The following is a 230,686-nucleotide window of genomic DNA, read 5'->3' as shown; positions in this document are numbered from 1 at the left end:
GTATAACGATGCAGGTCACGCATGAAGGTCAGCATATGCTGGATATCGCCGTCTACTGGCGTAATAAACTCCAGCAGCGCTTCAGCGAAATCCGTGGTTATCCATTTATGCGTCAGCGCTGAGCCTAACGCTTCAGGATGCCCCGTTGTCGCCAACGTGCCATCCGCATTCACGCGCAATGTTTCGCGCTCCAGCCCGCGCTGAATCCCCTGTAATGCCTGAGGATGCTTTTCCAGCCAGGCCAGTGCCTGTGATACGTCCGGGATCAAATCGACCTCCCGCCTGTCAAAATCGTATTAATTAGCATAATTGTAGTGGTTACCCTAAAGGCTAATCCCCAGGCACAATTAGTGCCACCAGGTAATGCCCTGAACGGTAGCCGCCGCGACAACAATATAGCGCAGCGCTTTACCAAGGCATAAAAAAAAGAGTACCGGCCCCCACGAGAGGCGCATCCATCCCGCTAACAGGCACAGTAAATCACCCACAACCGGCATCCAGCTTAATAATAGTGTGACCGCACCATAGCGTTTAAGCCAGCCTGCGGCTTTCTCCTGCCAGCGCGATGTCTTGCGCAGCGGAAAGAAACGCCCAAGGATAACGTTAGTTAACCCTCCAAGGCTATTACCCATTGTTGCTGTTAAGACTAAGACCCAGGGATGACTGAGCCCGGCCAGTAACATGGCAACCAAAACGATTTCCGAGTTGCCGGGCAACAGCGTAGCGCTGAGAAAACTGCTGGCGAACAATGAAAGGAGCGACAGTCCGTCACTCACAAGTGTCGAACGTCCACCGCATCCATTCCGGCGGCGCGTGCGGCCTGGATACCAAAATCAGCATCTTCGAATACCACGCACTGCGCCGGGGGCACACCCATACGTTCTGCACAGAGCAGGAAAGTATCTGGCGCAGGTTTATGGTGCTGAACATGATCGGCGGCAACGACGGCATCAAAATAGCGACGTAGCCCCAGATGGGCCAGCAGCGCCTCTGCGATCGCGCTTTCGCTGCCGGTTCCGACGGACATCGGGCGACGACCATGCCACGCTTTCACCACCTCAATCAGCGGCAGCGGCTCGACGCTGTCGAGAAGCATGATTTTTACCGCGTCGGTTTTTTCACGGGCTAACGCGTGGGGATCGAGATCCGCATGATTCAGCTCAATGATGGACTGCGCAATGCGCCATGTGGCTGAGCCGTTAAGGGCAATCATCGCCTGAAGATCAAAGTGCATACCGTAACGACCTAATACTTCAACCCACGCCTTACGGTGCGTCGGTTCAGTATCCAGAAGGGTACCATCCATATCGAAAATCAGACCCGCATAACGTTCGTACATAGCACTCTCACCCGGCAAATAAACAGACGTTACTTTATCGTAATTGCTGGATTTTGTCGCTGACGACGATGCTGAGGATTGTTCAGGGTGTTAATGCAGAGGGGATAAAGAGAGAAGATGGTGCATCCGGGAGGATGACTCGGCAAAGCCTCGCCCTTCGGGCCGTTGCTGGGGCAACGTTATCCCCCTGGTGCTTGCGATACTCTCGCAGACCATGAAACAACGAACGAGCTGTTATCCGGGAGAAAATGGTGCATCCGGGAGGATTCGAACCTCCGACCGCTCGGTTCGTAGCCGAGTACTCTATCCAGCTGAGCTACGGATGCATCGGGAAATGTATTTTACTGCCGATGTTGATACTGCATAAAATCGGTATCAAGCAAGAGATGGTGCATCCGGGAGGATTCGAACCTCCGACCGCTCGGTTCGTAGCCGAGTACTCTATCCAGCTGAGCTACGGATGCATCGGAAAACGTATTTTACTGCCGATATTGATACTGCATAAAAGCGGTATCAAGTAAGAGATGGTGCATCCGGGAGGATTCGAACCTCCGACCGCTCGGTTCGTAGCCGAGTACTCTATCCAGCTGAGCTACGGATGCATCGGGAAACTTACTTTACTGCAGATTTTGATACCGCGACTAAAGCCGTATCAAGTAAGAGATGGTGCATCCGGGAGGATTCGAACCTCCGACCGCTCGGTTCGTAGCCGAGTACTCTATCCAGCTGAGCTACGGATGCAAATGGCGGTGAGGCGGGGATTCGAACCCCGGATGCAGCTTTTGACCGCATACTCCCTTAGCAGGGGAGCGCCTTCAGCCTCTCGGCCACCTCACCACACGCCTCTTACGAGTGCTTCGAAGAACTTGTTTCTGCTCATCGTCGCTGCGTGGCGCACATATTACTTTCTGGGACTTATAAGTCAAACAATTTTTCCTGAGCTTTTATCGTTTGCACACTTCACGTTCAATTAGTCTGCAAAAACGGCAAAAAGAGTGTTTTATCAACAGATAAATTGGTCTCTGGGGCTACTGACTACCACAATGAAAAAGCCCTACGACTGCAGGAGAGTGACGCGGAACGGGAAAAAGAGTCACAACATAACGAAAAAGAGAGGGATTTACGAAGACGTCAGGTTGCGCCTCACCCGGTCAGGTGAGACGCGGAAACCTTAGTAACTGGACTGCTGGGATTTTTCAGCCTGGATACGCTGGTAGATCTCTTCACGATGGACAGAAACTTCTTTCGGGGCGTTTACGCCGATGCGTACCTGGTTGCCCTTCACCCCTAAAACTGTCACGGTGACCTCATCTCCAATCATGAGGGTCTCACCAACTCGACGAGTCAGAATCAGCATTCTTTGCTCCTTGAAAGATTAAAAGAGTCGGGTCTCTCTGTATCCCGGCATTATCCATCATATAACGCCAAAAAGTAAGCGATGACAAACACATTACATGTAAGCAGTCACGGCATCACATTCTGTTAAACCTAAGTTTAGCCGATATACACAACTTCAACCTGACTTTATCGTTGTCGACAACGTTGATGCAAACGCCGCGGAATGCTTATCCACGGCATCGGCTAACGCTTACACACTTCATCCTTCAGGCTGTCTCAGCATTGGCTACGCACATTCCCCCGGTCACGAACTACCTGTTCACTTCCGGGGGTTTATTCGCTTTCCGCCCTGACGCAGCTTGAATGATTTTGTGTAACTATTTTATAGTTTTGCGCTGACCCAGGCTTGCACACTGGCTAACGCCGCAGGCAGAGCAGACGCATCCGTACCACCGGCTTGCGCCATGTCCGGACGACCACCACCCTTACCGCCCACCTGCTGAGCGACCATACCGACCAGTTCCCCTGCTTTGACACGATCGGTCACGTCCTTAGACACGCCCGCAATCAGAGAAACCTTACCTTCAGCTGCCGTTGCCAGCACGATAATTGTCGACCCCAGTTGATTTTTCAGATCATCAACCATGGTACGTAACATTTTCGGCTCAACACCTGCAAGCTCACTCACCAACAGCTTAACGCCATTGATATCAACCGCTTTGCTGGAAAGATTTGCACTTTCCTGCGCGGCAGCCTGTTCTTTCAACTGCTGAAGCTCTTTCTCGAGCTGACGAGTACGTTCCAGTACTGAACGTACTTTGTCGCCCAGGTTCTGGCTATCGCCCTTCAACAGCTGTGCGATATCGGTTAAGCGATCGCTTTCTGCATGCACAGTCGCAATAGCGCCCTCACCCGTTACCGCTTCAATACGACGAACCCCTGCCGCCGTCCCGGACTCGGAGATGATACGGAACAGACCGATATCCCCCGTACGGCTGGCGTGAGTCCCGCCACACAGTTCGGTAGAGAAATCACCCATGCTCAGTACACGAACGCGTTCGTCATATTTCTCGCCGAACAGCGCCATTGCGCCTTTTGCTTTCGCCGCTTCCAAATCCATCACGTTGGTTTCAACCGGCAGGTTGCGACGAATTTGCGCATTTACCAGGTCTTCAACCGCACGGATTTCCGCAGGTTTCATCGCTTCATTATGTGAGAAGTCGAAACGCAGTACTTTGTCGTTGACCAGCGAGCCTTTCTGCGCCACGTGCGTGCCCAGAATCTGGCGTAGCGCCGCATGCATCAGGTGCGTGGCGGAGTGGTTCAGACGAATACGCGCACGACGCGCTTCATCTACGTCAGCCTGAACCGCGTCGCCCACTTTCAGAGAGCCCGCAGACAGTTTGCCGAGGTGACCAATCGCCTGGCCATATTTTTGCGTATCGCTTACGGCAAAGGTAAAGCCCGCGCCTTTCAGTTCACCTTTATCGCCAACCTGACCACCGGATTCCGCATAGAATGGGGTCTGATCCAGTACGACAACGGCTTCCTGACCGGCACTAATGGCATCCACCGCTTTACCATCGACGAACAGCGCGGTCACTTTGCCATTCAGTTCCAGATGGTCGTAACCTTTAAATTCAGAGGCGCTATCAACGCGGATCATCGCGTTATAGTCCGCGCCAAAACCGCTGGCCTCACGGGCGCGACGGCGCTGCTCTTCCATGGCGGCTTCAAAGCCGTCTTCATCCACTTTGATGTTGCGCTCGCGGCAAACGTCCGCCGTCAGGTCAACCGGGAAACCGTAGGTATCGTACAGACGGAATGCCGTTTCGCCGTCCAGCGTATCACCTGACAGTTTCGCCAGTTCTTCATCCAGCAGTGCCAGGCCACGCTCCAGCGTACGGGCAAACTGCTCTTCTTCAGTTTTCAGTACTTGCTCAACCTGAGCCTGCTGACGCTTCAGTTCTTCGCCCGCCGATCCCATGACGTCAACCAGTGGACCCACCAGTTTGTAGAAGAAGGTCTCTTTCGCGCCCAGCATGTTGCCATGACGTACCGCGCGACGAATGATGCGACGCAGGACATAGCCCCGGTTTTCGTTCGACGGAACCACGCCATCGGCAATCAGGAACGCACAGGAACGAATGTGGTCCGCAATCACACGCAGCGACTTGTTGCTCAGATCGGTCGCACCGGTCACTTTCGCTACCGCTTCAATCAGCGTACGGAACAGGTCAATTTCGTAGTTGGAGTTGACGTGTTGCAGCACAGCCGCAATACGTTCCAGCCCCATACCGGTATCGACGGAAGGCTTCGGCAGCGGCTCCATCGTACCGTCAGCCTGACGGTTGAACTGCATAAAGACGATATTCCAGATCTCAATGTAGCGATCGCCGTCTTCTTCCGGGCTTCCCGGAGGACCACCCCAGATGTGATCGCCATGATCGTAGAAAATCTCGGTGCACGGACCGCATGGACCGGTATCGCCCATCTGCCAGAAGTTGTCCGACGCATAGGCCGCACCTTTGTTATCGCCGATGCGGATAATGCGCTCGCGAGGGATACCCACTTCTTTTTCCCAGATTTCATAGGCTTCATCGTCTGTTTCATAGACGGTCACCCACAGACGCTCTTTCGGCAGGGCAAACCAGTTCTCACCGGTCAGCAGTTCCCACGCGTATTGAATGGCGTCATGTTTGAAATAGTCGCCGAAGCTGAAGTTGCCCAGCATTTCGAAGAAGGTATGGTGACGTGCAGTGTAACCAACATTTTCCAGATCGTTGTGCTTACCACCCGCGCGCACGCAGCGCTGTGACGTGGTTGCGCGGGAATAATTACGCTTGTCGAGCCCAAGGAAAACGTCCTTGAACTGGTTCATCCCGGCGTTGGTAAACAACAAAGTGGGGTCATTGTTCGGAACCAGGGAGCTGCTGGCAACTACCTGATGTCCCTTACTATGGAAAAAGTCGAGAAACGCCTGACGGATCTCAGCGGTGCTCTTGCTCATAATTATCCTGAAATCAAGCTACACTTCATCTTTCAAACCGCCTCTGCGTTGGCTGCGATCGTTCCCCAGTCACTGACTCCAGTAAGCGCCAGGGGATTCACTCACTTACCGCCTTGATGCAGCTTGAATGATTTTGTGTATTTAAGGAATATTCGTTACGGACGCAGGTCGTCATATGACAACCATCACCCGAACGGAAAAAGTGGGAATAAGATAAGTTTTCTTTACGGGGAAGTAAAATCCCGTATGCGCTCAATCGTCAAAATTTCGCCATATTTCCTGAATATCCTCCATCAGATACCCGCGATAAAGCAAAAACCGCTGTATCTTAACCTTTTCCGAAAATGCGCCTGGCAGCGGTTCACCGTATTTGCGAGTCGCCTGGTCACGCGCGAGGGCGCACCAGTCAACGTCACATTCCCGCATCGCTTTTTCAGTCGATTCACGGGCAATCCCCTTTTGATTCAACTCCTGTCGGATGCGCGCCGGACCATACCCCTTACGGCTGCGACTGGCGATAAAACGGGAGATAAATCTGTCATCATCAAGATAATGATGCTCGTAGCACCAGGCGATCACCCGGTCATAATCTTCTGCCGTGGCATCAATCTCTTCCGGCCCGTTTTTCCCCATCACCGGGGCGGCAAGCTTACGTCGTAACTCTTGTTCGCTGTGATCGCGAACCGCGAGGATACGTACTGCGCGATCTAACAGCCGGGAATACGCAGGTCGGCGCGGTGTGGGTTCACTCATAACAACCTTCGAAATCAGAAATGCAAAAAGGGCCGCATCAATGCAGCCCTTGAGTGTAATTCAACTTTTTGCCGGATGGCAGTTTTGCGTTATCCGCACGGGGGACACCTGACGATTAAAAATCTTCGTTGGTTTCCGCAACGCCTTCACCATCATCAACGGTGAAAGCGGGTTTGTCATCCTGGTTATTGAGCAGCATTTCACGAACTTTCTTCTCAATTTCCTTCGCGGTAGCCGGGTTGTCTTTCAGCCAGGCAGTTGCATTCGCTTTACCCTGACCAATTTTCTCACCGTTGTAGCTGTACCATGCACCCGCTTTCTCGATCAGCTTCTCTTTCACGCCCAGGTCAACCAGTTCGCCATAGAAGTTGATACCTTCACCGTAAAGGATCTGGAATTCAGCCTGTTTAAACGGTGCTGCGATTTTGTTTTTCACCACCTTCACGCGGGTTTCGCTGCCCACCACGTTATCGCCCTCTTTCACCGCGCCGATACGGCGGATGTCCAGACGAACAGACGCGTAGAATTTCAGTGCGTTACCACCGGTAGTGGTTTCCGGGTTACCGAACATCACACCAATTTTCATACGGATCTGGTTGATGAAGATCAGCAGCGTGTTGGACTGCTTCAGGTTACCGGCCAGTTTACGCATCGCCTGGCTCATCATACGTGCTGCGAGACCCATATGAGAGTCACCGATTTCGCCTTCGATTTCCGCTTTCGGCGTCAACGCCGCCACGGAGTCGACAACGATAACGTCAACGGCACCAGAACGTGCCAGCGCATCACAGATTTCCAGCGCCTGTTCACCGGTGTCCGGCTGAGAACAGAGCAGATTGTCGATATCAACACCCAGCTTACGCGCATAGATAGGATCCAGCGCATGTTCTGCATCGATAAACGCACAGGTTTTACCTTCGCGCTGCGCAGCGGCAATCACCTGCAGCGTCAGCGTAGTTTTACCGGAAGACTCCGGCCCGTAGATTTCGACGATACGGCCCATCGGCAGACCGCCTGCGCCCAGCGCAATATCCAGTGAAAGCGAACCGGTGGAGATGGTTTCCACGTCCATAGAACGGTCTTCACCCAGGCGCATGATGGAGCCTTTACCGAATTGCTTTTCGATCTGGCCCAGCGCTGCCGCCAACGCTTTCTGTTTGTTTTCGTCGATAGCCATTAATTACTCCTGTCATGCCAGCTGAAGCCGGATAGTGATTCTGTACTGTTGTCGCAATTATACTGTATGGTCATACAGTATCAAGTGTTTTGTAGAAATTGTTGCCACAGGGTTTGCAACGCATAAACCGTGGCTTGTCGACGCACCGCATCACGGTCGCCGCTAAAGCATTCCCGACGGGTAATCCCTTCTCCGCGCACGCTCGCGAAGGCGAACCAGACCGTGCCGACCGGTTTCTCTTCGCTGCCGCCATCCGGCCCGGCAATCCCGCTGATGGAAACGGCAAAATCAGCGCGTGCCGCTTTCAGTGCGCCAATCGCCATCTCAACCACCACCGGCTCACTGACCGCGCCATGCTGTACCAGCGTCTCTTCACGCACGCCTATCATCTGCGATTTCGCTTCGTTACTGTACGTGACAAAACCGCGATCGAACCAGGCGGAGCTGCCGGCAATGTCGGTAATGGCTTTCGCCACCCAACCGCCGGTGCAGGACTCTGCGGTGGTCACGGTCGCACCGCGCGCTTTCAGCGCCAGCCCAACCTGTTCACTTAACTGCATCAGTTCACTGTCAGTCATATCAGCCTCTGTCAGTTAAAAAATATGCCGGACAAGATAGCACTTTCCCGACAGAGATGGGGATGGAGTAACCATTTTACGAGTCGTATTCCGAAAAAACTCCAGCCTCTCACTTATGCAGGTAAACCCGTGCTTAAAAACGATAGAGTGAAGTTCAATTTTGCATGGATGAAGAGAGTACATGATGTCATTAGGCAAAAAGGAAGTTCCCCTTCAGCAACAGTTGAAACAACACCATCAACTACGGTTATGGCTCATCATTGGCGGCGTATGTTCTTTAGTGATGGGGGCGCTGAACATTATATCGGCCGGATATATTGAACCTTATGATGGCGGCCAAATTATCTTAGGCCTGGGATGCCTTGGCTACAGCCTGACAATATCAAAGAAGATATCCCTGCTGCGTGCAGAGAATCGGTCGAAAAAACAGTGATAGTACCAGCAGAGGGAAGCCCGTGCTCCCCTCTGTAAGCGCAGATTACTGCACGCGCGCCAGCGCCACCGCCTGACCCAACTGCCACACCGCCATCGCATAATGGGTGCTGTGGTTGTAGCGGGTAATGGCATAGAAGTTCGGCAGGCCGTACCAGTACTGGTAACCGGTGCCGATATCCAGGCGCAACAGGCTCACCTGCTGATGGTTGCCCAGCGGTTGTTGCGGCGTTAATCCGGCTGCCGCCAGTTGAGAAGGACTGTACTGTGTTTTAAAACCATTCGCCAGTCCCGGTGCCTGACCGTTCACCATCACCGCCACCGTGTCGTCCTTCACCCAACCGTGTGCTTTGAAGTAATTCGCCACGCTGCCGATGGCATCGACCGGATCCCACAGGTTGATGTGGCCGTCGCCATTGAAATCCACCGCGTACTCTTTATAGGACGACGGCATGAACTGTCCGTACCCCATCGCGCCAGCAAAGGAACCTTTCAGATCTAACGGATCGTCCTGTTCGTTACGCGCCATCAGCAGGAACGTCTCCAGTTCGCCAGAGAAGTACTCCGCACGACGTGGATAGTTAAACGACAGCGTCGCCAGCGCATCCAGAATGCGCGTTTTTCCCATCACGCGACCCCAGCGAGTTTCCACGCCGATAATGCCCACGACGATCTCCGGCGGAACGCCATAAACCTGCCAGGCGCGGTTCAGCGCGTCTTCATATTGATTCCAGAACGCCACGCCGTTTTGCACGTTATCTGGCGTGATGAACTGTTTGCGGTAGCGCAGCCATGCGCCGTTAGGCCCCGCTGGCGGCTGCGTGGTGGGCGCCTGCCTGTCCATCAGACGTAAAACGTAATCCAGACGCTTCGCCTGCGACAAAATCTCCTGCAACTGCTGACGATTGAAACCGTGCTTGTTCACCATCTTATCGATGAACTGCTGCGCATTTGGGTTGTTGGCAAAATCACCGCCCATCTGCATAACGTTGTGCTGGGGCTCAAGCAGGAAACCGCCGGAAGGCGTCCCCGTTGTCGTTTGAGGTTCTTGAGGTTTCGGTTTGCTACTACAGGCAGCAAGTAACACAAACAGGGGAAGTAATGCTACATAACGACGCTTGAACATGAGACATCCATTAAACAGATTCAGCCAGAGAGAAGTATGGTAAAGCATCCCCCGCCATACAAGGAAGCGCCAGACGCGCTCCGTCACACAATTTACGTATCGCTCTCCATGAGTTGATCGTCAGCACATTCTTTCCTTCGCGCAAAAACTTTCAATTTAAAATATTTTACTTTCATTTTGAGATCAAAATAACACTTTTATTGCTTTCAATCTGATTAAAATAAGTCACCCATTCGCAAGATAACTAAAAATCCCTACAGGAGAGAACAATGATCGAAACCATTACACATGGAGCAGAGTGGTTCATCGGGCTGTTCCAGAAAGGTGGAGAGGTGTTTACCGGGATGGTCACCGGTATTCTTCCACTGCTGATCAGCCTGCTGGTCATCATGAATGCGCTAATCAACTTTATCGGCCAACAGCGGATCGAACGCTTCGCCCAGCGCTGTGCCGGGAACCCATTATCCCGTTACCTGATTCTGCCCTTTATTGGCACGTTTGTGTTTTGTAACCCCATGACCCTGAGTCTGGGCCGCTTTATGCCAGAGAAATATAAGCCCAGCTACTACGCGGCAGCCTCTTACAGCTGTCACTCGATGAACGGCCTGTTCCCACATATCAACCCCGGCGAACTGTTCGTTTATCTCGGTATTGCCAGCGGCCTGACCACGTTAGGTCTCCCACTCGGCCCGCTGGCAGTGAGCTACCTGCTGGTCGGTCTGGTCACCAACTTCTTTCGTGGCTGGGTCACGGACCTCACGACCTCCATCTTTGAGAAAAAGATGGGTATCCAACTTGAGCAGAAAGTCCACCTTGCAGGAGCAGCATCATGACGCGTATTCGTATTGAAAAAGGGACTGGCGGCTGGGGTGGCCCGTTGGAGCTGGACGTGGTCGCCGGCAAGAAAATTGTCTATATCACCGCAGGCACGCGCCCGGCGATTGTCGACAAACTGGCGCAGTTAACCGGCTGGCAGGCTGTCGACGGCTTTAAAGAGGGCGAACCGCCGGAAGACGAAATTGGCGTCGCCATCATCGACTGTGGCGGGACGCTGCGCTGCGGGATCTATCCCAAACGCCGTATCCCGACAGTGAACATTCACTCAACCGGGAAATCCGGACCGCTTGCCCAGTACATCGTCGAAGACATCTATGTCTCTGGCGTCAGGGAAGACAACATTACCGTGGTGGGCGACGCGTCTGCCACAGCACAGCCGCAACAGCAACCGGCAAGTACCACCGCCGGACGCGATTACGATGCCAGCAAAAAGATCACGGAACAAAGCGATGGCCTGCTGGCGAAAGTCGGAATGGGAATGGGGTCGGCGGTGGCCGTGCTGTTCCAGTCGGGTCGCGACACCATTGATACAGTACTGAAAACCATTCTCCCCTTCATGGCATTCGTCTCGGCGCTTATCGGCATCATCATGGCCTCGGGTCTTGGCGACTGGATCGCCCACGGCCTGGTGCCGCTTGCCAGCCATCCGCTGGGCCTGGTGACGCTGGCGCTGATTTGTTCGTTCCCGCTGCTGTCGCCGTTCCTCGGCCCTGGCGCGGTCATTGCGCAGGTTATCGGCGTCCTGATCGGCGTGCAAATTGGTCTGGGCAACATCCCGCCACACCTGGCGCTGCCCGCGCTGTTTGCCATCAACGCCCAGGCGGCCTGTGACTTTATCCCGGTCGGTCTTTCACTGGCAGAAGCGCGTCAGGACACGGTTCGCGTCGGCGTACCGTCAGTACTGGTGAGCCGTTTCCTGACCGGCGCGCCTACCGTTCTCATCGCCTGGTTTGTTTCCGGCTTTATTTATCAATAAGAGGTTCAGACATGACCGTTATTTATCAGACCACCATCACCCGTATCGGACAGAGCGCACCGGATGCCCTCTGTGACCAGATGCTGATTACCTTTCGTGAAGGCGCGCCTGCGGATATCGAGGAGTTTTGCTTTATCCATTGTCATGGCGAACTGAACGGCCCGTTGCAACCCGGTGCGCAGTTCGAACTGGGTCAGCATCATTATCCGGTCACCGCCGTCGGCAGCGTGGCCGAACAGAATTTACGTGAACTGGGGCATATCACCCTGCGCTTCGATGGACAGAGCGAAGCGGAATTTCCCGGCACCGTGCACGTTGCGGGGCCTGTACCGGACGACATCGCGCCGGGCTGTATTTTGAAGTTTGTCGCTTAAGGAGAGAAAAATGAATCAGGTTGCCGTTGTCATTGGTGGAGGACAGACCCTGGGGGCGTTCCTTTGCCGTGGGCTTGCAGCAGAAGGGTATCGCGTTGCGGTTGTAGATATTCAGAGCGATAAAGCCGCGAACGTCGCACAGGAGATTAACGCAGAATTTGGCGAAGGCATGGCCTACGGTTTTGGTGCCGACGCCACCAGCGAACAGAGCGTACTCGCACTCTCTCGCGGCGTGGATGAAATTTTTGGCCGCGTGGATCTGCTGGTTTACAGCGCGGGTATCGCCAAAGCGGCATTTATCAGTGACTTCCAGCTCGGCGATTTTGACCGCTCGCTGCAGGTGAATCTAGTGGGCTACTTCCTCTGCGCGCGTGAATTCTCCCGTCTGATGATCCGCGATGGTATTCAGGGACGCATTATTCAGATCAACTCCAAATCCGGTAAAGTGGGCAGCAAACACAACTCCGGCTACAGCGCAGCGAAGTTTGGCGGCGTGGGGTTAACGCAGTCGCTGGCGTTGGATCTGGCGGAATATGGCATCACCGTGCATTCGCTGATGCTTGGCAACCTGCTGAAATCACCGATGTTCCAGTCGCTGCTGCCGCAGTACGCCACCAAGTTGGGTATTGAACCTGACGAAGTGGAGCAGTATTACATTGATAAGGTTCCGCTGAAGCGTGGCTGCGACTATCAGGATGTGCTGAACATGTTGTTATTCTATGCCAGCCAGAAAGCGTCGTACTGCACCGGACAGTCAATCAATGTGACTGGCGGTCAGGTGATGTTCTAATGGGTGTCGCCCGGTGACGCTATGCTTGCCGGGCTTACCCGTAGGCCGGATAAGGTGAAACCGCCATCCGGCAAAATAAAAGGAGCACAACATGGTATCCGCACTCGTTACCGTCGCCGTCATTGCCTGGTGCGCGCAACTGGCGCTGGGGTACTGGCAAATATCGCGCTTTAACAAAGCGTTTGACCAACTTTGCCTACAAGGACATGTCGGCGTGGGGCGTTCGGGAGGACGTTTTAAACCGCGCGTCGTTGTCGCCGTCGCACTCGATGACGATCGGCGGGTCACCGATACGTTGTTTATGAAAGGTCTCACCGTATTCGCCAGACCTGGCAAAATCGACGCCATTCAGGGCAAACATCTTAATGAATTACAGCCTGATGTGATCTTTCCCCATGATCCGTTGTCGCAGAATGCACTATCATTGGCGCTTAGTTTGAAACATGGGTAATTTCGTTGTGAATGCTTATAGCTTGCGAAATTATCATTTCGCAAATTTAATTCAGGGTAATTACACCAATGAAACCTCGTCAGCGTCAGGCCGCTATTCTTGAGCATCTGCAAAAGCAGGGGAAATGCTCAGTAGAAGAACTGGCCCAGTACTTTGACACCACGGGCACAACCATTCGCAAAGACCTTGTCGTCCTGGAAAATGCCGAAACCGTCATTCGTACCTATGGCGGCGTGATGTTAAATAAAGAGGAGTCCGATCCGCCTATCGATCACAAAACGCTGATCAATACGCTCAAGAAAGAACGTATTGCTGAAGCAGCCGTCCGCTTTATCCACGATGGCGACTCCATCATTCTGGATGCCGGGAGCACCGTACTACAAATGGTGCCGATGCTTACCCGCTTTAGTAATATCACCGTCATGACCAACAGCCTGCATATTGTCAACGCGCTGTCCGAGTTAGACAACGAACAAACCATCCTGATGCCCGGCGGCACGTTCCGTAAAAAATCGGCCTCATTTCACGGACAGCTCGCGGAAAACGCCTTTGAGCAGTTTAGTTTTGATAAACTCTTCATGGGCACCGACGGCATTGATCTCAGTGCTGGCGTGACCACTTTTAATGAGGTCTACACCGTCAGCAAAGCGATGTGCAACGCCGCTCGCGAAGTGATCCTGATGGCGGACTCATCCAAGTTTGGTCGCAAGAGTCCGAATGTTGTGTGCAGTCTGGAAAGCGTCGACAAACTGATTACCGACGCGGGTATTGATCCCGCATTTCGTCAGGCGCTGGAAGAGAAAGGGATTGAAGTGATTATAACCGGAGAAACCAATGAGTGATGCACTACTGAACGCGGGCCGCCAGACGTTAATGCTGGAATTACAGGAAGCAAGCCGTTTGCCGGAACGTCTGGGCGATGATTTTATCCGTGCCGCCAATATCATTATCCACTGCGAAGGCAAAGTGATTGTCTCGGGTATCGGCAAGTCGGGTCATATTGGTAAGAAAATCGCCGCGACGCTCGCCAGTACCGGCACTCCGGCCTTTTTTGTTCATCCTGCCGAAGCGCTGCATGGCGATCTGGGGATGATCGAAAGCCGCGACGTGATGTTGTTCATCTCCTATTCCGGTGGCGCAAAAGAGCTGGATCTCATCATCCCTCGCCTGGAAGATAAGTCCATCGCCCTGCTGGCCATGACCGGCAAACCCAATTCACCGCTGGGTCTGGCGGCGAAGGCCGTGCTGGATATTTCCGTCGAGCGCGAAGCCTGCCCGATGCACCTGGCACCGACGTCCAGCACCGTCAATACCCTGATGATGGGCGACGCGCTGGCAATGGCGGTCATGCAGGCGCGCGGTTTCAATGAAGAAGATTTTGCTCGCTCGCATCCGGCCGGTGCGCTGGGCGCGCGTTTACTCAATAAAGTGCATCACCTGATGCGCCGCGACGATGCCGTCCCGCAGGTTCAACTCGCCACCAGCGTGATGGACGCGATGCTGGAGTTAAGCCGTACCGGTCTGGGTCTGGTCGCCGTTTGCGACGAGCAGATGCAGGTGAAAGGCGTCTTTACCGACGGTGACCTGCGTCGCTGGCTGGTTGGCGGCGGCGCGCTCACCACGCCGGTCAATGAAGCCATGACCCACAACGGCATCACCTTACAGTCAGAAAGCCGGGCGATTGATGCCAAAGAGATTCTGATGAAGCGCAAAATCACCGCCGCACCGGTGGTGGATGAAACCGGTAAACTCACCGGCGCCATCAACCTACAGGATTTCTACCAGGCCGGAATTATCTAATCCTTCAGCCCAAGACGCTTCGCCAGCCGGTGCAGGTTGGCGACGTCCGTTTCAAGCGCCCGCGCGCTGGCCGCCCAGTTGTGATTATTTTGCGCCAGCGCCTGGCGAATCATTTCCCGCTGGAAAGCCTCCGTCGCGTCACGCAAATTGTGATTGCGCGGGATATCCGCCGCCACTTCCGGCTGCGACGTCATCGCCTCCTCCTGTAACGCGAAATGCGGCACTTCCAGTACGATGTCGTCTCTGGCCCGGGTCGCCCGCGCCAGCACCACCGCCCGATGAATGGCATGTTCCAGCTCACGCACATTACCCGGCCAGCCGTAATTCAACAGATGGCTGCGCGCGCCCGAACTGAGCACTACGCGGGAAAGCCCCAGCCGTAGTCGGCACTGCTCGCAAAAATAGCCCGCCAGCAGCACCACATCCTCACCGCGTTCTCGTAGCGGAGGAACGGAAAGCGGGAACACGCTCAGGCGATGAAACAGATCGGCACGAAAACGTCCCGCCAGCACCTCTTCGCGCAGACTGCGGTTGGTCGCCGCCAGCACGCGCACATCCACGCGCAAACTGCGGTCGTCGCCGACACGCTGAATATCGCCGTACTGCAACACGCGAAGCAGTTTCGCCTGCAGCGCCAGCGACAGCTCCCCAATTTCGTCAAGAAACAGCGTGCCGTTATCGGCCATTTCAAACTTGCCACTGCGGTTGCTGATGGCCCCGGTAAACGCCCCTTTCACATGACCAAACAGTTCACTCTCCGCCACACTTTCCGGCAGTGCGGCACAGTTCAGATAGACCAGCGGATTGACCGCACGAGGTGAACCTTCGTGAATCGCCTTCGCCACCAGCTCTTTCCCGGTGCCGGTTTCGCCGCTGATTAACACATTGAGATCGGAGCCTGCCACAATCTCGATCTCTTTTTTCAACTGCATCATGTTCGGCGAGAGGCCAATCAGCTGCGTCTCTTTTACCTGTTCGAAATCGATACCCGAACCTGGCAGCATATTCTGGCGTTCCAGTTGTTCAATCAGCAGCGCATTGTTGAGCGCACCGGCGGCCAGCGCGGCGATCAGCCGTAACTCTTCATCACTGAAAACATCAAACTGGTCTGGCGCCATACCGTCGAGCGTCAGCGCACCAATCAGGTTCTGCCCGGCAAAAAGCGGCAGCCCAATGCAGGCGTGCACTTTCAGGCTCTCCTGCCCCGGGATCAGCCCGTCATACGGATCGGGCAGGGAACTGTCCGCTGGAAAGCGCACCACGTCGCCGGCGCGGGCGATGGCCTCCAGTCGGGGATGCCCTTCCAGCGTAAAACGCCTGCCGAGCACATCGCGAGCAAGACCGTCAATCGCCAGCGGGATAAACTGGCGCGCCTCATAGCGCAGTAGCGCTGAGGCGTCGCATTCCAGTACCTGACGCAGCGTGGTAATCAGACGTTGAAACCGATCCTGATGACCCACTCCGCGCTGTAATTCAATGGCGATACCCGCCAGCACATCAACGGAAAAACTCATGGTGTCCTCACTGTCATTTTGACAATTCATGGTGTCATATTGACTGTGTCATGGATAGTCTTTTTGACTACCATTTAATGAGTATAGAAACAACATTTTATTGTAAATCAACAAATTAAAAAGTTGGCACGTGGCCTGCAATATGCAAAGCAACTTACTTTGAACAACGCTGAATTAATTGAGGTTGCTATGTCTATTCTGGTTAAAAATAACATTCATTGGGTTGGCCAACGTGACTGGGAAGTGCGTGATTTCCACGGAACTGAATACAAAACGCTGCGCGGCAGCAGCTACAACAGCTATCTCATCCGTGAAGAAAAAAATGTTCTGATCGATACCGTCGATCATAAATTCAGCCGCGAATTTGTGCAGAACCTGCGTAATGAAATTGACCTCGCAGATATCGATTACATCATTATCAACCATGCGGAAGAAGATCACGCCGGGGCGCTGACCGAACTGATGATGCAGATCCCGGATACGCCCATCTACTGCACCGCCAACGCCATTGACTCGATTACCGGCCACCACCACCATCCGGAGTGGAACTTTAACGTCGTGAAAACCGGCGATACGCTGGATATCGGCAACGGCAAGCAGCTGATCTTCGTGGAAACCCCGATGCTGCACTGGCCGGACAGCATGATGACCTACATGACCGGCGATGCCGTCCTGTTCAGTAACGACGCTTTCGGTCAGCACTACTGTGACGAACGTCTGTTTAACGATGAAGTGGATCAAACCGAACTGTTCGAGCAGTGCCAGCGCTATTACGCCAACATCCTGACCCCGTTCAGCCGACTGGTGACGCCAAAAATTAGCGAAATCCTCGGCTTCAACCTGCCGGTGGATATGATTGCCACCTCTCACGGTGTGGTCTGGCGCGATAATCCCACCCAGATTGTTGAGTTATATCTGAAATGGGCGGCGGACTATCAGGAAGACAGGATCACGATTTTCTACGACACCATGTCCAATAACACCCGCATGATGGCGGATGCGATTGCCCAGGGGATTAACGAAGTCGACCCGAGCGTGGCGGTGAAAATTTTTAATGTCGCCCGCAGCGATAAAAATGAAATCCTGACCAACGTCTTCCGCTCGAAAGGCGTGCTGGTCGGCACCTCCACGATGAACAACGTGATGATGCCGAAAATCGCCGGTCTGGTGGAAGAGATGACCGGACTGCGTTTTCGTAACAAACGCGCCAGCGCCTTTGGCTCCCACGGCTGGAGCGGCGGTGCGGTTGACCGCTTATCCACCCGTTTACAGGATGCCGGTTTTGAAATGTCCCTGAGCCTGAAGGCTAAATGGCGCCCGGATCTGGATGCGCTGGATCTGTGCCGTCAGCACGGTCGCGACATCGCGCGTCAGTGGGCGCTCGCGCCGCTGCCGGAAGTGACAGTGAAAGCGACGGCGAAAGACGAAGCGTGCGCCTGCGCCGCCGCAGCGGCAGCCGACCTCGGTCCGTGCATGCAGTGCAGCGTGTGCCAGTGGATTTACGATCCGGCAAAAGGTGAACCGTTGCAGGACGTTGCGCCGGGTACGCCGTGGAGCGACGTACCAGACAACTTCCTGTGCCCGGAATGTTCATTAGGCAAAGACGTCTTCGACGTGCTGGCAACGGAGGCAAAATGAGCCGGGGAATCGTCATCATTGGTTCGGGCTTCGCCGCCCGCCAGTTAGTTAAAAACATTCGCAAGCAGGACGCGGATGTCCCGTTAACCCTGATTGCGGCTGACAGCATGGATGAGTACAACAAACCCGATCTCAGCCATGTGATAAGCCAGGCGCAGCACGCCGACGATCTCACCCGCCAGTCGGCGGGAGAATTTGCCGAACAATTCAGTCTGCGTCTCTTTCCCCACACCTGGGTCACCGACGTTGATGCCGATGCCCACGTGGTGAAAAGCCAGGATAAGCAATGGCAATATGACAAACTGGTGCTGGCCACGGGCGCTGCGGCCGTTGTTCCCCCGATAGCAGGACGTGAGTTAATGCTCACATTGAACAGTCAGCAGGAGTTCCGCGCCGGTGAAACACAGTTGCGCGACGCCCAACGGGTGCTCATTGTCGGCGGCGGATTGATTGGTACAGAGCTGGCGATGGATTTCTGTCGCGCGGGTAAAGCGGTCACGTTGATTGATAATGCCGCCAGCCTTCTCGCCTCGCTGATGCCACCAGAAGTGAGCAGTCGCTTACAGCATCGCCTTACCGATATGGGCGTGCATCTGCTGCTGAAATCATCGTTGCAGGGGCTGGAGAAAACCGCATCCGGCATTCGCGCAACGTTCGATAGTCAGCGCAGCATTGACGTCGATGCGGTGATTGCCGCCACCGGCCTGCGTCCGGAAACGGCGCTGGCGCGTCGCGCCGGTTTAACGCTCAATCGCGGCGTTTGTGTTGACAGCTACCTGCAAACCAGCAACCCGGATATTTATGCTCTCGGTGACTGCGCAGAGATTAACGGTCAGGTACTGCCGTTCCTGCAGCCGATTCAGCTCAGCGCCATGTATCTGGCGAAAAACCTGCTCGGCGGCAGCGCGCCGCTGAAGTTGCCCGCCATGTTAGTCAAAATCAAAACGCCGGAACTGCCGCTGCACCTGGCAGGGGAAACCCAGCGTCGCGATCTGAACTGGCACATTGCCGCAGAACCTGACGGGATGGTCGCCAAAGGGGTGAACGCTGAAGGACAACTCTGCGCCTTCGTGGTGAGCGAAGACAGGATGAAGGAGGCTTTCGCCCTGTTGAAAACGCTGCCCGTGTAAATGACGTGGCGCCGGATGGCGGCTACGCCTTATCCGGCCTACGGGATGTTACGCGTTGTAACGCTATTCGTCGCCATCCGTCCTGTCACTGTCAGCGTATAAATGACGTGGTGTCCGGTCTACGGCACGTGACGCTTTGTAGGCCGGATAAGACGCTACGCGTCGCCATCCGGCATATCACGATGGTTCAGCCAGCGCGCGGCGGCAATCACCCCCTGCCCCAGCGACAGTCCGCCGTCGCCGGCCGGTAACTGCTGCGGGAACAACAGCGTGAAATCCGCCAGATAAAAAGCCAGACGCGCCGACAGTAACCGGTTGTGCATCACCCCACCGCCAAACACCAGCGTGTCGATACCACGCGCGGTGGCCTGTTCACGCATCATCGCCGCAAACCCTTGCGCCAGCGCATCGTGGAAGGCCCATGCGCGTTCGGCCGGCGTTGCCTGCCAGTTCAGCCACTGCGACCAGAAGATCGCCAGATCCAGTTGATTACCCGACAGCGGCAACGTCACCGGGTGTTTAACGCCCGCGCATTGCGACGCCTGCGCCTCCAACGTGCAGGCGGCCTCACCTTCATAGCTGAGCGATTCTGGCGCGCAGTTCAGCGCTGCGGCAACCGCATCAAACAGACGCCCACAGGACGAGGCCAGCGGTGCGTTAATCCCGCGCTCAATCGCCCGCGCCAGCACGCTCCAGTTCTGCCGCTGCACGCCGGCGGTTTCCGGATAGCGCTGCCAGTCCGGCACAAAACGCAGACACTGCGCTAACAGGTTACGCCAGGGCTGCTTCGCGGCGAGATCGCCACCGGCAAGCGCCACGGCGGGCAGCCCTCCAAGGTGCTCGCACTCACGGTAGTTCACCCGCAGACACTCTGCGCCCCACAGCGCGCCCGCTTCCCCCATTCCGATGCCGTCCAGCGTCAGGGCGATGACATCGCCACCGACCAGCGGCCAGCCGTGTTCAGCCAGACAGGCCGCAGCATGGGCATGATGATGCAACACACTTTCTGTCGGCAGGCTCATCTCGCTGGCCCACTGGCTGGAGACGTATCCTGGATGGGCATCGCAAACAAGGCGCTGCGGCGTGAAGTCATAGATATTCTGGATCAACCGCAGCGCGTCACGCCACTGATGCTGGATCCCGTCGTCGCTGAGATCGCCAAGATGCTGGCTGATCACCGCCTGCTCACCGCGCACCAGGCAGAAGGTGTTTTTCAAATCCGCCCCCAGACAAAGCATCGGCGGCACGTCGCGAAAACCCGGCGGCAGCGCCAGCGCGTCCGGGACATATCCCCGCGAGCGACGCAGCATTTCGCCGCTTTGACGCACCACGGAATCGTCCATGCGCTGCACGATGTCGCGATTGTGCAACAGGAAACCCCCGGCAATATCCTGTAAATCCTCAAGCGCCTGTTCGTTGCTGATGGCCGGAGGTTTGCCACTGAGATTGCCGGAGGTCATCACCAGCGGCCCCTTCAGTTCCTGGAGCAGGAGATGCTGCAGCGGATTGGCGGGCAGCATCACGCCAACTTCTGCAAGCCCAGGGGCAATACCGTCACACAGCGAGGAAACATGCTGTTTATCCACCAGCACAATCGGCGCGGCGGGTGTTTTCAGCAGCCGACTTGCCGCATCTGGCAAGCCGCTGTCATCGGGCAGCATCACCGCCAGCGGTTTTGCTGGACGGCGCTTACGCGCGCGAAGGGTTGCTACCGCATCGCCGTTTCGCGCATCGCAGGCCAGATGAAACCCGCCGATGCCCTTAACCGCGATAATGCCCCCCGCCTTCAGCATCTCAACCGCAGCCTGCAATGCCGCGTCCTTTTCCGCCTGTCGTCCGCCGCTCAACCAGCTCAGATGCGGACCACACGCCGGGCAAGCCACCGGCTGGGCGTGAAAACGACGATCATACGGGTCGCGGTACTCCTTATCGCATTGCGGACAGAGCGGAAATGACGCCATCACGGTAAACGGACGGTCGTAGGGCATCGCCCGGATAATGGTAAAACGCGGGCCGCAGTGGGTACAGTTGATAAACGGATAGCGATAACGCCGCTCACCGGGCGTGTTCATTTCAGCAAGACATTCCGGGCAGGTGGCGGCATCGGGCACAATCTGGGTGTTCATCGTGCCGCCCGCGCTCTGGCGGATGCTGAACTCGGTGGGCTGCTGTCCCCAGTGAAATGGCTCACTCTCCACGCTGTCGATACGCGCCAGCGGCGGACAGTGCTGATGCAGTTCAGCGATAAACGTGGTGGGTTCTTCCAGCAGGCGAACGACGACGCCATCACCGTCATTACAGACATCGCCGTGCAATTGCAGTTGCTGCGCCAGTTGCCAGACAAAGGGGCGAAAGCCGACGCCCTGCACTTTGCCGCGAATACGTAGCTGTACGCCGGAGTGATTGTTTAGTGCCATTAAGTCGTTTCCGCAGTCATCTATCCCGGTTTACCTGATGGCGCTACGCTTATCAGGCCTACGGGGATGCGAACAGTAGGCCGGATAAGATGCGTGAGCATCGCCATCCGGCATAAGTACTACCGTATTTTACGCGGATTTTCAGGGATTAGAAAAGCAGCGATGCAGAGGACTCCAGCGCCGCGCGACGACGTTTTTCTGCGCTGAGTTGCTCGAGCTTATTGCGATCAACACAAATCAGGGCGTGCGTCGGGCAGGCTTCCATACAGGCCGGACCGGCGTCACGGTGATGGCAGAGATCGCACTTGTTAGCTTCTGCTTTTTCCGCCCGCACGTTCAGGCCTGCGCCGCTATTACGCACGACCGGACGCACCACCACTTCCATTGCCCCATACGGGCAGGCCACCACGCAGGTTTTACAGCCAATGCAACGTTCCTGCATGACGTGGACAAAGCCTTTATCACGGCTGATGGCACCGTTCGGACAAACGTTCGCACACGGCGCGTCCTCACACTGGCGGCACAGCGTCGCCGTCGAGACATTGACGCCTTTTATCACATGGATACGAGGTAAAAAGGTTTCAGGGGTCAGTGACGCGCAGTCCTGGTTTTCCTGATGGGAGACCACGCAGGCCACTTCACAGGTACGGCAACCAATGCACTTATTGGCGTCTGCAATGATGAAACGGTTCATCAAACTCTCCAGCAATGACAGATAATGTGCCGAAACATTCACAAATCATGCCAGTTTTTATCTTGCTGTAATTTAACGATATTTAAAAACGAAGGGCGACCATTGCGGTGTCATCGTCACGAATGACGATGACGGATGACAATTTTTACCGCGCCGTGACAGGCGCAACGGAATCGCGGCGGATCAGCGTGCCGGTGAAGCTTTTCGGTGGCGTAAACGCCCCGCCGTCCAGCATGAAGATGAGTCGACCAATGGTCTCCTGAATCATCTCCGTCACTGGAATTTTGACGCTGGAGAGCGCCGGTATGGTGTAGGGTGCCATTGCGATATCGTCAAAACCGATCACCGACACCTGCGATGGCACAACCAGTCCTTTGTCATGCAACTGTTTGATGGCCCCAATCGCCATGTCGTCATTGCTGGCCACCAGCGCGCTGAACGTCGCGTTACGTGAAAGCAGCGTGTCCACCCCCGCCGCACCGCAGGCAGGCGTCCATTTGCCTTTGACGATCAGCTCGTCATTGACGGCGATGCCGTGTCGGGTCAGCGCCTCTTTGTATCCCGACAGGCGTTCAACCCCGGTAGGAGAGTCCATTGAGCCGGTAATAAAGGCAATCTGTTGATGGCCTGCGGCAATCAGTTCCGCCACGGCGTTAAAACTGGTTTGCTTTTGATCGCACCAGACGCAGTGGCTGCTGTTTTTTCGTAACCGGCGGTTAAGCACCATAATCGGCTGCGAGTGGCTGTCGATAATTTTATCGATCTCATCCACGCTGAGAAAACGCGGGTAGATCATGATGGCGTCGCAGCGCAAGTCCAGCAGATACTGGATCGCCTGGCACTCTTCTTCGGCGCTTTGCTTACCATCGGCAAGCAGCAACTGACGACCTTTGTCTTCCGCCATCCGCGCGGTGTGAAACAGTAATTCGCTGAAATAGACGCCGTGGTAGAGGGTGTTAGTCACCACCAGGCCCAGCGTCTGACTGGTTTTCGCCGCAAGGCTACGCGCCAGCAGATTAGGCCGATAGCCGCTCTCTTCAATCGCCTGAAATACGCGATCCTTCGTCTCCTGGCTGACGTAGCCATTCCCTGAAAGCACCCTGGAGACCGTCGCCTTCGACACTCCGGCCCGCTGCGCTACCTCCAGCATCGTCGTCATTTTGCAAATTCCTTACGTTTTGATGGCGGGAAGTTTACTTCAGTGCAGCAGGAATTGCAGCGTTTTGTCCACGACTCCCGCCTCCTCACCATCACCGTTATCAGGTTATAGTGGATTACTTTCGGTTATTTACCTGATCTATTAACAAGCGGTTTCTTTTATCTATTAGTGCGAAAAATTAACCGTTACACGCGTTTCTGATTTATTTGTATTTCCGAACGGAGAATACTGCAGAAGTTTTATATTTCTGTTTGGTGCTGATTAGATACATATAATGAATGAATAAGGAGTGTTCATATGGCCGGGGTAATTTACCTCACGCTAGAAGGTGAGCAACAAGGGCTGATATCCTCCGGATGCCTGAGTCTGGCATCTGTCGGTAATAAGGCGCAAATTGCGCATAGCGATCAAATATTTATTTTCACCCTGGCACATACCCTTACGCGTGAACAAAATGTGAATCACCACAACGTTTCGATTATTAAACCGATTGATAAATCGTCCCCGCTGTTAGCGAAAGCTATTTCAGAGAATGAATCCCTCAGTTGCACCTTTGATTTTTACCGAACGGACAGAACCGGCTGCAACGAACGCTATTACCAGATAAAACTGGCCGATGCGCACATTGCCGAAATTGATCTTCACGTTCCTCACAATATTCACCACGAAGGAGAGGAGGTACAGGAGAGGATCTCTTTCACCTATAAGTCCATTAGCTGGGAACATTGTGTAGCAGGCACCAGCACCTACAGCCTGTGGGAAGAGCGGATTTTCTGACAACGTATCATCAGGAGAAGCAAGGATGAGATATGGACAAGGACTCAGAGGGAGTTCATGGGCTGACTCAATAGGAGATATTCTGCGCGGTCAGCAGCCCATCAACCAACTGGTACCCAACCACCCTTACATTGACACACTTCCCCATATGGAGGAGCTGTTAGCCAAAAATACGCGCTACATCATGTTATTTACGCTACAGGAAGCCAGAGGCATCCTGAGCGATCTCATCGGTAAAGCCGACGATTTTTTCTCGTACAAACTGGGCGGCGGTAACCTCAAAGATATCTGGGATGGCGCGTATACGGCCAGGGATTTCACGACATACCTTAATGAAGCCAATCAACTGGCGTTCAATTTTAAAGGTTTAGGCATCGCCGCGACAACCTGTAAATACAATGGCGAGTCTTACATTAAAATCACCGGCTACCCCAGTCTGCGACGTATTCTTAATGGAACCCGTTATAAAGCACAAAACCTGCAGTTACTGGATCTGGGTATCGGCTGGCGAGGAGTGGCTTATAACATTGTCAAAGGCGTGAAATTCTGTGTTTATTTTTCTCTCGCCTTTCGAGCTATAGAGTTGATATTCAAAAAAGAGTACACCCTTGTCGATTTCTTCGGTGACGTGATTATGGACACGGCGAAGACGCTGGTTTCTGCTGTAGTGGCTGGGATAGCAGGGGTTGGATTAGTAACTTTTCTACCCGTTATAGTCACAACCGGTGCAGTTATCCTGATAGGGATCCTTTTAAATGCAGAATTAAATACCCTTGACTATCAACATCACTGGTCTGCTGATCTAAAAAAAACAATTAGGGAAGCCATAATCCAACAAGAAAAAATAACTCATTGGAATGAAGAACATTTCCCTAAAAACCTCCTTCCTCTTTATAACCTACATAATTAATGAAAAATATGAAAAGATACTGCATTACTTTATTGAAACAAATAGGTCTGCGCCTTGGAATTATGACAGTTGCTGCATTAATGTGCGGGCTCATCGTGCTAGCGGTCAACCTACCTTTTCATGATATGATTTTCATTACTAAAAGTCATGAATATTTTTGGTTCGATGGCAGACGCATTGCATGTTTATCCGCAGTGCCATTATTAACATATTGCATTGTCATGTCATTTTTTGCAATTTTCTCCAAAACGCATCGTTCCCCAAAAAAACTAGATATTTTTGGTGACATATTTGCTATAAGTTGCATGGCACTTTTTATACTACTTAATATAGCCACCCTGCTTTTTTATTTCTACATCATGTTATCTTCCCCTTTCAAACCTTGTGAAATACCCGAATTAAAAAGCTATTATGTCATTAATAATAAGATTTGTTCCAAGATTGATACGCATGGTTTTTATTAGCTTCATTTTGGGAATAAATACCTCCTGCACATTCACTCATTATACCAACAGAGGGTGCCCCATGACATGTTCGAGAAAATAAAGCCTAGTTTAAGTCACATAAGCTAATGCGCAGCATGCCTTTATATTATCATCTTCATAACTGAGAAAAAAAATGAAAAAAGAGAACACATTGTCGCAACGATTAACACTAACGCTTGCAAGAATTTTCTCCATTGCTGTGCTCAGTGCGATGCTGTACTTTGACTTTCACATCCCCTATAAAGAACTGCTGCTGTTATTTAGTCATAGCGATCATTTCTGGTTCAGCGGAAGGCATATTGCACTATGCTCATTTGCACCTGCATGTATTTTTACAATCATTTATATGGCAATCACTCTGTTTTTCATTAACTATGAACCTTCAAATAAAATGACTTATTGTGTAAATATTTTTGGATTAATCTCACTCGTTATATTTATTTTAATAAATGCATTCTCAATAATTTTTTATCTTTATATTGGGGTTTCATCTCCTTACAAACAATGTCAGGAACCAACATTAAAAAATTACTATGTGACAGACTACAGCATTTGCGAGCATCTTGAGAAAAGACTCTTTTATTAATCAGATTGTGATAATGACATTTGCCTTGAAAGCCTGTGCATTTCATCGTGACAGAATTTTAAGTATTTCATCTACAATACACTCATCTTCCTCACGGTCGATAGTGCGAAACTGGGACATGAAATTTTATTTTTTAGTATCCATAATTGAGAAAAATATGAACGCAAAACTAGCATTTACTCTAAAAAAAGCACTAAAAATAACAGGAGGAATTATCTGTGTTATGATACTTTGCATTTTGCTATTCAGTATAATGGATATACCATACCACGACTTGTCATTAATACTCAGTAATAGCGATTATTTTTGGTTCAATGGCAGAAGCCTCTCTATTCTTTCCACATCCCCAGCATACATCTTTGCAATAATATATATTACAATAACAATATTCATTACAGATTATGAGCCATCAAAAAACATGACTTATAGAGTTAATCTATTTGGATTCACTCTTCTCGCTGCTTTCTTTTTAATAAATGTACTATCTTTATTTCTGTATTTTTACATATCATTCTTCACGTACTACAAACCCTGCCAGGAACTCGAAGTTCAAGATTATTACGTGAGAAATAATAATATTTGCAATAACATTGAAAAAAACAAATCACACCAGAAACATTCTTCTTATTTATAATCACCATAACTGAGGGAATATATGAGAAAAAGTAACCCAACCACTTTTGACAGAATAAAAATACGAATGGCCTGTATATTCACCATTACCATCCTCAGTATTTTTGTATTTTTCACTCTCAATCTGCCCTGGCGATATCTGCTTCTCTTCTTTACCAGCAGTAATTATTTCTGGTTCAATGGGAAGGTCATTGCACTGGCCTGCACATCGCCAATGTTTATCTATGTCATTTTATATTCTTTTCTTGCATTGTTTTCAAAAAATAATGAACCACCTAAGAGATTTCAAAAATATGCAACAATGATTGCAATCCTATTTTTCTCTCTTTTCATTTTATTAAATATTATATCGCTTATTATTTACTTGTACATTGCCATGTTTACAGCTTATGAACCTTGCCAGAATCCAACATTAAAAAATTACTACGTGACGGATAACAACATTTGTCAGCACTTTGAAAAAAGGATTCTCTATTAGTAGGCCACTCGTTTCCGGGAAGACTGAGTACATTCGGTGCGTTATAGCAGTTGTTACTCTGCTATCTCTTCTATTGCTGAACATCGCATCTTTGTTTTTTTACTTATATATTACTCTATTTACTCCTTATAAACATTGTAAAGAAATAGCGATCGAACATTACTTTGTGACTCCCCCTGATATTTGCCATAAGATTAATACTCATGGTTTTTCTGAATAGCATCATGGACTAAATTATATCACCTGCGCGCATCTCACCAGACCAGAAAAACGTCACGCTGTTTCTGGCGCAGGTTGTCGTCTCGTCAAACCATAATTTGACGATGATCACAAAAACAAAATTAACACCTCACATCACTTGTTTCATATTTTGAATCTATTCATGATTTTGTGGAACCGGTTTCTCATCAACGTTTCATCACCGACGATCGTTCAGGCGAGCGAGCGGCAAAATAAAACGTACCCTACTGATAAAACAGGATAAAAATCCTATGTCCAAGAATTATGCAGCGCTGGCGCGCGCCGTGGTGACGGCTCTGGGCGGCGTCGACAACATCACCGCAGTGACACACTGCATGACGCGTCTGCGTTTCGTCGTGAAAGATGACGCACTGGTCGACAGCGCCACGCTCAAAACTCTCAGCGGCGTACTCGGCGTGGTTCGCAGCGACAACCAGTGTCAGGTCATCATCGGCAATACCGTCTCCCAGGCGTATCGGGAAGTCGTCAGCCTGCTGCCGGGCGATATGCAACCAGCCGAACCCGTCGACAAACCGAAGCTGACGCTAAAACGCATTGGCGCGGGGATCCTGGATGCGCTGATCGGCACCATGTCACCGCTGATCCCGGCGATTATCGGTGGATCAATGCTCAAACTGTTGGCGATGATCCTTGAAATGACCGGCGTGCTGGAAAAAGGCTCTTCCACCTTAACGATCCTGACCGTGATCGGCGATGGTGCCTTCTTCTTCCTGCCGTTAATGGTGGCTGCCTCCGCGGCGATTAAATTCAAAACCAACATGTCGCTGGCGATCGCCATTGCCGGGGTGCTGGTGCATCCGAGCTTTATCGATCTGATGGCGAAAGCGGCACAGGGCGAGCACGTTGAATTCGCGCTGATCCCGGTCACCGCGGTGAAATATACCTATACGGTTATTCCGGCGCTGGTCATGACATGGTGTTTGTCATATATCGAACGCTGGGTGGATCGCATTACGCCCGCGGTCACCAAAAACTTCCTGAAACCCATGCTGATCGTACTGATCGCCGCACCGCTTGCCATCGTCCTGATTGGGCCAATTGGCATCTGGATCGGTAGCGCAATTTCCGCGCTGGTCTATACCATTCACGGCTATCTCGGCTGGCTGTCTGTCGCCATTATGGGCGCACTGTGGCCGCTGCTGGTGATGACCGGGATGCACCGCGTCTTTACGCCGACCATCATCCAGACCATCGCCGAAACGGGTAAAGAAGGGATGGTAATGCCGTCCGAAATTGGTGCCAACCTGTCGCTCGGCGGCTCCTCGCTGGCGGTTGCCTGGAAAACGAAAAACCCGGAACTGCGCCAGACCGCACTGGCAGCGGCGGCCTCGGCCATCATGGCGGGGATTTCAGAACCCGCCCTCTACGGTGTGGCGGTACGCCTGAAACGTCCGCTGATTGCGAGTCTTATCAGCGGCTTCATCTGTGGCGCCGTCGCTGGTATGGCCGGGCTCGCCAGCCACTCAATGGCGGCACCGGGCCTGTTTACCAGCGTTCAGTTTTTCGATCCGGCCAACCCAATGACCATCGTCTGGGTGTTCGGCGTCATGGCGCTGGCGGTCGTGTTGTCGTTTGTCCTGACGCTGCTGCTGGGCTTTGAGGATATCCCCGTCGAGGATGCGGCCGCACAGGCACGAAAAAATCAGGCTGCACAACCGTCCGCGGTAAAAGGCGCCAGCGTCTGACTGTTATTCACTGAGGTTTATTATGGTTGTATTTCCGCAAGGATTTTTATGGGGTGGCGCACTGGCCGCCAACCAGTCTGAAGGCGCATACCGGGAGGGCGGCAAAGGGTTGACCACCGTCGATATGATCCCGCACGGCGAGCATCGCATGCCGGTCAAGCTGGGACTGGAAAAACGCTTCCAACTGCGGAATGACGAATTTTATCCAAGCCATCAGGCGATCGATTTTTACCATCGCTATAAAGACGATATCGCTCTGATGGCGGAAATGGGTTTCACCGTTTTTCGCACTTCCATTGCCTGGAGCCGCCTCTATCCCAACGGCGATGAACTGACGCCGAATGAGGAAGGCATCGCGTTCTATCGCGCGGTATTTGCCGAATGCAAAAAGTACGGTATTGAACCGCTGGTGACGCTGTGCCACTTCGATGTACCGATGCATCTGGTCACCGAATACGGCTCCTGGCGTAACCGCAAAATGGTGGAATTTTTCACTCGCTATGCGCGTACCTGTTTTGAAGCCTTCGACGGTCTGGTGAAATACTGGCTGACCTTCAACGAAATCAACATCATGCTGCACAGTCCGTTCTCCGGTGCGGGGCTGGTGTTTGAAGAGGGGGAAAATCAGGATCAGGTGAAGTATCAGGCCGCGCACCATGAGTTGATTGCCAGCGCGCTGGCGACGAAAATCGCCCATGAGGTAAACCCGCAGAACCTGGTGGGCTGCATGCTGGCGGGGGGGAATTTTTATCCGTATTCCTGCAAGCCGGAAGACGTCTGGACAGCACTGGAAAAAGATCGTGAAAACCTGTTCTTCATTGACGTGCAGGCGCGTGGGGCATATCCGGCTTACTCTGCTCGTGTATTCCGCGAGAAAGGCGTGGTAATAGAGAAAGCCCCGGAAGATGACGCGATCCTGAAAAATACCGTTGATTTTGTCTCTTTCAGCTATTACGCGTCGCGCTGCGCGTCGGCTGAGATGAATACAAAGAACACCAGTGCCGCAAACGTGGTGAAGTCGCTTCACAACCCGTACCTTCAGGTAAGCGACTGGGGTTGGGGAATAGACCCGCTTGGCCTGCGCATCACAATGAACATGATGTACGACCGCTATCAGAAACCGCTGTTTCTGGTGGAAAACGGTCTTGGGGCAAAAGATGAAATCGATGCCGACGGCAACATTAATGACGATTATCGCATCAGCTATCTGCGCGAACATATCCGGGCCATGGCTGACGCCATTGAGGATGGCGTGCCGCTGATGGGTTACACCACCTGGGGCTGTATTGATCTGGTGGCCGCGTCAACGGGGGAAATGAGCAAACGATATGGATTCGTCTATGTCGACCGCGATGATGCCGGAAACGGTACGCTTGCACGAACCCGTAAAAAATCGTTCTGGTGGTATAAAAAAGTGATCGCCAGCAACGGACAGGATCTGACCTAAACAAGATGCCGGATGGCGCTCTCGCTGTCCGGCCTCTACCGGTTCTCCCTCCCTTTCCCGTTACATCATTTGCATTCTGTTTCCGCTATCTCCCTTCCAGTTTCCGGTTTGCCCTTCCCCTCTTTTACTGGCATTTTATACAGGTATATTCTTCTACCCGTGGGCAACAAGGAATCGTTTATGACTATTGAGACTGACAGTCCTGAAGTCGCTATCAGCAGGCCCTTTCGTCGTTTAAAGGTGAGCTATGTCAGAAAGCGCCATGAAGATCCAAAAACCGGCAACACGCGCCGCTATAGCCGGCATGCGTCGTTAACCATTAACGGCGACTGGCTGGAACAGGCCGGTTTTCCTACCGGCACCATCGTCAATGTGGCGGTGATGCAGGGGAAATTAGTGATTGAACAGGTGAAAGAAGAACGGGCCGGATGAGGCCAAACCGTCATCCGGCATGAACATCACGACGCGTCCAGTTCCGCGAAACCGCCGTGGCCTTCCCAACCGTTGAGACGCTGGTAAACGGTGTCGACGGCATCCTTAATCGGCTGAGTCATGGGATAATAAAATCCGACAATATCCGGCTGAATACCGAGGAAGATCACCTCACCGACGTCTTCTTTGAGCTGATCGACCAGATAGTTCAGCGGCATATTATGGGTCGTCATCATGAACATTTCGGCGATATCGTCAGGATCAATGATGCGGATTTCGCCGGGATTCAGCCCCATATCGGTAGCATCCACGATCAGCAGACGATCCGGGCGCAGTTCACGAATGGCCACGATATCATTTTCCGGCGCACTGCCTCCGTCGATGACCACCCAGTTGCCCTTCGCCTGCGCCGTACATTTTTCTGCCAGCAGCGGACCCGCGCCGTCATCCCCCATCATGCTGTTGCCAACACACAGTAAAACGTCAGTCACGATGTCTCCTCACCATCAGGTAGATGGCGCTCTCCTGGTGAATATCGTGCAGCATGCCGAGCATCTGTTTACTCCATGCCTGCTGCTCCGGAGTTTGTACGACAAGCGCCCGATCGAACGCGTGCGCCAGCATTTGCACATGGTTAAAATCGATGACGATCTCCCCGTACTTCGGCACCCCTTCCATCTTTCGACGGGCCTCGCTCCCCTCTTCCAGCGTGGCAATCCACGTCAGATAGGCGTCCCACGGGCAGGTCAGCGCCGCTTCAAGACAGTCGATGATCCCAAGATGATGGCCAATCGCCAGGCTGTAATAGACAACCTGCTGCGCCTCTGCGGGTGCCGCATTGTTCTCATCAATAAACTTACGGCTCAGTTGACTGAACACCACCGTTTCACTCATCGGATACGCGCCTCTTCAACAACCTGATTCAGATGCGAAACGATCTCAGTAAGACGTGGGTCGCTTTCCGCTTCCAGCCAGCGCGCCACCTGATGTTCACCCTGACCTAACTGTCGCAGGTAGTCATCAGCAATCTGTCGCCCGTAGCGATAGCCCGCCAGACGACGTGCTTCGCGATCAATCTTCACGCGCAGCGGTTGCACCATTTCCGGGTGCAGAATTTCCGCAGGCTGTTCATCCAGTTCGCCTGGGGCGCGAGCATGAATTTTCTGCTCCAGCAGGCCCAGCGCCATCGCGAAACCGTACAGCGTAGCCGCAGGCGTCGGCGGGCATCCTGGAATATACACATCCACCGGCACAATTTTGTCGGTGCCGCCCCAGACGCAGTACAGGTCGTGGAAGATGCCACCGCTGTTGCCGCAAGCGCCGTAAGAGATACAGATTTTCGGATCGGGTGCTGACTGCCAGGCACGCAGCGCCGGAGAGCGCATCGCGCGGGTGACCGCGCCGGTGAACAGCAGAATGTCCGCATGACGCGGCGACGGTACGACTTTGATACCGAAGCGTTCGGCATCGAACAGCGGTGACAACGTTGCAAAAATTTCAATTTCGCAACCGTTACAGCCGCCGCAGTCCACGCGGTAAACATACGCTGAACGCTTGATGTTCTTCAGCAATGACGCCTTCATGCTGGCGATGGACTCATCCACCGTCATCGGTACCGGAATACCGTTTGCGTCACGCGGGCCTAATAAATTGCTCATCAGCTGGCCTCTTTCATATGGCGAGTCAGTTCAATACGGTCGGACGGCACCAGACACTTCTGGCGCTTGCAGTCCGGGCAGGTCTCAAAGCTTTCGCGGTGATGCTCCGCGCGGCTGTCGCCGTTGTGCCTGAGCAGCGCAATGGCGTAATCAATCTCTTTCTGGACGGCGAAAGGACGATGGCACACGCGACAGTTGCACAGCGCAAAACGAGACTGCTGGAGGAAATCTTCTTTCTTCCACACCGCCAGTTCGTACTCCTGAGAAAGCTTAATCGCCGCCGTCGGGCACACTTCTTCGCAGCGGGCGCAGAAAATGCAGCGCCCAAGGTTGAACTGCCAGGCCAGTTCGCCACGGGCCAGATCGGTTTCCACCGTCAGCGCATTCGACGGACAGGCATTCACGCAGGCCGCGCAGCCAATACACTGCTGCGGATAATGCTCCGGCTTGCCGCGGAAGTTTTTATCAACCGCAATCGGCTCCAGCGGATAAGACGAAGTCGGCGCGCCGGTCTTGATGACTTTTTTGATAAAGGTAAACATGGCGATTCCTTATTTCAGCGGCGAGTTTTTACGCTCAATGCTGTAGCGCTCAAGTTCTTTATATGGCACGACTTTGCTCTTCTTCTTACGCACATCCACCACGGTCATGCGGTCGGTACAAGAATAGCAAGGGTCAAGGCTACCGATAATCAGCGGTGCATCAGAAACGGTGTTGCCGCGCAGCATGTAGCGCAGGGTTGGCCAGTTGGCATAAGTCGCCGCACGACAGCGCCAGCGGTACAGCTTCTGGTTGTCGCCGGTCATACTCCAGTGGATATCATCACCGCGCGGCGCTTCGGAGAAGCCCAGAGCAAAGCGATGCGGAATGTAGGTAAAGCCTTCTACCATCAGCGGACCGCCAGGCAGGTTGTCCAGACCGAAGTCGATCATATTCAGCGCGGTATACACTTCGTTGATACGCACCTTCAGGCGCGAGATAACATCACAACCCTGTTCGCTGTGAACCGTCATCGGCAGCAGGCCGTAACCGACAAACGGGTGATCGGCGCGGGTGTCACGGGCGTGACCGCTGGCGCGAACCATCGGCCCAACGTTACTGAAATCACGCGCGATTTCCGGATCCAGACGACCAATACCCACGGTGCGCTGTTCCATGTTCGGTGTGCTGAGTAACATATCCACCAGTTCCTGCACGTCGCGACGCATCTGCTGCGCCAGTTGGCGGGTCTGGATCATGTCCTCTTTCAGCAGATCGCGACGAATCCCGCCGATCAGGTTCAGACCGTAGGTTTTCCGCGCCCCGGTCAGGATCTCCGCCATCTTCATGGAGGTTTCACGCACGCGGAAGAACTGCATAAAACCGGAGTCGAAGCCGGTGAAATGACAGGCCAGACCGAGGTTCAGCAGGTGGGAGTGCAGACGCTCCACCTCCAGCAGAATGGCGCGGATCATCTGCGCGCGTTCCGGCACCACAATGCCCATCGCGTTTTCAACCGAGGTGGTATACGCGGTGCTGTGGGCAAAGCCGCAGATACCGCAGACGCGATCCGACAGGAAGGTGACTTCGTTGTAACCCATCCGGGTTTCCGCCAGTTTCTCCATGCCGCGGTGGACATAGAACAGGCGATAATCGGCGTCGATAATATTTTCGCCGTCAACGAACAGGCGGAAGTGTCCCGGCTCATCCGAAGTGACGTGCAGCGGGCCAATCGGCACCACGTTGTTTTTCTTGTCGCCCAGTTCGTTGATGAACTGATAAGTCTCGGCATCGGTGGTCGGTGCCGGGCGCTGACGGTAATCCATGCTGTCTTTACGCAGCGGATAGAGTTCATCCGGCCAGTCATCCGGTAACACCAGACGGCGTTCGTCCGGCAAACCGACCGGGATCAGACCGTACATATCGCGCACTTCGCGCTCGCCCCACACCGCCGCAGGCACGCGCGGCGTAACGGACGGGTATTCCGGCTTGTTCGGGTCGACCTCAACACGCACCGTTACCCAGCATTTGGTGCCCTGCTCCATCGACAGTACGTAGTACACGGCGTAGTAACCGCACAACTGGCGTTCATCGTTGCCGAACAGCACAGAGAGCCACCCACCCTGCTTGTAGTACAGGAATTCGACCACTTCCGGCAGATAATTGACCTTCACAGTGATCGTCAGCTGATCCCTGGTCTGCCAGGCTTCGTCCAGCACCACGCCAGGAAACGCCTGGTGCAGTGCAGCAAGGTATTGTTGACCTAATTTTTCTTCAGACATGCTCAAACTCTCTTAAATCACGCCACCAGCAAGGAGACGAACGCTAAAAACGCAAACCCAAAACCGGCCCAGGTCACGCGTGAAGTGGCGCAAAAACGCAGACGCGCCATGCTGTTTTCGAACAGGGCAATCACCAGCACACCGACGAGCAGCTTGACGATGGCAATCACCAGCGCCAGCAGCAGTCCCCCCATGCTGAACGCTTCCATCTGTCCCCACGGCAGGAACACGCCGACAAACATTTGCAGTACCACCAGCTGTTTCAGGCTAATGCCCCACTTCAGCACCGCAAAACCGCTGCCGCTGTATTCGGTCAACGGTCCTTCCTGCAACTCCTGTTCGGCTTCTGCCAGATCGAACGGCAGTTTGCCCATTTCGATAAAGGTGGCGAAGGCGCAGGCGCACAGCGCCAGAATCAGCGGAATACTGTGGGCCGTCGGCCAGTGGTAGATCGTATCGGTGATATTGCTGATATGGGTGGAACCGGCCACCTGCGCGGCGACCCACAAACCCAGCAGCAGGATCGGCTCAACCAGCACGCCGAGCATCGCTTCACGGCTGGCACCGATCGCGGTGAACGGGCTACCGGTATCCAGACCGGCAATGGAAAAGAAGAAACGGGCGATGGCGAACAGGTAAATCAGGGTTATCAAATCGCCCAGTTGCGGCAGCGGAGAGCCAACGGTCACCACCGGCAGCGCGGTCGCGATAGTCAGCATCACGCCGACCATCACAAACGGCGTCAGGCGAAAGACCCACCCGGCGTCCGCTGGCGCGACGCTCTGGCGGCCCAGCAGTTTGATAATGTCACGATATTCCTGCAACACGCCCGGACCGCGGCGATTGTGCAGACGGGCACGTGCCACGCGGGTCACGCCGGATAGCAGCGGCGCGGCGGCAAACAACACCAGCGCCTGAATTAACGGATATAAAACACTCATTCTCAGGCTCCTCGTGAAACCACAATCACCACCAGCACGGCCAGCTCAATCAGTGCCAGACGACGGAACAGAACCGGCACAGCCGCGCTCTGCCAGCCCGGAACCCACGCTACCGGGTTAAGCCACTTCCGCAGTTTGAGGACCGGAGCAAAAGCGTCTTTCACCGGCATCGCGAAACCGTGCGCGGTAATCACCATCGACTGCTCGTGATCGTAGCCGCAGACCCATGCCGTACCGCGTGAGCGCGACGGCAGACGGTTACCTTTGAACATCGCCATGATGATGAACGGCAGCAGCGGACAGGCGATCAACAGCAGTGTGATCATCGGCTGCGAAACGGTGGTATTGGCGGTTTCCAGCGGCAGAGGGACGGCGGTCGCCAGCAGCGGCAGCAGCCACGGCGCGGCAACACCGCCCAGCACACAGCAAATCGCCAACGCCACGACGCTGATGCCCATCAGGATCGGCGCACAGCAGGCGTTTTCCGCCTCTTTCGTGCGCGGCGCGCCGAGGAAGATGACGCCATACACTTTCGCCATACACATCACCGCCAGCGCACCGGTGATCGCCAGTCCAACCGCCAGTAATGGTCCCAGCAGACGACCAATAAACGCGCCGCTGTTGCCCAGTTTGAAGAAAGACTGATAGATAACCCACTCACCGGCGAAGCCGTTCAGCGGCGGCAGTGCGGCCATCGCCATCAGCCCGACCAACATAGCGATAGAAATCACCGGCATGCGTTTGCCGATGCCGCCCAGCTTTTCGATATCGCGATGTCCGGTACGAAACCAGATGCTGCCCGCACCGAGGAACAGTACGCTTTTGAACAGGCTATGGTTCACCAGGTGGTAGAGACCGCCGGTCAGGCCAAGGGCAATCAGCGCCGGTTGATTGAGGGCAATCCCGGTCACGCCTGCGCCCAGACCGAGCAGAATAATGCCGATGTTTTCCAGGGTGTGATACGCCAGCAGACGCTGAATATTGTGCTCCATCAGCGCATACAGACCGCCGACAAACGCGGTGATCATGCCGAGTATCAGCAGCAGCACGCCCCACCACAGCGGCGCATTACCGCCAATCAGCGATAAAGAGAGAATACCCAGCAGACCGACCTTCATCACTACGGTGGAGAACAGAGCGGCCGCCGGTGCGCTGGCATTCGCATGTGCCTGTGGTACCCAGCCGTGCAGTGGAATGATCCCCGCCAGCAGACCAAAACCCGCCACGCCGAGCAGCCAGATGTCGGAGCCCAGCGGCAGTTCCTGCGTGCGCAGATCGAGCAGACGCAGCTCCAGGGTGCCATAGCGCTGCCACGCCAGATAGCAGGCAATCGCCAGCAGCAGCGTACCGAGACGTCCCAGCGCAAACCACAGCTTGCCTTCTTTGCTACAACCGGTCAGGAACACGGCGCACAGCGCCATAATTTCCGCCATCACCACCAGCGTGCCGAGATTACTGGCAGCAACGGCGCACACCGCCGCCGCCATCAGCAGATTCACCAACAGGCCGTTCGCTTTGACCTGCGGATGGCGATGCCAGTCGATGTTGTACAGGCTGACGAACAGCCCGCACAGCCCTAACGTAATCAGCCAGATGGCATTCAGCGGGGTGATTTGCACGCCGTGACCGATAAACGGCATCACGCCGCTCACGGCGACAGCGTTGATCAGTACGGTGAAACCCGCCGCCGCGGTGCACAGACTGCCAACCGCGCCGCCCACGCCGGCGACCCAGCCGCTCAGCGCTTTATGAAAAGAGAACAGAAATGCCAGGACGGCGGCGGCGGCAAACCAGGCCACGCCGCTTACGATCAGTGAAATTGCGCTCATTTTGCATCCCCACTCTGAGCCTGCTGAAACAAGGAGAGATCGCCGAAGTCGGTATTAAACGTCAGCTCACGTTTGCGTTTGCTGGCGCGGGCGATATCCATGTTGTTCACCAGATGCAGGGCTTTGGTTGGACACATCCGCACGCAGGCCGGGCCTTGTTCATCAAAGCTGCACAGGTCGCATTTCACCGCAATGGCGCGCACGCCCGGAACCCAGTCCAGCAGTGTGCTGACGCGAGCCGGTGCCGGCGGCGCAGGCGGGGCTTTCGGGGTATTGGCATTGGCCGGGATATGCAGCGGACGGCTGCCGGAAAATTCGATCGCGCCAAACGGACAGGCGATGCCGCACAGTTTGCAGCTCACGCACAAGCTTTCATTGAGCTGCACAGCGCCATCCACCCGGTTAATGGCGTTGACCGGACATACGGTGGCGCAGGGGGCATCTTCACAGTGGTGGCAAAGCTGCGGCGCAGATTCTTTTTCATTCAGCATCACTTTCAGGCGCGGCATAGACTGCAAGCCGTGCTGGCGATGCGTCTCTGAACAGGCGGCCTCACAGGTGTGGCAGCCGATACAGAGCGTGGAGTCAGCAATTACAAAACGATTCACCAGGCATTCCTCAGGTGATAGTCATTTTTGACGAAAACATGCCGATGAAATGTCAGTATCGACACTTATCGACACGTCTGTCCCTCAAATCGTCGTGACAACCGATGACACGACGTCACAACGCAAAACGCCGCGTTCAGGCCGCCGGGTTTTGTCCCGCCACCAGTTGGCTCAGATTGATCGGCGATCCGCTCTCAACGGCGGTATACAGTCGGTCATAGACGCTGGAGATTTTATCGAGATAGTGTTCCAGCACCTGCTCGCGGTCACGGTTGCTGACCCGCTCGTCCACTTTGCCGTCAATGCTCAATTGCGCCTGTGCAATCCGTTGTTTATCTTCGCCATCTTTTGTTTCGACGTAATACTCGATGGTGTGGCTGTTGAAGCCATCCGCCATCGTGACGGTGATACGAAAGTGTTCGAACAGCACGAAGCAGAGATCTTTATCCGGCGCGCAGCTCATCGCATGATGCAGACGCGCTTTCGACAGGGTGATCCCCTGAACCAGCGAGTTACAGTAAATATGCCACTGGTCCTGTAGGCGACGATGCCGCTGCGCGATGTAATCGGCTTTTTCGCTTATTTCCCAAATAGTCATGTCAGGTTACCCGTTTAACAGAGATAGCCTGCCATAAGCATTTTCCATGCCAGTTTTTAACTAATTGTTTTTTCATGAATTTAAAAATAAATGACGGATGTCGACGTCCAGATGACATGTCATTTCGTCATCATCGTCATCGGCTAACGCACGCAATTTTCAGGCTGGCATAGTTATTGCTTAACCCTGCCCATAACATCGGGAGGTGACATGCACGAAATTACCCTTTGCCAGCGGGCGCTGGAATTGATCGAACAACAGGCCGTCGCGCACGGCGCAAAACGGATAACTGGGGTCTGGCTCAAAATTGGCGCATTTTCTTGCGTAGAAACCAGCGCTCTCTCCTTTTGTTTTGATCTGGTATGCCGTGGCACCGTTGCGGAAGGTTGTAAACTGCACCTCGAGGAACAAGAAGCCGAATGCTGGTGTGAATCCTGTCAGCAATACGTCACCTTACTCACCCAGCGCGTACGCCGTTGTCCGCAATGCAATAGCGACACGCTGCAGATCGTGGCTGATGACGGATTACAGATTCGACGAATAGAAATAGATCAGGAGTGAGCGATGTGTACAACATGTGGTTGCGCTGAAGGCAACCTTTATATAGAGGGTGATGAGCATAACCCTCATTCCGCGTTTCGCAGCGCGCCTTTTGCCCCGGCAGCTCGCCCGGCACTGAATATTACTGGCATCAAAACGTCCGAATTCACCCCGAGCCAGACTGAAGAAGGCGATCTGCACTACGGTCACGGTGAAGCCGGAACCCACGCGCCAGGTATGAGCCAGCGTCGTATGCTGGAAGTGGAAATCGACGTGCTGGATAAGAACAACCGGCTGGCTGAGCGCAACCGCGCCCGCTTCGCCGCGCGCCAGCAGTTGGTGCTCAACCTCGTCTCCAGTCCAGGCTCCGGTAAAACGACCCTGCTCACCGAAACGTTGATGAAGCTGAAAGACAGCGTGCCGTGTGCCGTTATTGAAGGCGACCAGCAGACGGTCAACGATGCGGCGCGCATTCGTGCCACCGGCACGCCAGCCATTCAGGTCAACACCGGCAAAGGCTGTCACCTTGACGCGCAGATGATTGCCGATGCCGCGCCACGTCTGCCGCTGGCAGACCACGGTATTCTGTTTATCGAAAACGTCGGCAATCTCGTCTGCCCGGCGAGCTTTGATCTCGGCGAACGCCATAAAGTGGCAGTGCTTTCTGTCACTGAAGGCGAAGACAAGCCGCTGAAATACCCGCATATGTTCGCTGCCGCCTCGCTGATGCTGCTCAACAAAGTCGACCTGCTGCCGTACCTGAATTTCGACGTTGAGAAGTGCATTGCCAGCGCCCGGGAAGTCAACCCGGACATCGAGATCATCCTGATTTCCGCCACCAGCGGCGAAGGGATGGATCTGTGGCTGAACTGGCTGGAGGCACAGCGATGTGCATAGGCGTTCCCGGCCAAATCCGCACCATTGAAGGTAACCTGGCGAAAGTCGACGTTTGCGGTATTCAGCGCGACGTCGATCTGACGCTGGTCGGCAGTTGCGATGAGCACGGTGAACCCCGTCTAAACCAGTGGGTACTGGTCCACGTCGGTTTTGCCATGAGCGTGATTAACGAAGCCGAAGCGCGCGACACGCTCGATGCGTTCCAGAACATGTTTGATGTTGAGCCTGACGTCGGCGCTCTGCTGTATGGCGAGGGGAAATAATGCGTTTTGTTGATGAATACCGCGCGCCGGAACAGGTGATGCAACTGATTGAGCACCTGCGTGAACGTGCCGCGCATCTGCCGTACACCGCCGAACGTCCGCTGCGCATTATGGAAGTTTGTGGCGGTCATACGCACGCCATCTTTAAATTCGGCCTCGACCAGTTGCTCCCCGAAAACGTGGAGTTCATCCACGGCCCGGGCTGTCCGGTCTGCGTGTTGCCAATGGGGCGTATCGACAGTTGCGTGGAAATTGCCAGCCATCCGGAGGTGATTTTCTGTACCTTTGGCGACGCCATGCGCGTGCCGGGGAAACAGGGATCGCTGTTACAGGCGAAATCGCGCGGTGCGGACATTCGCATTGTCTACTCGCCGATGGATGCGCTCAAACTGGCGCAGGAAAACCCGACGCGCAAAGTCGTTTTCTTCGGTCTCGGCTTTGAAACCACCATGCCGACGACCGCCATTACCCTGCAACAGGCGAAACTGCGCGACGTGCAGAACTTTTACTTCTTCTGCCAGCACATCACGCTCATTCCGACCCTGCGCAGTCTGCTGGAACAGCCCGACAACGGCATCGACGCGTTCCTCGCGCCAGGCCACGTCAGCATGGTTATCGGCACTGAAGCCTATCATTTTATTGCCAGTGAATTTCATCGTCCGCTGGTGGTCGCAGGATTCGAACCCCTTGATCTACTGCAAGGCGTCCTGATGCTGGTTGAGCAGAAAATAGCGGCCCACAGTCAGGTCGAAAATCAGTACCGCCGCGTGGTGCCCGATGCCGGTAACCTGTTGGCGCAACAGGCTATTGCCGAGGTATTTTGCGTTACTGGCGACAGTGAGTGGCGCGGCCTGGGGGTGATTGAATCGTCCGGTGTGCATTTGACGCCCGATTACCAGCGTTTTGATGCCGAAGCGCATTTCCGCCCGGCCCCCCAACAGGTTTACGACGATCCGCGTGCCCGCTGCGGCGAAGTGCTGACCGGGAAATGTAAACCGCATCAGTGCCCGCTGTTTGGCAAGACCTGTAATCCAGAGACCGCCTTCGGCGCGCTGATGGTCTCTTCAGAAGGCGCATGCGCCGCCTGGTATCAGTATCGTCAGCAGGAGTGTGAAGCATGAACAGCGTACAACTCGCCCACGGCAGTGGCGGTCAGGCCATGCAGCAGCTGATTAACAGCCTGTTTATGGAAGCCTTTGCCAACCCGTGGCTGGCGGAACAGGAAGATCAGGCGCGGCTTGAACTGGCGCAACTGGTCGCAGAAGGCGATCGGTTAGCCTTCTCCACTGACAGCTATGTCATTGATCCGCTGTTCTTCCCCGGCGGTAATATCGGCAAGCTGGCGATCTGCGGTACCGCCAACGACGTCGCCGTCAGCGGCGCGATCCCTCGCTATCTCTCCTGCGGTTTTATCCTCGAAGAAGGGCTGCCGATGGAGACGCTGAAAAGCGTGGTGAGCAGCATGGCCGCCACCGCGCGCGAGGCTAACATTGCAATCGTCACCGGCGATACCAAAGTCGTTCAGCGCGGCGCGGCGGACAAACTGTTTATTAATACCGCGGGCATGGGGGCGATCCCGGCCAATATTCACTGGGGCGCACAAACCCTGAGTGCAGGTGATGTGCTGCTGGTCAGCGGGACGCTGGGCGATCACGGGGCAACCATTCTTAATCTGCGTGAACAACTGGGGCTGGACGGTGAACTGGTCAGCGATTGCGCGGTATTGACACCGCTGATTCAGTCGCTGCGCGATATCCCCGGCGTGAAAGCTCTGCGCGACGCGACGCGTGGCGGCGTGAACGCGGTCGCCCACGAGTTTGCAGCTGCCAGTGGTTGCGGGATTGAGCTGTCCGAATCCGCACTTCCCGTGAAGCCCGCCGTTCGTGGAGTCTGTGAACTGTTGGGTCTGGATGCGCTTAATTTCGCTAACGAAGGCAAACTGGTGATTGCGGTTAAACGTCAGGCGGCAGAGCAGGTGTTGGCTGCCTTGCATGCCCATCCGCTGGGGCGCGATGCGGCACTGATTGGCGACGTCGTCGAACGTAAAGGTGTGCGTCTGGCCGGTCTTTACGGCGTGAAGCGCACACTGGATTTACCGCATGCCGAACCTCTGCCGCGTATTTGTTAATTCTGTCATTATGCCGGATGGCGGCTTCGCCTTATCCGGCCTACACCCGCTTTTGAACCGTAGGCCGGATAAGGCTATTTTGCCGCCATCCGGCGGAAGTCAAGTATATCTATCTATAATTTAGTTTCTTTTTTGCACCGCGCAGCGGTACTTTCCTGGAAAAGCAATATGTCGTATACACCGATGAGCGATCTCGGGCAGCAAGGATTGTTCGACATCACTCGCACATTGTTACAGCAGCCCGACCTGCAATCGCTAAGTGAGGCGCTTTCGCAACTGGTAAAGCGCTCGGCGCTTGCCGACAGCGCGGCAATTGTACTGTGGCAAGCGCAAACGCAGCGCGCGTCGTATTACGTCACGCGCGATAACGGTAATCCCGTCGTTTACGAAGACGAAACCGTATTGGCCCACGGCCCGGTCCGCCGTATTCTTTCCCGACCCGATGCCTTGCACTGCAATTATCACGAATTTACGGAAACCTGGCCGCAGCTGGCCTGCGGCGGACTTTATACTCCATTTGGTCACTACTGCCTGCTGCCGCTAGCGGCGGATGGGCGCATTTTTGGCGGCTGTGAATTCATCCGCAATGAAGACCGCCCCTGGAGCGAAAAAGAGTACGAGCGGCTGCAAACCTTCACGCAGATAGTTGGCGTGGTGGCGGAGCAAATTCAGTGCCGGGTCACGAACAACGTCGATTACGATCTCTTGTGCCGCGAACGCGACAACTTTCGCATTCTGGTCGCCATCACCAACGCCGTGCTCTCCCGGCTCGACATGGACGAACTGGTCAGTGAAGTCGCCAAAGAGATCCACCACTATTTCAATATCGACGACATCAGCATTGTCCTTCGCAGCCACCGCAAAAATAAGCTCAGCATTTACTCCACCCACTACCTCGATGAAAATCATCCGGCGCACGAACAGAGCGAAGTGGATGAAGCTGGCACCCTGACGGAGCGGGTGTTTAAAAGCAAAGAGATGCTGCTGATTAACCTGAACGAACGGGATGCGCTGGCCCCCTATGAACGCATGCTGTTCAATACGTGGGGCAACCAGATCCAGACGCTGTGCCTGCTGCCGCTGAAGTCGGGCAATACCATGCTCGGCGTGCTCAAGCTGGCGCAGTGTGAAGAAAAAGTGTTCACCACCGCCAACCTGAACCTGCTGCGCCAGATTGCCGAGCGCGTGGCCATCGCCGTGGATAACGCCCTCGCCTATCAGGAAATTCATCGACTGAAAGAGCGACTGGTGGATGAAAACCTGGCGCTCACCGAACAGCTTAATAATGTCGACAGCGAATTTGGCGAAATCATCGGGCGCAGCGAAGCAATGTACAGCGTGCTCAAGCAGGTCGAGATGGTGGCCCAGAGCGACAGCACCGTGCTGATCCTTGGGGAAACCGGCACGGGGAAAGAGCTAATTGCCCGTGCTATCCATAATCTGAGCGGGCGTAACGCGCGCCGGATGGTGAAGATGAACTGTGCCGCCATGCCCGCCGGACTGCTGGAAAGCGATCTGTTCGGCCACGAACGCGGCGCTTTCACCGGTGCCAGCGCGCAGCGCATTGGCCGCTTTGAGCTGGCGGATAAAAGTTCACTATTCCTGGATGAAGTCGGCGACATGCCGCTGGAGTTACAGCCGAAGCTTCTGCGCGTCTTACAGGAACAGGAATTTGAGCGTCTGGGCAGCAATAAGCTGATCCAGACCGACGTGCGTCTGATCGCCGCCACTAACCGCGATCTCAAAAAAATGGTCGACGATCGCGAGTTTCGCAGCGATCTCTACTACCGCCTCAACGTTTTTCCGATCCAGCTTCCGCCGCTGCGCGAACGCCCGGAGGATATCCCTCTGTTGGTGAAAGCGTTCACCTTTAAAATCGCTCGCCGCCTGGGACGTAACATTGACAGTATCCCGGCGGAAACGCTGCGCATCCTCAGTAATATGGAGTGGCCTGGCAACGTGCGTGAACTGGAAAACGTGGTTGAGCGCGCCGTTCTGCTGACGCGGGGAAGCGTACTGCAACTCTCACTTCCGGATGTTGGCATGCTCTCACCGGACGTCCCCCCTGTCGCAACGGAAGTCGCGCAGGAAGGCGAGGACGAGTATCAGCTCATCATGCGGGTGCTGAAAGAGACCAATGGTGTGGTCGCAGGTCCGAAAGGGGCGGCTCAGCGCCTCGGACTCAAGCGTACAACGCTGCTGTCGCGCATGAAGCGCTTAGGGATTGATAAGGATGCATTAGTGTAAGTCGTTCAGGCTATACTCTGTGAAACATAAACAAAAGGAGGCAACATGGCGGTATCAGCACGTAATCAATTGACCGGTACGGTTAGCGCAGTCGCAACAGGGGCAGTGAATGACGAAGTTGAGTTGACCCTGGCTGGCGGTGCAAAACTGGTCGCCATCGTCACCCACAGCAGCCAGCAGGCGCTGGGTCTGGTGAAAGGCAAAGACGCCATTGCGTTGATCAAAGCGCCGTGGGTCACTCTGGCAACAGAAGATTGTGGTCTGAAATTTTCAGCCCGCAACCAGTTCGTCGGTAGCGTTTCTCAGGTCACTGAAGGCGCGGTCAATGCCACTGTCCACATCAAAACCGACGCCGGATTTGAGATTGTGGCAGTCGTCACCAATGAAAGTCAGCAAGAGATGAAACTGAGCCAGGGCAGCCGCGTGATCGCGCTGATTAAAGCCTCAGCGATTCTGATTGCCACCAAAGCGTAATTCTGGTGCCCGATAACGTCATGCTGTCGGGCTTACCAACGCCCTACTTCTTGCGCTGATATTTTTCCGGTAATGCCGGCACGGGGCGTTTATCGTCGATAAGATGACGAACGGTTAAAATCGGGTGACGCCAGAGCATTCTCGGCCCCGCCCAGCGCATGATCTGCTTCATCTCTTCACGTTTTGCAGGCTGATAGCAGTGTACTGGACACTGTTTACAGGCGGGTTTCTCCTCACCAAAGACGCACTTATCCAGACGCTTTTGCGCATAGGCGAACAGCGCGTCGTAGTGCCCCGACTCGTCGGAAGCCTGCGGACACTGGCTCTCGTACAGCGCGATCATCTTTTTAATCGTCAGTTTTTCGCGAGCGATACGCTTGCCGGACATGATGCGCCCTCCACAACATTAAGGTGTATTTATTCTACAACTTAAATTCTCGCGACACTATCACCCGAAGGTGACATCTCCCCCACCGCTCAAATAAGAATTATTTTCATTTAACACTATCTTTATATATGCCTTGTGCTATATAACATAGCAAAGGCTATATTTGATGGATAATTAACCACTTTTTTAGGAGGGATACTATGTCACATCTTCCCCGTCTGACGTCGTCTCTGCTGGCTGGCGTACTGGTCATCTTTGCGCTGTCACCGGCTTACGCCAGAGAGAAACTCAACGTCGTTACCACCTTCACTATCATTGCCGACATGGCGAAAAACGTGGCGGGCGAGGCGGCAAATGTCAGTTCGATCACCAAACCTGGCGCAGAAATTCATGAGTATCAGCCCACTCCGGGTGACATTAAGCGGGCACAGGGTGCGCAACTGATCCTCTCTAACGGCCTGAATCTGGAACTGTGGTTTGCCCGCTTCTATCAGAATTTGTCGGGCGTACCGGACGTGACGGTGTCTGACGGGGTGAAACCGATGGGTATCAGCGAAGGTCCGTATAACGGAAAACCTAACCCCCACGCCTGGATGTCTGCAGAAAATGCAATTATCTACGTCGACAATATTCGCGACGCGCTGGCGAAATACGATCCGGATAACGCCGCGGTTTACCAGAAAAATGCCGAACGTTATAAAGCGCAAATTCACCAGACGCTGGCCCCTCTCCATGCCGCGCTGGCAAAGATCCCTGCCGATAAACGCTGGCTGGTGACCAGTGAGGGGGCGTTCTCCTATCTTGCCCGCGATAACGATCTGAAAGAGCTGTACCTCTGGCCGATCAACGCCGATCAGCAGGGAACGCCGAGACAGGTGCGTAAAGTCATCGATGCGATAAGACAACATCAGATCCCCACCGTGTTCAGCGAAAGCACCGTCTCGGATAAACCGGCTCGCCAGGTCGCCCGGGAGTCCGGTGCACATTACGGCGGCGTGCTGTATGTCGATTCGCTGAGCGCCGCCGATGGCCCCGTGCCCACCTATCTCGACCTGTTGCGGGTCACTACCGAGACCATCGTCAGCGGCATTAACGACGGTCTGAGGAACCAGAAATGAGTCAATCGGCGATTACCGTGAATCAGGTGACGGTGACGTATCGCAATGGTCATACCGCGCTACGCGATGCCACCTTTCAGGTGCCCGGCGGCTCTATTGCCGCGCTGGTAGGGGTTAACGGATCGGGAAAATCGACGCTGTTCAAGGCGTTAATGGGCTTTGTCCGTCTGGCGGACGGCGAGATATCTATCCTGCAACTGCCGGTGAATAACGCGCTGAAACAGAATCTTATTGCTTACGTGCCGCAGTCAGAAGAGGTCGACTGGTCATTTCCGGTGCTGGTGGAGGACGTGGTAATGATGGGTCGCTACGGGCATATGGGCTGGTTGCGTCGCCCAAAGGCAGCGGATCGAGCCAGCGTCGACGCTGCGCTGGCGCGGGTGGACATGCTGGAATACCGCCACCGGCAGATTGGTGAGCTTTCCGGCGGGCAGAAAAAACGCGTCTTTCTCGCCAGAGCCATTGCCCAGGACGGCCAGGTGATTCTGCTGGATGAGCCCTTTACCGGTGTCGACGTCAAAACCGAAGCCCGCATTATTGCGCTGTTACGCGAGTTGCGCGATGAGGGGCGCACCATGCTGGTCTCCACCCATAATCTCGGTTCAGTCACCGAGTTCTGCGATTATACGGTGATGATCAAAGGCACCGTACTGGCAAGCGGCCCAACCGATACGACCTTTACCGCCGAAAACCTTGAGCTGGCATTCAGCGGCGTTTTACGCCACGTCGCGCTCAGCGGCGGCGAAGAACACATCATTACCGATGACGAACGTCCGTTTATTTCCCGGCGTACGGCAGGCAGCGGAGAATCATCATGAACTGGCTGACGGAACCCTTTGGCTATCAGTACATGCTCAATGCGATGTGGGTTTCAGCGATGGTTGGCGGCCTGTGCGCCTTTCTCTCGTGCTATTTAATGCTCAAAGGCTGGTCGCTGATTGGCGATGCGCTTTCGCACTCCATCGTGCCAGGCGTTGCCGGGGCGTACATGCTCGGCTTACCTTTTTCGCTCGGCGCCTTCCTCTCCGGTGGTCTGGCGGCAGGCAGTATGTTGTTTCTGAACCAGCGCTCGCGGCTGAAAGAGGACGCCATTATTGGCCTGATCTTCTCGTCATTCTTTGGCATTGGGCTGTTTATGGTGTCGCTCAACCCGATGTCGGTAAATATTCAGACCATCATTCTCGGCAACGTGTTGGCGATCGCGCCGGAAGATATTGTGCAACTGGCCATTATTGGCGCGGTTTCCCTGCTCATCCTGCTGCTGAAGTGGAAGGATCTGATGGTCACCTTTTTTGATGAAAACCACGCCCGCTCGATTGGCCTGAATCCGGATCGCCTGAAGCTGCTGTTTTTCACCCTGCTGTCGGTGTCCACCGTGGCTGCGCTACAAACGGTGGGCGCCTTTCTGGTGATCTGCCTGGTGGTGACGCCCGGCGCAACGGCCTGGCTGCTGACCGATCGCTTCCCGCGCCTTCTTATCATTGCCGTTGCGATTGGCAGTGTAACCAGTTTCTTCGGTGCCTGGCTCAGTTACTGGCTGGACGGCGCTACCGGCGGGATCATCGTGGTGCTGCAAACGCTGCTGTTCCTGTTAGCGTTCGTTTTCGCCCCCAAACACGGCCTGCTGGCGAACCGTCGTCGTGCACGTCGTAAGGAGCCGTCATGTTCCTGAGCATCCTGCTGGAACCTTTTCAGTTCAACTTTATGATCAATGCACTGACCGTATCGACCATTGTCGCAGTTCCCTGCGCGCTGCTGTCGGTATTTCTGGTGCTGAAAGGCTGGGCACTCATGGGCGATGCCATGAGCCACGCCGTCTTTCCGGGAATTGTACTGGCGTATATCGTCGGCATTCCGCTGGCGATTGGCGCGTTTATCGCCGGCCTGTTCTGCGCTGTCGCCACCGGGTATCTCGACGACAACAGTCGGATCAAACGCGACACCATCATGGGGATTGTCTTTTCCGGAATGTTTGGCGCCGGACTGGTGCTGTATGTCTCTATCCAGTCAGAGGTCCATCTCGACCATATCTTATTTGGCGACATGCTGGGGATTTCGCTCAGCGATATTGGGCAAACGGCGCTCATCGCGCTCGGAATTGCGCTAGTCATCGTCTTCAAATGGAAAGATCTGCTGCTTCACGCCTTCGATCCACATCAGGCAAAGGCCTGCGGTCTTAACACGACGCTGTTGCACTACGGATTACTCTGCATGATTGCGCTGACCATCGTGGCGACGCTGAAATCGGTGGGGATCATTTTGTCGATTTCCCTGCTGATAGCCCCTGGCGCGATTGCCGTTCTCCTCACCCGACGCTTTGCCCACGCACTGCTGTTGGCAACCGGGCTGTCGGTAGTCACCTCATTTTTGGGCGTTTATCTGTCGTTTTTCCTCGACAGCGCCCCCGCTCCCACGATCGTGGTGCTGTTTACCCTTATCTTTATCGTTGCGTTTGTTTTTGCCACATTACGCGACCGGCGCTCGGAATTGCGACAACAACAATCGGTGTAAAATTCTGAAACGGAAGAAGGATCGAGAAGTCGGCGATCCTGGCTTTCCCTGAAATGCGTATCTCCGCTATCATGTGCCCCTAATGTGATAACAACGAAAACTAAAAGTATCGCAACCCATTTACATTCAGGGAACTGGACACAACTCCATGAGTACAATCGATAATCTCGACGCCCATACCCCAATGATGCAGCAGTATCTCAAGCTGAAAGCCCAGCACCCGGAGATCCTGCTTTTCTATCGCATGGGCGACTTTTACGAACTCTTTTACGACGATGCAAAACGGGCGTCGCAACTGCTCGACATTTCGCTGACCAAGCGCGGCGCATCCGCAGGCGAACCTATCCCGATGGCGGGCATTCCCCATCACGCGGTTGAAAACTACCTCGCCAAGCTGGTGAATCAGGGTGAATCCGTCGCCATTTGTGAGCAGATAGGCGATCCCGCCACCAGCAAAGGGCCTGTTGAGCGTAAAGTCGTTCGTATTGTCACTCCAGGTACCATCAGCGATGAAGCCCTGTTACAGGAGCGCCAGGACAACCTGCTGGCTGCCATCTGGCAGGACAGCAAAGGCTACGGTTATGCCACGCTGGATATCAGCTCCGGACGTTTTCGCGTGAGCGAACCGGCCGATCGGGAAACAATGGCAGCCGAACTGCAGCGTACCAATCCGGCGGAACTGCTGTACGCCGAAGACTTCGCTGAGATGGCGCTGATTGAAGGCCGTCGTGGATTACGACGTCGCCCGCTGTGGGAATTTGAAATTGATACTGCCCGTCAGCAGTTGAATTTGCAGTTTGGTACCCGCGATCTCATTGGCTTTGGCGTTGAAAACGCGCCGCGCGGGCTTTGCGCTGCCGGCTGCCTGTTGCAATACGTCAAGGACACGCAACGCACTTCCCTGCCGCATATTCGTTCTATCACCATGGAGCGCCAGCAGGACAGCATCATCATGGATGCCGCGACGCGCCGCAATCTGGAGATTACCCAGAACCTGGCAGGCGGCGTAGAGAACACGCTGGCCTCCGTGCTCGACTGTACCGTAACGCCGATGGGCAGCCGTATGCTCAAACGCTGGCTGCACATGCCGGTACGTGACACGAAAATCCTGACTGAACGCCAACAGACTATCGGCTCGCTACAGGATGCGACCAGCGAACTACAGCCGGTGTTGCGTCAGGTAGGCGATCTGGAACGTATTCTTGCGCGTCTGGCACTGCGCACCGCCCGTCCTCGCGATCTCGCCCGCATGCGCCACGCCTTCCAGCAGTTGCCGGAACTGCGTGCGCAACTGGAATCGGTGGACAGCGCCCCCGTACAGATGCTGCGCGAGAAAATGGGCGAATTCACCGAACTGCGGGAACTGCTGGAACGTGCGGTCGTTGACGCGCCACCGGTACTGGTCCGTGACGGCGGCGTTATCGCACCAGGCTACAACGAAGAACTCGATGAGTGGCGCGCGCTGGCAGACGGTGCGACCGACTATCTCGACAGGCTGGAAATTCGCGAACGTGAGCGTACCGGACTGGACACGCTGAAAGTCGGCTTTAACGCAGTACACGGTTATTACATCCAGATCAGCCGTGGGCAGAGCCACCTCGCGCCAATCAACTACGTTCGTCGCCAGACGCTGAAAAACGCCGAGCGCTACATCATCCCGGAACTCAAAGAGTACGAAGACAAAGTCCTGACCTCCAAGGGCAAAGCGCTGGCGCTGGAAAAACAGCTCTATGATGAACTGTTCGACCTGCTGCTGCCCCATCTGGCGGATCTGCAACAGAGCGCCAGTGCGCTGGCGGAACTCGACGTACTGGTGAACCTGGCCGAGCGCGCATATACGCTGAACTACACCTGTCCGACCTTTAGCGATAAACCGGGTATTCGGATTACCGAAGGTCGCCATCCGGTAGTGGAACAGGTGCTAAATGAGCCGTTTATTGCCAATCCGCTGGACCTCTCACCGCAGCGCAGAATGCTGATCATTACCGGGCCAAATATGGGCGGTAAAAGTACCTACATGCGCCAGACCGCGCTGATTGCAATGCTGGCCTATATCGGCAGCTACGTGCCGGCGCAGAAGGTAGAGATTGGTCCTATCGATCGCATCTTTACCCGCGTGGGCGCAGCGGACGATCTGGCCTCCGGGCGCTCCACCTTCATGGTAGAGATGACCGAAACGGCCAACATTCTGCACAACGCTACCGAGAACAGTCTGGTGTTGATGGATGAGATTGGCCGCGGGACGTCGACTTACGACGGCCTGTCGCTGGCGTGGGCGTGCGCGGAAAATCTGGCGAATAAGATCAAAGCGCTGACGCTGTTCGCGACGCACTATTTCGAGCTGACACAACTGCCGGAGAAAATGGAAGGCGTTGCCAACGTGCATCTGGATGCCCTGGAGCACGGCGATACCATCGCCTTTATGCACAGCGTTCAGGATGGTGCGGCCAGTAAGAGTTACGGCCTGGCGGTCGCGGCGCTGGCGGGCGTTCCGAAAGAGGTGATCAAACGAGCGCGGCAGAAACTACGCGAGCTGGAAAGCATTTCGCCAAACGCGGCGGCAACGCAGGTGGATGGCACGCAGATGTCGCTGCTGTCCGTCCCTGAAGAGACCTCTCCCGCTGTTGAAGCCCTGGAAAATCTCGATCCGGATTCCCTGTCGCCCCGTCAGGCGCTGGAGTGGATCTATCGTCTGAAAAGTCTGGTGTAAGAGAAATGCCCGATGACGCTTTGCGTATCGGGCCTGCACACTCACGGTACTGTACTTTCGTAGGCCGGATAAGGCGTCAGCCGCCATCCGGCACTCCGTTAACGTTTATCTTCCGCCAGCAGCGGAGGAATACTCGGCACCATCGGCGCGTCATCAATATCTTTTTGCGTCATGCGAAACGCCTGCGGATAATGTTCGCGGCTGGTGCGGCGCAGCGGTTCCGTATTACGCCAGGTATAAAGGCAGTGCTGGCACTGATACACCGTCCAGACATCTTTCACCGGCGATGTTGCCATCACTTCAATATGTTCATCAGCACAACGTGGGCAAATCATCTTCTTCTCCTTATTTGCGTGCGGCCAGCATCGAGGTCAGTTTTTCAGCCCAGGCTTTGGTTTCCGGTAAATCCACCACCGGCTGGCTATAGTGACCACGGTTGTCTGGTGCGACTGGCGTGGTGGCATCGATAATCAGTTTGTCGGTGATCCCCGCAGGGCTTGAACCAGGATCCAGTTCCAGTACCGACATATTCGGTAGCTGAACCAGGTCACCCGCCGGGTTCACTTTCGAAGAGAGCGCCCACATCACCTGCGGCAGGTTGAACGGGTCAACATCTTCATCAACCATGATGACCATCTTCACGTAACCCAGGCCATGCGGCGTGGTCATCGCACGCAGGCCCACTGCGCGGGCAAAGCCACCGTAGCGTTTTTTGGTGGAGATAATCGCCAGCAGGCCGTGGGTGTACATCGCGTTAACCGCCTGCACTTCCGGAAATTCCGCTTTCAGTTGCTGATACAGCGGCACGCAGGTGGCCGGCCCCATCAGATAGTCGATTTCCGTCCACGGCATACCCAGATAAAGCGATTCAAAAATCGGTTTGCTGCGATACGAAACCTTATCGATACGCACCACCGTCATATTGCGACCACCGGAATAGTGACCGGTGAACTCGCCAAACGGCCCTTCGATTTCGCGTTTGCGGCTTTCAATCACCCCTTCCAGGATCACCTCCGATCCCCACGGCACATCAAACCCGGTCAACGGTGCGGTGGCGATGGGATACGGGCTTTCACGCAGCGCACCCGCCATCTCATATTCGGACTGATCGTATTTCAGCGGCGTTGCGCCCATCAGCGTGATGATAGGATCGTTGCCCAGCGTGATGGCGATCGGCAGGTCCTCGCCGCGCTCTTCCGCCTTATGCAGATGCAGCGCGATATCGTGCATCGGTACCGGCTGCAGGCCCAGCTTACGCTTGCCCTTCACTTCCATCCGATAGATACCCACGTTCTGTTTACCGAAGTTGTCCGGGTCAAGCGGATCGCGGGAGACCACACAGGCTTTATCCAGGTAAAACCCACCATCCCCATCGTTCAGGCGAAACAGAGGCAGAAGGTCGAACAGATTAATCTCTTCGCCATTGACGCTGTTTTCCGCCCATGGCGGATTCGCGCGACGCTCCGGGGCTACCGGGAACTTATCCCAGCGACGGATAAACTCATCAATCTGCTTTTTCACCGGCGTATTCGGTGGCAAGCCCAACGAAATGGCATGATTTTGCCAGGATCCGATGGTGTTCATCGCCACGCGCGCATCGGTGAAGCCGCGAATATTGTCGAACCAGAGTGCCGGCGCACCGTCGCCAATACGGCCAGTGGCGTTGGCGGCTGCCGCCAGATCCGGTTCTGCATTCACCTCTTCACTGATTTTCAGCAGTTGCCCCTGGTCGTCGAGCGCCTGCAAAAAGCTGCGCAAATCATCAAATGCCATTATTCATTCTCCTGTGAAAAATTTTGTGCCTGTGACAACCCCTGCCAGCGACGTGCGTGCGGATGCTCCAGCGCAAACTGGTCCAGGATGCGGGCCACAATGTGTTGTGTAATATCATCAACGGTTTGTGGATGGTTGTAGAAAGCGGGCATCGGCGGCACCATTGCCACACCCATACGAGAAAGCGCGAGCATGTTTTCGAGATGAATCGTGCTGAGCGGCATTTCACGCGGCACCAGCACCAGTTTGCGCCCTTCTTTCAGCACTACGTCGGCGGCGCGTCCCACCAGGCCTTCGGCGTAGCCGGCGCGAATTCCGGCCAACGTTTTCATACTGCAGGGGATAACGATCATGCCGTCGGTGCGAAACGAACCTGACGAAATCGTCGCCGCCTGATCCGCCGGGCTGTGGCAATAATCCGCCAGTCCAGCGACATCGCGCGCGCAGTATGGCGTTTCCAGTTCAATGGTCGTTTTGGCCCACTTCGACATCACCAGATGCGTTTCCACATCCGGCATTTTTTGCAATGCCTGCAACAGCGCCACGCCCAGCGGCGCTCCCGTTGCCCCCGTCATCCCCACAATCAATCTCATCCATCACTCCATAAATTGTTCGTATACGAACGTTTTATCTAAATTACCCCTATAAAACCGCAGCGACAAGATCGCCCACTCTTTTTCGCACGTATAGCTTAAGCTTTCCTCGTTAAAAAACGCGACGTTACCCGTTATGATAGGAGACACGATTTTTAGCCTGGAGTTTTCATGGAGTTACGGAATAAAGCGTTTCACCTGTTACGCCAGCTTTTTCAGCAACATACGGCGCGTTGGCAGCACGAGTTGCCGGATCTCACTAAACCGCAATACGCAGTGATGCGTGCCATTGCGGAACGTCCCGGCATTGAACAGGTTAATCTGATGGAGGCCGCCGTCAGTACCAAAGCGACGCTGGCTGAAATGCTGAGCCGGATGGAAAAACGCGGGCTGGTGAGGCGTGAGAACGATCCGCTGGATAAACGTCGCCGCTTCGTTTATCTGACCACGGAGGGAGAAGCCCTGCTGAAAGTATGCATGCCGCTGGGAAACCAGGTGGATGAGGAATTTCTGGGACGGTTGAATGACGAGGAACGTGCGCAATTCGCCCTGTTAATCAAGAAAATGATGCCCGATTGACGAACCTGAGTATGCATGAAAATGCACCCGTCTGCTTTCACCTGCGAAACCACAGCAAAAAAGCCAGAAAGAAAAAGGCCAGCCTCAAAGAGGCTGGCCTTTCTTGTTAGAACAGTACTTACTCGCGGAACAGCGCTTCGATATTCAGCCCCTGAGTCTGCAGGATTTCACGCAGACGGCGCAGGCCTTCAACCTGAATCTGACGAACACGTTCACGAGTCAGACCGATTTCACGGCCTACATCTTCCAGTGTCGCCGCTTCATAACCCAGCAGACCGAAACGACGTGCCAGCACTTCACGCTGTTTGGCGTTCAGTTCGAACAGCCATTTGACGATGCTCTGTTTCATATCGTCATCTTGCGTGGTGTCTTCCGGACCGTTCTCTTTCTCATCGGCCAGGATATCCAGCAACGCTTTTTCGGAATCGCCACCCAACGGGGTGTCTACCGAGGTAATGCGCTCGTTAAGACGAAGCATACGGCTAACGTCATCAACCGGCTTATCCAGTTGCTCTGCAATTTCTTCCGCGCTGGGTTCGTGGTCCAGTTTATGGGACAACTCACGCGCGGTACGCAGATAGACGTTCAGCTCTTTAACGATGTGAATCGGCAGTCGAATAGTACGGGTTTGGTTCATGATAGCCCGTTCAATCGTCTGGCGAATCCACCAGGTTGCGTATGTTGAGAAGCGGAACCCGCGTTCCGGGTCAAACTTCTCGACGGCACGGATAAGCCCCAGATTGCCCTCTTCAATCAGATCCAGCAGCGCCAGACCACGATTGCCATAACGGCGGGCAATTTTCACCACCAGACGCAGGTTACTTTCAATCATCCGACGGCGAGAGGCGACATCTCCACGCAGTGCGCGACGCGCAAAATACACTTCTTCTTCGGCCGTTAACAGTGGCGAATAACCAATCTCACCAAGGTAAAGCTGAGTCGCGTCCAACACACGCTGTGTGGCCCCCTGCGATAACAGCTCTTCTTCAGCCAAATCGTTATCACTGGGTTCCTCTTCAACTAAGGCTTTTTCGTCAAAAACCTCAACTCCGTTCTCATCAAACTCCGCATCTTCATTTAAATCATGAACTTTCAGCGTATTCTGACTCATAAGGTGGCTCCTACCCGTGATCCCTTGACGGAACTAGCAAGTGTCAGCCTGGTTCCGCCGCTTTATCGCTGCGGTAAATAACGCAGCGGGTTTACGGATTTCCCCTTGTAACGAATTTCAAAATGCAAACGTGTAGAACTGGTTCCGGTGCTACCCATCGTCGCTATTTTTTGTCCTGCCTTCACTTCTTGTTGTTCCCGGACCAGCATTGTATCGTTATGAGCGTAGGCACTCAGGTAATCATCGTTGTGTTTGATGATAATAAGATTACCGTAACCGCGCAGAGCGTTACCGGCATAGACCACGCGCCCATCGGCGGTCGCGATAATAGCCTGTCCCTTACTGCCCGCAATGTCGATCCCTTTATTGCCTCCCTCGGAAGCCCCAAAGTTCTCGATCACTTTGCCGTCAGTCGGCCAGCGCCATGTGGAGATTGGCGAACTGGTAGACGAACTGCTTGCTGTCGATTCGGTTGCACTAACTGCTGGAGCCGTTACAGGCGCTGTGACGACTGTCCCAGCAGGCTTGTTGTTCGGCAACATTTTGTTAGCACTTTGTTCACCTGAATCCTCAGAATACGTAATTGTCGGTTTAGACGCAACAGCAACGGCGGAATTTTGTGCAGGCCTGGTCACAACTCCTTGCTCTGCTGCATCGGCCCGGGTGATCGCATTACCACCGGTAATTGGCGCACCTGATGCGTTACCTACCTGTAGCGTTTGTCCGACGTTCAGGCCATACGGTGCCTGGACATTGTTGCGCTGCGCCAGGTCACGGAAATCGTTCCCGGTTATCCAGGCGATGTAAAAAAGCGTGTCGCCTTTTTTAACGGTGTAGGTGCTGCCGCCGCTGTAGCTACCTTTCGGAATGTTCCCATACTGGCGGTTGTAGACAATTCGTCCGTTTTCCATCTGCACGGGTTGCTCGGCTACCGGCTGAACGTGCGTCGGTTGCGTCGTCGGGCGCTGCACCGGTTGAATTTGTGGTGTCTGCGAGGCGGATGACGACGTCCCCATCTTCGGTGGCGGCGTGATCAGCATACCGGAACTGGTATTCGCCGGGGCATTACCATTGACTGAGCTTACCGGCGCAGGCGGATTCGATGAATTTGAACAACCCGCCAGCCATAGCGAAACCAGTGACAGTGCCGCAATGCGGCTAACGGTGAATTTTGGGCTTCCCGCGCTCATTTATCCCCCAGGAAAAATTGGTTAACAACCAGTGACGTATAATCGTGCAGACAGCAAATGGGCACTGGAAAATGTGACCACGATACGCTGACCCGTTCCAAAAACTCCAGGAAAACTCCAGGTATTCGGAACCGCGTCTTACGCGAGTTCCCCTTTTACTAAGGGAACAAAACGTACCGCCTCCACGGTGTCGATAATAAATTCGCCGCCCCGACGACGCACCCGTTTCAGAAACTGATGCTCATCCCCCACGGGCAAGACGAGAATGCCGCCTTCATCCAGTTGCGTCATCAACGCGGTCGGAATTTCCGGCGGAGCTGCCGTCACAATAATAGCGTCAAATGGCGCGCGTGCCTGCCAGCCTTGCCATCCATCACCGTGACGAGTTGAAACATTGTGTAAATCGAGCTGCTTCAGACGGCGACGCGCCTGCCATTGCAGACCTTTAATGCGTTCGACGGAACAAACCTGCTGTACCAGATGCGCCAGTATCGCCGTCTGATACCCGGAACCGGTGCCAATTTCCAGCACCCGCGACTGCGGGGTCAGTTCGAGCAGTTCGGTCATTCGCGCCACCATGTACGGTTGCGAAATCGTCTGTCCCTGACCTATCGGCAACGCGATATTGTCCCAGGCCTTATGTTCAAACGCTTCATCAATAAATTTCTCACGCGGCACCGCGGCCAGGGCATTAAGCACCTGCTCATCGCGAATCCCCTGCGCGCGCAATTGTTCAAGAAGCGTCTGTACGCGTCTGCTTACCATTGCGTGCCAACTCCCACGCTATCTAACCAGTCGGAAACCACATCATGCGCGCTGTGCGCGGTTAAATCCACATGCAACGGCGTAATGGACACGTAACCTTCATCTACGGCCGCAAAATCGGTATCAGGCCCGGCGTCGCATTTATCGCCCGGTGGGCCAATCCAGTACAACGTGTTACCGCGCGGATCTTCCTGCGGGATCACTTTGTCTGCCGGATGACGGCTACCGCAGCGCGTCACGCGGATGCCTTTGATCTGCTCCAGCGGTAAGTCGGGCACGTTGATGTTGAGGATCCGCCCGGTACGCAGCGGTTCCCGACGCAGTGCGCGTAAGATCCGACAGGTGATGGCCGCAGCAGTCTCGTAATGCTGATGTCCGTCTAACGATACGGCAAGCGCAGGAAAACCAAGATGACGCCCTTCCATCGCCGCCGCGACGGTGCCGGAATAAATAACGTCATCCCCCAGGTTAGGGCCGGCGTTAATTCCTGACACCACAATATCTGGACGCGGACGCATGAGCGCATTGACGCCCAGATAAACACAGTCGGTGGGTGTCCCCATCTGCACGGCGATGTCGCCGTTATCAAAGGTAAACGTCCGGAGAGAAGATTCAAGCGTCAGCGAGTTTGACGCGCCACTGCGGTTCCGATCCGGGGCGACGACCTGTACGTCAGCAAACTCCCGCAGGGCTTTTGCCAGCGTTTGTATACCGGGCGCGTGGACCCCATCATCGTTACTCAGCAATATGCGCATAATCACCCATTGTGTTGATCAGTTCCCTCACAACGCTGGTGGCGAAGCTCCCCGCGGGCAGCCAAAAACGTAACTCAACAGTGACATCATCCCACCAGTTCCAGCTTAATTGCTGCGGATAGAGCAGCATCGCTCTTCGCGAAGCCTCGACTTTTTCGCGCAACAGCAGTGACTGCAACTCGCACTCTTCGGCAATCGCGGACTGTTCGAACGCCAGCGCATCCCGCTGGGTTCCCCACTCGCCGCTGCCGGGAAGCGAAGCCGTCACCATCAATTCTTTTTCATCGACACGACGCTGTAATTCCGCCAATTCTTCTTGCGTGGCGACAAACCAGCTTCCGCGTCCCGCTAATTGTAGCGCATCGCCGTCAACAACTTGATTAAAGTCTGTTTTTTTCAGACGCTCGCTGACAATTTGATTAAACAACGCACTGCGGGCCGCCGACAACCAAAAACTGCGTTTATTGCGATCCCGCACAGGCGCATCGCTTTGCGCCCAGCGCAGCGCGCCTTGCAGATTGCTGCCGCCAATGCCAAAACGCTGAGCGCCAAAATAGTTTGGTACACCGCCGGTGTTTATCGCCTGTAGACGAGATTCTACCTCGTCACGATGGCTGACTTCGCGCAGCACCAGCGTGAACGCATTGCCTTTCAGCGCGCCTAAACGTAGCTTGCGTTTGTGACGCGCGTATTCCAGCACCTTGCAGCCTTCAAGCTGGAAAGCGCTCAGGTCGGGCATTTCTTTGCCCGGTACGCGCGCGCATAGCCACTGTTCAGTGACCGCATGCTTATCCTTTTGCCCGGCGAAGCTCACTTCGCGGACATGAATTTTCAGAAACTTCGCCAGCGCGTCGGCGACAAAACGGGTATTACAGCCGCTTTTAAGAATACGCACCAGAATGTGCTCACCTTCGCCATCCGGTTCGAAACCTAAATCTTCGACCACCACAAAATCTTCCGGACTGGCTTTCAGCAACCCAGTGCTTTGCGGTTTTCCGTGGAGATACGTGAGATTATCAAACTCTGTCATTTCGCGGCCTTAATGAGTAACGCCACCGCTTCGCAGGCAATCCCTTCCCCACGCCCGGTAAAACCGAGTTTTTCAGTGGTGGTTGCTTTCACGTTCACATCATCCATGTGACAACCGAGATCTTCAGCAATAAACACGCGCATTTGCGGAATGTGCGGCAGCATCTTCGGTGCCTGAGCAATAATAGTCACATCAACGTTGCCCAGGGCGTAGCCTTTGGCCTGGATCCGACGCCAGGCTTCACGCAGCAACTCGCGACTGTCCGCGCCTTTAAACGCCGGATCGGTATCCGGAAACAGCTTGCCAATGTCACCCAGCGCCGCCGCGCCAAGCAGCGCGTCGGTGAGCGCATGCAGCGCAACATCGCCATCAGAATGCGCCAGCAGCCCCTTTTCATACGGGATGCGCACGCCACCAATGATAATTGGGCCTTCACCGCCAAAGGCGTGTACGTCAAAACCGTGTCCAATTCGCATTATGCATCCTCCAGATGGATTGTTCGGGTCAGATAAAATTCAGCCAGCGCTAAATCTTCCGGACGCGTCACTTTGATGTTATCAGCTCGTCCTTCAACAAGCTGTGGATGGAAGCCGCAATATTCCAGCGCCGACGCTTCATCGGTGATGGTCGCACCTTCATTCAGCGCACGCGTCAGGCAGTCATGCAGCAGTTCACGAGGGAAAAATTGCGGCGTCAGCGCATGCCATAAATCGTTGCGTTCAACGGTATGGGCGATAGCCGTTTTGCCCGGCTCCGCGCGTTTCATGGTGTCGCGCACCGGTACGGCGAGGATCCCGCCGGTGCGGCTGGTTTCGCTAATCGCCAGCAGGCGCGCTAAATCATCCTGATGCAGACAGGGACGCGCCGCATCATGCACCAGCACCCATTCAGCGTTTCCGGCGGCCTGTAATCCAGCCAGCACGGAGTCTGCCCGTTCATTTCCCCCGTCCACGACGGTAATGTGCGGATGCTGCGCCAGAGGAAGTTGAGCAAAGCGGCTGTCGCCAGGGCTGATAGCGATGATCACGCGGGTCACCCGGGGATGCGCCAGCAGCGCAGAGACCGAGTGTTCGAGAATGGTTTTATTACCGACTGAGAGATATTGCTTCGGACATTCCGTTTGCATACGGCGGCCAAATCCGGCCGCCGGCACCACGGCGCAAACATCCAAAAAAGTGGCTGCCATGTGATTTCCTGGGCTGGTTTAACGAGTATTTTGCCCCGCAGTTTGCGCGCGTTTAGACGCGTCGGGCACCAGACGATAAAACGTTTCGCCCGGCTTAGTCATGCTGAGTTCGTTGCGTGCACGCTCCTCGATAGCCTCCTGACCGCCATTGAGATCGTCAATTTCGGCAAAGAGCTGATCGTTACGTGCTTTAAGTTTGGCGTTTGTCGCCTGCTGCGCCGCCACGTCATCATTGACGCGACTGTAATCATGTATGCCGTTCTTACCGAACCACAGCGAATACTGTAGCCAGACCAGTAAAGCCAGCAACAGCAGCGTTAGTTTACCCATCCTGCCCCCTGAAAAACGGCATCATCCTCCCATACTTCCGCAAACGACACGACGTTTGCGGGCGGGAAAGCCGCAACAACGCGGGCAAATGTACCACAATTGCCCTTTATAACGTATACCCAGAACCCTGAGAACATCATCTCATTGTTAGTTACGGTTTGAATTATGGACAGTGGTCGCGCTTTAGCCCAGCAGCCACATAAACAGCGCGCCGAACATCGCGCAAACGGTCAGCAGGGTTATGACAATGCTGTAGCGCAATTTGCCGTTGAGCAGGGAATGCAGCGCGATACCCACGACGACCGCAACGGGCATCAGCGCCAGGAAGAAAGGCCAGGTGTAGATGAAGAAAAACAATGTGTTAGGGCCATACACCAGAAAGGGGATCCCCAACGCCAGCAGCCATGACACGAAACCCACCACGGCGCCCGGCAGCGACCAGGTGGTTTCGTCATCAGTAGCAAACGCGTCTGTCGTTGTGAGTGTGATGTTCTGGCTATCGCGCATATTAAATCCTGTAACCTTGACTGACTGTACACACAAGTCAGGTGTCTCAGGATCTGATAATATCGCTCTGTCTGAGCAGGTCTAATAATTGGGCGACCAAATTTGTTACTAATTGTTCGCCATTAAGATGAACCTCAGGCGATTCAGGCGCTTCGTATACGGAATCAATTCCGGTGAAATTGCGCAACTCGCCAGCGCGCGCTTTTTTATATAACCCTTTCGGATCGCGGGCTTCGCAGATTTCCAGCGGCGTATCCACGAACACTTCAATGAAGCGTCCCTCACCGACGCGCTCACGTACCATCTGCCGCTCCGCGCGGTACGGAGAAATGAACGCCGTCAGCACCACCAGACCGGCATCCGCCATCAGGTTTGCCACTTCGCCCACGCGACGGATGTTCTCTTTACGATCGGCATCGCTGAACCCCAGATCGCTGCACAGGCCGTGGCGAACGTTATCGCCATCCAGCAGATAGGTACTGACGCCCAGTTGATGCAGCGCCTCTTCCAGCGCCCCGGCGATCGACGATTTACCGGACCCCGACAGCCCGGTAAACCACAGCACAACACCACGATGACCGTGGTGTTGCTCGCGCTGTTGCGGCGTGACGGGATGGGCATGCCAGACGATGTTTTCGTCATGCTGCGCCATTATTTCCCTCCCAGCAGATCGCGAGCGCCCCAGTGCGGGAAGTGACGACGCACCAGCGCATTCAGCTCCAGCTCAAAGGCGCTGAATTCTGACGGCGCAGCGGTCTCCTGCACAATCGGTTCGCGGACCATACCGGCACCCACGGTGACGTTACTCAGACGATCAATAAAAATCAGCCCGCCGGTCACCGGGTTCTGCTGATAAGAATCCAGTACCAGCGGCTCATCAAAGGTCAGATTCACCAGACCAATGCCGTTCAGCGGCAGATTGTCCACCTCACGCTGCGTCAGATTGTTGATATCCACCTGATACTGCACGTTATCAACGCGCGCACGGGTCTTTTTGCCCGCGATTTTGATTTCGTAACTTTGTCCCGGCGCCAGCGGCTGTTCCGCCATCCAGACCACATCGACAGCAGCGTGCTGTACCGCCGGCAGGCTTTCATCCGCCGCCAGCAGCAGATCGCCACGGCTGATATCAATCTCGTCTTTCAGAACAAGGGTAATGGCTTCACCGGCAAAGGCTTCATCCAGATCGCCATCAAAGGTGACGATCCGCGCCACGCTGGATTCCACGCCGGATGGCAGCACCTTCACGCGCTGTCCCACCTTAACGCGACCAGAGGCCAATGTGCCGGAATAGCCCCGAAAATCGAGGTTCGGACGGTTTACGTACTGCACAGGGAAGCGCATTGGCTGGCTGTCGACCACACGCTGGATCTCAACCGTCTCCAGCACTTCCAGTAAGGTCGGGCCGCTGTACCACGGCATGCTGGTGCTCTGGGAGGCCACGTTGTCACCTTCCAGCGCAGAAAGTGGCACAAAGCGGATATCCAGATTGCCCGGCAACTGTTCAGCAAAGGTCAGATAATCTTCGCGAATGCGTGCAAAAGTCTCTTCGCTGTAGTCGACCAGATCCATTTTGTTGATCGCCACCACCAGGTGTTTGATCCCCAGCAGCGTTGAGATGAAGCTGTGACGACGAGTCTGATCCAGCACGCCTTTACGGGCGTCGATCAGCAGGATCGCCAGATCGCAGGTTGATGCGCCGGTCGCCATATTGCGGGTGTATTGCTCATGCCCGGGGGTATCGGCAATGATAAATTTACGCTTCTCGGTAGAGAAATAGCGATACGCCACGTCAATGGTAATCCCCTGCTCGCGCTCGGCCTGCAGGCCATCCACCAGCAGCGCCAGATCCAGCTTCTCTCCCTGCGTGCCGTGGCGTTTACTGTCGTTGTGCAGCGATGACAACTGATCTTCATAAATCTGACGCGTATCGTGCAGCAGGCGACCGATCAGCGTACTTTTGCCGTCATCCACGCTGCCGCAGGTTAAAAAGCGCAGCAGACTTTTATGTTGTTGGGCGACCATCCAGGCTTCGACGCCGCCTTCATTGGCGATTTGTTGTGCAAGTGTGGTGTTCATGGCGGCTCCTTAGAAATACCCCTGACGTTTCTTCAGCTCCATAGAGCCCGCCTGGTCGCGGTCAATCACGCGGCCCTGACGTTCACTGGTGGTCGAGACCAGCATCTCTTCAATAATTTCCGGCAGCGTTTGCGCGTTTGACTCCACGGCGCCGGTCAGCGGCCAGCAGCCGAGGGTACGGAAACGAACCATCCGTTTTTTGATCATCTCGCCGGGCTGCAGGTCGATGCGATCGTCATCGATCATCATTAACATGCCATCGCGCTCCAGTACCGGGCGCTCTGCCGCCAGATACAGCGGGACGATCTCAATGTTTTCCAGCCAGATGTACTGCCAGATATCCTGTTCGGTCCAGTTGGAGAGCGGGAAAACGCGGATGCTTTCGCCTTTGTTAATCTGCCCGTTGTAGTTGTGCCACAGTTCAGGACGCTGGTTTTTAGGGTCCCAGCGGTGAAAGCGGTCGCGGAAGGAGTAGATGCGCTCTTTCGCCCGCGACTTTTCTTCATCGCGACGCGCGCCGCCAAATGCGGCGTCAAAACCGTATTTGTTCAGCGCCTGCTTCAGTCCTTCTGTTTTCATGATGTCGGTGTGCTTGGCGCTGCCGTGGACAAACGGGTTGATGCCCATCGCCACCCCTTCCGGGTTTTTATGCACCAGCAGCTCGCAGCCGTACGCTTTGGCAGTACGATCGCGGAATTCATACATCTCGCGGAACTTCCAGCCGGTATCGACATGCAGCAACGGGAACGGCAACGACCCCGGATAGAATGCCTTACGGGCAAGATGCAGCATGACGCTGGAATCCTTGCCGATGGAGTACAGCATTACCGGGTTAGAGAATTCAGCCGCCACCTCGCGAATGATGTGGATGCTTTCGGCCTCCAGCTGTCGCAGGTGGGTGAGTCGTTTTTGGTCCATAACCGTTCCTTTACAATACCGCGAATGTCGAGCACGTCAGATAACCCGACTATAGGGAGCGCAGGAGAACGAATGAAATTACGAATTGGAATGAGTAGTTCCTCAAAGGAATAACGATCTGGCAAAGCAAATATCAAAAAGTGCTTAACCCGCCGGAATTCGGGCATTTAAGAGCAAATGAAATTGTCTTAGCGAGGTCACCGTTTCATACTAGATGGATTAAAATTTTTGCTTTGTATTCAGGGTTTCCCCCGCTGGCTATTAAGGATTCACTATGTTTTCCGCAACGCGCCGTCTTTCTGCTCTCCTGGCGCTCGGCGTATGCTTTATTGTCCCCGCTCAGGCGTCATCCCCAAAACCGGGCGATTTTGCGACAACGCAGACCCGTCATATTGCGACCGTTTTCCCGGGAAGGATGACCGGTTCCCCGGCAGAAATGTTGTCTGCCGACTATTTACGCCAGCAGTTTGAGCAAATGGGCTATCGCAGCGATATCCGCACGTTCAACAGTCGCTACATTTATACCGCTAAAAATAACCGCAAAAACTGGCATAACGTGACCGGCAGTACCGTCATTGCCGCTCATGAAGGCAAAGCCCCGCAGCAGATTATTATCATGGCGCATCTGGACACCTACGCCCCGCAAAGTGACACCGATACCGATGCAAATCTTGGCGGTCTGACACTGCAAGGTGTGGATGATAACGCCGCCGGACTGGGCGTTATGCTCGAACTGGCAGAACGCCTGAAAAATGTGCCTACCGAATACGGTATTCGCTTTATTGCCACCAGCGGCGAGGAAGAGGGAAAACTGGGGGCCGAAAACCTGCTCAAACGCATGAGCGCGGCCGAGAAGAAAAACACACTGTTGGTGATTAATCTCGATAACCTGATCGTCGGCGATAAGTTGTATTTTAATAGTGGGCAAAATACCCCGGAAGCCGTGCGCAAATTAACCCGCGACCGGGCATTAGCTCTCGCGCGCAGTCATGGTATTGTCGCTACCACTAATCCTGGCCTGAATAAGGATTATCCAAAAGGCACCGGTTGTTGCAACGACGCAGAGGTTTTCGATAAAGCGGGAATTTCGGTGCTTTCCGTCGAGGCGACGAACTGGAATCTCGGCAAGAAAGATGGTTACCAACAGCGCGCCAAAACCGCCTCTTTCCCGGCAGGAAATAGCTGGCACGACGTACGTCTGGATAATCAACAGCATATTGATAAAGCCCTGCCTGGACGTATTGAACATCGCAATCGCGACGTCATGCGCATTATGCTGCCGCTGGTGAAAGAATTAGCGAAAGCGAGCTAATCATACGGCCGGATAAAGCGATATTGCTATCCGGCAAAAGACGCGAAGAGTGACACCATTCTGAGCGTCGTTTATTTCCATTACGCTCTTTTATAATAAATTATTGGATGCCCATGGACTGCTTCATTTGTACCAGCGCAGCAGCGCCTTGTTTACAGCCAGCATCCTGATTTTCAGCCGGTAATCCTGCGAGTTGCTTCTTAGCCTCCTCCAGTTGAGGTTTCATTGCTTCCATCTGCTGTTTAGCCTGATCGCTGGTTTTTGATGCCTGAACAATCAACGCATCAACATCATCAAAGTATTGCTGACAAGTATCAGTAATTGCTGCAAAAGAAGAACCAGACACCAGAGTTAGCATCGCAACAAAAAAAATCTTTTTCATTTAGTTAATCCCTCAGTTTTAAATTGACGTCACTGCCTCCGGCAATAACGTCACCAAGGGTAAAACAAAGCGATTTATAAAACAGCCCGGGATAATATTTTCAGATTTTTATTTTAGCCTTCGTGCAGTCCGCACTCACGCTTCAACCCAAAGAAACGTGTCTCTTCTTCTGCCATGCCGGGTTCCCATTTGCGCGTGGTATGTGTATCCCCCACGGAAAGATAGCCCTGATCCCACAACGGGTGATACTTCAGCCCGTGCTTTTGCAGGTACTGATAAACCGTGCGGTTATCCCAGTCGATAATTGGCAGCACTTTAAAGACCCCACGCTGGATAGCCAGCACGGGCAGATGCGCACGACTACCGGACTGTTCGCGACGCAACCCCGCAAACCAGGTGTGCGCATTGAGTTCCTGCAGCGCCCGGTTCATCGGTTCGACTTTGTTGATCTCATTGTATTTCTCGATGCCTTCCACGCCCTGCTCCCACAGTTTGCCATAACGCGCTTCCTGCCAGGCGGCGCTTTCGGGGGCGCGATAAACCTTCAGATTCAGTTTGAGCTTGTCCGTTAACTCATCAATAAACTGGTAGGTTTCCGGGAAAAGATAGCCGGTATCGGTCAGGATCACCGGGATATCCGGGCGGATCTGATTGACCAGATGCAGACTCACCGCCGCCTGAATCCCGAAGCTTGATGAGAGGACGTATTCGCCAGGCAAATTCTCCAGCGCCCAGGCTACGCGCCCCTCAGCGTCAAGTTTTTCCAGTTGGCTGTTGGTTTCAGCCAGTGCCATCACGCGCTCCACTTTCGGCAGCGCGTTCAGAGCGTGTAGATCGAGTCTGGACATAGGTTCCTCACTGTTTGACTGCCTGATGGCGCTTCGCTTATCAGGCCTGCAACGGCTTTGCCTGATGGCGCTTCGCTTATCAGGCCTACAACGGCCACCGGGCGTCTACAAAATCCGTAGGCCGGATAAGGTGTTCACGCCGCCATCCGGCAATAAGACGTTATTCCCAGAAATCCCGGGCAGGATCGAGCACCGGGCGAATAATGCCCGCACGCACCGTAAAGTCGCCGAAGCCTTCACCCGCTTCTCGCTCTTTCGCCCAGCGCCCAATCAGTTCGTCCAGCGAGTCGAGAATTTCCGGTTCGGTGATGTTCTCTTTGAACATCCGCGGGATACGCGTGCCGATTCGGTTACCGCCAAGATGCAGGTTGTAGCGTCCCGGCGCTTTCCCGACCAGCCCGACTTCTGCCAGCATCGCGCGGCCGCAGCCGTTCGGGCAACCCGTCACACGCATCACGATATGCTCGTCACTGACATGATGCTTCGCCATCAAACCATCAATTTTATCGATAAACGTCGGCAGGAAGCGCTCGGCCTCCGCCATCGCCAGCGGACAGGTTGGGAAAGACACGCAGGCCATGGAGTTTTCACGCTGTGGCGTCACCGTGTTCATCAGGCCGCTCTCTTGCGCGATCTTCTCAATCTTCGCCTTCTGGCTCTCCGGAACACCCGCGATAATCAGATTCTGATTCGCGGTAATACGAAACTCGCCTTTATGGATTTTCGAAATCTCCAGCAGGCCCGTTTTCAGCGGACGTCCCGGATAATCGAGAATTCGACCATTTTCGATAAACAGCGTCAGATGCCATTTATTGTCGATGCCCTTCACCCAGCCAATACGATCGCCACGACCGGTAAATTCGTACGGACGAATCGGTTCGAATTTGATGCCGGCACGACGTTCCACCTCCGCTTTGAACGTCTCGACTCCCACGCGTTCCAGCGTATATTTGGTTTTCGCATTTTTACGGTCAGTACGGTTACCCCAGTCACGCTGCGTGGTGACAACGGCTTCTGCCACGGCCAGCGTGTGCTCCAGCGGCAGATAGCCAAATTCGCTCGCCGTACGGGCGTAGGTTTTCTTGTTACCGTGCTCGATGGAAAGACCGCCGCCCACCAACAGGTTAAAGCCCACCAGCTTGCCATTTTCCGCAACCGCGACAAAGTTCATGTCGTTAGCATGCAGATCGATATCGTTCTGCGGCGGGATCACCACCGTGGTTTTGAACTTACGCGGCAGATAGGTCTGACCGAGGATCGGCTCCTCATCGGTGGTCGCGACTTTTTCCTGATCGAGCCAAATTTCAGCATAGGCGCGGGTACGCGGCAGCAGATGCTCGGATATCTTTTTCGCCCACTCGTAAGCTTCGGCATGCAGCTCTGACTCGTACGGGTTCGAGGTACACAGCACGTTACGGTTCATGTCGTTGGCGGTTGCCAGCGCGTCCAGCCCAACGGAGTGCAGCATCTGGTGCACCGGCTTCACGTTCTTCTTCAGGATCCCGTGGAACTGGAACGTCTGCCGGTTGGTCAGGCGAATGCTGCCATAAATGGTGTTGTCATGGGCAAACTTATCAATCGCCTGCCACTGTTTGGTGGTGATGACACCGCCCGGCAGACGGCAGCGAAGCAGCATCGCGTGACGCGGCTCCAGCTTCTGTTCTGCACGCTCGGCGCGGATATCACGGTCATCCTGCTGGTACATGCCGTGAAAACGGATCAGCAGGAAGTTATCACCTTTAAAACCGCCGGTGAGACCGTCATTCAGATCCTCAGCAATGGTGCCGCGCAGATAGTTGCTTTCCAGCTTCATGCGCTCGGCGTCCGTCAGTTTACCTTCGACCACCAGGGGCCCTGGATGTTTTTCGCTCATTAGTAGACATCTCGCTGATAACGGCGCTCAACGCGCAGCTCACTTAAAAATTCATCCGCTGATTCCGCGTCCATCGCGCCGAATTCAGCAATCACTTCCAGCAATGCCTGCTCAACGTCTTTCGCCATGCGATTAGCGTCGCCGCAGACATAAATATGCGCACCGTCATTAATCCAGCGCCACAGTTCTGCGCCCTGTTCGCGCAGTTTGTCTTGTACGTACACTTTTTCTTTTTGATCTCGTGACCAGGCGAGATCGATACGGCTCAGTACGCCCTCTTTGACATAACGCTGCCATTCCACCTGGTAGAGGAAATCTTCGGTAAAGTGGGGATTGCCAAAAAACAGCCAGTTTTTACCTGATGCTTCATCAGCGGCGCGCTGCTGCATGAAGGCGCGGAACGGCGCGATGCCCGTACCCGGACCAATCATAATCACCGGCGTTTCAGGGTTCGTCGGCAGACGGAAGTTATCGTTATGTTCGATGAACACACGCACTTCGCCCTCTTCTTCAACGCGATCGGCGAGGAAGCTGGATGCGCCGCCGGCACGCGCGCGACCTTCCACTTCATAACGTACCGCACCGACGGTGATGTGCACTTCGTTCTCCACTTCAGCCTGAGACGACGCAATAGAGTAAAGGCGCGGCGTCAACGGACGTAACAGGTCGACCAACGCCTGTGCATCCAGCTGTGCTGGCGAAAAACGCAGCATATCGACAACCGGCGTTGTCGTCGCATAATGCTGCAACTGTGCCCTGTCGCCAACCAGCGGCAACAGCGATTCACTGCGCGTTAAGGTGGCATAGTTTTCAACGATATTGGCGGTATTGACGGTCAGTTCGACATGCCACTGTAACGCGTCGGACAGCGACAGAGACTGGCCATTGACCGTAACGGGCTCATCACCTTTCAGCCAGACCAGTTCCACCATCTCTTTCACCAGCGCAGGATCGTTCTGATACCAGACGCCCAGCGCGTCGCCAGGCTGGTAGCGCAGACCCGACTCACCGAGATCGATTTCAATATGGCGAACATCTTTCTCTGAATCACGGCCGGTGATTTTTTGATTCACGGACAACGCCGCGCTCAACGGCGCTTCTTTGGTATACGGGCTGGAATGGATCTCATTCACCGCTCCGCTGGCAATCGACGGAGTCTGTGTCGCAACCGGCGCACGTGATTTCAACACCTCAACCACACGGGTACGCCACTCGGCGGCGGCGGCCTGGTATTCCACATCGGCGTCAACGCGATCCAGCAAACGCTCACCGCCAAGTTCCGCCAGTTTGCTGTCAAAATCTTTGCCTGACTGACAGAAAAACTCGTATGACGTATCACCCAGACCAAAAATAGCAAATGCCGTGTTTTCGAGCTTCGGCGCTTTTTTAGAGAACAGGAACTTATGCAGCGCGACGGCTTCTTCCGGCGGCTCGCCTTCACCCTGTGTAGACGTGACGACAACCAGCAGTTTCTCATTGGCGATTTGTTTGAATTTGTAGTCGCCTGCGTTCACCAGCGTGACGCTGAGCTTTGCCGCCAGCAGGTCGTCACGCAGCGCTTCTGCCACACGACGCGCATTGCCCGTTTGTGACGCGGAGATCAATGTGATGCCCGGCATTTCAGCAACGGGGGCCGGCGTCGCAACGGTCGCGCCGGGTTGCTGATTCAGCGTGCCCCAGAAATAGCCAGAAACCCATGCAAGCTGCATGGGCGTGAGATCGGTAGTGGCCGCCTGAAGGCGGGCCAGTTGCTCCGGGTTCAGCGGAAGCAAAGCGGAAGGTGGGGCCTGTGTCGTCATGCGTCGTTATGTTCCAGTAAGCAAAGCGGATTTAAGCAATAAAACCCAAACTGAAGATAAGGGTAACGGCGGTGATAGTAACAATTAAAGAAGGGATGGAAATAACAAATAACCAAATGGACTAACCTGTTTTAGTTCTAGTTATTAACAACAAAAACGATTAAATAACCACATGAAATATATGAAGTTATCTCCTATAAAGTTGATGAATGACGTAATCTGCGACGGAAAGCCGTTTTAGTTAATGATAAAAAATGTACTTTCCGGTACCCTACGGCGGTTTTTTGCCTGACTGAGAGTTTAAGATGACCACCACCCTGTTTAAAGATTTCACCTTCGAAGCCGCTCACCATCTGCCCCATGTTCCTGAAGGGCATAAATGTGGCCGTCTGCACGGACACTCCTTTATGGTGCGCCTTGAAGTCACCGGTGAAGTCTGTCCACATACAGGCTGGATTATCGATTTCGCCGAATTAAAAGCCGCGTTCAAGCCAACTTACGACAGGCTCGATCATTACTACCTGAACGACATTCCCGGTCTGGAAAATCCGACCAGCGAAGTGCTGGCAAAATGGATTTGGGATCAGGTCAAACCGTCACTCCCCCTGTTGAGCGCGGTGATGGTGAAAGAAACCTGTACGGCGGGCTGCGTCTATCGCGGCGAGTAAATGTTTCGTCTTGCCGGATGGCGACGCGAAACGTCTTATCCGGCCTACAGATAAGCCCGACAGGTTAACCCGCCGGGCTTTTTATCAGGCAATATTCAGGTATTTGTGCGTCTGCATCGACAGGCGCCAGTTGCGCGCGATGCAGGTTTCGATGCACAGGCGTGTGGCATCCTCTTTCTGACTGATGGGTTGCAGCGCAATCACTCGCGGTTTGTCGTCACTCAGCGTGGCAAGCAGTTCGTCCAGCGCTTCAATGTCACGCACGCGACCGACCGGATGTTTAATCTCATTCGCGCGTTCCAGGGCCTGTGAGAGAACGTCATAACCACCACGCATGTTCACCTTCGGCGAAACGGTCACCCAGGTATTGGGTGTGCAGCGCACTTCATGCGTACCGCTGGTCTCTATCTGGCAGCTGAATCCATTTTTTTCCAGCAAATCAGTAAGTGGCATCAGGTCATGGATACAGGGCTCGCCGCCGGTAATCACCACATGACGCGCGGTGTACCCTTGTCGACTAATCACGGCCAGCAGATCTTCGCTGTTCGCCGCGCCCCATTTATCGCTCTCTTTGGTTTTCGCCAGGATGCTGTACAGGGAGACTTCCCGATCCTCAAGCTTATCCCAGGTGTGTTTGGTATCGCACCAGGCACAGCCGACCGGGCATCCCTGTAAACGAATAAAAATGGCGGGGACGCCGGTAAAGTAACCCTCACCTTGCAGGGTCTGGAACATCTCGTTAATCGGGTACTGCATAGCGTTCTCTGTTAAAGGGATAATCTGTAATTATCGCAGATTTCGTCTTCCTGGTCATGCGCAGCGGCTGCGCTAACCGCAGGCATAAAAAAACCCGCCGAAGCGGGTTTTTCAGAGCATAAAGCGGCAGTAATAAATTACTGGCCTTTGATCTCTTTACGACCGTTGTACGGTGCTTTTTCACCCAGCGCTTCTTCGATACGAATCAGCTGGTTGTATTTAGCAACGCGGTCAGAACGGCTCATAGAACCGGTTTTGATCTGGCCTGCAGCGGTACCAACAGCCAGGTCAGCGATGGTTGCATCTTCAGTTTCACCGGAACGGTGAGAGATGACAGCCGTGTAGCCAGCGTCTTTCGCCATCTTGATTGCAGCCAGCGTTTCGGTCAGAGAACCGATCTGGTTGAATTTGATCAGGATGGAGTTAACGATGCCTTTCTCGATACCTTCTTTCAGGATCTTGGTGTTGGTTACGAACAGATCGTCACCAACCAGCTGGATTTTGTCGCCCAGTACTTTGGTCTGGTAAGCAAAACCATCCCAGTCAGACTCGTCCAGACCGTCTTCGATAGAAACGATCGGGTACTGTTTGGTCAGGTCTTCCAGGAAGTGAGTGAATTCTTCAGAGGTGAACGCTTTGTTGCCTTCGCCCGCCAGAACGTATTTACCGTCTTTGTAGAATTCAGAGGCTGCACAGTCCATCGCCAGAGTGATGTCTTTGCCCAGCTCGTAACCTGCTGCTTTAACCGCTTCAGCGATAACAGCCAGCGCTTCTGCGTTAGAACCCAGGTTCGGCGCGTAGCCACCTTCGTCACCCACAGCCGTGTTCATGCCTTTCGCTTTCAGAACTTTAGCCAGGTTATGGAACACTTCAGAACCCATACGTACGGCTTCTTTCAGGGTTTTCGCGCCAACCGGCTGAATCATGAATTCCTGGATGTCGACGTTGTTGTCAGCGTGCTCACCACCGTTGATGATGTTCATCATCGGAACCGGCATGGAGTATTTGCCCGGAGTACCGTTCAGCTCAGCGATGTGCTCGTACAGCGGCATGCCTTTAGCGGCAGCAGCAGCTTTGGCGTTTGCCAGAGACACAGCCAGGATGGCGTTTGCACCGAAGTTGGATTTATTTTCAGTACCGTCCAGGTCGATCATGATTTTGTCGATGCCAGCCTGATCTTTGGCATCTTTGCCAAGGATTGCCTGAGCAATCGGGCCGTTAACCGCGCCAACAGCTTTCAGTACGCCTTTACCCATGAAGCGGGATTTGTCGCCATCGCGCAGTTCCAGCGCTTCGCGGGAACCCGTAGAAGCACCTGACGGAGCTGCTGCCATACCGACGAAACCACCTTCCAGGTGTACTTCGGCTTCAACAGTCGGGTTACCACGGGAGTCGATGATTTCACGACCGATGACTTTAACGATTTTGGACATTAGGTTTTCCTCAGTACAAGTTAAACTAAAACTCCAGACAAACAACGCGTACCTTTGGTACGCGTTGCCGTTCTAACTTTTTTACTTCTTACTTCGCCTGACGCTTCTGATGCTCGCTGGCGGCTTTCACAAAGCCAGCAAACAGCGGATGTCCATCACGTGGCGTGGAAGTAAATTCCGGATGGAACTGACAGGCCACGAACCACGGATGATTCGGTACCTCAATGATCTCGACCAACTGATCATCACCGGAACGGCCTGCAACACGCAGACCCGCAGCTTCAATCTGTTTCAACAGCATATTGTTGACTTCGTAACGATGGCGATGACGCTCAACAATGGTCGGTGCGCCGTACAGTTGACGAACCAGACTATCGTCGCCAAGCTGACACTGCTGCGCGCCCAGACGCATCGTGCCGCCGAGATCGCTCTTCTCAGTACGAACCTCAACGTTGCCTTCTTCGTCACGCCATTCGGTAATCAGCGCCACAACCGGGTACTTACAGTCTGGCACAAATTCCGTCGAGTTGGCGTTGTCCATACCGGCGACATTACGCGCAAACTCAATCAACGCAACCTGCATACCCAGGCAAATGCCCAGATAAGGAATATTGTTCTCACGCGCATAGCGTGCAGTGGCGATCTTCCCTTCCACACCACGGTAGCCAAAGCCGCCAGGGATCAGGATAGCGTCCAAATCTTTCAGGATTTCGACACCACGCGTTTCAACATCCTGCGAATCGATAAGCTTAATGTTGACGGTCACACGATTTTTCAGACCACCGTGTTTCAGCGCTTCGATAACGGACTTGTAGGCATCCGGCAGTTCGATGTACTTGCCCACCATGCCGATAGTCACTTCGCCCGCCGGATTCGCTTCTTCATAAATAACCTGTTCCCATTCAGACAGGTTAGCTTCCGGACAGTTCAAGCTGAATCGTTTACAAATATAATCGTCCAGGCCCTGCGATTTCAACAGGCCTGGAATTTTATAAATGGAATCGACATCTTTCATTGAAATAACGGCTTTTTCCGGCACGTTACAGAACAATGCAATTTTTGCGCGCTCATTTGCCGGAACGGTGCGATCGGAACGACAAATCAGAACATCAGGCTGAATACCGATGGACAGCAGTTCTTTCACAGAGTGCTGGGTCGGTTTGGTTTTAACTTCACCCGCGGCGGCCAGGTAAGGCACCAGGGTCAGGTGCATGAACAGCGCGTGTTCACGACCGATATCAACCGCCAGTTGTCGAATCGCTTCAAGGAACGGCAGAGATTCGATATCACCGACGGTGCCACCGATTTCAACCAGGACAACGTCATGGCCTTCGCCGCCTTCCAGCACGCGTTCTTTGATAGCGTTGGTGATGTGCGGGATAACCTGTACGGTCGCCCCCAGATAGTCGCCACGACGCTCTTTGCGCAGAACGTCAGAGTAGATACGACCCGTAGTGAAGTTGTTGCGGCGGCTCATTTTGGTGCGAATGAAACGCTCGTAATGACCCAGGTCCAGGTCGGTTTCAGCGCCGTCTTCGGTAACGAACACTTCCCCGTGTTGGATTGGGCTCATGGTACCCGGATCGACGTTAATATACGGATCCAGTTTCATGATGGTCACGTTGAGGCCACGGGCTTCAAGAATGGCTGCGAGGGAGGCTGCGGCAATGCCTTTACCCAGAGAGGATACGACCCCGCCGGTCACAAAAATATAGTTCGTTGTCATGCTGAACCTGAGAAGTTAGGGTGAAACGATGGAATAACCAGGACGGGAAAGTAGTATACCCGAACATGACGTACGCCACAAACTTTCATTATCCCTCCTCTTCGTCAGCTCACATTTAACATCGGGAGTGAGAAAATAGCCCCTTTGGGGTAAATGTTTTTGACGCAAATCAAGAGCTTGTTATTTAAAAAATCACACAAAACGCCCTTGACCGCTCAAACTCCTTAGAGATCAATTTCCTGCCGTTTTACCTGCTGCCAGACTTCTTCCATGGTTTCCAGATCAACCCCCGTCATTTCCAGGCCCCGTGCCGCCACAATCCGCTCGACCTCACGAAAACGCCGCTCGAACTTTTCGTTGGCTTTTTGCAGGGCGGTCTCCGCTTTGGTGCCTAAGTGACGGGCCATATTGACAGTGGCAAAGAGCAAATCGCCCATTTCCTCTTCCAGTTTAGCCTGGTCGACCACGACCTGCCGTGCCTCGTGCATGACCTCGTCAATCTCTTCGTACACCTTGTCAACCACCGGGCCCAGCGTCGTCCAGTCAAAGCCAACATTCGAACAACGCTTCTGGATTTTCTGTGCCCGCATTAACGCCGGTAAGCTACGCGGAATATCATCAAGGGCAGAATGCTGCGCCTTTTGCGCCCGTTCGCCGGTTTTAATTTGCTCCCAACGAGCCAGCACTTCGCTGCTGTTATGAGCCTGAGCATCGGCAAAAACGTGCGGATGTCGGCGCTCCAGTTTGTCACTGATGGCGGCACAAATGTCATTGAAATCAAAGCGCCCCTCTTCCTGGGCTATCTGCGCGTAAAACACCACCTGGAACAACAGGTCGCCCAGTTCACCGCGTAGATCGTCAAAATCTTCACGAGAAATCGCGTCGAGTACTTCGTAGGTTTCTTCAAGGGTGTAGGGGGCAAGCGTGGCGAAAGTCTGTTCGTTATCCCACGGACAGCCGGTTTCCGGGTCGCGCAGGCGCTGCATGATGCCAAGCAGGCGGTCAATTTGAGTCATTGGAACATCCTGAAAAATAGGCCCGATAAGCGAAACGTCATCGGGCATTCTGATATTGCCGGATGACGGCTAACGCCTTATCCGGCCTACAAATAATTAATTGCCGTGCAAACGACGCGCGTCAATCACATCGGGGACCTGATTCAGCTTGCTGAGCACGCGTCCCAGCACCTGCAGGTTATAGATTTCAATCGTCATGTCGATGGTGGCGAGCTGCTGTTTGGTATCGCTGCGGCTGGCAACGCCAAGCACGTTGACCTTCTCGTTCGCCAGAATCGTCGTGATATCACGCAGTAAGCCGCTGCGATCGTTGGCCTGTACGCGCACCACCAGCGAGTATCCCGCCGAGTAACTTTCGCCCCAGACGGCCTCCACGAGGCGCTCTGGCGCATGCGCGCGCAGTTCGACCAACTGCTCACAGTCTGCCCGATGGACAGAAATCCCGCGCCCCTGGGTGATGAACCCGACAATCTCATCGCCCGGAATCGGCTGGCAGCAACGGGCAATGTGATGCATCAGGTTGCCGACCCCTTCCACAACCACGCGACCATCATCTTTACGGCGGTTCTGCGGGGAATGCGTTTTCTGCTGAAGCTGCTTCAGCGCGGCGGCATCCTCTTCGGCGGCGCTCGGTTTGTTGAACTGCGATTGCAGGAAATTCACCATCTGATTCAGACGGATATCTCCACCGCCAATCGCCGCCAGCAACTCCTCCAGTTCGTTAAAGTTGTAGCGCGGCAGCAGGTGCTTTTCCGCTTCTTTCAGGCTGATCCCCAAATGCGACAGCTCATCATCCAGAATCTGCCGTCCGGCAAGGATGTTCTTGTCCCGATCCTGTTTACGGAACCAGGCGTGAATTTTCGAGCGCCCACGGCTGGTCGTCACATAGCCCAGATTCGGGTTCAGCCAGTCACGACTGGGGTTTGGCTGTTTCTGGGTGATAATTTCGATCTGATCGCCCATTTGCAACTGATAGGTGAACGGTACGATGCGCCCACCGATTTTCGCCCCAATGCAACGATGCCCTACGTCGCTGTGAATGTGATACGCAAAATCGAGCGGCGTGGAGCCGGCGGGCAGATCCACCACATCGCCTTTCGGCGTAAAGACGTAGACCCGGTCGTCAAAGACCTGACTGCGTACTTCGTCGAGCATCTCGCCGGAGTCCGCCATCTCTTCCTGCCAGGCGATCAGCTTACGCAGCCAGGCAATGCGGTCCTCATGACCTGAACGCGCCCCGCCCGCGACCGCGCCTTCTTTGTACTTCCAGTGCGCGGCAACGCCCAGTTCGGCGTCCTCGTGCATCTGCTTAGTGCGAATCTGGATCTCAACCGTTTTGCCGCCCGGCCCCAATACCACGGTATGAATCGACTGATAGCCATTCGGTTTCGGGTTGGCAACGTAGTCGTCAAACTCATCCGGCAGATGGCGATAGTGGGTGTGCACAATCCCCAGCGCAGCGTAGCAGTCCTGCAAACGCTCGGCGACAATACGTACGGCGCGGACATCAAACAGCTCATCAAACGCCAGATGCTTTTTCTGCATTTTTCGCCAGATGCTGTAGATGTGTTTCGGGCGTCCGTACACTTCCGCCTTCACGCCTTCGGTTTTCATTTCCGATCGCAGATGACCGACGAACTCTTCGATGTAATGCTCCCTGTCGATACGTCGTTCGTGCAGCAGTTTGGCAATGCGTTTGTACTCGGCGGGATGCAGATAGCGGAAGCAATAATCTTCCAGTTCCCATTTCAACTGGCCGATACCTAATCGGTTCGCCAGCGGGGCGTAGATGTTGGTGCACTCTTTCGCCGCCAGTACGCGTTCATCTTCCGGCGCGTCTTTCACCTCGCGCAGATGGGCAATGCGTTCGGCGAGTTTAATGACCACGCAGCGGAAGTCGTCGACCATCGCCAGCAGCATCCGCCGCACGTTATCGACCTGCTCTGAGGAGACGGAATCGGTATGGGTCGCTTTCAGTTGGCGAATGGCCGCCATGTCACGCACGCCGTGAATCAGGTTGACGATAGACTTACCTACGCTTTCCTGCAGGGTATCTTCGCTAACGACATTGGCATCTGCCAGAGGGAACAGCAGCGCAGCCCGCAGCGTGTCGATATCCATACTCAGCGTTGAGAGGATTTCCACCATCTCCACGCCACGCCACAGCAGCAGTTCCGCATCCGGATGCCCCTGTGTCTGTTGCAGGCAATACGCCCAGGTTTCGGCTAAGCGTTCACATGACTGCTGGCTGGTGATCCCAAGACTTTCGATCCATTTTTTCGGGTCAAATTCCCCAGCTTTATTTAGATGTGCACTTCTTACCGCAACCATTGTCCTCTCCTTAAGGGACGTGACCTGTCGAAGTCGACAAGTCGTGATTCATTATGAATGCTCAAACAACACCATTGACTCCAGGTGTCCCGTGTGGGGGAACATGTCGAGCATCGCCAGCCGCTGAATTTGGTATCCTGCGCGTAATAACGCCTCGCTATCACGCGCCAGCGTGGCAGGATTACAGGATACATAAACAATGCGGCCAGGCTGCAATTTTATAATATGTTGCATTACGCCTGCAGCTCCTGCACGCGCAGGGTCGAGCAAGACTTTATCAAAACCGTTTTTGGCCCACGGCTGTCGGGTAACATCCTCTTCAAGATTTTCATGAAAGAATGTCACATTGTGTAATTCATTTTGTTGGGCGTTTTCGCGCCCTTTCTCCACCAGCGCAGGCACGCCTTCCACCCCGACGACGCTTGCCGCTCGGGTTGCCAGCGGAAGCGTGAAATTACCCATCCCACAAAAGAGATCCAACACGCGATCGCCAGGCTGTACGTCCAGCCACGCCAGCGCACTGGCCACCATTTTCTGGTTCACCCCTTCATTGACCTGAATAAAATCACGCGGGCTGAAGTTTAAGCGTAGTCCGTTTGACTCATACCAGGGCGTCTGACCAGATACCGTTTCCAGTATCTCGCTTTGCGGCGCCAGATACAGAGACAGTCCCTTTGAATGCGAAAAGCGTTCCAGTTTTTCGTTATCCTGCACAGTAAGTGGCGCGGTATGGCGCAGTATCATCAGCGCGCCGCTGCCCGCCTGCACCAGTTCTACGTGTCCCAGATGGCGTATTCCCTGCAGGCTACTGAGGCATGCCCTGAGTTCGGGCAGCAACGCTTCAAGTTGGGGCACCAAAATGGGGCACTGTCTGATGTCGACGATGTCGTTGGACGCCGCCTTGCGAAACCCCATCTGGAACTGCTGGGTTTTCGGCTGGAAGTTGAGACTTAACCGCGCGCGACGACGATAGCCCCACGGCGCATCGGCGATCGTCTCAGTGACATCGTGGTTCATCAGGCGCGACAGCGCGGCACTTTTACTGCGCTGTTGCAGTTCGATACTGGCATGCTGTTGCTGGCAGCCGCCGCAAATGCCAAAGTGTGGACAGCGCGGCGTTACGCGATCCGGACTATCATTCAAACGGCGCTTAACCTGGGCTTTCGCGTACTGTTTTTTATCTTCGGTGATCGCCACGTCCGCACTTTCCTGCGGCAGCAAACCGGGGATAAACAGCGTCTTTCCGTTGTGCCGTGCAATGCCCTGACCAAAAGCATCGAGGTCATTGACGGTAACGGTTATGATCTGGCGCGTCGTCACGCGCCGTTTTGCAGAGTAGAATTGCGCCATCGACGAGATTGTTCTCAATTTAACAGTGTGACCCTAATTGTCCCATAACGGAACTCCATGACCAACTACAGCCTGCGCGCTCGCATGATGATTCTGATCCTGGCCCCAACCGTACTTATTGGTTTACTGCTCAGTATCTTTTTTGTTGTGCATCGCTACCACGACTTGCAGCGTCAACTGGAAGATGCCGGTGCCAGTATCATCGAGCCTCTCGCGGTTTCTACCGAATACGGAATGAACCTGCAAAACCGCGAATCCATCGGCCAACTCATCAGCGTTCTACATCGCCGCCACTCTGATATCGTGCGGGCGATTTCAGTCTACGATGAGGGTAATCACCTCTTCGTCACCTCGAATTTCAATCTCAACCCGTCGGAAATGCAGTTGCCCCCGGGCTCACCGTTTCCGCGCCGACTGAACGTTGAGCGTCATGGTGATATTTTAATCCTGCGAACACCGATCGTTTCGGAAAGTTATTCGCTGGACGAATCCCCAGCCACTGACGCAAAAAACGCGGGTAATATGTTGGGATATGTGGCGCTTGAGCTCGATCTCAAGTCGGTCCGCTTACAACAGTATAAAGAAATCTTCATCTCCTCCGTCATGATGCTGTTCTGTATCGGCATTGCGCTAATCTTTGGCTGGCGTCTGATGCGCGACGTGACGGGGCCGATTCGCAACATGGTCAATACGGTTGACCGTATCCGACGAGGGCAACTCGACAGCCGCGTCGAGGGTTTTATGCTCGGCGAGCTGGATATGTTGAAAAACGGCATTAACTCGATGGCCATGTCGCTCGCCGCCTATCATGAAGAGATGCAGCACAATATCGATCAGGCCACCTCCGATTTGCGTGAAACGCTCGAACAGATGGAGATCCAGAACGTCGAGCTGGACCTGGCGAAAAAACGCGCGCAGGAAGCCGCGCGCATCAAATCTGAGTTTCTGGCCAACATGTCCCATGAGCTACGTACTCCGCTGAATGGCGTGATCGGCTTTACGCGCCTGACGCTGAAAACCGAACTGAATACCACGCAGCGCGATCACCTGAATACCATCGAGCGGTCGGCCAATAATCTGCTGGCGATCATCAATGACGTCCTGGATTTCTCCAAGCTGGAAGCGGGTAAACTCATTCTCGAAAGCATTCCCTTTGCGCTTCGCAATACGCTCGATGAAGTGGTGACGCTGCTGGCGCATTCGTCGCACGACAAAGGGCTGGAGCTGACGCTCAATATTAAGAATGACGTACCGGATAATGTGATTGGCGACCCACTGCGTTTACAGCAGGTGATCACCAATCTGGTCGGCAACGCGATCAAATTCACCGAGAGCGGCAACATCGACATTCTGGTGGAGAAGCGCTCGTTGAGTAACACCAAAGTGCAGATCGAAGTGCAGATCCGCGATACCGGCATCGGCATCCCTGAACGCGATCAGTCGCGCCTGTTCCAGGCTTTCCGTCAGGCCGATGCCAGTATTTCCCGTCGCCACGGCGGCACCGGGCTGGGACTGGTGATCACGCAGAAACTGGTCAACGAGATGGGGGGCGATATCTCCTTCCACAGTCAGCCGCATCGCGGTTCAACCTTCTGGTTCCATATCAATCTCGATCTGAATCCGAATGTGATCAGCGACGGTCCGGCCACCGCTTGCCTGGCCGGTAAACGCATTGCCTACATCGAGCCGAATGCCGCCGCCGCGCAATGCACGCTGGATATTCTCAGCGAAACGCCGCTGGACGTGGTCTACAGCCCAACGTTTTCCGCGCTGACCGTTGAGCATTACGACTTTATGCTGCTCGGCGTTGCCGTCACCTTCAAAGAGCCGCTGACGATGCAGCACGAGCGGCTAATACAGGCGACCAAAATGACCGATTTCCTGATGCTGGCGCTGCCGTGCCACGCTCAGGTGAATGCCGAAAAACTCAAGCAGGACGGCGTTGCCAGCTGTCTGCTAAAACCCCTGACCTCTACGCGTCTGCTGCCAGCACTGGTGGATTTGTGTCGTCAAAACCACCACGAAAGCATGCTGACATCAGACGAAAGTAAAATCGCCATGACCGTCATGGCGGTCGATGATAATCCGGCGAACCTGAAGCTGATTGGCGCACTGTTGGACGATCTGGTTCAACACGTTGAGCTGTGTGATAGCGGCCAGCAGGCGGTAGATCGCGCGAAGCAAATGCAGTTTGATCTGATCCTGATGGATATTCAGATGCCGGATATGGATGGCATTCGGGCCTGCGAACTGATCCACCAGCTTCCGCATCAACAGCAAACCCCGGTAATTGCCGTCACGGCGCACGCGATGGCGGGTCAGAAAGAAAAATTACTGAGTGCCGGAATGAATGACTACCTGGCAAAACCGATCGAAGAAGAGAAGCTGTGTAACCTGCTGCAACGCTATAAACCTGGCGCAAGCGCCCCGACGCGCCAGGTCGGTGCAGAAACGATCGAACCGATCTTCAACCCGAACGCCACGCTGGACTGGCAACTGGCGCTGCGCCAGGCCGCCGGGAAACCGGATCTGGCACGGGATATGCTGCAAATGCTGATCGATTTTCTGCCGGAAGTGCGTAATAAAATTGAAGAGCAACTGGTGGGTGAAAACCCGCAAGGCTTAATCGACCTGATTCATAAACTGCATGGTAGTTGCGGCTATAGCGGCGTACCGCGCATGAAAAATCTGTGTCAGTTGCTGGAAAATCAGTTACGAGAAGGCACGTCAGAAGAGGATCTGGAACCCGAGTTTCTGGAACTGCTTGACGAGATGGATAACGTAGCGCGTGAAGCGCGCAAATGGCTGTTATAGGCCGGACAGGCATCGCGCCATCCGGCCTGCCGATCGCTTCAGCGTAGCGTCTGTCCCATTTTGAGCGTCGCCGCAACGTTGCGCGCGGTCATGCGCACGTTCTCTGCGGCGTTCTTCAACGCATCGTCCAGCGTACAAATGGTATAAATCACGCTAAATACGGCATCAAGTCCATGCTCATGGACAATGCCGACATCGGCCGTCAGGCTGCCGGCAATACCGATCACCGGTTTGTTGTAGCGTTTCGCCACCTTCGCCACGCCTACCGGAACTTTACCGTGGATAGTCTGGCTGTCGATGCGCCCTTCCCCGGTGATCACCAAATCGGCATCGGCAACGCACTCATCCAGTTGCAGCGCATCGGTGACAATCTCAATCCCGCGCCGCAGTTGCGCTCCGCAAAACGCGTACAGCGCCGCCCCCATACCGCCTGCCGCGCCGCCGCCTGCCAGTTCAAGGACATCCACCTCCAGGTCACGGGCAATAATCTGCGCATAATGCGCCAGTGCCGTATCCAGACGATCGATTGTCTCGGCCGTTGCACCTTTCTGTGGGCCAAACACGGCCGACGCCCCCTCTTTTCCGATCAACGGATTGGTCACATCACACGCCACTTCAATACGGCATGCGGCAAGACGCGGATCCAACCGACTGATATCGATCTGTGCAAGCGCGTCGAGCGCCGCACCCCCCTTACCAATTTCATTCTGTTGGGCATCCAGCAATTTTGCCCCTAACGCCTGCACCATGCCTGCGCCGCCGTCATTGGTCGCACTACCGCCGAGCCCGATAATAATATGGTCTACGCCCGCATCCAGCGCATGACGAATCAACTCCCCGGTTCCCCAGGAGGTTGTCTTTAATGGATCGCGTAACGCGACAGGCACCTGCTCCAGACCGCTGGCCGCCGCCATCTCAATGAAAGCCGTGCGCTCGTCACCGGATAAACCATAAAACGCGGTGACCGGTTCCCCAAGAGGGCCCGTAACATCGACTTCAACAATGCGTCCCGTCGTCGCCTCAACCATGGCTTCGACCGTTCCTTCCCCCCCATCAGCAACCGGAAGTTTTACGTAATCCGCATCGGGCCAGATTTCACGAAAACCTTGCTCAATGGCGTTCGCCACCTCGAGAGCACTCAAACTTTCCTTATACGAGTCCGGTGCGATCACTATTTTCATAAGCCGTCCTTACGCATGTTGACTCAGCTAAGCATACACCCGGTTTACAGATAAAAAATAACCGGTCCTTTTGGGACCGGTGTCTATCTTAACGAACCATGCACGGACGTTTGTTATCGAACGTCCAGTTCGGGATCAGATACTGCATCCCCATCGCGTCATCGCGCGCGCCCAACCCATGCTTCTGATACAACTCATGGGCTTTCATCACCTGGTCCATATCCAGCTCAACGCCCAGGCCCGGTTTCGCCGGTACCTGCACCATGCCGCCTTTAATTTCAAACGGCTCTTTAGTCAGGCGCTGGTTGCCTTCCTGCCAGATCCAGTGGGTATCGATCGCCGTGATCTTGCCCGGAGCCGCTGCCGCGACGTGGGTGAACATCGCCAGTGAAACGTCAAAGTGGTTGTTGGAGTGTGAACCCCAGGTCAGACCGAACTCATGGCACATCTGCGCGACGCGTACAGAGCCCTGCATCGTCCAGAAATGCGGGTCAGCCAGCGGAATATCCACCGACTGCAACGACAACGTATGACCCATCTGACGCCAGTCGGTGGCGATCATGTTTGTCGCCGTCGGCAAACCGGTAGCGCGACGGAACTCCGCCATCACCTCACGACCTGAGAAGCCCTGCTCAGCACCGCACGGATCTTCCGCGTAGGCCAGCGAACCCTTCAGGTACTTCCCGATTTTGATCGCTTCATTCAGCGACCATGCGCCGTTGGGATCCAGCGTGACGCGCGCCTGCGGGAAGCGTTTTGCCAGCGCCACAATGGATTCTGCCTCTTCTTCCCCTGCCAGCACGCCGCCTTTCAGTTTGAAGTCGTTGAAACCGTATTTTTCGTATGCGGCTTCAGCCAGACGGACGACCGCATCGGGCGTCATCGCCTCTTCATGACGCAGACGATACCAGTCGCACTTCTCATCGGGCTGGCTCTGATACGGCAACGGCGTGGCGTTGCGGTTACCGACGAAGAACAGATAACCCAGCATTTCCACTTCATTACGCTGTTGACCGTCGCCCAACAGAGAAGCCACGTTAACGCCCAGATGCTGTCCCAACAGATCCAGCAGCGCAGCTTCAATCCCGGTGACGACGTGGATGGTGGTACGCAGGTCAAACGTTTGCAGGCCGCGACCGCCTGAGTCACGATCGGCAAAGGTATTACGTACCGCATTCAGCACGTTTTTGTACTCGCCAAGCCGTTGACCCACCACCAGTGGGATCGCCTCTTCCAGCGTCTTACGAATTTTCTCGCCGCCGGGGATTTCACCAACGCCAGTATGACCCGAATTATCTTTGATAATCACAATATTACGCGTAAAGAATGGCGCATGCGCACCGCTCAGGTTCATCAGCATACTGTCGTGTCCCGCAACCGGGATAATCTGCATGGCCGTAACCACTGGGGTGGTAAATTGTGCGTTCATTATTGAGTCCTTATACAAAATCAGTGACGGCCGAAAACGGGACGTTTACGGTCAAAAGTCCAGCCGGGGATCAGATACTGCATAGGCCCTGCGTCATTTCGCGCGCCGCCCGGCAGTTTTTTATAAGCTTCATGTGCCTTCTGCACTTGATCCCAGTCCAGTTCAACACCCAGTCCAGGCGCGTCGGGAACAGCAATTTTTCCGTTTTTAATCTCAAGGGGATTTTTCGTCAGGCGACAATCGCCCTCCTGCCAGATCCAGTGCGTGTCGATGGCCGTCGGTTTACCCGGCGCCGCGGCGCCAACGTGGGTAAACATCGCCAGTGAAATATCAAAGTGGTTGTTAGAGTGACAACCCCAGGTCAGCCCCCAGTCGTCGCACAACTGTGCCACCCGCACCGCACCGGAAAGTGTCCAGAAATGCGGATCGGCAAGCGGGATGTCGACAGCATTGAGCATCACCGCATGACCCATTTCACGCCAGTTGGTGGCGATCATGTTCGTCGCCACCGGCAACCCCGTGGCCCGGCGAAATTCCGCCATCACTTCGCGACCGGAGAATCCCTGCTCTGCGCCGCACGGATCTTCTGCATACGTGAGCACATCGTTCAGCCCTTTACACAGCGTGATGGCCTCATCAAGCAGCCAGGCACCGTTGGGATCAACGGTAATCCGCGCATCCGGAAAACGTTTTTTCAGCGCACGGGCGGTGTCTATCTCTTGCTCGCCAGGCAGCACGCCGCCTTTGAGTTTGAAATCTTTAAAGCCGTAGCGATCCTGTGAGGCTTCCGCCAGGCGAACCACGGCATCGCTGTTCAACGCTTCCTGATGACGCAGGTGATACCAGTCGTGATTGCCCGGGGTGGTCTCCAGATAGGGCAGATCGGTTTTTGTGCGATCGCCGATGTAGAAGAGATATCCGAGCACGGTCACCGCATCGCGCTGTTTGCCAGGCCCCAACAGTTCACAGACCGGTACGTTGAGTGCTTTGCCCAACAGATCAAGCAGGGCTGCTTCCAGCGCGGCTACCGCGTTTACGCGCAGTTCGAAGGTCCATGCGCCGTTACCAAAGGTATCAAAGTCAGCGGCCTGATTGCCTTTGTGCACCTGCTGAACCACTTTGTTCAGTCGGGCCACTTCCTGACCGAGCACCATCGGGATGGCATCCACCAGCGTCTGGTAGATCACCTCACCGCCCGGTGCTTCACCTACGCCGGTGTTACCGGCGTTATCGGTGAGGACCACGATGTTGCGGGTAAAGTACGCGTTATGCGCGCCGCCAATATTGAGAAGCATACTGTCATGTCCGGCGACCGGAATGACCTTCATGTCCGTGATAACGGGACTGGATTGTGTCGTCATGATAGTTGTCCTGCGACAGGTTTCAGTTCGATACGCTTAATATCACCCACCAGCACCAGATAGCTCAGTACCGCCACCAGTGCATGCACGCCCACATAGATCAGCGCGCCGTTAAAGGAGCCCGTCGTGCCGACGATATAGCCAATCGCAATGGGCGTTACGATACCGGAGATGTTGCCGAACATGTTGAACAGACCGCCGCTCAGGCCGCTGATCTCTTTCGGTGCGGTATCGGCCATCACCGCCCAGCCCAGCGCACCGATGCCCTTGCCAAAGAACGCCAGCGCCATGAAACCGATGATCATCCACTCGACGTTAACGTAGTTACAGAACACCATCACCATCGACAACAGCATCCCCATCACGATAGGCGTTTTACGCGCAATGTTCAGCGAGCCGGTCCGACGCATCAGCCAGTCGGAGATAATGCCGCCCAGCACTCCGCCGACAAATCCGCACACGGCCGGAACCGAAGCCACGAAGCCCGCTTTCAGGATCGACATGCCGCGAGCCTGCACCAGATAAACCGGGAACCAGGTGATGAAGAAGTAAGTCAGCGCGTTGATGCAGTACTGGCCGATGTATACGCCGATCATCATGCGGGAACCCAGCAACTGCTTGATCTGCCCCCACCGCACGCTAAACGGCACTTTGGCCTTGGTGTCTTTCTGATCCATGTTGATCAGCGCACCGCCTTCTGCAATATATTCCAGCTCTTTCTTGTTCACACCTGGATGCTGGTTTGGTTCGTGGATCACTTTCAGCCAGATAAAGCTGATAACAATCCCGAGGCCGCCCATAAAGAAGAACACGTGCGACCAACCCACTTCATGCGTCAGCCAGCCCATGATCGGGGCGAAAATAACGGTGGCAAAGTACTGTGCAGAGTTAAAGATTGCGACTGCCGTTCCCCTCTCCTGCGCCGGGAACCAGGCCGCGACAATGCGACTGTTGCCGGGGAAGGACGGCGCCTCCGCCAGACCGACAAGGAAGCGCAGAGTAAACAGCGCAACGATAATGCCGAATCCGCTGAAGATATCGACGAAGCCCTGTAACAGGGTAAACATGGACCAGATGAAGATGGACCAGAAGTAAACGCGTTTGGAACCAAAACGGTCCAGCAGCCAGCCGCCCGGGATCTGCCCGATAACGTAGGCCCATGAGAACGCAGAGAAAACGTAACCCATACCGACGGGATCCAGACCAATGTCTTTGGCCATCTCCGAACCGGCAATGGATAAGGTGGCGCGGTCGCCATAGTTGAAGGAGGTGACGATAAACAACATCACCACTATCCAGTAGCGAGCATTTGTGCGTTTTTCCGCACTGCTCGCAGCCTGACTTAATGAACTCATTGTTGCACTCCTGAATTTTCGCGTTAGTCACGCTCACTCTGAACAGCACAACTGGTAGGGGATCAGAGGTGACGTTTCGTGTTTTTTTGCAGCTTTTATTAGGTCGTTCGCCTTGCTAACTGCATTTTTTTATAACTGGCAGGAGAAGTATAAAAAGCACCAGGTTCTTGCTCACCGTGCAAGAACCCAACATTTAGACAACGTATCACTTATGTTTATGGCAAAAGCCCAGGGTGATGGAAGCGACTTCACGGAAATGAAAACATATAACGGAAATCGCGCAGGGCTTACGTGGAAAAGGCAGGAGTGTGAAACAGGTCGCTTGACCCTATGAAAACGCCCCTAAAAACCCTTCAATAGCGAAGGCTTTTAGGGGCGTTTGCCCGAGGCTAACACGATTCAGTATTGGGTAGACTAGAGACAGGTCGTTCCCGTGCCTGGCGTCACAAGGGAGTCCCTCCCGGTAGGGGGAGGGTTAACTCTCAGGGTAAGAGTGTGCCCCAATGTTCAACCCAGGGATTGGATTCGCTTTCGGGCTCCGGGTGCTCACTGGCATCAATCAGCAACATTTCCCCCACGCGCTGTGCGCTTTGTTCCTGCAACAGGGCGTCAAACTGTTTACCGCCATTGCAGAAATTGACGTAGCTGCTGTCACCCAACGCAATCACGCCGTACCGCAGATTGGGCTGAAAACCCAGTTGGTCTTTGATCCCCTGAAACAGCGGCACAATGCTGTCAGGTAAATCGCCCTGCCCGGTCGTGGAGGTGACCACCAGCGCGATTTTGTCCTGATATTCCTGCCAGTCAGTCAGTTCAGGATCTTCAAAAACAGTCGCTTTGTGCCCCTGTGCCGTCAGGATCGCTTCGGCCTCTTCGGCAACCAGTAGCGCATTGCCATACATCGTCCCGACAAAAATCCCAATTTCCGCCATGCTTAATTACTCCCTGGATGAAGAACTTATGCCTTCATCCTGACCTGCTGGCTCACTTAACTCAACCCTTTCATTCTTAGGGAGAAGTCCCTGCCAGCCAAACTGTGATAGTGCCTGCATCCAGACCGTATCCAGCCCGGCATGAATCGTCAACGATTCACCGGTAAACGGGTGCGTCAGCGAAAGCTGGCTGGCGTGCAGCATCAGCCGGTTGCAGGAAAAATGTTCCACCGCGCTGCGGTTCTGCCGTAAATCGCCATGCTTGCTGTCGCCAATAATCGGATGGCGCAGGTGCGCCAGATGGCGTCTGAGCTGATGCTTGCGTCCTGTTTGCGGATCCAGTTCCACCAGTCCGTAACGCGTCGTCGGATAACGCCCGGTCGCCACAGGCATTTCAACGGTGGCGAGGCCGCGATAATGGGTCACCGCAGGCTGCGGATCCTTGTTTTCACGGGCAAACTTATCGGCGATTTTATCCAGCTCTTCCACCAGCGGATAATCGAGTACCGCCTCCTCCATTAGCCATCCGCGGACAATAGCGTGATAGCGTTTTTGGATCTGATGTTGCTCAAACTGCTGTGCGAGGCGGCGCCCGGCTTCGCTGGATAGGCCCATCAGCAGCACGCCGGAGGTTGGTCTGTCGAGGCGATGGGCGGTAAACACGTGCTGACCAATCTGGTCACGCACCGTCTGCATCACCACCACTTTTTCGTCGCGATCCAGCCAACTGCGGTGCACCAGCCAGCCGGAGGGTTTGTTGACCGCAACCAGCCACTCGTCCTGATACAAAATCTCCAGCATCAGGATTCATCTTGCGCAAAAAGCGCATCCAGTGCCTGCAACGCCTCCAGCAGGATTTCACGCTGCGGATGATCGGCGGTCAGCGCCATTTCGTAGTAGGGTGCGACGGCAAACGCCTCTGGCAGCGGCTGCGCGCTGTCCAGTAAAGCATGCATACGAGGGATCAGAACCCATTGCAGCCACTCAAGCGGTGCCATCGTATCCATACAAAACGGTTGGGTACTGGAAAACAGGTGGGCTTCGGGTTCATCCATCCGCCAGTGTTGATGCTCACGCAGCAGCGCTTCAAGTGCGTGGAGCTGCTGACGCACACGGTCATGAGTCGTCATGAAAGTCACCTCAATGATGAAAAATCTGGCGCGAAGGATACCACCAGTAAAAAAAGAAACAAAAAAAGGGAGCACTGTAAAAACAGTGCTCCCGGTTCGTTTCGCAGCATTCCAGCTACTTTTCGTGCTCCCTGCTCATCCGTGACAACTTTTCCTGTGGTCTTGCGACCTGTTGTTCATCCTGAACATTTGCGTCCTGCACACACCACCCCGATGTGATGACTTCATCCTGAAGCGTCCTGGCCATCCTGACCCACCGACTATCCTGACCGGCTCTCGTTCTCCTTCCTGGAGGTGTCCTTTAACGCGCTCCTGCGTTTTCCTCTTCACTTCATCCTGAAGCCTTTCCCTGTAACACCGTCCTGGTGTGTCCTGCCGAAGTGCCATCATCCTGATGTTCACTTCGTTGTGCGACTCCTTGTCGACGTAGATAGAATCGCCTTTTTCACGCCGTCTTACAAGGTGCTTATAGGCAATGCCTTAAGGAAAATTTCATATGAAAGTTGACAGGAAATGATTAACTTGCTGATTTATTGGGAAATTGGCTATTTTTGTTTCGCAATGTCTTCTGTTATCACCTGGCGATCTCCTACAGGGCTTGTAAGAGATCTCTCACACGCTGATGGGGTAAATGGATTACAGAAGAGGCTTAAGCCGCGTAAGGAAATCCGCAAGAGAAGGCGCCAGAACGGAACGATTACGGGTTCCCAGCGTTTCTTTGATCACTTCACCGGACAGATTGCAGAGTGAAATCACCTCCAGTTCATTGTCCAGCGTGGCAATAAAAAGGGTCGGTGACAGTTTCAAACGTTTCTGCGTCACCAGATGACCAATCAGGTTCTCCTGAACCCGTCTGAAATCATCCGCGCTCCAGGTCTGCAACAGCGTCAGCGTTTCACTGGCCAACTGTGCACGCATGTCCCCGGCAAACTGCGTGGTATAAAATGCATGAAGGGCTGGTTGTATCACAATATCGAAGGCACGTTCAACCGCGTTTACATTCTGTTCACCTTCAAACGGCTGCGGTTGCCAATAAACGGCATCACGGGTTGTAGAAATAATGCACGGAGAAGGCACCCCGTACAGCTCTTCGCTCATAGGCCAGCTTGCGTGTTTTTCGTGCCATTCGTTGCAGTAGCGCGTCGTAAAGTCCTTCAGGGCCAGAGCTGTCTGTTCGTCCACCGGTTTCTCTCTTCATAAAAGCCAGGATACACTTGACGCATAGTGTATCTGGTTTATGACGGTGAAACATGTCTTCTTATGAAAACCATCAGGCTCTTGACGGCCTGACGCTCGGTAAATCAACCGATTACCGGGATCTTTACGACCCCAGCCTGCTACAGGGCGTACCCCGCAGTTTGAATCGCGACCCGCTGGGATTAAAAGCAGGCAGTCTGCCGTTTCACGGTGCCGATATCTGGACGCTGTATGAACTGTCATGGCTGAATGCCAGAGGATTACCGCAGGTGGCGGTAGGCCATGTTGAACTGGATTACACCAGCGTTAATTTGATTGAATCCAAAAGCTTTAAGCTGTACCTGAACAGCTTCAACCAGACGCGGTTTGATTCCTGGGAGGCGGTACAACAGACGCTGGAAAACGATCTGCGCGCCTGTGCCAAAGGGGATGTGACCGTGGCATTGTACCGTCTCGACGAACTGGAAGGACAACCTGTCGCGCATTTTCACGGCACCTGCATTGATTTTCAAGACATCGACATCGACAACTACCAGTTCACCACTGACTCTCTGCAGTCCGCCGCCAGCGGGGAAAAAGTAGTGGAAGAGACGCTGGTAAGCCATTTGTTGAAATCAAACTGCCTGATCACCCATCAGCCGGACTGGGGCTCCATACAAATTCAGTATCGTGGACGTAAAATTGACAGAGAGAAGTTGCTCCGTTATCTGGTTTCTTTCCGTCATCATAACGAGTTCCACGAGCAGTGCGTGGAACGCATTTTCAATGACCTGCTACGCTTCTGCCAGCCAGAGAAACTGAGTGTTTATGCACGCTATACACGCCGTGGCGGTCTGGATATTAATCCGTGGCGAAGCAACACCAACTTCGTTCCGGCAACCGGCAGATTAGTTCGACAGTGAATTATTTCACCATTTTGCGCGCCGGATTCCACGCGCAAGGTTGTGAAAGGTCATAAGCCAGGGCTATTGTAATCTACAGGGAATGACGTTTTGCGTCCCATAAGGAGTTTACTTGATTACACATATTAGCCCGCTTGGCTCAATGGACATGTTGTCGCAGCTGGAAGTCGATATGCTTAAACGCACGGCCAGCAGCGATCTGTATCAACTGTTTCGTAACTGTTCGCTTGCCGTTTTAAACTCCGGCAGTCTGACTGACAACAGCAAAGAGCTGCTGTCCCGCTTTGAAAGTTTCGACATTAACGTGCTGCGTCGCGAACGCGGCGTGAAGCTGGAACTGATCAACCCGCCAGAAGATGCATTCGTTGATGGTCGTATCATCCGCGCCCTACAGGCAAACCTGTTTGCTGTACTGCGCGACATTCTGTTTGTTAATGGTCAGATTCATAACGCGGGTCGTTTCCAGCATCTGGATCTCGAAAGCTCCGTGCATATTACTAACCTGGTGTTCTCTATTTTGCGTAATGCCAGAGCGCTGCACGTGGGCGAAGCGCCAAACATGGTTGTCTGCTGGGGTGGCCACTCCATTAATGAAAACGAATACCTGTACGCCCGACGCGTCGGGACGCAGTTAGGTCTGCGCGAGCTAAACATCTGCACCGGCTGCGGACCCGGTGCGATGGAAGCACCCATGAAAGGCGCGGCGGTGGGTCATGCTCAGCAGCGTTATAAAGACAGCCGTTTTATTGGGATGACCGAACCGTCGATTATCGCCGCTGAACCACCGAACCCGCTGGTTAACGAGCTGATCATCATGCCGGACATTGAAAAACGTCTGGAAGCTTTCGTGCGTATCGCCCACGGCATTATCATCTTCCCGGGCGGTGTGGGAACGGCAGAAGAGCTGCTGTATCTGCTGGGGATCCTGATGAACCCGGCGAACAAAGATCAGGTTCTGCCGCTCATCCTGACCGGCCCGAAAGAGAGTGCCGACTACTTCCGCGTGCTGGATGAGTTCATCGTGCATACGCTGGGAGAAGCCGCGCGCGCGCATTACCGCATTATCATTGATGACGCGGCAGAAGTGGCGCGTCTGATGAAAAAAGCGATGCCGCTGGTCAAAGAGAACCGTCGTGACACCGGTGACGCCTACAGCTTCAACTGGTCGATTCGTATCACGCCGGATCTGCAAATGCCGTTCGAACCGTCCCACGAGAACATGGCCAACCTGAAGCTGTATCCCGACCAACCGGTTGAGGTGCTGGCAGCAGACCTGCGTCGCGCCTTCTCCGGGATTGTGGCGGGTAACGTCAAGGAAATGGGCATCCGCGCCATTGAAGAGTTTGGCCCATACAAAATCCATGGCGACAGTGAAATGATGCGTCGCATGGACGATCTCCTGCAAGGTTTTGTCGCGCAGCACCGTATGAAGCTACCCGGCACCGCCTATATCCCCTGCTACGAAATCAGCGCCTGACGCGTAAAGCGTTTCATGAACCGGGAGCGGCTACTGCCTCTCCCGTTTTTTTTATAATTACCAAAGAGATAACGTCTTTACTTTATTAAGGTAGCTAATACATCATACAAAAATTATCGCAACGCAAACGATTACCCACCTAATGCAACCGCGTTTTATCAGCCAAAATTCAACTTAGTCATCACAAACCACCAAAAACAACGCTTTTTACAACGCAACCTCCGCATCTACCTCGCAATACTTTCAGCCGATATGTCGTTAATGCTAGCCTTCGCGCGCGTAAATTCGCTTTGATGTTTTTTTAACAGACTAATGATCCAAACATATCCCTGTTAGAAGTGGATTATTGCATTTGGGATCGCGATCACTGATAGATTCATTAGTTAAATGTATCTTTCTGCCCGCAAATTACTACGGTTAAAAATTTTATAAAAATCGTCATTGCAAGAATTTCGTTTTACTGTCAGGAATTTTTTCCTGATTTTTAGCTTCCTCCAGGAGAAACAGATGGAAACCATTCAAACCAGCACGATTGCTTCGACTGAAACACGAAGCGCATGGCGCAAGACTGATACCATGTGGATGCTGGGCCTTTATGGCACGGCTATCGGTGCGGGCGTATTGTTCCTGCCAATCAACGCAGGTGTCGGCGGTATGATCCCGCTGATCATCATGGCAATTATCGCCTTCCCGATGACCTTCTTCGCCCACCGTGGTCTGACTCGCTTCGTACTGTCCGGCAAAAACCCGGGCGAAGACATTACAGAAGTGGTTGAAGAGCACTTTGGCGTTGGTGCAGGTAAACTGATTACCCTGCTCTACTTCTTCGCGATCTATCCAATTCTGTTGGTTTACAGCGTCGCGATTACCAACACCGTTGAAAGCTTCATGACCCACCAGTTACAAATGACTGCGCCGCCGCGTGCGATTCTGTCGCTGATTCTGATTGTCGGTATGATGACCATCGTCCGCTTCGGTGAGCAGATGATCGTGAAGGCGATGAGTATCCTGGTGTTCCCGTTTGTTGCGGCGCTGATGCTGCTGGCGGTGTACCTGATCCCTCAGTGGAGCGGTGCGGCGCTGGAAACCTTGTCCTTTGACACTGCCGCGTCAACCGGCAACGGCCTGTGGATGACGCTGTGGCTGGCAATTCCGGTGATGGTTTTCTCCTTCAACCACTCTCCGATCATCTCCTCTTTCGCAGTGGCGAAACGTGAAGAATACGGTCAGGGTGCTGAGAAGAAATGTTCCAAAATTCTGGCCTGCGCACACATCATGATGGTGTTGACCGTTATGTTCTTCGTCTTCAGCTGCGTACTGAGCCTGACGCCGGCAGACCTGGCGGCGGCAAAAGCACAGAACATCTCAATTCTGTCTTATCTGGCGAACCACTTTAACGTCTCGTTCATCGAATGGATGGCGCCAATTATCGCCATTATCGCTATCACTAAATCCTTCCTCGGCCACTACCTGGGCGCGCGTGAAGGCTTTAACGGTATGGTGATTAAGTCTCTGCGCGGCAAAGGCAAGTCCATTGAAATCAACAAACTGAACAAAATCACTGCGCTGTTCATGCTGGTAACAACCTGGATTGTCGCCACCCTGAACCCGAGCATCCTCGGTATGATTGAAACCCTGGGCGGTCCAATCATCGCGATGATCCTGTTCCTGATGCCGATGTACGCTATCCAGAAAGTACCGGCAATGCGTAAATACAGCGGTCACATCAGCAACGTGTTCGTTGTCGTGATGGGTCTGATTGCTATCTCCGCGATTTTCTACTCCCTGTTCAGCTAAGTTTTTTAGCGCCGCTTTCGGGCGGCGCTTCCTCCCTGATATAACCGCAATGGATGCCCTATGATTAGCGTATTCGATATTTTCAAAATCGGCATTGGCCCCTCCAGTTCACATACCGTTGGACCAATGAAAGCCGGCAAACAATTCACGGATGACCTGATTGCCCGCAATATTCTGACGGATGTCACCCGCGTCGTGGTGGATGTGTATGGCTCCCTGTCGCTGACGGGTAAAGGCCACCACACTGATATCGCGATTATCATGGGTCTGGCGGGAAATCTGCCGGATACCGTCGACATCGACGCCATCCCGGGCTTTATCCAGGATGTGAACACCCACGGGCGGCTGCTGCTGGCGAATGGGCAGCATGAAGTCGAATTCCCGGTTGATAAGTGCATGAATTTCCATGCTGATAACCTGTCTCTGCACGAGAACGGGATGCGCATTACCGCGCTGGCGGGCGATAACGTTCTCTACAGCCAGACTTACTACTCTATTGGCGGTGGTTTCATCGTTGATGAAGAACATTTCGGTTTACCGAACAGTGCGCCGGTCAACGTACCGTATCCGTACAAATCGGCTGCCGATCTGCAGAAACACTGCCAGGAAACCGGGCTTTCTCTTTCCGGCCTGATGATGCAAAACGAACTGGCATTGCACAGCAAAGAAGAGCTGGAACAGCACTTTGCTAACGTCTGGGACGTGATGCGCGGCGGCATTGAGCGCGGCATCACCACCGAAGGCGTACTGCCAGGAAAACTGCGCGTACCACGCCGTGCTGCGGCGCTGCGTCGTATGCTGGTAAGCAGTGACAAAACCACCACCGATCCGATGGCGGTTGTTGACTGGATCAACATGTTCGCGCTGGCGGTGAATGAAGAGAACGCCGCTGGCGGGCGCGTGGTTACCGCACCAACGAACGGTGCCTGCGGTATCGTGCCGGCCGTCCTCGCCTACTACGACAAATTCATCCGCGAAGTGAATGCTAACTCGTTGGCGCGCTATATGCTGGTCGCCAGCGCGATTGGCTCACTGTACAAGATGAATGCCTCCATTTCCGGCGCGGAAGTGGGCTGTCAGGGTGAAGTCGGCGTGGCCTGTTCGATGGCGGCGGCCGGTCTGGCAGAACTGCTGGGCGGCAGTCCGACGCAGGTGTGTATTGCAGCGGAAATCGGCATGGAACATAACCTCGGTCTGACCTGCGACCCGGTTGCGGGCCAGGTTCAGGTACCGTGCATCGAGCGTAACGCGATTGCTTCCGTCAAAGCGGTCAACGCGGCGCGTATGGCGCTGCGTCGCACCAGTGAACCGCGCGTCTGCCTCGATAAAGTCATCGAAACCATGTATGAAACCGGCAAAGACATGAATGCCAAGTATCGCGAAACCTCTCGCGGCGGCCTGGCCATGAAGATTGTCACCTGCGATTAAGACCTGCCTGTAGGCCGGATAAGGCACATGCGCCTTATCCGGCTTTGTTTTCCCTAATGGCGCTACGCTTATCAGACCTACGGACTGACTCCTGACATTAGCCACAATTTGCGGTGAATGTTACCCTATACGCTGACTGGTAAGGGAGAACACCGTGGCTGTCCATCTGCTCATCGTCGACGCGCTCAATTTAATTCGCCGGATCCACGCCGTTCAGGGGTCGCCCTGCGCGCAGACCTGTCTGCACGCGCTTGATCAGTTGATTGTCCACAGTCAGCCCACCCACGCCGTGGCGGTGTTTGATGATGAAGCGCGGAGCAGCGGCTGGCGTCATCAACGCCTTCCGGACTACAAAGCCGGTCGCCCCCCCATGCCTGACGAACTGCACAATGAGATGCCCGCCCTGCGTGCTGCCTTCGAGCAGCGAGGCGTCGCGTGTTGGGTGTCGAGCGGCAATGAAGCCGACGACCTGGCAGCAACGCTGGCGGTAAAAGTTGCGCAAGCGGGCCATCAGGCCACCATCGTATCGACTGACAAAGGCTATTGTCAGTTGCTCTCCCCAACCTTACGCATTCGTGATTACTTTCAGAAGCGTTGGCTGGATGCGCCGTTCATCGAAAAAGAGTTTGGCGTTCAACCGCAGCAATTGCCGGATTACTGGGGACTGGCGGGGATCAGCAGTTCAAAAGTGCCAGGCGTCGCCGGTATTGGCCCGAAAAGCGCAACCCAACTGTTGGTGCAGTTTCAGACGCTGGAAGGTCTCTACGCGCATCTGGATGAGGTGCCGGATAAATGGCGCAAGAAACTGGAAGCTCACCAGGAGATGGCATTCCTGTGCCGTGATATCGCGCGTTTGCAAACCGATTTGCATCTTGACGGTAACCTGCAACAGTTACGCCTGACGCGGTAGTGTTAGGGCCTGATGGCGCAGACCGTCCGACCCGACACACAAACAGCGACGGACTCTCCGCCGCTTATTCTTCGATGCGTAATCCGTAAGTTTTAAACTTCTCCAGCACAACGGCGATCTCTTCATCGGATAACACCGGCACCGGATCCACCACCGCCAGCGTCTTCATATAGAGTTGCGCCAGCACTTCTACTTCATGTGCCAGCCACAGCGCCTTTTGCAGATTCGCCTCACAGGCAATTAAACCGTGATGTTGCAACAGCGTGGCTTTGCGATTTTTCAGTGCCACGACGACATGTTCAGAGAGCTCGCGGGTTCCGAAGGTAGCATAAGGCGCGCAGGGAACAGAATTTCCCCCCGCCGCCGCAATCATATAATGGATTGCCGGAATAGGTCGGTTGAGAATAGACACCGCAGTACAGTAAATGGCGTGATTATGCACAACCGCATTCGCCTCCGGGCGAGTCTGATAAGCCGCCAGATGAAAACGCCATTCGCTGGACGGTAATTTCCCCTCTTCGTATTTGCCGTCGTTATCCACGTAGACAATCATCTGTTCGGTCATTCGCTCATAAGGGATACCGCTCGGGGTAATCAGCATACCGCCCTGATAACGCGCGCTCACATTTCCCGCGGTCCCCTGGTTTAAACCCAGGCGCGTCATTTCCAGACAGGTTTCGATAATTTCTCGAGATAAACGAGTTCTTTCCATCTCAGTTCTCCGGGGTAATCGGTTCAATGACTGATAACGCTCTTTTTGTCGCGCGTATTATTTTTGTCTTAAGCGCTTAATTAATTTCATTTCCACTTTTACCGTCTCATGGACGGGACGATCTTCAATGGCATTGAGCATCATCGCGAAGGCTTTTTCCGCCCAGGCATTCTCGTCCTGCTGCATTGACCACACGTTATTGGACAGAAATCCCAGCATCGGATGTTCGTCGAACGTGCCGATATTGATCTCGGGTGGAATGACGCCAAAACGGTCGCGGATGGCTCTTACCGCGCCTTCCAGCACCGGTAACGACGAGGCGATAAACGCCTGTGGGCATCCCACTTCGTCGATCAGCGCCTGCATGATCTGGTATCCCCCTTCCGGGGTGTTCACCGGTCCTTCACGCACCCAGTCGCGGTGATGAATCCCTTTTTTACTGAGCGCATTCAGATAGCCCGACAGACGATCGCTGATACTCGGCAAACCGGTGTCGCCGACCAGAAACCAGATCGGCAGCTTTCCTGCATCCAGTAGATTTTGGGTTAATTGTTCACCGCCTGAAATATTGTGACTTTCCACCAGCGCGTTATCCGTGTACTTAAAATCACGGTCCAGCAATACCATCGGTTTTCTCACCTGACGTAAATGATGCTGCTGGTTTTCTAACGTCGACGGGACAATAAACAGGCCGTCCACATTACGGGCAATTAAAGCCTTCGTTATTTTGTTTTCGTAATCGACATCATCATAGGTACAGCTAATCATCAACTGGTAACCGGAGCGGCGACAGCGCTGCTCCAGTTTCTCCGCCAGCGTGGCAAAGAAGACGTTAGAAATATTCGGTACGATAAGACCCAGCGTATCCGTTTTATTCAGCTTCAGACTGCGGGCGGAATGGTTAATCACATAACCATATCGCTCAACATATTCATTAATACGCGTTTGCGTTTTGAGGCTGATTCGATACTGTTCAGCTTTTCCGTTTAGCACCAGTCTCACGGTTGTCACCGATAAATTCAGGTCGCTGGCTATCTGTTCTACTGTTTTAGCCATATATGTGCCCCAGTCACCGTCCACGCGTCAATTGACAATCATAAAAGCATTTTACACTTTTGTCTTACCGCATCAGTCGGTTAAGCGCACGCTGTTGATCTCACCAGCTAAGCGGGGGCGCAGACGCCGCCCCCTGCCTGTTTATTTCTTGCCGAAAGGATGTAACAGCTTGTCAATTTCTGGCGTATTGATGTTCTGAGCGCTGACGAATTTCACCGGGATATCGATCTCTTTCGCGACCGTTTGCCCGGACAGCGCGGCATTCAGGGTTTTGATCCCCTGATAACCAATCTGATAAGCGTCCTGGACGACAAAGCCCTGGATAACCCCGGTGTTGAGGAAGTTAATAATGGCTTCGGTGCTGTCGAAACCAATGACTTTCACCTTCCCTTTCAGATTCTGACTGTCGATAGCGTTAGCGACGCCCAGCGTTGAGCCTTCATTGGTGCCATAGATCCCAGCCAGATCGGGGTTGGCCTGAATCATATCAATGGTCTTATCCATCGCTTTTTGCGGATCGCCATCACTGTACTGCACGGGCAGCACCTTGATATCCGGATACTTTTCCTTCATGCGGGCAATAAACCCTTCCGAGCGCTCAATCGCCGATGACGTTCCGGCGACGTGAGCGATAATGCCGACCTTACCTTTATTATTCACCTGTGCCGCCAGCGCATCCGCCGCTTCAGCGCCAGCTTTACGGTTATTGGTCGCGACAAAGCTGACTGGAATATCGGAGTTCACGCCAGAGTCAAAGGTGACAACCTTGATGCCACGTGAATTTGCCGTTTCCACCAGCGGAGCAAGCGCATTCGCATCCAGCGCGGCCAGCAGCAGGCCGTTCGGTTTTTGCGCCATGGCGTTTTCAACCAGCTGAATTTGTTCCGCAATCTGGGTTTCGTCCGCCGGTCCGACATAGCTGGTTTTATCGCCCAACTCTTTCGCCGCCGCTTCCGTCCCCATTTTCACGGTTTGCCAGAATTCATGCTGGAAACCTTTACTGATGACCGGAAGGTTCAAATCTTTCGCTAACGCGCTGGACGTGATGCACGCCAGCAGGGATAACGCGTAGACAAAATGCCTGGTTTTCATTGTGGTACTCCGTTGTAAGTGTGTCACCCTTAACGTCAGGGTCAGTGTTCCCCGTGACTGCCGGGAGCGTAAATCAACGAATCTTTTTGCGTAATGTATCGAGATAGACGGCGGCGACGACCACAACCCCCATCGCCACCATTTGCCAGAACTGGGAGACTCCCATCAGGTTCAGGCCATTTTTCAATACGCTCATAATGAATGCGCCAATGATGGTGCCGCCGATGGTGCCAATCCCGCCCATCAGACTGGTGCCGCCGATCACCACTGCCGCGATGGCTTCCAGTTCATAACCAACACCGACCGTTGGCTGACCGGAGTTCAGGCGCGAGGCCAGAATCACCCCGGCAATGCCAGTTAACAGCCCGCAAAAGGCATAGACAAAAATTTTGACGCGCTGGACTTTGATCCCGGAAAGGTGCGCCGCCACTTCATTACTGCCCACGGCATAGACGTAGCGACCAATCACCGTTTTCTTGAGGATGTAACCAGCGACCAGGGCGACAATCACCAGATAGAACACCGGATACGGCAGCACATCGAATAAACGTCCCTGCGCCAGCAATTTAAAGGTGGGGTAATCGGCAAAATAGATGGCGCGACCGTCGGTCATCACCATGTTGATTCCCCTGACGGACATCATCAGGCCCAGCGTGGCGATGAACGGCGGGATCGTCATTTTGGTCACCAGCAAACCGTTCACGTAGCCGCATAATCCCCCGGCCAGCACGCCGGCCAAAATGCAGACCGGCAGGGGCAGTCCGAGTGTCGCGCAGATGCCCACCGCAACGCCGGAAAACGCCACCACTGACCCTAAGGAGAGGTCGATTCCTGCCGTAATAATCACAAACGTGACGCCAATGGCCATAATGCCGATAACCGACGTTTGCAGCGCAATCGTCATAATATTTTCGGTATTAAAGAAAAACGGCGAACTGAAACTGAAGAAGACAACCAAAATAATCAAACTGAACAGCGGCGCAAGGCGCATTAAAAGTTCTTTATTAATTTTTATTTTCTTATTATTGCTGTCTGAAGAGGTTACAGAGATGGTCATGATTTAATCCTCTAACGTCGCATATTGCATGATTTTTTCCTGGGTGGCGTTATCAGCAGTTAATTCTCCGGTAATACGACCACTGCGCATGACTAAGATACGATCGCACATGCCCAGAACCTCCGGTAATTCCGAGGAAATCATAATGATCGACTTCCCTTTCGCCACAAGACGATTCATTAATTCATAGATTTCTAATTTTGCGCCAACATCAATTCCCCGGGTAGGCTCATCAAAAATAAGAATATCGGTATCTTTACACACCCAGCGGGCAATAATTATTTTTTGCTGATTTCCCCCACTCAGATTCAGGGCCGCCTGTTCAAGGTGCGGCGTTTTAATTCTGAGCGCCCTGACCTGTTCTTCACTTGTTTGCTGGCAGCGTTTCGAATCAACGTTACCAAAACGGTCGGCGTATTCAGGGTAATTCCCCAACATGATATTGCGCTCAACGGATAAATTAAGCGCCAGCCCCTCTTTTTTGCGATCTTCGGTTAAATAGCTAATACCTTGCGCAATGGCGTCAGAAATACTCTTTATCACAATGACCTTGCCGTTCAGCGTAATGGTCCCACTGTCGATAGGATCGGCGCCAAAAATGGCCCGCGCCAATTCCGTACGCCCGGCGCCCATCAAACCGGCAAAACCCAGGATCTCTCCCCGATTCAACGTAAAGTCGATATTATTGAGAACGCCTTTGCGCGTAAGGCCGCTGACTTCCAGCACCGGTTCCTGATGTGCCCGCGCTTCGCGGCGAGGATAGATGTTTCCCAATTCACGCCCGACCATCATCGCAATCAGGTCGCTTATCTTCACGTTTTCATAATCAACGGTATCAATGTACTGGCCGTCGCGCATGACCGTCGCGCGATCGGCAATCAGCGCCAGTTCTTCCAGACGATGCGAGATGTAGACAATCCCGGTCCCCTGTGCTTTAAGCAACCGGGTCACCTGGAATAAACTTTCTATTTCCGTTTCCGTCAGCGCCGCCGTAGGTTCATCCATAATCAGGATTTTGGCATTGACGGATATCGCTTTCGCGATTTCCACCATCTGCTGTTGTGCCACCGTCAGGTCTGCCACCAGCGTTTCTGGCGAAATATTCAGGTTTAATTTCTGCAAAATCTCGCTTGCCGCCTGTCGCTGTTGCTTTTCATCCAGTCGCCAACGGTTATTTTTACAAAACTCTCTGCCAATAAAGATATTTTCTTCCACGGTTAATTCCGGAAAGAGATTAAATTCCTGATGAATAATAGTGATCCCGGCATTTTGCGCACTAAGAGGATCGCTGAATGACACAGGACGATCCTCAAATATAATATCCCCTTCATCCGGTTGATAAACACCGGATAAAATTTTCATTAGCGTGGACTTTCCTGCACCATTTTCGCCTAATAGCGCATGCACTTCGCCTTTGCGAAGAGTAAAGTTCACATTGCTCAACGCTAATACGCCGGGAAAGCGTTTGGTAATATGATTCATCTGTAAAAATGTTTCGGACATTGCTGCTTTCCTCAATAATCAGAAACTGCAGGCAGTGAATCAGGCGAAGTGCATTCTCAGGGAGCGAGCGTCACCATGAATGTGAAGACTTCCTGAAAACACGTATACGTCACGTCGATATGTTGCCAGATATTGCTAACTCGAGTTAGCGATTTGCCCTTTTAAAGCTATTTTAGCCACCAAAAATAGCCAAATCATTTGGGTTAAAACTGTGATACCGGACAGACATTTATTTCTAATTATTTGATTTTAAATATTTTAATAAATTTGACTGCCTCTGAATTATTTGATGCAGATCGAATTTTAACCACTTCTCGTGAAGCCACTCACAATCCCATCAGAAAAAAGTTGTGTAAAAAACACACCAATATCTAAGCTAACTCGAGTTAGCAATTTTATCTGTTTCAGCCGCCTGCTGCGCTGGTGCTCTTTTCATCCGCCTGAGCAGCGCGCCAATACGTGAGATGAGGAACCCCGAATGAAGAAGATCAGCCTACCGAAAATTGGTATTCGTCCGGTCATTGATGGACGCCGAATGGGCGTTCGTGAATCACTGGAAGCACAGACGATGAATATGGCAAAGGCGACTGCAGCCCTGCTGGCGGAGAAGTTGCGCTACGCCTGCGGCACGCCGGTTGAATGTGTTATTGCCGACACCTGTATTGCCGGAATGGCGGAATCCGCCGCCTGTGAGGAAAAATTCAGTCGTCAGAATGTCGGTCTGACGATCACCGTGACGCCGTGCTGGTGCTACGGTAGCGAAACCATCGATATGGATCCTCTACGTCCGAAAGCCATCTGGGGCTTTAATGGCACCGAACGCCCGGGCGCGGTTTACCTGGCTGCGGCGCTGGCGGCGCATAGCCAAAAGGGGATCCCTGCGTTCTCCATCTACGGCAAGGATGTACAGGATGCCGGCGATACGTCTATCCCGGACGATGTTGAGGAAAAACTGCTGCGCTTCGCCCGGGCAGGACTCGCCGTCGCCAGCATGAAGGGCAAAAGCTACCTCTCTCTGGGCGGGGTGTCGATGGGGATCGCCGGTTCCATCGTCGATCATCACTTCTTTGAGTCCTGGCTGGGGATGAAGGTCCAGTCCGTCGATATGACCGAGTTGCGTCGTCGCATCGATCAAAAAATCTATGACGAAGCTGAACTGGAAATGGCGCTGGCATGGGCGGATAAACACTTCCGCTATGGCGAAGATAAAAATGCTAAACAGTATCAGCGTAACGCCGAACAAAGCCGGGCGATCCTGCGGGAAAGCCTGCTGATGGCAATGTGCATTCGCGACATGATGCAAGGGAACCCTAAGCTGGCAGAAAAGGGACGCGTGGAAGAGTCACTCGGCTATAACGCGATTGCCGCGGGCTTTCAGGGGCAACGTCACTGGACCGATCAATACCCCAACGGCGATACCGCCGAAGCGTTGCTGAACAGTTCGTTTGACTGGAACGGCGTGCGCGAACCGTTTGTAGTCGCCACCGAAAACGACAGTCTGAACGGCGTCGCCATGCTGCTTGGACATCAGTTGACCGGCACCGCACAGGTCTTTGCCGATGTGCGTACCTACTGGTCGCCAGAAGCGGTTGAACGTGTGACGGGTCAAGCGCTGACCGGACGTGCAGAACACGGCATTATCCATCTGATCAACTCCGGTTCCGCCGCGCTGGATGGTACCTGTAAACAGCGCGACAGCGAAGGAAAACCGACGGTGAAACCGCACTGGGAGGTGACACAGCAGGAGGCTGACGCCTGCCTGGCGGCCACCGAGTGGTGTCCGGCTATCCATGAATATTTCCGCGGCGGCGGCTATTCATCACGCTTCCTGACCGAAGGCGGCGTACCGTTCACCATGACCCGCGTGAACATCATCAAAGGTCTGGGGCCGGTACTGCAAATTGCAGAGGGCTGGAGCGTCGAACTGCCGAAAGCGGTGCATGACACCCTCGACAAACGCACCGATTCCAGTTGGCCCACCACCTGGTTTGCACCACGCCTTACCGGTAAAGGACCATTCTCCGACGTCTATTCCGTGATGGCTAACTGGGGCGCGAACCACGGCGTCCTGACCGTCGGGCACGTCGGCGCAGACTTTATCACCCTCGCCGCCATGCTGCGCATTCCGGTCTGCATGCACAACGTGGAAGAAGCGAAAATTTACCGCCCCTCCGCCTGGGCCGCGCACGGTATGGATACAGAAGGCCAGGATTACCGCGCCTGTCAGAACTACGGGCCACTGTATAAACGTTAAGCATTGCGCAATTGCCTGATGGCGACGCTGAGACAGCTTATCCTGCCTACGGGTAAACAACGTGTAGACAGGATAAGCGCAGTGCCATCCGGCAACGGGAGTCATAATGAAAAATGAAATCATCCTGGTTCTCGACTGCGGCGCAACAAACGTGCGGGCCATTGCCGTCGACCGTCAGGGACACATTGTCGCCCGTGCTGCGGTTGCCAATGCCAGCGAGATTGCCGTAGAAAACAGTGCCTGGCACCAATGGTCGCTGGATGCCATCCTGCAACGTTTTGCACAATGCTGCCAGAAACTATCCGCTGAACTCTCGACCTGTCGGATCCGCGGCATCACGGTCACCACTTTCGGCGTTGACGGCGCGCTGGTCGATGAACGCGGCGAGTTACTCTACCCCATCATCAGTTGGAAATGCCCACGCACCGCCTCGGTGATGGAAAACATCCGTCGTTTTATGTCGCCGCGTCAACTTCAGACCCTTTCCGGCGTCGGCGCATTTAGCTTCAACACGCTGTACAAGCTGATATGGCTTAAAGAAAATTATCCACAGCTGCTGGAGCGGGCCCACGCCTGGCTGTTTATCTCTTCACTCATTAATCATCGTCTGACCGGCGAATTCACCACTGACATCACCATGGCTGGCACCAGCCAGATGCTGGATATCCAGCAGCGGGATTTCAGTACCGATATTTTACAGGCCACAGGACTGCCGCGACGGCTCTTCCCGCGACTTGTAGAGGCGGGTGAACAGACAGGTTCGCTACAGCCTGCTATGGCAACGATACTCGGTCTCCCGCCGGGAATTCCCGTGATCTCCGCCGGACATGATACCCAGTTTGCGCTGTTTGGCGCCGGCGCGGAGCAAGACGAACCGGTTCTCTCTTCCGGCACGTGGGAGATCCTGATGGTGCGTAGCGCGAGGGTTGATACGTCGCTATTGAGCGGACATGCGGGTTCAACCTGTGAACTGGACAGCCAGTCAGGACTTTATAATCCTGGCATGCAGTGGCTTGCTTCCGGCGTACTTGAATGGGTGCGCAAGCTACTGTGGACACCCGAAACCCCCTGGCAAACGTTGATTGCACAAGCGCAAGCGATTCCTGCCGGGTCCGATGGCGTGCAGATGCAGTGCGAACTGCTCTCTTCTGCAAACGCAGGCTGGCGAGGCGTTACGCTCAATACCACCCGCGCGCATTTCTATCGCGCGGCGCTGGAAGGATTAACGGAGCAACTGCGACATAACCTGCATACGCTGGAAAAAATTGGTCAATTCAGCGCGACGGAACTGCTGTTGGTCGGCGGCGGGAGCCGCAATGCGCTGTGGAATCAGATCAAGGCCAATACTCTTGAGATCCCTATCAAGGTGCTGGATGACGCGGAAACCACCGTTGCCGGCGCGGCGATGTACGGTTGGTATGGCATCGGCGTGTTTTCCAGTCCGCAGCAGGCCAGAGAACAGGTGCGCTACCAGTACCGTTATTTCTATCCCCGCACAGAGTAAAGGAATATATATGCTTAAAACCATTTCTCCTCTCATCTCGCCGGATCTGCTTAAAATTCTGGCGCAAATGGGGCACGGCGATGAAATTATTTTCTCAGACGCGCACTTCCCGGCGCACAGCATGGGACCGCAGGTGATCCGTGCCGATGGTCTCAGCGTCAGCGACCTGCTGCGAGCCGTGATCCCGCTGTTTGAGCTCGACAGCTATGCGCCACCGCTGGTCATGATGGCTGCCGTCGAAGGCGACACGCTCGACCCGCGCGTTGAAGCGCGCTATCGCGATGCACTTTCCGCACAGACGCCGTGTCCGGAGATTACTCGTATCGATCGCTTCGCCTTCTACGAGCGTGCGCAAAAGGCTTTTGCGATTGTCATCACCGGCGAGTGCGCAAAGTACGGGAATATTCTTTTAAAAAAAGGGGTAACACCGTAATCTCAATCGCGGTTGGGGCATTTGATTGAGAGGTGATAAGAGATGAAAGCGGCACGTCAGCAGGCGATCGTGGAACTGCTCAGTCAGTATAAAAGCCTGACCACGGAGACACTGGCCGTTCAGCTCAGCGTCAGTAAAGAGACCATCCGCCGCGATCTCAGCGAACTGCAGATTCAAGGCAAAATACTGCGCAACCACGGGCGCGCAAAAAGGATCCTGCGGGAAAATCCGGACAGCGGCGATCCCTTTCATATGCGCCTGAAGAGCCATTACGCGCATAAAGCCGATATCGCCAGAAAGGCGTTGAGCTGGATTGAAGAAGGCATGGTCATTGCGCTGGATGCCAGTTCTACCTGTTGGTATCTGGCTCGGCAACTGCCGGATATCAATATACAGGTCTTTACCAACAGCCAGCCCATTTGCCAGGAACTCGGTAAGCGCCAGCATATTCAACTCATCAGTTCCGGCGGCAGACTCGAGCGCAAGCATGGTTGTTACGTCAATCCTGCGCTCATTTCGCAGCTCAAATCCCTTGAGATCGACCTGTTTATTTTTTCCTGCGAAGGGATCGACGGCGGCGGCGCACTATGGGATTCCAGCACCTTTAACGCCGATTTCAAATCGGTCCTGTTGAAACGCGCGTCGCAGTCGCTATTGCTGATCGATAAGAGTAAATTCAATCGCTCAGGAGAAGCCCGACTCGGGCATCTGGATGACGTAACGCATATTGTGTCGGACAGTACGTCGATGTAATCAGATCATCACATTCAACAAATAAAAGTCATTACTCTCGCTACAGTGGCAATGTCCCTGACAATATCATCTAACGCGTTAGAAACAATCATAAGAATAATTAACCATAAAATTATTATTTAACATATTAAATTAAAATAGTTCATTAACTCAACTCCCCCTGTAAAATACAAAGCAAGAAAAAAACATTAAAAACACATAAAGATAACAATCTTCTTTTTGATTTCAACCCCAGATCTTGTGGGTTCAACAGAGGTAATTGCCTGGCGTGTGGAATGGTTGTCGGAAGGTGAAATACGCCTTCATCTCCCCGATGAAACGATTTCCGTCAATATTGCTCTTCGCTGACAAGACGAGATAAATAATTAAGTCATTAGACCGAAATTATAACACGTCACCCTTTTCTTCACATCATCAGTTTCAATCAATGAAATTCAGGTAAAAGTTGAGTTTTTACTGTGTCATAGTAACGTGGTACTTACGCATTGATCTGCTGGATAAAAGAATGATTTCTCAGAGTGTGCTGACTTTACGTGGGTAAGACAGATGCTGAGCCAACCAGAGCGGTTGGCTCAGACAGGATTACTGATCTACAGGACCACAGCCACCAATAATCTTAGAAATAGAAATTGCCGGGTGTAACAAATAATCGTAATCACAATTTTTTTGTTTGTTATAGACACTACCTGTGCAACCAGAAATCACAGAGATAGCAATAGCAAGCAGAGAGAATTTAATTACCTTTGACATGTTGTCTCCTTGGTATAATAATGCCAACCTAATGTTTTTAGCCATTAAGCTCTGGAAATTTAACTTGCCATATCATGGCATTTAACGTTACGTTTTCTTCAGAACATCAAAAAATGCATAGTACTACTATTATTCACATTCAATACAATGTCTGTTTTTCGGCCAGGTAACAAATCTGACCGGGAAAACGTATAATCATTATTATCAGCAAGATCTGACGAACGCAATACATAAAAGAAAATTAGGACAATATAAACATTATCGACTTTATATTTTTTTGGACGTTTATATGACCATCAGTCTAATAACATTCCTTGATGGATACATGAATATCTTATTCCATGGCAACATTCAGTGTTTTGTCCATTCAAAACTACACAAACCAGCGTTTTATCTTTAAAGTATTAATTATGCATGCCAAAGTAAATAATTAGCTTTTTAATGATATTAATATTGATGTATCCCCTTCTCAGGCCGGATTAATGCTGATGAAAATAAGAAATACTGATGGGAAGAACAGCGCCTGACGGCGCTGTGGTTACTCTTGCAAAAGACAAAAGCAGACGCTAGCGCTCGTCGCGACGCCCACCTACCGCTGCCCACAGGCGGCGGACGTGCACCGTCACTTCTTCACGGTCATGATACAGCTGACGCGCCTGAATCTGCGCATTCACGCCGTGCTCGTCGAGTTGCGCCTGGATATAGGCCAGGTTCTGCGAAACCTCTTCGTAGCGTTTTTTCATCGGCAACTTGAGGTTAAAGATGGTTTCCCGGCACCAGCCGTTGACCAGCCACTGCGCCATCAGCGCCGCCACTTTCGCCGGCTTCTCAACCATGTCGCACACCATCCACGAGATGTTGTTGCGGTTGGGGCGATACCTGAAGCCGTCTTCGCGAAGCCAGGTGACCTGCCCGGTATCCATCAGGCTTTGCGCCATCGGGCCGTTATCGACTGAATACACCCACATATTGCGTTTGACCAGTTGATAGGTCCAGCCGCCGGGGCAGGCCCCTAAATCCACCGCGTACATCCCGTTTGCCAGACGCTCATCCCACTCATCTTGCGGAATAAACACGTGCAGCGCTTCTTCCAGCTTCAGCGTCGAGCGGCTTGGCGCATCGGCCGGGAACTTCAGGCGTGGAATGCCCATATAGTACGGCGAGTTGTTACTGGCCCAGGAGTAGCCGGTATAGCAGCAGCCTGGCGCAATAAAGAAGACGTGCACTACCGGGCGCTTCGGCGTCTCATAATTCGTCAGAACGCCAGCGTCGCGCAGCGCGGCTCGCAGGGGTACCGTAAATTTGCGGCAGAACTTCATCAGCTCTTTGCTTTCATTCGTATCCGCCACTTCCACGCGCAAATCGCCGCCCTTCTCCACTACGCCCTGCAACATGCCAACAATCGGCGTAATGCGGTCTTCCGGTGGCAGGTGCTGGAGCAATTCGCCGACCACAAACCACTGACGGGCAAAAATCAGTGAACTGAACGGCAGCTCGCTGATAATTTTTTCGGCGTCTTCTGCCTGATAGCACTCATAGATGACATAGCCCGCGTTCTCTTTGACGCGAGCAAAACCGAAAAGCTCCCGACGCCCTGCTTTGTCGGTAATTTCGGCGGCACACTCTTTTTCAAAGCCCGGGCGACACAACAACACAACCTTATTCATGAACTACGCCCTTACGCTTCAAACGGATGGCGCCGATTAACATCAGCACCCAACCTGCCAGGAAGCTGACGCCGCCGACAGGGGTAACAAACGCCCACAGGCGCAGATGAGACAGCGCCAGGCAATACAGGCTACCGCTAAACAGCACCGTGCCCAGGGCAAGAAAAACACTACTCCAGTAAAACCAGATGCTGATCCGGCGTTGCATCGCCACCGCCAGCCCGAAGATAGCCAGCGTATGAAACGCCTGATATTGCAGGCCGGTCTGGATCCAGCCCATTTCAACCACACCGAGGGTTTTGCTCAGGACATGCGCACCGAAAGCCCCCAGAGCGACATAAATAAAGCCACTGATCGCGGCAAAAATCAGCATAAAACGGCTGGTCATGGTAATACCCTAAGTAAGTTATTGTTCGTAACGAAAGCGGAATTTCTCTTGTTCCGTGGCCGCTTTCGCCAGTATCCACTGACGGAACGCGGCTATTTTACCCAGTTCTGCCTGACTGTCATGACAAACCAGATAAAATGCATTTTTACTGACCAGCACATCATTAAACGGGCAGACGAGTCGTCCCGCCTCAATTTCTGACTGCGCCATCACGTTATTCGCCAGCGCCACACCCTGTCCGTGGATAGCGGCCTGCAGCACCATCGCGCTATGGCTAAAGATAGGCCCTTGCTGGACGTTGATGTGATTCAGCCCCAACTGTCGCGTATAGGTTTGCCAGTCACGACGTGAGGCATCATGCAGCAAAGTATGCGAAGCCAAATCCGCGGGTGATTTCAGGGGCTTATCCCCCGTCAGCAGCAGCGGCGAGCACACCGGCAGCAGATACTCGGCGTACAATTTTTCTACGCGTAGCCCAGGCCAGTTGCCGCGGCCATAAAAAATCGCCACGTCGACGTCGTCCGCCAGTTTATCTTCCTGACGGTCCACCGCCTGGATCCTGACATCAATTCCCGGATAAGCTGAGTTAAAGCTAGAGAGTCGTGGCACCAGCCACTGAATCGCAAAACTGGGCAATAAACTGACCGTTAGCGCCCCTTTTGCACTCCGCGCCTGAAGTTTACGCGTCGCTTCGGTTAATTGCGAAAAAATCTCTTTTATGTCGAGGAAGTAGCTCTGCCCTTCTTCGGTAAGAAGAAGAGAACGGTTGCGTCGACGAAACAGCTTCAGCCCCAAAAAATCCTCAAGTGACTTGATTTGGTGGCTTACTGCGGCCTGCGTCACAAAAAGCTCTTCTGCTGCGCGGGTGAAGCTCAGATGCCGTGCGGCGGCATCAAAAACACGTAATGCGTTCAGAGGTGGAAGTCGTTTTGACATGGCTTTTAAACTTTGATGTTAAAAGAATTTAACAATTAAGCTACACTATGTAACCTATTAGTTTTTTTAATCTGAGCCATTATAATTTGTCCGTTGAGGAACTACCAGCAAATACCTATAGTGGCGGCACTTCCTGAGCCGGAACGAAAAGTTTTATCGGAATGCGTGTTCTGGTGGGCTTTTGGCTTACGGTTGTGATGTTGTGTTGTTGTGTTTGCAATTGGTCTGCGATTCAGACCACGGTAGCAACGCTACCCTTTTTCACTTCCTGTACATTTACCCTGTCTGTCCATAGTGATTAATGTAGCACCGCCAATTTGCGGTGCTTTTTTTTACCTGATATCTGGCGACTACTGATCCAACTCGACCATCTCTTTCACATCGGTACGATTGATCTGCTGTTTGTTGCCATTAGCGTCCTTGTACGAAATCATCCCGGTTTCATCATCGGTTTTCGGCTTACCGTCCGCAACGATGCTACGACCATCATTGGTGTGCATCACATAGTTCGGACCGGAACAGGCGCTCAGGGCAAAAGTCAGCATACATGCAGAGATAATTGCGGCAGTCTTTTTCATCTTCTTCTCCTTAAAGCTGTTTATGCTATTTAAAACGTACTCCGTAACAGGCATAAATATTTACCTAACATAATTCAGCATAAGCTACTGGTCTGATTTCGCCACAACATCCAGAGTATTCCTGGTGGCCGCACAATCCTTGAATCAGCGACCAATTTGCGCCACGATCGGATCACTGAATCGAGGAATACCATGAACGCTTTCAATCCCGCGCAGTTTCGCGCGCAATTTCCCGCATTAGCTGACGCGGGCGTCTATCTTGATAGCGCCGCGACGGCCCTCAAACCACAGGCCGTTATTGAGGCGACCCGACAGTTCTATAGTCTGAGTGCCGGCAACGTCCACCGCAGTCAGTTTGCCGAAGCCCAGCGCCTGACCGCGCGCTATGAGGCCGCGCGGGAAAAGGTGGCGCGTTTGCTGAACGCGCCTGATGACAAAACCATCGTCTGGACCCGTGGCACCACGGAGGCCATCAACATGGTGGCGCAGAGCTATGCCCGCCCTCGCCTGCAACCGGGTGATGAGATTATCGTCAGCGTCGCGGAGCACCATGCGAACCTTGTGCCGTGGCTGATGGTCGCGGAGCAAACCGGGGCAAAAGTGGTCAAGCTACCGCTCAATACCCAGCACCTGCCTGATGTCGAACGCCTGCCGGAAATTATCACCCCGCGTAGCCGAATTCTCGCACTAGGGCAGATGTCGAACGTTACCGGCGGCTGCCCGGACTTAGCCCGAGCCATTACGCTCGCCCATGCCGCTGACATGGTGGTGATGGTGGATGGCGCGCAGGGGGCGGTCCATTTCCCGGCGGATGTTCAGGCGCTCGATATCGACTTCTACGCCTTCTCCGGACATAAGCTGTACGGACCAACCGGCATCGGCGTGCTTTTCGGCAAACCAGCGTTGCTGGCAGCCATGTCGCCCTGGCTTGGTGGCGGTAAGATGATCAACGAAGTCAGTTTCGAGGGCTTCACTACTCAAGCCGCACCGTGGAAGCTGGAAGCGGGTACTCCTAACGTCGCTGGCGTGATTGGCATGAGCGCCGCGCTGGAGTGGCTGGCCGACATTGATATCATCCAGGCGGAAAGCTGGAGTCGCGGGCTGGCCACGCTGGCGGAAGAGGCGCTGGCTCAGCGTCCGGGGTTCCGTTCGTTTCGCTGTCAGGACTCCAGTCTGCTGGCCTTTGATTTTGCCGGGGTTCACCATAGCGATATGGTCACCCTGCTGGCGGAGTATGGCATCGCACTGCGTGCCGGTCAGCACTGCGCGCAGCCGCTGCTGGCTGAACTTGGCGTCACAGGTACGCTACGCGCCTCATTTGCGCCGTATAATACCCAAAGTGATGTGGATGCGCTGGTCAACGCTGTTGATCGCGCACTGGAAATACTGGTGGATTAATGACTAGCCCAATGTTTGCCGGACACCCGTTCGGCACAACCATAACCGAAGAGACGTTGCGCCATACCTTTCTCCCGCTAACCCAGTGGGAAGACAAATATCGTCAGTTGATCCTGCTCGGTAAACAGCTTCCGGCATTACCCGACTATCTCAAAGCGCAGGCCAAAGAGATTGCTGGCTGCGAAAATCGCGTCTGGCTGGGATATACATGCTCTGAAAAGGGCACGCTACACTTTTTCGGCGACAGTGAAGGTCGCATCGTGCGCGGACTGCTGGCGGTATTGCTGACCGCCGCAGAAGGGAAAACGCCGGCGGAACTTCTGGCCCATTCGCCGCTGGCGTTGTTTGATGAGCTGGGGCTACGAACTCAGCTCAGCGCGTCGCGCGGCCAGGGCCTGGCCGCGTTGAACGAGGCAGTCATTAATGCGGCTCATTCCGCCGGATGACGACGCTGAAGCGTTTTATCCGGCCTACCCCTGGCGTGCCGCTTTTGCCATCATCTTTTTCAACGCATGGGATACTGCCACGAAACCGAACGTGGCGGTGACCATCGTTGCCGCGCCGAAGCCCGACGCACAGTCCATCCGCTTTGGTCCTTCTGCCGTCGCCTTTATGGCGCAGACGCTACCGTCTGACTGCGGATACACCAGCGCTTCCGTTGAAAACACACAGTCGACGCCGAGTTTGCCTTTACTGTTTTTCACTACGCCAAAATCGCTTTTCAGCCGTTCGCGCAGTTTTGCCGCCAGCGGATCCTGAATGGTTTTCGCCAGATCGACGACCTGAATCTGCGTAGGATCGATCTGACCACCCGCACCACCGGTGGTCACTAACGGGATCTTATTGCGTCGACAGTAGGCAATCAGCGCCGCTTTTGGCCGTACGCTGTCAATGGCATCAATGACATAGCTGAATCCCGCGTTCAAATATTCCGCGACGTTATCCGGCGTAACAAAGTCATCGACTACCGTCACCCGGCACTCGGGGTTGATCAGGCGAATACGCTCGGCCATCACTTCCGCCTTTGCCAGCCCGACATTGTCGCGCAGCGCATGGATCTGGCGGTTGGTGTTCGTCACGCAGACGTCATCCATATCGATAAGCGTAATCGCGCCGATCCCGGTTCGCGCCAGCGCTTCCGCCGCCCAGGAGCCGACGCCGCCGATCCCAACCACGCAGATATGCGCATCGGCAAACAGCTGTAGCGCTTTTTCACCATACAGACGCGCGGTGCCGCCAAAACGCTGACGCCAGGCATCACTAATTACAACAGACATAACACCTCAAATTCATTAATACCGAACGGTATGACTGCCTGATGGCGGCTACGCCTTATCAGGCCTACCCGATGATGTAGGCCGGATAAGCGAAGCGCCATCCGGCGACTAGCCGCTAAACACGTTACCCGCGCCAGGCATCACTTATTACAACAGACATAACACCTCAAATTCATTAATACCGAGCAGTATGACTGCCTGATGGCGGCTGCGCCTTATCAGGCCTACCCGATGATGTAGGCCGGATAAGCGAAGCGCCATCCGGCGACTAGCCGCTAAACACGTTACCCGCGCCAGGCGCGCTCTTCAGTACCCATACGCGACCATAGTGATTATACCAGCCCGCGCGGTGTCCGGCGTCCGGTCCAATGCCCTGGTAAATATCGAAGTGCTGACCTTTAATCGCCCCACCGACATCCAGCGCCACCATCAGACGCAGCTCATACTGACCGTTAAATTTCCCGTTGTTGTCCAGCAGCGGAACTTCTGCGAGCAACGTCGTGCCCGCCGGGATAATACTGCGGTCAGACGCCACCGACGCGCGGCCAATCAGCGGTACCGCACTGGCCCCTTTCACCGGGGCAAAAGATTGCGGTTTAAAGAAGACGAATGACGGGTTCTGCTCAAGCAATTCACGCACTTGTGCTTCGCTGTGCGTTTCGCCCCAGTGGCGAATCGCCTGCATCGACATATCTTCTCTCTTCACTTCACCGCGATCGATCAGCACTTTGCCAATACTGCGGTAGGCGTGACCGTTTTTCCCGGCATAGCTAAAGAAGTTCAGCGGGGAACCGTCGCCAAAGTCGATATAGCCGCTGCCCTGCACGTCCATAATGAAGTTATCCATCAGGGAGTTACTGTACGCCAGGATATAGCTGTCGCTCAGCGCACCGGAGTAGATCTCGGCGCGTGACGGCAGACGACCTCGCTTCGGCGGCATACGATAGATAGGATACTGGAACTCGCCCTGGCGCGTATGACGTGCCTGAATCACTGGCGTGTAGTAACCGGTAAACTGCACGTTGCCGTAGTTATCAGCGCCTTCCATCTGCCAGGCGTCAAGGCCAAACTGGCGCATGGTGCGCGTATCGCCCCCGGCGCGCAGCCAGTCTTGTACGGCGTTATAAACGTTGCTTTGATTACCGTACAGGCGCGGAGAAGCGCTGCGGATCTGATTGACCTGTTCGGCAAAATCGCCGGCGTTGATCGGTGCGCCGATGGCATCCGGCTGGTTCACCAGTGAGAAAGGCTGGGTAAACTTCCCGTCTTTATACTGCTGCCCGCGATCGGTTGGTTTAGAGGAACAGGCAGCCAGCATTGCAACTACCGCGCCCACGAGAAGGTAACTGACCCAACGTCCTTTCATTGTTCTCTTCTTTTAGCTGTAAATCATGCGCAATGAAGATAACAAACCCGGCCCGCTAATGAAACGAGCACCGCTGCCCTGACGCAAATTTTGCACATTATTTAAACTGAAATGCCTTGTTTTTGTTCATTTTCATCCCGAAACCGTGATCAAGGTGAAAAAAGGGTTGCATGAAAATGCGAGCAGAGTATAGTGCGCATCCACGGACGCGGGGTGGAGCAGCCTGGTAGCTCGTCGGGCTCATAACCCGAAGGTCGTCGGTTCAAATCCGGCCCCCGCAACCAATTAAAATTTGATGCAGTAAAGCTTTTGCATAGTCGTTCGAATCACAGGAAAGCCAAGGCTCATGTGGTTAGAAATGCGCAGCAGAAAGACGGACGCGGGGTGGAGCAGCCTGGTAGCTCGTCGGGCTCATAACCCGAAGGTCGTCGGTTCAAATCCGGCCCCCGCAACCAATCAAATTTGATGCAGTAAAGCTTCTGCATAGTCGTTCGAATCACAGGAAAGCCAACGCTTATGTGGTTTGAAATGCACAGCAGAAAGACGGACGCGGGGTGGAGCAGCCTGGTAGCTCGTCGGGCTCATAACCCGAAGGTCGTCGGTTCAAATCCGGCCCCCGCAACCAACATCAAACACCTTAACGGGTGTTTTTTTGTTTCTGCGGTCCAGAAAAAAAGCGCTTTTCAGCGCTTTTTATTATCCTCTTCTCGCCAGCGTCGCCCCATCGGCGAAGTACGCTTTGATCCCTGCCAGAATCGACTCCGCCACTTCCTGCTGGAAGGTTGCCGTTTTCAGCTTCCGTTCTTCTTCGATATTACTGATAAACGCCGTTTCGACGAGAATCGATGGGATATCCGGCGCTTTCAGCACCGCAAACCCGGCCTGTTCCACCTGATTTTTATGCAGATTGTTAATCCTGCCGAGCTTGTTGAGCACCGCTTTACCAAATTTCAGGCTATCGGCAATGGTCAGCGATTGCACCATATCGAACATGGTGTGGTCGACATAGCGGTCGCCGCTTTTACTTACGCCACCGATCAAATCCGAGGCGTTCTGCGTCTGCGCCAGATATTTCGCCGCCGTACTGGTTGCCCCTTTGGTCGACAGCGCAAACACGGATGAACCGCTGGGTTGTCGACTGGTGAAGGCGTCCGCATGAATCGAGACAAAGAGATCCGCACGCTGCTTCTGGGCTTTCGCCACGCGCACCTTCAGCGGAATGAAGATATCTTCATTACGCGTCATGTAGACCTTCATGTTGCCTTCTTTCTCGATCAAAGCCCGCAGTCGCCGGGCAATCTGCAACACCACGTCTTTCTCACGCGTGTTGTACTTACCAATGGCGCCAGAATCTTCACCGCCATGCCCCGGATCGAGCATGATCACAATCGGGCGATCGCGACCGGCTTTACCTGGCTGCGGGCCACTTTGCGCGGGGGGAACCTGCTTATCGAGATCGCCTTTGTTGTAATCTTCCAGCAGCGCCAGCAGCGGATCCTGCATATCCTGCGCATTGGCCGGATAGAGATCCATCACCAGACGTTCTTTAAAGCCTGCCACCGGTGCCAGTGCAAACAGCTGCGGCTTCACATCTTGCTTCAGTTCAAACACCATACGTACGGTCTGTGGATCGAACTGCCCCACGCGAGCCGACTTGATATAAGGATCGTCGGGGCGAATTTGCGCCGCCATACCTTTCAGCACGGAATTCAGGTTCACACCTTCAATATCCACCACCACGCGCTCAGGATTGCTCAGCGCAAACTGCTTGTACTTCAGCTGTTGATTCGATTCCACCGTCACACGGGTGTAACTGGATGCTGGCCAAATACGAACCGCAACGACCTGACTGACCGCAGCCAGACCGACCTGACTGACGCTCAATAGCCACATGGCGCCCGCCCCTTGCAGTAAACGACGGCGGCTGATAGGTGGATTGGATCCTGACATGCTTCTCCCGAGCAAAATAAAACGTAATGGTGATGAGATACTAAACGTCTAAATTGACCGGAAACTTTAACGAATGACGCATAATCTGTCATCTATAAAAGGGTAAACATTGTTATTGTATTCACGGTATTACTGAGAAAAAACTTTGTCAGGGTCAAAATTTGCACTTGCGCGCGGCGGAAAAACAGAATAAAAATACACTAATTACGAATAATCATGCAATGAGGATATGCCGTGGTGAAGGAACGTAGAACCGAACTGGTACAGGGATTCCGCCATTCTGTTCCCTATATCAATACCCATCGGGGAAAAACGTTTGTCATTATGCTCGGCGGCGAAGCCATTGAGCATGAAAACTTTTCCAGCATCGTCAATGACATTGGGCTTCTACACAGCCTCGGCATTCGCCTGGTGGTGGTCTATGGCGCGCGTCCGCAAATCGACGCCAACCTCGTCACCCACCACCATGAACCGATGTATCACAAAAATACCCGCGTCACTGACGCCAAAACGCTGGAGCTGGTTAAGCAGGCAGCGGGCACTTTGCAACTGGATATCACCGCTCGTCTGTCGATGAGCCTGAACAATACGCCACTGCAGGGCGCGCATATCAACGTGGTCAGCGGCAACTTTATCATTGCGCAGCCGCTGGGCGTTGATGATGGTGTGGATTACTGCCACAGCGGGCGTATCCGTCGTATCGATGAAGAGGCGATCCATCGTCAACTGGACAGCGGTGCCATTGTGCTGATGGGTCCCGTCGCGGTGTCTGTCACCGGCGAAAGCTTTAACCTGACGTCGGAAGAGATCGCCACGCAGTTGGCTATCAAGCTGAAAGCCGAAAAGATGATCGGCTTTTGCTCCTCGCAGGGGGTGACCAATGATGATGGCGATATCGTCTCTGAATTGTTCCCAAATGAAGCACAGGCGCGCGTAGAAGCACAGGAAGAAAAAGGCGATTACAACTCGGGTACCGTACGCTTCCTGCGTGGCGCGGTAAAAGCCTGCCGGAGCGGGGTCCGTCGCTGTCACCTGATCAGCTATCAGGAAGATGGCGCGCTGTTGCAGGAACTGTTCTCGCGCGACGGTATCGGGACGCAAATTGTGATGGAGAGCGCCGAGCAGATCCGCCGCGCCACCATTAACGATATCGGTGGGATCCTGGAGCTGATCCGCCCGCTGGAGCAGCAGGGTATTCTGGTGCGTCGTTCGCGCGAACAGCTGGAGATGGAGATCGACAAATTCACCATTATTCAGCGCGATAACATGACCATCGCCTGTGCCGCGCTGTATCCCTTCCCGGAAGAGAAGATTGGTGAAATGGCCTGCGTGGCTGTCCATCCTGACTACCGCAGTTCTTCAAGAGGAGAAGTGTTGCTGGAGCGAATCGCCGCCCAGGCGAAGCTGATTGGTTTGAGCAAGCTGTTCGTCCTGACGACCCGCAGTATTCACTGGTTCCAGGAGCGCGGCTTCACGCCCGTGGATATTGACCTGCTGCCAGAAAGCAAGAAAGAGATGTACAACTATCAGCGGAAATCCAAAGTGCTGATGGCCGATCTGGGTTAGCGGTTATTGAATGGCCGGATGGCGGCGTAAACGTCTTATCCGGCCAATCGTCATGAACTCAGCGTAGGCCGGATAAGCGCAAGCGCCATCCGGCAACCTGTCATTTAAACAACGTCGACAGCCCGCTGCGACGTTCGGTACGGGTCGCAACCGCACTGCCAAGAATGCGTTCATCAGCATACAGCGACAGGCGGCGACGTGCGCGGGTGACAGCGGTATACACTAACTCCCTTGTTACCACCGGCGTACGCTGCGTGGGTAACACCAGCGCGGCATGATCGAACTCTGAGCCCTGCGATTTGTGCACCGTCATCGCCCAGGTGGTTTCATGCTCCGGCAGACGACTGGGCTGTACAGATTTAATACTGCCATCCGGCATCGCAAACCAGACCCGTAATCCTTGCCCACGATCGAGCGCCACGCCGATATCGCCGTTAAACAATCCCAGCGCGCTGTCGTTACGGGCAATCATTACGGGTCGCCCTTCATACCAGCGGGAATGGGGAAGACGATGAATTTTACGCTTTTGCTGCATAGCCAGTTCGATGCGTTCATTCAGTCCGCTCACGCCAAACGGCCCTTCACGCAGCGCACACAGCAGCTGGAATTCATTGAATGCCTGAATGATTAACGACGGCTCCGCGCGCGCCTGAAGCAACGTCAGGTAGTGTCCGTAACCTGTCAGCGCGTCTTCAAGCATGGCGGTATAATCTTCACTGCTCTCCAGCGTCCGTTTATCGATATCGCTGAAGCCCTGCTGGAAAACGCCGTTTATCGCGGCCTTATCGCCACGGTTGATCGCCGCAGCCAGTTGTCCGATGCCGGAATCACGACCAAAACGATAGCTTTTTTGCAGCAGGCAGAGACTGTCCCGCAGCGTGGAGGCCTCGTTGCCCACGCCTGCCGGAACGGGCATCCCCGTCAGGCGAGCCAGCTGCTGCGCCCGTTCTGGGGTATAGCCCGCATTCACCCAGGCGCAGATATCGCCCAGCACCGCCCCCGCCTCAACCGAGGCGAGCTGGTCGCGATCGCCGAGGAAAATGACGCGCCCGTGCGGTGGCAATGCATCTATCAGTCGCGACATCATCGGCAGGTCGATCATCGACGCCTCATCCACCACCAGCACATCCAGATGCAACGGATTGCCTGCGTGATGACGTAAGCGCTGGCTGCCAGGCTGAGCGCCCAACAGTCGGTGTAAGGTGCTGGCATCATCCGGGATGCGTTTCTTTTGTTCATCCGTCAGCGGCAACTGGCGCAGCGCCTTGCCTAAGGACTCAGTCAGACGCGCGGCGGCTTTGCCCGTCGGTGCCGCCAGGCGAATACGGCAACGCTCGCCTTCCGCCATCTGGATCAGCGCCGCCAGCAGTTTCGCCACGGTCGTTGTTTTCCCCGTACCCGGCCCGCCGGAAATCACCGAAATGCGGCGGGTCAGCGCCACCGCAGCGGCAACTTTTTGCCAGTTGATTTCGTTTGTTGTCGGGAACAGCGCTTCCAGCGTTTGCGTCAGTAAGGCTTCATCTACCGCAATGGGTCGATTCACCTCGCTAAAGAAACGGGCGACCGTGCGTTCGTTGCGCCACATCCGGTTCAGATACAGCCGATCGCCGTGGAGGATCATCGGCGATGGCCGCTCTCCACGACTGACGGCGTCCGATGCGAGCAGACATTCCGCCCAGTCAGTCGGTTCACCTGTCTCACTCAGGCAGGCTGCCAGCAGAGGAGGCAGGTCAGCCCCCATCGTCAGTCGGGCGAGCGGTAAACAAACGTGCCCTTCTCCGGCATCCCGGCTGAGTAACGCCGCTGCCAGCGTGACGGCAGGTTCATGTTCGCCGGTCACCGCCAGCGCGAATTGCGCATCCAGAGGGCGCAGTTGCTTCTGCTCGACGGCCTCAAGCAATCGCTTTTGTAGCGTCACGATGCGTCCTCCAGTGCCACACCGGCAAACATCTCGTCCATCCGGGCAATCAGCTCCTCAGACGGGCGGGTGGTGTAAATCCCCTGCTGCGGCTGTTCGCTGTCCACACCGCGCAGGAACAGATAAATCACGCCGCCAAAATGGCGCTCGTAGTCGTAATCCGCAATGCGATGGCGCAAATATCGGTGCAGCGCGAGGGTATAGAGCTGATACTGCAAATCATAGCGATGCGCCTGCATTGCCGTCGCCATCGCCTGTGGGGTGTAAGCCGAGCTGTTTTCACCCAGCCAGTTCGATTTGTAATCCAGCAGGTAATAGCGCCCGTTGTGACGAAACACCAGATCGATAAAGCCCTTGAGCATCCCGCGAACCTGGGCGAACTCCAGCGGCGGGCAGCCCGCCGAAAGCGGGTCAAACTGACGGATCAGCGCATCCAGCCTCTCCGCGATAAGCGGTTGGCTAATGGGCAGATAAAACTCCATCTCGACCTGTTTTTCACGCGCAGACAGTTGGCTCAGGCTGATGCCGGTCTCATTAAGCGGCGCATGGAGAATGGCCGTCACCCACGCGGTAATCACCGGCCCCCAACCGGCGTCATAACCGCCAAGGGCCAGTTTGTCCTGCACCCAGGCAGCCTCTACCGGTTGGGTAAAATCGAGATCTTCAAACAGGCTGTGTAAAAACGTCCCCGGCGACGCACCGCGCGGAAACTGGTGCGGCGTCAGTTCAGGTTCCTCAACCACCTCACCGACGCCTGTCGCATCGATGTCCAGTCGCGGCATGAGATCCTGCGCAATACCATGACCGCGCTGTTGCAGGCCAGAATAACTGGTCACCCGCCAACTGTCGCCAGGCGTTCGTTGTACTCGTCGGGCATTCAGCGACGCCCCGCTCGCCGCAGTGACGGGCAACGGCTCCATGCTGACCGCTTCCGGGACACGACAGATGATGTTCTCATCGCAGACCGCCTCTATCGCCGCGCGTAGCCCGGCGGCATCCATCGGTTCGCCCTTTTGCAGCAGACGCCCCAGCGCGCTCTGATGCACATCGGTATCGCCCTTTTTATCGCCCCGACGACGCACCAGAGGGGCGACGCCCAGACTACAGTGCCAGACTGAACGGGTCAGCGCCACGTACAGTAAACGCAGATCTTCCGCCAACCGTTCGGCTTCTGCCAGCGCCACGCTTTCGTCCGCTTCGCTCAGATCCAGTACCGCTTCAAACGAGTTGCGATCGTGATAAAACGCCTGATCCTGAATGCGGAAATGGGTGATAAACGGCAGCCAGACCAGAGGATACTCCAACCCTTTTGACTTATGGATAGTGACGATTTGCACCAGATGGTTATCGCTTTCCAGGCGCATTTGCTGGCTGGAGGCGTTGCTGTCAGGCTCAAGAATATGCTGCGAAAGCCAGCGTACCAGTGCATGTTCGCTTTCCAGTTGCGATGCCGCCTCCTGCAACAGCTCGCTAATGTGCAAAATATCGGTCAGGCGACGTTCGCCCCCCGCCGTCGCCAGCAGGTTTTCCGCAATCTTTCGCGTCGACATCAGCGCGCGCAGCATCGGCATCACGCCCCGTTTCTGCCAGATCTGGCGGTAGCCGACAAACTCTTCGACCACCTGATCCCAGGCATTCTCATTGTCGTTGAGCATGTCAATGTCGCGCGCGTTCAACCCCATCATGGAGGTTGCCAGTGCGCTACGCAGCGTATTTTCCTTTTCCGGTGCCATCACCGCCTGTAAAACCCAGAGCATCTCCTGCGCTTCCAGCGTTTCAAACACGCTGTCGCGGTTGGAAAGATACACGGAAGGGATCGCCAGATGCGTCAGGGCATCGCGTACCAGCGCCGCTTCCTGACGGCTACGTACCAGCACGCTAATATCCGCCGCACTCACCGGACGCGCATCCTTGCCGTTGAAAAGTATCGCCTCACCGCTCAACCCGGCCTTCAGCCAGTCGCGGATCTGCGCGGCGCACACCTGCGCCATATAGCTTTGATAATCCCCTACTCCGCAGCTTTCCCCTTCCATCAGCCACATCGTCATCGCGGGCTGAGTTTCGCCATGAAATTCAAAACGCAGCGACTGATTTTTATCGGCGTATTTCACCGGCTGAAACGGGATCTCGCGGAACATAAAGGCATCGTCCATCAGGCTGAACAGCCTGTTGACGCTGTTCACCATGCCCGGCGCGGAACGCCAGTTGGTGTCGAGGGTATAGTGCGCGCTGACCTCACCGCGGGCCTTCATATAGGTAAAAATATCCGCGCCGCGAAACGCATAAATCGCCTGCTTCGGGTCGCCTATCAGCAACAGCGCGGTGTCCGGCTGATGCTGCCAGATGCGACGGAAAATGCGGTATTGTTGCGGATCGGTATCCTGGAACTCATCGATCATCGCCACCGGGAAGCGGGCTCGAATCGCCGCTGCCAGCGCATCGCCGCTTTCACTGCGCAGCGCACCATCCAGTCGACTGAGCATATCGTCAAATCCCAGCTCACCCCGGCGACGTTTTTCTTTCGCCACCGTCTCACGGATCTCCGCCAGCGCACGGGTGATCAGCAGATCTCTGAGGGTCAAAGGTTCTGACAGCAGTTCATCTATCGCGACAAACAGCGGATGCTGCGGCACAGCGCCGCCTTCTTTGGTGCGATCCTCAAGAAAACGCTGCGAGAATTTCTCCAGTGCCTCTGGCAACTGGTAGCTTTGCGTCCCGGACTGAGCCCAGACGCTGATCTTCTCGATCCATTTACCCTGGTTGCCACGATTAAATTTACGCCGGTCGATGTCTGAGGCTTCCATCAATCCCTCAAGCTCACCCACCGCGTCACACCACTGTTGTTTAAGCGCGTTGATTCGCTGCACGATCTGTTGATGACGGGACGCCAGCGTTTCATCATCCGGCGGTGGCGCTTTGATGACCGGCGCTTCCCCTTGCAGGTAGCGGTTAATATCTGCCAGCAGCGCCTGCGGTCCTTTCCACGTTTCAAACACTACCTGGGCAATGTCACGTGATAAGGGGTAACAGTGTCGACGCCAGAAATCCGCGCAGGCCTGGTAGCGCAGCAGAGATTCATCTTCGATCAACTGTTGCTCAAACAACATGCCGGATTCGAAGGCATTCAGACTCAGCATGCGCTGACAAAAACCGTGGATGGTGAACACCGCCGCCTCATCCATCTGTCTCTCGGCGAGCAGCAGCCACTGAGCCGCCTGTTTTTTATCGTCGATCTCGTCCAACAGACGGGCATAAAGGGGATTGTCGGTCGATTCGCGCAGACAGGCTATCCGCAGCTCATGAATATTACTGCGGATGCGACCACGCAACTCGTCGGTGGCGGCCTCGGTAAAGGTCACCACCAGCAGTTCTTCAACGGTCAGGGGACGGGGAAAGGCAGTGGAACCACCAAGTCCGAGGAGCAGACGCAGATAGAGCGCCGCGATAGTAAAGGTTTTGCCGGTGCCCGCAGAGGCTTCAATCAGGCGCTCGCCCGTGAGGGGCAAGCGCAGGGGATCAAGGGACTCGGCGACATCATTCATTCTGTTCTCTCACCAGGGGCAAAGTTTGCTGCAACGCGCTGACGTTGTCCCACACTTTCCAGCCTTCCGGGTGCACATAGTGTGGCTTCCCGTTTTGACCACCGGAAATCTGCGACAGTACCGCCATGCCTTGCGGCTCTACCACCGCCTGATGGAAGAAATCAGCAAGTTTTTGCGGCGTCAGCTGTTTTATCTGAGCCACAATTTTATCACGTGAATCGAATCGCATATTACCGCGATCGAAATCTTTGCTTAATTTCGATGCCTCTTCGCCCAGCGTTTGCGGTGCCTGCAACATCTGCGCGACGATAGCCTGCTTAATCTGGGCAAACTCTTCCGGTTTCATCGCCCGCAGCTTCTCCTCCGCCGTGGGGAAAAACGCCTTGTAGCGCTCCCAAAGATATGACGGCTGTTTATCGCTGCTTTGCAGCAGGAAGCCCATCCCCCACTGGCGTCCGACGCTCATCGGGAAGGCGAACACCGCATATCCTAACTGCTCTTCCGTACGCAGTTGATTGTAGAACCACGGCTGAACAATCTGGCCCAGCATGGCGCTGTAGGCCGCGCTGGCATACTCATCATAGCCGGTGGGAACAAATACCGCCGCCAGTGCAGAGTCGGTGCTGCTGCCCGCTTTTTCAAAAATGATCGACTGCTTCTTATCCACCAGCACATCTTTGTTGCGGCACCATTCGGAACCGTTCGCGCCAAGCTGTTTCTGGATATCCCGCGCCATCGTTGTGACCTGCGCTTCGCTCATGTTGCCAATTGCCAGGAATTCCGGACGGGCACCCGATTTTAACGCTTCACGGTAGGCCATCACCTCTTTCAGGGTGATCGACGGCAGCAGCGCGCGCCGCTCATCGCGCGAGAAATAGGGCACCTGAGAGATCATCTGCACCGGCATAATCGCCTGCTCGTAAGCTTTCCCTTTCTCGGCGGAATCCATCATCTGGCTATACCAGGATTTCGCCTGCTCAAGCTGCTCTTCGGTTGCGGTGTAGCTGAAGTAGCCTTCAAGCAATGCCTGGAAAAGCTGCGGTAGACGCTGTGTGTAGCCGTCAGCGTTGAGCATTAAGCCATTGTTGGCGTTGGTTGAAAAACCGATGCCACCCACTGCCGCTTGATTACTTAACTGGTCGAGCGCAATCCCCGCCAGATAGTCGTTCAGCGCAAACATGACCTGGTTTTTGGCGCTGTCCATCGCCTGCGGATTACGCAGAATGACGCTCACGTCCGCCTTTGGTTCGCTGGCAAAATGTTGGCTCGAGGTGTACACCACGCGCAGATCAGGCTTATCCACGATCAGCGCCGGACGGTCATATTTCTTTTCCGGTTTAATCAGCGTGAAATCGTCAGGAATATAGGGGTTCAGTTCCGGCAGAGACAGCGCAATACCCTGCGCTTTTTTCTGCCAGTCGCTGAAGGTCTGCTTGCTGATTTTATTGACCTGATAAGGGGCATCAACAAAGTAAGCGGTTTTGTTGTGCGGTTCTTTCGGGCTGATGTACCAGATACGCGCATTTTGCGGCGTCATCATCTCCAGACGCGCCTGAATCGCTTTCGCATCGTACCGATCGGCGATGTTCACCGCATCCAGCGTATGCGCCACCGGCACGCGGATCATGGTATCCGCCAGCCATTCGACGTAGTCCATATCACGGGTGATCGACGGATAACGGAAGTCGAGATCAAGCACATGCGACAGCTCGTCAAAGTAGCGTTTATCCACGCCCTTATCACGTAACAGATTGAGATAGCTGAAAATAGCCGCGACAACCTCTTCGCGATTCGCCAGGCCTTTATCGGTCAGCGTGGCGGAAATGGCTAACACACCGCTGTTGCCGTTGACCACCGGATCGGAATCCGCGCGAATACCTTCCACCAGCCCTTGTTTTTGCAGCCAGTCAGAAAGCGTACCCGGACTACGGTTGCCAATCAGATAAGTGATCAGCTCGTCGGTTTTACTGCGAAACTGCGCGCTGTTGTTGTCAATTCGGAACTCAACGCGCAGCACTTTACGCGGCAGCGCAGGAACGTAATGGATAATGACACCCTTCTGCGCATCGGTGACAACCGGAACGGTAATTTCCGGCTTTTCGATATTCTTGTTTGGCACCCGCCCAAAGGTCTCTGCAGCAATCTTTGCCAGGTCCGGCAAAGGCTTATTGCTGTAGATAACCGCTTTCATCAGATTGGCGGAGTAATACTTGCTGTGAAAATCGCGCAATGCCTGCTGCACCGGGTTACCCGGTTTGTCTTTTAAGGTTTCCAGATTACCACCGGAAAAACGTGAACCTGGATGCGCCGGGTTGATGGTTTCCGCACTCACCTGCGCCATCCGCATACCGTCACGGGTGCGCGCCATCGTCAGCTCTGCGTTTACCGCATTGCGCTCACGATCGGCATATTTTTTATCCAGCAGCGGTTCGGCAATGGCATCGGCCAGACGATCAACAGCACCGGTAAGCGCGTCGTTCTCCACTTCCAGGTAGAACGCGGTACGGTACGGAGCGGTACTGGCATTGTGGCTGCCGCCGTGCAATTTCAGGTATTCCGCCAGGCTGTCGGCCTGTGGGTACTTTTTCGATCCCATCAGACACATGTGCTCAAGATAATGTGCCAGTCCCTGATGCGCATCGGGATCTTCCAGCGACCCCACGGGTACCACCAGCGCAGAAAGCGATTTCACCGCTTGCGGGTCGGATACCAGTAATACCACCATGCCATTATCCAGACGAATGGCCTGATACTGGCGGGTATCTTTGTCGCTTTTACGGATGGTTTCCGCAATGGGCTGCCAACCGGTGTCTGCCTGACTTAAGGGCGCCCAAAAGGCGACCAACAACAGTAACGCTTTGAACCAGGTGCTGCGGGGCATTCAAGAACCTCATCATTAACTTTCTTTCTGCGCAAAGACATGTTGGATGCTTCTCTGAGCAGGGCAACGCATCATAAAGGAAGCATCAAAATTGCGCAATTTTTATACAATCATCACGACTGATTAAATCTGAAAAGCGGAAGCAGGTAACGTTGTGACTGCAAAATAATGGCCTCCAGGGTCTCGGAGTCCAGTTGCCGCCACAGGCGCTGATACCAGATATCCTCGCCTTCGCCACGCACGACCATGTTGCCTTCGTAAGCCTGCATAAACTTCACGCGGGCTTTTTGTCGCGTATCATCGTCATCTAACATGGCATCATTTGCCGCGTCATAACAGGTTTTTATCCACGCGCCGCCGCTTTCCGGAAGCACCAGCAGCGGTGCGGACATTCCTTCGCGATATCCGTCAATCAGTTGCGCCAGGTAACCCAATGCCTGCTCTTTTTCCAGCGGTGGGAAACGCCACTCTCCGTCTTTTCGCAAAAACAGCCGGCTTTCACCTTTTCCCCCGCAGGCACAATAGACAAGGTGTTCGAGCCAAAGTTGCACGCCTTGTGAAATGCTGATTAACGAAGGCCGCCAGCGCAGCAGCCCATCTTCCTGCACCTGCGGTAGCCACCCGGTCAACTGTACGCCGTTACAGTGCAGATCGACCTCCAGACTTTGGCTCGGCTGACGGCAGGCCACGATCCTGTCCGCCAGCGTCTGCATTTCCTGATGCTGAACTTCCCAGAGGATCTCGCCATAAGCCCCATACGGCAGATCCCCCGCCGCGCGGAAGCGACGGAACAGACGTTCGGCATCCTCCTGTTCGACCAGTGCATTCAGTAACTGCTGGTTGAGCTGATAGCGGGTTAGTCCTTCCAGGGTAAATGGTTCGGTATCCGGGATTTCACTCTCTTCGGAGCGGAAATTGACCTGCAAGCGCTGCTGAAAAAACGCCCGTACTGGATGCGCCCAGAAACGTTGCAGCGTTTCCAGACTCAGCATCTCTGGCATGTCAAAGGCCAACGGCTGCACAAAATCGCTATGGGCCTCTCCACAACGGCTTGCCGCAGGCAACCACTCGCTGGCGTAGCTCTGCTGCTCGCCGGGCAGGAAATTTTGCGCATCGAACGGCATACGGGTATGCAGTCGGGTGATATGCGCTTTGACCCGTTTCTCGCTCTCATCGCTGGTCAATGCTTCGTCACCCGGCAAATAGTGGCTTTGTCCGATGTAATCGAGCAGTTCCTGAACCAGCACGGAAGGGAAGCGTTCGCTGTTATCCTGGATCGAGCGCCCGATGTAGCTGATGTAAAGCGACTGCTGGGCAGAAATTAAGGCCTCAAGGAACAGATAACGGTCGTCATCACGACGACTGCGATCCCCACGCATCGGTTTCTGGTTCATGAGATCAAAGCCGAGCGGCGCAAGCTGGCGCGGATAGACACCGTCGTTCATTCCCAGCAGGCAGACGACTTTGAAGGGAATAGAACGCATCGGCATCAGAGTACAGATGTTCACCGGCCCGGCTAAAAAACGCTGGCTAATCCGCTCCTGATCCAACCGCTGCGCCAGCTCATCGCGCAGCAGTGACAGGGGGACCGCGTCGTCATATTCAGCCTTCAATCCTTCGGCGATCATCGCCTGCCACTGTTGCTCGATAAGCGTCATGGCCGCCTCGGTTTCAGTGTCCGGCAGGAAGAAGTCGTTGAGCATCTCACGACACACCGGCAGCCACTCTTCCAGCGGACGCTCCTGTGCCAAACTACGACGCCAGAGATTAAGCTGCATCAGTAATGACGCCAGATGCCCCACCAGCTCGGCGATCAGCCCGCTGGACTCATCATAAGGCAGAACGGACTGCCACTCGCCCAGCGCACTTTCCATGGCATAGCCCAATAGCATACGCGTGAGGCCAAATTGCCACGTATGCTGTCCCGTTGCCGGAAGTTCCAGCTCCCGCACGTTGTCATCATCAATTCCCCAGCGAATGCCCGACTCATTGACCCACAGTCGCAAATAGCGCAGCCCTTCTTCGTTGATATTGAAGCGCGCCGCCAGCACCGGGACATCCAGCAGCGCCAGCACATCCTCAGAAATAAAGCGACTGTCAGGCAGTGACAGCAGGCTGATGAACGCCTGCAATACCGGATGCGACTGACGCGCCCGGCGGTCGGAAATGGCATAAGGCAGATAACGCTCTGCAGGGGCGCTGCCAAAGACCGCCTGAATAAACGGGCTATAACTGTCGATATTCGCCACCATCACGATGATGTCGCGCGGGGTGAGCGTTGGGTCCGCTTCCAGCATCGCCAGCAGACGATCGTGGAGGATTTCAACTTCACGCTGTGGGCTATGACAGACGTGAAAGGTGACGCTGGTGTCATCCGGGTCAAGGCGTCGCTTATTATCGCTGCGCGAATACTCTTCCAGGCTCACCCCCGCCACTGCACGGTTTTCCAGCTCAAGGATATCGGCCTGAATGTTATGCAGCAGGTTATCCGGGGTCACATCGACAAACGCATCAAGCTCCTGGCTGTTTTCCAGTTCTGAGAGCAGATAAATATAGTCGCGTCCCAGTTTCCCCCACGAGGCCAGCATCGGGTTACCGACATCCTGTTCACCATCGCCGTTAAACAAACTTTCGGCATTCGAATTGTCACGGAACAGGGGTAAATGCCGGTCTTCAAAACTATGTCGCCGCTGACGCGCCAGCAGCTTTGCCAGATACGCCGGGTCTTTTATATCGCCCCAGTAGTAGCGGCAGGGATTGGTGAAGAGCAGATGAATGTCGATATGTTTGCCGAGCGCCTGCAATGCCTGTAGGTACACGGGCGGCAACGCGGAGATCCCGCAGATAAACACACGGGAAGGGAGGCCTGGCGGGCAGGTATCGGCGTTTTCGAGAGTCTGGATAAACCGTTGATAGAGATTAGCACGATGCCAGCGCGGCTGACCCAGCGTATCGGTGTACTCCACCAACGCTTTCCACAGCGACGCCTGCCAGCATTGCGCCTCGCCTAACCCCTCGACTGTTCGCCCCGCTTCCCACTGCGTTAGCCATTCCGGTCGATACACCAGGTACTGATCGAAAAGATCCGCCGCGCGCGACGACAGCTGAAACAGCTTACGCTTGTCGGTATCGTCCGTCAGATAGTGGCGTAAAAGCGCAAAGTCGTCATGATCCAGCAGTCGCGGGAGCAGCGTCATCAACTTCCAGCTCATGCTTTGTTTGTTGAAGGCGCTCTCTTTGGGGATCTCCGGCAGTACGCGGACGAACATATCCCAGATAAAGCTTGCCGGGAGCGGGAATTCTATGTTGGCGGCAATACCAAATTTCTGCGAAAGGGTCATCTGTAACCACTGCGCCATCCCGGTACTCTGCACCAGGATCATTTCTGGCTCAAAGGGATCGTCCAGCCGTTCGCGCTCGACGATGAACTCCATCAATGCTTCCAGCACATCCAGACGGTTTGAGTGGTAGACCCTTAACATAGAGACTCCTGGCAACTAACGGTTTGGGCAGTGCAGGCGCGTCATTTTCCCCTGCCTGCCCTGAGGTGAAGATAGCGTAACGCTGATGCTGACACATCCCGCCTGCGTTGTCTGCATCCGGTTAACCTGCCAGTTAACAGGTGGCGAAAACGAATGCAGTTGCGTCTGCTGCCAGCCCTGCCGCCAGAGCTGAAGATACTGACCTCTGATGAAAAAACTGTTCATCAACGCGCGCTGATACCCGGAAAGCGCCGTCACCACCATCACCATGAGGACCATTGCCAGTATCACTTCCGGCAAGCTAAACCCACGCTGTCGGCTCAGGGGATCTGGCATAATGCGGCCTCCCGTAGCGGACAGAAATCGCTCCAGCCATGAGGAGAAAAAATAACGAATTCCTCCTTTTGTTCGCCTTCTCGCCATACGGACGTTCCCTGATAGTTGGCAATAAGCAAAGCGCGACTGTCAGCGAGTCTGCGCAGGCAAACAGCAACATTGTCCTCTCCATAGTACCGACACGGTTTATCGGAGTTTACTGACCATTGCTGCATCCTGCCCCACTCCATGGCTGACTGCACGACAGCCTGGCGCTGCAAAGCCTGACTTTCTATCACCACCCGCGAAGCAAAACTGCTCTGCTGCTGATTAACGCCCTGCAACAGGAGGCTACCGAGGACCAACAGCATCAGAACCAGCGCCAGAGAGGAAACGCCCCGCTCGCGATTCATAAATTAAAGCCGCTGACGCTGTAGCGCGCGTCAACCACGGTTTGCGGATCTGCCCGACTACTGCCGCGCAGATGTAAGGTCAGTTCGGGTGCAAAGCCCGCGATATCCTGGCGCGTGACCTCAAATGCCGTAATCTGCACAACATCAGGATCGGTCATTTTATCCCATCCTTTCCCGCCGCACGTTTTCGCGCCGCGCTGCGTCTCCAGCACGTTGTCATTCAGGCGAAATCCGGTTTGTTCAGCCTCCTTTACCGGCTCGTTTTCCCAGATACCATTCGCGTTTGCGTCCCACTGTACGATAATGCACTGGCCCGCCTCGGCAATGTTTACCCCTTCGCCACGACAACTACCGTGACAATATCCCGCGCGTTGAAGGTGCTTCGCGACGGTATACACCCGCTGCCACACGTCATCCTCCAGCGCGAGTTTGCGGGTCTGCTGCAAAATATCGCGCTGTAACGCCGGTAAAAACCGGGCAGCCCCCAACAACAGTACGCTACTGATTGCCATCGCAATCAGTACCTCAAGCAGAGAAAAACCACGCTCACTCACCGACAGCCCTGGGTATCGTCGCGTTCGCACAGGCGAATGCGTCCCCAGGGCGAAACCACCACTCGCCACTCTCCTGCCGTATTTTTCAGGCGAATATTCCCCGGCCACGCGGTATTGCGTTGACCATAAAACGCCAGCGAGGCGGTGATCCCGACGAGATCGACATCGCGCCAGAGCGGCACAAAAACGAGCGCAGAGCGCGGCGTACAGGTATTTCGTGAGGCTGTCGAACTGACAAGACACCATGACGCGTCCTCCCTGATGGCGGTAATGATGTGGTCGCGGTTATGCCAGTTGGCGTCCTCCCGTAGCTGCAGCAAGAAATCGCGCAGCTGACAGGCGGTCTGCCAGAGATGTTGCTGTTGCTGCCACTGCTGCCAGCCGTAGAGACCTGTTGCGCTCAGGCTGACAATAATAAGCATCGCGACCAGCGTTTCGATGAGCGTATAGCCCTGCTGTGTATTCATGGCGGCAGTATGACGCGTCGGGAAGTTAAAACGAGGCGAGAATTCAGGTTTTTCGGCGCGTTACGAGGGAAATTTCCTCTGTTGCAGCTGGTTGCAACATTTCAGGAATCCACGCCGAAAAACCAGCATCTGGATAAAAAAAACCGACGCACGGAGGCGTCGGCTATGACAGGATAAGGCCAGTTTAGATAGCAACCGGCGCTTTAATCCCCGGATGCGGGTCGTAACCTTCGATTTCAAAATCGTCGAAGCGGTAGTCGAAGAGAGAATCGGGTTTACGTTTGATCACTAGCTTCGGCAGCGCGCGCGGTTCGCGAGTCAGTTGCAGGTGCGTCTGCTCCATGTGGTTGCTGTACAGATGCGTGTCACCACCGGTCCAGACGAAATCGCCAACCTCCAGATCGCACTGTTGCGCCATCATGTGTACCAGCAGCGCGTAGCTGGCGATGTTAAACGGCAGGCCGAGGAACACGTCGCAGGAGCGCTGATACAGTTGGCAGGAGAGCTTGCCGTTCGCGACATAGAACTGGAAAAACGCGTGGCACGGCGCCAGCGCCATTTTGTCCAGTTCACCGACGTTCCACGCCGAAACGATAATACGGCGCGAATCGGGATCATTTTTCAACTGGTTCAGCACGGTCGTGATCTGGTCAATGTGGCGACCATCCGGCGTCGGCCAGGCACGCCACTGTTTGCCGTACACCGGGCCCAGATTGCCGTTTTCATCCGCCCATTCGTCCCAGATGGTGACGTTATTTTCGTGCAGATAGGCCACGTTGGTGTCACCTTGCAGGAACCACAGCAGTTCATGGATGATGGAGCGCAGGTGGCAACGTTTTGTCGTCACCAGCGGGAATCCGTCCTGCAGGTTAAAACGCATCTGATGACCAAAAATGGAAAGCGTTCCGGTTCCGGTGCGGTCGTTTTTCTGTGTGCCTTCATCCAGCACTTTTTGCATCAGTTCTAAATACTGTTTCATGGTTCCTCAGGAAACGTGTTGCTGTGGACGACGGCGATAGGCCCACACCATCATGACAACACCAGCGACAATCATCGGAATCGAGAGGATCTGTCCCATGCTGATGTACTGTACCCATTCGCCGGTGAACTGCTGATCCGGCTGACGGAAGAATTCAACGATGATACGAAACGCGCCGTAGCCAATCAAAAACAGCCCGGAGACGGACCCCATCGGACGCGGTTTACGAATAAACAGGTTAAGAATGATAAACAGCACTACCCCCTCCAGCGCCATCTCATAGAGTTGAGACGCGTGGCGCGGCAAGGAGCCGTAGGTATCGAAAATGGATTGCCATTGCGGGTTGGTTTGCAGCAGCAGAATATCTTCGGTGCGTGACCCAGGGAACAGCATGGAGTAAGAGAAATTCGGGTCGACACGGCCCCACAGTTCGCCGTTGATAAAGTTGCCCAGACGCCCGGCACCCAGGCCAAATGGGATCAGCGGAGCAATGAAATCAGAGACCTGGAAGAAACTGCGCTTCGTGCGTTTGGCGAAAATAATCATCACCAGAATCACGCCAATCAGGCCACCGTGGAAGGACATGCCCCCGTCCCAGACGCGGAACAGGTAGAGCGGATTATCCAGGAACAGCGGGAAGTTATAGAACAGTACGTAGCCAATACGCCCACCGAGGAAGACCCCGAGGAAACCTGCATAGAGTAAGTTTTCGACTTCATTCTTCGTCCAGCCACTGCCAGGGCGATTGGCACGACGCGTCGCCAGCCACATCGCGAAAATGAAGCCCACCAGATACATTAAGCCGTACCAACGAAGTGCAACGGGCCCAATTGAGAAAATGACCGGATCGAATTCCGGAAAATGCAGATAGCTACTGGTCATCTGTCACCACAAGTTCTTGTTATTCCGCTGAAAAGACTCAGCGAGCGATATGCGCACCCACTGCTTACAGGCGCTCCAAAGGAGCGAATGATAGCATAAGGGGGTTAACGAGGCTGCGCAGAAGATGTAAAAGATCTGTATAGCGCTTTTACATCCCTCCACGGATCAGACCACCCATCCCGCGACGCTCCATAAACGCCGCCACCTGATGGCGCACTTCCGTTGCCAGTTGCGCCTCAAGGCTACGCTGGGCAAGCGTTTTTGCCTCTTCGTAATCAATGCGGCGCAGCAGGTATTTCACGCGCGCCACGGAGCGACCGTTCATTGAGAGATGGCGGAAACCCAGCCCAATCAGGATGGTCACGCACATCGGATCGCCCGCCATTTCGCCACACACGCGCAGGTCGATATCGCTGCGCTCGGCTTCCTGCGCAATCATCGACAGCGCACGTAACATCCCCGGATGCAGGCTGTCGTAGATGCTGGCGACGCGCGTATTGTTGCGATCCACTGCCAGCACGTACTGAGTCAGATCGTTCGTGCCGACGGAGATAAAATCGATACGACTTGCCAGATTCGGCAGCATAAAGACCATCGACGGCACTTCGAGCATGATGCCGATACGCGGTTTCGGGATCGCGTAACCGATCATCTCTTCCACTTCACGCCCGGCACGTTCAATCAGGCGGCGCGCTTCATCCACCTCATCAATACTGGTTACCATCGGCAGCAGAATACTCAGGTTGCCTGTCGCCGCATTGGCGCGCAGCATGGCGCGGACCTGGACAAGGAAGATCTCTGGCTGGTCGAGCGTAATGCGGATCCCTCGCCAACCCAGGCAGGGATTCTCCTCGCTGATCGGCATGTACGGCAACTGTTTGTCCGCGCCAACGTCCAGCGTTCGTAGCGTCACTGGCTTGTCGTTAAACATCTGCAACATACCCTGATACTGCGCCACTTGCTCCTCTTCAGAAGGAAAACCGCTTTGCAGCATAAAGGGAATTTCGGTGCGATACAGGCCAATACCGTCGATACGACTGCCCAGCTTTTCTTCATGCTCCGGGCTGAGCCCCGCGTTCAGCATGACCTTGACCCGCTCGCCGCTTTTCAGCTGTGCAGGTAAATTGACGTCATCTTCCGCCAGACGGCTAAGCTCGTTTTCTTCACTGATAAGCCGCTGATATTCCTGGATCAATACCGGTTCAGGATCGACCAGCAACTCACCGCGATAGCCATCCACCACCAGCGTACGCCGGTGCAGTACAGACGGCTGGATATCAGCCCCCATCACGGTGGGAATGCCCAACGCACGCACCATAATGGCAGCATGGGAGTTGGCCGCCCCGTCGCGAACCACAACACCCGCCAGTCGGTCCTGCGGCAGTTCCGCCAGCGTCGTGGCAGAGAGTTCGTCAGCCACCAGCACGAAGCGTTCTGGCCAGGCATTTGGCCCTTGTACGGAATCATCAAGATGAAACAGCAGTCGCTGACCCAGCGCACGCAGATCGCCCGCACGCTCTTTGAGGTAGTTGTCGCTCAGCGCGGCAAACTGTTCGGCAAACTTTTCGATGATCGTTTTGACCGCCCACTCTGCCACCGAACCGTTATCGACTTCGGTAAACAGTTCGCGTCGCAGTCGGGCGTCGGAGAGCAGGTGCGAATAGAGATCGAATATCGCAGCGGTCTCTTTCTGCGCGCCTGCGGCAAACCGCTTGCTGTAACGGCGAAACTCATTTGCCGCCTCTTCCAGCGCACCGGTCAGGCGCTCACGCTCCAGAGCAGGATCCAGCGTCGAGGCCTGATACACCTGCTCCATCAGCGGCAGCGTCGCGTCCTGCCAGCCTTCTGCGATCGCCACGCCCGGTGCCGCCGGTAACGCACGAATACGCGTCTGGCGATACTGGCCGAACAGGGCGGTAAGCTGAGATTGTGACAGGATCGCCGCCATCTGCGTGGCGAGCGTCACGAGGAAAGATTCTTCGCTTTCGTCATACTGGCGCAGTTCACGCTGCTGTACAACGAGGACGCCCAGCAGTTGACGACGCTGAATGATCGGCACCCCGAGGAAGGCACGGAAGCGCTCTTCTTTTACCGAGGGGATATATTTAAAACTGGGATGTTTTTGCGCATCGGCAAGGTTGATAGGTTCCGCCAGCCTGCCAACCAGGCCGACGATACCTTCATCAAACGCGAGTGCGACAGTGCGACCGCGCGGTTTTTTAAGCCCCCGCGTCGCCATGAGGTAATAACAACGCCGGTCATGATCGGCCAGATAAACCGAGCAGACCTCTGTATCCATCGCAAGACAGATGTCAGTAACCAGAATATTCAGCGCTTCATTAAGACGCGGAGCACTGGCCACCTTTTCGACTATTTCGCGCAGGCGGGTGAGCATAATTTGCGTGGCTTAACCTCTTTTACGTCGATAAGCAGGTGTACTTTGCGGCTTCGGCGTCGTTTCCTGAAGCGCCATCACAACACTTGCGAACTCTTTCATCACCCTGCGGTAGACATCGCGTTTAAATGAAACCACTTGCCGGACCGGGTACCAGTAACTTACCCAACGCCAGCCGTCGAACTCAGGAGTGCTGCTGGTTTGCATATTGATTTCCGCGTCCCCGCTCATCAACTGCAAAAGAAACCACTTTTGTTTCTGGCCGATACATACCGGCTTTGTATCCCAACGCACCAAACGTTTTGGTAACTTGTAACGCAACCAGTTGCGAGTAGAGGCAAGGATTCGCACATCTTTACGGCTTAACCCTACTTCTTCAAACAGTTCCCGGTACATCGCCTGTTCTGCTGATTCTCCTGGGTTTATCCCACCCTGTGGGAACTGCCAGGAGTGCTGACCAAACCGCCGGGCCCACATCACCTGCCCCTGACGATTACAAATTACGATACCTACATTTGGGCGGTAGCCATCGTCATCAATCACCGGACTACCTCAATATAAACCTTATATGAGAATGATTGTTTCACACTCCTGACAGACGGTAAACCACTGAGTTAAGACGGTGTGCATCTAATAACAATTGAATAACTCACAGTTAAAGACAAAGTTATAAACAGACACTCACCCATATGGGCGATTTTATTCACCTTTTCTGTGGATAGAGTTGTGAAGAAGTACGGAATTACTCCGGGAAAAACCGGTACAGTTTGAATAAACTGCCGACAGGGTGAAAAAAATCTTTTCTTATATTCATGAGGTTACTTGGTCATCCCACCTGTTATCAGGCAAAAAAGTGACAAGTATCACACTGACGATCCTCAGGCTGATGAAAGATCGAACAGCGCCGACTTTATCCACAGATTGTGCCAATAAGTTAAACACAAATTGTGTAAAAATTCGATTTTCGTCGCACGTCAAGGCTGTAAATGGAAACAGTAGTCGGGGTTTTTCACAGTTATCCCATCTTTCTGTGGATAACATGGTGTAAGATCCTGTTTATTTTCAGTGACCAGAAATGGAAAACCCATTCTGGTGTTGCGCAACACGTGATGCCGTAAACTAAAAATCAATATAAATCATGGCATTGGATATCGCATGTGGAAAACGATAAACTTCTTTTCCACGGTATAAAATCATTGTTTATTTTTTCACCTAAGGTATGACGCCATGTCCGGACTCCATCCTTTACGCTTTCCGCCGGAATCTGAAGCCCTTCTGCTCCAGCAGGCGCAGCAGCTTTCGGGCTATTCGTTAGGCGAACTGGCTGCGCTGGCGGGCATTGTTGCGCCGAAAGATCTCAAGCGGGACAAAGGCTGGATCGGCGTGTTGCTGGAACTCTGGCTGGGCGCCAGCGCCGGAAGTAAGCCTGAGCAGGATTTCGCCGCACTCGGCGTTGAGTTGAAAACCATTCCTGTGGACAGCCTTGGGCGCCCGCTCGAAACCACCTTTGTCTGCGTCGCGCCGCTGACGGGAAACAGTGGCGTAACGTGGGAAACCAGCCACGTGCGGCACAAACTGAAGCGAGTGCTGTGGATCCCGGTGGAAGGCGAGCGCAGCATTCCCCTCGCACAACGGCGGGTGGGTTCGCCGGTGCTGTGGAGTCCCGATGAAGAAGAAGACCGTCAGTTGCGTCTGGACTGGGAAGAGTTAATGGACATGATTGTGCTCGGTCAGGTTGAACGCATTACCGCCCGGCATGGCGAATTTTTACAACTGAGACCAAAGGCGGCAAACGCCAAAGCGCTCACCGAGGCCATCGGCGCCCAGGGCGAGCCAATACTGACGTTGCCGCGTGGTTTTTATCTGAAAAAGAACTTCACACGCGCCCTGCTGGAACGCCACTTTTTGTTACAGCAGCGTTAGACTTTCGCCTGGTGCCCCGGAAGCATATAATTAGCGCTTCTTTTTTTTGGCAGGACTTTGTTCAATGTTATTTGCATGGATAACCGATCCTAACGCCTGGCTTGCGCTCGGTACGCTGACGCTGCTGGAGATCGTGCTTGGGATCGATAATATTATTTTCCTCTCTCTGGTGGTTGCAAAACTCCCGACTGCGCAACGCGCACATGCCCGACGTCTGGGTCTTGCGGCGGCGATGATCATGCGTCTGGCGCTGCTGGCCTCCATCGCTTGGGTGACCCGGCTGACCAATCCGCTGTTTGACGTGTTTGGTGAGGCCATTTCCGCCCGCGACCTGATCCTTCTGCTCGGCGGATTGTTCCTGATCTGGAAAGCGAGTAAGGAGATCCACGAATCCATTGAAGGTGAAGAAGAAGGGATGAACATGCGCGTCACCTCCTTCCTGGGAGCAATCGTGCAAATCATGCTGCTCGACATCATCTTCAGCCTGGACTCGGTGATCACGGCGGTCGGTTTGTCCGATCATCTGTTCATTATGATGGCGGCGGTGGTGATTGCCGTTGGCGTAATGATGTTTGCAGCACGTCCTATTGGCGAGTTTGTCGACCGACACCCGTCCGTGAAGATGCTGGCGCTGTCGTTCCTGATTCTGGTGGGCTTCACCCTGATTCTGGAAAGTTTCGATGTTCACGTGCCGAAGGGTTACATCTATTTCGCCATGTTCTTCTCGATTGCGGTCGAGAGCCTGAACCTGTTGCGAAACAAAAAAAACCCGTTGTAATTGCCTTTTTCGCTCCCGGTGGGGAGCGAAATTCTTTCCTTTTCCCCTCTCAGTTTAAGATTTTCCTGCTTTTCCTGCCCATAACGTCAGGTTATTACTAGACTATTATCAGACGCAGGCCACGTGAGGATAAATGGATGAAAAAATGGGCAGTGATAATTTCCGCAGTTGGACTGGCTTTTGCTGTTTCCGGCTGTAGTAGCGACTATGTGATGGCGACCAAAGATGGTCGGATGATCCTGACCGACGGGAAACCCGAGATTGACGATGATACCGGTCTGGTGAGCTACCACGACCAGCAGGGCAACGCCATGCAAATTAACCGTGACGAGGTTTCTCAGATCATTGAACGTTGAGGGTTGAGGTCAGCCACGCTGCTGGCCTTAACAATTTTTCTTCCCTTTTTCCCTTCCCTCAGCCATTTTTATAATCCTTATGTCGTGATTATAAAAAGGAAACGGCTATGCAATATCACCGTATACCCCACAGCTCGCTTGAAGTTAGTACACTGGGGCTGGGCACAATGACGTTTGGTGAACAAAATAGCGAAGCCGACGCACATGCACAGCTCAACTATGCCGTCGCCAACGGCATTAACCTGATCGACGTGGCCGAAATGTACCCGGTCCCGCCGCGCCCGGAAACCCAGGGGCTCACCGAAACTTACGTCGGAAACTGGCTGGCCAAACATGGCAACCGTGAAAAACTGATTGTCGCCTCCAAGGTCAGCGGCCCGTCGCGTAATAACGACAACAGCATTCGTCCGAACCAGGCACTGGATCGTAAGAACATCCGCGAAGCGCTGCACGACAGCCTGAAGCGTCTGCAAACCGATTATCTGGATCTCTACCAGGTTCACTGGCCGCAGCGCCCGACCAACTGTTTTGGCAAGCTCGGTTACAGCTGGACCGATGCCGCGCCGGTGGTGTCGCTGCTGGATACGCTGGATGCGCTGGCCGAGTTTCAGCGCGCGGGTAAGATTCGCTACATCGGCGTCTCAAATGAAACGGCCTTTGGCGTGATGCGCTATCTGCACCTGGCGGATAAACATGACCTGCCGCGCATTGTCACCATCCAGAACCCTTACAGTCTGGTCAACCGCAGTTTTGAAGTGGGACTGGCGGAAGTGAGCCAGTACGAAGGCGTCGAACTGCTGGCCTATTCCTGTCTGGGATTTGGCACGCTGACCGGTAAATACCTGAACGGCGCGAAACCGGCCGGGGCGCGCAATACGCTGTTTAGTCGTTTTACCCGCTACAGCGGCGAGCAGACGCAAAAAGCCGTGGCCGCGTATGTGGAGATAGCCAGACGCCATAACCTCAGTCCGGCGCAGATGGCGCTGGCATTCGTTCGTCGTCAGCCGTTTGTTGCCAGTACGCTGCTTGGCGCCACCACCATGGAACAACTGAAAACCAACGTTGAGAGCTTACATCTGGAGTTAAGCGAAGAGGTGTTGGCAGAGATTGAAGCGGTGCATCAGGTTTACACCTATCCTGCACCGTAACAGAAGCGCGCCGGAGGAATTCCGGCGCGTTGATTACGCCTGACGGCGCTGCCAGATCCACAGCGCCGCAATGGCCAGCGCGAACAGACCGCCAAAACCGATACCCACGGCAATGACCGGGATCCCTACCCATACCGCCAGCGAGTAGAGCCCCAGCATCAACAGCATCGCACTGTTCTCACCGAGGTTCTGTACCGCAATCGCATTACCCGCGCCGACGCTCTTCTTTCCGCGCTCCTGCAACAGCGCATTCAGTGGAACCACAAAGAAGCCGCCCAGCACACCAATCAGCATCAGCAGCGCATAGGCAGGCAGCAGCGCGTGTTGCAGAGAAAAAATCAGCACGACGACGCCAATCAGGATCCCCGCAGGCATGCAACGCACCACCGTATCCAGCGTCACCAGTCTGGCAGCGGCACCCGCCCCGACCACAATACCGACCGCGACCATCGCGTTAAGATAGGTTGGCGTGGCGTTATCGGTAATGCCTAACGCCACCGGCACCCACAGCACCAGCAGGAAACGCAGCGTCACTCCCGCGCCCCAGAACAGACTGGTGCCCACCAGCGAGAAACGTGTTTCGCCGTTGCGCCACAGTGAAACACAGGCGCAGAAGAAACTGCGGGTCATTTTTGCCAGATGCCAGGACTGCCCAGGACGCGCGGCGGCCAGTTTGGGAATAGAGAGGTTTGCCACCACGGCACCGGCGTAGGCCAGCGCACAGGCAACCAGTGCGGCAATGACATGCCAGTCGGCCAGCACCCCACCGGCCACCGAGCCAAGCAGGATCGCCGCAATGGTGGATGCTTCCATCAGACCGTTGGCTTTCACCAGCTTATCGCCAGTGGTCAGTTCACCCAGAATGCCGTATTTGGCCGGTGAGTAAGCCGCCGCGCCAACGCCCACCAGCGTATAGCCGAGAAACGGATTGAAGCCAAAGCAGATGCTTGCCGCCCCCAGCAGTTTAAGGCCGTTGGCGAACATCATCACCCGACCTTTGGCAAAGCTGTCAGCGACCTGCCCCACAAATGGCGCAAACAGGATGTAAGCGCCCACAAACACCATTTGCAGAATCGGCTGACTCCAGTCCGGATAGAACTGTTCCTTCAGCAGCGCCAGCGTGGCAAACAGCAGGGCGTTATCGCCAAACGCCGAGAGAAACTGCGCCGCGATAACCGACATCATCCCTTTCGACCAGACAGAGGTATTGGTATGTACTGACTCAGGCATTTTGTTTTTCCGGATTATCAACCCAGCTTTTCAGCGTAACGAAATCCGGCTTACCGCTGCCGAGTAACGGGAGTTGTTTCAGGTAACGGATATCGCGCGGCACCGCCAGTTCAGGGATGCCGTGCGCGCGGGCGTACTGCTGTAAAACGTCACGCGTCAGTTCGCTATCGGTGGTAAAGAGCACCAGCGCTTCGCCTTTGCTGGCATCACTCTTGATAGCCGTTGCATGCATTTTCTCCGGCGACACACCAAGCGCCAGTTGCTCCACCATCTCCAGCGAGACCATCTCACCGGCAATTTTCGCAAAGCGCTTGGCACGTCCCTGAATCTGCACGAATCCCTGTTCATCAAAGCGCACGATATCTCCGGTGTCATACCAGCCGCGCTCCAGTTCTCCCGCAGCGTTTTCCGCCACCGGCACTTCCAACACGCCCGGTTTTTCCACGCGCAGGTAACCGTTCATGATGTTTGGCCCTTTCAGTTGCAAACGTCCTCCCTCTTCAATGCCGGGGATCGCCAGCAGGCGCGCGTCCATGCCGGGCAGGATCCGCCCTACGGTTCCAGGCTTCGCTGCCATCGGGACGTTAATCGAGACTACAGGCGCACATTCCGTCACGCCGTAACCTTCGAGAATGCGCAGACCAAACTTGTCCTGCCAGAGCTGTTTTGTACTCTCCTGGAGTTTCTCCGCTCCCGCCACCACATAGCGCAGGCGATAGAAATCATACGGATTGGCAAAGCGCGCATAGTTCCCGAGAAACGTGGAGGTGCCGAACAGCACCGTGCAGTTCCGGTCGTAAACCAGTTCCGGCACAATGCGATAATGCAACGGACTGGGATAGAGGAACACTTCAGCGCCGGTGAGTAACGGCGTAAACAGCCCTACCGTCAGGCCGAAGGAGTGAAACAGCGGCAGCGCCGACATAAAGCGGTCATTGGCGGTGAAGTCAGCAATGGTTTTGATCTGCTCGACATTGGCCAGCAGGCTCTTGTGGCTATGTACCACGCCCTTTGGATGGCCTTCAGAGCCTGAGGTAAAAAGGATCACCGCCGCTTCTTCCGGCTGCTGTTTGACCTGCGCCCGATGCGGCATCAGCAGGTGCGCAAAGATCCACAGCTTGTCTGCGGTGGTCACATCAGCTTTGAGATCTTCCAGATAGACCCAGCGAACCTGCGTCAGTTGCTCCGGCAAGTGCCAGAGTTTGCCTTTATCCAGGAACTGACGGGAGGTAAAAATGGTTTTGATTTCCGCGGCGGTGATGGCGCTGGTCAGCCCTTTGACGCCCGCAGTGTAGTTCATCATTGCCGGGATACGACGGCGAGAAACCGCGCCGAAAATCACTGCCGCGCTGATGGCGGCATTCGGCAGCATCAGGCCAATTTTTTCGCCCTCTGCGCTGTATTTTTCCAGAATACGCCCGACAAACAGCGTCTTAGTAAGCAACTGTCGGTAGCTGTCCGGCTTGAAGTTGATGTCTTCGATACAGTGCTTGCCCGCGCCATAGCGGTACTTCGCCGCCAGGAGCGATTCATACAGCGTTTCGCGCGGGCGCACCGCCATTCGCGCTTCCATCATTTTTTGATGCAGCATTTCGCCAGCAATTTTACGACGGTCGCGCGCGCGCGGCGCGTCTGGCATAGGCAGACGGGTTGGCGGCAAAACATGCAGATGGATCTGCGGGAAGAAGCGACGTTTCACCAGCCCTTTCAGGCGGCTAAAATGGGTGAGCTCTGCCCCTTCAATCCGTACCGGCACCAGCGTCGCGCCGGATTTCGCGGCGACAAATCCGGCACCGTCGTAGATTTTCATTAGCGAGCCGCTCACCGATATGCGTCCTTCCGGGAAAATCACTACCGGACGACCCTGCTCGATCAGGCGAACCAGATGTTTAATCGCCATCGGCTTCGTCGGGTCGAGCGGCACAAAATCAATCAGCGAGGTTAACCAGCGCATGTACCACTGCTGGCTAATTGAGGTGTAGACCGCGAACACCGGGCGTACCGGCAGAAACAACGCCAGCAGAATACCGTCGATAAAAGAAACGTGGTTAGGGGTGATTACGACGCGCTCTCCCTGTAACGCCTGCATATCCCCCGTCACGCGTACCCGGTAGAGCACACGGCACAGGTTACGGAAAAAGCCAAATAACATTTCAACTCCCTTTGCGCACGATTCGGTAAAATAATGGTGGCAGATTACACGAACAAGGCAACAGGAGCGACAGTAAAGTCGGGGCGAAAAAAAACCTGCGCATCCGCGCAGGTTGGTGCAAGAGACAGAGTACGAAGAGCGTACCGAATAATCTCACCAATCAATACCTCTGGGATCTTGATTGTGGTCGGTACGTGACCGCTTCGCCAGCGAGAAAACGCAAAGGAATGAAGGGAAATGCAACCAGTTGTGTAAATTATCGCTTACTGTTACAGATTGCGGAAATCGCAAAAAAAAACCTGCGCAACTGGCGCAGGTTGGTGTAATGCGTGTGCTCAACCCGAAAGTTGACTTCACCTATCAATACCTCTGGGATCTCAACTTTATCAAGCCGCCAGGAAACGTCGCCAGCGAACAATCGCAACAGCCCTTCGCAAAGTGTAACTAATGGTTTGCATCTTTCGATTTTTGTCTTAATTCCGAGGGTGTTGCTCACATTTGCCGCGTCGTAACAGGCAATCTGCTTGAACCAGCAGACGTTTTCCGTAACACTGACAGAATGTAAGCGTTTACCCACAATAGGTACTGTCATGGCGACCATAAAGGATGTAGCCCGACTGGCTGGTGTATCAGTCGCCACCGTTTCCCGCGTCATCAACCATTCCCCCAAAGCCAGCGAGGCGTCACGCCTGGCGGTAACCAGTGCGATGGAGTCGCTCAGCTACCATCCCAACGCCAACGCGCGCGCCCTGGCGCAGCAGTCCACCGAGACCATAGGTCTGGTGGTTGGCGATGTTTCCGACCCTTTTTTCGGCGCGATGGTGAAAGCCGTGGAGCAGGTCTCCTATAACACGGGGAATTTTTTACTGATTGGCAACGGCTACCATAATGAACAAAAAGAGCGCCAGGCGATCGAGCAACTCATTCGTCACCGCTGCGCAGCGCTCGTCGTTCACGCCAAGATGATCCCGGATGCCGATCTGGCGTCATTAATGAAGCAAATGCCCGGCATGGTGCTGATCAACCGGATCCTGCCCGGTTTCGAACAACGCTGTGTGGCGCTGGATGACCGCTACGGCGCCTGGCTGGCGACCCGTCATCTGATCCAACAGGGCCACACCCGCATTGGCTATCTCTGCTCGAATCATTCTATTTCGGATGCGGAAGATCGCCTCAAAGGCTATTACGATGCCCTTGAAGAGAGCCATCTCCCGGTTAACGATCGCCTTGTGACGTTTGGCGAGCCGGATGAGAGCGGCGGGGAGCAGGCGATGACCGAACTGCTGGGTCGGGGCAGAAACTTCACTGCAGTAGCCTGTTATAACGACTCCATGGCCGCAGGCGCAATGGGCGTGCTGAATGATAACGGCGTGGACGTCCCGGCGGAAATTTCGCTTATCGGCTTTGATGATGTGCTGGTTTCGCGTTACGTTCGCCCGCGGCTGACCACCGTGCGTTATCCCATCGTGACGATGGCGACGCAGGCCGCAGAACTGGCGCTCGCGCTGGCGGAAAAACGTCCGCTGCCGGATGTCACCCATGTCTTCAGCCCTACGCTGGTCCGTCGCCATTCCGTGACGACGCCAGTGGAGTCGGGCAATGCGTCATCAAACGAGTAATCAGGAACGCGTCATGATAACAATGCTGGATGTTTCCCGTCGTGCCGGTGTCTCGAAAGCCACCGTTTCTCGCGTGCTGAACGGCACCGGTCAGGTTAAGGAGAGTACACGTCAGAAAGTGTTTAAGGCTATGCAGGCGCTGGACTATCGCCCAAACTTTCTGGCCCGATCGCTGGCGAACCGGACCAGCAACAGCATTGGACTGGTCGTATCGACCTTTGATGGCTTCTACTTTGGCCGCCTGCTACAGCAGGCCTCGCGGCAGACTGAATCTCATGGCAAGCAGTTGATTGTCACCGATGGTCACGATACGCCAGAGCGCGAACAGGAAGCGGTGCAGATGCTGGCCGACCGGCAGTGTGACGCCATCATTCTCTACACCCGTTATATGAGCGAAAAGGCGATCCTGGCGCTGGCGGATTCGATTACGATGCCGTTGATTATCATCAACCGCGACGTCAGCCTCGCCCGTGAACGCGCCATCTTTTTTGAACAGGAAGATGCGGCATTTCAGGCGGTGGATTACCTGATTTCTCAGGGACACCGCGAGATTGCCTGTATTACCGTGCCGGGACACACGCCGACCGGGAAGTCGCGTCTGATGGGCTACCGTAAGGCGCTGGAGAAAAATGGCATCGACTGGGATCCGGCGAAGGTAAAGTATGGCGATTCCAGCATGACGCGCGGCTATGACGCCTGTAACGAACTGCTGCGGGAAGGGGTAACGTTCAGCGCCCTGTTCGCCTGTAACGACGATATGGCGCTGGGCGCATCGAAAGCCCTGCACCAGGCCGGACTTAACATTCCGCAGGATGTGTCGCTGTTTGGGTTTGACGATGCGCCGAGTGCGAAATGGCTTGAGCCAGGACTGTCGACGGTTTATCTCCCCATCGACACGATGATCACCACCGCCATTGACCAGGCAATTCGCATGGTCAATGGTGAAGAGGTTGAACCGATCCCGCCCTTTACCGGCACGCTGGTCCTGCGCGATTCGGTAACCACCGGGCCGTATTTTAACATATAAATCGTAATGTTATCTGCGCGACGCAATGCCTGATGGCGCTTCGCTTATCAGGCCTACAAACGACGGTACCTCCGCAGGCCGGATAAGCCGCAGCCCGACAAGAAATTAAAACACTTCCAGCGCTAACAGTTCTTCAATGGTCTGGCGACGGCGAATCAGTCGCGCCTGACCGTTGTCAAATAACACTTCCGGCAACAGCGGACGGCTGTTGTAGTTCGACGACATCGACGCACCGTATGCGCCGGTATCATGCAGCACCAGATAATCTCCCGGTGCCACCACCGGCAGCGCACGCGTCTCCACCTTGCCTCCCTCCTGCTGGGTAAAGACGTCGCCCGATTCACACAGTGGTCCTGCGACGACCGTATCGACCTGCGGTGCCTTCTCCAGCGAGCGGCCATCCGCCGCCAGCGCGGTAATATGGTGATAACTGCCGTACATCGCCGGGCGCATCAGATCGTTAAAACCCGCATCCACCAGCACGAAATGACGACTGCCCATCTGCTTCACGCTGCGTACCTGGGTAACCAGTACGCCTGACTGAGCGACGAGAAAACGTCCAGGCTCAATTTCCAGCTTCACGTGATGCCCCAGATGACGGGCGATCTGCTCGCGCGCGGCGTTCCACAAGCCAAAGTAATGCCGGGTGTCCACCGCCTCTTCGTCATCGTGATAAGGAATCGACAGGCCGCCACCGGCGGAAATGGCCTCCAGATCCTGACCAAAATCAAGCACCTGACTCACCATCGCGCCACACACCTGCTCCAGATGTTCATAGTCAACGCCTGAACCAATGTGCATGTGAATACCGACCAGTTTCAACTGATGGCGCTGCATCACCGCCAGCGCCTGCGGCAAATCGGTATGCCAGATGCCATGTTTACTGTTTTCGCCACCGGTATTGGTTTTCTGGCTGTGACCATGACCAAAACCTGGATTAACGCGCAGCCAGACGCGATGGCCCGGCGAAACCTGTCCAAGCTGATCGAGCATATCGACAGAGCCGGCATTGACCGGAATGCGCAATTCGCTGACGCGTGCCAGCGTGGCGCTATCAATCACATCGGCGGTAAAAACGATGTCATCCGGCTGCGCTTGCGGATCGTATCCCGCCGCCAGCGCACGCTCGATTTCGCCTAATGACACAGAGTCCACTTTGACGCCCTGCTCACGCATTAAACGCAGAATATGAATATTGGAGCAGGCTTTCTGCGCGAAGCGCACCACATCAAACTGCTGCAGTGCCGCAATCTGGCGACGAACGATCTGCGCGTCGTAAACCCAGACCGGACAGCCAAATTCAGCCGGCAACCTGAGCAGGTTTTCCGCAGTGAGATCGGTATCGGTGCAATACAGTGAATGAGGCATAACGGACTCCGGACATGACGTTTTTTATCATTACGCCACAGTGCGAAGAGAATAAAAAATATCGTTTTATATCGACTCTATGCAAAAATGATATGGGTTGAATCAAACGAGGTGACTATGGCTGCCGTTAACTTACGTCATATTGAAATTTTTCATGCGGTCATGACCGCCGGAAACCTGACTGAAGCCGCGCGACTGCTGCATACGTCACAGCCCACCGTCAGTCGCGAACTGGCGCGATTTGAAAAAGTGCTGGGATTAACGCTGTTTGAACGCACGCGCGGTCGCCTGCATCCGACGGTCCAGGGGTTACGTCTGTTTGAAGAGGTTCAGCGATCCTGGTACGGGCTGGATCGAATTGTCAGCGCGGCGGAAAGCCTGCGGGAGTTTCGCCAGGGAGAGTTGTCGATTGTCTGTCTGCCGGTCTTTTCGCAGTCGCTGCTGCCTGCGTTGATTCAGCCGTTTCTCGCCCGCTACCCGGACGTCAGCCTGAACATCGTGCCTCAGGAGTCACCGCTGCTGGAAGAGTGGCTTTCCGCCCAGCGTCACGATCTGGGGTTAACAGAGACGCTGCATACGCCTGCCGGAACGCAACGTACGGAACTCTTCTCGCTCGATGAAGTCTGCGTGCTGCCGCCGGGGCATCCGTTGGCGGAAAAACCGGTATTAACGCCGCAGGATTTTCAGGGGGAGAACTACATCAGCCTGTCGCGCACGGACAGTTACCGGAAGCTACTGGACGCGTTGTTTAATGAGCACGACGTTAAACGGCGAATGGTCGTGGAGACCCACAGCGCGGCGTCAGTGTGCGCAATGGTGCGCGCCGGCGTTGGTCTTTCAGTCGTAAACCCGTTCACCGCGCTGGATTATGCGGCGAGCGGCGTGGTCGTGCGCCGTTTCAGTATTTCCGTGCCGTTTACCGTCAGCCTGGTTCGTCCGGTCCACCGCCCCGCTTCCGCACTGGTCGAGGCCTTCAGCGATCATCTGCAAACCCGCCATCACCTTCTGGTGACGGCGCTGGAGCAGATCCTCGGACCGGTTACGACAGCATAAACGTCACGGCGTCTGCGGCATGGATCGCGGCGGTGTCGAACACGGGAATTGGACTGCGCTCTACCGGTACCAACAGGCCAATCTCGGTGCAGCCAAAAATGACGCCCTCTGCACCCTGCGCCGCGAGGTCTTCAATCACCTCGACATAGTACTGGCGCGAGGTCTCGGTAAAGTGTCCCAGGCAAAGCTCATCAAAGATAATCTGGTTGATCTTCGCCCGAGCCTGCGCATCTGGCACCAGGCTCTCAATAGCAAACTGCTGTTCCAGACGACCGCGATAAAAATCCTGCTCCATGGTGTAACGCGTTCCCAGCAGTGCAACCCGGCGCATTCCCTGCGAGGAGATGACGCGACCGGTTGCATCGGCAATATGTAGAAAAGGCAGCGAGCAGCGCGATTCAATGGCTTCCGCCACTTTGTGCATCGTGTTGGTACATAAGACGATCCCTTCCGCCCCCGCCTGCTGCAGCCCGATCGCGGCTTGCGCAAGTATCTCTCCGGCTTTGTCCCACTCACCGCGACTCTGACACGCTTCGATCTCATGGAAGTCAACGCTGTGCAGCAGCAGGCTCGCAGAATGAAGCCCACCCAGTTGCTGTTTGATCCCTTCATTAATTAACCGGTAGTACGGGATCGTCGATTCCCAACTCATGCCGCCTAACAAGCCGATCGTCTTCATTACCTGCTCCTTCATCAGTGATTTACAGCAGTGAAGCAAACTTGTGATCAAGTTTCCAGTTCATTCGATCTGCCGTTTTCTTTATCGCGTGCCTGAGTTAGCTTGAATGAAACATTGTTTCAAACACTAACAGGATCCCGCATGTTTGTTTTCCATAACGAGACGACGCTTGAAGATCTGGGCAATGGCGTCACCCGCCGCATCCTCGCGCATAATGGCAACATGATGGCCGTTGAGGTGAATTTCGAACAAGGGGCGATCGGCCCGCTGCATCATCATCCTCATGAACAACTGACCTATGTATTATCCGGTGAATTTGAATTTACCATCGGTGACGAGAAGCAGGTGGTACGCGCAGGGGATACGTTATATAAGCAACCGGATATTGTGCACGGCTGTGTCTGCCTGAAACCGGGAACCCTGCTGGATACTTTTACACCGGTTCGCGAGGATTTTCTCAACACCTGATTTCATCAATAAAAAACCCTGCGCGATGGCAGGGTTTTTTCGATAAACGGGGGCGAATTAACGTGCCAGCCAGCCACCGTCAACAGCCACGGTGTAGCCGTTGATGTAATCCGATGCGCTGGATGCCAGGAACACCACCGGTCCCATCAGATCGCTCGGCAGACCCCAACGGCCAGCCGGGATGCGGTCGAGGATTTCAGCGCTACGCTGTTCATCGGCACGCAGCTGCTGGGTATTGTTGGTTGCCATGTAACCCGGTGCGATCGCGTTGACGTTGATATTGTGCTTCGCCCATTCGTTCGCCATCAGACGGGTTACCCCCATTACGCCGCTTTTGGAAGCCGTGTAAGACGGGACGCGGATACCGCCCTGGAAGGAGAGCATGGAAGCGATATTGATGATTTTGCCGCCGTTACCCTGCGCGATGAAATGTTTTGCCGCCGCCTGAGACATAAAGAACACGCTCTTGATGTTCAGGTTCATCACGTCATCCCAGTCTTTTTCGCTGAAATTGATCGCATCTTCGCGACGGATCAGGCCCGCGTTGTTAACCAGAATATCGATATGACCAAACTCAGCAACCGCACGCTCCAGCAGCGCCGGGATCCCGTCGATCTGACGCAGGTCAGCGGTCAGGCTCAAAAAGCGACGGCCCAGTGCGGTCACTCGCTCGATGGTTTCGGTCGGTTCAACGATGTTAATCCCGACGATATCGCAGCCGGCTTCCGCCAGACCGAGCGCCATGCCCTGGCCCAGACCCGTGTCACAACCGGTCACGACAGCGACTTTACCTTCGAGAGAGAATGCATTCAAAATCATTGTAAATCCTTAGTTTTTCATACCTGTCACGGACAGGCGTTATGAGCGCCCGCGACTAGCGCAGATCTTTCACCGCAACGTGGTCCATGTCATCAAAGACCTGGTTTTCACCGACCATGCCCCAAATGAAGGTATAGGCTTTGGTCCCCACCCCGGAGTGGATCGACCAGCTTGGCGAAATGACCGCCTGTTCATTGTGCATCACGATATGACGCGTTTCCTGAGGCTGCCCCATCATATGGAAGACACAGGTGTCTTCTTCCATATTGAAATAGAAGTACACTTCCATGCGGCGTTCATGGGTGTGGCACGGCATAGTGTTCCACAGGTTGCCCGGCGCCAGTTCGGTAAGGCCCATGCTCAGTTGGCAGGTCTCCAGCACATCCGGCACGAAATATTTATTGATGGTGCGACGGTTACTGGTGAGATTGTCGCCTAACGTCACGGGCGCAACATCGGCAGGCGTCACTTTTTTGGTTGGGTAGGTGGTATGAGCCGGCGCGCAGTTGTAGTAGAACTTGGCTGGCGTCGCGCTATCCACGCTGGCGAAGACCACTTCTTTTGCCCCTTTGCCGACATACAGCGCGTCGCGGTGGCCGATTTCATAGCACTGACCGTCGACGGTGATGGTGCCTGCGCCGCCGATGTTGATCACACCCAGTTCGCGACGTTCCAGGAAATAGGTCACACCGAGTTGTTTACCGACTTCGCCGCCGACGGAGACCGTTTTTGCCACCGGCATAATGCCGCCGACGATGATGCGGTCAATGTGGCTGTAAACCATTGTGTATTCGTCAGCCACGAACACTTTCTCAACCAAAAACTCCTTGCGTAGCCCCTGGGTATCCAGTGTTTTGGCGTGCGCGCTGTGAATACTTTGTCTTACGTCCACATTTACCTCCAGTGATGTACTGAGCGGGAATTCCTCGACGGAGAGCGAAACGCTGTTCCGTTTTACGTTATGCGCCCATGATAGTCCTCCAGGAACCCGTTTTCAATTACAAATAAAACATCGTTTCACTTTTTCTGCATCTTATTGTCAAAAGTGTAATTCCGATCACGATCGATTCATTCCATGATTAAGCGCAGGGGTAAAATCGTATAGTAAAACAAAGAAATAGGATTTAACCCCGAGTCTGCGACACCCCCACTCCCAGGCAAACCGCTGTAAGTTCATTCGATTAGTTCATCTGTCTGATGCTAATAATGAAGGGAATACAAAACAAAACGCAGTAATGCCGTCACGATTTCTCGCACGGCATAACGGCTATGAATGGAATGTAGAGGGAGAGAAAAAAGGGGAGTTAATCGCGTTCGATGGCTAATGCTACGCCTTGCCCACCGCCAATGCACAGCGTCGCCAGACCTTTGCGGGCATTGCGTTTGACCATTTCGTGAACCAGAGAAACCAGAATACGACAGCCGGAAGCGCCAATCGGATGTCCAAGGGCAATCGCGCCGCCGTTGACGTTCACCCGGCGCTCGTCCCACTCCAGCATTTTGCCCACGGAAAGCGCCTGGGCGGCAAACGCCTCATTCGCTTCAATGAGATCCACATCGGCCAACTGCCAGCCGACCCGCTCCAGACAGCGACGAGTAGCATACACGGGGGCAATGCCCATCAGAGCAGGATCTACGCCGACGCTGGCAAAAGCGCGGATGCGAGCCAGCACGGGCAAATCCAGCTCCTGCGCTTTGGACTCACTCATCATCATCACCGCCGCCGCGCCATCATTAATCGAAGAAGCATTGCCGGCGGTCACCGACCCAGACAGTTCGAAGGCCGGATCCAGCCGCGCCAGACCTTCTGCGCTGGCATCGGTTCGCGGCTGCTCGTCAGTATCCACCATCACGGTTTGCCCATTACGCTGGGTGGCAACCGGAACAATTTCCGCTTTAAAGCGACCGGCATCGATGGCCGCTCGCGCCTTTTGCTGCGAACTGAGGGCATACGCATCCTGCAGTTCCCGGCTGATGCCGTATTCACGCGCCAGATTCTCGGCGGTCACGCCCATGTGGTAATCATTGAAGGCATCCCACAGGCCATCGTGCACCAGGCTGTCGACCAGTTGACTGTTGCCCAACTGCGCGCCGGTTCGGCTGTCGGTGAGGACATGCGGCGCACGGCTCATGTTCTCTTGCCCACCCGCAATCACAATGTCCGCTTCGCCACACTGGATCGCCTGCGTGGCAAGATGCAGCGCTTTAAGCCCTGAGCCACAAACGTCGTTGATGGTGATAGCAGAAACGGTATTCGGTAATCCCCCTTTGATTGCTGACTGACGCGCCGGGTTTTGTCCCGCCCCCGCCGTCAGCACCTGCCCGAGGATCACTTCATCAACGGCATGCGCCTTCACGCCGCTGGCTTCAATCAACGCTTTGACCACCATACTGCCCAATTCCACGGCAGAATGACGTGCCAGCGTCCCCTGAAAACAACCAATTGGCGTACGCAACGCCCCGACTATCACCACCTCTTTCATTACGACCTCAGCGCAAAATAACACCGCAATAGTAGAGGATTGTTAAAAATAGTTATCTTGATTGTTTAAGAAAAGTGAGTTTTATCACAAAGGAAATCGTTATAACGCCCCGCGGCCTGGGACACTGCCTTGCTGTAAATGGTATCTCAGCCAGTTCCCCGCCGCGCCGGGCGGTGATTTTTTGTTCCAGAGCAGATCGATAGCAATCGCTTTGGGCCATCCCGGAACATCGAGTTGCATCAGTGGTTTTTCCGCCGCAAATTCCTCCACCAACGCACAGGGGAGCGCACACCAGCCAAAACCCTGTACTGCCATACTCAACAACAGCAAATAGTTCGGCGCGGACCACACCGGACCACGGGCAAGCGGAGCGCCACGATCGATGTAGGTGTTAAGGCGCAACTCACGCCAGACGTGCAGCTGATCCCATTGCAGTTTCTTCTCTTTCGCCAGAGGATGGGAAGCGGCAACGTAGAGCCCCATCCACGTTTGCATTGGCAAGCGCGTCGCACCGATATCCGTGGGATAGTGGTCCCTGGCTTCAATCAAACCGACCTGCGCCCGCTCTTTTTGCAACAGATCGATGACGTCCACATCCTCACCAATCAGACATTCAAACTCGGTATGCGGAAACTGGCGATCAAACTGCACCATCAGTTCCTCCAGCACATCGGGGTGCAGGGTGTCGGAGAGCACAAACGTCAGGCGCGCTTCGGTTTCTCCGGCCAGCGAAAGCGCTACCTCATCGAGACGCTCGCTGGCCGAGAGAATCGCCTGAACGTAGACGAGCACTTTCTTTCCTTCTTCCGTCAGCACCGGCTGACGCGAGGAACGGTCAAAAAGTTGAACGCCAAGATCGGCTTCAAGATGGGCAATCGCCGTACTAATGGTGGACTGGCTTTTACGCAGTCTGCGTGCTGCAGCCGAGAAAGACCCACAGGAAACGGTCTCGACAAATGCGGTTAAAGCTTCAGGTGAGTAACGCATAAACTATCTACTTTATCGATGGATACTATCTTTTAGATATCATATAAAGCGATAAAATACCCTCTATTCCGTTATCCGGGCGTTTTTAATAAAGGTAAGTTATGCAACACAATGCGGTTCAACGTCGTTCGTTACTGGAGCGTGTCTTCCACGCCGTCTGTTTTGAAGGGATTGCCACGGCGATCCTGGCACCGACCACGGCCTGGTTAATGCAGCGATCGGTGCTGGAAATGGGCGGACTGACGATCCTGCTGGCGACCACGGCGATGATCTGGAACATCATCTACAACGCGCTGTTTGACCGTTTCTGGCCTTCACATCTGGTGAAGCGAACGGCGAAAGTGCGTGCATTTCACGCGCTGGGGTTTGAAAGCGGCTTTATCGTCATTGGCGTGAGTATCGTGGCGTACGTGCTAAACGTTAGCCTGATACAGGCCTTTACGCTGGAGATTGGCTTCTTCCTGTTCTTCCTGCCCTACACCATGTTCTACAACTGGGCTTACGACACGTTACGCGTACGCGTTATGAAGCGTCGCGAACAGCGCGTGACTGCCTGATAATTCACACATTTGCCGGAATCACCTGGGTTCCGGCAAGGCCCGTTGCCACCCCTTCTCCCGTTCAGTCCTCACGCCCGCCCGCTCATTTATGGTAAATTGCGCTTCTTTTTGTTTATTTTATAGTTGATACGTTCAAGAAATGTCGAAAATTTGGTCAAAAGAAGAGACGCTCTGGAGCTTTGCGTTATATGGGACTGCCGTTGGCGCAGGAACCCTGTTTCTCCCCATCCAGCTTGGCTCCGCGGGCGCGATGGTATTGTTTGTCACCGCCCTGGCCTCCTGGCCTCTCACATACTGGCCGCACAGAGCCTTATGTCAGTTCATTCTCTCGTCTAAAACCTCCGCAGGAGAAGGGATCACCGGCGCGGTGACACATTATTATGGTAAGAAGATCGGCAGCCTCATCACCACGCTGTACTTTGTTGCCTTTTTTGTTGTGGTTCTGATTTATGCCGTCGCCATAACCAACTCCCTGACAGAGCAGTTAGCCCGGTATCTTGAGATTAGCCTGGGCATCCGCATGGGCGTCAGCCTCGGTGTGGTGTTAACCCTGAACCTGATTTTCCTGATGGGCCGCCATGCGACCATTCGGGTGATGGGATTTTTGGTGTTCCCGCTGATCGCTTACTTCTTATTTCTCTCGCTGTATCTGACCGGCAGTTGGCAACCCTCGTTGCTCACCGGACAAATGGCGTTCGATCAGCACACCCTGCGTCAGGTCTGGATATCGATTCCGGTGATGGTTTTTGCTTTTAGCCATACGCCTATTATCTCCACGTTTGCCATCGACAGACGTGAGAAATATGGCGAGCTGGCCATGGGTAAATGCAAAAAAATCATGAAGGTAGCCTATCTGATTATCTGCTTAAGCGTGCTGTTCTTCGTCTTTAGCTGCCTGTTATCGATTCCGCCGTCGTATATCGAAGCCGCCAAAAATGAGGGCGTCACTATCCTTTCGGCCTTATCCATGATGCCTGCCGCCCCGGCGTGGCTCTCTGTTTCGGGTATCATCGTCGCCGTGGTGGCAATGTCGAAATCCTTTCTCGGCACCTACTTTGGCGTTATCGAAGGGGCAACCGAGGTGGTCAAAACCGGTCTGCAACAGGTTGGTGTGAAGAAAAGCCGGGCCTTTAACCGCGCCCTGTCCATCATGCTGGTGTCAGCTATCACCTTTATTGTCTGCTGCATCAACCCGAATGCCATCTCGATGATTTACGCCATCAGCGGACCGCTCATCGCCATGATTTTGTTCATTATGCCGACCCTGTCGACATACCTGATCCCGGCGTTAAAACCGTACCGTTCTCCAGGTAATCTGATCACCCTGATTGTCGGCCTGCTCTGCGTGTCCGTGATGTTTCTCGGCTAATGCTGGAGTAAACGGCTCGTCCGGGCCGTTTACTCAATACTGCGACACAGCAGCGAAGGGGCGCCTACCGTCGTAAAGACCCACCCTTCCTGATAACGTTTAATCAATAGCGAAAAAGAAGCGCGCTCGGAGAGATAGAGCGAGGGCAGTGACCGGTATCCTTTTTTCGCCTCTAAATTATCACTCGGAAACCGCACGAGGTTATTGCTGCTAATAACATAGTTGTCCCGCACCTTGTAATAAGTGAAATAGATAATCCGGCTAATTTTATAATTATCAGCTTCCGGCGTATGCAAATCGCCGGTGATTGTGACTATCCCCTGGTTATTCTGCATCTGGTAGGCGACGTCTCCCCGGAACTCCTCATTATTAATTTCCCATACCACGCGCCCCTGGCAATCAATCCCACTTTTGCCTTTATGTGAATACCAATAACCTGCGCCTGCCAATATCACTACTACAACCAGTAAAATGAATACTACTATTTTAATTTTTATCATTAATCGAGTACCACGTCGTACATTTGGTCTGAGGGTTTTCCCTTATATCTAACTGACAGGCGACTGCCGCAATATTTTTCGCGCTGTTCATTCCCGAGAGATACACATATTTATGGTTCTGACAGATATCCGGGTGTCTTGTCAGGAATGTTGCATAGCGAGTATTTAGCGTACTATTGCCTTTCAGTAACAAGGTACAGGATGAAAAGGAGGTGGTATCAACAATAGCATAGGAAGAAAACAGCGATTCTGCCGTCGGATATAACAAACCAAAAGAAAGGCCGACACCGATCAGCAATACCGACAGTAAAACGGCACCCACCATTAGCGTTTCCCTTGAAGGCCGCATTTTGAGCGGAGGTGCCGTCAGCGCGGGTGATGTTGGCTCCTCCCCGATCATGCTCTCTCCCGCATTATCAACCGATTCCATCTCCGTACGTTGAATTTCCGCGGTCATCATCATACCGCGCCGGGCAACGGTTTTAATCAGATCGCGCGGCAACCCGACTTCAGTTAACGCATTTCTGAGCGTGAGCACCGTCTGATATAACGTATTGACGGAGGTGATAGTGTTTTTATCCCCCCAGCCCACCTCTACGAGCTGAGTTTGTGGAATAACAACCCCACAATTTGTAAGGAGATATAAAAGAATGAAACTCGCAGGGTTTTGAAGAATGACCGTTTTTTGCGTATTTTTATTTGTCAGCGTTCTGTCACCCGGGTGAAAGTCAACCAGGTTATTAATTGTGTATAATGTTGTGTGCGTGTACTTCTCAAACACGGTGTGCATTCTCGCATTTACTTGATGAATGACATGCTACAAAAATCTTATACAGAGATCACCAAATATATAATAGATATGTCAGTGCGGTCATAGCTCAAAAATAAAATTTCTTATAAATCAATACACTTCCAGCTGAAAAAGATCATGTATTCTTAATTAAGACCATTTTAGATGCTTTATCACTCAGCACTCATTATTATTGTTTCACGTTTAAAAAACGGACAAACAGATAAATAGCATTACTTAATAAAAGACAAAAGCATTGTTACAATTGTTTCAGACAATTTAACATAAGTTCAACTTTTTGCCATTAATGCCATTTAGCGATAAAACTTAAACATTTTTGCAATATAGATTTTCCTGGTGGTTGTTACAAAATTCCTGGAGGCGTTTTTTCATGCTTCGCCCGTTGGAGAATGACCCCGATAGAAACCTGAATTGATACAGAGGCAACGCCCTAACAAAAGTCACGATTAAGAATAATAGCAATAAATAAATTTTCGGATTTTCTCTCTATCAAAGTTGCATTTTGTTGAGTATTGACATGTTTTAAAACGGATGAAATTATGAAATCATCTACGGATAGGGAGGCTCTCAATATGGGGCTGGACGTTAAATTAAAGAATTTGACATGCAGCAGTTGTACCTTGCATTGTAAAATAATGCCCGAAAAATCACCCCGCTTACAGTATTGTGCCAATGCTTGCTTTTGCATGTGGCCAGAAGAAAGCATTTATTTTAATAAGGGGGTCATTGAAGGGATTTTAAATAATAATCACAACGCCAGACTTAGTGGCTATATTTTTGTAGATTTCTCTATCAGCTTTTTACGCCTGTTTTTGGATATAGAGTGGATAGAATATCTCGCAAGCACGCGCATGGGCATTATTTTGATAAGCGATCGCAACATGCAGTCGCTCGCCAACTACTGGCGTAAAAAACATCCTGCGATTTCCGCCATCATTTACCACGATGACGGACTGGATGTCGCCAATGAGAAGATCCGCCAGGTGTTTATCGGACGGCATTTGTCGTTCACCAAAGGGAATACGTTGACGCAGATGGAGTTCACCATTCTGGGCCATATGGTTGCAGGCAGCAATCCGCACCAGATCGCTCAACTGTTGGACATGGATATCCGCAGCATCTACGCCTACAAGCAAAGAATTGAAAAAAGAATGGGTGGACGAATCAATTCGTTGTTTATTCACTCGCATCCGGTTTCTGGCGATAAGTCATCTTATCCGCTGTTGCTTAAAGAGACGGATGGTACAGCAGTGCATTTGCAAAGACGCAGATGAGTCCGACAACAGGGAACGAAATGGACAAGGTATATAAAGTGGGATACTACGAAGAAGAAACGCGCGCGCTGAGTGCGATATTGTTATCGCTCTTTACGGCACGTAATGAGCTCGCCTTTGGAGAGTTGGAGCGCTCTCTGCAAAAACTCGCCTTTCCACCTGCCGTGCGCAAGTTATGCGAAGAGGCGTTGCAAAGTCATAGTGAAGACGAAACCGATCGAACGAATGCCCGGGCGGTCTGCTGCCTGTTGCATGCGCTGGAATCCATTAGTGGCTATAAGCACGTTGAGCGCTATATTTCCCAGCGGAATCAGGCTGTAGTGTATTGCTAAGACACAGAGTCGGGACAACGTTCCCGGCTATTTTATATAGGAATCCAGAACCTTAAGAACCACGTCCAGATCCTCTTCTCGCTTCTCTTCATCACTCTGATGAACGATATGCTCGGTCAGATGCCCTTTGATCACTTCCCGCATTAATCCATTTACCGCCCCGCGTATCGCGGCGATCTGCTGCAACACAGCGGCACACTCATGGGGTTCGTCGAGCATTTTCTTCAGCGCAACGACCTGTCCCTGAATTTTGCTGGTTCGGGCTTTTAGTTTCTGTTTATCCCGGATGGTATGTGACATCGCAACACCTCATTAACATAAATCGTTGTGGATTATAGCATTACGCTGCTACTGGGGGGTAGTATTTGGTACTGGGGGGGAGTAGAATCTGGCAAAACAGGCAACTAAGAATCATTATCATGGGCGAATTTTCAACACTTCTTCAGCAAGGTAACGCGTGGTTTTTTATTCCCAGCGCGATTCTTCTCGGCGTGCTGCATGGACTGGAGCCCGGCCACTCGAAGACGATGATGGCGGCATTTATCATCGCCATTAAAGGGACCATCAAACAGGCGGTGATGCTGGGACTGGCGGCAACGCTCTCCCATACCGCCGTGGTCTGGCTGATTGCTCTCGGCGGCATGTATATCAGTCGGGCGTTTACCGCAGAGTCCGTGGAGCCCTGGCTGCAACTGATTTCCGCATTTATTATTCTGGGCACTGCGACCTGGATGTTCTGGCGGACGTGGCAGGGTGAGCGAAACTGGCTCACCGATATGCAGCATGACGACCACAGCCATGCCCCTCATCACGACCATGACCACGATCATCATGCTCACGATCATCATGACCACCACGAACACGCGCATCACGATCGCGAGCATCAGCACAATCACAACGTTCTGGCGGAACTGTCGGAAGGGTCGAAAGCCTGGCAGGACGCCCACGAGCGCGCGCATGCCAGTGATATTCAGCGCCGTTTTCACGGCAAAGAGGTGACCAATGGGCAAATCTTGCTGTTCGGTCTGACAGGTGGGCTGATCCCCTGCCCCGCAGCGATTACCGTGCTGCTGATTTGTATCCAGTTGAAAGCCTTTACTCTCGGTGCAACGATGGTGCTCTGCTTTAGTCTGGGACTGGCTATAACGCTGGTGACGGTCGGCGTGGGTGCGGCAGTTAGCGTCCACCAGGTCGCCAAACGCTGGAGTGGATTCAACGCACTGGCAAGAAAAGCGCCCTATTTTTCCAGCCTGCTAATCGGTCTGGTCGGCCTTTATATGGGCATTCATGGCTACATGGGGATTGTTCACGCTTCCTGAAAATACGTTTCTGACGCACAGCGCCTGTCGCTGTGCTCACTCATCTTTCCAAAAAAACCTCATTTTTCTCGTTGTGAAGATAAGGGTTTGTCAGCGCAAAAGAATCAACGCGTACCGCATGGCACAAATTGCTGGTGAAAAAATTGTCAAAAGTCATCTCTTTCAGGGTCTGACACCACGATTTTTGCCATGAACCTGGCAAAAATGACGCGACATCAATTGCAGAGGAAAAAATTTTTTCTTGTTTTTTGATGTTGAGCAGTCCGCGATTACTGGAACCCTCGACATTAAGCTTCCAGAAACAACTCTGTAATCAAATAAAATTCTCATCCCTGAATGTCATCAGCAAAATAATTAGCACGGTGCACTATTCATTTTTCTTTATGTATAGCGTGTGAATTTTCCTGGTCCGGGAACCTGTCAGGCGGGAATACGCTTTTCACCCGGCGAAACACTTCAACAATAATCATCTAATAATCTAAAATTCCTAATAAAGCTACTGCCGATCTATTTCCAGATTTTAATAGACTCAACCTATCACCAGTAATCTATCTGTTCGTTTTAAACGATTTTCCTCTTTATGGATATTCTCGGTAATATCCACGCAGACAAATTAACTGATTAACCAGGGTGAATTTATTCTCGCTACGAAAATATAATCATTGCCGTTACGATATTCCTGATACAGGAAGCATTCACCTTTTAAGAAAATCACCAATTATTTTATTTTGTCCCCATTCCCGCACAGAGCCATCGCGATAAATGTCCCTGCGCATGGAAGAACCCTGTCCCGCAGGGTAAATCAACACGACTGAAAAAAATGGAGTTTATATTATGACCTTAAATCGTGCCTTCCTTTCGGCGCTGATGGCCTCTGCGCTCTTTTCCACGAATGCACTCGCCTCTGACAACACCATTACGTTTATGGGTGAAGTGAGTGACGAGACCTGTTCAATATCGGTAAATGGCTCTGATGCCTCTCCGGTGGTATTGTTGCCGACCGTGACGGCCACCGAACTGAATGCCAATCAGGTGGCTGGCGCGACGACATTTGATGTTGGTGTGAGCAACTGTACCGGCTCACCTTCTGGCGTGCAGATCTCAACGGTCTTCGTTGGCAACAACATCAGTTCAGCCACCGGGAACCTCGGCAGCACGGGTTCTGCGACAGATGTGGAGATCCAAATCCTCGATACCAGCGGCGATGAAATTGACTTCCGCAGCGCCTTTACCGGTACCGGCGACCTCTCTCTCGCCGCTAACAAGGACTCCGCGAGCGCGACCTATAAAGCTCAGTATTACAGCGGTGGTGCCGCCACCACCGGTACGGTGCTGGCCTCACTGCAATACGCCGTTTCTTATCAGTAAAAGTAGTCCTGGCGGGAATGAACTCCCGCCACCCACCTTCAGGGAAAATACAATGCGAACTTCTCATCGTTATCGTCCGTTTATTTCAGGTTGCCTGTTTCTCTTTTTTAGCGCCTGCTGTAGCCACGTGAATGCCAGTATTACGATGACAGGAACGCGTATTATTTATAATGGTGCAGCGAAATCTACCGATGTGCATCTGAAAAATAAAGATGCCATTCCCTATGTTGTCCAGAGCTGGTTCGATAACGGCAATATGGCCGATGGTCCGGATAAATCTGCGCAGGTTCCGTTTATTGCCACACCTCCGGCATTTCGTATTCAGTCTGGAGAAGGGCAAATCATTCGTATTGTTTACACCAGGGGGAAAGCATTACCTCAGGACAGGGAATCGCTGGTCTATTTTAATTTCATGCAGATCCCGCCCGCCAATGCCGGACAATCCGCGACCCACACAGAAAAACAAAACAGTCTGCTGATTATGTTGCGCAATCGGGTCAAACTTTTTTATCGCCCGGCAGGTCTCGTCGGCGATCCGCAAAAAATGCTGGAAAATCTGCAGGTCAAACGTATTAGCGGAAATAAAGAACTGGCGATAAGCATAAAAAATAACCAGCCTTATTTTGTCACGGTCGCGGTCCTGCAACCCGGTCGCTCATCGGAAATTCTGCACCCCAAAAACGACATGATTTCGCCCTTTGCCAGCGAAACGTTTCACTTTCCGCGTACCTCTGGCGCTGACGCACAGCGCGTACGCGTTACCTTGATCAACGATCAGGGAGCACGCATCAGTGCCGACTATCCGCTATAACGTCGTCGCGCCCCTGATAGGCCTGGCGTTAGCCCCGGCGACGGCGTGCGCGGAATATTACTTTGACCCGGCGCTTTTGCAGGGTTCCGATGTGGGTAAGTCACTGGATCTGGATCGCTTTAATCAGCGAGATGACGCGCTTTCAACGGGCAACTATGTGCTCGACGTCTATCTCAATAACCAGTTGATTCGTCACCAGGAGTCAATCACGCTGGTAAAACCAGAAGGCAACAATGCGCGGGTTCAGCCCTGTCTGTCACCTGAACTGATTGCCGCCAGTGCTATTCGTACAACGCAAAATTCTACGCCCGACGCGTGTCTGCCAATTGACAGTCTGGGACAGAAAATCAACTGGGAAGTGGATTTAAGCACGTTACGCCTGAACATGGTGATTCCTCAGGCGGGGCTATTGCATTCGCCAAGAGGCTTCATTCCGGTATCCGAATGGGATGCCGGTGAAACCGCGCTGTTTCTGCGCCACAACACCAATTTTTACCACACCGAAAACACGGACAGCCATCTGCGCTATGACTATCTGTGGAGCAATATCAACGGTGGGATCAACCTTGGCCTCTGGCAGGTTCGTCATCAGGGTAACCTGCGCTACGCCGATGACAATCAGACGGGAGGTCACTACAAATACAATGCGGTCGCCACCTCGGTACAACGGCCTTTGCCGCAGCTGGACAGCATCATTGCCTTCGGTGATAACTACACCAACAGCAGTCTGTTTGGCAGTCTGTCATTCAACGGCGTCAAGCTCAGCACCGATCAGCGCATGTGGCCGCAGGGAAAACGGGGCTATGCGCCGGAAGTGCGCGGCGTCGCCACCACAACGTCCCATGTCGTTGTGCGCCAGCAGGGAAAAGTCATCTACGAGACCACTGTCGCGCCTGGTGCCTTCGTCATTAACGATCTGTACAACACCCGCGGTCAGGGCGATCTGACGGTCGATGTGATTGACGCCAACGGACAGGTATCGCGCTTTACCGTCCCCTACTCTGCCGTACCAGACTCGATTCGTCCCGGTAACTGGAACTACGAGCTGGCGATGGGCTACGTTCGTCAGTACTACAGCGTGGAAAATAAGTTTATAGAAGGTGTGTTGCAGCGCGGGATGAGCAACGTGCTGACGGCCAACATGGGGTCGCGACTGGCGGATAATTATCAGGCCATTCTCGCGGGCGGCGTGCTGGCGACCTCTGTCGGCGCCTTCGGTCTGAACACGGTATTTTCCAGCGCCCGTGTAGAAAATGACGAGAAGCAACAGGGCTGGCGCGTCGAGGCGAGTTACAGTAAAACCTTCACCACCGGAACCAACCTGGTCCTCGCGGCGTATCGCTATTCCACCAGCGGCTATCGCGATTTGCAGGACGTACTCGGCGTGCGTCGCCAGGAAAAAAGCGGCACCACCTACTACTCCGACACGCTCAATCAGCGGAACAACTTCTCGGCGACCCTCAGCCAGCCGATGGGCAACTGGGGCATGCTGAGCTTTACCGGCAGCACGTCGGATTACTACAACAACGCCTCACGCATCACTCAACTACAGCTCGGCTACAGCAATAGCTGGCGGGATATCAGCTTCAATGTCAGCGCCGCACGCCAGCGTAGCACTTACTCCAGCCGCTACTTCAGCAGCGTCAACGATCGCGATTTCGATAATGAGAACCAGCGCAAATACACCGAAAACACCGTGTCGCTGGGGATGTCGATTCCGTTCGACTTTGGCTCCAGCCGTTCGCAGATCAATCTGGACATGAACCGCAGTCGCGACAGCCGGACGGCAACGGTCGGGATGAGTGGGACAACGGGCGAGAAAAGTACCACCTCGTGGGCGCTCTACAGCGGTATTGAGCACAACAATGACAGCGGCGACAGCTCAACCTGGGGCGGTAATCTTGAACGCCGCACCTCCGTCGGTGCCTTCCGCGCCTGGGCTTCCCGGGGTGACAGCTATCAGCAGTACGGGTTGGGCATGTCCGGTACGCTGGTCGCCCATCGCGGCGGAATTACCGCTGGCCCGTATACCAGCGACACCTTCGCACTGGTAGAGGCCCCGGGCGCGCGCGGTGCGACGATACGTAATGGTCAGGGCGCGACGGTAGACCGTTTCGGCTACGCGATCCTCCCGTCCCTAACGCCCTATCGCTATAACACCATCAGTCTCGACAGCCAGAATATGGCCGATGACGTCGAACTTCAGGGCGGCAGCAAGCGCCTTGTCCCCTATGCAGGGGCGATTTCCCGCGTGACGTTCAAGACCACTCACGGCAAAGCGACGTTGATCAATACCACCCTGCCCGACGGCAGTCTGCCGCCGATGGGCGCGGACGTCACGGACGGCAACGGTGACGACGTGGGCATCATGGGTCAGGGCGGCCAAATCTACGCCCGAATCGCCGCGCAGTCCGGCGTGCTGTTTGTTAAGTGGGGCAAAAATGCCGCTCAGCGGTGCCAGGTCTGGTATCAATTGCCGACGACGAGCGACACGCCGTTGTATCAACTCACGCTACCTTGTCGCCAGGAATGATGACTCATGAAATTATCCTCTGTCCTCCCGCTACTGCTGGTCGCTGTCGTACTGACACCGCCCGCATGGTCTGCCTGTAAAAGGGTGACCTCAGCCAACGACCTGTCGCAGGTGGCAAAAGACGCAGGCTACGTCGGCGCCAGTTGGGGTGGCGTTGGCGATAGCGAAGTAAAAGGCAAACTGGGATTGCCCGGCGTCATCACCTTAAGCAGCGGCACCGGCTTTCAGAGTGAAGGCACGCTGCTCGCCAGCTCAACGGCCAGCTTTGTGCCTAACGGCCGCACCCAGGGCGTCAACGCCAACCAAATCTATTTCCGCTGTGATGTCGCAGAAATCGGCAAAGTGTATGAGTATTACGCCACCAACGGCGATGACGCCTGGGGCGGCAGAGAAGCGGTTGCGGGTATTGAAGGCGCGTACTACACCTACGTCAAAAACGTGGCGCTCCGACTGACGAACCTGAAAACCGGGCAATACTACTCGCGCTACTGGAAAACACGCCTCATCCCTGAAAGCGAGATGTTTAATGACGGGACCTATATTTACATCCCGGGCAGCGCCTTCAGCGATGTTTTCGTTGAGCTTTTTCGGGTTGATGACGCGTCGAAAGGCGTGAACGGTTCAAATCGCTATGGCTATACCTACGCGGGGCCGGCGGGCTATATCGCCTTTCACGGCGGTGGCATGAGTTCCGGACTCTTTGACGGCGCAGACAGCAGAACCAATTACGACGGCTGGGGTGCCATGCAGTGGCCAGGCGGCTGGACGCTCACCAGTCAAAGTTACTTTGTGCGCGGCGCCGCCTGTCGGATCGACGACTATCCCGCCATCGTCCGCCTGCCGCCGATTAGCGTCGGTGAACTGAGCGGCGGCGGCACGGCGCAGACGCCCTTTAACATTACCGTCGAATGCGAAACCGGTGCGATTTCCAGTACTGCGGTCTCGACCACCAGCAAAGCGAATGTGGCGATGGGGTTTCTGGTGAATAACCTGACGGCGGCGAATGCGGCGAACCAGTTAGGGCTCAAGACCGGATCGGGGGCCTGGACCTGGCTGCTCGATAACCATTACGGCGCCAGCGGCGTGGCGTCCGGCGTAGGCATTCGTATTTACAGCGAAAAACTGGGCGGCAGCGCCATCAACCTGTTGCCGAATCTGACGGCGACCGCGACGGGCAACGCCGGAGGGTGGTATGGCTATGCCGATTTAACCAGTAAAACCTCAAGCGGTTCGACCGAATTTTACAACGGTGAATTCACCGCCTCGCTGGAAGCAATTCCTGGCGAAGCCATTACAGCAGGATCGGTTTATGCACAACTTCAGGTGGTGGTTAGCTTTCAGTAGCGCGTTGCTACTGAACGTTCTGCCGTTCTCCAGCCACGCGGTAGTGAATAGCGAAGTGACCCGAGTGATTTTTAATGCCGGTGACAAAAGCACGTCGCTGGCGCTGATTAATTCCCCGCAGCAGCCGGCACTGGTTCAGGTCTGGACCGATACGGGCAATCCGTCGAGCCAGCCCAACGAGGAGACGACGCCCGTCATCGCGCTGCCGCCGGTGTTTAAAATGCAGCCCGGCGAGCTGCGCAGCATTACGCTGCAACTCACCGACACCGCCGCCCTGCCGCGCGATCGTGAAGCGCTTTACTGGCTGAATGTGTATCAAATTCCCCCCATGACGCAGACCGATGCGCAGGCGGCACAAAAAGTGGTACTGCCATTACGCATCCGCATGAAGCTGTTTATCCGTCCGCAGGGCATTGGCGCGCTCCAGGAAAGCGACGCAGAAAAGCTGCGCGTGACGTATGCTGGACCACAGAATCAGTTGCAAATAACCAACCCTACCCCGTGGCATATCACGCTGGCCGGAATAAGCTGTGAAGCCGGCAGTGCAAGCGGCGTCATGATCGCACCGCTTTCTACTGTCCCGGTACCGCTACAGGGACGTGGTGCGCCGTGTTCGTCGATCCGCTATGACGCGATCAACGATCACGGCACTGCCTGGCACTACGAAAAAACCATCTCGTCGCAACCGTAGCGGGCTCTCCCCCGTTTAGCGTGCGACGCTTCCCCACACCAGTTGTCCCTTATGGAACGTGGCGCGTCGTGGTGAAATACGTGCAACCGTCTCGGCAGAACAGGAGGCGTCCACCAGCACAAAGCTGGCGTCATCCTGCGCTTTCGGCCAGACACGCTCACCTTTCTCGTTCAACGGCAGCACGTTACCTGTCGCAAGGAACAGCGCGCGGGAAAGGCTTTGTTCATTGGGACGGATATAGAGCTGGGCGTAAAGGTTAGCCTTCTCCAGCATGTCGCCCAGACCGTAAGGCGACCAGTGGTCGATCACGCTGTCCGTGCCGGTCATCACCATCACGCCGCTATCGTGCAACTGCTTAAGCGGCATATGCAGCGTGCCAATCGGCACCGTTGACGCGATGGATATTTGCTGTGCCGCCATGCGTGCGGCAATCTCATCAACCTGCTGTGCATTCATCGTCGCCAGCGCAAAGGCGTGGCTGATGGTCAGCTTGCCCTTCAGTTGCGGCGTTTTCTCAACCGTTTCAACCATATACTTCACCGCCGCGACGCCCGCCGGGCTGGTTTCATGCAGATGGATGTCCACGCCCTTGTTATAATCGAGAGCGATCTGGAACATAGTATCGAGAGATTTTTCCATCGCGCCGTCGACGTTAGTCGGATCCAGCCCGCCGACATAGTGCGCGCCGGCCTGCATCGCTTCACGCATCAAGGGTTCTGATTTCGATAACAACAGGCCGTGCTGCGGGAACGCCACGATTTCACAATCGAAGCCCGTTTTACGCCGTGCCAGTACCGCCTGTAAATTCTCGAGATTTTTGAGGCCAGAGACCGGTTCGATATTACAGTGGCTGCGCGCCACGGTGGTCCCTTTCGACTGCAGCAGGTCGATCAGCTTTTCGGCATGTTCCTGCGTATAGGGCTGCAGTTCTGGCAACAGTTTTTGCTCAAGTTTGATCATGTCCTGAATGGTCGTGCCTGCCGGACGGTTCAGCGAACGCCACGGCCCGCCGTAGAACGTTTTATCGAGGTGGATGTGCATGTCGCGCGTGGTCGGCAGCATCAGTTTGCCGCCCGCATCGTAATGCGGCAGCGTGGCGTCCGGATGACTTTTGTTGTCGCGCAGCGCGACAATTTTGCCCGCCTGAATCTCCACGGTTTGCAGCGTCGTACGCGTGTGAACCGCGACCGAGCCCTCATAGTCAAAGCCCGTCTCAAGCAGGACGTTGTCGAGGTAGTAATGGGTATCGTTAATCGTCATAGTGCCTCTGGCGTCACAGGTTGCTGCACCAGAGGTTGCCGCATAGGCGACCGGCGCACCAGCACTCAATAGCGCGGCGGCGGTGACCATCTTCCCGCTCTGGCTCAAAAACTCACGGCGGCTTTTGTTTTCCTTCATCGTTGCTTCCTGTTATGAATGGACGATATGGGTGCCCGTCTCGCCGCGAATGGCCGCAGGCAAGCACTCAGGCGTAGTGATGATGACGCGTTTGCCGCCATGCTGGAGGAAAGCCAGGCTGGCGATAATTTTTGGCAGCATACTGCCCGGCGGGAAGTGACCTTCCTGCATATAACGGGTCATCGTAGGGATGTCGACCCAGTCCAGCGCCTGCTGTTCGGGTTTGCCAAAGTGAATGCACACCTTCTCAACGCCGGTGGTGACAACCAGAATGTCCGCCTGAATCTCGCGCGCCAGCAGCGCGGTAGAGAGATCTTTATCGATAACCGCATCGACGCTCTGATAATCGCCCTGCTCGCCACGCACCACCGGGATCCCGCCGCCGCCCGCGCCAATAACGACAAAGCCCTTCTGAGTCAGTGCCTTAATCGCTTCCGACTCAACAATGCGCTTCGGTTCAGGTGACGCGACAACCCGACGGTAGCCGCGCCCGGAATCTTCCACAAACCGCCAGCCAGGGTTAACCCGCTGTAATTCATCGCGCTGGGCTTCGCTAAAGAACGCACCGATGGGTTTAGTGGGATGGGTAAATCCCGGATCGTTTTTATCCACCTCCACCTGGGTGACGACGGTGACGGCTTTCTGCTCGCCGCGCTTCGCCAGTCGGTTATTCAGCGCCTGCTGGATCAGATAGCCAATTCCCCCCTGCGTATCGGCAACACAGTTTGCCAGCGGCGTCAGCGGTAGCCCTTCACGTTCATGAGCGATCTCCGCACGGCGCAAATCCAGTCCAACCTGCGGGCCGTTGCCGTGGGTCAGCACAATATTGTAGTCCGATGCCAGCATCTCCAGTACGGTATCGGCGACGGCTTTCACCGCCTCGGCCTGATGTTCAACCGACTGGCTGGCGTTATCTTTGATAATGCTGTTGCCACCAATGGCAACGACCACAAGTTCTTTCATCGTGTAGGTTTCCGGTACAGAGTGTGATGGGATTATTGTGTGTGTTGAGAAAGAACCCCCGGCTCAGAAAGCGCCGGGGAGTGAGTGGTTATGCGCCGTAGCGTTCGCACCAGCTCAGGATCGCTTTTTCGAAGCAGGCAAACGGCGGGTGGACAATCCCGGCGCCAATCATGCCGATACCGGCATCTTTATGCGCAATCGCGGTGTTGATCACCGGCAGAATGCCGCTGCTACCGACGCGGGTAATGTCGATCGCCGTCGGTATCCCCATAAAGCCCAGTAACGGAATGGTGACGTTCGGGTTTTCGCCCAACGTGATTTCACGCATCTGTCGGGAGAAATCGACCGCCTCTTCCACCGTTCCGCCGACCAGTGCAACGATAGCCGGTGCCGTGGCCATCGCAAAACCGCCGATGCCGTAGGTTTCGGTAATCGCACTGTCGCCGATATCCAGTCCAGAGTCTTCCGGCTTGTACCCTGCGAACATGGGGCCAATCACCTGCTGTGCCGGACCGGTAAACCACTGACCCGGCAGGCCGCTAACCCGTAGCCCAAACTCCACGCCGTTACGTGCCATCGTGGTTACCACCGTGCTGTATTCGATACCGTGCGCCGCGTCCATTGCCGCTTTACACAGCGCCATCCACGTCGGGCCGGAGAAGTAGTCGCTGCTGGCAACAAAGTCGAACACTTCACGCTGTTGTTCAACCGGGTAACCGGCCTGAATGATGCCCGGCGTCAGCGCCTGAATCAGCAGCGTAGTGCCCGCGTTGTTACGGTTGTGGCACTCATCGCCCATATGCAGCGCCTGTGCCAGCATTAAGCGTAGATCGATTTCACCGATAATCTTCATCGCATCGCGCAGCATGGGCCCCTGCACGTCACGCATCCAGTTCAGACGGTCGATCACGCTCTGGTCGTTGGCTCCCATACGCAGGATCTTCGCCATCTGCTCACTCATGTTGGTGTACGCAATGTTGCCGTAAGTTTTGTTTTCGACAATGTGCATAAACATGGAAGCAGAAGTGACACCCGCCATCGAACCGACGCAGTCATGCTCGTGGCACGGCGAGAAGATAATCTCACCGGAGGCCGCCAGCTCAGCGGCTTCATCAATATCTTTTGCCAGCCCTTCAAATACCAGCGCGCCGGTGACCGCGCCTTTCATCGCGCCGCACATTTTTTCCCATGTAACGGGCGGACCGGCGTGGAGAATGGTTTTCGACGTCATGCCCGGCACAACGTTGATCGCCTGATCAAAACCAATCAGCACCGGATGTGACTGAATGATCCGCTCCAGCGCCTGCTGGTTCGCCGCGGCGATTTTCTCCGCCAGCGGCGAATCGGCAATGCTGTCCAGCGCCTTCACCACCTGCATGTTGCCCTGGCCCGGCGGCGTCCAGTCAAGTTGGGTGACATCGACATGCTGTTTTTTCAGATCGTCGCTAAACATTGCGATACCCACGTTGATGACGTTCAGCGGTTGGGTAAACAGTGACTGGCTCATCAGGCTTCCTCCCCTTTGCAGATAAATTCACGCGCCAACAGACCGGTATTGGTGCTGCTGCTTGCCAGGATCACGCCCGCGTCGCTCAGCATCTGGCTCTGTTTTTCCAGCGACGGGGCATCGAGATCGGTGCCTAACACATAGGCGAGGATCGTAAGCTCACGCCCCTCAGCGGCGGCGATCGCTCTCGCCTCTTTGATCGCATCGATCGTGGAACCAACCGGATCCTCGTGCGAGCCAAAGCCAAGCACAAAATCCATCACGATCACACCCACTTGCGGATCTTTGGCCTCCTGCAGCAGACGGCTGATACGGTTGGTGGGGTCGATCATCGGGTGCGGCTTACCGTTGGTGAAGTCGTCATCGCCAAAGTCGAGGAAGGTGTGCTTAACGCTGCGATTCAGATCCGCCAGGCGGAAGGCCGGATCGGGCTGAATATTGCTGTAGACGTCGCCATGTTTTTCCATCACCGCAAACATGGTTTCATCACACAGCGTGCCGCCGCAGAACAGACCGCGAATGTACTTCTGTTGCGGGGTCAGACGCGCGCGCACTTCGGCAATCAGCGTCTCGTTCAGCGAATGCAGGTTTAACGATGCTTTCTTCACGCCGCTCAACAGCACCGCTTTCAGTGCCGCCTCTTCCGTCCCGCGAGCATACTGCAGACCCTGCTCGTCAGCTGGCGGTTCTGCTCGCCCAAGGAAGCAGGCCACGACGGGCTTACGGCAGGCACGCGCACGCTCCAGTACCTTACGCGCGACTGCCGGGGCAGGCGGTTTTGAGATCAGCGCGATGATTTCCGTTTCCGGGTCATCTTCCAGCATTGCGATGGCGTCCAGCATCATCAGGCCGCCGATTTTCTCACTCAGATCGCGTCCGCCGGTGCCAATCAGTTGCGAGATGCCGCCGCCAAATTCATGAATGCGTACGCTCAGTTCCTGGCTACCGGTCCCCGAGGCGCCCACAATGCCAATGTTGCCGCGACGGACCGCATTGCCAAAGCACAGTGCAGCACCGTTGATGATCGCCGTACCGCAGTCCGGCCCCATCATGAGCAACCCTTTTTCGTGCGCCAGCTGTTTGAGCGACAGTTCGTCTTCAACAGAGACGTTGTCAGAAAACAGCATCACGTGCAGATCGTTTTGCAACGCCTGGCGCGCTTCACGGGCAGCAAACAGGCCGTTAACCGAAATCACCGCCAGATTGCTGTCCGGAATATGCTTTTTCGCACTGGCCAGCGTGGCATAACGCGCTTCGTGCGAGCCGCTTTCCGCTTTTTTGCTGAACAACGCCTCAATGGCCGCCAGCGTCCGATCGTTGTCTGCGCCGTCTTTGCCGTTAATCACAATCATCAGGTCGCCGTTTTTCGCCTCAGCCAACTCCGGCGTCAACAACCCCAGATTTTTTAGCACCCCTTTGTTCATCTCGGTCGCCATCGCCACAAACGCCTGATCGACGCCGTCGAGTTTATTGGCGCGGGTGGAAATGGACATAAGCGACACGGAATCAAAATAGGTATTCTTTTTAATGACTATCTTAACTGACATAATTCCCTCCATATATTTGGCTCAGCGCGCAGGCATCCGCCATGCCATACAGCATGTCGCAACCGGAACTTGAGCCAATATTTTTAATATTGGCAATAGACTGGATAGAAAAGCCGTTGGGTTCATTAATCATGCAGCGAATAAACCCGGCAATATTTTCGCGATAACGTTGTTCAAATGCCGCTTCCAGCGTAATCGCGCTAAGCAGCGTGGTATTTTCCCTGCCCAATTGCAGCGCCGAACAAAATGCCTCCTTGTATTTTTCCGCCGGATGACCAGCAATAAATAAAATAATGCTCAGGCCAACCAGATAATCGTCTGCGGAGGGCGTCAGGCCAATACCTAACCCCATCATCTGGATTACCGCGGGCGCAATTTCGGTTCCTTTTCGCATTGCACGTAATAACGTATTTCGTCGACGCTGTAGTTCGTGGCAAATTGCCTGATAAAATGGATTATCTCCGCGCCAGAGAAATAATGTCTCATTCTCCCGTAACTGTTGATGGATAAGTTCGCTCCACCGTTGCCAGGGAATTTGCCGGAACCTTTCGGGACTCAGCTGCAGTTTCGGCATGTGCCAGTCATGACAGGATGTCTTGTCTATCCATTTATCATCACCCACCGTTATTCCCGAAGGATGAAACTGAACCAACTCACCAGGCCGGAACAGGCCGTCAAAGTGGGTGAGTGCTAACCGGGCGCTATTGGGCGCGTTGTCATACTCTTCACACAGCAGCGTCAGTAGTTGGTGCTGTGCCGGGAGATACAGATTGACCGCCCGGGAAAAGACCTGTTCGACCCGCCCACTACCGCGTTCGCAGAGAAAGCCCGCATCCGCAGTTAGCGCTTGCACACACCGCCGTTGTGGGGTGTCGATAACGTTTCTCCTTCGTCAGGCTCCTGCGGCAATCAGCAATTGGGCGATCGCCTCAAAGCCTTTTTCCCGTGCCAGTTCCAGCGGCGTTTTACCGTATTTATCGGTCATATGTGGACTGGCCCCCTTTTCCAGCAGTAAGGCAACTATCGCCTGCTGCGTAGCACCGCCGTCATTCAGCACAATGGCTTCCAGTAGCGGCGTCCAGCCAACAAAGTTAGTGTGATTCACATTAATCGTTGTCTGCGTGAGTAGCTCGTTGACGATATCAAGATGGCCTTTTTCACAGGCGGGCGTTAATCCCACGCCGCCAAAACGCGTTAATCGATTAAGATCGGGGCTGGCCGGTAAAATTAAGCGTAAAAGAGTGAGATCGTTATTCAGACAGCTCAGTAGAAAAGGATTTAAACAGGTCTGATCCTGCTGATTAATATCCGCGCCTGCGCTCATTAACGCCGTAACACAGTCATATTTTTTATGCAGGCTCGCCAGAATAATGGCCGTCTGCCCCTGGCGGTTACAGGTATTCACATCCACTCCCTGCGCCAGACAGGCGGTTAATTTCTCCACATCCCCTTGCTGAGCAGCCATTAGGTAGTCTGTCATCAGACTGGTATTTGTCATGATCATTCCCCTGATTTTTGTGGCTGTATCTGATGGACTGAGAATAGCAACGAAATTTATAGAAAAGAACCCGCTTAAATTTTATTCGCCATAAGCGGATTAATTATTGAATGGTTTTTAACAATCCGCACAGACTGTGCTGTAGTGCACCCTTTATTTCTTTGCTGCTATTCCCCTTAACTCAATCGGGTTTTCTTTCTATATAGTTGCTGGACGAAACCACTCTATCCAGACGTTAATAACGGGAGATAAAGATGAACGGACTCACCGCAACAGGCATTACTGTCGGCATTTGTGCAGGTCTCTGGCAGATGGTGTCCTCGAGGGTTGGGCTGGCTCCAGGCTGGGAATTACTGGGCACCATTGGCTTTGTCGCGTTTTGCAGCTTCTATGCTGCCGGAGGGAGCAAGGCGGGGTTTGTGAAAAGCCTGTTTGTGAACTACACCGGTGCCGTCTGGGCCTTTCTGGCGGCGCTGGCCTCCGGATGGCTGGCTTCCGCGAGCGGGCTTTCTTCGTTCTGGGCAGGTGTGGTCATGACCGTACCGTTTTCCGCCGTCATCGTCTGGCAGGGGCGCTTCTGGTTAACCTCGTTTATTCCTGGCGGCTTCCTTGGCATGACGCTGTTTTTCGCCACCGGGCTGAACTGGACGGTGACGCTACTGGGCTTTTTAGCCGGGAACTGCGTGGGTTTCATCTCGGAGTACACCGGGCGGAAACTGAGTGAATCCACGTCGAAAAACCGTGCCTGAGCCCGACTCAGGTATTAAAAGTTATTCAAAAGTGATTGCTCAATGGCAAGCCCAGCCAATACAGTCATCTCCGGGGAGACGCGACGACCGCCGATCGGAACAGGAACCAGTGCATGAATTCAATTTTTACGGAAGAAAACCTGTTGGCCTTTACCACAGCCGCTCGTTTTGGCAGTTTCAGCAAGGCGGCGGAGGAGCTGGGCCTGACGACTTCAGCCATCAGCTATACGATCAAACGAATGGAGGCGGGTCTTGATGTGGTGCTGTTTACCCGCAATACCCGCAGTATTGAACTCACCGAGTCGGGGCGCTACTTTTTTCGCAAGGCCACCGACCTGCTAAACGACTTTCACGCCATTAAGCGCAGCATTGATACCATCGCGCAGGGCATTGAGGCGCGGGTGCGTATTTGCATTAATCAGCTCTTGTATACGCCAAAACATACCGCGCGATTGCTCCAGGTGCTGAAGAAGCAGTTTCCGACCTGCCAGATTACGGTCACCACCGAAGTGTATAACGGCGTCTGGGACTCCATCATCAACAACCAGGCCAACATTGCCATCGGCGCGCCCGACACGCTGCTGGACGGCGGCGGTATTGATTACACTGAAATTGGCGCCATTCGCTGGGCATTTGCGATCGCACCGGATCACCCGCTGGCTTTCATGCCAGAGCCGATCGCCGAAAGCCAGTTGCGCCTCTACCCGAATATCATGGTGGAAGATACCGCGCATACCATTAATAAAAAGGTGGGCTGGTTGCTGCATGGTCAGGAATCGATTCTCGTGCCGGATTTCAATACCAAATGCCAGTGTCAGATCCTCGGTGCAGGAATTGGCTTTCTACCGGACTACATGGTGCATGAAGCGATGGAAGATTCGCTGCTGGTCACGCGGCAGATCCATAATCCACGTCAGGATTCGCGGATGCTGCTCGCCACCCAGCACTCCGCCACCGGTCAGGTGACCCAGTGGATCAAAAAGGAGTTTGGACCGCAGGGGATATTAACCGGTATCTATGAGGATTTACTGCATCGGGAAGGGTAAATTTAGCCGGACTGCTCAGGCGCATTGTCCGGCATGTTATCAGGCCCGAATATCGTCATACTCACGCGTTTTATCAAACTCGTGTTTGGCAAACGGACAAAGAGGGATAACTTTGCGATTCTCGCGGCGCATTTTCTCCACCACTTTCGCCACCAGCTGTTTTCCGACGCCTTGTCCTTTCAGACTGGCATCGACATCAGTATGCTCAATAATGCTTAAATGTTCACCGGTCGGAACAAAAACAATTTCAGCGACCTGATTCCCCTGCGCATCATTGACATAGAATTTATTGTGGCCTTCCCGTATTTCCATCTTTCCCTCGCTTTATTTATGACGATATTGCAGCGCCCCGCTTGGGCAGGTATCGATAACCCTGGTCACCGTTGAAACATCAACTTCATCAGGCATGATCCACGGTTTGCGTTTCAGATTGAAAAGGTTAGCACTACCGCGTACACAATTTCCGGAGTGCTGGCAAATCGACGTATTGAAGTAAACATCGATTTTCTCGCCGGTATAGACGCGGTAACCCGCATCCTCAAGTTGCTTATCCATGACATTGCCTCATTTTTGTTTATCCCTTAAGCATAGCGTGTGAATGTCCCCGTTACGATTTTAATGTTAGATGAGTAAATACTCACCTTTCCCTTATCACTAAGGATAAAAAACCAGTTATGGAGATATTTAAGACTTTATATTATGCATTTCACAGTATTTAAGGTTATTCGTTCTAATTGACTATTTAATGCTGTGTCGGCATAATATTTTATTCAAATAAATGATTTAAAAACCCTTGTTTTCATTAAAAAAATACTAATCAAGAAGCGTGATTACATAAAGGGAAGATTGTCTGATGATGAATCTTAAATCAACGTGTTGAAACAGATTCCTACTCTTTTTTTTTCCACGCAGTTGATAGTCAGACAGTCGAAATGACGTATTTATAAGCAGAAAGTCATCGACTAACGCCATTTGGGATAGAATACCAGCAGGAGTCACTACAAAATGAACATGACAAGTACAATATATTTATCCGCTTCTCCAGTCCAACGCCTGATAATCAAACTAACCGTTTGATCTTTTTGACATAAAACCAACATTTGCGCAATACGGCAGTAATCAATCTGAGTTTAATCATTGAAATGCTCAGACGATTACACTACCGGATTAAACATAGCGGCAGAAACCACTAATTTTGTTAACAAAATTCCTTATTGTCTATATACATATGTGAAACTATAGAACAAAAACATTAGTTTCATAAATCAAACGGCTTACTGTGTTCGCACATAGTATATGTAATACTATGTTCAGAGTTTTCTACACTTAAGTCTCTACTCTTTATAACTTTCGCACATCGTGAACCTATATGTACTGGATTATTAACGATAATATTGAATTCAGACCTGACAATAAAAAGTTAATTTCTGTGACTAATCCAGAAATTAACGTCGTTTTGACAACGCCTGCCAGCCGTTGTCTGCTTTTGCTGCTTGAGGCTTCGCCGGACGTGGTCACTCAGCAGGAGTTTTTCAAAAAGGTGTGGGAAGATGAAGGAATGCTGGTTCCAGCAAACACCCTTTATCAGAATATCTCTATTGTCCGTCGTGGCCTACGCGCCGTCGGTGAGACCGACCGAATCCTGGTCGCCACGGTACCGCGCAAAGGATTTCAAATCGACAAAAGCGTTAAAATCGCCCGCGTTGCGGCAGATCAGGCTGATGAAGTGGTTTCTGAAACCCTACAGGGTGAGGATGAACTGGATATCGAGTACCACGCTGACGCTGACGCTGAGCCGGAGTTTACACCGGAAGAAACTGCACTTCCTGCCCATACGGTAACGGAGAGTAAGCGCAGCAGATTGCCCCTCTTCGTCGGTATCATCGCCATGGCAACGGCATTTTTCATCGGTGCAATCGGCATGAACTTTGCCTGGCACTTTAGTGATACGAAGCCTTTCTTCGCTGGCTATACCTTCGTCGAGCAGGACAAAGGCTGTCATTTCTATATCACGGATGACAGCCACGATAATAAAAACAGTTATGCACGCTTCAAGACGTTGATTTTGGGTTCTGGCCTCGATTGCGAAAAGTATCCCTGGGTGTACTTTCCGCTGTCACAAACGTCTCCCGGATTAGCCGTTCTTGTCTGTCGCAAGAATTACCTGAAATCAGCCATTCCGGGTTGTATCACACTCTCTTTTCGTGGAGTAGGAAGTGAGTAAAAAAACGATCATGATGATGAGTGCGGTGTTTTTACTCGCGGGTGTGCTCATCGGCGCGATATACAATGTTCTTATGGCTAAACATTACGATAAACAGGAATGTTCGATGTCGCTGGTGGTGTTTCATAAAAACGCGCGCGCAAATATTACGCTGAATTACATGTATTCCCTGAAGAATCAGAACGGCATCGTGGCCGTCAGCGGGACCTACATTGAAGATAACAAACTTAAAGGACGGATCAGACGAGATGTCGCCTATAACTGGACAGAAAACCAGGATTCGTATCACTTACACTCAACCAGAATCAATAAGTTCGAAATCATCGAGACGTTACCGGATGCGTTATTAGCCAATATTCTGCCTGATTTCTACGTCTATCCCGATAAGAATGTGAGTTACTCTATTCTCAATCAGGGCGTCCACGGGTTCCTGTTTACCATCGGAAAACGCCCCCTGCTGTACTGCGCCCGCTAAACGGAATACCACCGTCAGCTCTGGGCTTAACAGGGCTGACGTTTTTTACAAAAACATCGTCTCTTCCAGTAAATTATCTTTGATTAGCAGCAGATCGTGGACCCTGTGGCCCCCCAATTTCTTGCACGCGAGATTGCGATAGGTGTATACCCGTTTCGGAGGCAACGCCAATGATTCGGCAATCAGGTTAATATCTTTTCCCTGCAGCGATTCACAAATAATCATTTTCTCGACGCGATTGAGAATATGATTCCGGATAACCTGCCGCTTTTCCATGCTCGCCAGACGCGTAATAATCATCGTCAGTGCCAGCAGGGACTGTCGGGCACTGACAATCATGTCAGCATCAAACACCAGTGCGCTGCGCTCAGAATTTAGTATAATCAGCAACTTGCATTTTTTGTTGAGACGGGATATTTCCCTGGCACAACTTTTGTTGAACAGATTGAGATGCAAAATCACGGTATCGTCGAAAGTGAGTTTTTCTACAGGCAAGTGGTGCATGGTTTCTTTCACAATTTCCAGGTTGGCCTCTTTTGCCAACAAGACTATCCCGTCCTGCAAAAAGTTATTGTTGCTTATAATATATATCGTCATCGCTTTTACTTCCGTATTAATAATCCATTTAACTTGCCGTTTATTTCCGTTCTGCTATATCATCTGGCGCGGTATTAAAACTATATTAGGAAATAATTGAATACCTCAATTAAAAAGTCTTAACTGACATGATTTCCCTAACTTATTGAAAATATAGATTTTAGTTTGAATTCTTAAACATTCTTAAATGGATGATAACTCGTCTCTTTCTGTATTCTGTCTTTTTCTCTATGCTATGTTGTGCCACTAGCGCACAGGCAGATGGGATGGGGGGAAAAAAATGACCAGGCGTATCGATTACCTGATTGAGAAATATCACTTCACTGAAATCAACGAGTCGCCGCGTATTACCAGCCAATGGCAGGAGGTTCTGGCGGAGTGCCAACAAGAGAACGCTGGCGTTGAAGAACGACTGCGTATTGCGCTGCTCAACGTCGATTACGTGACCAGCTTCGAACTGCCCTTTCGTTTACTGCTCACCCGCACCCCGCAACTGATCGATAAACTACGGAAAGAGTTTGCCCTCACCCAAAAAAACGTCCTGATTAATGATAAACGCCGTGGGCAGGTTTACAGCATCAGTGCCGATCTCAGTCGCGTCCCCGATGCCTTTCGTTATCGTCTGTCGTCGCGTATTCGCCGTATGGATGAGGAAACGATTACCACGGCCCCCTATCAGCAGGTAGCCAGTCAGACAAAACACCCCGAAGAACGGCTTCGCCTGGCGCTGGAGAGCGGTTTGCAGGTTAACGCCCTGGATGGGCTGTTCTGGTTGGGGATCCAGCGAATTGCCGCAGATATACAGCGGCTCCGCGCATCGGGGATGCCTGTTCAGGCGTCGGATGTCGAGGTGTTCGATTCACTGACCGGGACGCACAGAACCGTGACGGCATACCATCTTTAACCCGTTGTCAGTTCCTGAAAGCGGGATAAAAAAAGCGCTCGCGCCTGCCGTGGCATCAGCGGATTGACGGTCAGCCGCGTCGTGGGCGACACGCCTGCCAGCATCGGCCAGTCATTTCCGGGATCCAACTTGAGATCGCGCCGCTCAGTCGCCAGCACCATCAGATCCACCTGCTTGATCACCTTGCTCGGCGTGAGAGGAAGATGAAAACGCTGACGAATGGCGTTGTCCAGCCGCGCTTCAATCTCTTTGTACTCAGGAAGCAAACGCTTTAGCGGCGAGGGAAGATCCTGGCAATAGGCCTCAGCGGCATCGTGCAGCAGCGCTTCAAGCGCAAACTCTGGCGGTGTTAACTGGCTGCACAGAACCACGTGCTGGGCGACGCTGTAAAATTCAGGCACATGTCCGGCAAAGCGACAGATGTTCGACAGTGCCACAGCGATGTCTTCAATCACGATATGTTCCGGTCGAATATCGCTGTAGTCAATGTGTTGCCCGGTTAAGGTGGCGATAAATTTCATCCGTTCTCCTGTTTCCTTACCGTTTTTGCCCGCGTCAGCGGTGCCAGGACATCCCTGAAGACACTACGTACTTACATTTATCCTGTAAATATCTTTTAACGCTCATCGCACGCCTTCCCAGGGAACTCAACGCTGAGAAGGCGTTTGGCTGATGGGCTGTCACTGCCTTAATTCTGGCTCGCCGTCCACTTGGAAACGGGCGGCGTATACGTCGCAAAATACTCAACAATTTCCGGCAAGGAATTGGAGAAAAACAGCATATCCACGTAGCTATGCTTCATAAAACCTTCATCGGCCATCTTCTGTACCATGGCCTGCAACGGTTGGTAAAAATCGTTCATGTTATAAAACGCGCAGGGCTTGTTATGGATGCCCAGTTGTCCCCACGTCCACTGCTCAAAAATCTCTTCCAGGGTGCCAGCCCCGCCGGGTAAGGCGATAAAAGCAGAAGACAGCGCAGCCATGCGATCTTTACGCTGGTGCATATTCTCAACGACCTGCAAATCTGTCAGCCCGGTATGCGCAATTTCACGTTCAAGCAAAGACACGGGGATCACCCCCGTCACGTGCCCACCGTGTTGCAGGGCAGAATCCGCCACGGCCCCCATCAATCCAACCCGACCACCACCAAAAACAATACCCAGTCCAGCCTGGGCCAGAAAGGTTCCGGCTTCGCGCGCGGCCTGCATGTAAACAGGAGAATGGCCTTCAGATGAACCGCAAAAAATACCGATAGACTTCATATCATTTCCTTCAGTCATCACCCAATCCGTAAATCTTCAGTAACGCAATGTCGGAACAGCATAATTCAAAGGGACGCAATACACTATGTCAGACTGAAAAAAGAAAGTACCGATCATGTGAGTTCCAGTAATTACCAAAATGAGGCGTAATGTCAGCAGCAATACAATATCAGAAAACAGCGCTGTCTCTTTAGAACGCTACCCGTAAACACCTTTGTCCGGACAAGAGTAATTTCAAGCGTTATTATTCCGCCGCTCACGTTTTATTTGTCGCAAAATATTTCATCACATTTGTATTCTAATTTTACCACCCGCCCCTGTCAGTCAAATATACCCGTATCATTGCACCTTTCGCATGATAAACCGGGAGCATTTCGCTCCCGGTTAAATACCCGGCACATCTCTTAACGCGGTTGTCATACCTATTATGACTATTCTCTCTGTGGTTTTTGCAGTATTGTTTAGTCATTGTTGTGGTTCTACAGTGAATGCTAGCGAGGTTGTTATGTTGTTCTCCGCCTTCAGCGAAGTCCCTCGCACATCATTCAGGATGTTCCAGAATGGACTCGATCTTAGAGCAGCAATAAATTTTTTTGATTCAGCAAGATAACCCCGAACACAAGATAAGAGGAGGCTACCAGTCGATAATGGCACGACGCTATGACGTAACAACATACAGCCATTTTCATTATCCGGTTAAGTCTTTCTGTGACGTAGCGGTGTTGTATACGATTTACGCCTACCGTGCTGTACTAATAAATAATGAGCTAAAACCGGATAAGACCATTGGATTAATGGGAATCAGCAGAATGAGTGCACACCTGCAATCAAAAGGGAACCTAATGAAAAACAGCGCAGATAATAAGAAGAGGAATTTTTTGACTCAAAATGAAATAGAGTCGCTTCTCAAAGCAGCAAATACCGGACCAAACGCTACCCGCAATTACTGTCTGACATTACTGTGTTTTATTCATGGATTTCGCGCCAGTGAAATCTGTCGCCTGCAAATTTCAGATATTGATATCAAATCACGATGCATTTATATTCACCGTCTGAAAAAGGGGTTTTCGACAACGCATCCATTATTAAGTGAAGAAATTCAGGCATTAAAGAACTGGCTGGTTATTCGTGCCGCCTATCCCGATTCCAACAGTGAGTGGTTATTTTTATCAAGAAAAGGGAATCCTCTTTCTCGCCAACAGTTTTATCAAATCATTTCAGCCTCGGGCGATCACGCAGGACTCCCGCTTGAAATTCATCCACATATGCTTCGTCACTCTTGCGGTTTTGCGTTAGCCAATATGGGGATCGACACCCGTCTCATCCAGGATTACCTGGGGCACCGTAACATTCGCCATACCGTCTGGTACACTGCCAGTAATGCAGGTCGATTTTACGGTATCTGGGATGACGCTAAACTCAAACAGCATAATGCTATTTCACTGTGACATTTTCAACGCCATGGATGGTGTTAAAAAACAACCCCGTGGCTTACGAGACATTAATAATATTTAACCTTATGTTTATTATGCTTATTATTCACGCATATCTTTATTTGCATTAAAATTAAACAATTTTATTATATCCCTGTAATTAACAATGATATGTCTTTTACCAAAGTTAACGTTTCAGCAAACAAACCTTCGCGGGAATCACTACCGTCTGTAACTATTTTTCTTTTAAATTTATACACCTGACTTTGTCTACCACAGACGCTATTGTCGCACCTGATAAAATCAATAAAAATAAGATTTATCATGTAGCAATAATAGCTGCGTGTGTAAAAGTGATGTAATCACAAACTGTGATTAATCCCCTAAATATAATATGCCTTTAACATCGCAGATTATTTTTTAATCGCATGATGTTGGCTACAGGCGTTCACTATCAGAAACATATTTCAGGAGTAATGTATTGTGAATCGACGTCGTTATCTTACCGGCAAAGAAGTACACGCTATGATGTTGGCCGCCCGGCATGGCGCGACCGGGGAGCGAGATTATTGCCTTATTTTACTGGCATTCCGTCACGGTATGCGCATCAGTGAACTCCTCGATCTGCATTACCGCGACTTCGATCTTAACGAGGGACGAATCAATATCCGTCGACTAAAAAACGGTTTTTCCACCATCCATCCACTGCGTTTTGATGAGCGTGAGGCCGTTGAACGCTGGAGTCAGGCGCGAGCAGACTGGAGAGGCGCAAGCCGGACTGACGCCGTGTTTATCTCCCGCCGGGGGACACCGCTTTCTCGCCAACAAGCGTATCGTATTATTCGGGCTGCAGGTATTGATGCCGGAACCGTCACCCATACCCATCCCCATATGTTACGTCACGCCTGCGGTTATGAACTTGCCGAAAGGGGGGCAGATACGCGCCTGATTCAGGATTATCTTGGCCACCGTAATATTCGCCATACCGTCCGTTACACCGCCAGCAACGCCGCACGTTTTGCCGGATTATGGGAGAGGAGCAGTCTGTTAGAAGTCATTTCACAGGAGAAAAAGAAATAAGATAACTTATTGATATAGAAAGGGAAGTCTTTGCATGAATAGGTCAATTGGGGCCAAACTGTTTATATCATAAAAAAAATGCGTAAAGCTTTGCAACTAACAAGTTGAGCATTATCAAAAATCACTAATTATCTCGTTGATTAGAATAGCATTATCCTCAGTATTTTTTCTCACTCACCTCCGCGTTTAAAGACTTTTGGGATTTCTCCCTCTGAACTCTGCCCTGTATCCGCCCGCCTGTTAAAAATCACAATGCAGTTTTTTGTATTTATAAAACACAAAAACAAAACATAAAAATCCGATAAATGAAACAACAAGAGCCATTTCAAGACATTTATCCCAATGAGTCAAAATGGCCCCAATTGTCTCATTCGTTGGGCGAAAACTGTGCAGAACCGGCAGTCGTACCATTCTGTTGAAACATGGAATGCCTGGAAGGCATAACGACTGCCCATTTGGGTTCGTTATATCGATATTGTTTAAAGGAAAACAGCATGAAAATTAAAACACTGGCTATCGTTGCTATGTCAGCTCTGTCTCTGGCTTCCGCGGCGGCTCTGGCCGATACCACCACGGTAAACGGCGGTACAGTGCATTTTAAAGGGGAAGTCGTTAACGCCGCCTGCGCCGTCGATGCCGGTTCTGTCGATCAAACCGTACAGCTTGGTCAGGTTCGCTCGGCAAAACTGGCGACGGCGGGCAGTACCAGTTCTTCCGTCGGTTTCAACATTCAGCTTGATGACTGTGATACCAGCGTATCAACCAAAGCCTCTGTGGCGTTCTCTGGCACGGCGATTGATACCACCAATAACACCGTACTGGCGTTGCAGAGCTCCGCAGCCGGTAGCGCCACCAACGTTGGCGTCCAGATCCTCGACAACAAAGGCACCCCACTGGCACTGGACGGCGCAACCTTTAGCGCCGCGACAACCCTGAACGATGGCACCAACATCATCCCGTTCCAGGCCCGTTACTTTGCAACGGGCGCAGCAACAGCCGGTACTGCTAACGCTGACGCCACCTTCAAAGTTCAATACCAGTAATTCATCAGGCAGGGAAGCGAATGAGGCCAGGACGGCCTGTTATCCGCAATGGGACTGAGGTGATAACGATGAACAGGATGAAATCAGGACTGCTGATGCTTTTACTCCCCGCCTGCGCGCTGGCTGGAAACAAGTGGAATGTCACGTTGCCCAGCGGAAGCATGCGTTTTCAGGGCGTCATCATTGCCGAATCCTGCCGTGTTGAGGCAGGCGATCGTCAGATGACCGTGCAAATGGGGCAGATCAGCAGCAATCGATTTCATGCGGCAGGGGAAGATGCCAACCCTGTCCCTTTCGACATTCATCTCCAGGAGTGCAATACAGCCGTAAGCCAACGTGTCGGGGTGACGTTTCATGGCATTGCCGATGGGAAAAACCCCGATGTCCTCTCCGTGGGGGAAGGGCCAGGGATCGCCACCGGTATTGGGATAGCGTTATTTGATCAAGAAGGCAGCCAACTTCCTCTTAACCTTCCACCGGTTAGCGGATCGCGCCTCTACAGCGGGCCAACCACACTGCATTTCGTAGCGAAATATCGTTCTACCGGACGTCAGGTCACCGGAGGAACCGCCAACGCACAGGCCTGGTTCTCTTTGACCTACCAGTAATTAACCCGCAGAGATATCGGATACAGGAAATAACGGTGAGAACAACAGGGGTAAACATGAAAAAAACACGCACAATGATGCGCCGTCTGCTGGCAGGCGTGCTGCTGGTAACCGCTATGGGATCCTTCACCCAGGCCGAAGCGGGCGTGGCGCTGGGCGCGACTCGGGTGATTTATCCGGCGGGTCAAAAACAGGTGCAACTGGCGGTCACCAACAATGATGACAACAGTACGTATCTGCTCCAGTCATGGGTTGAAAATGCCGAGGGCGTCAAAGACGGACGCTTTGTCGTTACCCCGCCACTGTTTGCCATGCAGGGAAAAAAAGAGAACACCTTGCGTATTCTCGATGCGACCAATAATCAGTTGCCCCAGGACCGGGAAAGTCTGTTCTGGATGAATGTCAAAGCGATCCCGTCGATGGACAAATCGAAGCTCAGCGACAACACCCTACAGTTGGCCATTATCAGCCGCATTAAGCTGTATTACCGTCCGGCCGGACTCGCACTGTCGCCGGATCAGGCCCCCGAAAAACTCACCTTTCGCCGTAGCGCAGGCTCGCTGACGTTGATCAATCCAACGCCGTACTACCTGACGGTGACTGAACTCAGCGCGGGCACCCGAACGCTGGAAAATGCACTCGTCCCACCGATGGGCGAAACCCGCGTGGCATTACCCGCCGATGCAGGCAGCGAAATTACCTATAAGACCATTAATGACTATGGCGCGCTGACGCCGCGCATGAAAGGCGCAATGTAATAACGCACGGGGAAACCAGCGTCATCCCTGAATAAAAAAAGAACTGACAGCCGGGCGATCTCGAACCGGAGGGACTAATGTCATATCTGAAATTTGGACTCGACCGTTTGAGCTCCCGCCGTATACGGCAGTACGCGCCACGTTTGGCAGGCATCATTGCGCAGACAGCCCTTGCCCTTCTGCTCGTTTTGCAGACATTTTCCGCGCGGGCAGAGCTCTATTTTAACCCGCGTTTTCTGGCGGACGATCCATCTGCCGTCGCGGATCTTTCCGGTTTTGAGAAAGGGCATGAGTTGCCCCCCGGCACGTACCGCGTCGATATCTGGCTGAATGACGGGTATATGACCACCCGCGATGTCACCTTCCATGCCAGCGAAAACAGTCACGAACTGGCTCCTTGCCTGACGCGTGGACAACTCGCGGCGATGGGGCTTAACACCGCATCAGTGAATGGAATGGATGCGCTGGCGACCGACGCCTGCGTTCCGTTAACGGAGATGATTAAAGACGCTACCGCACGTTTAGACGTGGGGCAACAGCAGTTGCACCTGACTATCCCTCAGGCGTTTATGGGTAATCAGGCGCGGGGCTATATCCCGCCGGAACAATGGGATAACGGTATTACGGCAGGGTTACTGAACTACAACTTCACAGGTAACACTGTCCAGAACGACATCGGCGGCAGCAGCAATTATGCGTATCTGAACCTGCAAAGTGGGCTTAACCTTGGTGCGTGGCGTCTGCGTGACAATACCACGTGGAGCTACAGTAGCGGCGGTGGATCTTCTGGTAATGACAACACATGGCAGCACGTCAATACCTGGCTGGAACGGGATATCACGCCGTTACGCTCGCGCCTGACGCTCGGCGATAGCTATACCAACGGCGATGTCTTTGACGGTATTAACTTTCGCGGCGCGCAACTCGCCTCTGATGACAATATGCTGCCGGACAGCCAGAAAGGTTTCGCCCCGGTGATCCACGGTATTGCCCGCGGTACGGCACAGGTCTCCATTAAACAAAACGGCTATGAGATCTATCACAGCACGGTACCGCCCGGCCCCTTCACCATTAGCGATCTTTATGCCGCAGGTAACGGTGGCGATCTGCAGGTCACCATCAAGGAAACCGACGGCAGCAGCCAGAATTTCACCGTTCCTTACTCCTCGGTTCCGGTGCTGCAACGTGAAGGCCATACCCGTTATGCCGTCACCGCCGGAGAGTACCGTAGCGGTAACGATCAGCAGGAAGAACCGACGTTCTTTCAGAGCACAGTGCTCCACGGCCTTCCGGCAGGCTGGACCCTGTACGGCGGCACTCAACTGGCGGACCGCTACCGCGCCTTCAATCTGGGGGTGGGGAAAAATATGGGGGTGTTGGGGGCGCTGTCGGTTGATGTCACTCAGGCCAATGCCACCCTGCCCGATGACAGCAAACATCAGGGGCAGTCGGTACGTTTTCTCTATAACAAATCACTGAGCGACGTTGGCACGAACATCCAGTTGGTGGGCTATCGCTACTCCACACGCGGTTATTTTAGCTTTGCCGATACCACTTACCGTCGTATGAGCGGCTATAGCGTTGAAACGCAGGATGGGGTCATTCAGGTACAGCCAAAATTCACGGATTACTACAACCTCGCCTATAACAAGCGCGGCAAAGTGCAGGTGAGTCTGACCCAACAGTTAGGCCGCACCGCCACGCTCTATCTGAGTGGAAGCCACCAGACATACTGGGGCACCGACAGCGCCGACGAACAGTTGCAGGCTGGGTTGAACACCGCCATCGACGATATCAACTGGACACTGAGTTACAGCCTGACCAAAAACGCCTGGCAGGAGGGGCGCGATCAGATGCTCGCGATTAACGTCAATATCCCCTTCAGCCACTGGTTGCGATCGGACAGCCAGTCCGTCTGGCGACACGCCAGCGCCAGCTACAGCATGTCGAACGACCTTAACGGTCGAATGACCAACCTGGCGGGGCTGTATGGCACCTTGCTGGAAGACAATAACCTCAGCTACAGCGTGCAAACCGGCTATGCGGGCGGCGGTGAAGGTAACAGCGGCAGCACAGGCTATGCCGCGTTGAACTACCGCAGCAGTTACGGCAACGCCAACGTCGGTTACAGCCGTAGTGACGGTCTCAAACAGCTCTATTACGGGATGAGCGGTGGCGTACTGGCGCATGCTAACGGCGTCACGCTGAGCCAACCGCTCAATGACACGGTGGTGTTAATAAAAGCACCGGGCGCTGAGGGTGTGAAAGTCGAAAACCAGACCGGAGTCCGTACCGACTGGCGGGGTTACGCCGTCCTGCCTTACGCCACCGAATACCGCGAAAACCGGGTTGCGCTGAATACCAATACGCTCGCTGACAACGTTGATCTCGATGATGCCGTCATCAGCGTCGTACCCACGCACGGTGCGATCGTCCGTGCAGAATTTAATGCCCATGTCGGGATGAAACTGCTGATGACGCTAATCCACAACGGCAAACCGGTTCCGTTTGGCGCAATGGTCACCTCTGACAGCAATAAAAGCGGCAGCATCGTCGCCGATAACGGTCTGGTTTATCTGAGCGGCATGCCGCTGGCGGGAAAGGTGCAGGTGAAATGGGGGAACGCTGCGAGCGCCAGTTGCGTGGCGGATTACCGCCTGACCGCAGAGAACCAGCAACAACGACTCATTCAGCTCACGGCGGAGTGCCGCTAAGGACATGATGATGAAAAAACGTCTTTATCTGCTGGGTGTCGTTTTCTCACTGGCTGCCGCTAACGCGCTTGCCGCCGACAGCACCATTACGATCAGCGGGTATGTCAGGGATAACGCCTGTGCGGTGGCGGGCGAATCCAAAGATTTTACTGTCGATCTACTGGATAACGCAGCAAAACAGTTCAGCCGCGTCGGGGCGACCACGCCTCCCGTCCCGTTCCGTATTGTGCTCTCCCCCTGCGGCAGTTCAGTCACTGCGGTGAAGGTCGGTTTTATCGGTATTGCTGATAATGACAACACCCATTTATTGCAACTCGACAGCGGAAACTCGGCGGCGGCCGGAATGGGGATCCAGATCCTCAACGGACAGCAGACGGAGCTGCCCCTCAATGCCGGATCATCCACCCTACCCTGGACCACCCTGACGCCCGGCCAGACCAACACGCTGAACTTTTATGCCCGCCTGATGGCGACGCAGGTGCCCGTCACGCCAGGACACGTTAATGCAACAGCGACATTCACTCTTGAATTTCAGTAAGCGGAGGCTCTGATGAGATGGTTTCAACCCGGCTGGCTACTGGCTGTAATACTGGCAGCCCCCTCAACGCTACAGGCAGCCGACGTGACAATTACCGTGAACGGAAAAGTGGTAGCGAAACCGTGCACGGTATCCACCACCAATGCCACCGTCGAGCTTGGCGATCTCTACACCTTCAGTCTGGTCTCGGCCGGCTCCACCTCCGCGTGGCATACCGTGGCGCTCGATCTGAGCAACTGTCCGGTCGGTACGTCCCGCGTTACAGCCAGCTTCAGCGGTACGGCCGACAGTACCGGCTATTACAAAAATCAGGGGAGCGCCGGAAATATCCAGCTTGAACTCCAGGATGACAGCGGTAACCGACTGAACACCGGCGCGACAAAGTCTGTTCAGGTGGATGACGCCACGCAGGCTACCCGTTTTCCTTTACAGGTCAGAGCGATATCCGTCAATGGCGGCGCAACCCAGGGAACGATCCAGGCTGTGATTAACGTGACCTACACCTATGCCTGACCAGGAGAGTATGTTAATGAAAAAAATCATCACCCTGTTGACGACGTTGCTACTGTTGGGCTGGTCGGTCAATGCCTGGTCCTTCGCCTGCAAAACCGCTAGCGGGGCGACAATTCCTATTGGCGGCGGCAGCGCTAATGTCTATGTCGACCTCGCACCGGCGGTGAACGTCGGGCAAAACCTGGTCGTCGATCTCTCAACGCAGATTTTTTGTCATAACGATTATCCTGAAACCATAACCGACTATGTCACTCTCCAGCAGGGATCCGCTTACGGCGGCGTGTTAGCGAGTTTTTCCGGCACCGTAAAATACAACGGTTCCAGCTACCCGTTTCCCACCACCAGCGAAACCGCGCGGATGATCTATGACTCGAAAATCGATAAACCCTGGCCGACCGTACTGTATCTGACGCCGATCAGTTCTGCCGGCGGCGTGGCGATAAGCACCGGAACGCTTATTGCCAAACTGATTCTCCGCCAGACCAACAGCAAAGACAGCGATGACTTTCAGTTCGTCTGGAACATCTACGCCAACAACAATGTGGTCATTCCTACCGGCGGCTGCGACGTCTCCGCCCGCGACGTGACGGTGACCCTGCCTGACTACCCTGGCTCCATGCCCATCCCTCTGACCGTTTACTGCGCGCAAAGCCAGAAACTGGCGTATTACCTCTCGGGAACCACGGCGGATTCCGCCAGTTCAATCTTCACCAATACCGCATCGTCCTCTCCGGCATTGGGCATTGGCGTCCAACTCACGCGCAACGGCAGTGTCGTCCCCACCAACAGCACCGTGTCATTAGGGACGGTCAGCACCTCTGCCGTGAGCCTCGGCTTAACGGCCAATTACGCGCGAACCAGCGGACAGGTTACGGCGGGAAATGTTCAGTCAATCATCGGGGTGACGTTTGTTTATCAGTAATACGGGAAGCCCCACGATGGACTACATTCTGTCGCCCTGCCCCTATGCTGGCGAAGGACTCGCAAGGATGATGGCGTCAGACCGCCAGCAGTTGACGCAACTGGACGCACAGTCGCTGGATATTTCGGCGCTTCCCGCCCTGGCGCCAGCACGCCGAATCGTGGTGTTTCTTCCTGACGATCCCCTTGGGTTGCTCACGACGCTGCAGCAAGCGGCGGTTTTGCTGGACCAGTCCGCCGCTCCCCTGCCGATGCTAATCCTTAGCCGCTGTCCTGACCGTTGGTTGTGGCACACGCTGGGGCATCTTGTTACCCGTCGCAGTCTGCTTAGCGAAATCCGGGTCGCCGCCTCCGACTTGCCAACTCGCTGCATTGCGGCACAGCTGCGCGGGCATGGATTTCAGGAAGCCCCTTTTCTGATGCAACGAGCAGAAAAAGCGAGGCTGGTTTATGGCAAACCGGCGGTTGGCCTCAGCAAAACTGAACTAAACGCCATTCTGGATTTATTACATGGATACAACATTATGGAGCGGGCACAACAGCAGGGTATCAGCCAAAAAACGCTTTATAACCAGAGGACATCAGGACTCAAAAAGATGGCAGAACATCACCCAAAACTGGCAGCACATTTTCCCGGCAATCCGGAAACCCGGCAGAACAGAAGCGGCATCAATCCGCTATCCCCCTTCGAACGTGAATTCATCCATGCCATCCATTGCCGACAACTCTTTCCGGTATTTCAACCGATTGTTGATAGCACCCATCGATTACAGGGTGTGGAAATTCTCTCACGCTGGCGTCGCAATGGAACGGTCCTGCAACCCGGCGAATTTTTGCCGCAGATACGCGCCGAATACGCCTGGCAGGTACTGACTGCGTTTGTTTTGCAGGAAGCCATACAGCGAATCAACCAGCATCCCGGGGCGTTTTATTTCTCACTGAACATCCCTGCCGCCATCGCCGGTCATGAATGCCTTCCGCGAATGCTGGAAACCGCAAAACAGCAGTTGCATTCGCCGCAGCGAACGGAGAGGCTGGTACTGGAATTTGCTGAAACCATCGATGTCAGTCAAAGAGGGAAAACCGCCGCGAACATCGACAAATTAAAACAGCTCGGCTTTCGTATTATGCTGGATGACTGCTTTTCACAAGGCAGCGTGATGTTTCCGGTCAGGCAGATCCAGTTTAGCGAATATAAGCTGGACAGGGGCATTATCAATGATATGCAACGCGATCCACACGCACTGGCGCTGATAAAAAGCCTGAACTATTACTGTATGCTGACAGGCAGTCGCTGCGTTGCCGAAGGGGTGGACAGTGCAGAGAAATTTGCGATATTAAAAGCCCTAGGTATCGATCGCTTTCAGGGATATCTCATCTCCCCGCCGGTAGGCGGGAATATGCTCGAAACGTTTATGGGCAACGCCATATCATTCTGATCAAACATGCTTTTCGCCTGCACGATAGCGAACGGGCATCAAATCAGACCTTTTCAGGCGGTAAACAGACTCGTCAAGAGGACAGAAAATATCGACTGTTGTGGGATAAGTCCATTTTGTCAGGCAACGAGGCAGGTTATACTTATTCAAACACTCATCTCAGAGGCAGCAGCTGGCGTGAAGGATATGTATTACAGCGATGAAGGGATCAATGCGTTAATCCAGAACGAACTGAATACGTTCATTAAGGACTACAAAAATACGGTCTACGCATATGCGATCATGAACAAGAAAGATCCCTCGCAAATGCAGATTATCAATAATAATCCTGAGTGGTTTGATATCTATCTTGAAAGAAAATATCAGTTTATTGACCCTGTTATTATTAGGGCATTAAGCAGCGTTGAGGATTTTTTCTGGGAGAACAAGGTTTTGCTGGCAAGTGGTTATAATCTTACCCGCATTTTCAGTGAAAGTTCTGAACACAATATTTTTCAGGGCCAAACGTTTCCCCTGCATGACTATCTGAATAATCTTGTCGTGTTGTCCATCATCAGCCAGAAGGATTCGGGTATTGAGATGGAAACCTGTCGTGCACATTTCATGCATTTTCTCATTCAGTTACATCAGAAGACACTCGATCTCTACAGTAAAGTTCATCAAAAAAAGAACGTTTTTTTGTCACCGCGTGAACGGCAGATTTTGAAATGGGTCAGTGCAGGTAAAACGTACGCAGAAGTCTCGGTTATTTTATCAATTGCTGAGCGAACCGTGAAATTTCATATGGGTAATGCGATGAAGAAGCTGGGCGTGAACAACGCCAGACATGCGGTAAAACTCGGAATGGAGCTCAGATTACTGGATAACTGAACTCCGTGCGCAATTACATACGGCGAAGTTGTTGAAGTATCTCGCGGAGCCAGTGGCTGTCCTTGTCTTTACTGATGATGCTTTCGACCGCGCTTTCACTTGCCGGCATAAAAATATAGTAGATAGTTTCACCTTTCTCAGAAAGACCTTTCTGAATCACGTCTATTTTCCAGTTAGCATGACGAAATATGGCATACATGCCGCGACTGGCAACGGCGTACATACCCCGATACTGTTTTTTCATGCAGTAGATGATCATCGCGAGGAACAGTGCCTTACTGGCTGGCATCCCGCGAAGATTCCCGGAATCACGTCTGGCTTTATCTAAAAACAGGCGACTCACTTCGCAACAGGGAATATCCGTGGGAAGGGCGATATTATCAAAGTACTCATGGAATATTTCGCTGATCATCGTCGGTTGCGTGGCGTCGATAAATCGGGCGCCGCACAGGATCTCTCCCCCATGCATGCCTAAAAGGTAAGTCGTGTTTTCGTTATCAAATTGATCCTTTTCCAGGCCATCAATACATTCCACTTTCCAGTCGAGTCGCTCACGAAATGTTCGGTTTCGCAGCCTGTAGAGTTCAGTGGCAAAACCTGACGGCAACTTATCGCGATCAAGCAAAAAAAACTCAACAAAAGAGTTCATTTATTCATTCCTGATAATAACATTCCGAAATTATTATCCCCTGTCTTTTAGGACAGCTTTTTTTTAGGGCGGGTCTTCCTTATACTTAAAAAATACCTGACTAATAGCGCTCGCGGCGCATACTAGTCAGGCGGTCAAAGACCAACGTAACACCAGGGATAAATCCACCCGAGATTATCTAACATTTAGTCCCTCGGGTACAGAATGCAATAAGCACTTAATCAATAAAAAACCATTAAAATACGACAAATATCAAATATTCACCTTTATTATATTGCCCCTTGTATTTTCAAGGGGTAATATTTAGGGTCGCATTAATTCAAAAATTCAGTACAGTCCTGCCTTGTTTCAGTCCCTTGTCATCACGACGCTCAATCTTTCCTTATACCACCTTCCGGCGACAAATCCGCTCAATGCCAACGTCATCGCTACTTTCAGTAAGAAAACAACGGCTTGCCGGTGAGTCGCCATGAAAGGCAATTCTGCCCTGTTGACGATCCCCATCCAGGCAACGCGTGGTAAAAATGACCACCAAACAATTTCGCAATAATTCTCAGCGGAGCATCGTTTATTCCTAACGCCGTTTGTCCCTTTATACAGAAGAAACACCTCTCTCTTCTCTCTCGGGTCAACCGCACGTTCCGATGGTGCTGATGGCTCAGTCTGGCATCCCTCTGCTAATTTGACGGCGACCAGTGCGCTGTCAGGATTGTCGTCCACGCGTCGGATAACGACAGCCCCCGTATTCCCACAAATTATTTATGGGTTAAAGGTTATATCCCCCTCATCTACGGCAGTGAAAAGGCTGTATTATCCGTGACGATTTATATATTGACGAATTTCAATCTCAACAGATCCACGGTGAGGTTTCTCTCAAATGGAGTAACCAACACGCTATCGGATAGCTAAACTTCATTTGGTCCGCACTTTAACATAAAGTGCTATTTTTTCTTTCTGATACCCTTCAAATTCTTGCAATAATGGCTTAATGTATGGAATAAATTCTTATTTTACTCGTGTAAGAGAATAGTTCCATTTGCATATATTGCATGAAATCATCGCAAATCACGCTTGCTTTAAATATAAGAATTTTACCCTTTACGGTATTTTACCCACACGCATTATAGGCTCATTTCAATAGCAGAACTATTGACATCACGTAATATTGACTTTACTTTTCATAAAAGTCATACATATGAAAAATTGATTAGTAACGTGTCAAATAGTCTTACTTTATATTGTTCCCCCTTAAGGACAGGAGATGGTTCTATTTTCAAAAAAATATTTACCTGGTGCGTCAGGTGTTTCTGTGACTCTTTTTTCTCAGTATCCCGTCCCCCAGACGTTCTGTATTACATTCGACTGTTTAAAGGAATTGGGTCCGGGAACCGATTTACCTGTGCTCATTGAGACGTATATGTCACCCGCGAGCACCAGGATAATTACCAAAAACACGACAACACTCTCCTGTGTCTGGCAAAGGAATACCGATACGTTCTCTGTTCATGACGAGGGCCTGACGATCAATAGTCCGGGCATGGAACCTTTGAATACGCCTCTCCCACTGGAAAAATTGTTTTACACGGATAGTTTTTTAACATCTTTTGGAAAAATCTCAGACGTGTATAGAAACCTAACAAATGAATGAGAACGACTTGGGAGAATTTATATATGAATGCGTATTTGAAAAAACAGATTCATTGTATTAGTTGTGAGACGTCATGTCTTATTTCCCCAGAGAAGAGCGTCTGTTCTCTGTATTGTGACCATACTCAATTCGCAGTATGGCCGGAGGTGAATATTTATTTTAAAAATGGGGTCATTGAGAAGTTTTTAATGAAGTATAAAAATCATTTGCCGCGTGGTTTTATCTTTATCGACTTCTCCTTTGCTAACCTGAGATATTTTGTTAAATCGGATTGGGTTGATTACCTGATCGGTACAAAAATGTACATTATCCTGATCGCCGATAAAAAAATGAGTTCCTTAGCGAATTACTGGCTTGTCAATCGTCAGGAAATCAGAGGCGTTATTTACTCCTGTGATAGAGAAGATGCCATTGAACAAAAAATCAAGCGATTATTCAGAGGTGAGTTAGCCAATCGCCGGATGGGAGAAACGCTGAATCGGGCTGAGTATTCCCTGCTGGCTCATTTTATTGCTGGCAGAGGGTTTAAAGAAATCATCGAACTTGATCAACTCAAACCCAAAGAAGTCTATGTCAGAAAATTACGTCTGGAAAATAAATTTGGCTGTCGAACCAATGCTATTTTCTGTCAGATTGCGGGGCAATGACCTGTCATTCACAGCGGCTCAGAAATAGCGCCCCCCGCGTATGGTACTTTCCGTTCCCCTGTGTGCTTTGGATACCATTCTGCTTGCGTAATGGCTGTGATTCCCCTTCCTCTGTATTGGTTACAGAATGTCATGGGTTACTGGATTTTCTGCTCAACATCGAAACGCAGAGCAACCTGATCGGCTTGCAGGCATTCAGGCTGTAATCGTGTATCGGCGAAGAACAGAGATATAACCCTCCCCCGACGGCCAGAAGCGACGTCGGGGGGTATTCCATTCGCTTCTCATTCGGATGAATAATCACGCAGAACGTGCGCAACGCGGATTCGGTAAAACGAAAATATCGACTCCCTTCCTTCCATTTGCGCGGCCCGATGTTTCATGTTGTTTTTCCACACCGTAACGGCGTCTTCACTCTCCCACCACGACAGCGATAAAATCCGCCCCTCCTTGCTCAAACTTCTGAAACGCTCAATTGAGATGAAACCCTCAATATTAACGAGTTCCGTCCTGAGTTCAGCGGCGAGTTGTAAATATCGTTCCTGCTGAGCGGGCACCGCATCCGCTTCAAAAATCACTGCAATCATAGCAACCTCCGGCATAAGCACTTCCGCTACTTTAGAGGGTAATTGCGGGCAATACTTCGCTGGAGACCGAATGATGAAGGATTGGGGTTATGTAAATATCAGGCGATACTGCTGACACGAATGCATTGAGGCCAAAATCGCGCAGGGACAATACATTTACTTACTGTTTTTGAAAGGCAGTCCCGCCCGGAAGAAGTCCTCCTTGTTTTTACAGATAACTTAATCAATTGAAATTTAAAGAATAAAATATCCTCAGTAAAATACCGCACCTTATTGTTATTATTTTGTTAAATTGCTCCGGTCATTTATTACTGATATTATATATTTTGTTCAATTTCTCAGGGAAAGCCCATGCTGCAACACGAGAGTATCAGCCATAAAGTGTATGAGTTGCTGAAGCAGGAGATCATTTCTAACCAGTTGGAACCTGGTGCCCGACTGATTGTGAATACCCTCAGTAAGCGTTTTGGGATCAGCGGTATCCCGGTTCGTGAGGCGCTCTTTCGTCTGGCCGCTGAGAAACTGATAGTTCTTGAGCATAACAAAGGGTTTCGTGTCGCCCCAAAACCGGATGCACAGGATATTTACCAGTGGCAGCAAGCGCGTCTGCTTATTGAGCCTGAAATTGCGGAAATGGTGCTTAAAAATATTACCCGTGCTGAAATTATACATCTTCGGGAATTGAATCAGGCGATGCGCTCGCAACAGTACGGACCACGCTATGAACAGTACAGTTCTTTTATCAACCTGAACGCTGAGTTCCATAATTATATTGTTCAGGCAACACGTAATGATCTTATCATCGAAATGTACCGTACCTTAAACTATGGCCCCCAGGTTGGCCGTTTCCATGAATCCAGAGGGGTGCCTGATATCAATTTATTGTGTGATGAACACGATGAAATTATCAACACTATTGAATCTGCTGATGTAGAGGGGTATCGCCAGCGTTCCCGTGACCATATTATCTTAGGTTTTGATCGCCAGATTTCATACAGTACTGGTCATTGAAAACGCCGCGTCATCGCGGCATTTTGATTTATTCCAGACGAAATTTTCTATGATTCTCTTTGACTGCCAAAACGATGTCCTCCGTTGAGAGGCCGTCTATCAGGCCATTGCGAATAATTGCAGAAGACGTATCCTGGAATGAAATATAGCCATGATATTTTGGGCGAAGATAAGCTTGGGTTACTGTCTCAAGCGTGCCGGAAAAAAAATGGTGAGTCAGATCGTTAGCGCGTTTATCTTTCCACGCTAAGATATTGGCTGGTTGCCCGCCGTTTTCCACGACAAGTGTTTTCTGCATCTCTTCAGACACATATGTCATGATATGCCGGATAAGTTCTGGGGTCGGAGTACAACGCGAAGACACCGCCAGACCGGTTCCCCCTAACACGGACCCATGCACTGTCGAATCGCCACAATGAGGAGTGTTATAGAATTTCACTCGCCTGCCGCTATCCGGTGTACTGAAATTAATATATCCAAAAATAGCCGGGCACAAATCAAAGGTCCCTTTGGCCATTTCATCCAGCAAACCAATCGGATTAAGCGATGTTAGGGCTTTATTTTGACGACGATAAAGAGCCTGCATAATGTGCAGTGCCTGGATTGCGGTTCTTGTATCGAGAACGAAACAGTGGCCTTCAAACAGCTTTCCTCCTAACGACTGGCAAATGGAGAAGAAAGTCAGCAAAGCATGAGGCCCTCCCAGTGATAACGCAACCCGCCCTTCATGCTCCTGGCTAAGCAACAGCACATCATCCCAACTCACCGGCGCGATACCGATATTGCTATCGGCAAGCGCGCAAACCTGGGATGCAGCATCCACCGGAATTGCCCAGTGTTTCCCTTTGTACTGGTAGCTGTCCCAGGAATCGCCGGTACTGGTCTCACGCAGGTAAGCCATTTGTTCAGATGTCAGGAGATCTTCAAGTGGCCACAGGCACTTTTTCTCAACAGCCTCGCCAATACCCGGATTATCTACAATTAGCAGGTCGTATTTTTCTGCCAGGTCATCGATAGGATGTGACTCAAAACCTTCCAGTTTCTGGATGTCCCACTCAACCTTCAGCGTTTCATCTGCTTTTGCCCATGCCTGTAGTGGACGATAACCTCGCGGATGATCCCATGTTAACCCCTTGAAGTAATTCATTTTAACCTCTTGATTTGTCGACATTCTGTTCATGAACGCCGCTCATCTTATCGGCTTGAAGTTGTTCAAATATCGATCGTCATCACAATTTATTAAATATTATATATAATATCTAATGCTCTTCATCTAACGTAAAAGACATCAACAGAGCCGCCCGATGGCGGTAATAAATGACAACGGATAAGCGAGGTAGCTATATGTCAATTCTTAAAGGGTATCGGGTACTGGATTGTTCAATCGCCATGGCGGGCCCGTTTGCGGCTTTACGTATGGGAGATATGGGAGCAGACGTCATTAAAGTGGAGCCCACAACGGGGGAATGGCAGCGCCATACTTCAGCCGGGGGTGCCTACGGTAATATCATCAACACGTCTTTCCTTTCCCTGAACCGCAATAAGCGAAGTCTGGCGGTGAACCTGAAGGATGAGGAAGGTAAGGCTCTGCTTTACAAGCTGGTAGAAACCGCTGATGTGTTTATCCAGAATTATCGTCCGGGAGTGGCCACCCGTCTTGGCGTGGATTACGACACGCTGAAAGAAATAAAACCCGATCTGATCTATGTATCGATGTCAGGTTATGGCGAGACTGGCCCGTACTCGAAACGCCCTGGTCAGGATCTGCTGCTGCAGTCGCTAAGCGGCGCGATGCTGAGCTCCGGAGTAGATGACACCCCGCCACAGCCTGCCGGACAATATCTGGTTGATGCTATTACTGCCTATACTGCCTTTGAAGGCGCACTGGCGGCATTGCTGCATCGTGAACGTACGGGTGAAGGCCAACTGGTACAGATCAACATGCTCGATGCGATCATTGCGAATCAGATGCAGGAAATGACGGTATTTACCCAAGGGCTCAAACCTCAACGCCGCAGCGAAGAGCCGCATGGCCACTGCTATATCCGTGCACCTTATGGTGTATTCAGAACGAAAGACAGTTTTATTACCCTGGTCACTCCTCACCTGCCCACTCTGGGTAAAATTCTGGGCGTGCCGGAATTTGAAACGATGGAAGATGAAGTGGATGGTCATACTCTACCTCAGCGTGATTTCATTTTTCGCGTAACCCGTGAAAAACTCGTGGAGCGGACAACCCAGGAGTGGCGTGACATCTTTGATGCTGAGGGCCTCTGGAGCAGTGAAGTCTATGGCTATGAGGATGTGGTTAACGATCCTCAGGTTATTCATAACGAAGCCTTTATTGAGTATGACCACCCAAGCGAAGGCAAAGTGAAAACACCGGGCTTTGCCATTAAATTCAGTAAAACCCCTTCTTCCCTTCAACGTCCGACGCCTTTTGTGGGCCAACATACCGATGAAATCCTGCGTGAGCTGGGCTACAGCGAACGGGATATTGCCTCCCTGAAAGAAACCGGCACAGTAACCCGTACTAATGGAGAAAAAATCAATGGCTGAACTCAGTTTTGCACTTGATCCGAACGTGCAGTTTTCACTTGAAAACAGAGTGGCAATCATCACTCTGAACCGTCCGGAAAAGTTAAATGCGATCACGCCGTCGATGTCCGTTACCATTACGAAAATTGCGGCCTTCTGTAATGAATCACCGGATGTACGTGTCGTGATCCTGACGGCAAACGGTCCTAAAGCATTCTGCTGTGGCAGCGATATTAAAGAACTGGATACCTATCACTCCCCCTGGGCTCACCGTATGAAGAGTGACCATTGCGACGCCATTGCCGAGATAAACAAACCCACTATCTGTGCTATTAACGGCTATGCGCTGGGTGGAGGACTCGAGCTGTCATTGTGCTGTGATATCCGCGTCAGCACCCGTAACGCGTTGTTCGGAGCCCCTGAAATTAAACTCGGCTGGGTTGGCGGCGGTGGGATGGCGGTATATCTCAACAAAACGATTGGTGCATCGCGAGCCTCAAGAATGCTGTACACCGGAGATCCCATTGACGCTGAAACAGGATGCGCGTGGGGGATTGTTGACGAACTGTTTGATTCCCAGGAAGAGATGCTGGTTGCAGTGAACAAACTGGCGATAACTATCAGCGAGAGGCCCCCAATCGCTGCCCAGACAGCCAAATTAAATATGCGCGCAGCCGGCAATATGCCGCTCGATCAGGCCGTCCGTTACGAAAGGGATCTCCGTACTATCTGCTTCTATACCGATGATGCCCGCGAAGGCAAAGCGGCATTTAAAGAAAAACGCGCTCCGCAATTCCGCGGGGAATGACGCCATATTTGAGTCCGTACATGACGGGCTCGCATTTCCAGTCTTTATTTTATACACGCCTCTCAATTACATAATGTAATGAGCGAACTCCACCATTTTAATTAAGGGGAAACCAGATGAGTACTCAGAAAAAATCAATGAAGGGTGTCGCCGCAGCCTCTTTAGTGGGATCCGCACTGGAATGGTTTGACTACTTTTTGTATGGCACTGCAGCTGCTCTGGTCTTCAATGAAATCATGTTCCCGAAAGGGGATCATTTCGTCTCAACCATTCTGGCATTTTCAACGTTAGCGCTTGGTTTTGTGGTTCGTCCGTTCGGGGCGATTTATTTCGGCCAACTCGGTGACAAAATAGGACGGAAAAAAGTCCTGGTAATCACGCTACTGCTGATGGGATCGGCTACCACCTTAATTGGTTTCGTACCCACTTATGATTCTGTCGGAGTATGGGCGCCGATCATGCTGGTCTGTCTGCGGCTGATTCAGGGATTTGGCGCTGGGGCTGAATTTGGCGGTGCGGCAATTCTGACTGCGGAAAGTGCTCCGGTCAATCGGCGAGGGTTTTACTCATCATTCCCGGGTGTAGGCGTTTATATCGGCCTGCTTTTGTCCGCTGGCACCTTCGCTATCCTGACTCAATTTCCGAAAGAAATTTTCCTTGGTTGGGCCTGGCGAATTCCATTTTTATTCAGTGCACTGCTGGTTGTTGTGGCTTTGATTATCCGCATGAAGCTTTCTGAGACAGCCGCGTTCGAGAAACTGGCCAAGTCCGGATCGGTCAGTAAAAGCCCGCTACGCGACCTGGTAAAAACGGAGAAGAAAAGCCTGTTTGTCGTGGCTGGCTCTCAGGTCGCCCAGAGTGGTGTCAGTTACGTCTACCAGACCTTTGTTATTGCTTATATTGTCGGGACGCTACATATGGCACCTTCGGTCGGCCCAGTTGCTGTGGCGGTCGCGGCTGCCTTCGCCATGTTTACCACCCCCATGTTTGGAGCTTTATCTGATAAATGGGGTCGTAAAGCCATCTACATGTTTGGTGCCGTTTTCTCAGCACTTTTTGCGTTCCCATTTTTCTGGCTGGTAAATACTGGAACCACATGGGGAGTGATCGTTGCCATGACGATGGGTGTCGGTATCGGCGTTGCCGCGATGTTGGGAACCCAGGGCGCGTTTTTCTCTGAAGTGTTTCCGTCCAGGGTCCGTTTCAGCGGATTATCTCTGGGCCGCGAAATCAGTGCGGCTGCCTCTGGCGGCATCGCGCCGCTCGCTGCGGTTCTGCTTTCCGGTATGGCGGACGGCGCATCCTGGCCTGTCGCATGCCTGGCTGTAGCGATGAGCATCATCACGATGGTTGCTGTGTGGTTTGCCCCCGAAACTCACAAGTTAGACCTCACTCACGTTGCCAGTAATGAGGTAAAAAAAACGACCGATAACGCAGGCGCGTTTCATCAAGTGAACTCAAAGAGCTCCGTATAAATTGTTTTAATATTCTAAGGTTGAATTAAAAGGCCGGGGTTATTATTTATCCGGCCTTTTCAAAACCTGTGTCAGGGTTTCATTTTCACCATGAAAACTCGTTTCATAACGACACATCCGCATCCGAATCGAGCTTACTGTAAAACCCTTGCTCCAGTTTCGTTTCCAGTATCGACCGGACTTCAATCGCCAGATGTTTATAAAACTCAGACAGTTCGTCGTCCTTACACAACAGGACAATTTTGCGCCGCTCTTTACGGTTGTTGATACGGATGATCTTCAGCGAGTCGGTAAACGTGGGAATGGTGGTCATAAACAGCGGCGTGGTCAGCGTCCATCCATAACCGTAGGAAATAAGTTTCAGAATGTCATCAGCATTGTCCATTTCAAACTGTATGGATGGAGACAGGTTATTCCATTTCAGCCAGTTGAGCGTCTGGATGCCGGTTGGCGTACTGGGGGTGTAGGCGATGTAGTTCCTGTTTTTACACAACTCTTCCAGTCGCGTCTCCGACCAGGCTTTGGGGCAAACGCACAGAAACTCTTCCTCAATCAACGGGTACATTCTGACGTTAGGCGGCATCTCAGTATGCAGCATGGTGATTGCCAGGTTAATGCTGCCTGTATTCAGTGCGGAAAGCAGTCCCGATGCCGTACCGGTAACCTGAAAAATATGTTTTACCTGCGGTTGCAGGAACTTAAGGATATCCAGCCCAATGGATTTACCGATCGAATCAACAAAACCAATTTTCAAATGTGAAATATGCCCGTGACTGATCGCGTTAATATGTTCCTGCAAATAAATGCCGCTATCGATAATCTTTTTCCCCAGCGGATACAGCGCTTGCCCGGCTATCGTCATCTGAATGGGTCGCTGTGAGCGGTTAATCACATCTGTCTTTAGGCCATTTTCCAGATTCGCTATCTGCTGAGAAATCGAGGATTGAGTCAGGTTGAGCTTCTTTGCCGCAGCGGTAAATGAACCGGTCTCAATCACCGCTAAAAACGCCTGTAACTGCTTAAAATCGAAGTTAATGTCCTTCATCCCCGCCTCTACTATTACATTTTTTAATAATGAGTATTTATCTTTTCAATGGTTTTTTTTCTTTGAGCCACTTCAAATTATCTGTACAGCCAGCAAATTAAGGTAGCGACACACCTTAATACAGGAAGAGAGATAACGATGCGTGAAGAAAAGGATCTATTAGGAACTTTAATGGTGCCGGATGACGCCTACTACGGTATTCAAACGCAACGGGCGGTACTGAATTTTTCAGTATCGGGACAAACGGCCGGCGATATTCCGCATTTCCTGTGGTCTATCGCCGCGATCAAACAAGCGGCGGCTCAGGCGAACGCGCAAATTGGCGCGTTGGAACCGCGGAAAGCCGCCGTCATCGTGACGGCGTCGCAGGAGGTGATGAACGGAAATTTTGCTGCCCATTTCCCGATTGATGTTTTTCAGGGCGGTGGCGGCACCTCGACCAACATGAACATGAATGAAGTCGTCGCTAACCGCGCGAATGAACTTCTCACCGGCGCACGGGGATATGACGCGATTCACCCGAACACGCACGTCAATATGGGACAGTCAACTAACGACGTCATTCCTGCGGCAATGAAAATGACCAGCCGCATGAATATTAAACATTTGCTCGTGCAACTGGAAAAACTGGAAGCCGTGTTAGCGGACAAAAGCCGTCTGTTTGCCGACAAGGTGAAGTTAGGCCGCACCTGCCTTCAGGATGCGGTGCCAATGACGTTTGGTCAGCAGTTTGGCGCGTATCGCACACAGGTCAGCAGACTCAAAGAAAAGCTGACCGAGGTTAACGAAGAGGCGTTGTGTTTACCCCTGGGGGCGACGGCGATCGGCACGGGGTTATCCACACATGAGGGATATCTTCCGGCCGTTTATCAGTGGCTGGAAACCCTCACAGGCGAAAAATATCGACCAGAAACGGATTTCTTCGATGGTCTGCAACACGGTGATTTTTATATTGAATTCTCCGCACAGCTCAAAAAAATCGCCGCCTTTCTCTCCAAAATGGCAACCGATTTTCGTATTCAGGGTTCAGGACCGCGCGCAGGCTTTAATGAAATTATCGTTCCGGCCGTGCAACCGGGCTCGTCCATCATGCCGGGCAAAATCAACCCGGTGATGCCCGAACTGATGAATCAGATTGCGTATCAGGTGATAGGTAATGACGTCACGGTGACCATGGCCGTTGAGGGTGGCGAGCTTGACCTGAACGTGTGGGAACCTGTACTGCTGAAGGCGCTTTTCGAATCCTGTTCGTTACTGAGTCGAGGGATACCGTTATTCATCGATAAATGCCTGAAAGATATTGCGATCAATGAAGAAGTGAGCGCTCGCTACGCCGAGGAAAGTACGGCGCTGGCCACCGTCGTGGCAACGCTGTTTGGTTATCAGGTGGGATCGCGAATTGCAAAAGCCGCGTATCAACAACAGTGCAGCGTAAAGCAGGTCGTGCTGGCAGAAAAACTGCTGACGCCGGAACAGGCGGACTATTTGCTTGATCCGATGAATATGACCGACCCGCAAAAAAGTACGGCAGCGATTAAACGCTATCAAACAGAAATGAATATGTCGTAATCATCTGTTTTCGAGAAATAAGCGTTAACTGCAGGTAATGAATATTCACTATTCATTACCTCGCCACCTCGTTGCCGATAAATAAAATATAACAAAGAGCAGGTTAAATATATGGTGATATTACATGTCGTTTTATTGCTGGGAACCATCATGCTTGCCGCCCGCTGGGGCGGAATTGGCGTCGGGTTTGCCGGCGGGATCGGATTAGCGATTTCGGTATTTATCTTTGGCGTTCCAGCGGGATCTCCGCCTGTCGACGTGATGCTCATTATTCTGTCGACCATTGTGGCACTTTCGGCCATGCAACAGGCCGGTGGAATGGATTATCTCGTCACCCTGACAGAAAAGTTATTACGTCATCATCCTGGCTATCTTAATATTCTCGCCCCCACCGTGACCTTTATTTTGACGGTACTTTCCGGTACCGGTTATACCGCGATGTCGGTGATGAACGTGATTCAGGAAGTGGCGAAAGATAATGGTATCCGGCCCAGCCAGCCACTGAGCTCTGCGGTTGTGGCGTCACAATTGGGGATTACCGCCTCCCCGATCTCTGCCGCCACGGCTATCATGTACGGCACTGTTGAAGTGATGGGCGTCAGTTTCGGCGATGCAATGCTGGTTATCCTGCCCACCGCGTTATTCGCCATGCTGATCGCGGCGTTTATTGCCAGCAGACAGGGCGCAAAACTGGCCGACGATCCTGTGTGTCAAAAAATCATGCAGGAGAATAAAATTGTACTGAATAAACATACCCACCGCCCGATTCCCGCTGGTGGAAAATCTTCGGTTGCTATATTCCTGGCTGGTGTTGTCTTTGTGGTGTGTATGCTGCTATTTAAATCGCTTATCGGGCATACCATCAACTCCCGCGACTTAATCATTATTACGATGTTTGTCGTGTCCACCATCATTATTTTTACCTGCAAGCTGGACATGAAAGAGCTGAAGAACTCACCGATATTTAAATCAGGTGCGGAATCGCTGGTAGTCGTTTTAGGGATTGTCTGGTTAAGCAGCACGCTTATCGGTGCCCATATTGATGAAATCAAAATGGAAGCCAGTGACATATTGCGCACCTGGCCGGTCTTATTAGCAGCCGTATTTTTCTGTACCAGCGCGATGCTGTTCAGCCAGGGGGCAACCAGCGCATTACTGATGCCTATCGCCGCGTCTATCGGCATTAGCGCAGATGCCATATTAGCCAGTTTTGTCGCAGTCAGCGCACTCTATATCACGAATATTTATCCGACAACCGCGTTTGCGATAGCCACTGATGATACGGGATCGTTTCTCAGTTCACGCTGGAATGGCTCAAGGATCATTAATCATCCCTTCTTCCTGCCGGGATGTTTGTCGATTATTTTCTCGGTACCGTTTGGCTTTTTACTGGCACAGCTAATTTTGTAATGGCAAATACGGAATGCTCTGCCGTTGGCGGCTTTCTCCCTACGGCATCGCAAACGTAGCCGCATTAAATGTGTCCTGATTAACAATCCGCTCAGAACAGGTTGACGTTAACCTGTTCTGATGTGCATTCGCCTGTTAGTTACTGGTATGTCATCGTAAAAGACAGGACGCCATTCGCCGCCCCGGTGGTGATGCGCTCGCCCGTCTGGTAGTAACGCGCCTTAAGCGGTACCGAAAATCCGCCTCCCGTGCCTGATGCCCCAACCGCAACATCTGAGCCCAGCCTCATCGGCTGATTGTCATAAAGCAGTTGGATCCCGACCCCTGTGGCGGCGTTACTCCCACTGGTCGTATTGATAACGCCTTTCGTTGCGTCATAAATATCGCCTTCCATCCTGACGCTGACCGCCGTTCCGGCATTGCAGGTCATCGGCAGACTGAATGACTGGGTATATGTCTCTCCCGGCGTCGTGCCTTTGCCATTAAAGGCGTTTTTATCGACCTCTTTCATATCGACAGGGATTGATGCTGTGGTGAGTTTGCAGGCCGGCGTGGTCACCGTGAACGCATTGATATTGACTGCGGCCTCTGGGGATTGCCAGAGCAGCGAGTTATTCAGCAATACCAACGACCCCACCGTTCTTGCCGATATCGTCCCAGACCCCGTCTCCGTCGCCGTTTTATAAAACGTCACCGTGACTGACCCATTTAATCCGGGGCTTATCATTCCCGTGGTATTTTGACACAGTTGAGCGGTGTTAATATCCCCTCGAATAGTATTCGACCCGGTGACGGTGGCATTCCCTCCGGCACACTTTGCCGTTGTAGCGGAAATAGCATAGCCAATACCGTTAACGTTGGTTTTATAAACGCGTACTCCATTAACCATCGAATCGAAGGTACCAATCGCCTTTACGCCAAACGTTTGATTGGAAATGACCCCTGCCTGTGAATCAAAACAACTGAACGCATTCACTGTCGGGGTCATTATCTGCGTACCAATAACGGCCCCCACCGGCAGATCCCTGGAGATAGTGATATTCTGTGGCGATAATGTTGTTGATGGTGTGACCGTCGAACAATCCCACGCCAGCACGGTACGTGAAAACAGTCCCAGAGCCACCAACAGTAAACTCACAATAATTCGATTCATCTTACTCTCCACTTACCTGCACTCCGCGGTGACGTTATGCGTTTTGTCAGAAACCTGCGCAATCTGATAACTTGCCTGACAACTTTCCCCAGCCCAGTTCACCACCACGGAGCCTTTTTCCGGTGCACCGCTAAACCAAACTCGCTGACGATCGTCAACAATTCCTTCTGGCGTATTGTCGCGATTGTTTATCTTTGCCGTCGCCCCAAACGGAATCGTTTTACCCGTCAATTGCAGCATGATCCGGTAGCCGGTAACGGTCGGGAAGTCAGCCAGCGCCAGCGCACCTTTTGTGGGTATGACCGTGCGCGTGTCATTCAACACATCGGTATTGTTATTCAAAGCGTCGGTATTTAACGTCAGACTGTTCTGCCGATATGGCGAAACGTATGGCACAACGGCAAAACCTTTACTGTCCGTGTAAATGCCGCTGTTATTCGCCACTTTTGCATCTGCCGCGTTCTCGGCCCTCACCAACGCCATCGTCTCGCCAAGAGGCTGAGTCGCAGAGACGCCATACGGATGAACCACCAGCCCCCCCATCGCACCAACCGACACCTGTCGGTTATCGCGAGAGTAGTTATAACCAAGCTGATATTCACCGTGACGCCCCTTATAATTTGCCGACGCACTGCCCGTCACATCTGACCTCTTACTGTTGTATCCCTGCTGGACGTTCCAGCTCAGATTTCTGTCTTCCAGCGCGGAACCTGACAGCCCTACCTGTGAAGTGGCATCGCCTTTTTTATTCGCGTTTGCCGAAATCGTCATCCAGCTATTTGGCAAGAATCGTGAGAACGGAATCTGCATCGTAAAAGAGACGATATGATCATTGTCGTTGTGCCAGGGACCACGGGAATAGCTGTAGTTCAGGCCATAATTAATATTGTTAATACTGGTGTTGTAACCCAGGCTGACGTTACGTTCGCTATCGCCGCCCCAGTAATCCTGGTGCCAGGCCGAAAGGTTGAGATTCCCGAAATCACCGAGCTGCTGGTTCAGCGTCACCTGTGCCTTACTGCGTTTGTTACGCTGATAGCGCCAGTCATTTCCTTCCAGAGCGTTATCACTCGCCATCCGGTATTTATTCACATCGCCATTCGCTTCCTGAAAATCATGAAAACCGGAAGAGGAATACCGATACCCCATCAGACTCAGCGAGGTGCCCGTGGTTGAAAAATCTTTGGCGTACTGCGCACGAAGCGAGATACCGCCTTCCGTTTTGCCTGGCATCTGCGTATGTGCAAAGGTGGTGTCAAAAGAAAACGAACCAAAATCACCCAATCCTTTGCCGATACCGACTGCCGCAGCCTGGTAATCCCCCGACGCCAGCGTGCCGCCGTAGAGCGTGGTGTCCCACGGCAACCCGTAACGCATCGTGGCCTGAAGGAATTCCGGTTCCTTATCCGTGCTGTTTGACGCACGATATTTCCCCGCGGCCAACGCATATTTAAACTGGCCTTCACGCTGCATGATCGGCACAGCCGAAAATGGCTGAATAAACTGATGTACCGAACCATCGGCTTCACGCACAGCCACGGTAAGATCGCCGCTAGCGGCTGTAGGATAGAGATCGTCAATCACAAACGGTCCCGGCGGAACATAAGACTGCCAGATAATATTCCCGCCCTGACGAATGGTGACTTGTGCGTTACTTTGCGCAATACCACGGACCACAGGCGCAAATCCACGTACGCTTTCCGGTAGCATGGTGTCATCCGAATAAATTTGCGCGCCGCGGAAATGAACACTGTCGAATACGCCGGCCTGTGTATAACCATCACCCATACTGAACTGACTTTTCAGCACTTTAATGTCACGCTCCAGTGAAGTGCTGAGGGTGTTCCAGCGACCGTCCCCTTGGTTATTGTTATACGTCGAGTAATTACGCAACCGCCAGGGACCGACGTTAATCCCACTACGCAGGTTCAGATAGCTGTCATTACGCGAATCTCCCTTGCCATGGCTATTGGCAGCAGAGAAGTTGTAATTCAGGAACAACATATTCAGTCCGTCGTCCCACTGTTCCGGTGAGACTGAACCGCGCGGATCGCGCTGCATATATTCTTGCGGTACTGAAATCTCCAGCCGCATCCTGTCAAACTGAAAATTGAGTTGGCTTCCAGGGAGTAACTCACCAATATTATCGATGGTTGCGGAATCCGCCATACTCATCCAGTCAGGCTGTGCATTATGCTTCACACCCCATTTCACGAAATCGGCGTAAGTTAACGATGGCGTCAATTCACTCGCTTTACCCAGAAAGGTGATATCACGAGATTCGATATAATTTCCGTTCAGATAGACATCAACGTGATAAACACCGGGAACCTGTCCGTCAGTTCTGCTGAAACGAGAGATATCAATATCACGTGGGATATTTCCTCGGGTTTCAATAAAGTCTGGTGAAAAATAATCCTCAGCTAACACAGTTGAAGCATGTGTAATCAGATAGACCAGGATTGATAATTTTGTTAACGTTGCAAAACCTGAGACCGCATTGAGATGGAGCATAAGTAATTAACCTACATTTTAACTTTTTGTTCAGTCGTGACGCCTCCAAAATCATTAATCGCACGCCATGATACCTCTCCGCCTGTTATCCCCGACAGTGGTAGCGTTACTGTTTGAAATGGTAATACCATTGGAGGTTTTGTTATCGTTCTGCCGTTCACCTTTACTTCATTAAGCGATACGCTATAAGGCGTTGGATTATTGACAGTCAACTTTCCGCCCTCGCGCGAAAAAATTAACTGCTGGTACGCTAATGACGGATCGCCCTTTAATCCCGCGGGACGATAAAATAGCTTCATTTTACTTTTTACTGCGATCAATAATTCATTTTTCGCATCCGGCGAGGATGAAGGAATCGCTTTAATATTCAACCAGTAAACGCTTTCCCTGTCCGAAGGTAAGTGGTTTTCTGCCAGCATGACGCGAACGGAATTCTGTGAATTTGGGTTTAATTTAAACAAGGGTGGTGTCGTGGTAAATTCGCTTCCACTGTCATCACCATTTTCACTTTTACTCACCCATGACTGGATTAAATACGGTTTATTGTCCGGGTTTTTCACGCTTATTGTGGCCTGACTGGCATTACTATTATAAACAAGACGCGTACCGCCTATTTCAACACCACTGACTGCCGCTGTTGAGACCAATATCATCCCCACAGCAAGCGTTTTATATAATTGCTGAAACATGAGAGTTCCTGATTGATTACTCAGGGCCACTGGTGGCCCTGCTTTTACTGATAAGTCACGGTGAAGGACGTTGACGCGTTTGCCGTCCCCGCGCCGACAGTCCCCGTGGCCATATATTTCGCGAAATAGGTCAACGTATTGTTGACGTCTTCCAACAACGTCACGTTAGCCGAGGAAGAGCCTACCGGGATCAATGTGGCGCTGTCCTGTTCATAGATAGCGACGCCGACATTCGTCGCCGTTTGCCCCGTGGTCAACGCCAGAATCGAAGGATTCGCCGTGTTAGTGGCACCGTCAAACCGAATGCTGGCGCTGCTCACACTCGCCGGGCAGGATTTCAGCACAATATTGAAGCGCTTGGCTGCCGCGGTTGCGCCATTCCCGCCAGAAAATGCCGCCGTTGAGACGGTACCCAACTCAACAGGTTGTGCAATCGCAGAAGGATCAACCACGCACGCCGTTCCCGTAATCGTTCCGGTAAAGTTAATTACGCCATCGGCTGCATTGGCTGCTTGCAGAGTAGAAAGCGATAAAATCGCGGAAATCAGTGCAATTTTTTTCATATATAAATCCAGATAGTTAAGTTAATAAGTAATTAAAAGCATGGATGTTAAAAATAATTATTCCCGCGTTCACCTCCTCTGTATATTATCGCCCCTGACATTAATGCAACAATTTATGCAAGGCCAGATTCATGAGTACACTGTTTGCACATCCTTATTCGCGCGATATTGCGATACAGAGACACTCGATTACCGAGTTGAAGTTTAAATATTAAACTGCGACGATGTGCATAAAACGTCTTCATCGACATGCCCAATAACTTACCAATCTCATTCGCATCCATTCCTTTTTGCATGCAAGCAAGAACCTCATTTTCCCGGAATGAAAGTGTGTATTTCACCCGATAAGCATACCGAGGGTCATTGACAAACAGGCACGAGAGAATTTCGTTTATCCGGCGTTTCTTATCAATAAAGGTAATATCGCTCAAATGGTTCAAAGCATAGTAGTCTAGATCATTAGTGATAAATGCAATGATTTTCCTACCAGGCGACAAATACTCAGTACTCCGTTGAAAACTAGACTCATCAACATCGACTATATAGTAATTTTCATCAATCAACTCTGGCGTTAACAACGCACTTATGCCGACAATAAAAAAATAATCATCAGAAAAAACAGAGTCTGATAATTTCATAAAACTTCCCTTTTCGACACGTCCTGTTTGCTTTTTTAACGTCAGTAAGCCACTTCATGTTTCGCTGTAAAATTTACAGAAAATAATTCAGCATGACATCACAAAAGTCGTGGATTTCGTCAGAAAACATAAAAACGATCGTTTCTACTATCTTTTCATCATCAAAAGAACAACGATCCACATTTAACTATTTTAACCAATACAAAAACCCACACAGAAGAACAAAATAAGAATTAAACACTGACTACATGGATAGGTTTGGTTTAATGATCCGAGCATGTTTGATAGCTGAAACTTGTAATAAACAAAAACATGGATTTTTCTTAGGAAATATACCAGGTTTAATTAACTAATTTTATTCTGTTGGAACAGGGCTTATTTTACCTGGTTAACACTGGAGCAACATCAGCGGTGCCTTATTATTCTGTCAGGCACCGCCTACACGTGTAGGAAGGGGAATTAGGGCGTGAACTTCTCGATTGCGAGCTCCAGTTCGTCCAGCAGCGTCTGGATATGCTCAAGCTCACCAGACAGTGCTGTGGCGGTAATAGCATCCGGGAGTTTATCCTCCAAAGACTGTGCAGCCGTCATCAAGGTCTCAACCCCCAATAGCTGGGCGGTCCCGTTAATGCGATGAATATGATGTTTCACCAGACGATAATCACCAGACTCACTGGCTTTATGAGCCGCGGTTAAATCGCAGCGATTTTCTACCTGCGCATCTTTTAATGCGCGAAGCATCAATGCCCGATTCCCTTGCGCCAGCATCGCCAGTCTTTCGAGATCAAATACGGTGTCGTGGGCGTCACTCACACCGGAGAGCAAATGAGAAAGCTGCGACAGCGTGATCGGTTTGAAAAGACAGGCATTCATACCCGCCGACAAACAACGTTCGCGCTCGTGTTCCTGCGCCGTTGCCGTGAGCCCCCAGATAACAAGCGTCGTATTAAATTTTCTAACCTGGCGGGCAAGCTCAATACCCTCCATAACCGGCATATTGAGATCGGTAATCAACAAGTCGTAATCTCTTTGCTGAAGATAATGTAATGCGGTCTCTCCGTTGTCGGCTTCATCCGCCATGATGCCCAGTGTTGCCAGTTGACGCTTGAGGAGTAATCGGCTGAAAGGAAGGTCATCAGCGATTAATACCCGGAGCGTTCCTTGAAATGCTGGCAGAGGCGAGTCAACGTCCGCAACGGTGGGCGTGATATCAAACGACGTCTGGATTGGCAGGCTCAACGTCACGGTCGTTCCCCGATTGAGCTCACTTTGCAGTTCGATTGTTCCTCCCATTTGCTTCAGTAATGCCCGACTGATTGCTAATCCAAGCCCCGAACCACGATGATGCACTCCCGCTTTTCCCTGGCTAAAAGCGGTGAATAAACGACGCTGTTCTTCTTCGCTCATCCCCGGCCCGGAATCACTCACCGAGATCACCAGCGTTTGCTCATGCTTCTCCGCTGAAATTCGCACATCACCGCGTTCGGTAAATTTCACCGCATTACCGATAATATTGGTCAGAACCTGCCCCAGTAATTGTGGATCCAGTCGCATCGCTTCACGTGCATCTAAACGAGAATCGTAATGCAGCGCGATCCCTTTTTGCGCCGCCAGCGCGCTAAATAGCGCAATGTTGTCTTGTACCAGACCGTCCGGATATTTCCATTGAGGGACAACCTCTAACAAACCCGATTCGATCTTCTCCAGATCGAGGATCTCGCCGATAAGTTTTAATAACGAACGTGAGGCTTGAGCAGCCTGGTCCACTGACGCTTTATCTTCCGGGCTAAACTTCGCAGGAGAAAGTTGCAGTAATTCAAGAAATCCCATAATGGCGCTTACCGGGGTTCGTATCTCATGGCTCATATGAGAAAGAAATTCTCTCTTCTCCTCATTAGCCCTGAGAGCCCTGTTCCGTTCCTCTTTGAGTAAGCGTTGAGAACGTTTTCTGACACGGACTTCCCGCACCAGATAGACTGCCCATAATAAGGTGCTGAGTACCAGTAACGAGGCTAACGTAGCTACCAGATAAAAAGGCCTGTTGTATAACTCCCAGGTATCTATTTTGACATCCGGCAGACGGATCCATTTACTGACTATCTGCAGGACCTCTTTTTGTGGAATATCATCTAACGCTTTATCCAGAATTTGCCGTAGCTCCGGTTCAGAGCGGGGCACCGCAAAACTAATTGCCGCAGGATCTTCTCCTGTAAGCGGTATCCAGGAAAGCTGATCGGGATAGTAATGTTCACTCAGATAACGCGCGGTCAGTTGATTCGAAATGGCGGCATCCACTTTTCCTGTTGCGACCAGATTCAACGCCACGCTGGAATTTTCCACCTCTTCCCACAGAATGCCTGAATATTGCGCCTTCAGTTTGGTCAGTAAAGTGTGATCGGCGCTTATTGCCACATGATTACCGGGTCGCAGCGCATGTTCTTTACTTTCCTCTTTTCTGATCACGGCAACGAATTGTGTGGTGATAAAGGGGTGAGTAAAAGAGAGATAATTTTCCCGGCTGAGATCATAGGTTGCCGCCTGCACAATATGCCAGTTACCTTTCTTCATCTCAGCGATCATCTCTTTATTCGATTTGACGACAACCGTCTCAAACTGAATACCCGTTTGCAGGCCAATCAAGTTAAGGATGTCGCCAACAATACCTCGCGTCTGCTGGCTGCCATCAACCATCGTGTAGGGGGCAAACCAGGGATTGATAATCACACGTAGCGTTTTGTGATTATTCAACCACTGCTTTTCGCGTGGCGTCAGGTTCAGGGGTTCAATCAGGAAGGAGAGATTGCTTTTATCAATCATCGACTGGGCAATTTGCCCATGGATATTTTCATCAATTGCGCTAAGCGTATTGTTCACAATTTCCCGCAACCGTTGCTGTGCGGGTAAAAATAAAAAGTAGCTCTTTCTTTGCGGTGCAGGCCAGTACTTTACCGTTGTCAGCGCAAGACTGAACTCCTGGGAAAGCCAGGTACTGGTCGTGAGTGAATCACCGAAAAACCAGGTATTGCGTCCATTATTAACGGAATTCAGCGCCTCCTGATAGCTGTTATAGTTATTTATCTCGGCATCGGGAAAGGACTGGCGGATAAAATCGTCATCCGGATAGTGGTTAACAATCGCCACACTCGTACGTTGCGCGCTCTGCAACGGCGCCATAACGTTGCCAAGGGAAGTCACTAAATTTGGCCAGGAATGAATCAGTGGCAGAGAAACCTGAATACCTGCTTCACTCCAGGATTGACTCTCCAGCCCGGTTAACACCATATCGACTTCGCCCTTTTTTAGCGCGTCGACAGCGTCCGTTTGCCCCGGAAATACCATCACACTGATTCGTGTATTAAGGGAATGTTGAATCAATGCCAGATAGTCAGCATTCATTCCCCGATAACGTCCCGTCAGCGTTGTCAGAACAAGCGGTGGCTGACCGGGTTCATAAACGCCGACCCGGAGTATTTTTTTCTGTTGCAGCCAGCGTTTGTCATCCTCACTCAGATAAACCGGTACAGGCGTTATATAATTGAATCCTGATAGTTCCAGCTCAACGGGCGGTTTTTGCTGTGCGTAAACGGTGCGTCCACCTACAGATAAAACAATGAACACCACTATCAGCCATTTATTCATCATCATGTCAGCTTATTTTGGTGAGCAAAAGAGAGCAGTTCGATTAATGATTTACAACCGAGTTTTTCCATCAGTCGCGTTTTATAAGTACTGACGGTTTTACCACTAATATGCATCGCCTCACCGATTTGCGAATTGTCCAGACCGTTAAGCACATGTCCCATGACTTTCATCTCTTGTGCTGAGAGGGACTCCAGACGCTGCGAATCGGTAAGGATTTCGGAGGCTTTTTCGTAGAAAAATGGAAAATAGGTATACCCATTCTGCGCGGCATTAATAGCCGCCAGAATGTTATCCATGTTCTGCTTTTTACTGATAAACGCGTTCGCCCCCGCCTGCGCGCAACGTTTGCTGAAGTAACGATCGTTTTTCGCTGAGACGACAATTAACACACCGCAATAGCGTTCCGATCTGAGCCTTTCCACCAGTTCGACGCCATTGATGCCGGGGATCTCAACGTCAATAACGACAATATCCGCTGTCGTTTTTACCAGACTCTTCAACGCAATCGCACCGTCTTCATACTCTCCGAGAACCGTAATGTGATCTTTTTCCAGCACACCGCGAATAGCCATACGCGCCAGAGGATGATCGTCCACAATAATTGCCGTGCGGGAACGCATTCCACTCATAATTCCCCCGAAGACCATGATGCATAAACACGCTATGTCACTAAGAATAGCGTAAACGATACGGCAGATTATCCCCTACATTACCCTTTGTCATGAGGAGTCATTCACTGTTTTCGTCAGTTCCCCGCTCTGTTCAGCTGAATATATTTAAAAATAAGGTATCGGATGCTCACGCATACGCGATCGCGATGACTGCGGCTTTCGCATGCCGGGAAGCATGCCGTTGTATTGACTCTCGTTACAAGAACGGAGGGCGAAATTACCGGCAACATTAAAACCAGACGGAAACAGACGGGGGGTTTCATGCCCACGCTTCCTGCCGCATTATGCAAGAAACGCATAGCGCGAAACATTCTTGCATTTTCCCCATATCCCCATGACTGATAAGGTCATTGAGTTCGGGCCACTTCTGGCCTGTCGCGACAAACACACATCATCAAAAAAATAACGGGGTTCGCTATGGCGCAACAAGGGGAACAGGCGGCGCTGCCGCTTGCAACAGAAAAAGTCGGACTTAAAGGGTATCTGGCATTTTTTCTGACCATCATTTTCTTTTCCGGCGTATTTTCCGGAACGGAAGGTTGGTGGCGTGTTTTTGATTTTACCGTGCTGAACGGTTCATTTGGCCAAATCGCGAATGGGGCTGGACAAACGTCTGTAACCTTCCGGGGGGCGGGTGGTACTGGCGCAAAAGATGGTTTTCTTTTCGCACTGGAGCTCGCGCCATCAGTCATTTTGTCACTGGGCATTATTTCTATCACCGACGGTCTTGGCGGATTGCGTGCGGCTCAACAACTGATGACGCCAATCCTGAAGCCGCTGCTTGGCATTCCGGGCATCTGCTCGCTGGCGCTCATCGCGAACTTACAAAATACCGATGCGGCTGCGGGTATGACAAAAGAACTGGCGCAGGATGGCGAAATCACTGAGCGTGATAAAGTCATTTTTGCGGCATACCAGACCAGCGGTAGCGCGATTATTACCAACTATTTTTCCTCTGGCGTCGCCGTCTTCGCATTTCTGGGAACGTCTGTTATCGTCCCGCTGGCCGTCATTCTGGTGTTTAAATTTGTCGGTGCCAATCTGCTACGTCTGTGGATCAATTTTGAAGAACGCCGTAACCCAACGCAAGGAGCACAAGCATGACCACTCAGGTTCGCAAAAATGTCATGGACATGTTTATCGACGGTGCCCGCCGCGGCTTTACTATTGCCACCACTAACCTGCTGCCAAACGTGGTCATGGCGTTCGTCATTATTCAGGCGCTGAAAATTACCGGTTTACTCGACTGGGTTGGACACATTTGCCAACCGATCATGGCGCTGTGGGGGCTTCCTGGTGAAGCGGCCACCGTGCTGTTAGCGTCGCTAATGAGCATGGGCGGCGCGGTAGGCGTTTCCGCCAGTCTGCTCACGGCGGGGGCATTAAATGGTCACGACGTCACGGTTCTGCTCCCGGCGATATACCTGATGGGTAACCCAGTGCAGAACGTAGGCCGCTGCCTCGGTACCGCCGAAGTGAATGCCAAATATTATCCCCACATCATTGCAGTGTGCGCCATCAACGCATTGCTGTCGATTTGGGTTATGCAACTCATTGTTTAAAAGGGAATTACCATGCCTGATTTATCCTTTGCAGAATTTACGTTGCTGCAGGGCGCACACCTTTACACTCCTGAAGATCAGGGGATTTGCGACGTGTTTCTCGCCAACGGCAAGATTATTGCCGTAGCACGCGATATCTCTCCTCAGATCGTGCCGGATTGTAAGGTTATCAATCTCAAGGGACGGATTCTGTGTCCTGGCTTTATCGATCAGCATGTTCACCTGATTGGCGGCGGCGGCGAGGCCGGCCCCACAACCCGAACGCCAGAAGTCAGGTTGAGCAGACTGACCGAAGCCGGGGTCACGACCGTCATTGGCCTACTCGGCACCGACTCCGTGACTCGTCATCCGGAATCACTGCTGGCAAAAACCCGGGCACTGAATGAAGAAGGGATCACCGCCTGGATGTTAACCGGCGCTTATCATGTCCCTTCACCAACGATCACCGGTTCCGTAGAAAAAGATGTGGCGCTGATCGACCGCGTCATCGGCGTAAAATGCGCCGTCTCTGACCACCGCTCTGCCGCCCCTGGCGATTATCAACTGGCAAACATGGCCGCTGAATCCCGCGTGGGTGGCCTGCTGGGCGGCAAACCGGGGGTCAGCGTGTTCCATATGGGCGACAGCAAAAAGGGGCTCAAACCGCTGTACGACATTCTGGAAAATAGCGATGTGCCGATGAGCAAGCTGCTTCCCACCCACGTTAACCGCAATGAGGCGCTGTTCGAAGAAGCGCTGGCCTTTGCTCTCAAAGGCGGCACCATCGATATCACCAGCGGTATTCCCGATCCGGTCGCACCGGCTGAGGGTGTGGCTCGGGCAGTGAAAGCCGGTATACCGCTTGCCCGGATAACAGTCAGTTCTGATGGTAATGGTAGCCAGCCGTTGTTTGATGATGCCGGAAAACTCACCGGAATTGGCGTGGCGGGCTTCGAGAGTTTGCTTGAGACCGTACAATCGCTAATAAACGATCACGGATTTACCCTGACCGACGCACTGCGTCCGCTGACGACCAGTGTGGCTGCCTTTCTTAACCTTTCCACTAAAGGCGAAATCGCGCCAGGGAAGGATGCCGATCTGCTGGTTATGACACCAGAATTAGGTATTGAGCAGGTTTATGCTCACGGCAAACAAATGGTGGTTGACGGTAAAGCCTGCGTGAAGGGTACCTTCGAGTAAGCTCAATCGGTTGTCAGCCGTGTGAATGCCCGTAAAATGGCGCAGACAGACGGCTGACAGGTGATGATAAATGGATGTGAGTGGTGCAGGTTTGTATAACATTGAAACGAAATGGCTGTATGACTTTCTGACACTGGAAAAGTGCCGAAATTTCTCCCAGGCCGCGATTATCCGTAATGTCTCGCAACCCGCGTTCAGCCGCCGTATTCGCGCACTGGAAAACGCGGTAGGGGTTGAATTGTTCAATCGTCAGGTCTCGCCGCTGCAGCTCTCCGAGCAGGGAAAAATCTTTCACTCTCAGATACGTCATTTGCTACAACAGCTGGAAAGCAACCTGGCTGAGCTGCGTGGCGGCAGCGATTTCATGCTGCGTAAAATCAAGATTGCCGCGGCACACTCCCTCTCTCTGGGGTTGTTACCCGGTATCGTCAGCCAGATGCCAACCCAGTTTACCTGGTCAGTTGAAGCGATCGATGTCGATCAGGCAGTAGATATGTTGCGGGAAGGACAAAGTGATTTCATCTTCTCTTATTATGATGAAAACCTGCTCCAGCCTCCGTTTGCCAATATTCCCCTGTTCGAGTCGCAACTGTTTCCCGTCTGCGCAAGCGATGCGAACGGAAAACCGCGATACACACTCGACCAACCCTCTTTCCCGCTGCTCAACTATAGCCAGAACTCCTACATGGGGCGGCTTATCAACCGAACGTTGACCCGTCATACCGAGCTGAGTTTCAGCACATTTTTTGTCTCTTCGATGAGTGAATTGCTTAAACAGGTTGCGCTGGACGGTTGTGGAATCGCCTGGCTCCCGGAGTACGCGATTCGTCAGGAGATTCGGAGTAAACAGCTCGTCGTGCTGGACCAGGACGCGTTAATTATTCCTATCCAGGCCTATGCTTACCGGATGGATACGCGGATGACTCCCCTGGCGGAACGGTTCTGGAAGGAGTTGCATCACCTGCATACGGTCCCCTGATCGCCATTCACACGCAGGCAACCTGTTGCACAGGCTCATCCACCTGCGTATCCGGCCATGACTCATACCAACGAATAGCGGCGTTAACCAGAGACGCGGTTGAATCAATAAACCGGCGCCCAAATTTGTTCTCATGCCCGGCCACAATTAACGGGATCTCGGTGCAGCCCATAATAATTATCTGCGCCCCGTGGGAAACCAGTCGCTCAATTTGGGGAAACAGCAACCTTTGCGCTGCGGATTTATCGCCGCTTTTCAAGGCGTAAATGGCCTGCATCACCTGCTCCTGACCGGTTTCTTCCGGCTGAACCAAAGAGAGTCCCTGCGCAATCATTTTTTTCTGGTACAACCCCGTCGCCAGCGTGGCATTCGTTGCCAGCAGGCCGACGCGGGTCACGCCGGAAGGAATATCACTCAGCGTGGCATCCAGAATGCTGATCATTTCCGCCTTTGCCACTGCCCGTAAATCATCAAACCAGTAGTGCGCAGTGTTGCAAGGTATGACGATACATTCAGCCCCCGCATCTTCCAGCATGTGCAGATAACGCTCAAGATAGTGCCAGGGAGAGGGACCGCCAGAAAGCAGGCAGGCTGTACGATCGGGAATGTCAGGAATTGAGCTAACGATTAGCGGAATATGCTGCTGATCGCAGCTGGCGCTGCGCAGTTCAACAAATTTTTCCAGCATATCCGCCGTTGCAGCAGGCCCCATGCCGCCCAGAATCCCAATGGTATGTTTCATTACCCGCACCGCTCTTTCTCTGCTATTTCAAATGACACTATCAGCTTGATGCATATGTAAAAAATGCCATTTTCTTAGCCGCTATGCGTAAAAGTTATCGCCTGACAGACGCGAATCTGTTTACACAGACGGCTGACAGCGCCTTCGGCTGTCTGCGAAGGACCGGTTTCTGAGCCTTGCGCCGCTAAACAGTGACTAAACAGCGAACACCCCGTTTCGGTTTTGTAACACCCACCCGCAAATTAGCGATGCCCGCCACAAAATTCACATATCACTGGCGTTGATGAAAGGAAGCATATTGCATTTGCACAGTGAGTCGGATAGCGTCTGTAACGTTACACTAAAACGTTACAGAAAACAGATTCAGCGACTTTTTCGTTAAACCAGCTGGCCGTGTCAGCCTTGCCAGATGGCGTTATCGCGACCTCTACACTGTGAGAAAGGATAATCATGATGAAAACAACACCGTTTCGTTCAGCCAGACGTTTTCTGGCACTCGCTTGCCTCAGTAGCGCCCTGATTGCAGGCAGTGTGCTGAGCGCTTCAGCACAGGCAGCAATCAATTTTCGTGTTTACTCGTCTCTGCCAGGAGATGACTCCTCTGCGCACTATATTTGGTTCAATCGATTCCAGGAAAACCTGAATAAAAACGAGAAGTTAAAAGGACAGATTAAGCTTAATTATTTCGCCAACGCCATGCTGGGAAAAGAAGCCGATGCCACACAGCAGGTCCGTATCGGTGCCATTAACATGATGATTTCAGGCACCTCAATCTGGGCCACGCTGGTCCCTGAAGTCGGTGTTCTGGATCTGGGTTATTTGTTTAAAGACTATGACCAGGTCGGGAAAGCGCTGGACGGCAAAGCCGGCGAACAGCTTTCTAAGTTGATGATGGATAAAGCGAACGTGATGGTGTTGGGTTATGGCTATAACCTCGGCGCGCGCAACGTCTACACCAAGAAGGCGATTGAAAAACCTGAGGATTTAAAGAATCTGAAAATCCGCGTTCTGCCGGTGCCTAACTTTATCGCCACGCTGAATCACATGGGAGCGGTAGCGATTCCAATGCCGGGCGGGGAAGTCTATTCCAGCCTGCAAATGGGCGTGATCGATGGCGTCGAGCATGATGCGCCCACCATCTACGCCAGCAAATATTATGAAATCATCAAGAATGGCACGCTGACCCGCCATAGCTATAACCCACTGATGATTGCCATGAACAAGAAGAGCTTCGAGCAGATCCCGGAATCATTACGTGCCGACGTGCTGGCCGCTGCGAAAGAAGCCACGGAATACGAACGCCAGCAGGCCAGCCAGAAAGAGCTGGAAGCAATTAAAAACCTGGAGGCCAAAGGCGTCACTTTCCGGGAAACCGATCGCGCGTTCTTCGCGCAGGCCGTACAGCCTGTCTGGAAAACCTTCCTTGATAAATACCCGGATCTGAAACCTATGGTGGACGAGATCAGCGCTGCGGCGCCGAGCGACAAGCCATAAGCCGTGCATCGTCGGCCTGCGGAATTTCGCGGGTCGGCGATGTTGCCCAAACAAACCATGAAAGGAGTTCACCATGGCAGATATCTCGATGAAAACAAAGGATGAAAATACTTTGTTGACGCTGTTGGGGCGGCTGAGTCGATTTTTGACAACCTTAACGTCGTGGGCCGGGGCGCTGGTGCTGTTTATCAACGTGCTGGTGGTATTCGCTTCGGTGATCTGGCGTTACGCCCTGCATTCACCGATCCACTGGGCGGAAGAAGTGGCGCGAGCGCTGATGATTGCGCTGGTCTTTTTTGGCGTTGCCACCTCAACGGGCAGAGGCGGACACATTGGTGTCGATCTGTTCTTACGCTTCCTGCCTGAAAGCGTTCGCCCTTACGTTATCCATGCCAGTCGCTGGATCCTGTTTCTGGTCTCCGTCGGGCTGGTGATTTCCAGTTATGACCTGGTACAGGCCGCGCGATTGCAAACCACCGAGACGGGCCTGCCGCAGACCATCTACGTGATCCCGGTGTTAATCGGCTCCGTCGTTATGATGGTGGCCGCGCTGGAACATGCCCTGCATGAACGCGCCAAAGTGGTGTTGCTCAGCGGTGTTGGGATCCTGGTGCTGGCGGCGCTGGGTTATCTGAAACTGTCGCTGATGGCCGATCCTGCCAGCGCAGCGGCGGGCCTGATGCTGATTTGCTTCGTGCTCGGCATTCTGGCCGGCGTGCCTATCGCCTTCACGCTCGGCATGTCCGCAATGGTCTTTTTCATCTGCGACCCTTCCCTGCCCTTTGTCTTTTTCTCTCAGCAGGTGGCGGCGGGCGTTGACCACTTTGTTCTGTTGGCGATTCCGTTCTTCTTGCTCGCCGGTGCGGCGATGGAAATCAACGGCATGTCCACGCGACTGGTCGAACTGATTGTGCGCGGTATGGGACGGTTTCGCGGCGGTCTGAACATGACAACCGTGCTATCGATGGCCTTTTTCTCCGGCATCTCCGGTTCCAAACTGGCGGATGTAGCGGCCGTCGGCGGGGTGTTAATGCCAGCGGTACGCCGTGCGAAGCAGGATAGCGAAGAAGCCGCCGGGGTATTTGCCGCCTCCGCAGTGATGGCGGAGACCATTCCTCCCTGCGTGAACCTGATTGTGATGGGCTTTGTCGCGAATATTTCCATCGGGGCGTTGTTCATCGCCGGCCTGGTGCCTGCGGCCTGCCTGCTGGTGCTGTTAATGGTTGCCGCCAACCGTTTCGGCGGAAAAATTAACGTCAGCGAAGCCTACCCGGTATTACGCCCGAGAACTCAGCTTTACCTGGGTGCCGCTGTTGGCCTGGTCATGATCTTCATGATTGGTCGTGGCGTCATGATGGGGATCGCCACCTCCACAGAAATTTCCGCCTTCGCGGTTATCTACGCCATTGTGGTGGGTCGCCTGGCGTTTGGTGAACTGACGCTGAAAGCCACGGTTAAAATGTTCGTTGATATCGCGGCGATGTCCGGCGTTCTGCTGTTCATCGTGGCCTGTGCAACCAGCCTCTCTTATGCCCTGACCATTCAGATGATCCCGCAGCAGATCGCTGAACTGCTGGTGGGAATTGGTATGGAGCAAGGTGCCTGGCTGTTCCTGATGTTAACCATTGTCATTCTGATCATCTTTGGTGCGGTTCTCGAAGGTGCGCCTGCGCTGATCATCTTCGCCCCTATTCTGGTGCCGATTGCAATTCAGCTTGGCTTTAACCCGCTGCACTTTGGCATTGTGATGATCATGGCGATGGGCTTTGGTCTGTTTTCACCCCCGATCGGCCTGGGTTTGTACACCACCTGCGCGATTTGCGGAGTGGAAATGAAACACGTCATCAGACCTATGGCGAAATATCTGGCGGTGATTTTTGTCGGCATCATTATTGTCGCCATGGCGCCACCGTTAACCACCTGGCTGCCTGGACTGGCCGGCTACTGATAATTAAGTTCTGTATTTGCCACATTCAGGTGGCAGGGATATCCACGCGTAAAAAACGGCAAAACGATGTTACGTCATCGCCTGATGCCGTTTTAAATATGAATAACGGGAGTATGAAATGGGATTATTAACGGGTAAAAAAGCATTTATTACGGGTGCAGAACAAGGCATTGGTAAAGAGAGTGCGAGAAAACTGATTGAAGCGGGATGCGATATCTATATTCATTATTTCAGTGGCGAAGAAGGCCCACGGGAATTAATCGCCCTCGCCGAACAACAGGGCTGTCGGGCGGCCTGTGGTTTCGCCGATTTAACCGATGAAGAAGATGCGGCCCGCTGTGTGGCGCAGGCGGCGGAATTTCTCGGCGGTATCGATATTCTGGTCAATAACGTCGGCGGCATTATTGCCCGCAAATGGCTGGGCGAGATTGAGCCACATTTCTGGCGCACCGTTATCGATGTCAATATGACGACGATGCTGAATGTCACTCAGCAGGCATTACCGTGGCTGAAAGCCGCGCCAGAAGGCGCCAGTATCGTCAACCTGGCCTCTCTGGCCGGGCGTTCCGGCGGCCACGCGGGTTCTCTGGTGTATTCCACCACCAAAGGCGCGGTGCTGACCTGGACACGCTCGCTCGCCGCAGAACTCGGTGAACACGGCATCCGCGTCAATGCCGTTGCCCCAGGGCTGATTCTGGGCACGCGTTTTCATAATCAACACACCACGCAGGCCTCTGCCGACCAGACCATCCAGGCAATTCCTTTGGGAAGAGCGGGTACGCCGGAAGATGTGGCAAGGGTCATCTGTTTCCTCGCCTCTGAATATGACGGTTTCGTTTCCGGCGCAACCATTGACATTAACGGCGGTATTTACCGGGCATAAAAATGTGGCGGGCAATCAAGCCCGCCAGTTTTAAAAAGGTATGACATATGATCAAGTCAGATATTATTCATCCTGATTTATTACAGGCACTGGCACAGTGCGGACACAAGGCGAATATTTTAATCACCGATGCCAATTATTCTTTTTTAACCAATACCTCTGCGCAGGCACGGATTATCTGGCTTAATTTCACTCCGGGAATGATCGGCAGCGTCGTCATTCTGGAGAAAATCCTCGGCTATATTAATGTGGAAAAAGCCACGTTAATGGCAAGCCCGGCGGATTTTGATAATACGGTCGAGCGCGAATACCGCGGCATGCTTTCTGAGACCATCGAGTTTGAGCACGTTGAACGCAACGCGTTTTATTCGCTGGCCAAATCGTCCGACACTATCCTGGTTATCGCGTCCGGAGAAACCCGCCGCTTCGCCAATATCCTGCTGACCGTAGCCCCAACGCTGGTATGACAAAACGAGAAGAACGTAATGTTCTTCTCCTGCCACGCCGTTACCGTACCGATTGCCGGGAGACCAACGACGGAGGGAACAGAAACTCCTCTGGCGGAATGGCCGGGTTTTCGGTCCTGTCAATCAACCGTTCAACCATCACCTCTGCCATCTCCCGAAGGGGCGGCATGATGGAGGTCAGGCCAGGGAAAACCAGTCCGGAGAGCGGGATATTGTCGATACCCACAATAGAAATTTGTTGCGGCACATGGATCCCCGCCTGATGCAGACCAGCCATCAGACCAATACCCAGGGCGTCGTTGATTGCCACGATGCCATCCGGGAACGCCGGCTGTTGGCTGATTTTTAACGCCAGCGCCCGCCCAAGTTCCGTCATTTCCGTGTCGCCATAGGCGGCCACGGCCTGGCCTTCAATGATCATCCCTTCCCGATAAAGTCCATGGTCTTGCACCGCACGAAGAAAGCCTTCGATTTTGTGCGCGCGGCTCGGCGTCATCCCTTCCACCGTGGCAAATGCGAGACGACGGCATCCCTGCGCGATCAGGTGTTCTGCCGCCATTCGCCCGGCATCAATGTTGTCCATGGATACGCTGTCCAGCGCAAAATGGTCTGACTGAGCGCGCGCAGGCATGCGGCCATCATAGTTCACCATCACCATGCCCTGCTCTACCGCTCGCGCAAAGTGCGCTTTTTCAATATCGCAGGCGGCAACGATAATCCCGCGGACGCCGTGAGAAAACATGTCGTCCAGAAAGGCCTCTTCTTCTTCAATCTGCCGGTAGGTATTACCAATCAGCACCCGGAACTGACGCTTTTTGGCCGCCAGGTCAACTTCACGGGCCAGGGCGGCAAAGCTGGGATTCACAATCGACGGCACCAGCAGGCCAATCATTTTGGCCTGCCCGGTTTTGAGCTGTTGCGCCACCCGGTTTGGAAAGTAATTCAACGTCTGCATGCTCTGCTGGATGCGCGCCAGCGTTTCAGCACGCATTTGATCGGTACGACCGTTGAGCACATTGGATACCGTACTGACGGAAACGCCAGCATGCTTTGCGACATCACGAATATTCGCCATACATCTCCTTTGCGGCAATCGATGAATGGCGGAAGACACTAACACCCGGCATCGCCATCTTCTTAGGAATTATGAACTACAACGGTTTAGTGTAACGTTACAGGTCCTGCTGTCAATGCAATGTGTTGGCGAAAAGAAAACGGAGTTGAGCGAGAGACGAGGATTAACAGGAGAAGTGTCAGTAGAAGGGGGGGATGCCCCCTTTGCAGACTTAACCGTTAGCGACGATGCGTGTTTCTCCCTGCGTGTCGGGATACTCAGGCAGAATGGCATTCAACAAATAGCGCGTGTAGTCATGACGCGGTGCAGCAAAGACTTCTGCGGCTTCTCCCTGCTCAACGATCTCTCCCCGGTACATCACCCCCACGCTGTCAGCAATGTGCCTGACCACGTTAAGATCATGAGAGATAAAGAGATACGCCAGCCCATAGTCACGCTGTAATCGCATCAGCAGATTGAGAATTTGCGATTGGATCGAGACGTCCAACGCGGAAACCGGCTCATCACAGACGATCAGCTTCGGCTTCAGGATCAGCGCCCGGGCAATACCGAGACGCTGGCGCTGACCGCCGGAAAACTCATGCGGATAGCGGGCGCTATCCTGTGGCCGCAGGCCAACCTGCTCCAGCATCTCAGCAACCTGCGCCTTGCGATTACCGGCGCCATGGATAATCAGCGGCTCTTCCAGGCTATAGCCAATGGTGCGTTTTGGATCGAGCGATGAAAGCGGGTCCTGAAAAATCATCTGCATGTCGCGGCGCACGCTCCGCCATCCAACGGCGTTACGCCCCGCAAGCGGTCGCCCCTCAAACGCTATCTCGCCCGCGCTTGCGGACGTCAACCCCAGCACCAGGCGGCCGGTCGTGCTTTTTCCACTGCCGGATTCCCCCACCAGCGCCCAGGTTTCGCCCGCATTCAGGGTAAAACTGATGTTATCAACCGCCTGTACCGACTGCCCACGACGGCTAAAGGTTTTCGACAGGTTTTTAACGCTTAACAACGGTGTCGTCATCTCAACACTCCCGCTTCGTCGGCTCGCCAGCAGCGAACCTGTTGTGCCTTGCGCCCTACCGCCCGCAGTTCAGGTGCCTGTGCCCGACAGCGCGGTTGCGCCAGCGGGCAGCGATCGGCGTAAGTGCAGCCTAAAGGCAAGTCATGCAACGCGGGCACCTGACCACGAATTTCCGCCAGCGGCGTTTTCGGTGTGTGATCCGCCGACGGACGCGCCGCCAGCAGCGCACGGGTATATGGATGACGTGGACGCTCAAACAGCGTGTGTACATCCGCCTCTTCCACAACCTGTCCGGCATAGAGCACCAC

At 53.2% G+C, this 230,686-nt stretch carries 212 protein-coding genes and 8 tRNA genes (2 of these 220 cut by a window edge); 97 read left to right on the top strand and 123 right to left on the bottom strand.

Going from position 1 to position 230,686, the window contains the following annotated elements:
• The 13 genes from gshA to pncC all read right to left on the bottom strand — a co-directional run.
• Window positions 1–269, bottom strand: the 5' end (the start) of a protein-coding gene (gene gshA, locus ACERJC_RS14345) for a glutamate--cysteine ligase (protein ID WP_286632149.1). It extends 1,288 nt beyond the left edge of the window; the window shows 269 of its 1,557 coding nt (coding positions 1–269); the start codon lies at window positions 267–269; its stop codon lies off the left edge, out of view.
• Between the two features lie 78 nt (window positions 270–347).
• Entirely contained in the window at window positions 348–776 is a 429-nt protein-coding gene (locus tag ACERJC_RS14340) for a YqaA family protein (protein WP_152402564.1), read from the bottom strand.
• Window positions 773–1,339, bottom strand: a complete 567-nt coding sequence (gene yqaB, locus ACERJC_RS14335; protein WP_046485594.1) for a fructose-1-phosphate/6-phosphogluconate phosphatase — start codon at window positions 1,337–1,339, stop codon at window positions 773–775. The genes ACERJC_RS14340 and yqaB overlap by 4 nt, the downstream gene beginning before the upstream one ends.
• Window positions 1,340–1,588: 249 nt before the next feature.
• A tRNA-Arg gene (locus ACERJC_RS14330) sits at window positions 1,589–1,665 on the bottom strand.
• A gap of 61 nt (window positions 1,666–1,726) precedes the next feature.
• Window positions 1,727–1,803 (bottom strand) — tRNA-Arg (locus ACERJC_RS14325).
• Window positions 1,804–1,864: 61 nt separating this feature from the next.
• Window positions 1,865–1,941: transfer RNA gene (locus tag ACERJC_RS14320), tRNA-Arg, on the bottom strand.
• Between the two features lie 62 nt (window positions 1,942–2,003).
• Window positions 2,004–2,080 (bottom strand) — tRNA-Arg (locus ACERJC_RS14315).
• Between the two features lie 3 nt (window positions 2,081–2,083).
• Window positions 2,084–2,176, bottom strand: a tRNA-Ser gene (locus tag ACERJC_RS14310).
• A 334-nt stretch (window positions 2,177–2,510) separates the two neighbouring features.
• On the bottom strand, window positions 2,511–2,696 hold the full coding sequence (gene csrA, locus ACERJC_RS14305; protein WP_000906486.1) for a carbon storage regulator CsrA: 186 nt from the start codon (window positions 2,694–2,696) through the stop codon (window positions 2,511–2,513).
• Between the two features lie 363 nt (window positions 2,697–3,059).
• Window positions 3,060–5,687 (bottom strand): alanine--tRNA ligase, encoded by a 2,628-nt coding sequence (gene alaS / locus ACERJC_RS14300; RefSeq protein WP_373671934.1) that lies wholly within the window; start codon window positions 5,685–5,687, stop codon window positions 3,060–3,062.
• A gap of 252 nt (window positions 5,688–5,939) precedes the next feature.
• On the bottom strand, window positions 5,940–6,440 hold the full coding sequence (gene recX, locus ACERJC_RS14295) for a recombination regulator RecX (protein WP_178824179.1): 501 nt from the start codon (window positions 6,438–6,440) through the stop codon (window positions 5,940–5,942).
• A 115-nt stretch (window positions 6,441–6,555) separates the two neighbouring features.
• Window positions 6,556–7,617, bottom strand: coding sequence for a recombinase RecA (recA, locus tag ACERJC_RS14290; RefSeq protein WP_152402559.1), 1,062 nt, complete (start codon window positions 7,615–7,617; stop codon window positions 6,556–6,558).
• 80 nt (window positions 7,618–7,697) lie between these two features.
• Window positions 7,698–8,195, bottom strand: coding sequence for a nicotinamide-nucleotide amidase (gene pncC / locus ACERJC_RS14285; RefSeq protein WP_373671933.1), 498 nt, complete (start codon window positions 8,193–8,195; stop codon window positions 7,698–7,700).
• A gap of 181 nt (window positions 8,196–8,376) precedes the next feature.
• Between pncC and ACERJC_RS14280 the strand changes: the two genes are divergently transcribed.
• Entirely contained in the window at window positions 8,377–8,628 is a 252-nt protein-coding gene (locus tag ACERJC_RS14280; RefSeq protein ID WP_371305256.1) for a hypothetical protein, read from the top strand.
• Between the two features lie 45 nt (window positions 8,629–8,673).
• Here ACERJC_RS14280 and mltB read toward each other — a convergent pair whose 3' ends face one another.
• A complete protein-coding gene (gene mltB, locus ACERJC_RS14275; protein ID WP_373671932.1) occupies window positions 8,674–9,753 on the bottom strand; it encodes a lytic murein transglycosylase B in 1,080 nt (359 codons plus the stop codon).
• A gap of 269 nt (window positions 9,754–10,022) precedes the next feature.
• Between mltB and srlA the strand changes: the two genes are divergently transcribed.
• The 7 genes from srlA to gutQ all read left to right on the top strand — a co-directional run bounded on the left by srlA (window position 10,023) and on the right by gutQ (window position 14,981).
• Complete coding sequence (gene srlA, locus ACERJC_RS14270; protein WP_042322680.1) at window positions 10,023–10,586, top strand: PTS glucitol/sorbitol transporter subunit IIC; 564 nt, start codon at window positions 10,023–10,025, stop codon at window positions 10,584–10,586.
• Entirely contained in the window at window positions 10,583–11,566 is a 984-nt protein-coding gene (srlE, locus tag ACERJC_RS14265) for a PTS glucitol/sorbitol transporter subunit IIB (protein ID WP_373671931.1), read from the top strand. The genes srlA and srlE overlap by 4 nt, the downstream gene beginning before the upstream one ends.
• Before the next feature lie 11 nt (window positions 11,567–11,577).
• Window positions 11,578–11,940 carry a PTS glucitol/sorbitol transporter subunit IIA gene (srlB, locus tag ACERJC_RS14260; RefSeq protein ID WP_046486374.1) on the top strand — a complete coding sequence of 121 codons (363 nt, stop codon included), beginning with the start codon at window positions 11,578–11,580 and terminating at the stop codon, window positions 11,938–11,940.
• Window positions 11,941–11,950: 10 nt separating this feature from the next.
• Window positions 11,951–12,730, top strand: a complete 780-nt coding sequence (gene srlD / locus ACERJC_RS14255; RefSeq protein ID WP_046486376.1) for a sorbitol-6-phosphate dehydrogenase — start codon at window positions 11,951–11,953, stop codon at window positions 12,728–12,730.
• A 91-nt stretch (window positions 12,731–12,821) separates the two neighbouring features.
• Window positions 12,822–13,181: a transcriptional regulator GutM gene (gutM, locus tag ACERJC_RS14250; RefSeq protein ID WP_152402553.1), complete on the top strand. Its 360-nt coding sequence runs from the start codon at window positions 12,822–12,824 to the stop codon at window positions 13,179–13,181.
• A gap of 68 nt (window positions 13,182–13,249) precedes the next feature.
• Window positions 13,250–14,023, top strand: a complete 774-nt coding sequence (srlR, locus tag ACERJC_RS14245; RefSeq protein WP_042322672.1) for a glucitol operon DNA-binding transcriptional repressor SrlR — start codon at window positions 13,250–13,252, stop codon at window positions 14,021–14,023.
• Window positions 14,016–14,981 carry an arabinose-5-phosphate isomerase GutQ gene (gene gutQ / locus ACERJC_RS14240; protein WP_373671930.1) on the top strand — a complete coding sequence of 322 codons (966 nt, stop codon included), beginning with the start codon at window positions 14,016–14,018 and terminating at the stop codon, window positions 14,979–14,981. The genes srlR and gutQ overlap by 8 nt, the downstream gene beginning before the upstream one ends.
• Here the strand turns inward: gutQ and norR are convergent.
• The gene (gene norR / locus ACERJC_RS14235) at window positions 14,978–16,495 is read right to left on the bottom strand and encodes a nitric oxide reductase transcriptional regulator NorR (protein ID WP_152402550.1); all 1,518 of its coding nucleotides are present in this window, start codon (window positions 16,493–16,495) and stop codon (window positions 14,978–14,980) included. The genes gutQ and norR overlap by 4 nt on opposite strands.
• A gap of 189 nt (window positions 16,496–16,684) precedes the next feature.
• On the opposite strand from norR, the gene norV reads away from it, so the two are divergent.
• On the top strand, window positions 16,685–18,133 hold the full coding sequence (gene norV, locus ACERJC_RS14230; protein WP_373671929.1) for an anaerobic nitric oxide reductase flavorubredoxin: 1,449 nt from the start codon (window positions 16,685–16,687) through the stop codon (window positions 18,131–18,133).
• Window positions 18,130–19,263 carry an NADH:flavorubredoxin reductase NorW gene (gene norW / locus ACERJC_RS14225; protein WP_373671928.1) on the top strand — a complete coding sequence of 378 codons (1,134 nt, stop codon included), beginning with the start codon at window positions 18,130–18,132 and terminating at the stop codon, window positions 19,261–19,263. The genes norV and norW overlap by 4 nt, the downstream gene beginning before the upstream one ends.
• A 155-nt stretch (window positions 19,264–19,418) precedes the next feature.
• Here the strand turns inward: norW and hypF are convergent, their stop codons facing one another.
• The 3 genes from hypF to ACERJC_RS14210 all read right to left on the bottom strand — a co-directional run bounded on the left by hypF (window position 19,419) and on the right by ACERJC_RS14210 (window position 23,533).
• Window positions 19,419–21,680: a carbamoyltransferase HypF gene (gene hypF / locus ACERJC_RS14220; RefSeq protein ID WP_373671927.1), complete on the bottom strand. Its 2,262-nt coding sequence runs from the start codon at window positions 21,678–21,680 to the stop codon at window positions 19,419–19,421.
• A 148-nt stretch (window positions 21,681–21,828) separates the two neighbouring features.
• Entirely contained in the window at window positions 21,829–22,374 is a 546-nt protein-coding gene (gene hydN / locus ACERJC_RS14215; protein ID WP_152402542.1) for an electron transport protein HydN, read from the bottom strand.
• 145 nt (window positions 22,375–22,519) lie between these two features.
• The gene (locus tag ACERJC_RS14210) at window positions 22,520–23,533 is read right to left on the bottom strand and encodes a LacI family DNA-binding transcriptional regulator (protein WP_373671926.1); all 1,014 of its coding nucleotides are present in this window, start codon (window positions 23,531–23,533) and stop codon (window positions 22,520–22,522) included.
• A gap of 297 nt (window positions 23,534–23,830) precedes the next feature.
• Between ACERJC_RS14210 and ACERJC_RS14205 the strand changes: the two genes are divergently transcribed.
• The 6 genes from ACERJC_RS14205 to ACERJC_RS14185 all read left to right on the top strand — a co-directional run bounded on the left by ACERJC_RS14205 (window position 23,831) and on the right by ACERJC_RS14185 (window position 31,227).
• On the top strand, window positions 23,831–24,310 hold the full coding sequence (locus ACERJC_RS14205) for an Hcp family type VI secretion system effector (RefSeq protein WP_373671925.1): 480 nt from the start codon (window positions 23,831–23,833) through the stop codon (window positions 24,308–24,310).
• A 25-nt stretch (window positions 24,311–24,335) separates the two neighbouring features.
• Entirely contained in the window at window positions 24,336–25,220 is an 885-nt protein-coding gene (locus ACERJC_RS14200) for a hypothetical protein (RefSeq protein WP_373671924.1), read from the top strand.
• Window positions 25,221–26,946: 1,726 nt separating this feature from the next.
• Window positions 26,947–27,402, top strand: coding sequence for a DUF1240 domain-containing protein (locus ACERJC_RS25560; RefSeq protein WP_507161367.1), 456 nt, complete (start codon window positions 26,947–26,949; stop codon window positions 27,400–27,402).
• Window positions 27,403–27,893: 491 nt separating this feature from the next.
• Window positions 27,894–29,348 carry a PTS cellobiose/arbutin/salicin transporter subunit IIBC gene (ascF, locus tag ACERJC_RS14195; protein WP_373671923.1) on the top strand — a complete coding sequence of 485 codons (1,455 nt, stop codon included), beginning with the start codon at window positions 27,894–27,896 and terminating at the stop codon, window positions 29,346–29,348.
• A 22-nt stretch (window positions 29,349–29,370) separates the two neighbouring features.
• Window positions 29,371–30,795, top strand: a complete 1,425-nt coding sequence (locus ACERJC_RS14190) for a 6-phospho-beta-glucosidase (RefSeq protein WP_373671922.1) — start codon at window positions 29,371–29,373, stop codon at window positions 30,793–30,795.
• Window positions 30,796–30,975: 180 nt separating this feature from the next.
• A complete protein-coding gene (locus tag ACERJC_RS14185) occupies window positions 30,976–31,227 on the top strand; it encodes a SymE family type I addiction module toxin (protein WP_152402534.1) in 252 nt (83 codons plus the stop codon).
• Between the two features lie 26 nt (window positions 31,228–31,253).
• On the opposite strand, the gene hycI is transcribed toward ACERJC_RS14185, so the two are convergent.
• The 9 genes from hycI to hycA form a co-directional block, all read right to left on the bottom strand.
• A complete protein-coding gene (hycI, locus tag ACERJC_RS14180; RefSeq protein WP_373671921.1) occupies window positions 31,254–31,718 on the bottom strand; it encodes a hydrogenase maturation peptidase HycI in 465 nt (154 codons plus the stop codon).
• Window positions 31,711–32,121 carry a formate hydrogenlyase maturation HycH family protein gene (locus tag ACERJC_RS14175; protein WP_152402530.1) on the bottom strand — a complete coding sequence of 137 codons (411 nt, stop codon included), beginning with the start codon at window positions 32,119–32,121 and terminating at the stop codon, window positions 31,711–31,713. The genes hycI and ACERJC_RS14175 overlap by 8 nt, the downstream gene beginning before the upstream one ends.
• Window positions 32,118–32,885 carry a formate hydrogenlyase subunit HycG gene (gene hycG / locus ACERJC_RS14170; RefSeq protein WP_152402528.1) on the bottom strand — a complete coding sequence of 256 codons (768 nt, stop codon included), beginning with the start codon at window positions 32,883–32,885 and terminating at the stop codon, window positions 32,118–32,120. The genes ACERJC_RS14175 and hycG overlap by 4 nt, the downstream gene beginning before the upstream one ends.
• Window positions 32,885–33,427, bottom strand: coding sequence for a formate hydrogenlyase complex iron-sulfur subunit (locus tag ACERJC_RS14165; protein ID WP_286632161.1), 543 nt, complete (start codon window positions 33,425–33,427; stop codon window positions 32,885–32,887). Before ACERJC_RS14165 ends, hycG begins: the two co-directional genes overlap by 1 nt.
• A 9-nt stretch (window positions 33,428–33,436) precedes the next feature.
• Window positions 33,437–35,146 carry a formate hydrogenlyase subunit HycE gene (hycE, locus tag ACERJC_RS14160; protein WP_373671920.1) on the bottom strand — a complete coding sequence of 570 codons (1,710 nt, stop codon included), beginning with the start codon at window positions 35,144–35,146 and terminating at the stop codon, window positions 33,437–33,439.
• Window positions 35,147–35,163: 17 nt separating this feature from the next.
• Window positions 35,164–36,087: a respiratory chain complex I subunit 1 family protein gene (locus ACERJC_RS14155; RefSeq protein WP_373671919.1), complete on the bottom strand. Its 924-nt coding sequence runs from the start codon at window positions 36,085–36,087 to the stop codon at window positions 35,164–35,166.
• Window positions 36,088–36,089: 2 nt separating this feature from the next.
• Window positions 36,090–37,916: a formate hydrogenlyase subunit 3 gene (gene hycC, locus ACERJC_RS14150; RefSeq protein WP_373671918.1), complete on the bottom strand. Its 1,827-nt coding sequence runs from the start codon at window positions 37,914–37,916 to the stop codon at window positions 36,090–36,092.
• On the bottom strand, window positions 37,913–38,524 hold the full coding sequence (gene hycB, locus ACERJC_RS14145) for a formate hydrogenlyase subunit HycB (protein ID WP_125370070.1): 612 nt from the start codon (window positions 38,522–38,524) through the stop codon (window positions 37,913–37,915). The genes hycC and hycB overlap by 4 nt, the downstream gene beginning before the upstream one ends.
• Before the next feature lie 136 nt (window positions 38,525–38,660).
• Window positions 38,661–39,122, bottom strand: coding sequence for a formate hydrogenlyase regulator HycA (gene hycA / locus ACERJC_RS14140; RefSeq protein WP_152402517.1), 462 nt, complete (start codon window positions 39,120–39,122; stop codon window positions 38,661–38,663).
• A 210-nt stretch (window positions 39,123–39,332) separates the two neighbouring features.
• On the opposite strand from hycA, the gene hypA reads away from it, so the two are divergent.
• The 7 genes from hypA to ACERJC_RS14105 all read left to right on the top strand — a co-directional run bounded on the left by hypA (window position 39,333) and on the right by ACERJC_RS14105 (window position 45,671).
• Complete coding sequence (hypA, locus tag ACERJC_RS14135; RefSeq protein ID WP_042322631.1) at window positions 39,333–39,683, top strand: hydrogenase maturation nickel metallochaperone HypA; 351 nt, start codon at window positions 39,333–39,335, stop codon at window positions 39,681–39,683.
• Between the two features lie 3 nt (window positions 39,684–39,686).
• Complete coding sequence (gene hypB, locus ACERJC_RS14130; protein WP_152402515.1) at window positions 39,687–40,559, top strand: hydrogenase nickel incorporation protein HypB; 873 nt, start codon at window positions 39,687–39,689, stop codon at window positions 40,557–40,559.
• Complete coding sequence (locus tag ACERJC_RS14125; protein WP_373671971.1) at window positions 40,550–40,822, top strand: HypC/HybG/HupF family hydrogenase formation chaperone; 273 nt, start codon at window positions 40,550–40,552, stop codon at window positions 40,820–40,822. Before hypB ends, ACERJC_RS14125 begins: the two co-directional genes overlap by 10 nt.
• Entirely contained in the window at window positions 40,822–41,943 is a 1,122-nt protein-coding gene (gene hypD / locus ACERJC_RS14120) for a hydrogenase formation protein HypD (RefSeq protein ID WP_371895383.1), read from the top strand. Before ACERJC_RS14125 ends, hypD begins: the two co-directional genes overlap by 1 nt.
• Window positions 41,940–42,950: a hydrogenase maturation carbamoyl dehydratase HypE gene (gene hypE, locus ACERJC_RS14115; protein WP_286632167.1), complete on the top strand. Its 1,011-nt coding sequence runs from the start codon at window positions 41,940–41,942 to the stop codon at window positions 42,948–42,950. Before hypD ends, hypE begins: the two co-directional genes overlap by 4 nt.
• Window positions 42,951–43,118: 168 nt before the next feature.
• Window positions 43,119–45,197: a formate hydrogenlyase transcriptional activator FlhA gene (gene flhA, locus ACERJC_RS14110; protein WP_152402510.1), complete on the top strand. Its 2,079-nt coding sequence runs from the start codon at window positions 43,119–43,121 to the stop codon at window positions 45,195–45,197.
• 45 nt (window positions 45,198–45,242) lie between these two features.
• Window positions 45,243–45,671, top strand: coding sequence for a TOBE domain-containing protein (locus tag ACERJC_RS14105; RefSeq protein WP_152402508.1), 429 nt, complete (start codon window positions 45,243–45,245; stop codon window positions 45,669–45,671).
• 43 nt (window positions 45,672–45,714) lie between these two features.
• On the opposite strand, the gene ACERJC_RS14100 is transcribed toward ACERJC_RS14105, so the two are convergent.
• Window positions 45,715–46,059 carry a nitrous oxide-stimulated promoter family protein gene (locus ACERJC_RS14100; RefSeq protein WP_152402506.1) on the bottom strand — a complete coding sequence of 115 codons (345 nt, stop codon included), beginning with the start codon at window positions 46,057–46,059 and terminating at the stop codon, window positions 45,715–45,717.
• 200 nt (window positions 46,060–46,259) lie between these two features.
• Here ACERJC_RS14100 and ACERJC_RS14095 point away from each other — a divergent pair, with 200 nt between their 5' ends.
• The 5 genes from ACERJC_RS14095 (at window position 46,260) to mutS (ending at window position 52,398) form a co-directional block, all read left to right on the top strand.
• Window positions 46,260–47,177, top strand: a complete 918-nt coding sequence (locus ACERJC_RS14095) for a metal ABC transporter substrate-binding protein (protein ID WP_373671917.1) — start codon at window positions 46,260–46,262, stop codon at window positions 47,175–47,177.
• A complete protein-coding gene (gene sitB, locus ACERJC_RS14090; RefSeq protein ID WP_178823717.1) occupies window positions 47,174–47,995 on the top strand; it encodes an iron/manganese ABC transporter ATP-binding protein SitB in 822 nt (273 codons plus the stop codon). The genes ACERJC_RS14095 and sitB overlap by 4 nt, the downstream gene beginning before the upstream one ends.
• On the top strand, window positions 47,992–48,849 hold the full coding sequence (gene sitC, locus ACERJC_RS14085) for an iron/manganese ABC transporter permease subunit SitC (protein WP_152402499.1): 858 nt from the start codon (window positions 47,992–47,994) through the stop codon (window positions 48,847–48,849). Before sitB ends, sitC begins: the two co-directional genes overlap by 4 nt.
• Window positions 48,840–49,688 (top strand): iron/manganese ABC transporter permease subunit SitD, encoded by an 849-nt coding sequence (sitD, locus tag ACERJC_RS14080; RefSeq protein WP_178823715.1) that lies wholly within the window; start codon window positions 48,840–48,842, stop codon window positions 49,686–49,688. Before sitC ends, sitD begins: the two co-directional genes overlap by 10 nt.
• A gap of 148 nt (window positions 49,689–49,836) precedes the next feature.
• Entirely contained in the window at window positions 49,837–52,398 is a 2,562-nt protein-coding gene (gene mutS / locus ACERJC_RS14075) for a DNA mismatch repair protein MutS (protein WP_373671916.1), read from the top strand.
• Between the two features lie 98 nt (window positions 52,399–52,496).
• Here the strand turns inward: mutS and ACERJC_RS14070 are convergent, their stop codons facing one another.
• The 3 genes from ACERJC_RS14070 to ACERJC_RS14060 are packed head-to-tail and all read right to left on the bottom strand — an operon-like array spanning window position 52,497 to window position 54,764.
• Window positions 52,497–52,733, bottom strand: coding sequence for a non-oxidative hydroxyarylic acid decarboxylases subunit D (locus tag ACERJC_RS14070; RefSeq protein WP_178827462.1), 237 nt, complete (start codon window positions 52,731–52,733; stop codon window positions 52,497–52,499).
• Between the two features lie 10 nt (window positions 52,734–52,743).
• Complete coding sequence (locus ACERJC_RS14065; RefSeq protein WP_373671915.1) at window positions 52,744–54,171, bottom strand: non-oxidative hydroxyarylic acid decarboxylases subunit C; 1,428 nt, start codon at window positions 54,169–54,171, stop codon at window positions 52,744–52,746.
• Window positions 54,171–54,764, bottom strand: a complete 594-nt coding sequence (locus tag ACERJC_RS14060; RefSeq protein WP_178826319.1) for a non-oxidative hydroxyarylic acid decarboxylases subunit B — start codon at window positions 54,762–54,764, stop codon at window positions 54,171–54,173. The genes ACERJC_RS14065 and ACERJC_RS14060 overlap by 1 nt, the downstream gene beginning before the upstream one ends.
• Window positions 54,765–54,935: 171 nt before the next feature.
• Between ACERJC_RS14060 and ACERJC_RS14055 the strand changes: the two genes are divergently transcribed.
• Entirely contained in the window at window positions 54,936–55,343 is a 408-nt protein-coding gene (locus tag ACERJC_RS14055; RefSeq protein WP_371895376.1) for a MarR family winged helix-turn-helix transcriptional regulator, read from the top strand.
• A 118-nt stretch (window positions 55,344–55,461) separates the two neighbouring features.
• On the opposite strand, the gene rpoS is transcribed toward ACERJC_RS14055, so the two are convergent.
• The 12 genes from rpoS to cysD all read right to left on the bottom strand — a co-directional run bounded on the left by rpoS (window position 55,462) and on the right by cysD (window position 65,214).
• On the bottom strand, window positions 55,462–56,454 hold the full coding sequence (rpoS, locus tag ACERJC_RS14050) for an RNA polymerase sigma factor RpoS (protein ID WP_000081550.1): 993 nt from the start codon (window positions 56,452–56,454) through the stop codon (window positions 55,462–55,464).
• A gap of 62 nt (window positions 56,455–56,516) precedes the next feature.
• Window positions 56,517–57,593 carry a murein hydrolase activator NlpD gene (gene nlpD / locus ACERJC_RS14045; RefSeq protein WP_306464037.1) on the bottom strand — a complete coding sequence of 359 codons (1,077 nt, stop codon included), beginning with the start codon at window positions 57,591–57,593 and terminating at the stop codon, window positions 56,517–56,519.
• A 189-nt stretch (window positions 57,594–57,782) separates the two neighbouring features.
• A complete protein-coding gene (gene pcm, locus ACERJC_RS14040) occupies window positions 57,783–58,409 on the bottom strand; it encodes a protein-L-isoaspartate O-methyltransferase (RefSeq protein ID WP_042322593.1) in 627 nt (208 codons plus the stop codon).
• Window positions 58,403–59,164 carry a 5'/3'-nucleotidase SurE gene (surE, locus tag ACERJC_RS14035; protein ID WP_373671914.1) on the bottom strand — a complete coding sequence of 254 codons (762 nt, stop codon included), beginning with the start codon at window positions 59,162–59,164 and terminating at the stop codon, window positions 58,403–58,405. Before surE ends, pcm begins: the two co-directional genes overlap by 7 nt.
• Window positions 59,145–60,194, bottom strand: coding sequence for a tRNA pseudouridine(13) synthase TruD (gene truD, locus ACERJC_RS14030; RefSeq protein WP_152402474.1), 1,050 nt, complete (start codon window positions 60,192–60,194; stop codon window positions 59,145–59,147). Before truD ends, surE begins: the two co-directional genes overlap by 20 nt.
• Window positions 60,191–60,670, bottom strand: coding sequence for a 2-C-methyl-D-erythritol 2,4-cyclodiphosphate synthase (gene ispF / locus ACERJC_RS14025; protein ID WP_152402472.1), 480 nt, complete (start codon window positions 60,668–60,670; stop codon window positions 60,191–60,193). The genes truD and ispF overlap by 4 nt, the downstream gene beginning before the upstream one ends.
• On the bottom strand, window positions 60,670–61,380 hold the full coding sequence (gene ispD, locus ACERJC_RS14020) for a 2-C-methyl-D-erythritol 4-phosphate cytidylyltransferase (protein ID WP_152402470.1): 711 nt from the start codon (window positions 61,378–61,380) through the stop codon (window positions 60,670–60,672). Before ispD ends, ispF begins: the two co-directional genes overlap by 1 nt.
• Before the next feature lie 18 nt (window positions 61,381–61,398).
• On the bottom strand, window positions 61,399–61,710 hold the full coding sequence (gene ftsB / locus ACERJC_RS14015) for a cell division protein FtsB (RefSeq protein WP_042288707.1): 312 nt from the start codon (window positions 61,708–61,710) through the stop codon (window positions 61,399–61,401).
• Window positions 61,711–61,893: 183 nt separating this feature from the next.
• Window positions 61,894–62,217 carry a DUF3561 family protein gene (locus tag ACERJC_RS14010; protein ID WP_178826651.1) on the bottom strand — a complete coding sequence of 108 codons (324 nt, stop codon included), beginning with the start codon at window positions 62,215–62,217 and terminating at the stop codon, window positions 61,894–61,896.
• A gap of 46 nt (window positions 62,218–62,263) precedes the next feature.
• Window positions 62,264–62,869 (bottom strand): adenylyl-sulfate kinase, encoded by a 606-nt coding sequence (cysC, locus tag ACERJC_RS14005; RefSeq protein ID WP_373671913.1) that lies wholly within the window; start codon window positions 62,867–62,869, stop codon window positions 62,264–62,266.
• The gene (gene cysN / locus ACERJC_RS14000; protein WP_373671912.1) at window positions 62,869–64,296 is read right to left on the bottom strand and encodes a sulfate adenylyltransferase subunit CysN; all 1,428 of its coding nucleotides are present in this window, start codon (window positions 64,294–64,296) and stop codon (window positions 62,869–62,871) included. The genes cysC and cysN overlap by 1 nt, the downstream gene beginning before the upstream one ends.
• A 9-nt stretch (window positions 64,297–64,305) precedes the next feature.
• Entirely contained in the window at window positions 64,306–65,214 is a 909-nt protein-coding gene (gene cysD / locus ACERJC_RS13995) for a sulfate adenylyltransferase subunit CysD (protein ID WP_042322572.1), read from the bottom strand.
• A 274-nt stretch (window positions 65,215–65,488) separates the two neighbouring features.
• Between cysD and ACERJC_RS13990 the strand changes: the two genes are divergently transcribed.
• On the top strand, window positions 65,489–66,526 hold the full coding sequence (locus tag ACERJC_RS13990; protein ID WP_373671911.1) for an aminopeptidase: 1,038 nt from the start codon (window positions 65,489–65,491) through the stop codon (window positions 66,524–66,526).
• Between the two features lie 100 nt (window positions 66,527–66,626).
• Here ACERJC_RS13990 and ACERJC_RS13985 read toward each other — a convergent pair whose 3' ends face one another.
• The 4 genes from ACERJC_RS13985 to cysJ form a co-directional block, all read right to left on the bottom strand.
• Window positions 66,627–66,908 (bottom strand): DUF5339 domain-containing protein, encoded by a 282-nt coding sequence (locus tag ACERJC_RS13985; protein WP_371895371.1) that lies wholly within the window; start codon window positions 66,906–66,908, stop codon window positions 66,627–66,629.
• Between the two features lie 113 nt (window positions 66,909–67,021).
• A complete protein-coding gene (cysH, locus tag ACERJC_RS13980) occupies window positions 67,022–67,756 on the bottom strand; it encodes a phosphoadenosine phosphosulfate reductase (protein ID WP_373671910.1) in 735 nt (244 codons plus the stop codon).
• A 160-nt stretch (window positions 67,757–67,916) separates the two neighbouring features.
• Entirely contained in the window at window positions 67,917–69,629 is a 1,713-nt protein-coding gene (cysI, locus tag ACERJC_RS13975; RefSeq protein WP_373671909.1) for an assimilatory sulfite reductase (NADPH) hemoprotein subunit, read from the bottom strand.
• Complete coding sequence (gene cysJ / locus ACERJC_RS13970; protein ID WP_373671908.1) at window positions 69,629–71,428, bottom strand: NADPH-dependent assimilatory sulfite reductase flavoprotein subunit; 1,800 nt, start codon at window positions 71,426–71,428, stop codon at window positions 69,629–69,631. Before cysJ ends, cysI begins: the two co-directional genes overlap by 1 nt.
• A gap of 305 nt (window positions 71,429–71,733) precedes the next feature.
• Here cysJ and queD point away from each other — a divergent pair, with 305 nt between their 5' ends.
• Entirely contained in the window at window positions 71,734–72,096 is a 363-nt protein-coding gene (queD, locus tag ACERJC_RS13965) for a 6-carboxytetrahydropterin synthase QueD (protein ID WP_152402449.1), read from the top strand.
• Window positions 72,097–72,180: 84 nt separating this feature from the next.
• Here the strand turns inward: queD and queE are convergent, their stop codons facing one another.
• The 6 genes from queE to rlmD all read right to left on the bottom strand — a co-directional run bounded on the left by queE (window position 72,181) and on the right by rlmD (window position 80,708).
• Entirely contained in the window at window positions 72,181–72,852 is a 672-nt protein-coding gene (queE, locus tag ACERJC_RS13960) for a 7-carboxy-7-deazaguanine synthase QueE (protein WP_373671907.1), read from the bottom strand.
• 137 nt (window positions 72,853–72,989) lie between these two features.
• A complete protein-coding gene (gene eno, locus ACERJC_RS13955) occupies window positions 72,990–74,285 on the bottom strand; it encodes a phosphopyruvate hydratase (RefSeq protein ID WP_042322547.1) in 1,296 nt (431 codons plus the stop codon).
• A gap of 88 nt (window positions 74,286–74,373) precedes the next feature.
• A complete protein-coding gene (gene pyrG, locus ACERJC_RS13950; RefSeq protein ID WP_286632179.1) occupies window positions 74,374–76,011 on the bottom strand; it encodes a glutamine hydrolyzing CTP synthase in 1,638 nt (545 codons plus the stop codon).
• Between the two features lie 224 nt (window positions 76,012–76,235).
• On the bottom strand, window positions 76,236–77,027 hold the full coding sequence (mazG, locus tag ACERJC_RS13945) for a nucleoside triphosphate pyrophosphohydrolase (protein ID WP_286632180.1): 792 nt from the start codon (window positions 77,025–77,027) through the stop codon (window positions 76,236–76,238).
• 96 nt (window positions 77,028–77,123) lie between these two features.
• A complete protein-coding gene (relA, locus tag ACERJC_RS13940; RefSeq protein WP_152402437.1) occupies window positions 77,124–79,358 on the bottom strand; it encodes a GTP diphosphokinase in 2,235 nt (744 codons plus the stop codon).
• Between the two features lie 51 nt (window positions 79,359–79,409).
• Window positions 79,410–80,708 (bottom strand): 23S rRNA (uracil(1939)-C(5))-methyltransferase RlmD, encoded by a 1,299-nt coding sequence (gene rlmD / locus ACERJC_RS13935; RefSeq protein WP_373671906.1) that lies wholly within the window; start codon window positions 80,706–80,708, stop codon window positions 79,410–79,412.
• A gap of 57 nt (window positions 80,709–80,765) precedes the next feature.
• Between rlmD and barA the strand changes: the two genes are divergently transcribed.
• Window positions 80,766–83,522 (top strand): two-component sensor histidine kinase BarA, encoded by a 2,757-nt coding sequence (gene barA / locus ACERJC_RS13930; protein ID WP_152402432.1) that lies wholly within the window; start codon window positions 80,766–80,768, stop codon window positions 83,520–83,522.
• Window positions 83,523–83,560: 38 nt separating this feature from the next.
• Here barA and ACERJC_RS13925 read toward each other — a convergent pair whose 3' ends face one another.
• The 8 genes from ACERJC_RS13925 to syd all read right to left on the bottom strand — a co-directional run bounded on the left by ACERJC_RS13925 (window position 83,561) and on the right by syd (window position 92,092).
• Entirely contained in the window at window positions 83,561–84,703 is a 1,143-nt protein-coding gene (locus tag ACERJC_RS13925; RefSeq protein ID WP_373671905.1) for a glycerate kinase, read from the bottom strand.
• Between the two features lie 88 nt (window positions 84,704–84,791).
• Window positions 84,792–86,132, bottom strand: a complete 1,341-nt coding sequence (gene gudD / locus ACERJC_RS13920) for a glucarate dehydratase (protein WP_178827390.1) — start codon at window positions 86,130–86,132, stop codon at window positions 84,792–84,794.
• Window positions 86,133–86,152: 20 nt separating this feature from the next.
• Window positions 86,153–87,493 carry an enolase C-terminal domain-like protein gene (locus ACERJC_RS13915; RefSeq protein WP_152402426.1) on the bottom strand — a complete coding sequence of 447 codons (1,341 nt, stop codon included), beginning with the start codon at window positions 87,491–87,493 and terminating at the stop codon, window positions 86,153–86,155.
• Complete coding sequence (gene gudP / locus ACERJC_RS13910) at window positions 87,490–88,848, bottom strand: galactarate/glucarate/glycerate transporter GudP (RefSeq protein ID WP_178827393.1); 1,359 nt, start codon at window positions 88,846–88,848, stop codon at window positions 87,490–87,492. The genes ACERJC_RS13915 and gudP overlap by 4 nt, the downstream gene beginning before the upstream one ends.
• Window positions 88,849–89,330: 482 nt before the next feature.
• Window positions 89,331–89,780 carry a flavodoxin gene (locus ACERJC_RS13905; RefSeq protein ID WP_061075142.1) on the bottom strand — a complete coding sequence of 150 codons (450 nt, stop codon included), beginning with the start codon at window positions 89,778–89,780 and terminating at the stop codon, window positions 89,331–89,333.
• A gap of 6 nt (window positions 89,781–89,786) precedes the next feature.
• Complete coding sequence (gene truC / locus ACERJC_RS13900; protein WP_373671904.1) at window positions 89,787–90,581, bottom strand: tRNA pseudouridine(65) synthase TruC; 795 nt, start codon at window positions 90,579–90,581, stop codon at window positions 89,787–89,789.
• On the bottom strand, window positions 90,581–90,910 hold the full coding sequence (locus ACERJC_RS13895; RefSeq protein WP_373671903.1) for a YqcC family protein: 330 nt from the start codon (window positions 90,908–90,910) through the stop codon (window positions 90,581–90,583). The genes truC and ACERJC_RS13895 overlap by 1 nt, the downstream gene beginning before the upstream one ends.
• 636 nt (window positions 90,911–91,546) lie before the next feature.
• Window positions 91,547–92,092, bottom strand: coding sequence for a SecY-interacting protein (gene syd, locus ACERJC_RS13890; protein ID WP_152402416.1), 546 nt, complete (start codon window positions 92,090–92,092; stop codon window positions 91,547–91,549).
• Window positions 92,093–92,160: 68 nt separating this feature from the next.
• On the opposite strand from syd, the gene queF reads away from it, so the two are divergent.
• The 5 genes from queF (at window position 92,161) to xni (ending at window position 98,621) form a co-directional block, all read left to right on the top strand.
• Complete coding sequence (queF, locus tag ACERJC_RS13885) at window positions 92,161–93,009, top strand: NADPH-dependent 7-cyano-7-deazaguanine reductase QueF (RefSeq protein WP_373671902.1); 849 nt, start codon at window positions 92,161–92,163, stop codon at window positions 93,007–93,009.
• A gap of 112 nt (window positions 93,010–93,121) precedes the next feature.
• Window positions 93,122–94,486: a nucleotide 5'-monophosphate nucleosidase PpnN gene (gene ppnN / locus ACERJC_RS13880; protein WP_046486534.1), complete on the top strand. Its 1,365-nt coding sequence runs from the start codon at window positions 93,122–93,124 to the stop codon at window positions 94,484–94,486.
• Window positions 94,487–94,993: 507 nt separating this feature from the next.
• Window positions 94,994–96,283, top strand: a complete 1,290-nt coding sequence (locus tag ACERJC_RS13875) for an HAAAP family serine/threonine permease (protein WP_046486535.1) — start codon at window positions 94,994–94,996, stop codon at window positions 96,281–96,283.
• Window positions 96,284–96,343: 60 nt separating this feature from the next.
• Entirely contained in the window at window positions 96,344–97,711 is a 1,368-nt protein-coding gene (gene sdaB / locus ACERJC_RS13870) for an L-serine ammonia-lyase II (protein ID WP_042322507.1), read from the top strand.
• Between the two features lie 154 nt (window positions 97,712–97,865).
• Window positions 97,866–98,621 carry a flap endonuclease Xni gene (gene xni, locus ACERJC_RS13865; protein WP_178827350.1) on the top strand — a complete coding sequence of 252 codons (756 nt, stop codon included), beginning with the start codon at window positions 97,866–97,868 and terminating at the stop codon, window positions 98,619–98,621.
• Between the two features lie 64 nt (window positions 98,622–98,685).
• On the opposite strand, the gene fucA is transcribed toward xni, so the two are convergent.
• The 5 genes from fucA to ACERJC_RS13840 form a co-directional block, all read right to left on the bottom strand.
• Window positions 98,686–99,333, bottom strand: coding sequence for an L-fuculose-phosphate aldolase (gene fucA, locus ACERJC_RS13860; RefSeq protein ID WP_152402406.1), 648 nt, complete (start codon window positions 99,331–99,333; stop codon window positions 98,686–98,688).
• A gap of 57 nt (window positions 99,334–99,390) precedes the next feature.
• Complete coding sequence (locus tag ACERJC_RS13855; protein WP_373671901.1) at window positions 99,391–100,389, bottom strand: LacI family DNA-binding transcriptional regulator; 999 nt, start codon at window positions 100,387–100,389, stop codon at window positions 99,391–99,393.
• A 141-nt stretch (window positions 100,390–100,530) separates the two neighbouring features.
• The gene (locus ACERJC_RS13850; RefSeq protein ID WP_046486542.1) at window positions 100,531–101,481 is read right to left on the bottom strand and encodes an ABC transporter substrate-binding protein; all 951 of its coding nucleotides are present in this window, start codon (window positions 101,479–101,481) and stop codon (window positions 100,531–100,533) included.
• Window positions 101,482–101,554: 73 nt separating this feature from the next.
• Window positions 101,555–102,538 (bottom strand): ABC transporter permease, encoded by a 984-nt coding sequence (locus ACERJC_RS13845; protein ID WP_152402403.1) that lies wholly within the window; start codon window positions 102,536–102,538, stop codon window positions 101,555–101,557.
• Between the two features lie 3 nt (window positions 102,539–102,541).
• Window positions 102,542–104,041 carry a sugar ABC transporter ATP-binding protein gene (locus tag ACERJC_RS13840; RefSeq protein ID WP_373671900.1) on the bottom strand — a complete coding sequence of 500 codons (1,500 nt, stop codon included), beginning with the start codon at window positions 104,039–104,041 and terminating at the stop codon, window positions 102,542–102,544.
• A gap of 478 nt (window positions 104,042–104,519) precedes the next feature.
• On the opposite strand from ACERJC_RS13840, the gene fucI reads away from it, so the two are divergent.
• From fucI to fucR, 4 genes are all read left to right on the top strand, one after another.
• The gene (gene fucI / locus ACERJC_RS13835; protein WP_286632193.1) at window positions 104,520–106,295 is read left to right on the top strand and encodes an L-fucose isomerase; all 1,776 of its coding nucleotides are present in this window, start codon (window positions 104,520–104,522) and stop codon (window positions 106,293–106,295) included.
• A 106-nt stretch (window positions 106,296–106,401) separates the two neighbouring features.
• Entirely contained in the window at window positions 106,402–107,799 is a 1,398-nt protein-coding gene (gene fucK, locus ACERJC_RS13830; RefSeq protein ID WP_373671899.1) for an L-fuculokinase, read from the top strand.
• Window positions 107,800–107,809: 10 nt separating this feature from the next.
• A complete protein-coding gene (gene fucU, locus ACERJC_RS13825) occupies window positions 107,810–108,232 on the top strand; it encodes an L-fucose mutarotase (protein ID WP_373671898.1) in 423 nt (140 codons plus the stop codon).
• Window positions 108,233–108,274: 42 nt separating this feature from the next.
• A complete protein-coding gene (gene fucR / locus ACERJC_RS13820; RefSeq protein WP_373671897.1) occupies window positions 108,275–108,985 on the top strand; it encodes an L-fucose operon activator in 711 nt (236 codons plus the stop codon).
• Between the two features lie 582 nt (window positions 108,986–109,567).
• On the opposite strand, the gene ACERJC_RS13815 is transcribed toward fucR, so the two are convergent.
• The 5 genes from ACERJC_RS13815 to ACERJC_RS13795 form a co-directional block, all read right to left on the bottom strand.
• The gene (locus ACERJC_RS13815; protein ID WP_061075167.1) at window positions 109,568–109,735 is read right to left on the bottom strand and encodes a YhfL family protein; all 168 of its coding nucleotides are present in this window, start codon (window positions 109,733–109,735) and stop codon (window positions 109,568–109,570) included.
• A 566-nt stretch (window positions 109,736–110,301) separates the two neighbouring features.
• A complete protein-coding gene (gene rlmM / locus ACERJC_RS13810) occupies window positions 110,302–111,402 on the bottom strand; it encodes a 23S rRNA (cytidine(2498)-2'-O)-methyltransferase RlmM (RefSeq protein WP_286632197.1) in 1,101 nt (366 codons plus the stop codon).
• Window positions 111,395–111,790, bottom strand: coding sequence for a DUF423 domain-containing protein (locus tag ACERJC_RS13805; RefSeq protein WP_046486574.1), 396 nt, complete (start codon window positions 111,788–111,790; stop codon window positions 111,395–111,397). The genes rlmM and ACERJC_RS13805 overlap by 8 nt, the downstream gene beginning before the upstream one ends.
• An 18-nt stretch (window positions 111,791–111,808) precedes the next feature.
• Window positions 111,809–112,726, bottom strand: a complete 918-nt coding sequence (gcvA, locus tag ACERJC_RS13800) for a glycine cleavage system transcriptional regulator GcvA (protein ID WP_046486577.1) — start codon at window positions 112,724–112,726, stop codon at window positions 111,809–111,811.
• A gap of 350 nt (window positions 112,727–113,076) precedes the next feature.
• Window positions 113,077–113,304, bottom strand: a complete 228-nt coding sequence (locus ACERJC_RS13795) for a YgdI/YgdR family lipoprotein (protein WP_042322452.1) — start codon at window positions 113,302–113,304, stop codon at window positions 113,077–113,079.
• 192 nt (window positions 113,305–113,496) lie between these two features.
• On the opposite strand from ACERJC_RS13795, the gene csdA reads away from it, so the two are divergent.
• A complete protein-coding gene (gene csdA / locus ACERJC_RS13790) occupies window positions 113,497–114,702 on the top strand; it encodes a cysteine desulfurase CsdA (protein WP_152402387.1) in 1,206 nt (401 codons plus the stop codon).
• On the top strand, window positions 114,702–115,148 hold the full coding sequence (csdE, locus tag ACERJC_RS13785) for a cysteine desulfurase sulfur acceptor subunit CsdE (RefSeq protein ID WP_152402385.1): 447 nt from the start codon (window positions 114,702–114,704) through the stop codon (window positions 115,146–115,148). Before csdA ends, csdE begins: the two co-directional genes overlap by 1 nt.
• 24 nt (window positions 115,149–115,172) lie before the next feature.
• Here csdE and tcdA read toward each other — a convergent pair whose 3' ends face one another.
• Window positions 115,173–115,979: a tRNA cyclic N6-threonylcarbamoyladenosine(37) synthase TcdA gene (tcdA, locus tag ACERJC_RS13780; RefSeq protein ID WP_373671896.1), complete on the bottom strand. Its 807-nt coding sequence runs from the start codon at window positions 115,977–115,979 to the stop codon at window positions 115,173–115,175.
• A gap of 268 nt (window positions 115,980–116,247) precedes the next feature.
• The gene (gene mltA, locus ACERJC_RS13775; RefSeq protein ID WP_042322444.1) at window positions 116,248–117,345 is read right to left on the bottom strand and encodes a murein transglycosylase A; all 1,098 of its coding nucleotides are present in this window, start codon (window positions 117,343–117,345) and stop codon (window positions 116,248–116,250) included.
• 207 nt (window positions 117,346–117,552) lie between these two features.
• Between mltA and ACERJC_RS13770 the strand changes: the two genes are divergently transcribed.
• The 3 genes from ACERJC_RS13770 (at window position 117,553) to ACERJC_RS13760 (ending at window position 117,970) form a co-directional block, all read left to right on the top strand.
• Window positions 117,553–117,629, top strand: a tRNA-Met gene (locus ACERJC_RS13770).
• A gap of 94 nt (window positions 117,630–117,723) precedes the next feature.
• Window positions 117,724–117,800 (top strand) — tRNA-Met (locus ACERJC_RS13765).
• Window positions 117,801–117,893: 93 nt separating this feature from the next.
• Window positions 117,894–117,970, top strand: a tRNA-Met gene (locus ACERJC_RS13760).
• Between the two features lie 71 nt (window positions 117,971–118,041).
• Here ACERJC_RS13760 and amiC read toward each other — a convergent pair.
• Complete coding sequence (gene amiC / locus ACERJC_RS13755; protein ID WP_152402381.1) at window positions 118,042–119,295, bottom strand: N-acetylmuramoyl-L-alanine amidase AmiC; 1,254 nt, start codon at window positions 119,293–119,295, stop codon at window positions 118,042–118,044.
• 234 nt (window positions 119,296–119,529) lie between these two features.
• Here amiC and argA point away from each other — a divergent pair, with 234 nt between their 5' ends.
• Entirely contained in the window at window positions 119,530–120,861 is a 1,332-nt protein-coding gene (gene argA / locus ACERJC_RS13750) for an amino-acid N-acetyltransferase (protein WP_373671895.1), read from the top strand.
• A gap of 100 nt (window positions 120,862–120,961) precedes the next feature.
• Here the strand turns inward: argA and recD are convergent, their stop codons facing one another.
• From recD to rppH, 12 genes are all read right to left on the bottom strand, one after another.
• On the bottom strand, window positions 120,962–122,779 hold the full coding sequence (gene recD / locus ACERJC_RS13745) for an exodeoxyribonuclease V subunit alpha (protein WP_373671894.1): 1,818 nt from the start codon (window positions 122,777–122,779) through the stop codon (window positions 120,962–120,964).
• The gene (gene recB, locus ACERJC_RS13740; RefSeq protein ID WP_373671893.1) at window positions 122,776–126,321 is read right to left on the bottom strand and encodes an exodeoxyribonuclease V subunit beta; all 3,546 of its coding nucleotides are present in this window, start codon (window positions 126,319–126,321) and stop codon (window positions 122,776–122,778) included. The genes recD and recB overlap by 4 nt, the downstream gene beginning before the upstream one ends.
• On the bottom strand, window positions 126,314–129,202 hold the full coding sequence (gene ptrA, locus ACERJC_RS13735) for a pitrilysin (protein ID WP_373671892.1): 2,889 nt from the start codon (window positions 129,200–129,202) through the stop codon (window positions 126,314–126,316). The genes recB and ptrA overlap by 8 nt, the downstream gene beginning before the upstream one ends.
• 113 nt (window positions 129,203–129,315) lie before the next feature.
• The gene (recC, locus tag ACERJC_RS13730; RefSeq protein WP_373671891.1) at window positions 129,316–132,684 is read right to left on the bottom strand and encodes an exodeoxyribonuclease V subunit gamma; all 3,369 of its coding nucleotides are present in this window, start codon (window positions 132,682–132,684) and stop codon (window positions 129,316–129,318) included.
• A gap of 15 nt (window positions 132,685–132,699) precedes the next feature.
• Window positions 132,700–133,020, bottom strand: coding sequence for a prepilin-type N-terminal cleavage/methylation domain-containing protein (locus ACERJC_RS13725; RefSeq protein ID WP_178828128.1), 321 nt, complete (start codon window positions 133,018–133,020; stop codon window positions 132,700–132,702).
• Entirely contained in the window at window positions 133,005–133,412 is a 408-nt protein-coding gene (locus ACERJC_RS13720) for a DUF2509 family protein (RefSeq protein ID WP_373671890.1), read from the bottom strand. The genes ACERJC_RS13725 and ACERJC_RS13720 overlap by 16 nt, the downstream gene beginning before the upstream one ends.
• Window positions 133,409–133,972 (bottom strand): prepilin peptidase-dependent protein, encoded by a 564-nt coding sequence (locus tag ACERJC_RS13715; protein WP_373671970.1) that lies wholly within the window; start codon window positions 133,970–133,972, stop codon window positions 133,409–133,411. The genes ACERJC_RS13720 and ACERJC_RS13715 overlap by 4 nt, the downstream gene beginning before the upstream one ends.
• The gene (locus ACERJC_RS13710; RefSeq protein ID WP_286632207.1) at window positions 133,963–134,433 is read right to left on the bottom strand and encodes a prepilin peptidase-dependent protein; all 471 of its coding nucleotides are present in this window, start codon (window positions 134,431–134,433) and stop codon (window positions 133,963–133,965) included. The genes ACERJC_RS13715 and ACERJC_RS13710 overlap by 10 nt, the downstream gene beginning before the upstream one ends.
• A gap of 184 nt (window positions 134,434–134,617) precedes the next feature.
• Window positions 134,618–135,412, bottom strand: a complete 795-nt coding sequence (gene thyA / locus ACERJC_RS13705) for a thymidylate synthase (protein ID WP_152402364.1) — start codon at window positions 135,410–135,412, stop codon at window positions 134,618–134,620.
• A 6-nt stretch (window positions 135,413–135,418) separates the two neighbouring features.
• On the bottom strand, window positions 135,419–136,294 hold the full coding sequence (gene lgt, locus ACERJC_RS13700) for a prolipoprotein diacylglyceryl transferase (RefSeq protein WP_371895344.1): 876 nt from the start codon (window positions 136,292–136,294) through the stop codon (window positions 135,419–135,421).
• A gap of 148 nt (window positions 136,295–136,442) precedes the next feature.
• Window positions 136,443–138,689: a phosphoenolpyruvate--protein phosphotransferase gene (gene ptsP, locus ACERJC_RS13695; protein WP_152402360.1), complete on the bottom strand. Its 2,247-nt coding sequence runs from the start codon at window positions 138,687–138,689 to the stop codon at window positions 136,443–136,445.
• 12 nt (window positions 138,690–138,701) lie between these two features.
• Entirely contained in the window at window positions 138,702–139,232 is a 531-nt protein-coding gene (gene rppH / locus ACERJC_RS13690; protein ID WP_152402358.1) for an RNA pyrophosphohydrolase, read from the bottom strand.
• 684 nt (window positions 139,233–139,916) lie between these two features.
• Between rppH and mutH the strand changes: the two genes are divergently transcribed.
• The 4 genes from mutH to ACERJC_RS13670 all read left to right on the top strand — a co-directional run bounded on the left by mutH (window position 139,917) and on the right by ACERJC_RS13670 (window position 142,894).
• Window positions 139,917–140,612, top strand: coding sequence for a DNA mismatch repair endonuclease MutH (mutH, locus tag ACERJC_RS13685; protein ID WP_046486629.1), 696 nt, complete (start codon window positions 139,917–139,919; stop codon window positions 140,610–140,612).
• A 64-nt stretch (window positions 140,613–140,676) separates the two neighbouring features.
• Window positions 140,677–141,390: a TerC family protein gene (locus ACERJC_RS13680; protein WP_042322411.1), complete on the top strand. Its 714-nt coding sequence runs from the start codon at window positions 140,677–140,679 to the stop codon at window positions 141,388–141,390.
• A 137-nt stretch (window positions 141,391–141,527) separates the two neighbouring features.
• Window positions 141,528–141,746, top strand: a complete 219-nt coding sequence (gene ygdR / locus ACERJC_RS13675) for a lipoprotein YgdR (protein WP_046486633.1) — start codon at window positions 141,528–141,530, stop codon at window positions 141,744–141,746.
• Window positions 141,747–141,853: 107 nt separating this feature from the next.
• Window positions 141,854–142,894 (top strand): NADP(H)-dependent aldo-keto reductase, encoded by a 1,041-nt coding sequence (locus tag ACERJC_RS13670; RefSeq protein ID WP_152402355.1) that lies wholly within the window; start codon window positions 141,854–141,856, stop codon window positions 142,892–142,894.
• Between the two features lie 33 nt (window positions 142,895–142,927).
• On the opposite strand, the gene lplT is transcribed toward ACERJC_RS13670, so the two are convergent.
• Together lplT and aas are read right to left on the bottom strand one after the other, a co-directional pair.
• Window positions 142,928–144,124, bottom strand: coding sequence for a lysophospholipid transporter LplT (gene lplT / locus ACERJC_RS13665; RefSeq protein WP_152402354.1), 1,197 nt, complete (start codon window positions 144,122–144,124; stop codon window positions 142,928–142,930).
• Complete coding sequence (aas, locus tag ACERJC_RS13660) at window positions 144,117–146,276, bottom strand: bifunctional acyl-ACP--phospholipid O-acyltransferase/long-chain-fatty-acid--ACP ligase (RefSeq protein ID WP_373671889.1); 2,160 nt, start codon at window positions 146,274–146,276, stop codon at window positions 144,117–144,119. Before aas ends, lplT begins: the two co-directional genes overlap by 8 nt.
• Before the next feature lie 325 nt (window positions 146,277–146,601).
• On the opposite strand from aas, the gene ACERJC_RS13655 reads away from it, so the two are divergent.
• The 3 genes from ACERJC_RS13655 (at window position 146,602) to ACERJC_RS13645 (ending at window position 148,922) form a co-directional block, all read left to right on the top strand.
• Window positions 146,602–146,724 (top strand): hypothetical protein, encoded by a 123-nt coding sequence (locus ACERJC_RS13655; protein ID WP_373671888.1) that lies wholly within the window; start codon window positions 146,602–146,604, stop codon window positions 146,722–146,724.
• A gap of 142 nt (window positions 146,725–146,866) precedes the next feature.
• Complete coding sequence (gene galR / locus ACERJC_RS13650; protein ID WP_152402352.1) at window positions 146,867–147,895, top strand: HTH-type transcriptional regulator GalR; 1,029 nt, start codon at window positions 146,867–146,869, stop codon at window positions 147,893–147,895.
• A 13-nt stretch (window positions 147,896–147,908) separates the two neighbouring features.
• Complete coding sequence (locus ACERJC_RS13645; RefSeq protein WP_373671969.1) at window positions 147,909–148,922, top strand: LacI family DNA-binding transcriptional regulator; 1,014 nt, start codon at window positions 147,909–147,911, stop codon at window positions 148,920–148,922.
• Between the two features lie 105 nt (window positions 148,923–149,027).
• Here the strand turns inward: ACERJC_RS13645 and lysA are convergent, their stop codons facing one another.
• Complete coding sequence (gene lysA, locus ACERJC_RS13640) at window positions 149,028–150,290, bottom strand: diaminopimelate decarboxylase (protein WP_373671887.1); 1,263 nt, start codon at window positions 150,288–150,290, stop codon at window positions 149,028–149,030.
• A 117-nt stretch (window positions 150,291–150,407) separates the two neighbouring features.
• On the opposite strand from lysA, the gene ACERJC_RS13635 reads away from it, so the two are divergent.
• Window positions 150,408–151,343 carry a LysR family transcriptional regulator gene (locus ACERJC_RS13635; RefSeq protein ID WP_152402350.1) on the top strand — a complete coding sequence of 312 codons (936 nt, stop codon included), beginning with the start codon at window positions 150,408–150,410 and terminating at the stop codon, window positions 151,341–151,343.
• Here the strand turns inward: ACERJC_RS13635 and ACERJC_RS13630 are convergent.
• On the bottom strand, window positions 151,330–152,022 hold the full coding sequence (locus ACERJC_RS13630) for an aspartate/glutamate racemase (RefSeq protein ID WP_152402349.1): 693 nt from the start codon (window positions 152,020–152,022) through the stop codon (window positions 151,330–151,332). The two genes, ACERJC_RS13635 and ACERJC_RS13630, sit on opposite strands and share 14 nt — an antisense overlap.
• Before the next feature lie 141 nt (window positions 152,023–152,163).
• Here ACERJC_RS13630 and ACERJC_RS13625 point away from each other — a divergent pair, with 141 nt between their 5' ends.
• Complete coding sequence (locus ACERJC_RS13625) at window positions 152,164–152,490, top strand: cupin domain-containing protein (RefSeq protein ID WP_286632212.1); 327 nt, start codon at window positions 152,164–152,166, stop codon at window positions 152,488–152,490.
• A gap of 57 nt (window positions 152,491–152,547) precedes the next feature.
• On the opposite strand, the gene kduD is transcribed toward ACERJC_RS13625, so the two are convergent.
• The 4 genes from kduD to ACERJC_RS13605 form a co-directional block, all read right to left on the bottom strand.
• A complete protein-coding gene (gene kduD, locus ACERJC_RS13620; protein WP_042288962.1) occupies window positions 152,548–153,309 on the bottom strand; it encodes a 2-dehydro-3-deoxy-D-gluconate 5-dehydrogenase KduD in 762 nt (253 codons plus the stop codon).
• A 55-nt stretch (window positions 153,310–153,364) separates the two neighbouring features.
• The gene (gene kduI / locus ACERJC_RS13615) at window positions 153,365–154,201 is read right to left on the bottom strand and encodes a 5-dehydro-4-deoxy-D-glucuronate isomerase (protein WP_042288966.1); all 837 of its coding nucleotides are present in this window, start codon (window positions 154,199–154,201) and stop codon (window positions 153,365–153,367) included.
• 412 nt (window positions 154,202–154,613) lie between these two features.
• On the bottom strand, window positions 154,614–155,792 hold the full coding sequence (locus ACERJC_RS13610) for an acetyl-CoA C-acetyltransferase (RefSeq protein WP_125369812.1): 1,179 nt from the start codon (window positions 155,790–155,792) through the stop codon (window positions 154,614–154,616).
• Window positions 155,793–155,891: 99 nt separating this feature from the next.
• Complete coding sequence (locus tag ACERJC_RS13605) at window positions 155,892–156,779, bottom strand: LysR family transcriptional regulator (RefSeq protein WP_152402347.1); 888 nt, start codon at window positions 156,777–156,779, stop codon at window positions 155,892–155,894.
• Between the two features lie 101 nt (window positions 156,780–156,880).
• On the opposite strand from ACERJC_RS13605, the gene ACERJC_RS13600 reads away from it, so the two are divergent.
• A complete protein-coding gene (locus ACERJC_RS13600; protein WP_152402346.1) occupies window positions 156,881–157,336 on the top strand; it encodes a multidrug/biocide efflux PACE transporter in 456 nt (151 codons plus the stop codon).
• Window positions 157,337–157,478: 142 nt separating this feature from the next.
• Window positions 157,479–158,708 (top strand): amino acid permease, encoded by a 1,230-nt coding sequence (locus tag ACERJC_RS13595; protein WP_373671886.1) that lies wholly within the window; start codon window positions 157,479–157,481, stop codon window positions 158,706–158,708.
• 29 nt (window positions 158,709–158,737) lie between these two features.
• On the opposite strand, the gene ACERJC_RS13590 is transcribed toward ACERJC_RS13595, so the two are convergent.
• Together ACERJC_RS13590 and ACERJC_RS13585 are read right to left on the bottom strand one after the other, a co-directional pair.
• Window positions 158,738–159,208 carry a YqeJ family protein gene (locus ACERJC_RS13590; RefSeq protein WP_373671885.1) on the bottom strand — a complete coding sequence of 157 codons (471 nt, stop codon included), beginning with the start codon at window positions 159,206–159,208 and terminating at the stop codon, window positions 158,738–158,740.
• Window positions 159,195–159,989 (bottom strand): winged helix-turn-helix domain-containing protein, encoded by a 795-nt coding sequence (locus tag ACERJC_RS13585; RefSeq protein ID WP_373671884.1) that lies wholly within the window; start codon window positions 159,987–159,989, stop codon window positions 159,195–159,197. The genes ACERJC_RS13590 and ACERJC_RS13585 overlap by 14 nt, the downstream gene beginning before the upstream one ends.
• A gap of 602 nt (window positions 159,990–160,591) precedes the next feature.
• On the opposite strand from ACERJC_RS13585, the gene ACERJC_RS13580 reads away from it, so the two are divergent.
• Window positions 160,592–161,293, top strand: coding sequence for a helix-turn-helix transcriptional regulator (locus tag ACERJC_RS13580; RefSeq protein ID WP_152406264.1), 702 nt, complete (start codon window positions 160,592–160,594; stop codon window positions 161,291–161,293).
• A gap of 20 nt (window positions 161,294–161,313) precedes the next feature.
• Window positions 161,314–161,625 carry a hypothetical protein gene (locus ACERJC_RS13575; RefSeq protein WP_178824512.1) on the top strand — a complete coding sequence of 104 codons (312 nt, stop codon included), beginning with the start codon at window positions 161,314–161,316 and terminating at the stop codon, window positions 161,623–161,625.
• Between the two features lie 27 nt (window positions 161,626–161,652).
• Here ACERJC_RS13575 and rcnR read toward each other — a convergent pair whose 3' ends face one another.
• Window positions 161,653–161,925, bottom strand: coding sequence for a Ni(II)/Co(II)-binding transcriptional repressor RcnR (rcnR, locus tag ACERJC_RS13570; RefSeq protein WP_042999451.1), 273 nt, complete (start codon window positions 161,923–161,925; stop codon window positions 161,653–161,655).
• 119 nt (window positions 161,926–162,044) lie between these two features.
• On the opposite strand from rcnR, the gene ACERJC_RS13565 reads away from it, so the two are divergent.
• The 6 genes from ACERJC_RS13565 (at window position 162,045) to ACERJC_RS13540 (ending at window position 169,691) form a co-directional block, all read left to right on the top strand.
• Window positions 162,045–162,944, top strand: coding sequence for a nickel/cobalt efflux protein RcnA (locus ACERJC_RS13565; RefSeq protein WP_373671883.1), 900 nt, complete (start codon window positions 162,045–162,047; stop codon window positions 162,942–162,944).
• 834 nt (window positions 162,945–163,778) lie between these two features.
• Window positions 163,779–164,312, top strand: coding sequence for a fimbrial protein (locus tag ACERJC_RS13560; protein WP_152402337.1), 534 nt, complete (start codon window positions 163,779–163,781; stop codon window positions 164,310–164,312).
• 52 nt (window positions 164,313–164,364) lie between these two features.
• Window positions 164,365–165,123, top strand: coding sequence for a fimbria/pilus periplasmic chaperone (locus ACERJC_RS13555; RefSeq protein WP_152402334.1), 759 nt, complete (start codon window positions 164,365–164,367; stop codon window positions 165,121–165,123).
• On the top strand, window positions 165,104–167,656 hold the full coding sequence (locus tag ACERJC_RS13550) for a fimbrial outer membrane usher protein (RefSeq protein ID WP_373671882.1): 2,553 nt from the start codon (window positions 165,104–165,106) through the stop codon (window positions 167,654–167,656). The genes ACERJC_RS13555 and ACERJC_RS13550 overlap by 20 nt, the downstream gene beginning before the upstream one ends.
• Window positions 167,657–167,662: 6 nt before the next feature.
• Window positions 167,663–169,000 carry a fimbrial usher protein StbD gene (stbD, locus tag ACERJC_RS13545; RefSeq protein ID WP_152402330.1) on the top strand — a complete coding sequence of 446 codons (1,338 nt, stop codon included), beginning with the start codon at window positions 167,663–167,665 and terminating at the stop codon, window positions 168,998–169,000.
• The gene (locus ACERJC_RS13540) at window positions 168,966–169,691 is read left to right on the top strand and encodes a fimbria/pilus periplasmic chaperone (protein ID WP_373671881.1); all 726 of its coding nucleotides are present in this window, start codon (window positions 168,966–168,968) and stop codon (window positions 169,689–169,691) included. The genes stbD and ACERJC_RS13540 overlap by 35 nt, the downstream gene beginning before the upstream one ends.
• A gap of 15 nt (window positions 169,692–169,706) precedes the next feature.
• On the opposite strand, the gene ACERJC_RS13535 is transcribed toward ACERJC_RS13540, so the two are convergent.
• The 6 genes from ACERJC_RS13535 to ACERJC_RS13510 form a co-directional block, all read right to left on the bottom strand.
• Window positions 169,707–171,089 (bottom strand): amidohydrolase family protein, encoded by a 1,383-nt coding sequence (locus ACERJC_RS13535; protein WP_373671880.1) that lies wholly within the window; start codon window positions 171,087–171,089, stop codon window positions 169,707–169,709.
• Window positions 171,090–171,101: 12 nt separating this feature from the next.
• Window positions 171,102–172,052: a carbamate kinase family protein gene (locus tag ACERJC_RS13530; RefSeq protein WP_152402323.1), complete on the bottom strand. Its 951-nt coding sequence runs from the start codon at window positions 172,050–172,052 to the stop codon at window positions 171,102–171,104.
• An 88-nt stretch (window positions 172,053–172,140) separates the two neighbouring features.
• Window positions 172,141–173,559 (bottom strand): YlbE family protein, encoded by a 1,419-nt coding sequence (locus ACERJC_RS13525; RefSeq protein ID WP_152402321.1) that lies wholly within the window; start codon window positions 173,557–173,559, stop codon window positions 172,141–172,143.
• Entirely contained in the window at window positions 173,559–175,106 is a 1,548-nt protein-coding gene (gene fdrA, locus ACERJC_RS13520) for an acyl-CoA synthetase FdrA (protein ID WP_373671879.1), read from the bottom strand. Before fdrA ends, ACERJC_RS13525 begins: the two co-directional genes overlap by 1 nt.
• Window positions 175,096–175,959, bottom strand: a complete 864-nt coding sequence (locus ACERJC_RS13515) for an oxamate carbamoyltransferase subunit AllH family protein (RefSeq protein WP_373671878.1) — start codon at window positions 175,957–175,959, stop codon at window positions 175,096–175,098. Before ACERJC_RS13515 ends, fdrA begins: the two co-directional genes overlap by 11 nt.
• A 39-nt stretch (window positions 175,960–175,998) precedes the next feature.
• The gene (locus ACERJC_RS13510; protein ID WP_373671877.1) at window positions 175,999–176,604 is read right to left on the bottom strand and encodes an ankyrin repeat domain-containing protein; all 606 of its coding nucleotides are present in this window, start codon (window positions 176,602–176,604) and stop codon (window positions 175,999–176,001) included.
• Between the two features lie 254 nt (window positions 176,605–176,858).
• Here ACERJC_RS13510 and ACERJC_RS13505 point away from each other — a divergent pair, with 254 nt between their 5' ends.
• Together ACERJC_RS13505 and ACERJC_RS13500 are read left to right on the top strand one after the other, a co-directional pair.
• Window positions 176,859–177,353: a DUF1097 domain-containing protein gene (locus ACERJC_RS13505; RefSeq protein WP_152402312.1), complete on the top strand. Its 495-nt coding sequence runs from the start codon at window positions 176,859–176,861 to the stop codon at window positions 177,351–177,353.
• A gap of 113 nt (window positions 177,354–177,466) precedes the next feature.
• Window positions 177,467–178,399 carry a LysR substrate-binding domain-containing protein gene (locus ACERJC_RS13500; RefSeq protein ID WP_373671876.1) on the top strand — a complete coding sequence of 311 codons (933 nt, stop codon included), beginning with the start codon at window positions 177,467–177,469 and terminating at the stop codon, window positions 178,397–178,399.
• Between the two features lie 39 nt (window positions 178,400–178,438).
• On the opposite strand, the gene ACERJC_RS13495 is transcribed toward ACERJC_RS13500, so the two are convergent.
• On the bottom strand, window positions 178,439–178,711 hold the full coding sequence (locus ACERJC_RS13495) for a GNAT family N-acetyltransferase (RefSeq protein WP_152402307.1): 273 nt from the start codon (window positions 178,709–178,711) through the stop codon (window positions 178,439–178,441).
• A 12-nt stretch (window positions 178,712–178,723) separates the two neighbouring features.
• Complete coding sequence (gene yjdI / locus ACERJC_RS13490) at window positions 178,724–178,954, bottom strand: 4Fe-4S mono-cluster protein YjdI (protein ID WP_152402305.1); 231 nt, start codon at window positions 178,952–178,954, stop codon at window positions 178,724–178,726.
• Window positions 178,955–179,768: 814 nt separating this feature from the next.
• Here yjdI and ACERJC_RS13485 point away from each other — a divergent pair.
• Together ACERJC_RS13485 and ACERJC_RS13480 are read left to right on the top strand one after the other, a co-directional pair.
• Window positions 179,769–180,623 (top strand): winged helix-turn-helix domain-containing protein, encoded by an 855-nt coding sequence (locus ACERJC_RS13485; protein ID WP_373671875.1) that lies wholly within the window; start codon window positions 179,769–179,771, stop codon window positions 180,621–180,623.
• Window positions 180,616–181,098, top strand: a complete 483-nt coding sequence (locus tag ACERJC_RS13480) for a YqeJ family protein (protein WP_152402301.1) — start codon at window positions 180,616–180,618, stop codon at window positions 181,096–181,098. The genes ACERJC_RS13485 and ACERJC_RS13480 overlap by 8 nt, the downstream gene beginning before the upstream one ends.
• Before the next feature lie 45 nt (window positions 181,099–181,143).
• Here the strand turns inward: ACERJC_RS13480 and ACERJC_RS13475 are convergent, their stop codons facing one another.
• Window positions 181,144–181,641 carry a hypothetical protein gene (locus ACERJC_RS13475; protein WP_373671874.1) on the bottom strand — a complete coding sequence of 166 codons (498 nt, stop codon included), beginning with the start codon at window positions 181,639–181,641 and terminating at the stop codon, window positions 181,144–181,146.
• A gap of 334 nt (window positions 181,642–181,975) precedes the next feature.
• Between ACERJC_RS13475 and ACERJC_RS13470 the strand changes: the two genes are divergently transcribed.
• Window positions 181,976–182,599 carry an ECs1377 family protein gene (locus ACERJC_RS13470; RefSeq protein WP_373671873.1) on the top strand — a complete coding sequence of 208 codons (624 nt, stop codon included), beginning with the start codon at window positions 181,976–181,978 and terminating at the stop codon, window positions 182,597–182,599.
• Here the strand turns inward: ACERJC_RS13470 and ACERJC_RS13465 are convergent.
• Together ACERJC_RS13465 and ACERJC_RS13460 are read right to left on the bottom strand one after the other, a co-directional pair.
• Window positions 182,596–183,120, bottom strand: coding sequence for an HD domain-containing protein (locus ACERJC_RS13465; RefSeq protein ID WP_152402295.1), 525 nt, complete (start codon window positions 183,118–183,120; stop codon window positions 182,596–182,598). The genes ACERJC_RS13470 and ACERJC_RS13465 overlap by 4 nt on opposite strands.
• Before the next feature lie 167 nt (window positions 183,121–183,287).
• Window positions 183,288–183,863, bottom strand: a complete 576-nt coding sequence (locus tag ACERJC_RS13460) for an LOG family protein (RefSeq protein WP_373671968.1) — start codon at window positions 183,861–183,863, stop codon at window positions 183,288–183,290.
• Between the two features lie 842 nt (window positions 183,864–184,705).
• On the opposite strand from ACERJC_RS13460, the gene ACERJC_RS13455 reads away from it, so the two are divergent.
• The 11 genes from ACERJC_RS13455 to ACERJC_RS13405 all read left to right on the top strand — a co-directional run bounded on the left by ACERJC_RS13455 (window position 184,706) and on the right by ACERJC_RS13405 (window position 195,780).
• Complete coding sequence (locus tag ACERJC_RS13455; protein ID WP_286632326.1) at window positions 184,706–185,311, top strand: tyrosine-type DNA invertase; 606 nt, start codon at window positions 184,706–184,708, stop codon at window positions 185,309–185,311.
• A gap of 468 nt (window positions 185,312–185,779) precedes the next feature.
• Window positions 185,780–186,376: a tyrosine-type DNA invertase gene (locus ACERJC_RS13450; protein ID WP_152402293.1), complete on the top strand. Its 597-nt coding sequence runs from the start codon at window positions 185,780–185,782 to the stop codon at window positions 186,374–186,376.
• 494 nt (window positions 186,377–186,870) lie between these two features.
• On the top strand, window positions 186,871–187,419 hold the full coding sequence (gene fimA, locus ACERJC_RS13445) for a type 1 fimbrial major subunit FimA (protein WP_152402290.1): 549 nt from the start codon (window positions 186,871–186,873) through the stop codon (window positions 187,417–187,419).
• A gap of 68 nt (window positions 187,420–187,487) precedes the next feature.
• On the top strand, window positions 187,488–188,027 hold the full coding sequence (gene fimI, locus ACERJC_RS13440) for a type 1 fimbrial minor subunit FimI (RefSeq protein ID WP_373671872.1): 540 nt from the start codon (window positions 187,488–187,490) through the stop codon (window positions 188,025–188,027).
• Between the two features lie 56 nt (window positions 188,028–188,083).
• Window positions 188,084–188,785, top strand: coding sequence for a fimbria/pilus periplasmic chaperone (locus tag ACERJC_RS13435; RefSeq protein WP_284554097.1), 702 nt, complete (start codon window positions 188,084–188,086; stop codon window positions 188,783–188,785).
• Window positions 188,786–188,862: 77 nt separating this feature from the next.
• Window positions 188,863–191,499 (top strand): fimbrial biogenesis usher protein, encoded by a 2,637-nt coding sequence (locus ACERJC_RS13430; protein WP_373671871.1) that lies wholly within the window; start codon window positions 188,863–188,865, stop codon window positions 191,497–191,499.
• Window positions 191,500–191,509: 10 nt separating this feature from the next.
• Window positions 191,510–192,037, top strand: a complete 528-nt coding sequence (gene fimF, locus ACERJC_RS13425; protein ID WP_373671870.1) for a type 1 fimbrial adaptor subunit FimF — start codon at window positions 191,510–191,512, stop codon at window positions 192,035–192,037.
• Window positions 192,038–192,049: 12 nt separating this feature from the next.
• The gene (fimG, locus tag ACERJC_RS13420; RefSeq protein ID WP_152402283.1) at window positions 192,050–192,550 is read left to right on the top strand and encodes a type 1 fimbrial minor subunit FimG; all 501 of its coding nucleotides are present in this window, start codon (window positions 192,050–192,052) and stop codon (window positions 192,548–192,550) included.
• Window positions 192,551–192,566: 16 nt separating this feature from the next.
• The gene (locus ACERJC_RS13415; RefSeq protein WP_152402281.1) at window positions 192,567–193,472 is read left to right on the top strand and encodes a fimbrial protein; all 906 of its coding nucleotides are present in this window, start codon (window positions 192,567–192,569) and stop codon (window positions 193,470–193,472) included.
• A 16-nt stretch (window positions 193,473–193,488) separates the two neighbouring features.
• Window positions 193,489–194,910, top strand: a complete 1,422-nt coding sequence (locus ACERJC_RS13410) for an EAL domain-containing protein (RefSeq protein WP_373671869.1) — start codon at window positions 193,489–193,491, stop codon at window positions 194,908–194,910.
• 6 nt (window positions 194,911–194,916) lie between these two features.
• Entirely contained in the window at window positions 194,917–195,780 is an 864-nt protein-coding gene (locus ACERJC_RS13405; RefSeq protein ID WP_371895311.1) for a helix-turn-helix transcriptional regulator, read from the top strand.
• A gap of 13 nt (window positions 195,781–195,793) precedes the next feature.
• Here ACERJC_RS13405 and ACERJC_RS13400 read toward each other — a convergent pair whose 3' ends face one another.
• The gene (locus ACERJC_RS13400; RefSeq protein WP_152402277.1) at window positions 195,794–196,429 is read right to left on the bottom strand and encodes an acyl-homoserine-lactone synthase; all 636 of its coding nucleotides are present in this window, start codon (window positions 196,427–196,429) and stop codon (window positions 195,794–195,796) included.
• Between the two features lie 1,644 nt (window positions 196,430–198,073).
• On the opposite strand from ACERJC_RS13400, the gene ACERJC_RS13395 reads away from it, so the two are divergent.
• Complete coding sequence (locus ACERJC_RS13395) at window positions 198,074–198,724, top strand: helix-turn-helix transcriptional regulator (protein ID WP_507161366.1); 651 nt, start codon at window positions 198,074–198,076, stop codon at window positions 198,722–198,724.
• A 284-nt stretch (window positions 198,725–199,008) separates the two neighbouring features.
• Here the strand turns inward: ACERJC_RS13395 and ACERJC_RS13390 are convergent, their stop codons facing one another.
• Window positions 199,009–199,311, bottom strand: a complete 303-nt coding sequence (locus tag ACERJC_RS13390) for an antibiotic biosynthesis monooxygenase family protein (RefSeq protein ID WP_152402273.1) — start codon at window positions 199,309–199,311, stop codon at window positions 199,009–199,011.
• A 351-nt stretch (window positions 199,312–199,662) separates the two neighbouring features.
• On the opposite strand from ACERJC_RS13390, the gene ACERJC_RS13385 reads away from it, so the two are divergent.
• Window positions 199,663–200,322, top strand: a complete 660-nt coding sequence (locus ACERJC_RS13385; protein ID WP_152402271.1) for a GntR family transcriptional regulator — start codon at window positions 199,663–199,665, stop codon at window positions 200,320–200,322.
• Window positions 200,323–200,350: 28 nt separating this feature from the next.
• Here the strand turns inward: ACERJC_RS13385 and ACERJC_RS13380 are convergent, their stop codons facing one another.
• Complete coding sequence (locus ACERJC_RS13380; protein WP_152402269.1) at window positions 200,351–201,469, bottom strand: type 2 periplasmic-binding domain-containing protein; 1,119 nt, start codon at window positions 201,467–201,469, stop codon at window positions 200,351–200,353.
• A 197-nt stretch (window positions 201,470–201,666) separates the two neighbouring features.
• Here ACERJC_RS13380 and ACERJC_RS13375 point away from each other — a divergent pair, with 197 nt between their 5' ends.
• From ACERJC_RS13375 to ACERJC_RS13365, 3 genes are all read left to right on the top strand, one after another.
• Window positions 201,667–202,881: a CaiB/BaiF CoA transferase family protein gene (locus ACERJC_RS13375; protein ID WP_371895160.1), complete on the top strand. Its 1,215-nt coding sequence runs from the start codon at window positions 201,667–201,669 to the stop codon at window positions 202,879–202,881.
• On the top strand, window positions 202,874–203,668 hold the full coding sequence (locus ACERJC_RS13370; protein WP_373671868.1) for an enoyl-CoA hydratase/isomerase family protein: 795 nt from the start codon (window positions 202,874–202,876) through the stop codon (window positions 203,666–203,668). Before ACERJC_RS13375 ends, ACERJC_RS13370 begins: the two co-directional genes overlap by 8 nt.
• 116 nt (window positions 203,669–203,784) lie before the next feature.
• Entirely contained in the window at window positions 203,785–205,143 is a 1,359-nt protein-coding gene (locus tag ACERJC_RS13365) for an MFS transporter (protein WP_371895158.1), read from the top strand.
• A gap of 103 nt (window positions 205,144–205,246) precedes the next feature.
• Here ACERJC_RS13365 and ACERJC_RS13360 read toward each other — a convergent pair whose 3' ends face one another.
• Window positions 205,247–206,188 carry a LysR family transcriptional regulator gene (locus ACERJC_RS13360; RefSeq protein ID WP_373671867.1) on the bottom strand — a complete coding sequence of 314 codons (942 nt, stop codon included), beginning with the start codon at window positions 206,186–206,188 and terminating at the stop codon, window positions 205,247–205,249.
• A 138-nt stretch (window positions 206,189–206,326) separates the two neighbouring features.
• Here ACERJC_RS13360 and ACERJC_RS13355 point away from each other — a divergent pair, with 138 nt between their 5' ends.
• On the top strand, window positions 206,327–207,757 hold the full coding sequence (locus ACERJC_RS13355) for an aspartate ammonia-lyase (protein WP_152402260.1): 1,431 nt from the start codon (window positions 206,327–206,329) through the stop codon (window positions 207,755–207,757).
• A gap of 111 nt (window positions 207,758–207,868) precedes the next feature.
• Window positions 207,869–209,167 (top strand): anaerobic C4-dicarboxylate transporter, encoded by a 1,299-nt coding sequence (locus ACERJC_RS13350; protein ID WP_178826972.1) that lies wholly within the window; start codon window positions 207,869–207,871, stop codon window positions 209,165–209,167.
• A 139-nt stretch (window positions 209,168–209,306) separates the two neighbouring features.
• Here the strand turns inward: ACERJC_RS13350 and ACERJC_RS13345 are convergent, their stop codons facing one another.
• The 7 genes from ACERJC_RS13345 to evgA form a co-directional block, all read right to left on the bottom strand.
• Window positions 209,307–210,320, bottom strand: coding sequence for a fimbrial protein (locus ACERJC_RS13345; protein ID WP_373671866.1), 1,014 nt, complete (start codon window positions 210,318–210,320; stop codon window positions 209,307–209,309).
• A gap of 12 nt (window positions 210,321–210,332) precedes the next feature.
• On the bottom strand, window positions 210,333–212,834 hold the full coding sequence (locus ACERJC_RS13340; protein WP_373671865.1) for a fimbria/pilus outer membrane usher protein: 2,502 nt from the start codon (window positions 212,832–212,834) through the stop codon (window positions 210,333–210,335).
• Between the two features lie 11 nt (window positions 212,835–212,845).
• Complete coding sequence (locus ACERJC_RS13335) at window positions 212,846–213,523, bottom strand: fimbrial biogenesis chaperone (protein WP_373671864.1); 678 nt, start codon at window positions 213,521–213,523, stop codon at window positions 212,846–212,848.
• Between the two features lie 44 nt (window positions 213,524–213,567).
• Window positions 213,568–214,086 carry a fimbrial protein gene (locus ACERJC_RS13330; protein WP_152402253.1) on the bottom strand — a complete coding sequence of 173 codons (519 nt, stop codon included), beginning with the start codon at window positions 214,084–214,086 and terminating at the stop codon, window positions 213,568–213,570.
• 113 nt (window positions 214,087–214,199) lie between these two features.
• A complete protein-coding gene (locus tag ACERJC_RS13325; RefSeq protein WP_152402251.1) occupies window positions 214,200–214,724 on the bottom strand; it encodes a helix-turn-helix transcriptional regulator in 525 nt (174 codons plus the stop codon).
• Window positions 214,725–215,183: 459 nt separating this feature from the next.
• Complete coding sequence (locus ACERJC_RS13320) at window positions 215,184–218,369, bottom strand: ATP-binding protein (protein WP_373671863.1); 3,186 nt, start codon at window positions 218,367–218,369, stop codon at window positions 215,184–215,186.
• Window positions 218,366–218,995: an acid-sensing system DNA-binding response regulator EvgA gene (evgA, locus tag ACERJC_RS13315; RefSeq protein ID WP_373671862.1), complete on the bottom strand. Its 630-nt coding sequence runs from the start codon at window positions 218,993–218,995 to the stop codon at window positions 218,366–218,368. Before evgA ends, ACERJC_RS13320 begins: the two co-directional genes overlap by 4 nt.
• Window positions 218,996–219,454: 459 nt before the next feature.
• Here evgA and ACERJC_RS13310 point away from each other — a divergent pair, with 459 nt between their 5' ends.
• From ACERJC_RS13310 to hypT, 4 genes are all read left to right on the top strand, one after another.
• Window positions 219,455–220,141: a nucleoside recognition domain-containing protein gene (locus tag ACERJC_RS13310; protein WP_152402248.1), complete on the top strand. Its 687-nt coding sequence runs from the start codon at window positions 219,455–219,457 to the stop codon at window positions 220,139–220,141.
• Complete coding sequence (locus ACERJC_RS13305) at window positions 220,138–220,599, top strand: YjiG family protein (RefSeq protein WP_152402246.1); 462 nt, start codon at window positions 220,138–220,140, stop codon at window positions 220,597–220,599. The genes ACERJC_RS13310 and ACERJC_RS13305 overlap by 4 nt, the downstream gene beginning before the upstream one ends.
• A 12-nt stretch (window positions 220,600–220,611) precedes the next feature.
• Window positions 220,612–221,778 carry a beta-aspartyl-peptidase gene (iadA, locus tag ACERJC_RS13300; protein ID WP_371895152.1) on the top strand — a complete coding sequence of 389 codons (1,167 nt, stop codon included), beginning with the start codon at window positions 220,612–220,614 and terminating at the stop codon, window positions 221,776–221,778.
• 70 nt (window positions 221,779–221,848) lie between these two features.
• A complete protein-coding gene (gene hypT, locus ACERJC_RS13295) occupies window positions 221,849–222,757 on the top strand; it encodes a hypochlorite stress DNA-binding transcriptional regulator HypT (RefSeq protein WP_152402243.1) in 909 nt (302 codons plus the stop codon).
• Between the two features lie 7 nt (window positions 222,758–222,764).
• On the opposite strand, the gene cuyB is transcribed toward hypT, so the two are convergent.
• Complete coding sequence (cuyB, locus tag ACERJC_RS13290) at window positions 222,765–223,499, bottom strand: cysteate racemase (protein WP_286632241.1); 735 nt, start codon at window positions 223,497–223,499, stop codon at window positions 222,765–222,767.
• A 450-nt stretch (window positions 223,500–223,949) separates the two neighbouring features.
• Here cuyB and ACERJC_RS13285 point away from each other — a divergent pair, with 450 nt between their 5' ends.
• The 4 genes from ACERJC_RS13285 to ACERJC_RS13270 all read left to right on the top strand — a co-directional run bounded on the left by ACERJC_RS13285 (window position 223,950) and on the right by ACERJC_RS13270 (window position 228,291).
• Window positions 223,950–224,993, top strand: coding sequence for a TRAP transporter substrate-binding protein (locus ACERJC_RS13285; RefSeq protein ID WP_178826956.1), 1,044 nt, complete (start codon window positions 223,950–223,952; stop codon window positions 224,991–224,993).
• 73 nt (window positions 224,994–225,066) lie between these two features.
• The gene (locus ACERJC_RS13280) at window positions 225,067–226,941 is read left to right on the top strand and encodes a TRAP transporter large permease (RefSeq protein WP_046486785.1); all 1,875 of its coding nucleotides are present in this window, start codon (window positions 225,067–225,069) and stop codon (window positions 226,939–226,941) included.
• A gap of 118 nt (window positions 226,942–227,059) precedes the next feature.
• Window positions 227,060–227,824: an SDR family NAD(P)-dependent oxidoreductase gene (locus ACERJC_RS13275; protein WP_152402237.1), complete on the top strand. Its 765-nt coding sequence runs from the start codon at window positions 227,060–227,062 to the stop codon at window positions 227,822–227,824.
• Window positions 227,825–227,871: 47 nt separating this feature from the next.
• Entirely contained in the window at window positions 227,872–228,291 is a 420-nt protein-coding gene (locus ACERJC_RS13270) for an RbsD/FucU family protein (RefSeq protein WP_152402236.1), read from the top strand.
• A gap of 40 nt (window positions 228,292–228,331) precedes the next feature.
• Here ACERJC_RS13270 and ACERJC_RS13265 read toward each other — a convergent pair whose 3' ends face one another.
• From ACERJC_RS13265 to ACERJC_RS13255, 3 genes are all read right to left on the bottom strand, one after another.
• The gene (locus ACERJC_RS13265) at window positions 228,332–229,366 is read right to left on the bottom strand and encodes a LacI family DNA-binding transcriptional regulator (protein WP_152402234.1); all 1,035 of its coding nucleotides are present in this window, start codon (window positions 229,364–229,366) and stop codon (window positions 228,332–228,334) included.
• Between the two features lie 211 nt (window positions 229,367–229,577).
• Window positions 229,578–230,378: an ABC transporter ATP-binding protein gene (locus tag ACERJC_RS13260; RefSeq protein ID WP_373671861.1), complete on the bottom strand. Its 801-nt coding sequence runs from the start codon at window positions 230,376–230,378 to the stop codon at window positions 229,578–229,580.
• Window positions 230,375–230,686: the 3' end of an ABC transporter ATP-binding protein gene (locus tag ACERJC_RS13255; protein WP_373671860.1), read on the bottom strand. Its footprint extends 678 nt past the window's final position; only the last 312 of its 990 coding nucleotides appear in the window; its start codon lies off the right edge, out of view; it ends in the stop codon at window positions 230,375–230,377. Before ACERJC_RS13255 ends, ACERJC_RS13260 begins: the two co-directional genes overlap by 4 nt.

The sequence above is a fragment of the Citrobacter telavivensis genome, assembly GCF_041807075.1.
GTDB lineage: Bacteria > Pseudomonadota > Gammaproteobacteria > Enterobacterales > Enterobacteriaceae > Citrobacter_A > Citrobacter_A telavivensis.
This window is presented reverse-complemented; position numbering and strand designations above follow the sequence as displayed.

Coding starts and splice junctions, on each gene's coding strand:
- yqaB (WP_046485594.1), bottom strand. CDS start 1,339: ATGTACGAACGTTATGCGGGTCTGATTTTCGATATGGATGGTACCCTT.
- csrA (WP_000906486.1), bottom strand. CDS start 2,696: ATGCTGATTCTGACTCGTCGAGTTGGTGAGACCCTCATGATTGGAGAT.
- alaS (WP_373671934.1), bottom strand. CDS start 5,687: ATGAGCAAGAGCACCGCTGAGATCCGTCAGGCGTTTCTCGACTTTTTC.
- recX (WP_178824179.1), bottom strand. CDS start 6,440: ATGAGTGAACCCACACCGCGCCGACCTGCGTATTCCCGGCTGTTAGAT.
- recA (WP_152402559.1), bottom strand. CDS start 7,617: ATGGCTATCGACGAAAACAAACAGAAAGCGTTGGCGGCAGCGCTGGGC.
- pncC (WP_373671933.1), bottom strand. CDS start 8,195: ATGACTGACAGTGAACTGATGCAGTTAAGTGAACAGGTTGGGCTGGCG.
- ACERJC_RS14280 (WP_371305256.1), top strand. CDS start 8,377: ATGATGTCATTAGGCAAAAAGGAAGTTCCCCTTCAGCAACAGTTGAAA.
- mltB (WP_373671932.1), bottom strand. CDS start 9,753: ATGTTCAAGCGTCGTTATGTAGCATTACTTCCCCTGTTTGTGTTACTT.
- srlA (WP_042322680.1), top strand. CDS start 10,023: ATGATCGAAACCATTACACATGGAGCAGAGTGGTTCATCGGGCTGTTC.
- srlE (WP_373671931.1), top strand. CDS start 10,583: ATGACGCGTATTCGTATTGAAAAAGGGACTGGCGGCTGGGGTGGCCCG.
- srlB (WP_046486374.1), top strand. CDS start 11,578: ATGACCGTTATTTATCAGACCACCATCACCCGTATCGGACAGAGCGCA.
- srlD (WP_046486376.1), top strand. CDS start 11,951: ATGAATCAGGTTGCCGTTGTCATTGGTGGAGGACAGACCCTGGGGGCG.
- gutM (WP_152402553.1), top strand. CDS start 12,822: ATGGTATCCGCACTCGTTACCGTCGCCGTCATTGCCTGGTGCGCGCAA.
- srlR (WP_042322672.1), top strand. CDS start 13,250: ATGAAACCTCGTCAGCGTCAGGCCGCTATTCTTGAGCATCTGCAAAAG.
- gutQ (WP_373671930.1), top strand. CDS start 14,016: ATGAGTGATGCACTACTGAACGCGGGCCGCCAGACGTTAATGCTGGAA.
- norR (WP_152402550.1), bottom strand. CDS start 16,495: ATGAGTTTTTCCGTTGATGTGCTGGCGGGTATCGCCATTGAATTACAG.
- norV (WP_373671929.1), top strand. CDS start 16,685: ATGTCTATTCTGGTTAAAAATAACATTCATTGGGTTGGCCAACGTGAC.
- norW (WP_373671928.1), top strand. CDS start 18,130: ATGAGCCGGGGAATCGTCATCATTGGTTCGGGCTTCGCCGCCCGCCAG.
- hypF (WP_373671927.1), bottom strand. CDS start 21,680: ATGGCACTAAACAATCACTCCGGCGTACAGCTACGTATTCGCGGCAAA.
- hydN (WP_152402542.1), bottom strand. CDS start 22,374: ATGAACCGTTTCATCATTGCAGACGCCAATAAGTGCATTGGTTGCCGT.
- ACERJC_RS14210 (WP_373671926.1), bottom strand. CDS start 23,533: ATGACGACGATGCTGGAGGTAGCGCAGCGGGCCGGAGTGTCGAAGGCG.
- ACERJC_RS14205 (WP_373671925.1), top strand. CDS start 23,831: ATGGCCGGGGTAATTTACCTCACGCTAGAAGGTGAGCAACAAGGGCTG.
- ACERJC_RS14200 (WP_373671924.1), top strand. CDS start 24,336: ATGAGATATGGACAAGGACTCAGAGGGAGTTCATGGGCTGACTCAATA.
- ACERJC_RS25560 (WP_507161367.1), top strand. CDS start 26,947: ATGAGAAAAAGTAACCCAACCACTTTTGACAGAATAAAAATACGAATG.
- ascF (WP_373671923.1), top strand. CDS start 27,894: ATGTCCAAGAATTATGCAGCGCTGGCGCGCGCCGTGGTGACGGCTCTG.
- ACERJC_RS14190 (WP_373671922.1), top strand. CDS start 29,371: ATGGTTGTATTTCCGCAAGGATTTTTATGGGGTGGCGCACTGGCCGCC.
- ACERJC_RS14185 (WP_152402534.1), top strand. CDS start 30,976: ATGACTATTGAGACTGACAGTCCTGAAGTCGCTATCAGCAGGCCCTTT.
- ACERJC_RS14175 (WP_152402530.1), bottom strand. CDS start 32,121: ATGAGTGAAACGGTGGTGTTCAGTCAACTGAGCCGTAAGTTTATTGAT.
- hycG (WP_152402528.1), bottom strand. CDS start 32,885: ATGAGCAATTTATTAGGCCCGCGTGACGCAAACGGTATTCCGGTACCG.
- ACERJC_RS14165 (WP_286632161.1), bottom strand. CDS start 33,427: ATGTTTACCTTTATCAAAAAAGTCATCAAGACCGGCGCGCCGACTTCG.
- hycE (WP_373671920.1), bottom strand. CDS start 35,146: ATGTCTGAAGAAAAATTAGGTCAACAATACCTTGCTGCACTGCACCAG.
- ACERJC_RS14155 (WP_373671919.1), bottom strand. CDS start 36,087: ATGAGTGTTTTATATCCGTTAATTCAGGCGCTGGTGTTGTTTGCCGCC.
- hycC (WP_373671918.1), bottom strand. CDS start 37,916: ATGAGCGCAATTTCACTGATCGTAAGCGGCGTGGCCTGGTTTGCCGCC.
- hycA (WP_152402517.1), bottom strand. CDS start 39,122: ATGACTATTTGGGAAATAAGCGAAAAAGCCGATTACATCGCGCAGCGG.
- hypA (WP_042322631.1), top strand. CDS start 39,333: ATGCACGAAATTACCCTTTGCCAGCGGGCGCTGGAATTGATCGAACAA.
- hypB (WP_152402515.1), top strand. CDS start 39,687: ATGTGTACAACATGTGGTTGCGCTGAAGGCAACCTTTATATAGAGGGT.
- ACERJC_RS14125 (WP_373671971.1), top strand. CDS start 40,550: ATGTGCATAGGCGTTCCCGGCCAAATCCGCACCATTGAAGGTAACCTG.
- hypD (WP_371895383.1), top strand. CDS start 40,822: ATGCGTTTTGTTGATGAATACCGCGCGCCGGAACAGGTGATGCAACTG.
- hypE (WP_286632167.1), top strand. CDS start 41,940: ATGAACAGCGTACAACTCGCCCACGGCAGTGGCGGTCAGGCCATGCAG.
- flhA (WP_152402510.1), top strand. CDS start 43,119: ATGTCGTATACACCGATGAGCGATCTCGGGCAGCAAGGATTGTTCGAC.
- ACERJC_RS14105 (WP_152402508.1), top strand. CDS start 45,243: ATGGCGGTATCAGCACGTAATCAATTGACCGGTACGGTTAGCGCAGTC.
- ACERJC_RS14100 (WP_152402506.1), bottom strand. CDS start 46,059: ATGTCCGGCAAGCGTATCGCTCGCGAAAAACTGACGATTAAAAAGATG.
- ACERJC_RS14095 (WP_373671917.1), top strand. CDS start 46,260: ATGTCACATCTTCCCCGTCTGACGTCGTCTCTGCTGGCTGGCGTACTG.
- sitB (WP_178823717.1), top strand. CDS start 47,174: ATGAGTCAATCGGCGATTACCGTGAATCAGGTGACGGTGACGTATCGC.
- sitC (WP_152402499.1), top strand. CDS start 47,992: ATGAACTGGCTGACGGAACCCTTTGGCTATCAGTACATGCTCAATGCG.
- sitD (WP_178823715.1), top strand. CDS start 48,840: ATGTTCCTGAGCATCCTGCTGGAACCTTTTCAGTTCAACTTTATGATC.
- mutS (WP_373671916.1), top strand. CDS start 49,837: ATGAGTACAATCGATAATCTCGACGCCCATACCCCAATGATGCAGCAG.
- ACERJC_RS14070 (WP_178827462.1), bottom strand. CDS start 52,733: ATGATTTGCCCACGTTGTGCTGATGAACATATTGAAGTGATGGCAACA.
- ACERJC_RS14065 (WP_373671915.1), bottom strand. CDS start 54,171: ATGGCATTTGATGATTTGCGCAGCTTTTTGCAGGCGCTCGACGACCAG.
- ACERJC_RS14060 (WP_178826319.1), bottom strand. CDS start 54,764: ATGAGATTGATTGTGGGGATGACGGGGGCAACGGGAGCGCCGCTGGGC.
- ACERJC_RS14055 (WP_371895376.1), top strand. CDS start 54,936: ATGGAGTTACGGAATAAAGCGTTTCACCTGTTACGCCAGCTTTTTCAG.
- rpoS (WP_000081550.1), bottom strand. CDS start 56,454: ATGAGTCAGAATACGCTGAAAGTTCATGATTTAAATGAAGATGCGGAG.
- pcm (WP_042322593.1), bottom strand. CDS start 58,409: ATGGTAAGCAGACGCGTACAGACGCTTCTTGAACAATTGCGCGCGCAG.
- surE (WP_373671914.1), bottom strand. CDS start 59,164: ATGCGCATATTGCTGAGTAACGATGATGGGGTCCACGCGCCCGGTATA.
- truD (WP_152402474.1), bottom strand. CDS start 60,194: ATGACAGAGTTTGATAATCTCACGTATCTCCACGGAAAACCGCAAAGC.
- ispF (WP_152402472.1), bottom strand. CDS start 60,670: ATGCGAATTGGACACGGTTTTGACGTACACGCCTTTGGCGGTGAAGGC.
- ispD (WP_152402470.1), bottom strand. CDS start 61,380: ATGGCAGCCACTTTTTTGGATGTTTGCGCCGTGGTGCCGGCGGCCGGA.
- ftsB (WP_042288707.1), bottom strand. CDS start 61,710: ATGGGTAAACTAACGCTGCTGTTGCTGGCTTTACTGGTCTGGCTACAG.
- ACERJC_RS14010 (WP_178826651.1), bottom strand. CDS start 62,217: ATGCGCGATAGCCAGAACATCACACTCACAACGACAGACGCGTTTGCT.
- cysC (WP_373671913.1), bottom strand. CDS start 62,869: ATGGCGCAGCATGACGAAAACATCGTCTGGCATGCCCATCCCGTCACG.
- cysN (WP_373671912.1), bottom strand. CDS start 64,296: ATGAACACCACACTTGCACAACAAATCGCCAATGAAGGCGGCGTCGAA.
- cysD (WP_042322572.1), bottom strand. CDS start 65,214: ATGGACCAAAAACGACTCACCCACCTGCGACAGCTGGAGGCCGAAAGC.
- ACERJC_RS13990 (WP_373671911.1), top strand. CDS start 65,489: ATGTTTTCCGCAACGCGCCGTCTTTCTGCTCTCCTGGCGCTCGGCGTA.
- ACERJC_RS13985 (WP_371895371.1), bottom strand. CDS start 66,908: ATGAAAAAGATTTTTTTTGTTGCGATGCTAACTCTGGTGTCTGGTTCT.
- cysH (WP_373671910.1), bottom strand. CDS start 67,756: ATGTCCAGACTCGATCTACACGCTCTGAACGCGCTGCCGAAAGTGGAG.
- cysI (WP_373671909.1), bottom strand. CDS start 69,629: ATGAGCGAAAAACATCCAGGGCCCCTGGTGGTCGAAGGTAAACTGACG.
- cysJ (WP_373671908.1), bottom strand. CDS start 71,428: ATGACGACACAGGCCCCACCTTCCGCTTTGCTTCCGCTGAACCCGGAG.
- queD (WP_152402449.1), top strand. CDS start 71,734: ATGACCACCACCCTGTTTAAAGATTTCACCTTCGAAGCCGCTCACCAT.
- queE (WP_373671907.1), bottom strand. CDS start 72,852: ATGCAGTACCCGATTAACGAGATGTTCCAGACCCTGCAAGGTGAGGGT.
- eno (WP_042322547.1), bottom strand. CDS start 74,285: ATGTCCAAAATCGTTAAAGTCATCGGTCGTGAAATCATCGACTCCCGT.
- pyrG (WP_286632179.1), bottom strand. CDS start 76,011: ATGACAACGAACTATATTTTTGTGACCGGCGGGGTCGTATCCTCTCTG.
- mazG (WP_286632180.1), bottom strand. CDS start 77,027: ATGACTCAAATTGACCGCCTGCTTGGCATCATGCAGCGCCTGCGCGAC.
- relA (WP_152402437.1), bottom strand. CDS start 79,358: ATGGTTGCGGTAAGAAGTGCACATCTAAATAAAGCTGGGGAATTTGAC.
- rlmD (WP_373671906.1), bottom strand. CDS start 80,708: ATGGCGCAATTCTACTCTGCAAAACGGCGCGTGACGACGCGCCAGATC.
- barA (WP_152402432.1), top strand. CDS start 80,766: ATGACCAACTACAGCCTGCGCGCTCGCATGATGATTCTGATCCTGGCC.
- ACERJC_RS13925 (WP_373671905.1), bottom strand. CDS start 84,703: ATGAAAATAGTGATCGCACCGGACTCGTATAAGGAAAGTTTGAGTGCT.
- gudD (WP_178827390.1), bottom strand. CDS start 86,132: ATGAACGCACAATTTACCACCCCAGTGGTTACGGCCATGCAGATTATC.
- ACERJC_RS13915 (WP_152402426.1), bottom strand. CDS start 87,493: ATGACGACACAATCCAGTCCCGTTATCACGGACATGAAGGTCATTCCG.
- gudP (WP_178827393.1), bottom strand. CDS start 88,848: ATGAGTTCATTAAGTCAGGCTGCGAGCAGTGCGGAAAAACGCACAAAT.
- ACERJC_RS13905 (WP_061075142.1), bottom strand. CDS start 89,780: ATGGCGGAAATTGGGATTTTTGTCGGGACGATGTATGGCAATGCGCTA.
- truC (WP_373671904.1), bottom strand. CDS start 90,581: ATGCTGGAGATTTTGTATCAGGACGAGTGGCTGGTTGCGGTCAACAAA.
- ACERJC_RS13895 (WP_373671903.1), bottom strand. CDS start 90,910: ATGACGACTCATGACCGTGTGCGTCAGCAGCTCCACGCACTTGAAGCG.
- queF (WP_373671902.1), top strand. CDS start 92,161: ATGTCTTCTTATGAAAACCATCAGGCTCTTGACGGCCTGACGCTCGGT.
- ACERJC_RS13875 (WP_046486535.1), top strand. CDS start 94,994: ATGGAAACCATTCAAACCAGCACGATTGCTTCGACTGAAACACGAAGC.
- sdaB (WP_042322507.1), top strand. CDS start 96,344: ATGATTAGCGTATTCGATATTTTCAAAATCGGCATTGGCCCCTCCAGT.
- fucA (WP_152402406.1), bottom strand. CDS start 99,333: ATGGAAAGAACTCGTTTATCTCGAGAAATTATCGAAACCTGTCTGGAA.
- ACERJC_RS13855 (WP_373671901.1), bottom strand. CDS start 100,389: ATGGCTAAAACAGTAGAACAGATAGCCAGCGACCTGAATTTATCGGTG.
- ACERJC_RS13850 (WP_046486542.1), bottom strand. CDS start 101,481: ATGAAAACCAGGCATTTTGTCTACGCGTTATCCCTGCTGGCGTGCATC.
- ACERJC_RS13845 (WP_152402403.1), bottom strand. CDS start 102,538: ATGACCATCTCTGTAACCTCTTCAGACAGCAATAATAAGAAAATAAAA.
- ACERJC_RS13840 (WP_373671900.1), bottom strand. CDS start 104,041: ATGTCCGAAACATTTTTACAGATGAATCATATTACCAAACGCTTTCCC.
- fucI (WP_286632193.1), top strand. CDS start 104,520: ATGAAGAAGATCAGCCTACCGAAAATTGGTATTCGTCCGGTCATTGAT.
- fucK (WP_373671899.1), top strand. CDS start 106,402: ATGAAAAATGAAATCATCCTGGTTCTCGACTGCGGCGCAACAAACGTG.
- fucU (WP_373671898.1), top strand. CDS start 107,810: ATGCTTAAAACCATTTCTCCTCTCATCTCGCCGGATCTGCTTAAAATT.
- fucR (WP_373671897.1), top strand. CDS start 108,275: ATGAAAGCGGCACGTCAGCAGGCGATCGTGGAACTGCTCAGTCAGTAT.
- ACERJC_RS13815 (WP_061075167.1), bottom strand. CDS start 109,735: ATGTCAAAGGTAATTAAATTCTCTCTGCTTGCTATTGCTATCTCTGTG.
- rlmM (WP_286632197.1), bottom strand. CDS start 111,402: ATGAATAAGGTTGTGTTGTTGTGTCGCCCGGGCTTTGAAAAAGAGTGT.
- ACERJC_RS13805 (WP_046486574.1), bottom strand. CDS start 111,790: ATGACCAGCCGTTTTATGCTGATTTTTGCCGCGATCAGTGGCTTTATT.
- gcvA (WP_046486577.1), bottom strand. CDS start 112,726: ATGTCAAAACGACTTCCACCTCTGAACGCATTACGTGTTTTTGATGCC.
- ACERJC_RS13795 (WP_042322452.1), bottom strand. CDS start 113,304: ATGAAAAAGACTGCCGCAATTATCTCTGCATGTATGCTGACTTTTGCC.
- csdA (WP_152402387.1), top strand. CDS start 113,497: ATGAACGCTTTCAATCCCGCGCAGTTTCGCGCGCAATTTCCCGCATTA.
- csdE (WP_152402385.1), top strand. CDS start 114,702: ATGACTAGCCCAATGTTTGCCGGACACCCGTTCGGCACAACCATAACC.
- tcdA (WP_373671896.1), bottom strand. CDS start 115,979: ATGTCTGTTGTAATTAGTGATGCCTGGCGTCAGCGTTTTGGCGGCACC.
- mltA (WP_042322444.1), bottom strand. CDS start 117,345: ATGAAAGGACGTTGGGTCAGTTACCTTCTCGTGGGCGCGGTAGTTGCA.
- amiC (WP_152402381.1), bottom strand. CDS start 119,295: ATGTCAGGATCCAATCCACCTATCAGCCGCCGTCGTTTACTGCAAGGG.
- recB (WP_373671893.1), bottom strand. CDS start 126,321: ATGAATGATGTCGCCGAGTCCCTTGATCCCCTGCGCTTGCCCCTCACG.
- ptrA (WP_373671892.1), bottom strand. CDS start 129,202: ATGCCCCGCAGCACCTGGTTCAAAGCGTTACTGTTGTTGGTCGCCTTT.
- recC (WP_373671891.1), bottom strand. CDS start 132,684: ATGTTAAGGGTCTACCACTCAAACCGTCTGGATGTGCTGGAAGCATTG.
- ACERJC_RS13725 (WP_178828128.1), bottom strand. CDS start 133,020: ATGCCAGATCCCCTGAGCCGACAGCGTGGGTTTAGCTTGCCGGAAGTG.
- ACERJC_RS13720 (WP_373671890.1), bottom strand. CDS start 133,412: ATGAATCGCGAGCGGGGCGTTTCCTCTCTGGCGCTGGTTCTGATGCTG.
- ACERJC_RS13710 (WP_286632207.1), bottom strand. CDS start 134,433: ATGAATACACAGCAGGGCTATACGCTCATCGAAACGCTGGTCGCGATG.
- thyA (WP_152402364.1), bottom strand. CDS start 135,412: ATGAAACAGTATTTAGAACTGATGCAAAAAGTGCTGGATGAAGGCACA.
- lgt (WP_371895344.1), bottom strand. CDS start 136,294: ATGACCAGTAGCTATCTGCATTTTCCGGAATTCGATCCGGTCATTTTC.
- ptsP (WP_152402360.1), bottom strand. CDS start 138,689: ATGCTCACCCGCCTGCGCGAAATAGTCGAAAAGGTGGCCAGTGCTCCG.
- mutH (WP_046486629.1), top strand. CDS start 139,917: ATGTCCGGACTCCATCCTTTACGCTTTCCGCCGGAATCTGAAGCCCTT.
- ACERJC_RS13680 (WP_042322411.1), top strand. CDS start 140,677: ATGTTATTTGCATGGATAACCGATCCTAACGCCTGGCTTGCGCTCGGT.
- ygdR (WP_046486633.1), top strand. CDS start 141,528: ATGAAAAAATGGGCAGTGATAATTTCCGCAGTTGGACTGGCTTTTGCT.
- ACERJC_RS13670 (WP_152402355.1), top strand. CDS start 141,854: ATGCAATATCACCGTATACCCCACAGCTCGCTTGAAGTTAGTACACTG.
- lplT (WP_152402354.1), bottom strand. CDS start 144,124: ATGCCTGAGTCAGTACATACCAATACCTCTGTCTGGTCGAAAGGGATG.
- aas (WP_373671889.1), bottom strand. CDS start 146,276: ATGTTATTTGGCTTTTTCCGTAACCTGTGCCGTGTGCTCTACCGGGTA.
- ACERJC_RS13655 (WP_373671888.1), top strand. CDS start 146,602: ATGCGTGTGCTCAACCCGAAAGTTGACTTCACCTATCAATACCTCTGG.
- galR (WP_152402352.1), top strand. CDS start 146,867: ATGGCGACCATAAAGGATGTAGCCCGACTGGCTGGTGTATCAGTCGCC.
- ACERJC_RS13645 (WP_373671969.1), top strand. CDS start 147,909: ATGATAACAATGCTGGATGTTTCCCGTCGTGCCGGTGTCTCGAAAGCC.
- lysA (WP_373671887.1), bottom strand. CDS start 150,290: ATGCCTCATTCACTGTATTGCACCGATACCGATCTCACTGCGGAAAAC.
- ACERJC_RS13635 (WP_152402350.1), top strand. CDS start 150,408: ATGGCTGCCGTTAACTTACGTCATATTGAAATTTTTCATGCGGTCATG.
- ACERJC_RS13630 (WP_152402349.1), bottom strand. CDS start 152,022: ATGAAGACGATCGGCTTGTTAGGCGGCATGAGTTGGGAATCGACGATC.
- ACERJC_RS13625 (WP_286632212.1), top strand. CDS start 152,164: ATGTTTGTTTTCCATAACGAGACGACGCTTGAAGATCTGGGCAATGGC.
- kduD (WP_042288962.1), bottom strand. CDS start 153,309: ATGATTTTGAATGCATTCTCTCTCGAAGGTAAAGTCGCTGTCGTGACC.
- ACERJC_RS13610 (WP_125369812.1), bottom strand. CDS start 155,792: ATGAAAGAGGTGGTGATAGTCGGGGCGTTGCGTACGCCAATTGGTTGT.
- ACERJC_RS13605 (WP_152402347.1), bottom strand. CDS start 156,779: ATGCGTTACTCACCTGAAGCTTTAACCGCATTTGTCGAGACCGTTTCC.
- ACERJC_RS13600 (WP_152402346.1), top strand. CDS start 156,881: ATGCAACACAATGCGGTTCAACGTCGTTCGTTACTGGAGCGTGTCTTC.
- ACERJC_RS13595 (WP_373671886.1), top strand. CDS start 157,479: ATGTCGAAAATTTGGTCAAAAGAAGAGACGCTCTGGAGCTTTGCGTTA.
- ACERJC_RS13590 (WP_373671885.1), bottom strand. CDS start 159,208: ATGATAAAAATTAAAATAGTAGTATTCATTTTACTGGTTGTAGTAGTG.
- ACERJC_RS13580 (WP_152406264.1), top strand. CDS start 160,592: ATGGGGCTGGACGTTAAATTAAAGAATTTGACATGCAGCAGTTGTACC.
- ACERJC_RS13575 (WP_178824512.1), top strand. CDS start 161,314: ATGGACAAGGTATATAAAGTGGGATACTACGAAGAAGAAACGCGCGCG.
- rcnR (WP_042999451.1), bottom strand. CDS start 161,925: ATGTCACATACCATCCGGGATAAACAGAAACTAAAAGCCCGAACCAGC.
- ACERJC_RS13565 (WP_373671883.1), top strand. CDS start 162,045: ATGGGCGAATTTTCAACACTTCTTCAGCAAGGTAACGCGTGGTTTTTT.
- ACERJC_RS13560 (WP_152402337.1), top strand. CDS start 163,779: ATGACCTTAAATCGTGCCTTCCTTTCGGCGCTGATGGCCTCTGCGCTC.
- ACERJC_RS13555 (WP_152402334.1), top strand. CDS start 164,365: ATGCGAACTTCTCATCGTTATCGTCCGTTTATTTCAGGTTGCCTGTTT.
- stbD (WP_152402330.1), top strand. CDS start 167,663: ATGAAATTATCCTCTGTCCTCCCGCTACTGCTGGTCGCTGTCGTACTG.
- ACERJC_RS13540 (WP_373671881.1), top strand. CDS start 168,966: ATGCACAACTTCAGGTGGTGGTTAGCTTTCAGTAGCGCGTTGCTACTG.
- ACERJC_RS13535 (WP_373671880.1), bottom strand. CDS start 171,089: ATGAAGGAAAACAAAAGCCGCCGTGAGTTTTTGAGCCAGAGCGGGAAG.
- ACERJC_RS13530 (WP_152402323.1), bottom strand. CDS start 172,052: ATGAAAGAACTTGTGGTCGTTGCCATTGGTGGCAACAGCATTATCAAA.
- ACERJC_RS13525 (WP_152402321.1), bottom strand. CDS start 173,559: ATGAGCCAGTCACTGTTTACCCAACCGCTGAACGTCATCAACGTGGGT.
- fdrA (WP_373671879.1), bottom strand. CDS start 175,106: ATGTCAGTTAAGATAGTCATTAAAAAGAATACCTATTTTGATTCCGTG.
- ACERJC_RS13510 (WP_373671877.1), bottom strand. CDS start 176,604: ATGACAAATACCAGTCTGATGACAGACTACCTAATGGCTGCTCAGCAA.
- ACERJC_RS13505 (WP_152402312.1), top strand. CDS start 176,859: ATGAACGGACTCACCGCAACAGGCATTACTGTCGGCATTTGTGCAGGT.
- ACERJC_RS13500 (WP_373671876.1), top strand. CDS start 177,467: ATGAATTCAATTTTTACGGAAGAAAACCTGTTGGCCTTTACCACAGCC.
- ACERJC_RS13495 (WP_152402307.1), bottom strand. CDS start 178,711: ATGGAAATACGGGAAGGCCACAATAAATTCTATGTCAATGATGCGCAG.
- yjdI (WP_152402305.1), bottom strand. CDS start 178,954: ATGGATAAGCAACTTGAGGATGCGGGTTACCGCGTCTATACCGGCGAG.
- ACERJC_RS13485 (WP_373671875.1), top strand. CDS start 179,769: ATGTACTGGATTATTAACGATAATATTGAATTCAGACCTGACAATAAA.
- ACERJC_RS13470 (WP_373671873.1), top strand. CDS start 181,976: ATGACCAGGCGTATCGATTACCTGATTGAGAAATATCACTTCACTGAA.
- ACERJC_RS13465 (WP_152402295.1), bottom strand. CDS start 183,120: ATGAAATTTATCGCCACCTTAACCGGGCAACACATTGACTACAGCGAT.
- ACERJC_RS13460 (WP_373671968.1), bottom strand. CDS start 183,863: ATGAAGTCTATCGGTATTTTTTGCGGTTCATCTGAAGGCCATTCTCCT.
- ACERJC_RS13455 (WP_286632326.1), top strand. CDS start 184,706: ATGAAAAACAGCGCAGATAATAAGAAGAGGAATTTTTTGACTCAAAAT.
- fimA (WP_152402290.1), top strand. CDS start 186,871: ATGAAAATTAAAACACTGGCTATCGTTGCTATGTCAGCTCTGTCTCTG.
- fimI (WP_373671872.1), top strand. CDS start 187,488: ATGAACAGGATGAAATCAGGACTGCTGATGCTTTTACTCCCCGCCTGC.
- ACERJC_RS13435 (WP_284554097.1), top strand. CDS start 188,084: ATGAAAAAAACACGCACAATGATGCGCCGTCTGCTGGCAGGCGTGCTG.
- ACERJC_RS13430 (WP_373671871.1), top strand. CDS start 188,863: ATGTCATATCTGAAATTTGGACTCGACCGTTTGAGCTCCCGCCGTATA.
- fimF (WP_373671870.1), top strand. CDS start 191,510: ATGAAAAAACGTCTTTATCTGCTGGGTGTCGTTTTCTCACTGGCTGCC.
- fimG (WP_152402283.1), top strand. CDS start 192,050: ATGAGATGGTTTCAACCCGGCTGGCTACTGGCTGTAATACTGGCAGCC.
- ACERJC_RS13415 (WP_152402281.1), top strand. CDS start 192,567: ATGAAAAAAATCATCACCCTGTTGACGACGTTGCTACTGTTGGGCTGG.
- ACERJC_RS13410 (WP_373671869.1), top strand. CDS start 193,489: ATGGACTACATTCTGTCGCCCTGCCCCTATGCTGGCGAAGGACTCGCA.
- ACERJC_RS13405 (WP_371895311.1), top strand. CDS start 194,917: ATGCTTTTCGCCTGCACGATAGCGAACGGGCATCAAATCAGACCTTTT.
- ACERJC_RS13400 (WP_152402277.1), bottom strand. CDS start 196,429: ATGAACTCTTTTGTTGAGTTTTTTTTGCTTGATCGCGATAAGTTGCCG.
- ACERJC_RS13395 (WP_507161366.1), top strand. CDS start 198,074: ATGAGAACGACTTGGGAGAATTTATATATGAATGCGTATTTGAAAAAA.
- ACERJC_RS13390 (WP_152402273.1), bottom strand. CDS start 199,311: ATGATTGCAGTGATTTTTGAAGCGGATGCGGTGCCCGCTCAGCAGGAA.
- ACERJC_RS13385 (WP_152402271.1), top strand. CDS start 199,663: ATGCTGCAACACGAGAGTATCAGCCATAAAGTGTATGAGTTGCTGAAG.
- ACERJC_RS13380 (WP_152402269.1), bottom strand. CDS start 201,469: ATGAATTACTTCAAGGGGTTAACATGGGATCATCCGCGAGGTTATCGT.
- ACERJC_RS13375 (WP_371895160.1), top strand. CDS start 201,667: ATGTCAATTCTTAAAGGGTATCGGGTACTGGATTGTTCAATCGCCATG.
- ACERJC_RS13370 (WP_373671868.1), top strand. CDS start 202,874: ATGGCTGAACTCAGTTTTGCACTTGATCCGAACGTGCAGTTTTCACTT.
- ACERJC_RS13365 (WP_371895158.1), top strand. CDS start 203,785: ATGAGTACTCAGAAAAAATCAATGAAGGGTGTCGCCGCAGCCTCTTTA.
- ACERJC_RS13360 (WP_373671867.1), bottom strand. CDS start 206,188: ATGAAGGACATTAACTTCGATTTTAAGCAGTTACAGGCGTTTTTAGCG.
- ACERJC_RS13355 (WP_152402260.1), top strand. CDS start 206,327: ATGCGTGAAGAAAAGGATCTATTAGGAACTTTAATGGTGCCGGATGAC.
- ACERJC_RS13350 (WP_178826972.1), top strand. CDS start 207,869: ATGGTGATATTACATGTCGTTTTATTGCTGGGAACCATCATGCTTGCC.
- ACERJC_RS13345 (WP_373671866.1), bottom strand. CDS start 210,320: ATGAATCGAATTATTGTGAGTTTACTGTTGGTGGCTCTGGGACTGTTT.
- ACERJC_RS13340 (WP_373671865.1), bottom strand. CDS start 212,834: ATGCTCCATCTCAATGCGGTCTCAGGTTTTGCAACGTTAACAAAATTA.
- ACERJC_RS13335 (WP_373671864.1), bottom strand. CDS start 213,523: ATGTTTCAGCAATTATATAAAACGCTTGCTGTGGGGATGATATTGGTC.
- ACERJC_RS13330 (WP_152402253.1), bottom strand. CDS start 214,086: ATGAAAAAAATTGCACTGATTTCCGCGATTTTATCGCTTTCTACTCTG.
- ACERJC_RS13325 (WP_152402251.1), bottom strand. CDS start 214,724: ATGAAATTATCAGACTCTGTTTTTTCTGATGATTATTTTTTTATTGTC.
- ACERJC_RS13320 (WP_373671863.1), bottom strand. CDS start 218,369: ATGATGATGAATAAATGGCTGATAGTGGTGTTCATTGTTTTATCTGTA.
- evgA (WP_373671862.1), bottom strand. CDS start 218,995: ATGAGTGGAATGCGTTCCCGCACGGCAATTATTGTGGACGATCATCCT.
- ACERJC_RS13310 (WP_152402248.1), top strand. CDS start 219,455: ATGGCGCAACAAGGGGAACAGGCGGCGCTGCCGCTTGCAACAGAAAAA.
- ACERJC_RS13305 (WP_152402246.1), top strand. CDS start 220,138: ATGACCACTCAGGTTCGCAAAAATGTCATGGACATGTTTATCGACGGT.
- iadA (WP_371895152.1), top strand. CDS start 220,612: ATGCCTGATTTATCCTTTGCAGAATTTACGTTGCTGCAGGGCGCACAC.
- hypT (WP_152402243.1), top strand. CDS start 221,849: ATGGATGTGAGTGGTGCAGGTTTGTATAACATTGAAACGAAATGGCTG.
- cuyB (WP_286632241.1), bottom strand. CDS start 223,499: ATGAAACATACCATTGGGATTCTGGGCGGCATGGGGCCTGCTGCAACG.
- ACERJC_RS13285 (WP_178826956.1), top strand. CDS start 223,950: ATGATGAAAACAACACCGTTTCGTTCAGCCAGACGTTTTCTGGCACTC.
- ACERJC_RS13280 (WP_046486785.1), top strand. CDS start 225,067: ATGGCAGATATCTCGATGAAAACAAAGGATGAAAATACTTTGTTGACG.
- ACERJC_RS13275 (WP_152402237.1), top strand. CDS start 227,060: ATGGGATTATTAACGGGTAAAAAAGCATTTATTACGGGTGCAGAACAA.
- ACERJC_RS13270 (WP_152402236.1), top strand. CDS start 227,872: ATGATCAAGTCAGATATTATTCATCCTGATTTATTACAGGCACTGGCA.
- ACERJC_RS13265 (WP_152402234.1), bottom strand. CDS start 229,366: ATGGCGAATATTCGTGATGTCGCAAAGCATGCTGGCGTTTCCGTCAGT.
- ACERJC_RS13260 (WP_373671861.1), bottom strand. CDS start 230,378: ATGACGACACCGTTGTTAAGCGTTAAAAACCTGTCGAAAACCTTTAGC.